Here is a 225,541-nt window from a genome sequence, read left to right as displayed (position 1 = left end):
GGGTTTGCTCGGTTGCTGTTTGTGCGACCGGACCATGTGACCTTCGATTTGGCAAGCGATGTGGTGCGGATTGTCAGCACGCTGGCTGCAATCTACCCTTCCCCAAGGATGTGCAAATCTCTATATGCCGCGCATGTCCCAGAACCCGCCTTCTCTCCGCCCCGACCTTGCGCCTGCCGCGCGGTTTTCCGATGCGCCCCGTGCGGGTCAGCCGACTATCGGCATGGTCTCGCTTGGCTGCCCCAAGGCGCTGGTGGACAGCGAACGGATTTTGACGCGCCTGCGGGCCGAAGGCTATGGGATCAGCCCCGACTATTCCGGCGCTGACGCGGTGATCGTGAACACCTGCGGATTTCTCGACAGTGCCAAGGCAGAAAGCCTTGAGGCGATTGGCGAAGCGCTGGCGGAGAATGGGCGCGTGATCGTGACCGGCTGTCTGGGGGCGGAACCGGAGTATATCACTGGCGCGCATCCCAAGGTGCTGGCCGTGACGGGCCCGCATCAATACGAACAGGTGCTGGACGCGGTGCACAAAGCCGTGCCGCCCGATCCCGATCCGTTCATCGACCTGCTGCCTGCATCAGGCGTGAAGCTGACGCCGCGCCATTACAGCTATCTGAAAATTTCGGAAGGCTGCAATCACAAGTGCAAGTTCTGCATCATCCCGGACATGCGCGGGCTGCTGACGTCCCGCCCGGCCAAGGCGGTGCTGCGCGAAGCGGAAAAGCTTGTCGAGAGCGGCGTGCGCGAATTGCTGGTGATCAGCCAGGACACCTCGGCCTATGGCACCGACTGGAAGGACCGGGACGAGAAGTTCCCGATCCTGTCTTTGGCGCGTGATCTGGGGGCTTTGGGCGCGTGGGTGCGGATGCACTACGTCTACCCTTACCCGCATGTGCGCGAATTGGTGCCGTTGATGGCGGATGGTCTGGTGCTGCCATACCTCGACATTCCGTTCCAGCACGCCCATCCCGATACGCTGAAACGCATGGCCCGCCCCGCGGCGGCTGCACGGACGCTGGACGAAATCGCGGCATGGCGCGACATCTGCCCGGACATCACCCTGCGGTCGACCTTTATCGTCGGTTATCCCGGTGAGACCGAGGAGGAGTTCCAGACGCTGCTGGACTGGCTGGACGAGGCGCAGCTGGATCGCGTCGGGTGCTTCCAATACGAGAACGTCGCTGGCGCCCGGTCGAATGCTTTGCCGGATCATGTTTCCGACGAGGTCAAACAAGAGCGCTGGGACCGGTTCATGGAAAAGGCGCAGGCGATTTCCGAGGCCAAACTGGCGGCCAAGGTCGGCCAGCGGTTGGATGTGATCATCGACGATATCGACGACGAGGGCATCGCCACCTGCCGCACCAAATCAGATGCGCCCGAGATCGACGGCAATCTGTTTATCAACTCCGGCACCGAAGGATTGAGCGTTGGTGAGATCGTGTCGGTCGAGGTAGACGAAGCTGGCGAATATGATCTGTGGGGTCGGCGCGTCTGATGCGTTGACGCATCAGACCGTTTCCGTTGACGGAAACGGCCCACCGGGGTTGCCAGCGTCGTCTTTAGGCTTAGCTGTGGGTCATGTCAGAGACACACCAAACCCGCGTGCTTTACAACGACCAGTGCCCGGTCTGTTCCTTCGAGATCAATCACTATGCGGCCTATTCCAAACGCGAAGGGTTGCCGATCCGGTTCGATGACCTGAACGGTCCAGACCGTGCGGCCTGGGGGATTGACGAAGATACCGCTGCGCGGCGGCTTTACGTACTGCGCGACGGGGAATTGACCAGCGGCATTCCGGCTTTCCTTGTCCTGTGGCGCGACATGCCCCGGTATCGGTGGCTGGCGCGGGTTGTCGGACTGCCGGGCATCAGGCAGGTCGCATCAATGGTGTATGACCACGTTCTGGCACCGCTGATCTATCGGTGGCACCTGCGCCGCAAGGCCCGACGCGCTACCCAATCAGGATAACGATCCAAGCCACCCCTGCGGCAATAGCGGCAACCGCTACACCTGCGCTGCCGGCATCCTTGGCACGTTTGGCGATCGGGTGGTCTTCGGTCGAGATGTAATCGACCGCATCCTCGATGGCGGTGTTGAGCAGCTCGGCTGCGAGCACAAGAATGCCCAAAGCCAGGATCAAGGCGCGCTCTGCCGGAGCCAAAGGCAGGATCAGCGCCAGAGTCGCCGAGATCAGGTTGGCCCAGACCCAACTGCGGAAACTATGCTCCGTCCGCCAAGTCGCCACCACACCGTCCCAAGACCAGATGCACCGCAGCTTCAAGCGTCTGAAAAACTCCATGGCGGGACCTACCTGTTATCGAGATAGTGGCGGACGCAGTCCTGCACATGGCGGAACCGGTCCCCGCCCAGATGCTTGCCGCCATACCAGCGGGTTACGACGATCACATGGTCCGTCAGGCCTTCACGTTCCAGCATTTGCAGGATGATCTGACTCGCCCCACCTTCGCCGTCGTCATTCTTGAGAGGCGTGCCATCCGAGAACACCACCGCCCAAGTGTTATGGGTGGCCTTGGCGTATTTCTTGGCGCGTTTGAGGGTCTTGAGAAATCCGTCCACATCGGAACGACTGACCGCAGGACCACCGCTTACCGCGTATTTGGACCCACGATCCGAGATGACACCTTCAAATTGTCTCATCTTCCAGATGCAGTTTCATGTCGACCAGCACCTGTTGCAGGGCAAGGGTTTCGCGCAGAAGGCGGCGCGCTTCGTTGGCGCTGATGACACCATCCGCGATGGATTGATGATATTCCGACATAAGCATGGCAAAGCGTTGGCTCAGCGCGACCACATCGGAATTCACGCCGCCTTTCTTGGCGTCATTGTCGCGGCGCTGATCGAAGGACAGCGAAATCCCGTTCAGTTCGGCCAGCGCAGAGGTGACATGCGGATAACTGGAGGCCTGTTCGAGGGCGGCAACAGCATCGACCGGGATGAACCGATCCGCATGTTCGTCGTGATCGGCGTAGTACCGGCCAAGGGTCGCTTTGGATTTGCCCGTCAGTTCGCAGGCTTTTTCGATGCCCACATCCTTGACCAGCAATTCGGTGTGCTTTTTCAGATATGGTCCAAATGACGGCATGGCAGCCCCCTCGTTACCCGGCAGAGATGGGAAGATTTGCGCTTCTTTCCCCTGACTTTGATCGTAACGCAATGGCACATGTGTTCCAGACCTGAATTAGTCGGTCGTCAAGGCACACCGGGCACAGTGCCAAAGCTGGTCCGGTTTCAGGATGCGCAGTCACTTCGCCGATACAGGCAGGACCTTTTCGAGGTCATGCCACCACTCACGGAATCGGCAACGGCGCATCCTGAGCACGCCTCTCTTGCGCGCCCTGTCCGGTTGGGGCATGTGGCAGATCATGGCGAAGCTCTATTTCAACTACTCCACCATGAACGCAGGCAAATCGACCCTGCTGCTTCAGGCTGCGCACAATTACGAAGAGCGCGGCATGTCGGTGTACCGCATGACAGCGGCATTCGATGACCGGGCCGGGATGGGCAAGATCGGTTCGCGCATCGGGTTTGCCCGTGAGGCGGAGACGTTTTCGCCCACGGACGATCTGTTTCAGCGGATCGAAGAGGTCATGGAAAAGACCGAATTGGCCTGCATCTTTATCGACGAAGCGCAGTTCCTGACGCCAGAGCAGGTTTGGCAACTCGCCCGTGTCGCGGATGATCTGGGCGTGCCGGTGATGGCTTACGGGCTGCGCGTCGATTTCCAGGGACAGCTGTTTCCCGGCTCCGCGACCCTGCTGGCGCTGGCGGATTCGCTGCGCGAGGTGCGCACGATCTGCCATTGCGGACGCAAGGCGACAATGGTGGTGCGCAAGGATGACCAGGGCAATGTTCTGACGGAAGGCGCGCAGGTGCAGATCGGCGGAAACGAGACCTATGTCAGCCTCTGCCGCAAACATTGGCGGCAGGAAACCGGTTCGCTTTAGACCCAAAAAGTTCCGTCACGGAGAAAAAATATTCCGTGGAACATCCTGTCCCAGCCTTGGTTGTGTCTTCAGAAGCAACACAATCCAGGAGGATATCATGAACAAGCTTTTTGCAAGCGCACTCGCCCTGACCGTCGCAACCACCGGTGCATGGGCTGGCAGCCATACGTCCGGTGAAATGACAACGGAAAACGCGACAACCGGCATGACGGACACCACGATGGCGGACAACATGTCGATGGATGATCCGGCTAACCTGATCCGCACCCGCGACATCACTGGCGGTACGATCTACACGACCAACGCCGCCAATGACGAAGGCTGGTCGATGGACACGATCCACACCGAAGTCGGTGCCAACTGGAACGACATCGGCGAGATCGAGGACATCGTTCTCAACAAGAGCGGCCAGATGATTGGCATCGTGGCCGAGATCGGTGGCTTCCTCGACATCGCGGACAAACACGTGATGATCCCGGTGTCCGACGTGAATCTCGTGGCTGTTGACGACCGCAGCTATGCCTTCGTGACCAAGTTCAGCGAAGAAGAGCTGGAGCAGATGGAGTCGGTCGACGAAGGCTTCTGGAACTGATCCTGCCTTTGACGATCTACTGCGAAGAGGGCCAATTGGCCCTCTTTTTCTATGCGCGTTCGATCAACACTGACCCGACCGAATAGCCTGCCCCAAACGAGCAGATCACGCCGCGGTCACCCGGTTGCATGTCGTCCGAGTATTTCGAAAAGGCGATGATCGACCCGGCTGAGGACGTATTGGCATAGTCCTGCAGGATGTTTGGCTGTTCCCCCGGCTCAGGCGTCCGACCTAGAACCTTCTTCCCGATAAAATCGTTCATCGTCTTGTTGGCCTGATGCAGCCACAACCGCCTGAGGCTGTCCGCACCCCAGCCTTCATCTTCCAAGTGGCCCAGGATATGCGCCGAGACCATCGGCAGCACTTCCTTGAACACCTTGCGCCCGTTCTGCATGAACTGCATGTCACGGCGATCTTCCATCTGGTCCCGTGTTCGGCGCAAAAAGCCATTGTTGTTGCGGATGTTGTTCGAGAACTCGGTGGCGCAGCGGGTGCCATGAATGGTGAAATGCGCGCCCTTGGCATTGGCCTGAGGCTCGATCACCACGGCTGTCGCCACGTCGCCAAAGATGAAGTGACAGTCCCGGTCGCGCCATTCGAGGTGGGCCGAACAGATCTCCGGGTTTACGACAATCGCACATTTGACCGAGCCAGACCGCACCATGTCAGCGGCGGCCTGAATACCGAACGTGGCCGAGGAACAGGCCACGTTCATGTCAAAGGCAAAGCCGCCTGCCCCGATCAGGCTCTGGATTTCGACCGCCACCGCAGGATAGGCGCGTTCGTGGTTTGATGCTGCGCAGATCACAAGATCAACCTCTGACGCATCGCGTCCCGCCTGCGCCAGCGCCTTGGTGATCGCATCAACCGCCATTTCCGCCATGATTGACGGCTCTTCATCAGACCGCGCGCGCAGGTGCGGGAACATGCGATTGGGGTCGAGAACACCGGCCTTGTCCATGACGAAGCGCTGTTCGATCCCCGATGCCGAAACGATGAAATCAGCGCTGGAATGGGGGACAGGTTCCATCTCGCCAGAGGCAATCGCGTCTGCGTTTTCGGCATTGATCCGGTCGGCATAGGCGTTGAAGGCCACCACAAGTTCATCATTGGTGATGATGTTCTCCGGGGTGAACACACCGCTTCCGGTGATGGCGGGCTGGATCATGGCAACGGTCCTTTTTGCGTGCAGAGACCAGACTTCACCCACGCCCCGGGGTCAAGTGCGACGCTGCGCAATGGCAAAGCCTTTCACGCGGATCGAAGAACCGCTGGGGTCAAACGGCGTTTGGCAGGGGCTGACCGTTGGCAAAGGCAATTGCATTGTCGACCGCCATCAGCCCCATTGCCGTGCGCACTTCAAGCGCGGCAGTGCCCAGATGCGGCAGGAGCGTGACATTCTCCATGTCGATCAGCGCCTGCGGCACCTTTGGTTCGAACTCGTACACATCAAGCCCCGCGCCAGCGATCCGCCCCTGGGAGAGTGCAGAAATCAAATCGGCCTCGTTGACCACGTCCCCGCGCGCGATGTTCACCAGATGCGCATGGGGCTGCATGGCGTTCAGGACCGATGCGTTGATCAGATGGTGGGTCTCTGCCCCGCCGGGAACGGCAACCACAAGCACGTCCACCTGCGCGGCAAGCTCGGCCAGTTCGGCCACCTGTTCCGCCGGGAACGGCATCTCTTTCGGGGATCGGTTGTAGAACTTGACCGCCATGCCAAATCCAAAATGCGCGCGCTGTGAGATGGCCTGACCGATGCGGCCCATACCCACGACGCCCAGCGTCTTGCCAGACATGTGCAGCCCCAATAGCTGCGTCGGATGCCAGCCGTGCCACTGCCCTGCACGCAGCATGCGTTCGCCCTCACCAGCACGGCGGCAGGTCATCAGCATCAGCGTCAGGGCAATGTCGGCGGTCGCATCGGTGACAGCGCCAGGCGTATTGGTCACCTCGATGCCAGCGGCGCGCGCCGCGGCTGCGTCGATATGGTTGTACCCCACCCCGAAATTCGCCAGCAGCTTGGTTCGCTTTTCCGGCACCGCATCAAAGATGTCCGCACGATAGGCATCGCCAAGCGTGGGCAACACAACGTCATACTCCGAAAGGCTCTGGATCAGCTCGTCCCGGTTGAGTGGCGCGGTGTTGTCGCGCACGCTGACGTCAAACACCCCCCGAGCCTTGTCCAAGACAGGATCGGGAAGTTTGCGGGTGATCAGAAGGTTCAACACAGGCGCGCTCCGTTCGGGGTGTCTTTGTCGGGCACAGCCAGAACGATGGCTTCGCCCGCGTCATAAAACCCGAGGACAAGCGCCTCGGACATGAAAGGGCCGATCTGGCGTGGCGGGAAATTGACGACGCCCATCACCTTTTTTCCGACCAGCGCTTCGGGGTCGTAATGCACCGTGATCTGGGCCGAGGATTTCTTGACGCCGATCTCATCACCGTAATCGACCCAGAGCTTGATCGCCGGCTTACGCGCCTCCGGGAAAGGTTCCGCCTGAATGACGGTGCCGACCCGGATATCCACCTTCATGAAATCGTCGAATGTGATCTGGTCAGCCATTGGCCAATTCCTTGGACCGCTTGGTTGCCGCGGCGATGGTCTTGGCGACCAGAGGCGGCAGACCGGTCTCTTCGTCCATCAGCACGTTCAACCCGGCCTGTGTGGTGCCATTAGGGCTGGTGACGTTGACGCGCAACTGTCTTGGCGTTTCCTGTGCCTGCATCGCCAAAGCGCCGGATCCAGCGACCGTGGCCTTGGCCAGCGTCATCGAAAGCGTGGGGTCCAGCCCCTGCGCTTCACCTGCACGGGCTAGACACTCGATCAGGTGGAACACGTAAGCCGGGCCAGAACCACTCAGCCCGGTGACCGCATCCATCTGGTCTTCGGTCTCAAGACGCACCGTCTGACCGATCGCGGACAGCAGCGTTTCCGCCATCTGCAACTGATCTTCGGTCACACGCGCATTGCCGATGATGGCGGTGATCCCTTGCTTGACGGCGGCAGGCGTGTTGGGAATGGACCGGATCACCGGCGTCTGATCCCCCAGCATGTCTTCGAACGTGGCGATGGTGATACCCGCCGCGACCGACAGGAAGAGCGTATCACCATTGCCCAACGGCGCCAGCGTCGGAAGCGCGTCGCGCATGATCTGCGGCTTGACGGCGACCAGCACGATGGCCGGGCTTTCCGGCAAATCCGTATTGAGATGTACGCCTTGCGCCTGCACCCAGTCGGAGGGATTGGGATCATTCACCCAAACCGAAGCAGCAGGCAATCCCCCGGCGAGCCAGCCTTCAAGCATGGCCGACCCCATCTTGCCACAGCCCAAAAGAACAAGGCCGCGTTTTGCGATGTCGGAATTTTGCATAATGCCCCCACGTATTTCTGCGTCGGGGGCCAGTGTTACGCGCGGCCGTAGGCCTCTGCAATGGCGACCTCGAGCGCATCTTTCGGCACACGGTTGCCCCAGACCAGAAGCTGGAAGGCCGGGTAATAGCGCTCTGCACTCATGACGGCGCAATTGATCATCGTGTCGATCTGTTCGGCGCTGGCGACATTGCCGCCTGCAAGGACCAGACCATAACGATAAACCATCAGCTTGGCCTCGGCCCAGTACGTGAATGCCCCTGCCCAGCACTGATCGTTGACAAGGTTCAAACCTTCATACAGCGCCGGCATCCGCTCGGCGGGCGGGTCCATGTCGAAAGTGCAGATCAGACGAAGAGTTTCGTCGTAAGGCGACCAGGCCAGAGTGATCGAATATGTGCGCCATTGCCCCTCGACCGCCATCGCGATCTGGTCTTCCGCAATGCGGTCGAAATCCCAATCGTGGTGGTTGGCGATGGTCTCAACGATATCGATCGGGTGGATGTCGTCTTCAAGATACTGTTCGGACAGGGCCATGATGCCGCCTCCTGTTGCCTGTGCGGAAAGGTGGGCTTTGCCCTACCTTTCGGTGCCTGCTCTAGGGGATGCGTTGATGTTCCGTCCCCCTACAACATATGCTGCATGGCAAGTGAGGTCGCGTAAAGCGAATTTTCGATGACACGCACAATAAGTTGTGGAGAAGTCTACAAGATGTTGTGGACGCGAATAGTGCCACAATCTGTGGATAAAATCACCGGAAAAATCGTGCAACGCGCCGCGACAGCCGCAACTGCTGCGAAAACGCGTCAAAGCGTGCTTCTGCTCCCAGGTTCCGCGTGGCAGCGCTGCTGTCCAAAATTTGGGCACATGCGGTCAGAACTCCGACACTGAGCCGCTTCTCTGGTTCAAAAATACTTCGGGGGAGTCGCCCAAGGGGCGACGGGGGCAGCGCCCCCCTTTTTCGGAAACGAAAAAGGACGATGCGTTGTCGCATCGTCCCTCCGTCGGATTGGCGAAGCCAATTCGAAACTGACGTCAGTTCAGCGACGTCATGAAGTCGTTCACCTCGGTGAGCGAGATGTATTTCTGCTCTTCGATGCCACCTTCCGAGAAAGTCCATGTCACGGCAGGCGCAGACACATCACCGTTCTTGTCGAACTGCACATTGCCCGTGGCACCTTGGTAAGACACGGTGCCACCACCATCGAGAACCTCTTTCGCCAATGTAAAGCCGGCAGCATCCGCAGTGACCGGTGTGCCGTTCGGATCGGTGATCGAGCTGATCTTGGCGGCGATATCCGCCCCTTTCGCATCTTTGCCCGCCGCATGCATGGCCATGAGGGCGATCATGGTGGCGTCATAGCTGTTGGCCAGACCCGGACCATTGGGCGGGCCGTCGAACTTTGCTGTATAGGCCGCAACAAAGGCATCCGCAGATTCAGTGCGCGGCGAAGCGGTGTCGGTGCCGGTGAAGTTGCCGAGGAACTGCATGCCGACATTGTCGCGGAACTCGTCCGATTTGAGAGCGTTGGCCGCGATCATGTTCTGCGTCCCGCCAAGCGAGATCCACTCACGGACGACCTGCGTGCCTTCCTTCGGATAAAGCGCCATGTAGATCGCCTCGGGATTGCCCTTGAGCGCTTCTGTGACTTCGGCGCGGAACGACGCTTGACCGTCGTTGATCGCGATGGAGGCGGTAACGTCGATGCCCAGCGCTTTCAGATCGTCGGCTACCAGACCGCCGATGTCCTGTCCCCAATCGTCGTTCTTGTAGAACACGGCCACCGACTTGTAGCCCGCATCACGCGCCACCATGGCACCGACAGCGGCCTGCACGCCAGAAGTGGCGAAGGTGCGGTAGAAAAGACCGTTGGTCTTGCCCTCTTCGGCCAGACGGGTGAACGCGGTCGAGGATGAACAGCAGGACATCTGCATGACACCGGCGGGCACCGTGACCGAGGTCAGGATGGGCATGGACACACCCGAGGACACTGCGCCCAGCAGCAGCTGCACGCCATCCAGATCGACCAGCGCCTTGGCCGCATCGACGCCCACTTTGGGGTCGACCTGCGTGTCGCGCAGCACCATTTCGATCTGGCAGCCTGCAACGCCACCGGTTTCGTTGGCGATGTCCACCGCATATTGCGCGGTGGCAGCAATCGGTTTGCCCCAATCAACCGAGGTCGGCAGCACTGCCCCGATCTTGGTTGTGCAGTCCTGTGCGGCTGCGTCCGTGCCAAGGCTGGCAAACCCGGCAGCAAGGCCCAATGCGAGAGCCGAAGTTTTAAGTCCGTTCATTCCATATCTCCCTAGTGTTCATTTATTGGATCGTGCTGATTGTGACACGACCAGTTTTTCCGGGAAGAGCCCCTGTGGTCGCCACAGAAGCATCCCCACGATCACGAAGCCGATCAGCACGAACTGGATCGACCCGGTATACAGTTGCACCTCCAGCGGTGCGAAGCGCGACAAGGCCCAACCGCTGGCGGTCCATGCGGCCCAGATCAGGAAGGTCCCCATCACAGCGCCCTTGTTGTTGCCCGCGCCACCGACGATCAGCATCGCCCAGATCTGGAAGGTGAGGATCGGCAGCACGTCTTGTGGGCTGATGAAGGCATAAAACGTGGCATAGAGTCCACCGGCAAGACCCATGATCACCGATCCTGCAACAAAGGACGTGAGGCGGACACGCGACGGCGATTTGCCCAGCGACTGGGCGGCGGTCTCGTCCTCTCGGATCGCGCGCAGCAAGCGTCCAAAGGGGCACTGGATCAGCCGTTCGAGGAACAGGTAGGTGGCGATCAGCAAGATCAGGACAAAGACGAAAAAGGCGAGGTTGTAAGTGAACCCGTTGCCCAGTGTATCGCGCAGCGGGCGTTCGAACCCACGAATGCCCTGCGCACCACCTAGAGCGTCTGTATTGCGCATCACGGTCTCAAAGGCGACAGCGACCCCGAAGGTGGCGATGGCAAGGTAATCGTGCCTGAGCCGGATGGTCAGAAGCCCGACGATCCAGGCGACGATCCCGGCGCAGGCCATGCCGCCCAGCAGCGCCAATAGGTAAGGCAGGCCGAACCCACCCAGCTGCCCCGCCTGCGGCGTCCCGCCTAGGATCAATGTGCCATAGGCCCCTGCCCCAAAGAATGCGACGACACCGCCATTGAAAAGGCCGGTGTTGCCCCATTGCAGGTTCAGACCCAGCACCGCGATCGACAGGATCGAGGCGACCGTGGCGAAGAAGACGAGGTAGGAAATGACGCCGATCATGTGCGCTCTTCCCCGAACAAGCCATGCGGGCGCAGGATCAGTACGGCAAGGATGATGAGGAAGGGCACCGCCGGGCTGTAACCCGAGGGCAAGATCACCAGCGCAAGGTTGGAGGCGAGACCAACGAGGAAGCCCCCCAGCACCGCGCCATAGATGCTGCCGATGCCGCCCACGATAGTGGCCGCGAAGATCGGCAAGACCAGATCGCGGCCCAGCACCGGGCTGATCTGATTGGTCAGGCCATAGAACACGCCTGCTGCCGCCGCCAGCCCGCCGCCAATCAGCCAGATCAGCACGATCATGCGGCTGAGGTTGATGCCAGAGACCTGAGCCAAAGTCGGGTTCTCGGCCACTGCTCGAAGCGAGTATCCGAATGTCGTGCGCGACAGGACGAGATGCAGGATGAACATGATCAGCAGCGCCGCCACCAGCGTGAACACCTGATCCGGCTTGATCAACAGGAACGGATCCCGGCTGACCACGATGGCGAAGACGATGTCCTGCGAATAGAGCTTCGGGTTTAGACCGAAGATCAGACCGAGGATGTTGCGGATGATCATGGCGACGCCGAAGGACGCGAAGACCATCGACAACTCTCCGCCCTTGGCGCGGACGCGTTTGAACACGAGCTTGTCGACAGCCACCGCCGAAAGGCCCGTCAGCGCCATCGAGAGCAGAAGTGCGAGGGTCAGCGACCATGTGAGGCTGAGCGGCGGGATCGCCTCGGCCAGTGCGGGGTGGATCGCACCGAAGAGGCCGTCGAAGACCAAAGCGGCATAGGCCCCGATGGAGAGCAGTTCGGCATGCGAGAAATTGGCAAAGCGCAGCATGTGCATCGCCATGGTCAGGCCAATCGCGCCCAGCGACAGGATCGAACCAACCAGCACTCCGTCAACGAGGTTCTGGATCATGCGTGTGTCACCCGTTTGCCGCCAAGGTAGATCTGCCCGACCACTGGATCGTTCAGCAGATCCTGCGCCGCGCCATCGACCTGATTGCGGCCATCGGCAAGGATGTAGCAGTGGTCCGCCATCCGAAGCGCCTGTTTGACGTTCTGTTCGACAAGCAAGATCGTCACGCCCTGTTCAGTCAGCGACTTGGCGTATTCCAACACCTCTTGCGCCGCTTTGGGGGAAAGCCCGGCAGACGGTTCGTCCATCAGGATCACCTTGGGATCGATGGCGAGCGCCATTGCGACGGCAAGGAATTGGCGCTGCCCGCCGGACAGAGCGCCCGCCTTTTCGGTTTGCTTGTCAGCCAAGGCCGGGAAACGGGTGAACAGCGCCTCGCGCCGCGCTGCGGCGTCTTTCCCGGCATTGCGCAGGACCAGATCAAGGTTCTGGCGGATCGTCAAAGAGCGGAAGATGTTGTCGGATTGCGGAACATAGGCCACGCCCAGCGCACCCATTCGGTCGGGGCGCGGGTTGGTGATCTCGGCCCCGTTCAGATGGACCGTGCCGCCCGACACCGGCACAAGGCCCGCAATCGCCTTGATCAGAGTGGACTTGCCCGCGCCGTTGGGTCCGATGATGACCGTTACCTTGGCGGTCTTGGCGGTCACGGACACGCCTTTGAGGATCGGCAGGTCGGGGACATATCCCGCGACGACATTTCCTGCCGCCAGCGCCGTCATTCGACCTGCGCCCCCAGATAGGCGTCCAGAAGAACGGGGTTGTTCTGAGCTTCAGCAGCGGTGCCTTCGAAAACCTTGCGCCCTTCGGCCAATGCGATCACCGGGTCGCAATGCTGCATCACGAAATCCATGTCATGTTCGATGATGACAAAGGTTTTGCCGTCGCGGTTCAATTCTTCGATCTTTTCGATCAGCGTCCGCGTCAGGCTTGGGTTCACACCGGCGGCGGGTTCGTCCAGCAGGATCAGTTTGGGATCGCCCATCAGGATGCGGGCCAGTTCCAGAAGCTTCATCTGACCGCCAGAGATCTGCCCCGCCGCCTGATCGGCCAATGGGGCGAGGGTGACGAAATCGAGCACCTCCATCGCGCGTTTGCGAATGGTGGTTTCCTGATTGCGCATCTTGGCCGCGCCAAAGAACGGCCCCCAAAGGCGTTCACCCACCTGCGCCATCGGGGCGAGCATGACGTTTTCAAGAACACTCATCCTGGCGAAGGGACGTGGGATTTGGAAGGTGCGGCCAAGGCCGAGGCTAAACAGCGCATTGGGGGAAAATCCGGTTACGTCCTCACCGTCGAGATGGACAGTCCCGCTGGACGGTTTCAGCATCCCGGTCAGTACGTTGAAGAGCGTGGTCTTGCCTGCGCCATTGGGTCCGATCAGTCCAGTGATCGTCCCTGCCTTGATGTCGAGAGACACATCGTTGACGGCGCGAAACTCACCGAACGTCTTGCTGACGTTGCGGATGCTGAGGATCGGGTCAGCCATTGGCGCCATGGACCGCATCGTTCGGGTTGGTGTTCAGGTTGTATTTCATGATTCGGCCATGCCGACCGCTACGGTCGCGTTCGAGCGAATAGACATCGCCCTTGGGACCGTCCGCCTGGTCCAGCACCGCGTTCAATGTCGCGTGATCCTCGGCGTCCAGCGCGAAGGCAAAGGTCTGGAGTGTCTGCGGCAGGTGCCGCGCATAGCGCGCGCCGACAATCCCGGCAGCGACCTGCGGCTGGTCCAGCACCCAACGCGTGGCGACGGCAGACAGCGAAACACCATGTTTGTCCCCGACGGATTTCAGCGCCCTGAGCAGATCCTGAAATCTGTCCCAAGGGCCGAATTCTTCGATGATGAGGCGGTACTTGATCAGGCTGCGGTTTTCGAACTGGAAACCGGGGTCGGGTTCGCCCAGCCATTTTTCGGTGATGAAACCACCGGCCAAGGTGCCGTAGCAGATCAGCATCAGGTCATTCTGCGCGGCCCAGTCGGACAGCCCGTTCGCCGGGCGGCGGTCAAGGACGGAGTACTGCACCTGCGCCGAAGCGATATCGAAGCCCGCGTCGACAAAAGGCTGCATCGCCTGCCGGTCCCAGTTGGTGGTGCCGAGGTTCTTGATCTTGCCTTCTTTGCGCAGGTCTTTCAGCACATCGAGCGCCTCGACCGCGTTGCCGATCGTGAGGTCCCACCAGAAGAATTGCACGAGATCGAGTTGGTCGATCTTCAGGCGTTGGAGCGAGCGGTCGACGATGGCCGTCACCTCGTCTGGCCGCAGGTCACCAAGGCGCGTCAGGTCCGGCACCAGTTTGGTGTGCACGCAGACGCGGTCCGCCACCGACGTACCGCGCCGCGCCCGCAGATCCGCGATGAAGTCGCCGATCATCTCTTCGACGCCGGTATAGATGTCGGCGCAGTCAAAGGTGAAGAGACCGGCATCGACAAAGGCCTCCATGTCGCGGATCGCCTGTGCGCGGTCCACCGGACCGTGATCCCCCGCCAATTGCCAGCCACCGCGAATGACGCGACTGATGGTGTGACCGGGGCGCAGGGCGATGGTTTCAACGCTCATGTCTGCTCTTTCCAATAGGGTGTGCCGCGCTGCTCCGGCAGGCCGGTGGTTTCGGAATGGCGGAAGCTCCGCTTGCCAATGCGTGTCACCCGGAACCGCCCGCCGCAATTCGGGTCGGGGCAGGCGATTTCGGCATCGGTGGACATCCAGTCGTTGGGTGAGGTCGGACGTTGCTTAGCGGGAAGCAGAGGCAAGAGTGCCGCAAGCGCATACATCGAAACTTTTTGCTGGTTGTCGAAGACCAGCAATTCGCCTTCGACGCGGAAGCTTTCGCCTTCGACATGGCGGCAGACGGATGTGCGATCTCCCACGACGGTTTCCACGCGCAGGTCGTAGAGCCAAAATTCGTCCGCGTCCTGCGCCGCGCTCATCGTTCCCCGAATGCGCGGTTCCGCGCGGTTGTTCCCTGTTGTTAACCATATGGTTGCTGGGATCTTTCGGGGTTGTCAAACGGGTTCGGGGCGGCAACTCATGGGGCGATAGCCGAAAGGACGCGCCGTGACCCAACCCGACACCATCGCCCTGAGCCACCGCCTGACCATCCGCCGCGCGTTGGTAGGCCTGTGGCAGGTGGCCGACATAGAGAAAGACGGCGACATCATCGACCCGGATGTGGGCGCGGATCATCTGGCAGCCTATGCAGATGCCGGATTCGACAGCTTCGACATGGCGGATCACTACGGGACGGCGGAATTGATCACCGGGGCGCTGCTGAAGCGTGGCGTCACGGCGACCGTTGGAACCAAATGGTGCCCTGTGCCCGGCCCGATGACGGCGGACGTGGTGCGCGCCGGGGTGCAGGAACGGTTGGACCGTCTGGGTGTGGACCGGGTCGATCTGCTGCAATTCCACTGGTGGAGTTTCGAACATCCAGCCTGGCTCGACGCGCTGCATGAGATGGCAAAGCTGCGCGAGGAGGGTCTGATTGGCGAGATCGGTCTTACCAATTTCGACGCGGCACATCTGCATCTGGCGCTGGCTGATGGCATTCCAATCATCAGCAACCAGGTGCCCTGCTCGCTCTTGGACCGTCGCGCGACCGGGCCTTTGTCAGAGGTATGTGCGCACTGGGGCGTGAAGCTCTTGTGTTACGGCACGTTGCAGGGCGGGTTCCTGTCGGAACGCTGGCTGGGAAAACCAGAACCGGCGGACATCACCGACTGGAGCAAGATGAAATACAAACGTTTCATTGACCATGCCGGGGGATGGGAGGCGTATCAGACCGTTTTGCAGGCGGCTGCCGATGTGGCAGCCAAGCACGGCGTGTCGATTGCCAACGTGGCAACGCGCTGGGTGCTGGAGAACAAAGCGGTGGCCGGGGTCATCATCGGCGCGCGTTTGGGCGAAGCGCGGCATACCGACGATAACCTCAAGCTGTTCCAGTTTGCGCTGGACGAAGAGGACCATGCCCGACTGAATGCCGCCTTTGCAGTGACCACACCCCTGCCCGGCGATTGCGGCGATGAATATCGCAAGCCGCCCTTCCTGACCGCCAGCGGAGATCTGAGCCACCACCTCGACACGATGCCGCTTGCCGTCACGGTTGAAGAGGTGCCCGGTCGTCTCGGTGAGCGTCGTGTTCTGTCAGGCAGCGAGTGGGAAGATATCGCAGGCTATTGCCGAGCGCATCAGGTCGGCGACCGCATTATGGTGTCCGGTACCACTGCGACCGCTGGCGTGGACCGCGCTGTAGCGCCGAAGGACGCGGGCGCGCAGACGACCTTCATCCTCGACAAGATCAGCGCAGCCCTGACAGCGCTTGGGTCTTCGATGGAGGATGTGGTCCGAACCCGTGTTTACCTGAGCGATGCAGAGGATGTGCTGGCAGTTTCAAAGGCGCATGGGCGCATCTTTGCAGACATCAAACCGGCCAATACGTTGTTTCAGATCGGACAATTGATCGGCGACTACAAAGTAGAGATCGAGGCCGAAGCGATCATCCGGCCCCGATCTTAGAACTTACTTCTTGGCTGCTTCCAGCGCGTCCAGACGGGCCTTGAGCATTTCGTTCTCCTCGCGCGCTTTCATCGCCATCGCGCGCACGGCGTCGAATTCTTCGCGGGTGACGAAATCGCGGTCCGCGAGCCAGCGGTCGATCATCGACTTCATCGCGGTTTCGGCCTCTTCCTTCGCGCCCTGAGCCACACCCATGGCGTTGGTCATCAGTTGCGAAATGTCTTCGAATACCTTGTTACGGGTTTGCATGTCTGCCTCCGGCGTTTGCTTGACCTCTATATGGGCTGCACACCCACGCGGCACAAGGTTGACTTCGCCGCAGAGCGATGAGCATCTGCGCGCATGTCCACGGGTCTGCCTTTTCCGAATGTCTCGCCAGAGCTGTTTACGATCCCGATCTTCGGGATGGAATTCGCGTTGCGCTGGTATGCCTTGGCCTATATCGCGGGCATCCTGATCGGGTGGCGGATCGCGGTTGCGGCCGTGAAGCGGGTGACGCTTTGGGCGGGCGACACGCCACCGATGCGCCCCGAACAGGTCGAGGAATTGCTGACCTGGGTGATCCTTGGGGTCATCCTCGGAGGGCGGCTTGGGTTCGTGCTGTTTTACCAGCCAAGCTACTATTTCGCGAATCCGCTAGAAATCATCGCGGTGTGGCAGGGCGGCATGGCGTTTCATGGTGGTCTGATCGGGGTCATCCTTGCTGCGCTGATCTACTGCATGAAGGAAGGTTTGCCGTTGCGCCCGACGGCGGACATGATGGCGCTCGCGACGCCACCGGGGCTGTTGCTGGGGCGGATTTCAAACTTCATCAACGCAGAGCTTTGGGGTCGTCCGACGGACCTGCCCTGGGGCGTCCAGTTTCCGGGACAGGGTGCGCAATCCTGTGGCCAGGCGCTTGGGGAGATTTGTGCCCGCCACCCGTCGCAGCTCTACGAGGCGCTTCTGGAAGGTCTGCTCCTGGGGGCGGTTCTGCTGTGGCTTGCCTTCCGCAAGGGCGCATTGAAAGTGCCGGGGCGGATCGTCGGATTGTTCATCGGGGGATACGGTGTCGCGCGCTTTCTTGTGGAATTCGTGCGGCAGCCCGATGCGCAGTTTGTATCCGAGGGCAACCCGCTCGGCCTTGCATGGCATCTCGGTGGATACGGTTTGACCATGGGGCAAATCCTGTCAGTGCCGATGATCCTGATCGGCGTTTACCTTTGGACAACGGCACGCCGCGCATGACTGCTCTTGCTGACCTCCTTCGCAAGCAGATCAAGGCGACGGGGCCGATGACCCTCGCGCAATACATGTCAGCGTGCCTTCTGCATCCGAAACACGGTTACTATACCACACAGGACGCTTTGGGTGTGGACGGCGATTTCACCACCGCGCCAGAAATCAGCCAGATGTTCGGAGAACTGATCGGCCTTTGCCTTGCGCAAAGCTGGATGGACCAAGACGCACCAGATCGCTTTGCCTTGGTCGAGCTAGGGCCCGGGCGCGGAACGTTGATTGCGGATGTGATGCGGGCGACATTGCAGGTGCCGGGGTTTCATGCCGCAGCAGAGCTGCATCTGGTTGAGGCGTCTAACCGCATGCGCGCCCTGCAAGCGGCCGCCCTTCCCGCACATGACCCGACTTGGCACGACAGCGCGGAAACGCTGCCCGAAGAAATGCCGGTCTACGTTATCGCCAACGAGTTTTTCGATGCGCTTCCGATCCGGCAGTTTCAACGCGATCCGAAAGGCTGGCGCGAGGTGATGGTGGGGCTTTCGGAAGACGGCGGATTGCAGCGCGGTCTGAGCGATCCGGTTCCGATTGACGCACTTAACAATCGTCTGGATGACACCGTGCCGGGCGCATTGATCGAGACCTGCGCCCACGCGACGGCGGTGGTGGATGCGTTGGCACGCCGGATCGCGCCCAATGGCGGCATGGCGCTTTTCATCGATTATGGTGGATGGCATTCCGACGGCGATACCTTTCAAGCCGTACGTGCACACCGACCTGTAGATCCATTTGCCGAACCGGGGCGCGCCGATCTGACCGCCCATGTCGATTTCGAGGCTTTGGCACGGGCGGCCTTGATCGCGGGATGCGCCGCCAGCCAGTTGACCAATCAGGGTGTCTTTCTTGAACGGCTCGGAATTACGCCGCGTGCGCAGAGTCTGGCCAAGAGTTTGAACGGCGACGCACTCGACGCGCATGTGGCAGCACATCGACGGTTGACCCACCCCGATGAAATGGGTTCCTTGTTCAAAGTGCTGGGGCTGTACCCAGTGGACGAGTCGCCGCCGCCCGGACTGGACCCATGACGCTGGAAATCATTACGTCAGACAGCCTTGGCCCCCTGCGCCACGGTTTTTTCACGCGGCGCGGCGGAGCGTCGTCGGGTGTGTTTGCAGGATTGAACTGCGGCGCAGGATCGACAGACCAGACGGAAATCGTGGCCATCAACCGCAGTCGCGTCGCCGACGCAATGGAGGTGCCCGGTGAGCAGCTTGTCAGCGTTCATCAGGTCCATTCCGCCAAGGTCGAGGTTGTCGATGGGCCATTTGGCACCCCGAAACCGAAAGCCGATGCCATGGTCACAAAGACGCCGGGTGTGGCTCTTGGTGTATTGACCGCCGATTGCCAGCCGGTGCTTTTTGCGGATCATGACGCGGGCGTGGTCGGCGCGGCGCATGCCGGGTGGCGCGGGTCTCTGGACGGCGTTTTGGAGGCGACCATCGACGCGATGATCGCGCTTGGTGCCCACCGCGAAACAATCAAAGCAGTGATCGGACCCAGTATCAGCCAGCGCGCCTACGAGGTTGGACCCGAATTTCTGGATGCGTTTCTGGCCGAAGACCCACAATATGCGCGGTTCTTCGTCAACGGTGTGGAAGACAAGTTCCATTTCGATTTGCCGGGCTTTGGATTGCACAAGCTTCGCAGCGCCGGTGTGGACGCCGAATGGACACGGCACTGTACATATTCTGACGCAGATCGCTTTTATTCCTACCGTCGCGCGACCCATGCGCGCGAGGCAGATTACGGCCGTTTGATTTCCGTGATCCGGCTCTGACAGGCATCTGCGCCATTGGCGCGCTGCCCAAATCAATCACAGTAATACACCGAGATTGTCCACGTTTGGTCACAAACGCGCCCAATTGCGCGGGTTATTTAGGATCAAGAAACAACGGAACACCACCGGAGCAGTCCAATGTCGCGCACTTCGAAATTCATCGCCTCTGTCGTTGCAACATCGAAAGAGGAACTTCCTGCACTTCCCTTCCAGCGTGGCGCGACACGCAAAGCCATGTTTGACCGGATCAAGGCGCAAGCCGCTGAAGAGGCCGCCCGCAAACGCGCCTGAGAACGCCCCGAGAACAGCCGGACCGCCACAATCCTCCCCAATTGTGGCAGCGCTGTTCCAAGGAGTACGACAATCCCCCAGTTGTCAGAAAATTGGCCGCGATTTCGCGGCCAATTTTCGTTGTTTTTTGACGAATCAAACATTGATCAGCCATTTTATGCTCAACGAAATTGCACCGTCCTTCTGGTGTTGTTGGTGGGGGCCAACGCGGATGTGACCTAACGTAAAAGGTATCACATGGCTCAGACCTCGACCGATCGCGCGGCGACGACCGACTTCAATGCCTATGCAGTTTCCACCGATAAAGTTGCCACGTTCGACGGGCAGCCTCGACGCGACGTCCCTCTCACCCGCACTATCGAGGCTGCCGCACTCCTCCCGGACCAGTCCGTGTCCGAGTCCAGTTTCACAGTTCCCGCGTCCGCAACATTTGAAGCCTGTGCGTCGGCCTTCGCGCGCGGCACCCTGATTTCGACGGTCATGGGGCCGATTGCCGTCGAGGATTTGATCCCCGGCGATCTGGTCGAAACCCATCGTGGGCCCCAACCGGTTGTCTGGATCGGCAGCACGCCATACCTGCCGGACTTTGCCGCTGATACCACCTCTCTCACCCATTTGCTCCGTTTGCCGGGGATCGGCATGGACCAAACCGATCTCTTGCTTGGTCCTGCCGCCCGGATGGTGATCCGACAGGATCGCTTTCCCGATCTGCTGAATTGTGACGCCGTTCTGGCCCCGGCCAGCGACTATATCGATGGCGACAGGGTTTTGCGCATTACCCCACCGGGACCGGTGCAACTTTATCACTTTGCCTTGCGCCGCCACGGCATCATTCGCGCGAATGGGCACGAACTGGAAAGCTACCATCCTGGCCGCATTTCCGCAGCCGATATTGGCACCTCGGTGCGCGCCATGCTGCAGTCCATGTTCGCACATCTGGATAATCTAGAGGCGTTTGGGGATCTTGCCTTCCCGCGTACGACGCGCGATGTGATCGAAACCCTGAGGGTCGCCTAACCGCCCGAAAAGCGGGTCAGGCCGGGTCGCCAAGCCGCGCTTCAAGGATGTCGAACGGCACGCCGGGTTCGTCTTTCGCGCCCCGGATCACCAACGAAGTTTTGACACTGCCCACATTGGGAGAGGTCAGCAGGCTACCGGTCAGAAAGCTCTGGAACGTGCTCAGATCCGGCGCCACGCATTTGAGGATGAAATCGACCTCCCCATTCAGCATGTGACACTCGCGGACAAGCGACCAGCCGCGGCATCGGTCCTCGAACGCGCGAAGATCCGCCTCGGCCTGGCTTTGGAGACCGACCATGGCAAAGACCTGCACTTCGAAGCCCAACTCGCGTGGATCAACCTCTGCGTGGTATCCGCGAATGAAGCCCTGCTCTTCCAAGGTGCGCACACGGCGCAGGCACGGCGGCGCCGAAATCCCCACACGGCGCGCCAATTCGACGTTGGTCATGCGACCATCTGCCTGAAGCTCTGCCAGTATCTTGCGGTCTATTGGATCCAACCGATGTGACGGCATTCTCAGCACCCCTGATTTTTTGGTATTGTTATATCACCCGCAGGCTGTGCGCAATATTGTTTCAACGCCGCGCAACAATCTTAAACAATCAAATCACAGCTTAAACCTGCGGGATGTTGTCTTGCATTGATTTGCGAACCGGGCAGCAGACGCATATATCCGTAGGACACAAGAGTCACTTACTGCTTTGATGCGAGGCTGCCCCCATGTCCGACACACGCCATACCAAGGTTCTGATCATCGGCTCCGGCCCTGCCGGCTACACCGCTGGTGTCTATGCGAGCCGCGCCATGCTCGAGCCGATCCTCGTGCAGGGCATGGAGCCGGGTGGCCAGCTGACCACCACCACCGAAGTCGAGAACTGGCCCGGCGATACCGAAGTGCAGGGTCCGGACCTGATGGTCCGCATGGAAGCGCATGCCCGCGCCATGGGGACCGAGATCATCGGCGATCTGATCACATCGCTTGACCTGTCCAAACGCCCCTTCACCGCGCAGTCAGACAGCGGCACGGTTTACACAGCGGATGCTTTGATCCTTGCCACCGGAGCCCGCGCAAAATGGCTGGGTCTTCCGTCGGAAGACGCGTTCAAGGGCTTCGGTGTTTCAGCCTGCGCGACCTGTGACGGCTTTTTCTATCGCGGTCAGGAAATCGTCGTGATCGGTGGCGGCAACACCGCTGTGGAAGAAGCGCTGTTCCTGACGAACTTTGCCTCCAAGGTGACCCTGATCCACCGCCGCGACGAATTGCGAGCGGAAAAGATCCTTCAGGACCGGCTGTTCAAGAACCCAAAGATCGAAACGCTCTGGCATCACCAGTTGGACGAGGTGTTCGGCACCGATATGCCGAAGGGCGTCGAAGGTGTCCGCGTGAAACACGTTGAGACCGGGGAGATCAAAGAGATCCCCTGCAAGGGCGTGTTCATTGCCATCGGCCACGCACCGGCCAATGAACTGGTCAAGGATGTTCTGGAAACGCACATGGGCGGCTATGTAGTGACCAAGCCCGACAGCACCGAAACCTCGATCCCAGGTGTGTTCGCTGCAGGTGATCTGACCGACCACAAATATCGTCAGGCGGTCACATCGGCTGGCATGGGCTGTATGGCAGCTCTTGAGGCAGAGCGGTTCCTTGCGGAAGTCGGCGATGATGCCGGAAAAGTTGTGTCCGAGCCTTTGGGCTATGGCGCAGAGGCACCCGCGGCAGAGTGAGAATGACTATGGGTCGGCCACAGAAATCCGACCCATATCCTCTGTTTCCAGTGGATTTTCGGTAGTCCGTCACCAAAACTGGCGCAAATTCCGCACATCTTCCCGAATTGCAACGCTGCGTGACCTTGTCTCTGGACTTGTGTCCGGCTGAGGGCGTAACCAGCGCGCAAAATTGGACAGTGAGCAGAATAATGTATCCCCAGAACCTTGCCCCGATCCCGGAACTCTATGTCTCATATGACAGTGCGCAGAAGCTGAAGCTGGAAGCCGCTGACCTTGTCAGCCACGATCTGACGCCGCGCCAGATTTGCGATCTGGAACTCCTGATGAATGGCGGTTTCAACCCACTCAAGGGATTCCTGAGCGAAGAGGATTACAACAGCGTCGTCGAGAAGATGCGCCTTGCAGACGGCACGCTCTGGCCAATGCCGATCACTCTGGACGTGTCTGAAGCATTCGCAGAAAACCTCGAAATCGGTCAGGACATCGCCCTGCGCGATCAGGAAGGTGTGATCCTTGGTACGATGACCGTGACAGACCGCTGGGTGCCGAACAAGGCGCGCGAGGCGGAAAAGGTCTTTGGCGCGGATGACGACGCCCACCCGGCTGTGAACTACCTGCACAACAAGGCGGGCAAGGTCTATCTGGGTGGTCCGGTCACAGGTATCCAGCAGCCCGTACACTATGATTTCCGTGGTCGCCGTGACACGCCGAATGAATTGCGCGCCTATTTCCGCAAGCTGGGCTGGCGTAAGGTGGTCGCATTCCAGACCCGCAATCCGCTGCACCGCGCGCATCAGGAACTGACCTTCCGCGCCGCGAAAGAGGCGCAGGCCAACCTGCTGATCCATCCGGTGGTCGGTATGACCAAACCCGGCGACGTGGACCATTTTACCCGCGTTCGGTGCTACGAGGCCGTTCTGGACAAGTATCCCCAGTCCACCACGACAATGAGCCTGTTGAACCTTGCCATGCGCATGGCCGGACCGCGCGAGGCCGTGTGGCATGGGTTGATCCGCAAGAACCACGGCTGCACGCATTTCATCGTCGGCCGCGATCACGCTGGCCCCGGCAAGAACTCCAAGGGTGAGGATTTTTACGGTCCTTATGATGCGCAGGATCTGTTCCGCGAACATCAGGACGAGATCGGTCTCGAAATGGTTGATTTCAAACAGATGGTCTATGTGCAGGAACGCGCCCAGTACGAGCCGATGGATGAAATCGCGGACAAGGACAAGGTGACGATCCTCGATATCTCGGGGACCGAACTGCGCCGCCGTCTGGCCGAAGGTCTTGAGATCCCAGAGTGGTTCTCGTTCCCCGAAGTGGTAAACGAACTGCGCAAGACCAAACCGCAGCGGTCGAAGCAGGGCTTTACAGTGTTCTTCACCGGCTTTTCGGGTTCAGGCAAATCGACCATCGCAAACGCGCTTATGGTCAAACTGATGGAAATGGGCGGGCGTCCGGTCACGCTGCTGGATGGCGATATCGTGCGGAAGAACCTGTCATCCGAGTTGGGGTTCAGCAAGGAACACCGCGATCTGAACATTCGCCGCATCGGCTATGTTGCATCCGAGATCACCAAAAACGGTGGTATCGCGATCTGTGCGCCGATTGCACCCTATGCCACAACACGCCGTGCGGTGCGCGAAGACATCGAACAGTTCGGCGCCTTCATCGAGGTGCATGTCGCCACGAGCCTCGAGGAATGCGAACGCCGCGACCGCAAGGGGCTCTACAAGCTGGCGCGGGAAGGCAAGATCAAGGAATTCACGGGGATCTCAGACCCTTATGATGTGCCGGAAAACCCGGAGCTGCGGGTCGAGACCGAGAATGTCGAGGTCGACAACTGCGCGCATCAGGTCATCCTGAAACTCGAAAGCCTTGGTTTGATCGCGGGTCAATAAGAACACAATGCAGGGCCGGGACAGTTCCCGGCCCTTTTCGTTTAAGGCGTGTCCGTCAGGACGCGGTTGTGCTGTGGGTTGTATCGTGGCCTAGTACGAACAGTGTTCGACAACAGTAGCAATACAGCCATGTTCAAACGACTTCTGCTCGCTCTTGCGATCGTCACTCCGTCATTTGCGGCGGCGGACCGAAGCTGTGACACCAAGTTTCAGAAGGTCTGCATCGAGACCGTGCAAAGCGGCAGCGCAATCGCTTTTTATGCCGAGAACCGATACAGGCTTCTGCCAGTCACGCTGAACATTGAACTGGATGTGACAAACCTTCAGCGCACGGAAGGCAGTTCGGGACCGTTCGTTCTGAACGGAAATGAGCGGGTGCTTTTGTTCACCTTGTCCCAAAGACGGAACGCGGCGTGGTCCTACAGTTACACGTTTACCTGGAGCCGCGGCGACATCACTGCGCGGCATGATGACAGCTACGCCTATCGGCTGCCTTTTGCGCAGGGCAAAGCTTTTCGGGTAGGTCAAAGCTGCAACGGCCGCTTCACGCACGTTGGCGCGCATCGGTACGCTGTCGATTTCGACATGCCCGAAGGTACGCCAATCCACGCAGCACGGGATGGGGTGGTGGTTGACCTGAAAGAGGATTCACGCAGCGGAGGGCCGGGCGAAGACTACCAGGATCAGGGCAATTATGTGATCCTCCAGCACGCAGACCGGACTTTGGCGCAATACTTCCACCTCCGGCCGGGTGGCGTCAGCGTGAATTTGGGAGACAGGGTTCGGGCAGGCACGCTACTTGGCTATTCAGGCAATACGGGCCAATCCACCGGCCCGCATCTGCATTTCGACGTGATCCGCGGCTCAAAGACGGTGAAAAGCGAAACGCTCCCGTTTCGATTTGCCACAGATCAGGGTGCCGTGCGTTGCCCTCCAAGAGGAACGACGCTGCGCGCTGTCAGATGATTTGGCCTAGTGCACCGTGACCGGAGCAAAATCGTTCTGCCGCGCCAGCATGAAGGCCATCTTGCGGTCTTTCACAAGCGCAAGGCGTTCGCCATCGGCGCGGTGGACGGCGTAAATGGTTGTCTTGTCCCCAAGTTCGTCACGCACCTCATCCGGCAAATCGGCGACAGCAACGGGGCGCACGTAAACGAGGTTGGACTGGTCTGCATCTTTGAAATCGAACGGCGTATTCATGGTCTACCCCTTTTTGATCTGGATTGTCTGAACCACGGTTTCGGGACGCAACAGGGTCAGATCGACATGCAGCAGCCCGTTCTCCATGATCGCCTCTCCCACTTCGACACCATCGGCGAGAACAAAGCTGCGCTGGAACTGGCGCGCGGCAATCCCGCGATGGAGGAACATCCGGTCGGCTGTATCGTCTTGCTGTCGGCCGCGAATGACAAGCTGTCTGTCCTCAACGGTGATGGCCAGATCTTGTTCCCGAAAACCTGCAACAGCCAGAGTGATCCGGTAGGATCCTTCCGATGTCTGTTCGATATTGAAAGGAGGATAGCCTTCATTGCCGGATTTTGCGGTGCGTTCGAGCAAACGCTCCAACTGCTCGAACCCCAGAAGGTGGGGATAGGATCCCAAAGTCAGTTTCGTCATCGACACGTCCTTTTGCGCAAGCGACTGTGTTTGTGCGGCCCCGTTCTGGCGACCGACAGAAAGAAATATGGGGGCGCAAGGAACAAGACGCAAGGGCTTTGCGGAATCGCAGAATAGGGTTATCTTCCCGGTCCCAGCCACTTATCGGGGACCAAGCCGCATCATGAATGCTCCTACTGATCTGTCGATGAAAACAGACGACGTCCTGAGGGTCGAACTCGAGGTGTTCCGCCGCGAGCACCGTGATCTGGACGAAGCCATTCGTGCCATGCAGCAAACCGGAACGGCGGACCAGCTCACCCTTCAACGGCTGAAAAAGAAGAAGCTGATGTTGAAGGACAAGATCGCCCAGATCGAAGACCGGCTTCTGCCTGATATCATCGCCTGAGGGCTGGGCCGAGTTGCCCCCCGATCCGATCTGGCTATAGTGCGCGCTCCGAACACCTGAAGGGGCATATCGCCATGTCAGAATCGATCAAGGTCGGCATCATCATGGGCAGTCAGTCGGACTGGCCAACGATGAAAGAAGCGGCCGATATGCTGGATGCGCTAAATGTGCCTTATGAGGCCAAGATCGTGTCGGCGCATCGCACACCGGATCGGCTTTGGGACTATGGAAAGACTGCCGTTGACCGGGGTTTGCAGGTGATTATCGCGGGCGCCGGAGGTGCGGCGCACCTCCCCGGCATGATGGCGTCCAAAACCCGTGTGCCGGTGATTGGTGTGCCGGTGCAGACACGTGCATTGTCGGGTGTCGACAGTCTGTATTCCATTCTGCAGATGCCACGCGGATTTCCCGTGGCAACCATGGCCATAGGTTCCGCCGGTGCGGCGAATGCCGGTTTGATGGCCGCCGGGATTCTGGCCCTGCAGGATGCCGATCTGGCTGCCCGCCTTGACCAATGGCGCGCTGACCTCTCGGCCTCAATCCCTGACGCCCCTTCTGACGACGGATAACACCCATGACGCTTGCCCTCCCTATCGGATCGACCATCGGCATTATCGGCGGTGGTCAGCTTGGCCGAATGCTGTCGGTCGCAGCCAGCCGTCTTGGATTTCGCTGCCATATCTATGAGCCCGGCCCGAATCCTCCGGCAGGTCAGGTGGCCGATCAGGTGACGACCGCCGCCTATGACGACGAGGCCGCTCTGCGCGCCTTTGGTCAATCGGTGGACATCATCACCTACGAGTTCGAGAATATTCCAACCTCAGCGCTGGACCTGTTACAGGATCTTGCCCCGATCCATCCGGGTCGCGAGGCGCTTCGCGTCAGTCAGGACAGGTTGACGGAAAAGACCTTTCTTCGGGATCTGGGTCTTCAAACTGCGCCCTTTGCCGACATCACCGACGCCGCCAGCCTTGAGGCAGCGCTTGATCAGATCGGCGCCCCGTCGATCCTGAAAACCCGCCGCTTTGGCTATGATGGCAAAGGACAGGCGCGTATCATGACGCGTGACGACGCAGCGCAGGCCTTGGCGGACATGCAGGGGGCACCCGCAATTCTGGAAGGATTTGTCGATTTCTCGCATGAAGTCTCAGTGATCGCCGCGCGGGGTCTGGATGGCGCAGTCGCAGCCTTCGACCCCGGAGAGAATGTCCACAGCGACGGCATCCTGCGGACCACAACCGTTCCCGCGCGCCTGACGGCGAGCCAGCGCACCGATGCCGTATTGCTGGCCGCAAAGATTGCAAACGCATTGAACTATGTCGGCGTGATGGGGGTCGAACTCTTTGTGACGCCGAGCGGACTGATCGTGAACGAAATTGCGCCGCGGGTTCACAACTCAGGGCACTGGACCCAGAACGGCTGCACCGTGGATCAGTTTGAACAACATATCCGTGCCATCACGGGCTGGCCCTTGGGTGACGGTCAGCGCTATGCGGACGTGGTGATGGAAAACCTCATCGGCGACGATATGGACCGCGTGCCGGAACTGGCGAAAACGCCGGATTGCGCCTTGCACCTCTACGGCAAGGCAGAGGTGAAGCCCGGCCGCAAGATGGGCCATGTGAACCACATCAAGCGGGCTTAACTGCGCAGAAACCGCTCCGCGACCGTGCCGGTAAGATGCGCGACGCGACCTGCTGCAATGGTTGCTTCCACACGGCGGGTCGTTGGATCAACGACAATCAGGTCCGCCCGCTTGCCCGGTTCAAGGGTGCCTCGATCCGCAAGGCCAAGCATCTGTGCAGGACCGGTGGACAGCATGGCCCAAGCAGAGGCGAGATCGCACAAGCCCAACTCCTCCAGCCGAAAGGCTGCGCGCAATGGTGACGGGTAATGGTAATCTGACGCAAGCGCATCACAAAGGCCGTGCGCCACAAGTTCCGATGCCGCGATATTCCCAGCATGGCTGGCCCCACGCACAACATTGGGAGCGCCCAACACGATCTGCGCACCATCGTCCCGCGCCGCTTGCGCCGCCTCCAGCGTTTCGGGAAATTCGCTGACAGTGGCGCCGCGCGCGGCCCATTCCTCGCGATCCTCGGGTGTGCTGTCGTCATGGCTCCCAAGGACAATACCCTTCTGAACCAGCCGTTCGGTCAACGCATCAAGTGCTGCGGGCACGTCTGAGGACCGTGCGTGTAGGTCTTGCATCAGGGCAAGATGCGCCTCTGGGCTGCGTCCACTTTTAAGCGCCTGCCCAGTCAGACGCGGCGGCTTGCGCCCTTCTGACAGACGCTGGTGCGGCAAGTGGTCATTAAAGACCACATAGCCGATCCCGAACCGATCGATGGCGGCTTCGGCGCGGGCAAAGTCGTCAAGGAGATGGGTTTCCAACCGCAATTGAAGTTGCAGGTCCACAGCGACGCTGTCGCGAACGGCAGCCACGCTTTGGAACACATGCTCGGCAAATTCGGGCCCGCGCATGCCGCCTTCCCATGAAAAGAACTGGGCCAGAACAGCGGTGGTGATGCCGTTCGCAGCAAGCTCCGCCGCCACGGCAACAACGCCATGTTCAGCCTCGCGCAACGCCCCACGGCGCGGGGCCATATGCCGTTCAAAGCCGTCCCCATGTGGGTCGACGATCCCCGGCAGGACAAGATACCCCGACAGGTCAATCACGCGTCCAGTCTGGTCAGCCGCGATCAGACCATCCGACACCGACAGGGGCGCATCACTCCACCCATCAGAAGTCAGGATTTTGGTACCAACAAGCGTACACTCAAGGCTCATTTGCAGGCTCCGGGCAGATGCCGAACATACAGGCCAGTTCTTCGGTATTGATGGCTTGGGTCCAATCCAGTTCCGGGTCAAACCGTCCTGTTCGCAGGAAAAGGTCAACCTGCGCGATCACAGAAGGGGCTTGCATGATGAAGGTATGGGTGACCGGCATGGTCAGATGGGCGCGCATCCCTGCCACCTTGGTCAACTCGACTGAAACCTTGCCATCATCCGGACCGGGTATCAGGCTTGAGAAAAACGGATTGAGAGATCTTGTGCCAGCAATAACTCCAAGATCGAAATCGACCGGCGGCAGCGATTTCGGCAGATCATTGGGAGCGGTTCCCAACTGTTGACCCGCAGGACCATTGAGCCACTCGAAGAGTTCAAGTCCCCCCAGCTCGTCCACCAGTTCACTGCCCTGGTTGGGCGGGGCCAGCATGACAACCCGTCCAAGATTGGCCGGTCGATTGTCCTTGAGCCAGAACCGCAAGAGAATGCCGCCCATGGAATGGGTGACGAAGTGGATACGATCCTTTTCGCACGACGCCACAGCTGCCGGTAAGGTTTCCCCGACCAGGGTCTGTATGCGCGCCGTCGTCGACGGGTAGCCGGGTGCTTTGACGGTGTAGCCCTTTGCCTCGAGCACGGATTGCATCAGCGCAAAAGAGGTTTCCGTCCGCGCCAACCCGTGCAGAAGCACCACGCAGTCCGCACGGGCAGGCTGCGCCACGAACAGCGTGATCAAGGTTGCAACGGACAGGGCAAGACGGCGAAACATAAGCGTCAGATACGTGGTGCGGTCACATTTAGAAAGAGGCTAGCGCCGCGACGTGACGGCCAACAGAACCCCGCCCAGAACAAGCAGGGCCGCCACGATCAACCGCGATGTCACCGTTTCCGACAGGATCACCGCACCGCCAGCAATAGCGATGACCGGGACAGTGAGTTGGGTGACCGCCGCCGTGCTGCCGCGCAGATGAGGCAGGACCGTGTACCACATCGAATACCCGATACCTGATGTCACCGCTCCAGCAAGAATGGCCATTGCCACGCCAAATGCCGTTGCCGAGGACAGGTGAATCCCGTCAAGAAACGCAACGGCGATCAGTGTTCCGACCAGTGCGAATGCTGCGGAAATGCAGAAATTCGCCGCCGTTGCGCCAAGGGCATCCGATGCGCTTCGCCCGTTGAGCGAATAGATGCCCCACGCGATACCGGCGACGGCCATCAGGCTTGCGTGCCAGAGGCTTGGGGCCGCCGAGTGGCCCGGCCAGAGCAGCCAGACAAGCCCACCGAACGCGACGCCCGCCCCCACCCAGCGCCGCGCCGCGGGGCGTTCACCGCCGATCAGCGCACCGGCGAACATGGTGATCTGCACGAGGCCAAAGAGGATCAATGCACCAAGCCCGGCGTCCAGGCTTTCATAGGCCAGTGAAAACCCGAAGATATAGACGAAGAGCGACAGCACTCCGACAGTGCGGCCAGTGCCGCCAAGGACAAGACGGCGGTCCCGGAGCATCACGAGTGCAGCCAGCATGACAGCGCCGGCGCAGAGGCGGACCACGCCGAACGCGACCGCATCGATATCCCCATGCGCCAAGGCCACACGGTTCAGGATCGAGTTCGAGGCAAAGGCAATCAGGGTCAGGAAGGTCAGGAGAAGAAGACGCATGTGATTGGCTAACGCGTCACGCAGGCGGTGGCCAGACACCTTTTCGTACGGTCTTTCGCAAAAGCTTTCAGCGGGTCTGAGAATCTTCGTACGAAGATTCTTAGGCGCGCCTTAATTCGAGGTTAATTCCCAAGCGATCCAAAGCACCCTCTGAGAATGAACAAAGGCGCCCGAGGGCGCCTTTGTGTGTAGGTCTGCAGAATAATCCGCCAGACATCCCGAAGGATATCTGCTGATTACATCATGCCGCCCATGCCACCCATGTCGGGCATGCCGCCGCCAGCGCTTTCTTTCTGCGGCTTGTCGGCAACCATGGCTTCGGTTGTGATCAGCAGGCCAGCAATGGACGCTGCGTCTTCCAACGCTGTGCGCACAACTTTGGCCGGGTCGATCACGCCGAACTTGAACATGTCGCCATATTCGTCGGTCTGCGCGTTGTAGCCGAACTTCGGATCGTTGCTTTCGCGGATCTTGCCAGCAACAACCGAACCGTCGACGCCTGCGTTCTCTGCGATCTGGCGCAGCGGTGCTTCAACCGCCTTGCGCACGATGGCAATACCGGCGTTCTGGTCGCTGTTTGCACCTTCGAGACCTGCGAGGGTCTTGCCGGCCTGTACCAGAGCAACACCGCCACCGACGACGATACCTTCCTGAACAGCGGCACGTGTCGCGTTCAGAGCATCGTCCACGCGGTCCTTGCGCTCTTTCACTTCGATTTCGGTCATGCCACCAACGCGGATGACAGCCACACCGCCTGCAAGCTTCGCAACGCGTTCCTGCAGCTTTTCACGGTCGTAATCGGAAGTGGTTTCTTCGATCTGGTTGCGGATCTGGGCAACACGTGCCTGGATCTCGGCCTTCTCGCCTGCACCGTCGACGATTGTGGTTTCGTCCTTGTTGATCTGAACCTTCTTGGCCGAACCCAGCATGTCAATGGTGACATTCTCAAGCTTCATGCCGAGGTCTTCGGAGATCACCTGGCCACCGGTCAGGATTGCGATATCCTGCAGCATCGCCTTGCGACGGTCGCCAAAGCCCGGTGCCTTGACTGCAGCGATCTTGAGGCCGCCACGGAGCTTGTTGACCACGAGGGTCGCCAGCGCTTCGCCTTCGACGTCTTCCGCGATGATCAGCAGCGGCTTCTGCGACTGGATCACGGACTCGAGCAGCGGAACCATCGGCTGCAGCGAAGAGAGTTTCTTTTCGTGCAGCAGGATGATGCAGTCGTCGAGCTCTGCGGTCATCTTGTCAGCGTTGGTCACGAAATAGGGGCTCAGGTAGCCACGGTCGAACTGCATGCCTTCGACGACATCGGTCTCGGTTTCGAGGCCTTTGTTTTCTTCGACGGTGATGACACCCTCGTTGCCGACTTTCTGCATCGCGTCCGCGATCTGGCGGCCGATTTCAGCTTCGCCGTTTGCGGAGATGGTGCCGACCTGTGCGACTTCGTCGCTGTCGGTCACGTCGCGGGCCGCAGCTTTGATCGCTTCAACGACTTTCGCCGTTGCGAGGTCGATACCGCGCTTGAGATCCATCGGGTTCATGCCAGCTGCAACCGACTTCATGCCTTCTTTGACGATGGCCTGTGCCAGAACGGTTGCAGTGGTGGTGCCGTCACCGGCTTCGTCGTTGGTGCGGGAAGCAACTTCCTTCACCATCTGTGCGCCCATGTTCTCGAACTTGTCTTCCAGTTCGATTTCCTTGGCCACGGACACACCGTCTTTGGTGATGCGCGGTGCGCCGAAGGATTTGTCGAGCACAACGTTGCGGCCTTTCGGGCCGAGGGTCACCTTCACCGCGTCGGCGAGGATGTTGACACCCTTCAGCATGCGCGAACGGGCGTCTGTGTTGAATTTTACGTCTTTTGCAGACATCGCTTAGTCTCCACTAATTTAGTCAGAGGTGTTGGTTTGGAACCACGACGGGCGTTCAGGCAGCTTTCGCTGCTGCGTCGTCCGTGATGATGCCGAGGATGTCCGACTCCTTCATGATGAGGAGTTCTTCGCCATTGACCGTCACTTCCGTGCCCGACCATTTGCCGAAAAGGACCTTGTCGCCGGCCGAAACGGCCATCTCGATCAGCTCGCCACTGTCCTTGCGCGCGCCTTCGCCACACGCAACAACCACGCCTTCTGCCGGCTTTTCTTTGGCGCTATCTGGGATGATCAGGCCACCAGCAGTTTTTTCGTCACTCTCAGTGCGACGGACCAGCACGCGGTCATGAAGCGGTTTAAATGCCATCTTCGAGTCTCCTTGCTCAAAGGTTTCCACTAAAGTCCCTCGCTCCCCGAAGGACTGTTGTCACTCTATAGGGTCGAGTGCTAACGGCGGATAACTAGGCATCGCGCAAGCGTGAGTCAACATTTTTCGCCGCAAAAATTTATGGAGTTCGGCGCAAGGCCGCTTGCGGGATCAGTAGCTCGGAGACCGTTCTGCCCAACCGGCAAAAATCTTCTCCAGAAACACCACCACGTAGTAGAGGACGATCCCCATCAGAGCGAGCGCGATCAAAACCGCGAACATCAGCGGATAATCCGAATTGGTCTTGCCCGAGTCAAAGAGCGCACCGAGTCCGCGCCCATGGGGTGAGACGATTTCCATCAGATTGGTGCCGATGAACGCCAGTGTGACCGCCACCTTGAGGGCCCCGAAGAACTCGGGCAGGGTCTTGGGAAGAGCAATTTTCCAGAAGATTTTGGTCTTGGATGCCCCCAGAGAGGCAAGAATGTCGCGATATTCCGGCTCAAGCGTGCTCAGGCCAATAGAGACGGACACCGCGATGGGAAAGAACGAGATCATGAACGCGATCAGGATGGTGTTGAAGTTGTGATCGCCGACAAAAAGCAGAGCCACGATGGGAACCACGGTCGCCTTGGGGATCGCGTTGAAGCCCACCAACAACGGATAGAGCGCATCTCGCATGGTGCGTGAGAAGCCCATGATCATGCCGAGGAAGACCCCGAAGGCGATGGCCAGCAACAGGCCAACCACCGTCCGCCACAACGTCTGCCACCCCATGACAATGAAAAGGTCCCAATACCGCGCATAGGCGGGGGGCAGATCCGATGGCGAGGCCATCACGTAGTTCGGCCAGCCGTTGGCCCAGACCAGAAGTTCCCACAACAGGCCGAAGACCACGATGGCCAGAACAGGGACCATGATATTGCGAAGCGTCATTGGGCGGCCTCGTGTCCATCAGCCCGGCCCTGCGCGATCTGAATCTGGCGCCGCAGGATGTTCAGCGCCTCCGCCGATTCCGGGGTATAAAGATGTTCGATGTCGCGCTGACCTGTCAGGTGCACATCCATCACGTATTGTGTCTTGGCAGGCCGCCCCGACAGCACGACCACCTGATCGGCCAGGAAAATCGACTCGCGCAGATCATGGGTGATCAGGACGCCGGTGAACGGCTCTTCCGCCTTGACCTTGTGCATGGTCTGCCAGAGGTCTTCGCGGGTGAACGCGTCTAGTGCCCCGAACGGCTCGTCAAGGATCAGCACTTCGGGCTTGTGCACGATTGACCGGCACAGCGACGCACGCTGCCGCATCCCGCCAGAGAGTTCACTGGGGCGTTTGTCCTCGAAACCTTCCAGACCGACAAGCGCCAGCAGCTTGCGCGCCCGCTCTTCCTGTTCGCGCTTAGTCAGCTTGGTCGGCACAATCTCGAGCGGCAGCATGACGTTTTGAAGTATGGTCCGCCATTCCAGCAGCACGGGGTTCTGAAAGGCCATACCCACAGTCGACTTCGGCCCTTTGACCAATTCACCGTGGAGCCAGACCTCGCCTTGATCGGGTTTCATCAGGCCAGCGATCAGACGGGTCAGTGTGGATTTACCACAACCAGACGGCCCAACCACAGCAGCAAATCCGCCTTCGGGAACAGTCAGTTCCAATCCATCCAGCACGGGCAAGGGACCCGCCTTGGTTTGGTAGGCGTGTCGCACGCCTTTGATTTCGATGAGATTTCCCGACACGCGCACCGCCTTGTAACAAGGGCCGACCGTGACACGCACGACCGGCCCATTGGAAGTTTTATTTCAGCATCCGCGCAGCCGCGTCCGGCAGGTAGGCATCCGTAAAGTAGAGGCTTGCGTCGGGCGCGTTCTGGAACTCGTAGGTTTGTGCGATCTGCTCGATCGCCTTTGCCATACGGTCGGCGTCAATACCCCCCATGCCATTGGCCATCGCGTAATCGGTCGCGACGTTGGCATCGATGGACAGTTGCAGACGGCGCTTTTCAAGCTCTGCATCGGCCGCCGGGTTGCGTTCGATCAGGCTGGCAATCGCGGCATCCGGGTCTGCAATCGCATCTTTCCAACCGGCGGCGACCGCACCAAGGAACCCTTTGATCAGCTCGGGATGATCGGCAGCGAAATTGGTGTTCGCGATAATCGCGTTGCCGTAAAGCGAGAGGCCATAATCCGCCATCAGGATGGTCGAGATGTCCTCTTCCGGCACGCCAAGACGCACAAGGTTCAGATAGGACGAGAACGAGAAGCCTGTGATCGCGGCGACGTTGCCTTCGGCGAGCATCGGCTCACGGGTCGGGAAGCCGACCGGTTCAACGGTGATTGACGCGACATCCAGATCGTTGGCAATGGCAAAAGCCGGAAACTGCGCCCATGCGCCATCGGGGGGCGGGGCGCCCAGGACTTTGCCTTCAAGGTCTTTCGGCACTTCGACACCCAGCGACTTGCGGCCAATGATAGCGAAAGGCGGCTTGTCGTATACCATCATCACAGCCGTGACAGGCGCACCGGGGTTTTGGTCGAGGAACTTGATCAACGAGTTGATGTCTGCGAACCCGACGGGGAAGGCACCGGTCGCCACTTTCGGGATGGCATCCAGAGACCCCTGCCCGGCCGAAATCTCGACCGAGAGGCCGGCCGCTTCGAAATGGCCCTTGTCGATGGCCACGAAATAAGGGGCCGCTGGACCTTCGAATTTCCAGTCGAGCGCAAATGGAAAATCAGCCTGTGCAAAGGCGGCACTTGCGAAGCTGAGTGTGGTGGCAAAGGCCGCCAACGTACGTTTAAGCATCGAGAATCTCCAAGGTTTGTTCGAGGCAAGCTGTTCCATCAGTTGGAGAAACGGAACACGAAGGACCGTCCACCTATTTTCAGAGGCCAAGGGCGCATAATTTCTGAGCAGCTTTCGCGAACTTGCTCAAATCATTAGCACACGGCGTCTTTTCGCCAAGCAAAAAAAGCAAATTTTTGGTTCTGCGAAACCTGTGCATGTCCGATTCAACGTGCTTCTCTGGTGTCATTGAATCACCTGATTTCGAGGACGCACCCGATGCGACATTTGCTTGCCCTTTCTCTGACGGCTTTTGCCACGATCGCCACCGCGCAGAACCAGCCCAACACGGTTCTCGTGATGGACGGATCCGGGTCAATGTGGGGACAGGTCGATGGCGTTGCCAAGATCACCATCGCGCAAGACGTCGTGGGCAAGCTTCTGTCGGATTTCCCGGCGGAACAGGGGCTTGGCCTGACGGTCTATGGCCACCGCGAACGCGGCGAATGCACGGATATCGAAACGGTCGTCGCCCCGGCACCGGGAACGGCGGCCCAGATTGCGACCGCTGTGAACGGGATCAAACCTTTGGGCAAGACGCCCATGACCGACGCAGTCATCGCCGCTGCGCAAGCCCTGCGCTACACCGAGGAAAAGGCGACCGTCATCCTTGTCAGTGACGGGGTTGAGACCTGCAATCCCGATCCCTGCGCAGCCGCGCGCCTGTTGGAAGAGGCCGGCATTGATTTCACCGCCCATGTGATCGGTTTCGACGTTGGCTCTGACCCCGAGGCTTTGGCGCAGATGCAGTGCATCGCCGACGAAACCGGCGGGCAATTCCTCACTGCCGACACCGCGGATCAGTTGACCGCCGCCCTGACACAGGTGGCCGCCGCCCCCGAACCGGACCCCGAACCTGTCGTCGTGCCAACCACGCTGACAGCCGTGATCGAAGGCACGGACATGTTGGTGTCCGGCCCGGTGCTTTGGGAACTGACCAGCAACACCGACACCGTCCTCAGCGATACCGAAGGCAATCCGCTTGACCTGCAATTGCCCGAAGGATCGTACACCGCCATCGCCTACAGCGTTGCGCTGGAAACCGAAATGACCCGCCAATTCGTGGCGATTGGTGACAGCGCAACAGTGCAAATCGCCTTCCCTGCGCCGCAGGAAAAGGCGCGCGTTCTGGCCCCTGCCGAAGCGGTCGCAGGCAGCACGATCCAGGTGGGATGGGACGGCCCGAATGAAAAGGAAGACTATATCGGGATCGGTGCCGCAGATGCAGACGGTGCAAACCAGTGGCGCAACTGGAGCTACACATCGTCCGGCAACCCGGTAGACCTTTTGGTTCCGCCCACACCCGGCCCGCATGTCATCACGTATTTCAAACGCGATGGCCGCGAACCGTTGGGACAGACCGAGATCATGGTCACACCCGCGACCGCGACCCTCCAGACCGTGGCCGAGGCACCGGCGGGCTCTGAAATCATGGTCGACTGGACAGGTCCGAATTACAAAGAGGACTATATCGGCATCGGCAAGCTGGGAGCAGACGGAGCAAACCAGTGGGAGAACTGGACCTATACCCGCGACGGGTCACCGGCGAAACTGACCATCCCGGCAGAGCCCGGCGACTATGCCATCACCTACTTCATGCGGCAGGACAGAACGCCGCTGACGACCATCGCGTTTACGGCAACCGAGGTCACAGCCAGCATCACCGCGCCGACCGAGGCCGTTGCCGGATCGACCATCGAAATCGGTTGGACCGGACCGAACTATGACGAAGATTACATCGGCATCGGGCGCGCCGATGCCGAGGGTGCGAACCAGTGGGGAAACTGGACCTACACCCGCGAGGGCAGCCCTCTTGACCTCATGATGCCCGCCGAACCCGGTGAGTACGTCATTACCTATTTCCAACGGCAGGACCGCACACCGCTCACGTCGGTTCCGATCACGTTGACGGCGGTCAGTGCCAGCATCACGGCGCCAACAGAAGCATTCGTCGGATCGACCATCGAAATTGGCTGGACCGGCCCGAACTACGACGAGGACTATATCGGCATCGGGCGCGCAGATGCCGACGGTGCAAACCAGTGGGAGAACTGGACCTACACCCGCGAGGGCAGCCCGCTTGATCTGGTGATGCCGGTGGAACCCGGTGAGTACCTTATCACCTATTTCCAGCGGCAGGATCGCACACCTCTGACTTCTGTGCCGATTTCGCTGAAACCGGTTGAGGCGACACTTCAGGCTCCGGCCAGCGCTCCGGCCGGATCGACCATCGACGTCGCTTGGACCGGACCGAATTACAGCGAGGACTACCTTGGGATTGGACGTGCAGACGCGGATGGGGCAAACCAATGGGAAAATTGGGTGTATACGCGCGACGGAACGCCCGCAAAGCTCTTGGTTCCAGCAACACCCGGGGATTATCTGATCCGGTATTTCGTCAGACAAGACCGCAACGCGATTGCAGAAACCCCAATCACCGTGACCCCGGTTGAGGCGACGCTGATTGTGCCCGCGACGGCGACACCGGGGGCCACCGTCGAAATCGGCTGGACCGGGCCTGATTACGCGGAAGACTACATCGGCGTTGGTCCTGCGGGCGCAACGGGCGGCGAACAATGGCAAAGCTGGGCCTATACGCGCAGCGGCAACCCGGCGACGATCACCCTGCCGGACGCTCCGGGAGACTACGTGGTGCAGTATTTCATCCGTCAGGACCGCGAAAGCATCGCATCTGCGACGATCAAGGTCGAATAAGCTTATGCCGATCTAGCCAAGGCTTTCGCCCCAATCCGCCAAGCCCTGACGCCCGTCCGGCGTCAGGTCATACACACCCGTTTCGACTTTGCAGAACCAACCGTAATGGTTGTCGCGCATCAGCGTCGTAGCATTGGCCACGCCTGTCGCCTTGGCCACGATAGATCCTTTCTCGGCTCCCGTTTCGGCAAGATACATCGCGCAGCGCAGCGCATCCTGCCGGTAGGCGGTGACGATGCCGTGGCGGGTGGCGCCCCCGGCGTTCGGATCACCCTCGAGCCGATGAAACTCGCGAAGCAGCTTTTCGCGCTTGGCTTTTGTCTGGCGCGGCAGATAGGGACCCGGATCGCACTGCGCTTCGACAACCCCGTCTGCACGCACAGTCAAAAACCCGAGCCCAAGGCGGCGGCACATGATCCGGTTTTCGCGCAAGGACCGGCGTGCATTGCGCCCCGTCGGCTTGAGCACCGCAATATACACCAGATCGGTCAGTCGCAGCCGCGTCACCGCCTGATGATAGAGCGTCAGGTTCAAACGCAGTTTCAATTCGACCACGACCGGGTCTTCATCACCCCGGACTGCAACCAGATCCACCGCGCCGACCTCGCCTTTGACGGAATATCCCTGCGCCTCAAGAAAGGCTTTTACAGGCGGATAAAGATCGGCTTCACGTTCCATGCCTCATCAATGCGTGACCGTCTTGCCCCTGACAAGCGCAACGCCTAGCTTCCCGACAGGGAACACCGAAAAGGATACTTGGATGATTGCTCGCCTGCTGCAGGTTTTGTGCTGTCTCGTGCTGGCTTTACCTGCCTTTGCCGCCTGTTCGGGCAATGACCTGCGCGCCACACTTGACCAAGGAGAGCGAGATCGCCTTGACGCCATCGTCGCCGACGACCCGTTTGCGAAAGGCAATCATTGGAAAGCCACGCGGGACGGTTCCACATTGCATCTGATCGGCACGATGCACCTGTCTGATCCACGTCTGAATGCCCCCTTGAACCGCCTGCGCAGCATCGTTGAGAGCGCCGATCTGCTCTTGCTGGAAATGACAAACGAAGATGAGCTCGCTTTGCAGCAGCGCCTGTCGACCGATCCAAGCCTTTTGCTCATGCCGGACGCGACGCTGCCTGATTTGCTGAGCGAGGCGCAATGGGCACAGATGTCAGAGGCGCTGAATGCGCGCGGCATTCCGCCCTTCATGGCCGCGCGGTTTCAGCCATGGTACGTGTCAATTCTTCTGGCCATTCCGCCTTGTGCGTCTGAGACCGATCTCTCCGAAGGAGGTATGGATGCCCGCATCGAAGAAATCGCGGCTTCAGTTGGCATTCCCAGTGCCGCGCTTGAGGATGTGGAGACGATTTTCGCCGCCTTTGCGGATCAGCCCCGCGATGTGCAGATCGACATGATGCTGTCTGCTCTGGTCGATCCGGCCATAAGCGAAGATTTGTTTGCAACGATGCTGGCGAGTTATTTCGACGAAGCCCCCGCAGAGGGCTGGGCCATGTCGACCATTCTTGCCGAGCGCTACAGCCCGATCCCGTCAGATGCCGCAGCCGAGATTTTTGCGACTATGGAGCAGGAACTGCTGATCGACCGAAACCGCGCCTGGATCCCGGTTCTGATTGAGGCAACGGAAAAGTACGAAACCGTCATCGCGGCGTTCGGCGCGGCGCATTTGCCGGGGCGTGATGGTGTTCTGGCCCTTCTTGAGGCCGAGGGTTTTTCGCTAGAAAGATTACCCTTCTGACGCCACTCTGCCCCGGACCTGGCTGTCATCCTTGAGCAGAAGTCCGAGCGCCACCATCGTCAGTCCGACCCCCACAAGAATGAGCATTGGCGGAAGCGGCCGCCCAAGCGCCATTTCCCACAGGATCACCCAGCTTGGCGTGAGGTAGGTGTAGGCCATGACCTTGGCTGACGGAATACGCATGGTCGCATATTGGAGCAGCAGGAACGTCGCCGCACTGGCAAAGACCGAGGTGTAGGCAATGGTCACCCAAACGATTGGCGGTAATTCGGCCCACTCCGTAGCCATTATTGACGGATACCCGAAAACCAACAACAGCACCGCGCCCGTAATCAGCACACCCAGCGTAAAGACCGCAGGGCGTTCGCCCCGGTTCAGCTTGGGCACCATCGGCGCATAGACGGCGTGGGCCACACAGCCCACAAAGTAGACCATTTCACCGCGACCGATTTCGAATGCCAGAAGCGCAGACAGCTCGGCGCGGAAGATCACCCAAAGCGCACCGATGCCGCCAATGGTCAGCGCGATGGCCATCCGTCCGGTCAGGACCTGACGCAGCAGCAGCCAGCCGAACCCGGCCGCGATCATTGGCGTCAACGTGAACACTGCAGCCATCGAAACCGGTGCGCCGGTTTTCAGCCCTTCGAACATCAGGACAAAATACGCCACGAGAAACAGCGCGAGGACGAGATACCGCCACGGTGCCTGTAAGGCGGATCGATCCACACCTCCGGTCGAAAAGACGAGAACAGCCAAGATCGCTGAGGCGATGACAAAACGCACCGCGTTCAAGGCGTCAGGCGCGATATGTGGCGCGGCCATCGATCCAAGCGAGAACGACCCGGCCACAAGCGCCGAAAAGGCCAACATGGCCAAGTGACCGCGATGCGCTTCAGTCATATCAGGAATGTGCAGCGTCAAGCACTTTGACCGCCTCTTTGAGATGCGCCAGCAGGGCCTGCACCTTTGCCGTACGGTGCAAGTCTACATGAGTGACCAGCCACAAGGGTGCCACCCATTCTTCCTTGGGCGGCATCACCTCGACAAGATCAGGATCCTCAGCACCTTGGGCCACAGGCATAAAGCCTATGCCGGCACCACTGCGGACAGCCGTGATCATACTGTAAGTGTCGGTCGCCCGGAACACGACACGCTCGTATAGCACCTTCGCGCGAAGCCATTGTTGGAACGGCGCACGGCCATCGGGATTGTCGTTGCCGACGAAGAAATGATTCACCAAATCATCTTCATCTTTGGGAAGCCCGTGTTTTTCGACATAACTCTTGGAGGCATAAAACCCGATCCTGAGCTTTGTCAGCGGCTGCACGACATTGTCCGGCTCATCGGGAACTGATCCCGCGCGGATCGCAACATGCGCCTCGCCATATTCAAGTCGGAATACACGTGCATCGGTCAGATAGCGCAGCACGACGCCAGGGTATTTGTCCTTGAAATCAGAAAGAACCGGGACAAGGAAATTGGACAGCTCCACAATGGACGTGACCATCAATTCGCCACTGACATCGGCACCGCGTCCCCGGATCCGTCCGACCAATTGCTGCAACTGATCCTCGGTCGTCTGAGCAACGCGGGCAAGGTCCTCACCAGATTCCGTCGGCGTGTATCCACGTGCATGGCGCTGAAACAGCTTGACGCCCAGCCGCGCCTCAAGCGCGTCGATGTGTCGGATAACGGTGGCGTGGTGAACGCCCAACACCTCGGCGGCTCCGCTGACCGTGCCTTGCCGAGCAACCTGATATGCAGTGCGCACCTCGTCCCAATGCTCCATAATCCACCTTTGTGCAAATACTCACATCAACTGCGCATATCTTCCTATTTCGTGCGCTGAGGCAATACCTAAGTACTCTTCACAAGCAAACAAGTTCGTGACTGGAGAGTCCCATGACACATACCGTTCTTCGCATCGACGCATCCGCCCGGCATTCAGGTTCGGAAAGCCGCGCACTGACACAGCGGATCATCGACCGCCTTGCGCCGGCAACCGTAATCAACCGCGATTTGGCCTTGGCCATGCCGGCCATCGACGCGGATTGGCTCGCCGCAAACTGGACGCCCGCAGACGAACGCACCGACGCGCAGCGCCAGACACTTGCTCTGTCCGATACCCTGATCGCAGAGATCAAATCGGCAGACACAATCGTCATCGGCGCGCCGATCTACAATTTCGGCATCCCGGCAACGCTGAAGACATGGATCGACCTGATTGCCCGCGCAGGCATCACGTTCAAATATTCGGAAACAGGCCCCCAAGGTTTGCTGACCGGCAAGCGTGCAATCGTCGCCATCACATCGGGCGGAACGCAGGTCGGATCCGAGATCGATTTTGCCAGCGGTTACCTGCGTCACGTACTCGGCTTTGTCGGGATCACCGATGTCCAGTTCGTCGCGGCCGACCAATTGATGGTGGATGCCGAGGCGTCGCATGCCAAGGCGACTGCAGCGCTTGAAGCCCTCGCCGCCTGAACACGCTGGCGCGCGGCTTGACTCTGCGCGCCACTTTGGCCTAAACGCCATTCAACTCCGGGAAGCCTGACTTTCCGGTCCCTTGGACACAGTCCGGGATCGCCCCCCACCAGCGTGTTACGCCCGTGGGGGCGTTTGACGTTTGGTATATGCGCCGTTGGCCCTTACATCGGGGGAGCAACCAATGGCAAAGGAGGCGAAAGCCCATGTTTGAAAATCTGTCCGACCGCCTAGGCAGCGTCTTTGATCGGCTGACCAAACAGGGTGCGCTGTCCGAGGACGACGTCAAAACCGCCCTGCGCGAGGTGCGCGTGGCCCTGCTCGAAGCCGACGTGTCGCTGCCGGTGGCGCGCGACTTCATCAAGGCGGTTCAGGACAAGGCGACCGGACAAGCTGTCACCAAGTCGATCACGCCGGGCCAGCAGGTCGTCAAGATCGTCCATGACGAACTCAAGCATGTTCTCAGCGGTGACGAAGACCCCGGCAAGCTCAAGATCGACAACCCGCCCGCCCCGATCCTGATGGTCGGTCTGCAGGGTGGCGGTAAGACCACGACAACAGCCAAGATCGCAAAACGCCTGAAAGAGCGGGACGGCAAGCGCGTTCTGATGGCGTCGCTCGACGTGAACCGCCCGGCGGCGATGGAGCAGTTGCAGATCCTCGGCACCCAGATCGGCGTCGACACGCTTCCCATCGTCAAGGGCGAAGACCCGGTTGCCATCGCCAAGCGTGCAAAGACGCAGGCGTCGCTGGGCGGTTACGATGTCTACATGCTCGATACCGCAGGTCGTCTGTCCATTGACGAAGAGCTGATGGCGCAGGTCGAGGCGGTGCGCGATGTCGCCAATCCGCGCGAAACGCTGCTGGTGGTCGACGGCCTGACTGGTCAGGATGCGGTGCACACGGCGCAGAATTTCGACGAACGCATCGGCATCACCGGTGTGGTTCTGACCCGGATGGACGGCGACGGTCGCGGGGGTGCGGCGCTGTCCATGCGTGCCGTGACCGGCAAGCCGATCCGCTTTGTGGGTCTGGGCGAAAAGATGGACGCGCTGGAAACCTTCGAGCCGGACCGGATCGCGGGCCGCATCCTTGGCATGGGCGACATCGTAGCCCTTGTCGAAAAGGCACAGCAGACGCTCGAGGTCGAACAGGCCGAGCGCATGATGAAACGCTTCCAGAAGGGTCAGTTCAACATGAACGACCTCAAGATGCAGCTGGAACAGATGATGAAGATGGGCGGTATGGAAGGCATGCTGGCCATGATGCCCGGCGCGCAAAAGATGCAAAAGCAGATGGATGGCGCAGGGATCGACGACCGTATGCTGCGTCAGCAGATCGCGCTAATCAATTCCATGACCAAAAAGGAACGCGCCAACCCGCAGATCCTGCAGGCCAGCCGCAAGAAGCGCATCGCCGCTGGATCGGGGATGGACGTGTCCGACCTGAACAAGCTGCTCAAGATGCACCGTCAGATGTCCGACATGATGAAGAAGATGGGCAAGATGGGCAAAGGCGGCATGCTGAAACAGGCCATGAAAGGCATGTTCGGCAAAGGTGGCCCCAGCCCGGAAGAGATGATGGGCCAGATGGACCCGAAAGCGCTGGAACAGGCAGCCAAGGCGCTTGGTGGCAAGGGCGGCCTACCCGGACTTGGCGGCGGCATGGGCCTTCCACCGGGCCTTAGTGGGTTCGGCAAGAAGAAGTAACTCTTGATGCGTGAAGCCCCCGTCATAACCACGCCGCGGTTGCGTCTGCGTCCACATCGCATGGACGACATGGAAGCCTTCTGGGCCTTCTATCAGACGCCGCGCGCCGCCTATGTGGGCGCTCCCAAGAACAAGACACACCTGTTCTATGGGCTGTCGTCCGAGGTGGTTGCGTGGGACTGGATGGGGCATGGGGCGTGGGCCGTCGATACGGCCGAGGGCGAGTTTGTCGGTCAGGTCGCCATCACCCAACCGCCGCATTTTCCCGAACGCGAGATAGGCTGGACCCTGTTTGAGAAGGCCGAAGGCAAAGGCTACGCGACCGAAGCGGCGACCGCTGCGCTTGGATGGGCTTGGGAACAGGGCTTTGACACCCTTGTCAGCTATATAACCCCCGAAAACGTGCGCTCGCGCGCACTGGCCGAACGGCTTGGCGCTATTCTGGATGCGAACGCCCCGCTGCCCGACGGCGAAACTCCCGAGGAAACCGTTGTCTACCGTCACAGCCCGGACATCGACGGCAGCCCGGAGGCCTATGCATGAGCCTCACGAACGCACCCGTCCTTGAAACCGAACGCCTGATCCTGCGCGGCCCACAAAAGGTCGACGCTGAAGCGATGATCGCCTTCCTGATGGACGAAACCCGCTCCCAGGGCTTTGGCGGGTACACCAACCGCTCTGACTCTTGGCGCTGGTTCACGCTGAACGTGGGCCACTGGCACTGGCACGGCTACGGCTATTTCACCATCGAAGACAGGGCGACCGGCAAACCGGCCGGGATCAGCGGCATCTGGAATCCCGAAGGCTGGCCCGAACCCGAAGTGGGTTGGGTTGTGTTCGACGGGTTCGAAGGCAAGGGCGTCGCCTATGAGGCAGCTACGCGGGTGCGCCAATGGGCCTATGACGACCTTGGCTTCACCACGCTGACCTCAAACATCGTACCGGGCAACACCCGGTCGATCCGCCTCGCCGAACGGATGGGCGCCGTCTATGAGCGCACCTACGACAATCCAAACATGGGTGAAGACATGCTCTACCGCCATCCGGGACCGGAGGCGCTGGCATGAGTTTCGAGATTCCCGTGATCGAGACCGAACGCCTGATCCTGCGCGCCCCCGGCCCGCAGGACTTTGAGCCGCTCTGCGCCTACTTCCAAGACCCACGAAGCCGCTTCACCGGTGGCCCGGCCGAGCCGCTCGATGTGGGTCGCATGCTGATGATCGGTCTTGGCCAGTGGCATCTGCGGGGCCACGGGCAATGGCACATCACGCTCAAGGGCGATGACACCTTCATTGGCTTTGCCGGTATCTTCCATCCACTGGACTGGCCGGAACCCGAACTGGGCTATGCCGTGACGGCCGAACACGAAGGCAAAGGCATCGCCTATGAGGCTGCCATGGCCGCACGGCAGGCCGCCGAGACGCATCTGGGGTTGACCCACCTGCCCAGTTTCATCGCACCGGACAACGCCCGCTCTCAGGCTATGGCGCTGCGCATGGGCGCGGTACGCGAACCGGACATCACGCTCCGCGACAAGGTGGCGACCGTCTATCGGCATCCCAGCCCGGAGGTGGCGGCATGATGCGCATGGGCTGTGAAACCGCATCGACCGGGGTAGCTGCGTCCATCGCCGCGCAGCTTTCCGAACAGGTGCCCGTCCTGCGCACGGACCGATTGGTACTGCGTGCCCCGCGCGTTGGCGACTTCGACTGCCTTGCCGACATCGCCTGCTCCGAACGGGGCCGTGGCATCGGCGGTCCCATGACACGGGCTGACGCATGGCGCGAGTTTGTGCAGTTGTCCTCCGGCTGGATGCTGCACGGGCATGGCGGTTGGACGCTAGAAGATGCACAGACCGGTGACGTGCTGGGCTTTGTCCTGATCGGGTTTGAACCGGGAGACCTTGAGCCGGAGCTTGGCTTCCTGCTCGATGCCAAAGCCGAAGGTCAAAGCATCGCTTACGAGGCAGGTCGCTGCATTCTGGACTTCGCGACGGATGTTCTGAAATGGACAACGCTCGTCAGCTATATCGACCCGGCCAACTCCCGCTCCATTGCACTTGCCGAACGGCTGGGCGCGGAACCCGATGGCGAGATCGTCGAGGATGATGAGGTCACGCTGGTCTACCGCTACACACTGGCGGAGGTGCTCTGATGGGCCACCGCGACATCCCCGTTCTCGAAACCAAGCGGCTTGTTCTGCGCAGCCCCAAGGCCGAAGACTATCCCGACTTCAAAGCCACCTTCGCCTCATACCGCTCGCGGTTCATGGGTGGACCGCTCAATGGCTACGAGGCGTGGATGCTCTATGCCGCCGAGATCGGGCACTGGGAAATCCGCGGCTTTGGCATGTGGATGGTGCACCTCAAGGATACCGAGGAAACGGTTGGCATGGCCGGTGGCTGGTCACCCGCGAAATGGCCGGAACGGGAAATTGCGTGGATCATCTGGCCGGATCGCGCAGGCAAGGGCTTCGCGCTTGAAGCGACCCATCGGGTGCGCCGATATTTCTATGACGAGAAAGGCTGGGAAACGGCGGTCAGCTATCTGGATCCCAAGAACCTCGACAGCATTCGGCTGGCGGAGCGCCTTGGCGCCAAGAAAGACCATGACGCGCCCACCGTCGACGGCAACGATGTCTGCTACCGGCACCCTTCGCCCGACGCCCTGCGCGGCACGCAGCTTGCCCATGGCATCGACATGGAAATCGCCCATTACCAAGACCCTCTGTTCAAACCGAAAGGCTGGGCCATTGACTGATATGACCACCGATCCCGTGACCCGCGCCGCAGAGCTGCTCAGGGGTCACCGCGAAAGCATAGACCGGCTGGACGCGATCCTCGTGTTCACATTGGCCGAGCGGTTCAAACACACGCAGGCTGTTGGGGTTCTCAAAGCCCAGCACGACCTCCCGCCCTCAGACCCCGCGCGCGAAGCGACCCAGATCGCGCGGCTCGAAGAGCTTGCGACCCAGGCAGATCTTGATCCTGAGTTCGCCAAGAAATTCCTGAATTTCATCATCCAGGAAGTCATCCAACACCACAAACAGAAGCAATCCTGACGGGCCATCCCGTCAATTCGAAAACCTTAGGAGAAGATCACATGTCTATCAAAATTCGTCTCGCCCGTGGCGGTTCCAAAAAGCGCCCCTTCTACCGCATCGTTGCTGCCGACAGCCGCATGCCGCGCGATGGCCGTTTCATCGAAAAGCTGGGTGTTTATAACCCGCTTCTGCCGAAAGACAGCGAAGAGCGCGTGAAAATGGACGTTGAGCGCATCCAGTACTGGATGAGCCAGGGCGCACAGACGACCGATCGCGTGGCACGCTTCCTCGAAGCCGCTGGCGTCGTCGAAAAGAAAGTCCGCAACAACCCGAAGAAAGCCGTTCCGGGCAAAGCAGCAACCGAACGCGCACAGGCAAAGGCCGCCAAAGCAGCTGAAGCTGCCGAAGCCGCAGCTGCCCCGGCCGTCGAAGAGGCAACCGCGGAGTAATCGCGGACTGTCTTCGCAGATGGCCGGCCCACCCGGTCATCTGCACCCCACCTGCCCCCGTGCAGGACCCTCCTGAACATTCTGTGACCAAGACCGCGCCACTCTCGCAACAGGCGAGTGTCATTGACGCGGCATTTTCTGTGGCGTGTGGCGCTTTGCTTGACCCCGCCGCCGTGCCGCTCCATGTCATAAACCAACCGCATGCTGCCCAACAGGAGCCAAATGTCATGCTCACACGTCTTGCTGTCGTCTCTACCTTCGCCCTTGGCCTTGCTGCACCGGCCTACGCCGCTGGCCCCTCGCAGTCTGCGACACAGACCGATGTGATGACCCCAGCTCCGGCCCCAGCCAAACCGCAGCTGACGTTCACCCTGCGCGGTGGCGTCGCAAGCACACCTGAATATTTCGGCTCTGACGACAATGCCATCGGCGCTGATCTTGGCTTCAGCTTCAATTATCTCGCGCTGCGCAGCGGGCGCACATTCGGCAACCCCGATCCTTGGGCTGACAGCATGGGACTGACCTTTGGCGGGTCGTTCCGGTTTATCGAGGAACGCAAGACCGACGATTTTGCCGAACTGGCGGGTCTTGATGACATCGACGCGGCGGTCGAACTGGGCGTGTCCCTGCGCTACGGCACCCAGAATTTCGCTGCCTTCGGCGAAGTCCGTCGCGGCTTTGGCGGTCATGAAGGTTGGGTCGGTGAAATTGGCGCAGACGCGATCCTGCGCCCGACGGATCGTCTGCGCCTGTCAATGGGGCCGCGCCTGTTCTTTGGCGACGACGCCTATAGCGACACCTATTTCGGCATCACCCCCGCTGAATCCAGTGCTGCCCTGCCCGCCTACGATCCTGAAGGTGGTATGGTCTCTGCCGGTATCGAATTCGGCGCACGCTATCAGATCAACGACGTCTGGGGGCTGGAAGGTGCCGTCACCTATGAAAAGTTCACCGATGACGCCGCAGACAGCCCGATCGTCAAGCAAGGCTCAGACGAACAGTGGGGGGTGCGCTTTGGCGTGACCCGCGTGTTCAGCATCGGCGGCTGATCTCGCACGCAGGCGATTGCGTCCACATAACGGTCTGGTCTATCCAGTCGTGCAAAGCGACCGGGAGCATATCCGTGAGTGAAAAAGTCTGCGTTGGCGCAATTGCCGGCTCCTTCGGGGTCAGGGGTGAAGTGCGCCTCAAGAGCTTTACCGCGATCCCCGAGGATATCGCGAGTTACACGCCTCTTGAGACCGAAGACGGAAAACGCAGCTTTACCGTCAAGATCACGCGTCAGATCAAGAACGGTCTCGCCGCGCGCATGTCCGGCATCGCAACCAAGGAAGAGGCTGACGCGCTGCGCGGAACGCAGCTTTTTGTGCCGCGCGACCGGCTGCCGTCGCTTCCCGATGACGAATTCTACCATGCAGACCTGATTGGGCTTGAGGTCACGGACACCGGTGGCGCATCTTTGGGCAAGGTTTTGGCCGTCATCAACAACGGCGCGGACGACCTGCTTGAACTCAGCGCACCGGGGCAGAAACAGACGGTGTTGTTGCCCTTTACCAAAGCCGTGGTGCCGACGGTGGACCTTGCGCAGGGGCGCATTGTGGCCGATCCGCCAGAGGGCCTGTTTTCGTGACGACACGGATCGTCATTCACGCGGGCTTTCACAAAACCGGTACGACCAGCGTTCAGTCCATGCTGCGCGAGAACGCTAGCGTGCTGGAGCCCCATGTGCGGGTTTTTCTCAAAGAGGCGTTTGACGGTCTTACCGAAAGCGCACGCGCCTTTTCGATCGACCCGAAGAAGAAAACATTGGCTGCGGTTGCCCGGGCGGCCATCGCCTTTTTCGAAACGGTCGACCGAAAGGACCCGCGCCCGATCCTGATGTCCTCGGAAGATTTGTCAGGGCACATGCCCGGTCGTCACGGCCTTGAATGCTATGACAGTGCGGGATTGGTGATGAAGTGCCTGAGCGATGCCGCGTTCCGACGTTTCGGCAATGACACTGACCTGACCTTCTATTTCTCCACAAGGATGCGAGAGCCGTGGCTGCGCAGCACATGGTGGCAGAACCTCCGCAGCACCCGCCTGACCGACGATTTCGAGACCTATAGCAACCAATTCGACGCTGCCCGCAGCCTCGATGATATTCTCGAGGAGATCGCCCATGATGTGGCTCCTGCCCGCGTAACCTCGTTTCTTCTCGAAGACGCGGCCACCCTGCCACTTGGGCCGCTTGATCCACTGGTCACGCTGCTCGAGCTTACGGAGCTGGACCGCGACGCCGTCGTCGTGTTGCCGCCTGAAAACGTGCAGCCCGACCTTGGCATTGATGCGGTGTTTCTGGCCCTCAACCGCAGCGACCTTCCGGAACGCGACGTGCAGGATGCCAAACGGATTGTTCGCAAGATGGCGCAGCGCCCAGCCTCCTGAGGCAGCCATCTTTTTGCCGAAAAATAGACACGTCGTTGCCTGAATTCCGGCGAAAAATCGCCACTTGGCAGGTTTACGCCTACATGGTTGCCTTGGGGACAGACCACTGTGGATCGCGTAAAACGACGTTTGCTGTTGGTGATGGCCGCGCTCTCACCGGGTGTGGTGACAATCACATTGCACGAATTCGCGGTCTCCTTGGCCTTCATGGTCTTGGGCGTTTTCGGCGCGATCAGCATCGCTGCCGCAACCATCGCAGTTTTTCCTCAGATTGCTCCATCCTCGCTGAAACAAGAGCCGTCAAAGAAAACGTATCACTCGCTCCTGCACTCCTCCGCGCTGGACGCGCTCAAGGGAATGCCTCCTGATCCTGTGTCGATCCGGGCAACACTTGGGGCACGGATGACCGCCGCTCCAGGTCACCCCGGCTTCGTATCAGATGAAGAACAGATCGGCATGGTGCTGTCGCAGATCATTGCGCGGTGGGACGCCTCGGACCTGTCGCAACTGGACGATGACCAGATCCGAGAGCTGTGGCTCATCGATCGGATGATGCGCGCCAGCCCCGCCGAGGCAGGCGCGTTGTCGCACTTCTTTTCCGCGCCGGAAGCCATGCTTGCGATGCGGGATATGCTGGCAACACCCGTGACCGCCTGACCTGTGGTCTTTTGGGCGACAAGCCACTAAAGCCATCGGCGTCACCAAAAGGCTGCCCAGATGGACGATCCCAAAACACCGCCGCAACGCTCCCATGGTCGCAAGACAATCCGGCCTTCGCTGGTACCGCGCGATCTGATGGAAGACGCGCCGGAACTGGCCCGGGCATGGAAGGCGCAGGTGATCACCCTTCTGCCGGACGCGTTTCCCGGTCTGCTGGGGCAATCTCTGACCGGACGCGCGCTCCAGGATGGGCTGTGGCAGCTTGAAACTGTGCCATTGCGCGAATTTGGCGAAGGCAAACACCGCAATGTCGATGACACCCCTGCCGGTGGAGGCGCGGGCATGGTGCTGCGACCCGACGTGATGGCCGCCGCCATTGACCACGCCCGTGCTCGGATCGCCCCAAGTGCGCCCCTGATTTACCTCAGCCCACGCGGAAGACGCCTGACCCAGGTCATGGCGCAACAGCTTGCCGCGGGGCCGGGCGTGACGCTGATCTGTGGCCGGTTCGAAGGTTTGGATCAACGCGTGATCGACCACTACCGAGTGATCGAAGTCAGCCTTGGCGACTTTGTCCTGACCGGCGGCGAGATTGCGGCGCAGGCCATGATCGATGCCACCGTAAGGCTCTTGCCGGGAGTGCTCGGCAACGAGGCATCGACGGAAGAAGAAAGCTTCTCCGACGGGCTGTTGGAGCATCCGCAATACACCCGGCCCGCGGTGTGGCGCGAACAGGAAATTCCACCCGTCCTGATGTCAGGCCACCATGGCGAAATCGCCAAATGGCGCAAAGCGCAATCCGAAGAATTGACCCGGGCGCGACGTCCCGACCTTTGGGCCGATTGGTGCGCCAGACGGGACCGGGACGATTGATCGCGTCACGATCGTGCGATCTGTGTTAAGCCTTTGTCACTGCGAATCCCAAAGGAGTTTAAAATGGCACTTTCCTTACAGGTAATTTACCCGATCACGGACGACACCCACTTCGACTATGACTATTATCTTGGCACGCATATGCCGATGGTCGGCGAATACATGGGTGCGCATATCGAGTCTGTGCTCGTGACCAAAGGGCTTGCCAGCGGACCGGACGCGCCGCCCGAAAGCTATGCAATCGCCACGATGACCTTTGCCGACAAGTCCGCACTTGATTCAGCACTTGGCGCGGCTGGGCCCGTGGTCGCTGACATCGCCAACTTCACAAACACACGACCTCAGATGCTGATTGGCGAAGTGATCGCCTGACCTGTTACCGGCGCAACCAAACCAAGCCCCGCAAGAGCATCGAGACACCAAACGGCCCTTGATTAACTGCGGCGCTTCTGGTTTACGGCGCGTGTTCCGGGTGTCAGCCCGGTGCGGTGATTCCGTGTGGTCTTCGGACATGGCGCAACCGCACCCTTCCCGGACGGAACAAGACAAAGACGACCTGATCTCTGGCGGGCGCTCCGATCATTCGGAACTGGCGGACCCGGACGAAGACCAAGAGCTCTGAGGACGCGCACATCTTTGCGGACCAACCGCAAGCAGTATTAGGAGAGAAGCGATGGATCTTATCGCTCAGTTGGAGGCGGAACAGATTGCCGCCCTCGGGAAAACCATTCCCGACTTCAAAGCAGGCGACACCATCCGTGTCGGCTACAAAGTGACCGAAGGCACCCGCACCCGCGTGCAGAACTACGAAGGCGTCTGCATCAGCCGTCGTCAGGGGTCTGGCATTGCCGGTTCGTTCACAGTTCGCAAGATTTCGTTCGGTGAAGGTGTGGAACGTGTGTTCCCGCTCTATTCCACCAACATCGACAGCATCGAGGTTGTTCGCCGCGGCCGCGTCCGTCGCGCCAAGCTCTACTACCTCCGTTCGCGTCGCGGCAAATCGGCCCGTATCGCAGAAGATGCAAATTACAAGCCCGTTTCGGGCGCAGACGCGTAAGGATCATCGAGATGAAAAAAGACATCCATCCCGAATACCACGTCATCAACGTCAAGATGACGGATGGCACCATGCTCGAAATGCGCTCGTGCTGGGGCAAGGAAGGCGACACGCTCGCGCTTGACATCGACCCGACTGTTCACCCGGCATGGACCGGCGGCAGCTCGCGCCTGATGGATTCCGGCGGCCGCGTCTCCAAGTTCAAGAAGAAATACGAAGGTCTGGGCTTCTAAGCTTCGCCTTTCTGAAGATCTCAAAAGCCGCTCCAATTCGGGGCGGCTTTTTTGCTTTTTGCGCCTTGCACAGCAAACAGGCGCGCGATGTGGTCTTGCAGGACCCATACGCATCTCGATGCTTTTGTATTCCGAACGGGTGATCTAGGTTTGTCGAACTGTTTGACCTCGTTTGAAGGAATTACCGATTGCAGCTTGAGCCGATGATTGCAGCGCTCATCTTGTTCGGGCTCTCCACAGCCATCGGCATGTTCAACGTGGTCAAAATCATCACGATTTACGAAGCGAAACACGAACTCCGGCATGGGTCGGCGGGGTGGATCAGGGCGATCTCGGGCTGGTCGCTGATTATCATCTGGGTTCTTGTGACGTGGTTCCTCTCGACCATTATCGGAGACTGGTACATCAGTGGCGATCTCGAAGGCGCGATGGAGCGGGCCGAATTGCGATTTTGGGTCATGTTGGAAATCATTTCGGCCGTGGCCGATTCAGATTCGTGATGGACCCGACACCCAGCCAATCTGACATCCTCTGCCAGAACTGTGGGGGTCAATGCGCCTTTGATCCCGCGCAACAAGACCTGCTCTGTCAAAGCTGTGGCACGCTCTGGCCTTTGGCCAGCGACACGGATCACGAGGCCGCACGGGAATTTCCCTTTGATCCAGACAAACCGCAATTGGAGCCACCAAGTTTGCTTGGGGACCACATCCATCAATGCGAGACATGCGGCGGAGAGGTCGTGTTTACAGGCCCGGCCTTGTCGGAGCGGTGCCCCTATTGTGACGGTCCTGTTGTCCTGACCTCAGAGGACAAAGCCTACCAGACAATGGCGCTTATCCCGTTTCGGGTCGATGGTTCTTTTGCCGAAAGGTCGGTGTCCGACTGGACCCGACGGCGCATCGCGGCACCAAGCGATCTTGATGAGGTCATCGCCAAAGGCCGAGTCGCCGGGCTTTACGTTCCGTTTTGGACATTCGACTCAAAGGAAGCGATTGAGTACTGGGCAAGTTACAAGACCGGTTCCGGAAAGAACAAACGGACGAAGTTCGTGTCTGGGAACATGACCATTTATTTTGACGATCTTTTAGTTCCAGCATCGCAACATGTCACTCCGCTAATCCGGGACGGGATTTTGCACGACTTCCAACCCGGTTACCTGCGCCCCTACAAGGCCGGCTACCTCGCTGGCTTTGCAGCAGAGCGACACCATTGGGCGGTCGCCAAGGGGTTGAGGATGAATGCGCAGGACAAGGACCTCCTGATCCGCAACAGGATCAAGAAGCATGTCGGGAAATCCGGAACGCGGGTGGATCGGTACAGGACGGACACGACCGGCATCCACTACCGGCGCATTCTGCTGCCGGTCTGGATTCTGCATTACAGCTATCAGGGCACTGCGAAGAAGGTCGTGGTGTCCGGAATTGACGGGCGCACCTTCGGGGAGCGTCCGTTCTCACCATGGAAGTTGGCAGGTTATTCAGCGATTCTGACAATTTTGACGATGGCGTTGGGATTGGTCTGGGGCGCCACTGGCATCCTGTGAATGTGAGTCGCACATGCACCGTTCCGCAACGGATTGCGTCGATTCACGCATCTGGCGTTGCAACCGGAAGCGTCTATGCGCATAGCTGATCAAAAGCATGCAAGAGCAGAAACATGGCGCATATCATTGTTGTCGGAAACGAAAAGGGCGGTGCTGGGAAATCCACCGTGTCGATGCATGTTGCAACGGCGTTGGCACGAATGGGTCACAAGATCGGTGCCCTGGACCTTGACCTTCGCCAGAAGACCATGGGCCGCTACATCGCCAATCGCTTGAAAACGCTTGAAGGCGAAGACCTGGATCTGCCCACACCACGTTATATCGAGCTGCCTGAGATTGACCCCGACACGCTGCAACCGGGCGAAAACATCTATGACCATCGCCTGTCTGCGGCCGTCGCAGAACTTGAACCGGGCAGCGACTTCATCCTGATCGACTGCCCCGGATCGCACACGCGGCTCAGCCAGGTCGCACACTCGCTTGCTGACACGCTGATCACGCCGCTGAATGACAGTTTCGTGGATTTCGATTTGCTGGCCCATACCGACGCAACCGGCGAAAAGATCGAAGGCCCCTCGGTCTATTCCGAAATGGTCTGGAACGCCCGTCAGCTACGCGCGCAAGCCGGTCTGCCCCCGATCGACTGGGTCGTCCTGCGCAACCGTCTTGGGGCACAACAGATGGTCAACAAGGCGAAAATGGAAAAGGCGCTGGAGCGACTGTCCAAGCGCATCGGCTTTCGCGTGGCACCGGGGTTCAATGAACGGGTCATCTTCCGCGAACTCTTTCCTCGAGGCATGACCCTGCTTGATCTCAAGGATGTTGGGGTGAAGCAGCTCAACATCTCAAACATCGCGGCACGGCAGGAATTGCGCGACCTGATCAAATCGCTGAATCTGCCCGGCGTGTCTGTCACGTTCTAGGGCACTGGCCGCCCGAGCCGCGCCGCCTACCATTGAGCAAAGCATCAGGAGCGGCGTGTGACCGGACCCACAAGAAACGAGCTTTGGTTTCGTCTGATCTTCAGCCTTTGTGGCCTGGCGCTGCTGGCGGTGACGGTGATGGTGCGCGGCATTTCGAATTCCGCCGCTCTGGTCGAGGTTGTGGGAATCGCGGGTGCGTTCTTTGGCGGGACCGCGATCTGGTCCGCGCTCAAACTGGCACGCCAGCGAGACTGACTTGCCTTACCCAAGGCGCTGGTGTCAGATCACCGAAAAAGGACACACCCATGCCCGCCCCATACAACAAATTCAAAGCCGCTTTGACATCGGACACCCCAACACTCGGCCTTTGGCTGGCCATGGGCACAGGCTACGCGGCCGAAATCGCGGCCTCCGCCGGGTTCGACTGGCTTCTGATTGACGGCGAACACGCGCCCAATGATCTTGTGACAATCCATGAGCAACTGATGGCCCTTTCCGGGCACAATGTGTCCCCGGTGGTCCGCATCCCGCACAACGACGCGGCACTGATCAAGCAGGTGCTCGACCTTGGCGCGCAGTCGCTGCTGTGCCCGATGGTCAATTCCGCAGAAGAAGCCCGCGCAATCGTCGCCGCGACGCGCTATCCGCCGCGCGGCATCCGCGGTGTTGGGCATATGCTGGGACGGGCGTCGGCGTTCAACGGTGTCCCGGATTATTTGGACACGGCTGAAAACCAGATTTGCATCATCGTTCAGGCTGAAAGCGTCGCGGCGATGGACGCACTCGAAGAGATCTGCGCGGTCGATGGTGTGGATGGCGTGTTCATCGGCCCTGCCGATCTTTGTGCCGACATGGGTCTCTTGCCCAATATCACCCACCCAGATGTCCGTGCGGCCGTACAGGACGGCCTGCGCCGCATCCGTGCCGCAGGCAAAGCGGCGGGTATCATAGATGGCGACCCGGCGCTTATTCAGCAGGACATCGACGCAGGCGCAAATTTCGTGGCACTTGGAGCCGATGTGCTCTTGCTCGCCGATGCCATGCGCGGGCTTGTCACAACGTGGAAAGCCCGGACCACCTGATCCGGGCTTTCGCGGTTACTCTGTGTGCAGGGTTTATTCAGCAGGAACTGCATTGGCAGCGATGACCCTGCGCGCAAAGTGCTGCCGGTTGAGGCGCAGCACCAGTGCGATCGCGACGATCTGCGCCACGATGGCAATGCCCGTCACACTCCAATAGGCCACACCAAGCTTCTCGATTGCACCAGCCGCGACAAGACCCTTGTTCACGAAGAAGTGGAGCATGACCGAAAGCGCAACCGCCGGGCAGACCAGAGCGTAAGAGCCCGGCGAGGTTTTGCTGCCCATGACGAAGTCACTGAAATATCCCTGACGCATCATCACAACCGCACCCAACAGCAGGAACATGATCTGGATCGACAGCAGGCGTGCGAGGAAGATCATGGTCTCGCCCGGTTGTGCATGGGTGTCAAAAGCGACGTGCAGACCGTGGCTCTGACGCAGGAAGAGGATACCCAGAACGGTGACAATCGGCACGATGATCATCAGTGTCGGGCCGGATTCCCGCGCAGTCCCGTGCTGAAGCATCGACGCAAAGGCTGTGGTCGCGGCAATCACGGTGTAAAGTATCGCGGCAACGCCAAAGAAGGTCGACAGCATCAGGGCAACTGCAACCGTGATGGCCGAGGTGCTCATTGCGGCAGGGGCGGCGAAACCGACACCGACCATGGCGATGCTGAAGGCGGGCAAAAGCTGCGCGAAGGAGTTATGCGCGGTCACATCGAACACGCCGCCTTTCGACAGAACGCGGCCGAGGAAGGTTCCGATCATACGGAAGGCCAGCACGCCGATGGCGGCAAAGGCGATCAGCGCCATTGGGAAGAGGTATTCCACCACGCTCCAAAGCTGCGGCACGAAGACCAGACCCACGATGAACATCGCGTTGACGCTCATCGCAAGGGCAAGCGGCATCGCGAGAAGCGTGGCCTCGGCGTTGGTTTCGCGCAGCTTGGTATAGGCGTCGGTTTTCTTGAACGCCGAAAGGGATTTCAGGTTCCAGATCAGCGATTTGATGTCGAGAAAGGCAAAGATGGCAATCCCGATCAATGCGGCCGCGATGGCGATCTGCATGGGCGTACCGCCTTGGGCGAATGCAGCAGCGATGTCTTCGAAGACAGGCACCGGCTGCCCCGGATGCGGCACCCAGAACATCAGGAACATGAAGAACGTGACCGCGATCCCGCCCGCACCAAGCGAGGCCAGAAAGTAGATGGGCGAATAGGTGTCAGCGGGTCTGGATACGGAATTGTCCATGGCGAGTCTCCTTGTATTCCGATTTTGGAATACATTTACATTCAGAAATCGGAATGTAAAGATCTGCCTGTATTGCTCGTTTGAAAAGCAGCACCGGACCTCAGGAAAATACCTTAACAAGACCGCAATATCTTGTGGATAAGCCGCACCAAGTTACCACATGCGGAACCAAATCGTTGACTCCGCGCCAAACCCCGCGACACACTGTCCCTCACATCGGGAATCAGGCAGGCTTTACAGGTGCGCTTTTCCAAACTCCGTCTGACGGGCTTCAAAAGCTTCGTTGACCCCACTGATCTGATCATCGCGGATGGTCTGACCGGCGTTGTGGGTCCGAACGGCTGTGGAAAATCCAACCTTCTCGAAGCGCTGCGCTGGGTGATGGGGGAAAACCGCCCCACCGCGATGCGCGGCGGCGGTATGGAAGACGTGATCTTCGCAGGTGCCGCCACGCGTCCGGCGCGCAACTTTGCCGAAGTCTCGATCCAGATCGAAAACAGCGACCGTCTCGCGCCTGCTGGCTTCAACGATCAGGACCAGATCGACATCGTCCGTCGTATTACCCGCGACGTGGGCAGCGCCTACAAGGTCAACGGCAAGGACGTCCGCGCGCGCGATGTGCAGATGCTATTCGCCGATGCCTCAACCGGGGCGCATTCCCCCGCGCTGGTGCGGCAGGGCCAGATCAGCGAGTTGATCAACGCCAAGCCAAAGAACCGCCGCCGCATTCTTGAGGAAGCAGCAGGGATTTCCGGCCTCTACCAGCGTCGGCACGAGGCGGAACTGAAGCTCAAGAACACCGAAGCGAACCTGCTGCGTGTCGATGACGTGATCGAACAACTTGCGGCGCAGCTTGCACAACTGGCGCGACAGGCCCGTCAGGCGGCGCGGTATCGCGCCATCGGCGAAGAACTGCGTCATGCCGAAGGTTTGCTGCTGTACCGCCGTTGGAAAGACGCAGACATCGCCCGCGCCGAGGCAGACGCGCAGTTGCGCGAACGCACCACCGAGGCGGCAAAGGCGGAATCTGCCGCGCGCGAAGCCACCAAGACGCGCGAAGCTGCAGATGCCGCCCTGCCCCCCCTGCGCGAGGAGGCGGCTATAGCAGCGGCGATTGTGCAGCGGCTGACTCTCCAGCGGGACACGCTGACCGAGCAGGAACGCCGCGCCGCTGAAACCATTGAAACCCTGACCCGCCGCATCGACCAGATGACCAAGGACATGGAGCGCGAAAGCGGACTCAACCGAGACGCGGGCGAGACCATCCAGCAACTGGAATGGGAAGCGCGCGAACTTGCCAAGGCGGCCGAAGGGCATGACGATAAACTCGCGGCAGCCATAGCAGCGGCACAGGAGGCAGGCGCTGTCCTGCAAGCCCGCGAGGCTGATCTGAGCCAGAAGACCGAAGATGTCGCCCGCCTTGCCGCGCGGCATCAATCGGCGCACCGGCTTCTGTCCGACAGCCAGAAAACGCTCGACCGGAACGAAGCGGATGCGGCCCGCGCGCGTGACGCAATGGCGGCGGCCAAACAATCCCTGGCCGACGCAAAAACCGCGGCGTTGGCGGCGGACAAGGAACAGGTCGCCGCGCGCGATCTGGCCGACCGAGCAGATCAGGTTCTGACAGAGGCAGAAGCGGCCCGCGCCGAAACCCAGTCGCGCGAAGCTGATGCCCGCGCCGAGCGCTCCGAAGCCGAAGGCGAGATGAACGCGCTGAGTGCCGAGACCACCGCTCTGGCGCGACTGCTTGATCGGGACACCGCCGAGGGTGGCCAGATCCTCGACCGGCTTCAGGTGGAACAAGGGTTCGAAAAAGCGTTGGGTGCGGCGCTGGCAGACGATCTGCGCGCGCCCGAGGTCGAAGGCGACGGCCCCACGGGTTGGACCGCACTGCCGCGCTACGACACCGACCAGCCTTTGCCGCCGGGGATCACACCACTCACCAACCACGTGTCAGTGCCAGAGGTGCTGGAACGGCGCATGGCCCAGATCGGCCTTGCGGACTCCGAAGATGCCGCGCGGCTGCAACCATTGCTCAAACCCGGCCAGCGTCTGGTCAGCCTTGAAGGCGATCTCTGGCGCTGGGACGGGTATCGGGCATGGGCCGAAGATGCCCCGTCAGCCGCCGCATTGCGTCTCGAGCAGTTGAACCGGCTTGAGGCGCTGAAACAGGAAACCGCCCTTGCCTCGGCTCGTGTCGATGGCGCGCGTGCGGCGCATGAAAGCCTGACTCAGAGGCTGGCCGATTTGGCGATGGCCGAAAAAGCTGCGCGGCAAGCGCGGCGGGATGCCGATGCAGCTGTGACCGAAGCGGCGCGGAAACTGAGCCGTGCCGAGGCCGACCGCGATATGGCTGAAGGCAAGCTGGAAAGCCTGTCCATGGCCGTGACGCGCCACGAGGACGAGGCCACGCGCGCGCGCGCGCAGCTGGTCGAGGCACAGCGTGCCGTGGCTGATCTGGAAGACCTCGACTCCGCCCGCGCCGAGGTTGAAGACCTCAAGATGACGGTGGAAGCGGCCCGCATGACCATGATGTCGCGCCGGTCAGCTCAGGACGAGCTGCGCCGCGAAGGCGATGCCCGCAAGGCCCGGTCGCAACAGGTCACAAAAGAGCTGAGCGGCTGGCGGCACCGTCTGGACACCGCCGAAAAGCGCAGCGCAGAACTGGCGGACCGGCGGTCAGCCGCACAGGCGGAACTGGAAAAGGCGTCCGGTCTTCCTGTTGAACTGGCCGCCCAGCGCGAAACACTGGGCCATGAGATCACGCAAGCCGAAGCCCGCAAGGCGGCGGCGGATGATACGCTGTCCAGCGGAGAAGCAACGCTGCGCAACGCCGATCAGGCCGAACGCGAAGCCGAACGGAAAGCGTCTGAGGCCCGCGAAGCGCGTGCCCGATCAGAAGCCCGTGCCGAAGCCGCCCGCGACGCGGTCAACGCGGCGGCCGAACGGATCGCCGAAGAGCAGGATACCAGCCCAACCAACCTGTTGCAGAAGCTGGGTGCGGACCCCGACAACCTGCCCCGTGCAGAGGCGATTGATGCCGATGTGAACCGCCTCAAGCGGCAACGCGACGCCTTGGGTGCCGTCAACCTGCGTGCCGAGGAAGACGCGCGCGAAGTGCAGGAAGAACATGATCACCTTCTGGCGGAAAAGACCGATCTGGAAGAGGCAATCAAGACATTGCGGTCCGGCATTGCCAGCCTCAACCGCGAAGGGCGCGAACGCCTTTTGACCGCGTTCGAACAGGTGAACAGCAATTTCACCCTGCTCTTCACCCATCTCTTCGGCGGTGGCGAGGCGAACCTTGTCATGGTCGAAAGCGACGACCCGCTGGATGCCGGGCTTGAAATCATGTGCCAACCGCCGGGCAAGAAACTGTCGACGCTGTCGCTTCTGTCGGGTGGGGAACAGACGCTGACCGCGTTGGCGCTGATCTTTGCAGTCTTCCTCGCCAACCCTGCGCCGATCTGTGTACTCGACGAGGTGGACGCGCCGTTGGACGATGCGAACGTGACACGCTTCTGCGACCTTCTCGATGAAATGTGCCGCCGGACGGACACTCGGTTCCTGATCATCACGCACCATGCCGTCACGATGGCACGCATGGATCGTCTGTTTGGTGTGACGATGCAGGAACAGGGCGTCAGCCAGCTTGTCTCTGTCGATCTCAAGAAAGCCGAACGGCTGGTCGCGTAAACGTGTCTGCGGCGTTTGCATGATTACGCTTAAGCTTGGCTCATGATCAGATGTGCCGTTGCTTTCATACTTGTTCCCGCTGCCGTTTTTGCCCAGCAATGGGTGCCCCGTGAAGGCGACGAGTTGTTTGATCAGACCAGCCTGGATCTGCGGCTGAGAGGCGCGACCATCACCTTTTTCGATGATGGTCAGTCGCGGTTCTTCGAGGATGGGAGCTACACCTACGCCTATGCGAACGACGGCGGCACCGGGTACGGGTATTTCACAGTCATGCAGGACAGCACGATCTGCATCGAGTTCGTCACCGGATTTTCACGCTGCGATCTGTATGTCACTGACGATCAGGGCCGTTTGATTGTCATCACTGCATCAGGAGATCGTTTCCCAACGCGCCCCTGATCAAGTAGTACACACCAGAAAGCCCTTGAAAAACCAGCCGTTTTCGAAATTAGTCACAGAACGGGGGATCATCCCGGTCGGCCAAGTTTCGCTCAATTTAACGTTCTGATCACTTTCCTTACACTGACATTAACCGTTTGTTATCTACTGACGGCGGACCCTGTCCGTGACGCGACGCAAGAATTTGAAAGACGCCTCGACGAATGAATGTGCTGATCGTTCAAAACGACGCCAAACTTGGCCGCATCTGGCAACGCCATTTGCAGCGTCAGAGTCATGTTGTGGATGTCGCGTTGGATCAGGACAGCGCCATCGACAGGCTGCACGAACAGTTCTATTCGATCATCATCCTCGACGTTGTGCTGGAAGGCGGCAGCGCCATCGCCGTCGCAGATTACGCGAGCTATCGTCATCCGGACGCCCGCGTGATCTTTGTCACCAATACGAGCTTTTTCTCGGACGGCTCCATCTTCCAGCTTTGCTCGAACGCCTGCGCATTTGTCCCCAGCGCCACCCAGCCCGAAGACTTGGCGGCGATGGTAGAGCATTACGCGAAAACTGCCTAAGCGGCAGCCAGATGGTCACGCCCATGCGGCGCGTCGAAATCGAGAACCGGATTGATCGGGATGATCCGGTGCGGATTGATGGTTTCGTGGCTGTAATGATAGTGCCGCACGATGTGATCAAGGTTGACGGTCTCGGCAACGCCCGGCTGTTGGTAAAGCTCGCGCGTGTAGGCCCAAAGGTTGGGATAATCGATGATCCGGCGTCGATTGCATTTGAAATGCAGGTGATAGACCGAATCGAACCGCACCAAGGTGGTGAACAGCCGCCAATCTGCTTCGGTGATCCGGTCGCCGACGAGGTATCGCTGCCGTGACAGTCGGTCCTCAAGCCAGTCAAGACTGTCGAACAGAGGCACCACAGCCGCGTAATAGGCCTCTTGCGTGGTCGCGAAACCGGATTTGTAGACGCCATTGTTGACGGTGTCATAGACGCGCTCATTGACCGCTTCGATCTCGTCGCGCAAAGCCACTGGCCAGAAATCCTGCGTGTCACCCGTCAGGCCATCGAACGCCGAATTCAGCATGCGGATGATCTCCGAACTTTCATTCGACACAACGGTCTCGCGCTGGGTGTCCCACAGGATCGGAACCGTCACGCGCCCCGATGCTTTCGGATCAGCCTTGAGATAGATGTCCCGCGCGAAGGGCAACCCGTAAAGCGTATCCCCGGTCGCACCGGGAAAATCGGGATCAAACGTCCAGCCATCTGATAACATGTCAGGATGAACGACCGATACGCCGATATGATCCGTCAGTCCCTTGATCGCACGGAAGATGAGTGTGCGATGGGCCCATGGGCAGGCAAGGCTGACATAGAGATGATAACGCCCCGCCTCGGCCTTGAAACCGCTTTCGCCCGTGGGGCCTGCGCTGCCATCGGCGGTGATCCAGTTGCGATAGCGAGAGGTGCTGCGCTTGAACGCGCCGCCCGTGCTTTCGGTGTCGTACCATTGGTCTTTCCAGACTCCGTCAACCAGATGTCCCATCTTGTGCTCCTCTTGTCACTGTCAGACCAACACCTAGACCTCTGCACAGTTTCACAAAACACCTAGGTTCGCGCAGAATGTCATCGATATCCGCACAGACAAGCCTCGCGCCACCCCAAAACCGCCGCCCAAGGGGGACCGTTCTGCGTGTGCCCGCTTTGCACGCATGAGAGCGGACATATTCCGATAGAAGACAAGTTGAGCGCCGTTCAACTTGGCATCCTGGCCATGGCGGGGTAAGGGGACCCCGACGATAGTCGGGTGACACCCTTCGCTGGCCGGTCTGGTCGGTTTTTCGCTGGAACCCCATCAACTTGACGACACCGACAAAGACCGCGCATCCAACCGCGGCCTATGGGCGAATTCTTCCATGATCTCTTTTGCACAGTACAAACGACAATGGACCCACAACATTCGCGGCGATCTGCTGTCTGGGTTGGTGGTAGCTCTTGCGTTGATCCCCGAAGCGATCGCATTCTCGATCATTGCCGGGGTTGACCCCAAGGTCGGCCTGTATGCTTCCTTCTCGATTGCGGTGATCACGGCCATCACAGGGGGCCGGCCGGGCATGATTTCGGCGGCCACTGCGGCAACTGCCGTTCTCATGGTCACACTGGTCAAGGACCACGGGCTGCAATACCTGCTTGCGGCAACAGTGCTTGCGGGGCTTTTGCAGATCGGCGCAGGACTTCTGAGGCTCGGCTATGTGATGCGCTTCGTGTCGAAATCCGTGATGACCGGCTTTGTGAACGCATTGGCGATCCTGATCTTCATGGCGCAACTGCCCGAACTCGACCCCTCCAAAGTTCCGCCGCTCACCTACGCGCTGGTCGCGGCTGGGCTGGCAATCATCTACCTGTTCCCGCGTCTAACCAAGGCAATCCCGTCGCCTTTGGTGACGATCATCGTGCTGACAGCGCTTGTGGTTGCCATGGGCTGGGACGTGCGCACCGTGGGCGACATGGGCGATTTGCCCGACACGCTGCCGGTATTCCTCATTCCGGACATTCCGCTGACGTTCGAGACCCTGCAGATCATCTTCCCCTATTCGGTCGCCGTGGCTGTCGTGGGCCTGCTCGAAAGCCTGATGACCCAGCAGATCGTCGATGACCTGACTGACACCACCTCCAACCGCAATCAGGAATGCATCGGTCAGGGCCTAGCCAATTCGGCCACCGGGTTTATCGGAGGCATGGCAGGCTGCGCCATGATCGGGCAGTCGATCATCAACGTGAAATCCGGCGGACGTGGGCGATTGTCGAGCTTCGTGGCCGGTCTGTTCCTGCTGATCCTTGTCGTAGCTCTCGGCGATATCGTGGCCATCATCCCGATGGCCGCACTTGTTGCGATCATGATCATGGTGTCCATCGGCACGTTCTCGTGGTCGTCGATCAAGAACCTGCGCGATCACCCACGCTCGTCCTCCATCGTGATGCTGGCGACCGTGTTTTTCGTGATCTACACCCACAACCTCGCCATTGGCGTGTTGGTCGGTGTGCTGCTCTCGGGCATCTTCTTTGCCTGGAAGATCTCGCAACTCTTCCGCGTGCGCTCCACGATCACGCCGGACGGCGAACACCGTACCTATACCATCGAGGGCCAATTGTTCTTCGCCTCGTCCGAGGATTTCATGAAGGCTTTCGACTTCCGCGAGGCTCCGGCCCGCGTGACCATCGACCTCAGCCGCGCGCATATCTGGGACATCTCATCGGTTGCAGCTTTGGACATGGCCGTGCTCAAGTTCCGCCGCGAAGGTGCGGAGGTCGAGCTGATTGGCTTGAATAAGGCATCCGAAACCATCGTCGACAGGCTTGCCATTCATGACAAGCCCGGCGCGATGGATGAACTGCTCGGCCACTAGGGAGAAAGACCATGACCACAAACACCCTCATCGCCCTAGTGGACGCCTCCGCTTATGCCGAAAGCGTCTGCCATCACGCAGCATGGATCGCCGGGCGCAACGACTGGAAGGTCAAGCTCTATCATGTCATGGGCCGCCGCGACGCCGTTGAAAAGCAGGACCTTTCCGGCGCGATCCGTCTTGGTGCCCGGTCTGCGCTTTTGGAGCAACTGACCGACCTTGACGCCGCCCGCGCCAAGCTGGCGCATGAACATGGGCGCGCCATTCTTGAAGACGCCAAGGCGATCATCACCCAAGGCTCGGACATCACCGTTGAGACCCGTCTGCGTCAGGGCGATCTGGTTGAAACCGTGACCGCCAAAGAAGAAACCGGCGACATGATCGTCATCGGCAAACGCGGCGAAGCTGCCGGACTGGCGATGGAGCATCTGGGCTCCAACCTCGAACGCATCGTCCGGGCAAGCCACAAACCTGTCTTCATTGCCAACCGCGCGTTCAAGCCGATCACATCCGTGCTGGTTGCCTTTGACGGTGGCCCGTCATCGCTCAAGGCGGTCGATTATATTGCGCGCAGCCAGATGTTTGCGGGGCTTTCCGTCACATTGGTTTTTGCGGGCAAGGAAACGCCTGCCATCCAGAAATCGCTGTCAGATGCCGCCGCCACCCTCAAGGCAGGTGGGTTCGACGCCAAGACACTTGTCCAAAGTGGAGAGCCGGAAAAAGTGCTGGCGCAGATTACCTCGACCGGGGCGCAAGACCTGCTGGTGATGGGCGCTTATGGTCACAGCCGGGTGCGCAGTTTCATCATCGGGTCCACGACGACCGAGATGATCCGTTCGTGCAAGGTGCCTGTTCTGATCATGCGCTAGATCAGGATCGCAGTTTCTGCACGATCCAGATCACGATCATCGCGCCAAGGATTGCACCGACAAACCCCGCAACCGCACCAGTGGCGGCCAGCAGGAACCGGATCACCATTCCACCGATCAGCGCCCCTGCCACGCCTACCATCACCGTGGCAAGCGTGCTCATCTCAACTCGCATGACCCGTGTGGCCAGAAATCCGGCCGCTGCCCCGATGATCAAGAGAAAAAGGATGTGCATCGCTTACCTCCGACGCCGGTCACGCACGGTGCTGCGCCAATGGGTCGGCACGATGATCAACGCGCCGAGTGACGAGACGATCGCATTCAAACCGGGCGAACCGAAGCCGAATCCGAACATGATCCGCACGAAATAGGCAAGGAATGCGCCACCGACGCAGATGATGATGCTCTGGATGATGCCGTTGTTGGTAAACCCGGTCTTCTCAGAGATGTATCCCACGATCCCTGCGATCACGACAGTGCCCATCAAGATCATGAACATCCCTACTCTCCCAAACGGGTTCCTTTGGGAACCGCCATACCCCGCAGGAACGTATCGCTGTCCTGCATGCCTTTGCCTGCGCGTTGTGCACGGGTGATGGTAACCGCTCCTGTTCCACACGCAATGGTCAAGGCATCGTCAAGCGCGGCTCCGGCAGGGCCGCTTGCATCGGCCAACCGGCTGCCAAGACATTTCACGCGCTCTGATCCGATCATCGTCCAGGCCCCCGGAAATGGAGACAGGCCCCGGATCTGGCGGTCGACCTCAACGGCGGGACGGGTCCAGTCAATCTGCGCTTCGGCCTTGTCGATCTTTTGGGCGTAGGTCACGCCGGTCTCCAGCTGGACCTCAGGTGTTAGAGCGTCGATCTGCTGCACTGCCTGTACAATCAGGTCAGCGCCCATCTTGCTCAGACGGTCATGCAATTCGCCCGTGGTCTCGGTCGCGCCAATCGAGGTCGATTCGCGCAACAGCACTGGCCCCGTATCAAGCCCCGCCTCCATCTGCATGATGCAGATCCCTGTCTCCGAATCTCCGGCCATGATCGCACGATGGATCGGCGCGGCCCCCCGCCAGCGCGGCAGAAGCGAGGCGTGGATGTTCAAACAGCCATGTTTAGGCGCGTCCAGAACCGCTTGCGGCAGGATCAGACCGTAGGCCACCACAACAGCGATGTCTGCGTTCAACGCCGCAAAGTCCTGCTGTGCCTCGACGTTTCGGAGCGTCGTCGGATGCCGAACCTCTAACCCAAGCTCCTCGGCACGCGCGTGCACAGGTGTAGGGCGGTCCTTTTTGCCCCGACCCGCAGGACGTGGCGGCTGGCAATAGACAGCGGCGATCTCGTGCCCGGCCTCGACCAATGCGTCGAGCACCGGAACCGAGAAGTCGGGCGTCCCCATGAAGATGATCCGCATATCCTAGCCCTTCAGCTTTTTGGCCCGCCGCAAAAGGATGTCGCGCTTGGTCTTGCTCAGATGATCGAAATACATCGTGCCGTTCAGGTGGTCGATCTGGTGCTGGACCGACGTGGCCCAGAGGCCAACGAAATCCTGCTCGTGAACCGTACCGTCTGCCCCCATGAACCTTACGGTTACGGCACGCGGGCGTTCGATCTTGGCAAAGACGCCGGGCAGGTTCGGGCTCGCTTCTTCATGCGACCGAAGCTGGACCGAGGCGTGCAGGATTTCCGGATTCGCCATCCTTACCACCCGCCCCCGGTCATCGGAGGCATCAACAACGGCCAGCCGTTTCAGGATACCGATCTGGTTCGCTGCGAGTCCGACACCGGGCATGGCCTCCATCGTGTCGATCATGTCCTCCCAGATCGCGCGAATCTCGTCGGTGATCTCTTCCACCGGCTCAGCGGGTGTGCGCAGGTACTTGTGCGGCCACGGCAGGCAAACACGCGTGGTCATGCAAGCGCCGCATATCTGGCTTCGACCTGCGCCCGCATCTGGGGTGCAAGGCGGTCAAAGATCACGACGCCATTCAGATGATCCAGTTCATGCTGCGCACAGGCCGCAGCAAATCCCGTGAGCCGCGCTTCATGCCGGACACCAGCCAGATCGGTGTAACCGAGCGTGATATCTGTTGGGCGCGTTACGTCAGCCGAGACACCCGGAATAGATAGACAGGCCTCTGTCGCTTGGGCGGTGTCATCGCCAGCCGCATGGATTTCCGGGTTGATGCACACGAAGGGGCTGCGGTCACCGTCTTTCCACGTCGGGTCCATCACGAACACACGTTGCATCACACCGATCTGCGGCGCCGCAAGCCCCCGCCCCGGTGCGTCGTACATCGTCTCGAACATATCCCGGACAAGATCGGCCAGCCCGGTCAGATTTTCAACCGGCGCGCAGACCTCGGACAGTCGGGGATCAGGCCATTTGACAATGGGCCGCACAGTCATGCGCGCGCCTGCTCTCGCTTGAGCTTGACCATCTTGCGCGTGATCATCTGGCGTCTGAGCGGCTTCAGGTAGTCGATGAACAGCTTGCCGTTCAAATGGTCGATCTCGTGCTGGACACACGTCGCCCACAGCCCGTCGAACTCTTCTTCCCTCGGGTTTCCCTTTTCGTCGATCCAAGCCACCTTGACCGCTTCGGGGCGGGTCACGTCGGCGAATTGGTCCGGAATCGACAGACAGCCTTCCTCATAGACGTTCAGATCATCCGAAGACGCAAGAATCTCGGGGTTGAACATGATGAGAGGACGCGGCGTCGACTCCTCGTCCTTGATGCAATCGAGCACGATCAGGCGCGACAGCACGCCCACCTGCGGCGCGGCCAAACCAATGCCCGGCGCGTCATACATGGTTTCCAGCATGTCCTTGGCCAGCGTGCGCAAATCGTCCGACAAATCGGGCACAGGGTCACAGACCTTTTTCAGACGCGGGTCCGGGTGGATGAGGATAGGCAATTTCATGGCAGTGATCTAGTAAATGAATGTCCCGAGGGCAATAGACCGGCTCTTGCACCTGCCGTTCACTGGGGTAGCGTCGCCAAAAAATCCGAGCACCTTGGAGTGAGACATGCGCGACCTTTTCAACAGACCCAATGACCGCCGTGGCCGGCACAGCTCCAAATGGGACGTTCTGGAAAGCAAGTTCGACGTTCCAAGCGCAGACGGGATCGCGATGTGGACCGCAGACAGCGACTATCCAACCGCGCCCTGCGTGCTGCGGGCGATGCAGGCGGCGGTGGATCATGGTGTGTTCGGGTATTGGACCGACAACACCGAATACCTCGCGGCGATCCAGTGGTGGATGAAAACGCGCCATGGCTGGGATATCGACACCGACTGGATTCTGACATGTCAGGGCCTGGGCAACGCGATTGCGCTTTGCATCGACGTCTGGACTGAACCGGGGGATCGGGTTGTCACCTTCAACCCGGTGTATCACGAGTTCGAGTTCAAGATCCGCAAAGCCGGGCGTGTCCCGGTGCAATGCCCTCTGAAGCGCGAGGGGGACAGTTATAACCTTGATCTGGAAGACGCGCAGTCACGGTTGGATGGGTCTGAGAAGCTTTTGATCTTCTGTTCCCCGCAGAACCCGTCCGGGCGCATCTGGAGCGCCGAGGAACTGCGCCAAGTGGCCGAATTCGCCGAGAAGAACGATCTCATCGTCGTGGCAGACGAGATTCACCACGACTTCATCTATCCGGGGCACAGTTTCGTGCCCTACGATGTTGCAGCGAAGGATTCGCGGGACCGTTCGGTGATCCTGACCGCCTCTTCCAAGACCTTCAACATTGCAGGCCTCAAGACCGGGAACATCATCATACCTGACGCCACCCTGCGCGAAGCGATGGCGCAGCGGCTTCGATCACTGGACTATTCGCCAAACCGCATGGGGCTGGAGATGGTCACGGCGGCCTACACGCCCGAAGGCGCAGAATGGGTCGATGCGCAGATCGAACATCTCATCGAAAACCGTCGCATCTTTGATGACGCGGTCAATGCGATCCCCGGTGTTCGGTCGTTGCCTTTGGCCTCGACCTATCTCGCATGGGTGGATTTCTCGGGTACGGGCATGTCGTTCGAAGAAATCAGCCGACGGGTCCGCAAGGATGCCCGCATCGCGCCCAGCCCCGGCCCGGAGTTTGGCCCCGGTGGCGAGACCTTCCTGCGCTTCAACCTTGCCACGCAAACCTACCGCGTCGAAGAGGCGGCCAAACGCCTGCAAGAGGCGTTCAGCGACCTGCAATAATGTCAGTTGCGCGGCGGGCGGGATTTGTAGACCGGCAGTCTCCAGCCCAAAGCGATGGAGCCTGCCCGCAAACCGAAGGTGATTGCAGCCGCAGCCAGCACAGTTGGTGTCTGGCTGAGCCCAACAAAGGGTGACAGCGCGACCACCGCCGCGCCTGCGACGGCGCAGGTGACGTAAAGTTCGCCTTGCTTGAGGACGAGCGGCACTTCGTTCGCCACCACATCGCGCATGAGCCCTCCGAGACAGCCTGTAACTGTGCCCATCACGACAACAATCGCCGCGCTTTGCCCCAAGCTGGCAGCGATATTGGCCCCCGCCGCCACTGCGAAAGCCAATGCGGCCGCATCGAGCCACAGGATCGCCTTGTACCGGCTTTCGAACAGATGCGCGGTGAAGAACACCACGAAGGCGGCGATCACCGCCACGCCAAGATAGGTGGGGTCCGCCATCCAGAAGACCGGGTTCCGGTCCAAAAGCACATCGCGGACCGTCCCACCCCCGACGCCGGTCAGGATCGCGAGAAAGGCAAAGCCGATGATGTCCAATTGTGCCCGGCTGGCAACCAGAGCCCCGGTCAGAGCAAAGACCAGAACCGCAGCATGGTCGATCCACGCGATCAGGGTCACGCCGCGCCTTTTTTGAACGGCTTCATGCCTTCGCGCGCCAGCTCATCCGCGCGTTCGTTTTCTGGGTGACCGGCATGGCCCTTGACCCATTCCCAGGTCACGTTGTGACGCTGTTGCGCCTCGTCCAGACGCTGCCAGAGTTCGACATTCTTGACTGGTTTCTTGTTCGCGGTCTTCCAGCCATTGCGCTTCCAGCCATGGATCCAACCTGTCACACCGTTCTTCACATAGGCGCTGTCGGTCACAATGGTCAGCGAGGACGGACGCGCCAAGGTTTCCAGCGCATGAATGGCCGCCAGCAGTTCCATCCGGTTGTTGGTGGTGTTGGCCTCACCCCCCGACAGGGTGCGTTCCTTGATCACGGTCTCACCGTCCTTGGCCAGAAGCAGAACACCCCAGCCGCCCGGTCCGGGGTTTCCGGAACAGGCTCCGTCGGTATAGGCGTAGAGGTCAGGCATGGGCGGTTACAGAGATCCAATTGTCGTCGGTGCCGCTTAGCCCCTTGTCACGGCCGCGTCGATAGGGCCCCACCGAAAACCCGGCGCTTTCCAGAAGCGTGGTCAGGTCGGCTTCGGTGTAATAGGTGTAGTGTCGGCCAAGCGCATCGCGGCCTTCGCCGGTGCCTTCCTTAACCGCGATGTGAAAGATGCCACCGGGTTTCAAGGCGGTGTGGATCGCCGCAAGGTGCTTGGGCATGTCGGCGCGCGGTGCATGGAGCAGACTGAAATTGGCCCAGACCCCATCATATATCGCAGTGCCGCTGACATCGTCGAAACTGGCCTGTCGGGCGGTGACACCTTCGATGGCCGACGCCAGCCCGATCATCTCGGCAGAGGCATCAAGAGCATCAACGACGCAACCCGCACGCACCATGTGACGCGCCGAGGTGCCGGGACCACAGCCAAGGTCAAGGACACGCGCGCCTTCGGGCAAGGCCGATATGAACGTGGCAAGTGTGTCGCTGGGTGTGTCCGACGGTTCAAGCTTGGCATAGTCGCCCGCGCGGGCATCGTAGACGGCAATGGTTTCACGGTCGCTCATAGGAATACCCCCACCGAAAGAAACAGGACGACCAGCCCGGTCAGGAGGACACGGAGGTGCATCCACCAGACCGGCGCAAGGCCCCATTTCCAGAAACTGAAATCGAGGACGAGCAGCCCCAAAAACCCGAAGATCAGATTGGTTCCCGCCGAAACCGGCCCGCCACCCGTCATGAAGAACGCCCAGAGCGCCGGGATCACCGACAGTGCATATCCCGTGGCGGCCTGACCGCCCTCGGCCTTGGTGGCAAAACCCCACAGCACGCCGGACATGAAGCTGAGGATCACCATGCCGTAGCTGAGTTGGACGTAGGGGCCGATGAACCTTGGTCCCAACACGTCCAAACCCCACTGCGCTGTACCATCTGACAACAGTGTCAATGCGCCCCAAGCGAAAGGGATCACTCCGGCAAGGCCAAGAAATAGCGCGGAACGGGGTATCTGGGTCATGGCAGGTCCATCTTCAGTGTCTCGGGCGCGACTTAGCTCAGACGCGTTCCAGCGCCAACCGCCCGGCCAAGGCAGCAAAGAGGGCCGCAAAGGACCGATTGAGCCACCGCATCACACGTTCGCTGCCCAAGAGCCATGTGCGCGCGGCGGCGGCGAACACCCCGTAGAGAACAAAGACAGCAAAGGTCATCAACATGAAAATCCCGCCCATGACCGCCATTTCCGCAGTCGCAGTTGCCGGATTGCCCGACAGGAACGGGGGCAGTAGCGCAAGGAAGAAGATCGACAGTTTCGGGTTCAGAATGTTGATCAACGCCCCCCGCCGCGCGATGCGCACCCCGCTTTCGGCGCTCCGATCTGCCGAAACGGCCAGCGCGCCACCGGACCGCAAGGACTGGTAGGCCAGCCAGAGCAGGTAGGCGACACCCGCGAATTTTACCACGTTGAACAGAACAGCCGAAGTATGCAGCACTGCTGCCAATCCAAGTGTTGCCGCCAGAAGGTGCGGCACGATCCCGATGGTGCATCCCAGCGCCGCCCAGATGGACGGCCAGCGCCCCTGCCCCAAGCCGATGGCCAGCGTGTAGATGACGCCGGTTCCGGGTGCGATGACGACGACAAAGGCCGTGAGAAGGAATTGCAGGGAAAGCATAGCGGGTCCTCACTTGGTGTGCTGTGATGACGCTATACATTTGACCAACAATGATCTAGACGCGCGCTTTGGCCCGCTGTTGGGCCGACCTTACAAAAAAGACGATGCTCGTGAAAAAAGCCCTGCAAGATGCCCTTGATGCCCGTGGATATGACACACTGACCCCGGTTCAGGAGGCGGTTCTCAATCCCGGCTATGTCGGTGCAGACCTGTTGGTGTCTGCCCAGACAGGATCGGGCAAGACATTGGGCTTCGGCCTTGCCATCGCGCCGACAATTCTCGAGGACGAGATATTCGGACCAGCAGGCGCGCCGCTGGCATTGGTCATCGCGCCGACGCGCGAGCTGGCATTGCAGGTGAAGCGTGAACTGGCCTGGCTCTATGCGCAGGCCGGTGTGGTCATGGCGTCGACGGTGGGCGGCATGGACATGCGCGACGAACGCCGGGCATTGGAGCGCGGGGCGCATATCGTCGTCGCCACACCGGGCCGTCTGCGCGACCATATCATGCGCAGTTCCATCGACCTGTCGCAATGTCGCGCCGTGATCCTCGACGAAGCCGACGAGATGCTCGACCTCGGGTTCCGCGAAGACCTCGAATTCATCCTTGGCGAGGCCCCCGAAGACCGCCAGACGCTGCTGTTCTCGGCCACGGTGCCGCCGCAGATCGCCAAGCTTGCAAAAAGCTATCAGCGCGATGCAATTCGCGTGGTCACGAAATCCGAGACAAGCCAGCACGCCGATATTGCCTACCGCGCCATGCTGGTGAATGACCGCGACACCGACAATGCGGTGATCAATACGCTGCGCTATTACGAAGCGCCCAACGCCATCGTGTTCGCCAACACCCGTGCAATGGTGAACCGTCTGACCACGCGCCTGTCGAACCGGGGGTTCCAGGTTGTGGCGCTGTCCGGCGAACTGTCCCAGACCGAACGCACCCATGCGCTGCAAGCGATGCGCGACGGGCGGGCGCAGGTTTGTGTGGCAACCGACGTGGCTGCGCGCGGGATCGACCTGCCGAACCTCGATCTGGTGGTCCATGCCGAATTGCCGTCGAACCACGAAACGCTGCTGCACCGGTCTGGCCGGACCGGTCGCGCCGGGCGCAAAGGTGTGTCGGCACTGATCGTGACACCAAAAGTGCGCAAGAAGGCCGAGCGCATTCTGGGCATGGCCAAGTTGAAGTCCGACTGGGGGTCTGCACCTTCGGCGGATGAAGTGCTGGCGCGCGACGAGGATCGCATGTTTGCTGACCCTGCATGGGAAACGCCCGTGGGCGAATCCGAAGAAGCCGTGGTCAACCGCCTTGTCGCGGAAAAGACGCCCGAGCAGATCGCGGTCGCCTATCTGCGCATGTTCCGCGAACAGCACACGGCGCCCGAGGAACTGTCCGATCCAAGTGCCAAACCGGAAAAGCGTGAAGAGTTCGGCCCGAGTGTCTGGTTCGCCGTGTCCGGTGGTCGTGCGGCCGACGCCGAACCGCGTCGTATCCTGCCAATGGTCTGCGGTGCGGGCGATCTGAGCAAGGACGATATCGGCGCAATCCGCATCCAGCAGGATCATTCGCTGGTGCAGATCAAGGAATCCTCGGTCGCGCGGTTCCTGAACGCGGTCGGACCCTCCATGGAACTGGAAAAGGGCGTGACCCTGACCAAGCTCGACAAAGCGCCCGATTTCGATCGTGGGGCGCGGCCAGCCGCAAATCGTGGCCCGAAGCCCGAGCGGAAGCCTTATGGCGACAAGCCAGAGCGGAAATCCTACGACGACAAGCCCGAGCGCAAGTCCTACGACGACCGGCCCAAGCCGGAGCCCCGCGCGGAACGCGCTGAACCGGTAGCAGAGCCTGTTCAAGAGGTTGCACCGAAACCGGCCCCAAAGTCCGCAGCCCCCATCGACTGGAACGATGCGCCGACACCGCGCGTCCGCAAACCGAAACCCGCGGATCGCAAACCGGCGGGCAAACCGACTGGCAAGCCTTATGGCAAGGCTGATGGCCCGGCACGCGAACGCAAACCGTACCAAGGCAAATCCGACGGCCCGGCACGCGAGCGCAAACCCTATGGCGACAAACCCGGTGGTGAGCGTCCGCCGCGTCGCTCGGAAAGCGAATTTCAGGCCCAGCCCTACAAGGGAAAAGGCAAGCCCAAAGGTCCGCCCCCGCCCGAAGGCCGCCCCGACAGCAAAAAGAACATCGCCCGTGCCGCCGCCCGCGCCAATGCAAGCGACCCCTCGCAAAGCATGCGCAAACCACGTGCGGGAGCTGCGAAACCGGGTGGGAAACCTGCGGGTAAATTCGGTGGGAAGCCGGCGGGAAAATTTGGTGGGAAACCGTCCGGAAAATTCAGCGGCAAACCGGGCGGTAAAAAATAACGGTATCCATGGTGCGTGTGAACACGCACCCTACGCCGTGGTGCGTCCTGTAGGGAGTGTGCGTGCGCGCATCTTCAAGCAGGCACCCGCAACACGCGGGGCACCTTGAACTCCACGTTTTCGACGGCTGTTTCAACCATCTCCACTGTCACATCGTACCGATCCCGGAATGCGTCGATCACCTCGGTGATCAACTCTTCCGGCGCGCTGGCACCAGCGGTAATACCGACGCTCGAAATCCCGTCGAGTGACCGCCAGTCGATGTCGGGCGCACGTTGGACAAGTTGCGAATAGGCGCAGCCGGCCTTGCTGCCCACCTCGACCAGACGTTTCGAGTTCGAAGAGTTTGGCGCACCGACCACCAGCATGGCGTCGCATTTCGGAGCCATCGCCTTGACCGCTTCCTGACGGTTGGTGGTGGCATAGCAGATGTCTTCCTTGTGCGGGCCGACGATCTTGGGGAATCGCGCCTGCAGTGCTGCCACGATGTCGATCGTGTCATCCACGCTGAGCGTCGTCTGTGTGACAAAGGCCAGACGTTCGGGATCGCGCACCTCAACCGTGGCCACATCTTCAACCGTTTCGACCAGCAGGACCTCGCCTTCCGGCAATTGCCCCATCGTTCCAATGGTTTCGGGGTGGCCTTCGTGGCCGATCATGATCATTTGCAGCCCGTTGTCGTGGTGTCGAGCCGCCTCGATATGCACCTTGCTCACCAACGGGCAGGTCGCATCGACATAGATCATCTCGCGCTTGGCCGCCTCCGCAGGTACGGCCTTGGGCACGCCATGCGCCGAAAAGATCACCGGGCGGTCATCTGGACAGTCCTGCAACTCCTCGACAAACACCGCGCCCTTGGCGCGCAACCCGTCCACAACGTATTTGTTGTGCACGATCTCGTGGCGCACATAGACCGGCGCGCCCCATTTCTCGAGCGCCATCTCGACAATCTTGATGGCGCGGTCCACACCGGCGCAGAACCCGCGCGGGGCAGCAAGGTAAAGGGTCAGGGGCGGTTTGGTCATGTCGGTCTCCGTCTTGCCCAAGACCTAAAGCCTCAACGGCCACGTTTCCAGTGGAATGCGCTTTTCACCGATGTGTGAATTGACCTTCCTGCGCAGGAAGCCTGCGATTGCCATGCATCAACACCGGGAGTCCGCATGGAAAAGACCGCCATTGCAAGCATGATAACTGCGTTCTTTCTGGCAGGAGCCGTCTGGATCGCGCCAGCATGGACGGCGGACGAGGCGCGTCCGACCCTGCCATATGACGACACTGTTCGGGTGGCCGAGGGCAAAGCGCTTTATGCCGAGTATTGCGCAAGCTGCCATGGCGCCAACCTCGAAGGACAGCAACCCAACTGGCAGGATCGCGATGCGGACGGGTATTTGCCCGCACCGCCGCATGACGCAACCGGTCACACCTGGCACCATGACAACGCGCTGTTGATGCGGATCGTTCGCGAAGGCACAGAAGCCATCGTCGGCGGCACCTACAAGTCGAACATGATCGGCTTTGGCGATGTGCTTACCGACGACGAGATCGCCAGCGTGCTGGGCTACATCAAGAGCACATGGCCCGCTGAAATTCAGGGCATCCACAACGAGATCAACGCCCGCGTCCTGCCGTAAAACCCAAAGCTTTGGGCCCTAAATAGCAGGCGGCTTTTTTGCCGCTTGCAACGGCGCGATCTTGGAGTCATGGCGGTGACATGCGCCTGACTGAGTATCTTCGCGCGAATGCGCCCTTTCTGACCGCAGGTGCGATGCTCACCTTCCTGTCGTCTTTTGGGCAAACCTATTTCATTTCGCTCTTTGCCGGAGAGATCCGGCTGGCCTTTGATCTGACCCACGGCGCTTGGGGCGGTATCTACATGGTGGGCACCATGGCCTCTGCCGCGCTGATGGTCTGGGCCGGAAGCCTGACCGATGTTTTCCGTGTGCGGCTTTTGGGGCCGCTGGTTCTGGTCGGGCTGGCTCTGTCCTGTCTTGCCATGGCCTTCAACCCTTGGGTCTGGGCGTTGCCCGTGATCATCTTCGCGCTGCGGTTCTTCGGACAGGGCATGTGTTCCCACATTGCCGTGGTTGCCATGGCCCGCTGGTTTGTTGCCACGCGCGGACGCGCCCTGTCGATTGCGACGTTGGGGTTTGCTGTTGGCGAGTCCCTTGTGCCGTTGACGGTGGTCGCTGCGATGACGGTGATGGCGTGGCAGACCCTTTGGATCATTGGCGCGTTGATCTGCATTTGCGCGGTTCCCATTCTGGCCCGGCTTCTGGCGCAGGAACGCACGCCTGCCTCTCATGCGGAAACCGATGTGTCACTGGGCATGTCCGGCCGCCATTGGCGGCGCATGGAAGTGCTGAAGCATCCTCTGTTCTGGTGCATGGTGCCCGCTGTTCTTGGCCCGTCCGCGTTCAACACCGCCTTCTTTTTCCATCAGGTCCATCTTGCCGAGGTCAAGGGACTGGAACATCTGGTTTTCGTCAGCTTCTTCCCGCTCTATACCGCCATCGGCATCACCTCGATGGTGGTGTCCGGCTGGGCGTTGGACAAGCTGGGAACCGCGCGGCTGACGCCGTTTTATCAGGTGCCGATGGTGGTAGCCTTCCTGTTGTTTGCCGTCAGCGAAAGTCCCGCGACCCTTGCATTGGGGTTTGTCTTTCTTGGCATCACATCCGGCGCGAATTCGACGTTGCCCAACGCGTTCTGGGCGGAGTTCTATGGCACCGCACATATTGGCGCGATCAAGTCGATGGCAACGGCAGTCATGGTGCTGGGATCGGCTCTCGGTCCGGGCGTGTCAGGACTGCTGATCGACAGGGGTGTCGGCATCGAAACGCAGTTCGTGGGTGTGGCAGCCTATTTCTGCATGACAACGCTGCTGATGTTCGTTGGCATAACACGCGCTGCGCGCGACCTGCCGTTGGGGCAAACCCAAGCAGAAATCAGAATGCCGCAGCCGTAACCATGGCCACAACGATATAGCGCACCGTCTTGGCGATGCTGACCAAGAGAAAAAACAGCCAGACATTCGTCCGCATGACCCCAGCCACGATGGTCAAGGCGTCACCAAGTGGGGCCCAACTGAACAAAAGGGTCCAGACACCCCATTTGAGATACCAGTCCCGTGCCCGGTCAAGCTGTGCTTCGGAAACCGGGAACCATCGCCGATCGCGATAGCGTTCCAGAACCCGGCCCAAAGCGTAATTGAGCCCGGAGCCGAGGATATTTCCGACGCTGGCGAAGAGGATGATCCATTCAATCGGAATGTCGCCCCGCAATTGCAGCGCGACGAACACAATCTCGGATTGGAACGGGAGGATCGTCGCCGCCCCGAACGCCACAATGAATAGACTGCCGAGTGAGAGCAGATCACTCCACATGGGGCGTTCGGGACAGGATCAACGCTTAGTCTTGCTCGGCCGCAACCGGTTGACGCTCTGGCATAGGATCGCGCGGTGGGCGCCCGATCACATCACGCAGTTCGTCGAGTTCGATGAAGTTGTCCGCCTGACGGCGCAGTTCGTCCGCGATCATCGGCGGTTGGCTGCGGATGGTCGAAACGACCGACACGCGCACGCCTTTGCGCTGCAGGCTTTCGATCAGCGGACGGAAATCACCATCGCCCGAGAAAAGGACAACGTGATCGACGTGATCGGCCAGTTCCATGGCATCGACGGTAAGTTCGATGTCCATGTTGCCTTTAACCTTACGCCGGCCTTGGCTGTCTGTGTATTCCTTGGCCGGTTTCGTGCGCATGTTGAAACCGTTGTAATGCAACCAATCGACAAGGGGTCGGATCGGCGAATACTCGTCATTTTCAAGAAGCGCTGTGTAGTAGAATGCACGCAGAAGTTTTCCACGGCGTACAAATTCCTGGCGCAACAGCTTGTAGTCGATGTCGAACCCGAGCGACTTTGCAGCCGCGTAGAGATTTGATCCATCAATGAACAACGCCAAACGCTCGTCTTTGTAGAACATGAATTGAGCCTTTCAAAATATCGACACGACTAAACCGGCAAACGGGAGTGGTGGATCCGAAGCCCAATGGCCAAGTCGCGTTCGGTGATTTAATGGTTTGACATAGTATCGCAAGGTGAGATTTCTGAGCACTCTCGCACATATGACAAATTTATGAACAACTTTTATATCGCCATGGGCGCGAATTTGCCGTCTGGCGGCTCTTTGCCGAAGGATACTCTGAACGCTGCGATCAACGATTTCCGCCAACAAAATATGACGATTGCGGCAATCAGTGCCTTCTATAGCACCCCTTGTTTCCCGCCTGGAGCAGGTCCGGATTACGTCAATGCCGCAGTTCATCTAAAGTCTGACCTGACGTCCAAAGATATGCTGGCCCACCTTCATGAGATCGAGGCAAAACACGGCCGGGAACGCCTGGAGCGTTGGGGAATGCGCACATTGGACCTCGATCTTGTTGCCTGCGGCGACTCGGTCCTGCCGGATTTGGCGACATACGAACACTGGCGGACCTTGCCGCAGGATACGCAGCGGCAGGCGGCGCCTTCGGACTTGATCCTCCCGCACCCCCGATTGCAGGATCGCGCATTTGTTCTTGTGCCACTCAGGGATATTGCGGCAGACTGGCGTCATCCGGTCCTGCATTTGACCGTGACCGAGATGTGCAACGCGCTCGCGCCAGAGGCTCTGGCCGAGATTGTTGTGCTTGAATCCTGATATCGACTTGTATTCATCCAGCCAGAGAGATATCTAACAATCTCTCAAAGGCTGCCCGATGAATTGGAGTTCCCATGGCCCGCGTGACGGTTGAAGATTGCGTTGACAAAGTCCCAAATCGTTTTGAGCTTGTGATGCTTGCCGCGCATCGCGCCCGCGAAGTGTCTGCAGGTGCTGCAATCACGGTCGATCGCGACAATGACAAGAACCCCGTTGTTGCGCTTCGCGAAATTGCGGACGAAACTCAGTCGGCGGACGAACTTCGCGAGCGCCTGATCGAATCGAATCAGACGCAGATCGAAGTGGACGAGCCGGAAGAAGACGCAATGGCGCTGCTTATGGGTGCGGAACCCGACAAGCCCGTCGACGACGATCTTTCCGAAGAAAAGCTGCTCCGCGCGCTGATGGAGGCGCAGGGTCAGGGCTAAGGCCCGCCGCGATGCGGGCCGCATGTGAATGAGGCGCCGATGATCGCGGCAGACGACCTTGTTGCGCTGGTGCGCAACTACAACCCCAAGACCAATGAGACGCTCATCCGCGCGGCCTATGACTATGGCCGCGAGATGCATGAGGGTCAGTTTCGTCACTCGGGCGAACCCTATTTCTCGCATCCTGTCGCTGTTGCCGCGATTCTGACCGAACAGCAGCTTGACGATGCGACGATCATCACTGCGCTTTTGCACGACACCATCGAAGACACCAAATCCACCTATTCCGAAGTAGCTGTTCGCTTTGGCAATGAGGTGGCGATGCTGGTTGATGGGGTGACAAAGCTGACCAATCTCCAGCTTTCCAGCTCCGAAACCAAACAGGCCGAGAATTTCCGCAAGCTGTTCATGGCCATGTCCAAGGATCTGCGTGTGATCCTCGTCAAGCTGGCCGACCGTCTGCACAACATGCGGACGATCAAGGCGATGAAGCCGGAAAAGCAAATCCAGAAATCGCGTGAAACCATGGACATCTATGCGCCTCTTGCGGGCCGCATGGGGATGCAATGGATGCGCGAAGAGCTTGAGGATTTGGCCTTCCGTGTGCTGAATCCCGAAGGCCGTGCCAGCATCATTCGCCGCTTTATCACGCTCCAGAAGGAAACTGGGGATGTCATCCACCGGATCACTGGCGACATGCGGCACGAGTTGGAAAAGGCCGGGATCGACGCCGAAGTGTTCGGTCGCGCCAAGAAACCTTATTCGATCTGGCGCAAGATGCAGGAGAAAGAGATCGGGTTCTCTCGCCTTTCCGACATCTATGGCTTTCGCATCATCACCCGCACCAAGGCTGATTGCTATGCCACGCTGGGCGTCATCCACCAACGATGGCGCGCGATTCCCGGCCGTTTCAAGGATTACATCAGCGAACCCAAATCGAACGGCTACCGGTCGATTCACACCACGGTCTCCGGCCGCGATGGCAAGCGTGTCGAGGTGCAGATCCGCACCCGTCAGATGCACGATGTGGCGGAAACCGGGGTGGCCGCGCATTGGTCCTATCGCGATGGCGTGCGCAGCGAAAACCCCTTTGCCGTAGACCCCGCAAAATGGGTCGCCTCGCTGACCGAACAGTTTGACGGGGATGACGACCACGAAGACTTCCTCGAGGCGGTCAAGCTCGAGATGTATCCCGACAAAGTGTTCTGCTTCACCCCGAAGGGAGACGTCGTAAAGCTGCCGCGCGGTGCAACGCCTCTGGATTTTGCCTATGCAATCCATACGCGAATTGGATCGGGCTGCGTCGGGGCAAAAGTGGATGGCATCCGCGTGCCTCTGTGGACACGGCTGAAGAACGGCCAATCCGTCGATATCGTCACTGCAGAGGGTCAGACCCCGCAGGCGACTTGGCTGGACATCGCGACAACCGGCAAGGCCAAATCCGCCATTCGCCGGGAACTGCGCGAAGCCGGGCGCGAACGCTATGCACAGCTTGGCCGCGAACTGGCACGCTCTGCCTTCGAGAATGTGGGCAAGAAATCCAGTGACAAGGTTCTGGAAATGGCCGCCCGAAACCTCCGAATCCCCGACGCACAGGATCTGCTTGCCCGTCTAGGAAGCGCGGAAATGTCGGCGCGTGAAGTGGTTGCGGCGGTTTATCCGGATCTTGCTCCGGCACCTTCCGAATTCATCGAAATGCAAAGCGCCGTGATCGGTCTCGACAAGGGGCAGGCCTTTGATCGTGCACCCTGCTGCCAGCCGCTTCCGGGCGAAAGAATTGTAGGCATCGTGCAGCGCGGCAAGGGCGTCACGGTCCATTCCATCGACTGCGGTGCCTTGGCCGCCTACGAAGATCATCCCTCTCGCTGGCTCGACCTGCACTGGGCCGCCGGGAACCACCCACCCGTCTATGCGGTTTCCCTTGAACTGACGATTGGGAACGATGCCGGGGTACTGGGACGGATTTGCACATTGATCGGCGAAAAAAAGGCCAATATCTCTGACCTGATTTTTGTGGATCGAAAACCGGACTTTTACAAACTGCTTCTAGATATTGACCTAAGTGATGCAAACCATCTGCACGCTGTCATGTCGGCGCTCGAAGCGGAAAGTGATGTAGCGTCCGTGGTTCGGCGGCGGGATCCTGCATTGTCGACACAAGCGGCTGCGGCCGAATAAGAAGATCGAAGGGACGCGAGTTGGTATTCAAACGGCGGGACAGGCGGTCGATCTTGACCACCCTCCGTGAGGCGCTTTGGCCGCGCGGAGGATGGACTCGCGCCGCGCGTTACGTCCAGCACCGGCTGAATCGCCTTCCAGACCCGCCCGAACGAATCGCGCGCGGCATCTTTGCCGGTGTTCTGACGACCTTCACACCCTTCTACGGTCTGCATTTCCTGACCGCTGGTATCATTGCGTGGGTGATGCGTGGCAATATCCTCGCCGCGCTTCTGTCGACCTTCTTTGGCAATCCCCTGACATATGTCCCGATCAGCGTGGCTTCCCTGCAAACCGGATACTGGCTCTTGGGGCTTGGTGAAATTCGCCACGCGCATGGCAGCATTGGCTACAAGTTTGCGAAAGCCGGGGAAGACCTCTGGCGCAACTTCATGGCCATGTTCACCGACGCCACCGCCAATTGGGAAGGCTTGCGCATCTTCTATGACGAGGTGTTCTTTCCTTGGCTCATCGGCGGCATCCTTCCGGGTATTCTTTGCGGACTGGTGTGCTACTACCTGTCAGTGCCATTGATCCGCGCCTATCAGAACCGCCGCAAGGGCGCGTTGAAGGCCAAGCTGGCCTCATTGAAGAAAAAGAAGAAACAGGCTGACGATGGGCAAGCGGCGGACTAGGTTCTGCCTCAATAATGGAGGCGAGAATGACTGACTATGTAGGCCGCTTGCGGCTCGGTGTGAATATCGACCATGTGGCCACCCTGCGCAATGCGCGCGGCGGGCATCTTCCCGATCCGGTGCGGGCTGCACAATTGGCCGAAGAGGCCGGGGCCGACGGCATCACGGCTCATCTGCGCGAAGATCGCCGCCATATCATCGACAGCGACATTGACCGCTTGATGGACACGTTGCGCGTGCCGTTGAATTTCGAGATGGCCGCAACCGACGAGATGCAGAAGATCGCCCTGCGCCACAAACCCCATGCCGTTTGCATCGTCCCCGAAAAACGCGAGGAACGGACCACCGAAGGCGGTCTGGAAGTCGCGCGCGAGGAAAACAAGCTGGCCGGATACATCGCCCCCTTGCGCGAGGCTGGCTGCCGCGTGTCGATCTTCATCGGGGCTGATGAACGCCAGATTGCAGCGGCGCATCGCATTGGCGCACAAGTCATCGAACTGCACACCGGAGCCTATTGCGACGCCCATGCCGAAGGCGATTTCGCAACCCGCGACCGCGAATTGGAAATGATGCGCGAAATGTCCGCCTATGCACATTCGCTGGGCCTTGAGGTCCATGCGGGGCATGGGCTGAATTACGAAACGGTCGCGCCGGTTGCTGCCTTCCCCGAGGTGGTCGAACTCAATATCGGGCACTTTCTGATCGGAGAATCGGTGTTTCGCGGGCTCGGCCCTGCAATTGCCGAGATGCGTCGCCTCATGGATGCCGCACGGGACTGACCGGACGCAATGGCCCGCCCGCTCCTGACCTATCTGGCGATCCTGATCGCGGGCATTTCCATCCTCGTGCTTGAAGTCGCACGGTCGGGCGTAACGGTTACGGATCGCTTTGTCGGCCCGACCCCCGTAACCACGCTGGCGCGCGCCGGCGCGGATGGACCGAACGTGGTCATTGCCCACGGGTTTGCCGGGTCACGCGAGATGATGCAGGGCTATGGTCTCATCCTCGCGCAGGCGGGCTATAGGGTGCATATGTTCGACTTCGAAGGCCACGGCGCGCACCCCGTGCCGATGTCGGGCGACGTGACCAAGATTGAAGGCACAACCCGCCTTCTGATGGACCAGACCCGTGCGGTGATCGACGATTTGTCAGACGGCACGCCTGTTGCCCTGCTGGGGCATTCCATGGCGACCGATGTTCTGATCCGCGTGGCGCTGGAGGCAGATACCGGCCCACTTGTCCTGCTGTCTGCGTTTTCGCAGGCGGTCACGGCAGACCAGCCGACTGACATGCTGCTGATCTCGGGCCAGTGGGAACCGCATTTGCGGGAATTCGGCATCGATGCGTTGCAGATGGTCGACCCGGACGCACAGGAAGGCGAAACAATGCAGCAGGGCGATGTGATCCGCGCTGCGATGGCTGCGCCCTGGACCGAGCATGTCTCAATCCTGCAATCCCGCGCCGGGCGTCTGGCGGCATTGGACTGGATGAACCGCGCCTACGGGCGCGACACGGTCGCATCCGCACCACCAACCGGCTGGGCGTTTCTTGCGTTGATGGCGTCCATCACCGTATTGGCGTCCTTAGTGGCGCGGCTTGTCGTACCGGAAGCTCCCCTGCCACCCAGCCACCAACCGGGTGTGATGCGGTATCTCGGCACGCTGCTTGTCCCCGCCATCCTCACGCCCTTCATCGCGCTGCCGTTGGATTTCGGCGTCTTGCCCGTGCTCGTGGCCGATTACCTCGCTATTCATCTTGGTGTGTTCGGACTGCTTAGCCTTGCGATGCAGCGCTGGCTTTGGGGGCCATTTGCCCTTGGCTGGACCGGAGTGGTTCCATTCACGCTTGCCCTTGTCGCGCTCCTTGCGTGGGGCATTGGCGTTTTCGGTTTTGCACTGGACCGATATGGCGCGAACTTTTTTCCCATCGCGGAACGCCTGCCCATCATCGCCGCCTTGGTCATCGGCGCGATTCCGTACATGTTTGCAGATGCGCAATTGGTCTGGAAAGCGCCGCTCTGGCGACGCATCGCGGCACGTGTGGCGCTCTTGGTGTCGCTGGGCATTGCTGTGGCGCTCGATCTTGAAGGACTGTTCTTCTTGCTGATCATAGCGCCTGTGATCCTTCTGTTTTTCTTCGTTCACGGTGCAATGGGTCGGGCCTTTGGCAAACGGGCTGGACCGCTTTTGGCCGGGATCGCGTTGGGGATCATCCTCGCCTGGGCGCTTGGCGTGAGCTTCCCGATGTTTGCAGCCGCCGGAGGTGGGACATGATCATCGGTATCGGAACGGATCTGGCCAACATCGAACGCATCGCCGCCACGCTGGATCGGTTCGGTGACCGGTTCCGCAACCGTGTCTTCACCGAAACCGAGCAGCGGAAGGCAGAACGCCGACGCGATGTGGCGGGCACCTATGCCAAACGCTGGGCCGCCAAGGAGGCGTGTTCCAAAGCGCTTGGCACAGGGCTTCGCATGGGCATCGCGTGGAAGGATATGTCGGTGCGCAACCTGCACACCGGGCAACCGATCATGGAGGTCACCGGCTGGGCGAAAAAGCGGTTGGAGGACCTGACACCGCCGGGCCATGAAGCAATCATCCATGTGACTTTGACCGACGATCACCCATGGGCACAGGCCACCGTGTTGATCGAGGCGCGACCCAAGTAACAGGCGCTTGGCTTGACACCCGCGCCGCCCCCGCTCATGTAGCGCGGGACAACCGAGCAGAAGGCAGGAACATGGCGTCTGAATCCAAGAAAAGCGGCGGGATCGTCGAGACGATCAAAACCATCGTCTATGCGCTCTTGATCGCCGGAGTGTTCCGCACCCTGTTCTTCCAGCCGTTCTGGATTCCTTCAGGTTCAATGAAGGACACCCTGCTGATCGGAGATTTCCTTTTCGTCAACAAGATGTCCTACGGCTATTCCTACGCCTCGTGCCCATCGCTCTATATGCCAAATTTGGGCATCGACATTGACGCCAAGGACCTGTGTGGATGGGCCGACGGCGACAACAGCCGCCTTTTCGGCTCTGAACCCGAACGCGGTGATGTCGCGGTGTTTCGCCATCCCGTGACAGGGCGCGATTTCATCAAGCGCGTGATTGGCCTGCCCGGTGACGAGATCCAGGTGATCCGCGGTGTGCTCCACATCAACGGGACCGCTGTCGAACTGGCCCAACAGCCCGATTTCGAGGAACCCGCTTCGCCGCAGGGTCCGCAGGGTCTGCGCCCGCGCTGCGCCAACGGTCCGGTTGGCACTGGCGGTACCTGTATCAAGGAACGCTTTGCCGAAACGCTGCCCAACGGACGCACACACTCGATCTTGAATATCGGCACTCAGGGGTCGGACAATACGCCGGTCTACACAGTGCCCGAAGGCCACTACTTCATGATGGGTGACAACCGCGACAATTCCTCGGACAGCCGCGTACCCAGCGTCGCAGGCGGGGTCGGGTTTGTGCCATATGAAAACATAATCGGCAAAGCCACCCGCGTGATGTTCTCGTCCGCCGGATCGTCGATGCTGTTCTTCTGGACATGGCGCGGCGACCGCTTTTTCGAGAAGATCGAGTAGTGAAACTGTCGGCTGACCTTCAGGCGCTTTCGACGCGTTTGGGGCATCGGTTCGAACGGCCGGAACTTCTGGTGCGGGCCGTGACCCATTCGTCGCGCGCAGGCGTGAATCGCGAAGACAACCAGCGTCTCGAATTCCTTGGCGACCGGGTGCTTGGGTTGGTCATGGCCGAAGCCCTGCTCGCCGAGGACAAATCGGCAACCGAAGGGCAACTGGCCCCAAGGTTCAACGCCCTTGTGCGTAAGGAAGCGTGCGCCGACGTTGCCCGCGAGATTGATCTGGGAGCCGCCCTGAAACTCGGCCGCTCAGAAATGCTGTCCGGTGGACGACGCAAGCAGGCGCTCCTGGGCGATGCGATGGAGGCAGTGATCGCCGCTGTCTATCTGGATGCCGGATTCGACGCTGCAAAGGCCATGGTTCTGCGCCTCTGGGGCGATCGCATCGGCGCGGTCAAGGAAGACGCACGCGACGCCAAAACCGCGCTGCAGGAATGGGCCCAAGCGCGCGCCATGCCGCCACCCAGCTATGTGGAGCTGTCCCGCGACGGCCCCGACCACGCACCTGTTTTCGTGATCGAAGTCCGCCTTGAGGACGGCCAGTCCGCCAAGGCCAAAGCCGGGTCCAAACGGCAGGCAGAGCAAGCAGCCGCCAAGACGCTGCTTGCCGCCGTTGAAAAGAGCACGTCTTGACCGACAATCTGCGTGGCAGCCTTTTCATGGTTCTCGCCATGCTGGGCTTTGCCATCGAGGACGCGTTCTTCAAGGCAGCCACTGGCACGGGTGATGTCTCTCCGGGCGTTGGAACGATGCTCTTCGGACTATTCGGAACGGGCTTCTTCCTACTCTACGCACTCTGGCGTCGCGAACAGCTGTACAGCCACGCCTATATCGAAGGCCCGCTCCTGATCCGGTCAGCTTTCGAAATTCTGGGCCGTCTGTTCTTTGCCCTCAGCCTTGCCTTCGTACCGCTCTCTACAACATCCGCCATCCTGCAAGCCGCCCCGCTGGTGGTCACCCTCGGGGCGGTAATTGTTCTCAAGGAACAGGTCGGACTACGCCGCTGGATCGCAATGGCTGTCGGCTTTTTCGGGGTCCTGCTGATCCTGCGCCCCACCCCATCAGGGTTTGACGCTACAGTTATTTTCGCCGTTCTGGGCATGATCGGCTTTGCCGGTCGGGACCTAATGACCCGCGCCAGCCCGCCGGAAGTGTCAGCAACGCAGCTGGGTATCCTCGGATTCTTGATGGTCTTCATCGCAGGGGCCGTCATCACGCTATTCGAAAGCGCGCCCCTCGCCGCCCCAAGTCTGCCGGCCCTGACGATGCTCATGGGCACCGGGTTCGCGGGGCTTGTCGGATACAGCGCGCTGACCAAAGCCATGCGGACCGGAGAAGTCTCCGTCGTGGCCCCGTTCCGCTATTCCCGCCTCTTGATCGCTCTGGTCTTTGCCTATCTGATCTTCGGCGAACGGCCTGACGCGCTGACGCTGATCGGCGCCACCTTGATTGTCGGCAGCGGCGTCTACACGTTGGTGCGCAGCGGGCGAAAAGACAGGGCTGGCTCTGCCCCGCGATCTGGCGTATGACGCCGGACTTCTAAGGATGGATGCACCTATGACCACGCGCGCCGGTTTCGTCGCTTTGATCGGAGAGCCCAATGCGGGCAAATCCACGCTGACCAATCAGATGGTCGGCGCGAAAGTGTCGATTGTGACCCACAAGGTGCAGACCACCCGTGCACGCATTCGCGGTGTCGCCATCGAAGGAGATGCGCAGATCGTGCTGGTGGACACGCCCGGTCTGTTCAAACCGCGCCGCCGACTGGATCGCGCGATGGTTGCAGCAGCCTGGAGCGGCGCGTCGGACGCAGACATCGTCGTGCTGCTGATCGAAGCCCATCGCGGCATCACCGAAGGCGTTGAGGCGATTCTTGAGAACCTTGGTGAAGTCGTGGGCAAACGCCCTGTCGCGCTGGCCATCAACAAGATTGACAGGGTTGAAGCGCCCCGCCTTCTGGCGCTGACCCAACAGATGAACGAAAAGTTCCCGTTTACCGAGACCTTTCTGATCTCGGCAGAAAAGGGCCATGGGGTCAATGCGCTGCGCAAATGGCTGGCGGCTGAACTGCCAGAAAGCCCGTGGCTTTACCCTGAAGACCAGATCGCCGATCTGCCACTGCGCATGATCGCCGCTGAGATGACGCGCGAAAAGCTGACGCTGCGCCTGCATCAGGAGTTGCCGTACCAGCTGACCGTCGAAACCGAGCATTGGGAAGAACGTGACGACGGGTCGGCGCGGATCGACCAGGTGATTTACGTGGTCCGTGATGGGCACAAGGGCATCGTTCTGGGCAACAAGGGCGAGACCATCAAGTCCATCAGCAAGGCCGCGCGCGAAGAGCTTGAAGAGTTCCTTGGTCGACGCATCCATCTGTTCATGCAGGTCAAGGTGCGTGAGAAATGGCTCGACGAAGCCGAGCGCTATTCGGAAATGGGCCTCGATTTCAAGGACGGCAATGCCTGAAGCCCGGCTTGCAAGCGGTTTCTGGGTGCATGCCTATATGCGCCGCCTGTCATTGTTCGACATCCCGGCCTTTGTGACCGCCCATGGCGACGACACAGCCGGGGCCATTCTCATCAAGCTCAACACTCTGGACGGTCAGGCCAAGGCCTTCATGCGCCAATACGACCTGATGACTGGGGCACGCCCTTGGCAGGTCTTGGCTGATGGCATCGAGGCCGATGTCGATGCCAGCATCGCCAAACAGCGCAGCTTTGACAGCGATCTCTGGGTGATCGAGGTCGAAGACCGCGCCGGGCGGCACCTTCTGGATGAAGACGGGCTGTCGGGCTAGAGTCCCGTCATGGACTGGCGCGATACAGGCATCCTTTTGAGCAGTCGCCGACACGGCGAAAGCTCCATGATCATCGACGTGTTCACCCCCGAACGCGGGCGGCACGCGGGTGTTGTGCGCGGTGGCGCATCGCGCAAGGTTGCGCCGATCCTGCAACCCGGTGCGCAGCTTGATCTGGCATGGCGCGCGCGGTTGGAGGACCATCTGGGCAGCTTTACCGTCGAACTGCAACGCTCCCGCGCGGCGATTGCCATGCAGAACCGGACGACGCTGGCCGGCATGAATGCCACGCTTGCGCTTTTGGCGTTTGTCCTGCCCGAACGTGAACCACATCCCGTGCTCTATGCCCACACGCAGAACCTCTTGGACCTTCTGGACCAAACCGACCTTTGGCCCTTGGCCTATCTGCGCTGGGAAACCGCGCTTCTGGACGATCTGGGCTATGGCCTCGACCTGAGCTATTGCGCCGTCACCGGGGCGACAGACGGTTTGATCTACGTGTCGCCCAAATCCGGCCGCGCCGTGTCTGCCAAGGGCGCGGGCGACTGGGCAGACAGGCTTTTGCCGCTTCCGGACGCATTGCGCGAGGGCGGCGCGACCGAGACGACCGACATTGCCGACGCTTTGCGACTCACCGGCTATTTCCTCGAACACAAACTGGCAGCAGGCCAGGTAGGCAAGCCACTGCCCGAAGCACGGGCACGCTATGTCGACATGCTGCGCCGTGCCGCTCCACCATCAAAAACCGACGCCTGACAGGACACATGGCAGGGACGGATGAGCGAAGTTTGGAAAACATCAAAACGTCGCCTTTTCAGTCACTCTTTGGCGCGATAGGTAAGGGTCATGACCATGACGGTGCCAAATATCCTGACTGTCCTGCGCCTGCTGGCTGCGCCGGGTGTGGCCCTTATGTTCCTTTATTTCTCACGTCCGGCAGCGGATTGGTTCGCCTTGGTGCTTTTCGTGACCGCAGCCATCACCGACTGGTTCGACGGCTATCTCGCCCGCGCGTGGAAACAGGAAAGCAAGCTGGGCGCGATGCTCGATCCGATTGCGGACAAGGCGATGGTGGTCATCGCTCTGATGGTGATCGTGGGCTACTCGTCGATGTCGCCTTGGCTGGTCCTGCCTGCAACCTTCATTCTGTTTCGCGAAGTGTTCGTCTCGGGCCTGCGTGAATTTCTGGGCGACACGGCTGGGACGCTGAAGGTGACACCGCTGGCCAAGTGGAAAACCACACTCCAGATGGTCGCCATCGCAGTGCTTTTTGCGCAGGGCGTTTTCGAACACTACCTTGGTATGTCTGCCATGGGCATGAGTGCCGAGATATTCCAGGGCGTAATGCTGGGCGAAATAGAAGACCTGCATGGTCTCTGGTGGAAACATGCCGGAATGGTCTGGGCGGGCAATGTCGGCATCATACTGCTTTGGCTTGCGGCCTTCCTGACATTGATCACGGGCTGGGATTATTTCCGCAAAGCCGCGCCGTTCTTAAGGGATTGACCAGATGGATGTGTTGTACTTCGCATGGGTCCGTGAGCGGATCGGATTGCCCAAGGAAACGGTAACGACTGACGCGGAAACCGTGGCCGACCTTGTTGCCGAACTGCGCGCCCGCGAAGACCGCTATGACCTCGCCTTTTCCGATCTGAGTGCGCTGCGGGTCGCCGTCGATCAGGAACTCACCGACTTTGACGCGTCGATCAAGGGCGCACGGGAAGTGGCGTTCTTTCCACCGATGACGGGCGGCTGATGCGCATCGTTGTCCAGGAACCCCCATTCGACTTTGGCGCAGAGGCCGAAGCCTTTGCCTCTGGCCGCCATGACATGGGCGCTGTTGTCACCTTCACCGGCGTTGTGCGGGATTTTGGCAATGGCGGGCTCGACGCGATGGAGATCGAACATTATCCCGGCATGACCCAGAAAGCGCTGGAGGGTATCGCTGCCGAAGCTGTTTCGCGCTGGTCCTTGGGCGATGTTCTGGTGATCCACCGCTATGGCCGGATGGAGCCGGGCGAAAAGATCATGATGGTCGCCACCGCCGCCCCACACCGCAAGGACGCGTTCGAAGCGGCGGAATACCTGATGGACTACCTCAAGTCCCGCGCACCGTTCTGGAAGAAAGAGCACGCGGCGACCGGGGAAACCAACTGGGTGGCCGCCAAAGACGAAGATGAGGACGCGCTCAAGCGGTGGTAGCTTGTCCGCTGTGCAAATCGGTCATATGATTTGACCAATTCAACCAGCCACGAGCATCATGCCCTTTCAGCCTGTCACCCCGGAAAAACTGTCTACCTCGGTCACCCGCCAGATCGAAAAGCTGATCCTACAGGGTATCCTGCGGCCGGGTGAGCGCCTGCCATCCGAACGGGAACTGGCAGAACGGCTGAATGTCTCGCGCCCGTCACTGCGGGAATCCATCGCTGACCTGTCGGAGCGTGGTCTCCTTACCAGCCGCGCCGGGGCCGGGGTCTATGTGGCCGATGTTCTGGGCTCCGCCTTTTCAGACGCGCTGATCCAGCTGTTTGCCAACCATGACGAGGCAGTATTCGACTACCTGTCCTTCCGTCGTGACATGGAGGGGCTGGCAGCCGAACGCGCGGCGCGTCTGGCATCAGACACAGACCTCAAGGTCATCAATACGGTGTTCGAGCGCATGGAGGCCGCACACCAAAAGCGCAATCCCGCGGACGAGGCGGCATTGGATGCGGAATTTCACCTCAGCATCATAGAAGCCAGCCACAACGTCATCATGCTCCATATGATGCGGTCCATGTACCAGCTTCTGCGCGAGGGCGTGTTCTACAATCGGCAGATCGTGTTCCGGCAAAAGACAACCCGCGTAACCCTGCTGGACCAGCACCGCGCCATCAACGACGCCCTTCAGGCGCGGGACCCCGAAGCAGCGCGCAAGGCTGTGGTGGATCACCTGACCTATGTGGAATCCTGCCTCGCGGACAACCGCAAGGCAGAGGCGCATGAGGCGGTGGCGCGGCGGAGATACGAGCACACGCTTGCCAAAGGCTGAAATGCTTCGACGCACTTCAGCGAAACCATCGATGGTTTCGCGCCCCTAACTCGCCACGCGAGCCTTCATCAGGCCCTCATCCTTCAACCGCACATGACATTCGTCCAGCGACTGCCACGCCCGTTCGATAAGGGTGTCGATCTCGTCATGCGAAATCACCAGCGGCGGAGAGATGATCATCCGGTCGCCGACATGGCGCATGATCAGGTTATTCGCAAAGCACCGTTCCCGGCAGACAAAGCCCACAGTCCCGGCCTCCGCTTCGAAGGCAGCACGCGAGGACTTGTCCGGCGTCAGGGCAATTGACCCCATCATACCAACGATCTTGGCCTCACCCACAAGTGGATGCTCGGTCAGGGATTCGAACTTTTCCTTGAGGTACGGCGCAGTCTGTTCGCGCACGCGGGTCACGATGCCTTCCTCGTCCAGAATCCGGAGGTTCTCCAACGCCACGGCACAGGCGACCGGGTGGCCGGAATAGGTGTAACCGTGGTTGAATTCGACGTTGTTGATGACCTCGGCCACCTCGTCACAAATCAGCGAGCCACCAATCGGCTGATACCCCGAGCTAAGCCCCTTCGCGATGGTCATGATGTGCGGGCGGATGTTCATGGTCTGCGATCCGAACCAATTGCCCGTGCGCCCGAAGCCGCAGATCACCTCGTCCGCGATCAAGAGGATGCCGTATTTGTCAACGATGCGTTGAATTTCCGGCCAATAGGTTTCGGGCGGAACGATCACGCCACCCGCACCCTGCACCGGTTCAGCGATAAAGGCCGCAACCCGCTCCGGGCCCAGTTCGTCAATTGCCGCTTCAAGCTGACGTGCGCGCTCGAGCCCGAATTCCTCGGGTGTCATGTCACCCCCTTCGGCCCACCAGTTCGGCTGGTCGATATGGTGGATGTTGGGGATCGGCAGACCGCCCTGCATGTGCATGCCCTTCATGCCCCCCAATGACCCTGAGCCGACGGACGAGCCGTGATAGGCGTTCCACCGCGAGATCACGATGTTCCGGTCCGGCTGGCCTTTTTCAGCCCAGTAGGTGCGCACCATCCGCAGGTTGGTGTCATTCGCCTCTGACCCGGACCCGGCGAAAAAGACCTGATTGAATCCCTCGGGCGCGAGTTCCGCCAGTTTTTGCGAAAGCGCAATGGCAGGCACATGGGTGGTCTGGAAGAACGTGTTGTAGAAGGGCAGCTCTTCCATCTGCCGCGCGGCAACCTGTGCGAGTTCCTTGCGGCCATATCCGATGTTGACACACCAAAGGCCCGCCATGCCGTCCAGAATGCGATGACCGTCGCTGTCGGTCAGCCACACGCCATCGGCCCGCGTGATGACACGCGCGCCTTTTGCGCAAAGCCCTGCACCATGCGTAAACGGATGCATGTGATGCGCCGCATCGAGGGCCTGCAGTTCGGCTGTGGGCATGTGATTGGTGATGGTGACCATTGGGGCAGATCCTTTTCCGAGGGATGCTGACAAAATATGATCAAATTATTTCGAGTCAATCGAATCAGGCAAGACCCTGCCGGATTTGTTCCATCCCCTGCGCTACATCGCCCATCATCGCCTCTGCCGCAGCATCACCGTTGTTTGACCCTAGGGCAGCCAACACATCCTTGTGACGGTCCGGGAGGTTCCTCGTTCCGAATTGGCCACAGACGACACGCAGCGACGGACCGAACCGCAGCCACAGCCGATCCACCATTTCGGTCAGGATAGGCGCCTGCGCCAGAGCATTGAGATGCGCGTGGAAGCTGTGATTTTCGACGAGGTAGCGATGCACATCCCCCCTGCGGATCGCCGCGTCCAGACGCTGATCGATTTCCGCCAACCGCATCACGTCGGTCGGCACCGCCCGTTGCGCAGCGCGCCGTGCGAGTTCCGGCTCCAACGCCTTTCTGGCAATGCTCAATTCCTCGATGGCCTGCGCATTGAGCACGGGCACAGCGATTCTGCGGTTACCCAGAAATTCGAGCGCGCCTTCGGCCGTCAGCCGGCGCAGGGCTTCGCGAACCGGCGTCATTCCGACACCCAGCGCCTCGGTCAATCCCTGAATCGTCACAGGCTGGCCCGGCTCGAACTCTCCGAACAAGACCTGGTCGCGCAATTGACGATAGACGAGTTCATGCGCCGGCAGACGGATCGATTCTGCGATTGGCTTCAACGATGTGTGTCCGGCCATTGCCACCTCTCGAACTGCTGAGTCTTTGGGCAGAATGCCCGATTGCCTGCCTCTGACAAGTCATCTTGCACGTTCCTGACGACCATGAAAACATCTCTCCTATTGCCAGACCGGGCAAGATTTGATCAAATTTACATCCACAGGGTTGCAACTGCCCTGGGATCAACGGGAGAACCTCATGAAAATCCATCTGCTGACGATGACCGCAGGTGCAGCACTTCTCGCCTCACTCGCCCACGCAGAGGAAGTGCGCGTCTACAACTGGTCTGACTACATTGACGAAGAACTGCTCACAAAGTTCGAGGAAGAAACCGGCATCGACCTGATCTACGACGTGTTCGACAGCAATGAACTTCTTGAAACCAAGATGCTGGCAGGCGGATCCGGCTACGATGTCGTCGTACCGACCGGGACGTTCCTTCAGCGTCAGATCGCAGCAGGCTCGTTCCAGAAACTCGACAAGTCCAAACTGCCTAACATCAGCAACATGTGGGACGTTATCGCGGCACGTACTGACAAGTACGATCCCGGAAACGAATACTCGATCAACTACATGTGGGGCACGACCGGGATTGGTGTAAATGTCGACAAAGTGACCGAAATTCTTGGCGCGGATGCGCCGATTGCGTCGCTCGACCTCGTGTTTAATCCAGAAAACATGGAAAAGCTGGCGTCCTGCGGCGTACACTTCCTGGACGCTCCGGTCGAAGTCGTTCCCGCTGCGCTGGCCTATGCAGGCCTCGACCCCGACCGCAAGGATGACGAAGCGCTTGCAAAAGCCGAAGAAGTTCTGATGGGCGTGCGTCCCTACATCCAGAAATTCCACAGTTCGGAATACTTGAACGCTCTCGCGAACGGGGACATCTGCGTCGCGTTTGGCTGGTCTGGCGATGTGCTGATTGCACGTGATCGTGCATCCGAAGCGAACAACGGAATAAATATCGCCTACAATCCGCCGGTTGAGGGTGCATTGATGTGGTTCGACCAGATGGCCATTCCGGTCGATGCCCCAAATCCCGAGGCCGCCCATGTGTTCCTGAACTTCATGATGGACGCGCAAAACATGGCGCAGGCGTCAAACTACGTGTACTATGCCAATGGTAACGCTGCCTCGAAAGAGTTTCTCAACGAAGACGTCATCGGCGACACGGCCATCTATCCGGACGACGCAACACTCGAAAAGCTCTACACCACAACACCGTTCCCGCCTGCCGAACAGCGGTCGCTGACGCGGATGTGGACCAAGGTCAAGTCGGGCACCTGATCGAACGTGCTCTTTTGTCCGGCGGGGGGCTTCCCCGCCGGATCCAGTCTTGGTTCGGAGGTGCCTGAAGTGTCGCAAACCGTTTTCGCTCCGTGGGAAGACCCCAACGAGAAACCGCTCATCCAATTCAAGAATGTCACGAAACGGTTCGGTGATTTCACCGCCATCGACGACCTGACACAGGACATCTACACCCGGGAATTCTTTGCCCTGCTTGGGCCGTCCGGATGCGGCAAAACCACAATGATGCGCATGCTGGCAGGGTTCGAGGCACCGACGGAAGGCCAGATTTTCATTGCAGGTCAGGACATGGCCAAGATCCCGCCGAACAAACGGGCGGTGAACATGATGTTCCAGTCCTACGCCCTGTTTCCCCATCTCAGCGTCTGGGAAAACATCGCCTTCGGCCTCAAGCGCGAAGGCAAGGACAAGGACACCATTGCAGCGCGCGTCGAAGAGATGCTGCGCCTCACGCGCCTGAGCAAATTCGCCAAGCGCAAACCCCACCAGATTTCCGGCGGCCAGCGGCAGCGCGTGGCGCTCGCCCGCTCCTTGGCCAAAGCCCCGAAATTGCTCCTCCTCGATGAACCGCTCGGCGCGCTCGACAAGAAGCTGCGTCAGGACACCCAGTTCGAGCTGATGGACATTCAGGAAAAGACCGGCACCACCTTCGTGATCGTAACCCACGATCAGGAAGAAGCCATGACCGTGGCAAGCCGCGTCGCTGTCATGGATGAAGGCCAGATTATTCAGGTCGCCACACCTGCGCAAATCTACGAGGCACCGAATTCGGTCTACGTGGCCGACTTTATCGGCGACGTGAACATCATCTCGGGCCGCGCCAAGCCCAATGGCGAAAAGGTCGCCACGCATTGGGCAGAAAGCCAGCCGGACATCATTGGCACAACCACCACCAAATTCGACGCCGGACAGGAAATCCATTTCGCCATCCGCCCCGAAAAGGTCGCCATCAGCACCGAAGAACCGCAGGACGCCGCCAACAAGCTGCAGGGCAAGGTGCTCGATATCGCGTATCTGGGCAACATCTCGACCTATCACGTCGAATTGCCGACGGGCCTTATCATCAAGGCGCAAACCGCGAACACGCGCCGCTTGTCGCGGCGGCAGATCACCTGGGAAGACCAGGTCTGGATCAGTTTTACAGACACCGCCGGTGTCCTGTTGGAGCGCTGAGGGATGCGCCGTTTCATCCTTATCGCGGTGCCCTATCTCTGGCTGGTCGCACTGTTTCTGATCCCGTTTGCGATCGTCCTCAAAATTTCGCTCTCGGACGTCGCACTTGCCCGCCCTCCCTATTTCCCGCAGCTTGACCTGTCTGCGGGATGGGACGGTCTGAGAACGTTCTTTTCCGAATTGGATTTTGAGAACTTCTGGTTCCTGACCACCGACGATCTTTACTGGAAAGCCTATCTCAGCTCGCTCCAGATCGCGCTCACCTCAACCGTAATGACCCTTCTGGTGGGCTATCCGATTGCCTATGCCATGGCACGCTCCGCCCCCGAATGGCGCCCGACGCTGCTCATGCTGGTGATCCTGCCCTTCTGGACCAGCTTCCTGATCAGGGTCTACGCGTGGATGGGGATCCTGTCGAACGAAGGCCTGCTGAACCAGTTCCTGCTCTGGCTTGGCGTAATCAACGAACCACTGACGATCCTGAACACCAACACCGCCGTCTATATCGGCATCGTCTACACCTACCTGCCTTTCATGATCCTGCCGATCTATTCGGCCCTGGAACGCTTGGATGACAGCCTTCTCGAGGCCGCAGAAGACCTTGGCTGTTCGCGCCTCAGCGCCTTCTGGCTGGTGACAATCCCGCTGTCAAAGAACGGTATCATCGCGGGCTGTTTCCTTGTCTTCATCCCGGTGATCGGCGAATTCGTGATCCCGTCGCTGCTGGGTGGTTCGGGCACGTTGATGATCGGTAAAGTGCTGTGGGAGGAGTTCTTCTCCAACCGCGACTGGCCCGTCGCCTCGGCGGTGGCGGTGATCCTGCTCTTGATCCTCGTGATCCCTATCATCCTGTTCCAGCGCAACGAGCAGAAACAGCGGGAGGCCGAAGGATGAGACGGTTTTCCTGGTTCAACGCAACCGCGCTCACGCTGGGCTTTGCGTTCCTCTACATCCCGATGATCATCCTTGTGGTGTACAGCTTCAACGCGTCCAAGCTCGTGACGGTCTGGGCGGGGTTCTCGACCCAGTGGTACGGCGAACTGATCCGCAACGAGGAATTCCTGAACGCGGCGTGGGTCACGATAAAGGTCGCGGTGATGAGTTCGACCATCGCCACGATCTTGGGCACGATGGCCGCTTATGTGCTGGTCCGCGGTGGACGCTTTGGAGGCCGCACGCTGTTTTCCGGCATGATCTATGCACCCCTCGTGATGCCCGAGGTGATCACCGGTCTGTCGCTCCTGCTGCTGTTCATCGGCATCGGGCTGGATCGGGGTGTCCTGACAATCGTCCTCGCCCACACCACGTTCTCCATGTGCTACGTGTCGGTCGTCGTGTCTTCACGCCTCGTGACCTTTGACAAATCTCTGGAAGAGGCGGCGCTGGATCTCGGCTGTTCTCCATTTGAGGCCTTCCGCTTGGTGACGCTGCCAATCATCGCACCTGCAGTGATCTCCGGCTGGCTCTTGGCCTTCACCCTGTCGCTCGACGACCTCGTGATTGCAAGCTTCACCACCGGCCCGTCGGCAACCACCCTGCCGATCAAGATCTTCTCGGCCGTCCGCCTCGGCGTCAGCCCGGAAATCAACGCGCTTTCGACCATCATGATCGCGATTGTCACCATCGGTGTGATCACCGCGTCACTCATCACGAAACAGGCCGCTGTCCGACAGGCCCGAGACGAGCGCATGGCCGAACGCCCTGCATGAGGCGCATCTACGAAGCGTCGGCCTATCGCACGCCTGACACCTGCTGGTGGCGCGATACCGCGCCGCCTTCTGCCCAATCGCAGCTTGACGGCGACCACAGAACCGAGGTCGCCATCATCGGCGGCGGCTTTACCGGTTTGAACGCGGCATTGTCCTTGGCAAACGCGGGTGTCGAGACAACCGTCATTGATGCCGAACAGCCCGGCTGGGGCGCGTCCGGACGCAATGGAGGCTTTTGCTGCTTGGGCGGCTCGAAACTCGGCAGCACGCTGCTCGCACAGCGCTTCGGCAATGATGAGCGCATCGCATGGCACAAGGCCGAACGCGCCGCGGTAGACCATGTGGACGCACTTCTGTCGGACCACCAGGTTGACGCAGACCGACATTCCGACGGCGAAACGCTCTTGGCGCATTCGCCGAAGGCCATGCGGGACCTGCGGGCCAGCGCAGACGATGCCGTGGCAATCTACGGTGTGACGCCTGAGATCATCCTAGCCGAAGAACTCCGCCAGCGCGGCCTCGGTGGTGCGTTTCATGGCGGTATCACGACGCCTATCGGCTTTGCTCTGAATCCGGCCAAGTATCACGCAGGACTGGCCCGCGCCGCGCAATCCGGCGGTGCACGTCTGTTCGGGAAAACCCCGGCACAGTCGATCACAAGAACTGGCGCGTCATGGCGCGTGGCCACACCCACCGGGACAATCACCGCCGACAAGGTCATCCTCGCCACCAATGGCTATTCCTCCGAGGATGTCCCGGACTGGCTTCGCGCCCGCTACCTTCCTGTGCAATCCACGATCATCGTCACCCGCCCAATCACCCAAAGCGAGCAAGCCCATCAGGGCTGGACAAGCCTTCAGATGAGCTATGACAGCCGCATCCTGCTGCACTATTTCCGCCTGATGCCCGATGGGCGCTTTCTTTTCGGCATGCGCGGCGGATTGCGGGCAACACCCGATGCCGAAGCACGTCTGTCACGCAAAATTCGCGCAGACTTTCACGCGCTCTTCCCAGAATGGCGGAATATCGAGATCACCCACGAATGGTCCGGTCTTGTCTGCCTGATGCGCAGGCTCACCCCGTTTGCCGGTGCTGTCCCCGACCACCCCGGACTCTTCGCCGCGATGGGCTATCACGGCAACGGCGTGGCCATGGGCAGTTATCTGGGTGCGCGACTGGCGGACACTGTGATTGGCCGTCCACACCGCCATCCGTTTCCCGCGTTTCTCTCGGCCCCACCGGAACGTTTCCCATTGGGGTCGTTGCGCCGTTTGTTGCTGGCACCCGCCTACGCTGCAGCCGCATTCTTCGACCGGTAAGGCCGCCTTTCGAAAGGCGGCAGACACGCGGTTTCAGAACCGCGTCTCAAACGCGTTCGAACGCGCTTGCACCAAGCCATTTCGAAATGGCTTACCCCCCGTCCAATCTCTTGTGCCGTTCTCCCCTGTTCGCTATTCCGGTGCGAACAAGGATTTCAGGGAGGAGCGTCATGCTCAAGCGTCCATTCGACAAGTCGAAACTGCCCAGCCGTCACGTGACCGAGGGTCCCGAACGTGCGCCGCACCGGTCCTATTACTATGCGATGGGCATGACCGAGGAGGAAATCCACCAGCCACTGGTTGGCGTCGCCACCTGCTGGAACGAAGCCGCACCCTGCAACATCGCACTGAACCGTCAGGCGCAGGCCGTGAAGATGGGTGTGAAACAGGCGATGGGCACCCCGCGCGAATTCACCACGATCACCGTGACCGACGGCATCGCAATGGGCCATGAAGGCATGCGCTCGTCGCTCGCCTCGCGCGAGGCGATTGCCGACACGGTCGAGCTCACGATGCGCGGCCATTCTTATGATGCGGTCGTCGGCCTTGCCGGCTGCGACAAATCCCTGCCAGGCATGATGATGGCAATGGTGCGCCTCAATGTGCCTTCCGTCTTCATCTACGGCGGATCGATCCTGCCGGGCCGTGCCCCGCAGGTCGAAGAAATCCCGGCAGACTTCCGGTCCCGCGATCTGACCGTTCAGGACATGTTCGAGGCGGTTGGCCGTCACCAGAACAACGAGATGTCGGACAAGGCACTCGACATGCTCGAACGCGTCGCATGTCCGTCCGCCGGTGCCTGTGGTGGCCAGTTCACCGCCAACACCATGGCCTGCGTGTCCGAGGCCATCGGCCTCGCGCTCTTCAACTCGTCCGGCATGCCCGCACCCTACGAATCCCGCGACGCCTATGGTGAAGCATCGGGCCGCGCGGTGATGGACCTCATCGAACAGAACATCAAAGCCCGCGACATTGTCACCCGCAAGGCGCTGGAAAACGCCGCCCGCGTGGTGGCGTGTACAGGCGGCTCGACCAACGCAGGCCTGCACCTGCCCGCCATCGCCCACGAGGCCGGGATCGAGTTCTTCCTTGAAGACGTCTGTGAGATCTTCCGCGACACGCCCTATTTCGTCGACCTCAAGCCGGGCGGCGCTTATGTAGCGAAGGACCTTTACGATGCAGGCGGCATCCCTGTGGTGATGAAGGAACTGCGCAAGGCAGGCCTGATCCACGAGGATTGCGTCACCGCGTCCACCCGCACCATCGGCGAGGAGCTTGACCGCATCGAGCGCGAAGCAGACGGCAAGGTGATTTACCCGATCGAAACCCCGATCACCAAGACCGGTGGCGTGGTCGGCCTAAAGGGCAATCTCGCGCCCGAAGGCGCTATCGTGAAAGTCGCAGGCATCAAGGCCGAAGATCAGATCTTCACCGGCCCCGCACGCGTGTTCGAATGCGAGGAAGACGCCTTTGCTGCCGTAAAAGCGCGCGACTACAAGGAAGGCGAAGTCATCGTCATCCGCAACGAAGGCCCCGCTGGCGGCCCCGGCATGCGCGAGATGCTGTCCACCACTGCTGCGCTGTCCGGTCAGGGCATGGGCAAGAAGGTTGCGCTCATCACAGACGGGCGTTTCTCTGGCGCGACCCGCGGCTTCTGTGTGGGTCACGTCGGGCCTGAAGCGGCGCAGGGCGGTCCCATCGCGCTGCTCAAGAATGGCGACATGATCACCATCGACGCGGTGAACGGGGCGCTCACTGTCGATCTGTCGGACGAGGAACTGGCCCAGCGCAAGGCGAATTGGGCCGGCCCGCGCGAGACGATCTACACCTCTGGCGCAATCTGGAAATTCGCCAAGCTTGTCGGCCCGACCTACAAGGGTGCCGTGACGCATCCGGGCGCCGAAGGCGAAAAGCACGTGTATTCGGATCTTTGATCAGCGCGCGTATCTCCCTCTATGCCGCGCTCTTGGGCGCGGCATATCTGACCGGATGCGCTGAGACCGGCACATTCGGACGTATGTCATTGCTCCAAACCGACAGCTCCGACGGCGCAGACGTGATGACCACGGCACGGCTTGCACGGGGCGACATCATCGTCAAAGGGCCGGACGGCTACTGTATTGACCCGACCACGCTGAAAAACACCTCGACTGGTGGATTTGCGGCCATCGCAAGCTGCAACATCATGTCGGGCGGGCAAGACGGCCCCATCGTTGAACCAGCTCTGATGACAGTTACGGTCAGCCCCGCACCTGGCGCGGCGCCCAGCCCCGAAGAACTCGCCGAGGCGCTAGGCACACAGCTTTTGCAAAGCCGCGAACTCAGCGCACTTGCCGCGGGGCAAATGGCCACCGGTGGCGAAACTGCTTTTGTCGGCAGCGATCCCACCCATTGGCGTGGGGCCTTCGTGATCGGGCCGCATTTGATCGGCGTGACACTTTATGCGCCCAAAGACAGCCCTCTCCTTGGCGCACAAGGCGCCGCGTTCCTGAATACGGTTTCTTCAACCATTCGTGCTAATTCGCTTCGGGACGCACCCGAAAGTGCAGAACAGTCGCAATCGACAGTTGATCCACTTGCCGCGCGACTTGGCCGTTTATTTGCAAGCAGCGATCTGTAATATGGTCGCCAACCGGAACGAACCAGTGACGGACAAAGGGCATCATCAGGGGCGAGCAGCTCATGACGGAAATGAAACCCGGTCTTCTTGATCGTGTGATCGAGCAATCTGCGCTCCGGCGGTTCCGCCGCTGGGCTGAAACGGCACGTAAGGCAGATTTGCGCGATCTGCGCCGCAATCGGGCCGCAGCGCGGCGGCTGAAGTATTTTCTGGATGAATTGCTGCATATTGCAGACGACCGCCTTGCACTTCCCGTGCTCGGAAACCAGTCCGTGCCAATCCCCTTTGATGCAGACTGGTCCTGGCGCCCCGAAATCTGGTGCGGGCCCTTGCCGGTGCAGGGCATCTCCTCGGTCGAGAACAAATCCATGCTCGGTCGCGAGGTCACGCTGTTTCACGATTGCAATCAGTCCGAACTCACCTTGCGCCAGTTGCGCAACAACAGCGCCGATGATCTGGCCGCCTATGGTCTGCGCCTCGATGTGTTCCGCTTTGACGGCTCGTACCTGTCACTTGTGATCGACCTGCCCGCAAGCGCGACAGCAGACCTCAAACGCAAGCACCTGATCCGCTGCGACCTGATCGTCGAACTGGAACGCCCGCTGGAAATCTTCGCCCGCCTGAATATTCAGCATGGGCCGAACACCGAACAGATCGTCCGCGAACTGCCCCTGAACGATCGCGAACTCGCGGTGGAATTCGACCTTGCCTATACAAAGCTGAATGAAAAGCGCGTCGAAAAGGTCTGGATTGACCTGATCTTTGAAAATCCCGAAATGAGCCAGGTGATCCTGCGCGACCTGTTCTTCAGCCGTCGCCCCCGTGCCGAGATGTGAGGACCGATCATGACCGCGTATTCCATGTCCAAAGCCCGTTTCTTCGAAGGCGTCTGGGAAGGTGTGATCGCCGGCGACACCGACGACAGCCCCACCCCAAAGGTCGATGTCCGTGTGCATGACAAATCCATCGCGAACGTGTCGCTCGAACCTCTTCCCGATCCCGGCTCTTGGCTGCTCAAGGTGCCGGTGCCCGCGAACCTACTGGCGGACGGCGTACATACTTTCATGATCTCGGAATCGTCGCTTGGTCAGGCGCTTGGCAGTTTTTCGATCATCGCAGGCGATGCCGCGGGTGAAGACATCCGGGCCGAGATGTCCCTGCTCCGCGCTGAACTGGACATGCTCAAACGATCCTTCCGCAGGCATTGCCGCGAAACCGCATAAGGCACGGCACAATGTCTGCCTGACTATTCGACGGGCTGCCCGAACAGCGCGATCCCTATGCCAAGACATGCCAAAGCGGCAAAGGCGCTTGCTGCTCCGTGCCGACGCTCCGCATACGCCGTGATCGCGGCGATCATCGCCTGAAGCGCGTAATACGCCGCAAAAGCACGCGAGGCGTATGAGATGATCTCGAAAATGTTGAAGCTCCATGTCAGGGTCACACCGACCGCGACAAGAAGCGTATAGGCCAGTCTCGGGGAAACGCGGTTGCCACTGATCTCTGCGATCAGGCCACCGGACCCGCTCGTATCCGCCACCGCCGCGCTGAACTGCGCGCTCAGCGCTGCAGCCACCAGCAGTACGGGCAGAATTGGCGCAACAATCTGCATCATCCCGATAATCGCAGTTTCATCCAATTCGATGGTTCCGGGAACAAACGCATAGACCAGCAGGACGATGTAGACGACATAGATCACCGCTGACACAATCTGTGCGAGCTTCATCGAACGGATGCGCGTTTTGGCGTCATATGTGTCGCCCAGATAGCGGGAGGTCTCGAAACCCTGCACCGTGACGATCAAACCAAACACCAGCGTCAACGCAGACCAGCCTGAGACTTGCGCCGGATTTAACAGGATCCCATCGGACCGCACCGTTTCTGCAAAATGCACGGCCAACCCGAAAAGAAGGCCTGCGATAATGGTCAGCTTCAAACCGACCGAGACCTGCTCCATCCGTTCGAGTGCGGCAAAGCCTTTCGTCCATCCAACAAAAAAGATCACAGCAAAAACCGCCGTCGTCAGCACGCGCGCGTCATTCGCAGAGTCGAGCGACGTCAGACTGACACCGAATGACCCGAAGAGGTTCAGGTAATAAGCGACCGAGATCACGTAGGCAAAGGCCAGCACCACCGACGCCGCTTTTTCGATCCGCTCGACGACCAGACTCCGCGCCTGACCCATGTCCATGCGGCGGATATTGTACCGGATCGCGGCACCAAACGCATAGGCCACGGCAGTTAACGCCAGCATGACAAGAGGTGCAAACAAGCCGAAACTCACCTCGAGGATCGGACCAAGCACCAGAAACCCGCTGCCGATGATCGACGCCAGCGGCGTGATCGTTGCCCGCCACAAAGTCGATTTCGCCAGCCTCGGAGAGGCCAACAAAACGCCTGTCGCAATGACTACTGTCAATATGGCTGCATTCAACATCTGTGCGCCTGACCGTCTTCTGGATGGAGGTCACACTTATCGGCACGCCGACCGCACAATCAAGCACTCGCCGCAGAGGCCTTTCATTCCGGCGGTTTCCATGAAACCAGTTGTTGGGAAACGCATGAGGCCTTGAGTGGAATACTGGATCGTCGCTGCACTTGCAGCCTTTCTGATGGGGTTGTCGAAAGGCGGCGTGCCGATGATCGCGATCCTGTCAGTCCCGCTGATGTCGCTCTTCATGGACCCGGCACTTGCAGCCGGCTTGTTGCTCCCGATCTACATCGTCGCTGACATGTACGCGATATACCTGTTCCGCAAAGCATTCTCTGTGCGCAATCTCGTGATCCTTCTGCCCGGCGCGATTGTCGGAATCCTCATCGGGTTTGCAGCGATATCTTATGTCCCGGGCGATGCGGGCAAGCTCCTGGTGGCCGGGATTGGCTTTTATTACCTCGCAACGGCGCTGCACAAACGCCTGTCGAAAACTCCAGTGGCACCGCGTCCTGCGGATGTGCCAAGAGGGCTGTTCTGGGGCACGCTGGCAGGTCTGACCAGCTATATCTCCCATGCCGGAGGGCCGCCTTATCAGGCCTATGTGCTGCCGCAGAAGCTCGACAAGATGGTCTATCTTGGAACCAACGCGATCTTTTTCTCGATTGTGAACCTGATCAAAGTCCCTCCCTTCATTATGGCGGGCCAGATCACATGGGACAGCGCCGGACAGGCGATGTGGCTTGCCCCTTTCGCCCTCGCCGGAGCCTGGGGCGGATCCATGATTTCGCGCGCCCTGCCCGAACGCATCTTTTATATCCTGATCGAGGTTGCTCTGGCTCTGGTGTCGTTCAAACTGCTCTACGAAGTCTTGGTCGCTTGATTTAGACGGCCTTTGGATTGACCTTCCCGCACTGCGCGGGCAGGTTATCAAGGTAACCCCGACCCGGAGAACCTATGTCCCCGCTGCGCGGCATGGTGCTGAAACTCAGCGCCGTCTTGCTCTTCGTCATTATGGCATCCCTGATCAAGGCAAGCTCCGACGTTGTACCGCCGGGCGAGGCTGTGTTTTTCCGATCCTTCTTTGCAATTCCAGTCATTCTTGCTTGGCTTGCGCTGCGGCGCGACCTCAGCACCGGCTTGCGCACCCGCAACCTGTCAGGTCATTTCTGGCGTGGCCTGATCGGCGTCAGTGCCATGGCGTGTGGCTTTGCGGCGCTTGGACTCTGCCACTCCCCGAGGTCACGGTCCTCGGGTATGCGGCGCCAATCTTGACTGTGGTTTTCGCCGCCCTGCTTCTGGGCGAAAAGATACGGTTGGTGCGAATGTCTGCCGTTATCATCGGACTTGTGGGCGTGGTGATCGTGATGTTGCCACAACTGGGCAACGAGTCGATGGGAACGTCTGCCAAGTGGGGTGTGGCACTGGTTCTGGCTTCTGCCGCATTCAAGGCATTAGCGCATGTGCATATCCGTAAGCTGGTGCAACACGAAACAACCTCGGCCGTCGTGTTCTATTTTGCCGTCACAGCAACCTGCCTGTCACTTCTCACCTCGCCCTTCGGCTGGGTCATACCCGACGTGATCACCGCCAGTCAGCTGATCGGCGCGGGGTTCATCGGCGGGGTTGCACAAATCCTGCTGACCGAAGCTTATCGCAATGCCGAGGCGGCGGTGATCGCTCCCTTCGACTACGCGTCGATCCTTTTTGCCCTGATCATCGGCTACACGATCTTCGACGAAATCCCCACGATCCATACCCTGATCGGGTCGGTTGTCATCATTGGCGCGGGCGTGCTGATCATCTGGCGCGAGCGCCAACTGGGCGTCAAACGTGGCCCCGCCCGATCGAACCTCACGCCGCACGGTTGATTGCATTTCCGCCCAATGGGTCTTAGATCACGTCCAGCTAAGACAGGGTGACGGGAGCCGCACTGCATGAACTGGATCACCAACTACGTCCGACCCCGGATCAACTCGATCTTTTCGCGCCGCGAGATCCCCGAGAACCTCTGGGTCAAGTGCGACGAGTGCGGCACCATGCTGTTTCACCGCGAAATGTCGGACAATCTGAACGTCTGCTCCAATTGCGGCCACCACATGAACATCACCCCGCGCGAACGGTTCCAGGGCCTGTTCGACGGCGGCATCTTCACCGAAGTCTCGGTTCCCGAACCCCTTGCTGATCCGCTGCAGTTCCGCGACCAGAAGAAATACCCCGACCGCATGAAGGCCGCGCAGAAGGCAACGGGCGAGAAAGAGGCGATGCTTGTCGCAACCGGGGAAATCGGCCGCACGCCCATCGTGGCCGCCGCGCAGGACTTCAGCTTCATGGCAGGCTCCATGGGCATGTATGTCGGCAACGCCATCATCGCCGCTGCCGAAAAAGCCGTCGAACTCCGTCGCCCGCTTGTGCTGTTTTCCGCTGCCGGGGGCGCGCGCATGCAGGAAGGCATCCTGAGCCTCATGCAAATGCCCCGCACCACCGTCGCGGTGCAGATGCTGAAAGAGGCGAACCTGCCCTATATCGTCGTTCTCACCCATCCCACGACGGGCGGTGTGACGGCGTCTTACGCGATGCTTGGTGACATCCAGATCGCGGAACCCGGTGCGCTGATCTGTTTCGCCGGTCCCCGCGTGATCGAACAGACGATCCGCGAAAAACTGCCCGAAGGGTTCCAACGCGCGGAATACCTGCTCGAACACGGCATGCTCGACCGCGTCACCGACCGCCGCAAGATGCGCGAGGAACTGGTGCAGATCATCCGCATGCTGATGCACATGCCACCGCCCGTCGCGGGCGACCTGCCCGCGCCCTCTCCTGCCGAGCCCACACCGGTGGCCACCACACCGCCATCTGACCAAACATCATGAGCACACAAATCGGGTCGGACCTCATCCTTGACCGGATGATGTCGCTTCATCCCAAGGTGATCGACCTCACCCTGGACCGCGTCTGGACGCTGCTGAACGCGCTCGACAATCCCGAACGCAAACTGCCGCCCGTGATCCATATCGCGGGAACCAACGGCAAGGGATCGACCCAGGCGATGATCCGCGCCGGGCTTGAAGCCGCTGGCAAAAGCGTCCACGCCTATACTTCTCCGCATCTGGCGCGCTTTCACGAACGTATCCGCCTTGCCGGTGACCTGATCACCGAGGCGCACCTGACCGAGGTGCTCGACGAATGTTACCGCGCCAATGACGGCGCAAACATCACCTATTTCGAAATCACCACCTGCGCCGCCCTTCTGGCCTTTGCACGAACGCCCGCCGATTACACATTGCTTGAGGTCGGCCTTGGCGGTCGGCTCGACGCCACCAACGTGATCGACCAACCCGCGCTGACGATCATCACCCCCGTATCGATGGATCACGAAAGCTTTTTGGGCGATACCATCGCCAAAATCGCGGGCGAAAAGGCCGGGATCATCAAACGTGGCGTTCCCTGCGTTGTCGGACCGCAGCACGAAGAAGCGATGGAGGTGATTGAGGCGCAAGCCGCGCGTCTGGGTGCGCCTCTCTTGGCCTATGGCCAGCACTGGCACGTCTGTGAGGAACGCGGGCGGTTGGTCTATCAGGACGAAAACGGGCTTATCGATCTCGACCTGCCCAACCTGCCCGGCCAGCACCAGATTCAGAACGCTGGCGCAGCATTGGCGGCGCTTCGGCACCTGAGCATGCCCGAAGCTGCATTCGACGGTGCGGTGCAGAATGCCTACTGGCCCGCCCGCATGCAGCACCTCAAGGGCACATCGCTCAACGACCTTGCGCCGCATGCCGACCTCTGGCTCGACGGGGGCCACAACCCGGCGGCGGGTGAAGCGCTCGCGCTGCACCTGCGTGGTCTGCCCAAGCGGCCAACCTACCTGATCTGCGGGATGCTCAACACCAAGGATGTGCGCGGCTACCTGCGTCCTTTGGCAGGCGTGGCCGATCACCTCACAGCCATCTCCATTCCGGGCGAAGCCAACACTCTGAGCGCCGATGATACCGAAAAAGCGGCAAAGGATGTCGGTTTGATCGCGGACCAAGCCGAGAGCGTGGAAACCGCATTGACCCAAATCGCAGCGACCGAACCACAAGCACGCGTCCTGATCTGCGGATCGCTGTACCTTGCAGGCCATGTTCTGCGGCTGATTGGTTGACCAAAATATCGGTTGGGTCACTTTATATTGACCAAAACGACGTAAATCGCCTATATATCGATAAAAAAGAGCAGTGCCCCGCAAAAGCGGGGCAAATAGGTGGCACCATGGTATCAGTACGGCGCGCCGTCATTGCAGCAAGTATTGCTGCAGGCAGCCCGTTGATCGCGCAATCTGCGGCGATCACGGAAAGCGCAAGCGCGTTCTCGTTCACCATGAACGGGGCGGAAATGACCGTGACCCGCAGTGGCCCATCCTGCCCGTCTTCCTGTATTCAACCGATGACAGCCGCAGCCGGGGTCGAAACGCTTGGTGAACTCGAAGTCATCGGGTTTCTGCAAAAATTCGTCAGCACGGGCTCGGGTCTCTTGGTCGATGTGCGTATGCCTGGCACGTTCTCGTCCGGATCGGTACCCGGCGCGGTGAATGTGCCCGTCGCAACCTTTCTTCCGGACAACCCCTACCGTGCTGATCTTCTGTCTGCCTTGGGCGTGGTCAATCCGGAATCCTCGCCCAGCTTTGCCGGGGCGTTTTCACTGGTGATCTTTGGCAGCGGCCCCGATGACGGCACCGCCCGGGATGCGATCCAGCACCTTCTGGGTGCGGGATATCCGGCCAACAAGATCAAATATTACCGCGGAGGTGCTTCGACCTGGAGCGCACTTGGCCTCAATATCTCGGTGGGACAATGACGCAGACAACCAAAAGCGCAGGTCTGATCCGGATGGCCCTCATGGGGACAGCGTTTATCGCCCTGACCATCGTCCTTATCGTGTTCCAGCCGGGCTCGCCGCGCCATGCGCAGTCGGATTTTGAGACGGATCAGCCGACAACTGTCACCCGCGTGGCCGATCCGATGACACCCGCGCCTGTAGTGAACGAACCTATGGCCGTCGCCCCGACGCCGGTGCCTACAGCGGCGCCTGCTCCTCAGATCGTCACTTCTGCGCAGGCTCCGGATCAGCCGACCAATATGCGCGATATGACCTTCAGCGCCATCTCGAACCTGAAATCCGTCACCACAGGCGAAGCACCTGCACCCGGTCAACCGGGCAGTCTGCTCTATAGCGTGGTGCAGCGCAGCATCGCCAACAAGGCTCCAACCGAGACCACGGCACCTCAGGTCACCCAGATCGAACCTGTCAGCACAAATGCACCCCGTTTCCCGACCGCAAGCTCATATTTCGTACGCCCCGGCGACACTCTGCTGAGCATTGCAATCGAACTTTATGGCGATCGATCAATGGCAAACGAGATCTTCCGGCAGAACACCGGCATCATGTCCAGCCCGGACAGTCTGAAGCCGGGAATGGTGCTCAAATTGCCAGTACGATAACCCCCAACATCTAGCAACACCCGCTACAGTTGGAAAAAATGTAGACCGAGTCACCTAAATGTTGACCGGTGCGAATCACTATGGCACAACATTGTCAGAGTTCGTGACTTGCTTTGTAAGCGAACACGGAACGGGGGATGTTTAGGTGTTTTCAAGTGCCCAAAAGCGTATCAAGTCGGCTTTCCTAAGCCCCCGCGTGATTGGGAACACCACACGGCACGACCACCAAGACCTCCAAGACTCCTCGGGCGCCCCCTCGCGCCACCATCGACGTAAGGTATAGCAAGGACCTGAACACAGGCGAGAATTATCGAGCAGCCTTAGAGGTCCTTCGGGACCTCTTTTTTTGTCTCACACGTCGCCCCAGCCTTCGGCCTGCATCTCGCGCAGGCGACTGGCGGTGCGTTCAAACTCGAATGTTCCGGTGCCCTCGATATAGAGCATCTCCGGCTCGGCCGCTGCTGACAAGATGAGCCGCACCTTCGCCTCGTAAAGCGCGTCAATCAGTGTCACAAAGCGCTTCGCCTCGTTGAAGTTGCTCCGGCTCAGGCGCGGGATGTCCTCGATGATCAGCACGCGCACCGCATCGGCCAGCGCAAGGTAATCCGCCGGACCTAACATTCGCCCACAGAGGTCATAGAATTTCGCCCGCGCCACCCCGTTGTGAAACCGCGGCAGTTCGATCTGGCGGCCCTGGACATGCAGCGTAAGACTATGCTGCTCCCCGCCGGTGAGTTCCTGCCAGATGCGGTTGATCTGCTCTTTGGCGGCTGCGTCGTTCGGCGCGAAATAGACCTGAGCGCCAGCCAGTCGATCCTGCCGGTAGTCGGTTGGTGACGCCAGTTCATGCACCACCATGCGGGTCTTGAGCATGTCGATGAAGGGCAGAAAGATCTGGCGGTTCAGCCCGTCCTTATAGAGGTCATCCGGCACCCGGTTCGATGTGGTGACAACCACGACGCCCGCAGCGAACAGTTTTTCGAACAGCCGCCCAACGATCATTGCATCGGTGATGTCCGTGATCTGCATCTCGTCAAAGGCCAAAAGACGAACCGAGTCCGACACCGACTTCGCCACCGGCTTGATCGCGTCCTCGACCCCGTCCTGGCGGGCCTTGTGAATGGCTGCGTGGATTTCCTGCATGAAGGCGTGAAAGTGCACCCGGCGCGCGGGAACCGTCAGGGTTTCGACGAAGAGATCCATAAGCATCGACTTGCCGCGGCCAACGCCTCCCCAAAGGTAAAGCCCCTTCGGTGGCTCCGGTGCTTTGCGAAACAGGCCCTTTTTTACAGGTACAGCCAGTTCGGCGCGGATGCGCTCGAACTCCGGCAATGCCGCTTCCTGCGCGGGATCTCGGGTCAGGGCACCTTTGGCCACTCGCGTGGCATAGAGTTCGGGTAAGGTCGTCATATCCGCCGATTAGCGCGTCTTACTGCGATTGTGGAGAGGCGTTATTCGACCGCGCGGATCAATTTGCGTTCGAGAACCCGCAGCACAGTGCCCAAGTCATGCCCGCGCTTGAGAACCTGACCGTCGATCCCGATCACGGCGTATTGCCCCTGTCGGTTGCGCAGCTTGGGGCGTTTTTCGATGCGATAGAGCGGGTTCTCGGCAGTGCGCCGGAAGACGGAAAACACCGCCACATCGCGCAGGGTCGAGATACCATAGTCACGCCACTCACCAGCAGCGACCATGCGCCCATAGAGCGACAATATCAGTGTCAGCTCGGTCCGGTGAAAAGCCACCTGCTCGGGCGTTGAATGGAGCTGAGGGAACGGCGTGATACTGTTCATATGTCATGATGTGTGCAGGCTGGGGAGTAAATCAAGCAGTTTTGCAGGATAGAGGCATCGCGACCGATAAAGGACCGATTTGGCCCTAATGTTTCGCGCGCGAAACAATGGGTCCGGTTCGGACCGTTTAACCAAATCTTAACCATTTCCCCTTGGCCAGCGACGCGCGCGCGGCGTCAATAGCATTTGCCCAAGCAGTCCTACCCTCCTAGTATTCCACGAGCTTCATTTTTCTCCAGAAAGACCTGCTCCGCTTGGATTATTGGATAGACTCGGCTTTTTCGATCGGCGGTTTCGTTGGTCATCTGTCGTATGTGCTTCTCGTCATCTCGATGTTGATGCGGGACATATCTTTGTTGCGTCTGCTGGTCATCGCGTCGGCCCTCACCGGGATCGCTTATGATCTGATCTGGCTGCGCAATCCGGTCGGTGTGTTCTGGGAAGGGTTGTTGCTTCTGGTGAACTCGGGCCAGCTTTATCTGCTGTGGCGCAGGGATCGGAATGCGAAATTCTCGGAAGAGGAAGAGACGTTTCTGTCGGAACACCTGGTGGGTCTTTCGCCCAGCAAGTGCCGGGCGTTTCTGGATATGGGCCGGTGGGAAGACCTGCCGGATGGCACGATCCTGACGCGGCAAGGTCAACGACCGAATTTCCTGACCTATTTGGCAAGCGGTGCGGCGTCTGTCGTGGTGGATGATCGTGTCATCGCCGACCTGCGTCCGAAACACTATGTCGGAGAGATGTCGTTCCTTGGCGACGACACCGCCTCGGCGACCGTCACGCTAAACGCTCCATCACGGGTCTGGCGCGTCGAGACGCCAAAGATCGAACGTCTGGACGATGATCACCCCGCGATCTGGAGCGCGCTCAGGGTAAGCTTTGCAAACGACATGCGGCGCAAGATCGTTATCGGCAACAGCGCCGCATCGGTGCGCGACACCTAGCTGCGGGCCACATGCGAGTTACGCAAACGCCCCCTGACAGAACCAGCCCGAGGATTTCGACGCACCGTGGGCGTAGAAGAGCCACAGGCGCTGCCCCTCGGCGGTGATCACATCCCAATAGTCGCGCTGCCCGCTGCGCCAAGCGGGATCGTCAAGCCACCACTCCGGTGCGATGCGTTCGGGGCCACGGGAGCTGTGGACCCTGTGATCCCTGCCACGCCAGCGAAACACCTCGGGCAGACGCGGCACGTCCGGGATCATCACCGGCTCTGGTGCCCACATCCGCAGCGGGCGTGACTTGGTGGGCTGCGGCCAGTCCGTTACCGGATCGGACCAGGCGGCCGCCACAGTGACCCATGTCTTTTCCGGGATGTGACTGTCGGCAGGCTGCACGCGGGTGATCGCCTCGACTCCCAGCCGTGTGCCCAGCCGCCCGATCAATGTGTCGAGCGATCCGGGTTTCGGCCCCGCCATGCGCGCGCGACCAGCCTCTGCCGCCTCGAGATGGCCTGACGCGGTGCGCAGGTGGATCGGTTCGTGAAGCACCGCTTCGAGTCGCAGCATGTCGATGCCATAGCCTGCATCCAGATCTTCGATCTTGAGCCGCAGCAGCGGGCGGATGTGATCAGGATCGTCCGAAGGCTTGGCCATCGTGACATTCATCCACTGCATCGTGCCATCGGCGCGATAGGCCTCGAACCGGAGCGTGCGCGCACCGCGTCCCTTCTTGCGCAGCGCTTCGCAGAGCCGGGGCAGCATCCGGTCGATGGCGGCCATCACGTCTTCCTCAAGCCCGATGGGATCGGGCAGGCTCATGCGGGTGGCAAAGCGGTCGGGGGGTGGCGCCGGGCTGACCGGTTCGGGCAGCGCGCCCAGCGCCTGATCAAGCCGCGCCACCAGCCCGCGCCCAAAGCGGCGGGTAAGACCGGCGCGGGGTTGATCCACCAGTTCTTTCACCCGGCGCAGACCAAGGCGCGAGAGTTGCGCCATCGTGTGCTGTTCCAGACGCAGCGCGGCAATCGGCAGAGGGGCCAGCGCGTCATAGGTCTTGCCCGGAGCAGCGATCCGGGCGCGCGACTGCACAGGGGCCAGCGTGACCGCAGGAGCCGCGCCACCGCGTTCCCAGTGCCGCCGCTTGCCCGCGCGGGACCGGGTGGCGCGCGCCTCTTGATCGATGGCGTCGCCATTGCGGTGATGGTCGCCCCCCTGCCCACCGCCGAACCGCGCCAGCGCCCATGCCCCGCCCAGCGTGTCGGCAATGCCAAGCTGCACCGACAGGCCCAGATCGATGCAATCCTGTTCGACCTGCAGCGCAAGCTGTTCCTCACCGCCGAAGAGATGCGCACATCCCGTCAGATCGACGACCAGCGCGTCCGGCGCCTCGCGGGCGACCCATGGGGAAAACTTGCCCGCCCAGCGGTGCAGCACGCCCAGAAACGCCGCCTCGGCATGGGGGTTCGACAGCCGGGTGAGCAGGTCGGCGCACATGGCATGGGCATCGCGCAGCGGTTGCCCCTCGTAGAGTCCCGCCACCTGCGCCAAAGGAGAGAGGGACGCGAGCACCTGCGCTTGCCCCACATCGCGGACGACGGCAAAGGGCACCTCCCCCAGATTGGGGTCGCGCCGGATATGGCGTTCGGCGGCCAGCCGGGGAAACCAGATGGACAGGATGCGACGGTTGGGCATGAGACTCGCGGCAGCGCTTGTTCTTCTTTTGTTCTATATATCCTGACCGCCCGACGAGTTGAGATCAGAGCGCGCCTGAGGATCACATCTGGCAGCGTGGGATCAGCCGCAATAGATGCGCACCACAGTGCCGCTGTCATCCAATCCGAAATTGACCCGTTCGCCCCGGAAATCCATCGTAGCCGCGTCGTCCGGACCCAGAATGCGGTGGGGTTGCGAGAACGCGATGCTTTCCAACTGGGCGCGTTGCAGCCCCATCAAGTGAGACATCTCTTCCGCGCCGCAGGATTCCGTCGGTTTTTCCGCGACAGTGACTTCCTGACAGGCCGCGAGCGCAAGACACAGACCAAAGATCGAATAAATCCGCATAGAGAAACCTTTCCAATATCCAAGCCAATGCTTGCAAACCCCGCGCTTTCCCGCAAGGTTTTGAAAAACAATCGAGGGAGAAGTCATCATGCGCACACGCGCCGCCGTTGCCGTTCAAGCCGGAAAGCCTTTGGAAATCATGGATGTGAACCTTGACGGTCCCCGCGCCGGAGAGGTGCTGGTCGAAATCAAGGCGACCGGGATTTGCCATACCGACGAGTTCACCCTGTCCGGAGCCGACCCCGAAGGCATGTTTCCGGCGATTCTCGGCCATGAGGGGGCTGGGGTTGTCGTCGAAGTAGGACCGGGTGTCACCAGCCTGAAACCCGGCGACCACGTGATCCCGCTTTACACACCGGAATGCCGCGAATGCGAATACTGCCTGCATCCCAAGACCAACCTGTGTCAGGCGATCCGGTCGACCCAGGGTCAGGGTTTGATGCCGGACGGCACCAGCCGCTTTTCGATGCTCGATGGCACGCCGATCCTACATTACATGGGCTGTTCAACCTTTTCGAACCACACGGTTCTGCCCGAGATCGCGCTTGCCAAAATCCGCGAGGACGCGCCGTTCGACAAGGTCTGCTACATCGGCTGCGGCGTCACCACTGGCATCGGTGCGGTCATCAACACCGCCAAGGTCGAAATCGGCAGCCGCGCCATCGTTTTCGGTTTGGGCGGCATTGGTCTGAACGTCATCCAGGGACTGCGTCTGGCCGGGGCTGACCAGATCGTCGGTGTTGACCTGAACCCAGACAAGGTGCCGATGGCGGAACGCTTTGGCATGACGCATTTTGTGAACCCCAAAGAGGTCGAAGGCGATCTGGTGCCGTATCTCGTGAACCTGACCAAGGGCGGTGCGGATTACACCTTTGATGCGACCGGCAACGTGAAGGTCATGCGCGACGCGCTGGAATGTGCGCACAAGGGCTGGGGCGAGAGCATCATCATTGGTGTGGCCCCCGCCGGAGCCGAGATTGCGACACGTCCCTTCCAGCTTGTCACCGGACGCACATGGAAAGGCACGGCCTTTGGTGGCGCACGCGGGCGTACGGACGTGCCCAAGATCGTGGATTGGTACATGGACGGGAAGATCGAGATCGACCCGATGATCACCCACACCATGCCTCTGGATGACATCAACAAGGGCTTCGACCTGATGCATGCAGGTGAAAGCATCCGGTCTGTTGTGATCTACTGATTTGAACGCCCGAGGCCAACGCCCCGGGCTTTCTCGATTTCCGATTGAAGTCTCGTGCGGCTGGGTCCGCGCGCAGATCAGTTATTTCAACAAGGGAGTTTTGATCATGCACAAGAAGATCGGATCACCATTGGCGGTCGCGCTGGCGCTTGCTCTGGCGGGCACGCCTGCATTCGCGCAACAGACCGCAGATGCAGTGGCCCCGGAGGCCGCGACCGAGACAGGGAGCGCCTTTGGCACCCTCTCAGACGCAGCTTTGGCCGCGCTTGCCGCCAAAGACGCGGGCACGCCTGTGGAAGCGCAGAACTGGATGGTTGCTGCCGCAAACCCGCTTGCCGTGGACGCAGGTGCACGGGTGCTGCGCGAGGGTGGCACAGCTGCGGACGCCATGGTCGCCGTGCAGGCGGTTCTGGGGCTGGTCGAGCCGCAAAGCTCGGGCCTTGGCGGCGGGGCGTTTCTGGTCTGGTACGATGCAGACAGCGGCGAGGTGACCACGCTGGACGGGCGCGAAACAGCACCTCTTGAGGCGACGCCGACGCTGTTCCAGACGCCTGACGGAGAGCCGATGGGCTTTTTCGATGCGGTGGTCGGCGGGCGGTCCGTCGGCACTCCCGGCACTCCGGCGCTCATGCAGGTGGCGCATGACAAATGGGGACGGTCCGACTGGGCCGGGTTGTTCGCAGAGGCGATCGCATTGGCGGAAGGTGGGTTCACCGTATCTCCACGTCTGGCTGATCTTGTTTCCGGCGATGCCAACCGGCTCGGACGTTTCAAAGCGACGCAGGACTATTTCTTCCCGGATGGCGCGCCGATCGCAGCGGGCAGCTCATTGGTCAATGCCGACTATGCCAACACCCTGCGCCTGATCGCCGCCGAAGGTGCCGAAGCGTTCTATACCGGTCCGATCGCGTCTGACATCGTGGCGGCGGTGCGCACCGCGGCAGGCAACCCCGGAGTGCTGTCCAGCGCCGATATGGCGCTTTACACGGTCAAGGAACGTGATCCGGTTTGCGTACCGTACCGTGCGCATGAGATCTGTGGAATGGGTCCGCCCTCGTCCGGCGCACTGACGATTGGGCAGATCCTTGGCATGCTGGATGGTTTCGACCTTGCCGCACTTGGACCGGACAGCGCCGAGGCGTGGCGGTTGATCGGCGATGCCTCGCGGCTCGCTTTCGCGGATCGCGGGCTTTACATGGCGGACACAGATTTCGTGCCGATGCCGACCAAAGGCCTTGTGGACCCCACCTACCTGCAAGAGCGTGGTCAACTCCTGCAAGGTGACGATGCCTTGCCCGAGGTGACACCGGGCAATCCCGAATGGGACCACGCGATGGATTTTGCGCCCGACGAAAGCCTCGAATTGCCGTCGACCTCGCATATCTCGATCGTGGACAGCTATGGCAATGCCCTGTCGATGACGACCACCATTGAAAACGGGTTTGGATCGCGGCTGTTCGTGCGGGGGTTCCTGCTGAACAACGAACTCACCGATTTCTCGTTCCGCACCCATTCTGACGGACGGCCCATTGCCAATCGCCTTGAGCCGGGCAAGCGGCCCCGATCATCCATGGCACCGACCATCGTAATGACCAATGGCACTCCGTCGCTTGTGATCGGGTCACCGGGCGGCAGTCGGATCATCGGCTATGTCGCACAGGCGATCATCGCGCATGTGGACTGGGGCATGGACGTGCAACAAGCCGTTGCGATGCCCCATCTGGTCAACCGGTTCGGCACCTTCGACATCGAAGCCGAAACACCGCTGACCACGCTTGAGGCGCCCCTGACAGAGCTGGGGTTCGAGGTCAATGTCACCTCGCTGAACTCAGGGTTGCATGCGATCAGTGTGGGTGACGCGCTGCGCGGTGGGGCTGATCCGCGACGCGAAGGCATTGCCTTGGGCGAGTGATCCGTGACAGGGGCAGTGGCACAGAGCCGCTGCCCCTGCTCTGCCAACCCAAAACAGACAAGGTGGCCTTCAATGTCCGACAATCCTCCGCTGCTGGCCGTCCTGATCGACGCCGATAACACCTCTCCGAAATACTCAGCGGCGATATTCGAAGAGATCGCATCCCTGGGCGAAGCCAGCGTGCGGCGCTGCTATGGCGATTTTTCCAGCCAGCAGATGTCGGGATGGTCCAAGGTGCAGGCCGAGTTCGGGATCGTGCCGCATCACCAGCCCGCCAACACCGTGGGCAAGAACGCGAGCGACATCGCTCTGGTGATTGACGCAATGGACCTGATGCATACCGGACGGTTCGACGGGTTTGTTCTGGTCAGTTCCGACAGCGATTTCACGCGGTTGGCGCAACGGCTTCGGGAACAGGGACTCGATGTGTATGGGATGGGCATGCAAAAAACACCCGAGGCGTTCCGGCGGGCCTGTAAGCGCTTCATTTTCCTCGAAAACCTCGAAGGTGGGCCGGAGTCGGAAAATAGCACTGTCAAACCGGCGTCAAAAGGCAACCTGAACGAGGCGCGCACCCTGATCCTCAAGGCGATGGATGCCATCGACCAGGATGACGAATGGTACCGTCTTGGCCAGTTGGGTCAGCACATCGTGTCCGCCAACCCGGATTTTGACACGCGCACCTACGGCAAACGCAAACTGAGCGACCTTGTTACCGACATGAAAGTGCTTGAGGTCAAACGCGGATCGAACAATCAGCTCATGGTGCGCCGGCGGGATTAACCCGTGCGGGTCATTTTGCGGCAGCGACCGATGAGTCATTGCCGCCAGCCTTTCGGCATGCCATGCTTCGTCTGGGGACGAGGGGTTTCTGCGCTAGGCGCGTTGGAGACCCGACTATGCTAACTATAGACACACCAATCTTGGTCCGTGCAATCGACGACGATATGCACGGCCAGGACAGACGGCTTTCCGATGCGTCCCTTCTTGTGATGGCACAAGAGGTGATCACGCGATTGTCGTACATCTCGCGCAAGGCGAACCCGGACATCAGCGATGTTGATCTGGATGCGTTCTGTATTGCTCTGCTGGAACCAAAGGCGGACGAGGCCAACCGCATTCTGATGCGCGCGCGGGAACGCGGCGCGACCCATGAGAAGCTGTGCCTGTCCTACATTGCCGCAGCTGCAACACGGCTTGGCGAGTGGTGGGAAAAAGACATCATCCATTTCAGTGACACGGCCATTGCGGCGGGCCGGATGTTGCACATGCTACGCGATCTCCGAATGGCCATTCCCCCGGTTCCTGTTCGGGGACATCGGGAGGCTTTGTTTGCAACCGTCCCCGGAGAGCAGCACGTTCTTGGCGTGACGATGGCGGCGGATATCCTGCGCAACAAGGGATGGCATATCGACCTGCAGGTCGGACGCACCGAAACCGATCTGTGCAAGATAGCCCATGATGGTGGGTATCCGATCATCGGTCTGTCGGCCTCAGGCGCGGATCGTGTACGGGCGCTGGCCCGGACCATTGTCGAGTTGCGGATCGCCGCACCCCGGTCGTTGATCTTTATCAGCGGCAACATCGTGCATATCGACAGGGATATTGCCATTCGCACCGGGGCGGACGCGGCTGCAGCGTCAATGGCGCATTGTCAGGAGACGCTGGAATCGCTCTATCAGGCGGTGTTGCGCGCGGCGTCCTCTGCGCCGTAGCGCGCGAGGAAGGTCGTGACGGCACCGTCGATCACGCGATTCATTTCGTGGTCGGCAACGGACTGTATGATCCCGAACAGCAGTTTGGGCCAAAGATCGGCTTTGCACAGCTCCGCGAACTGATCAGCGGCGAGGTTGTAATCCTCGATGCGCAGTTCGCCGCGGCCTTCCGCCTGCTTGAGGTACTCGACGACAGCGGCGCGCAAGATCATCGGGCCGGAATGGTAGAACTCCTGACCAAGCAGCGGAAAGCGGTCGGACTCCGCGACACAGATGCGGAAAATGCGCTGCCCCATGTCCGAATAGATGAACCCAAGAAACTGTTGCGCCACGCAGGTGAGCACTTCGCGCGGCGGACGGGAACTGTCGATCTTTTCGATGGAAATGCGCGCCTGCTCCTCGCACTGCCGCGTCGCCACTTCCATGAACAACAGCCGTTTGTCGGGGAAATAGCTGTAAAGGGTTGCCTTGGACACGCCAGCAGCCCGGGCGATGTCGTCAACGCTGGCCCCTTCAAAGCCGTCACGCAGGAAAATCTCCCGCGCGCCATCGACCACCTGATCGAACTTTCGGCCTTTTCGGATTTGCGCCTGCGCGGTTGCCATTTTCATCCCTTATGTCGCGTTCAAAAGCTAAACAGATCGGTTTAGTCTAGCAAGTGGAGATGTGTGACCGGAACGCCGGAAAACAAGCGGCGCGTTCTGTGTCAAACCTCATGACTGCAAGGAATAGAGGTTCTTTCGATATGCTTTTTTCGTTCAACCGTCGCCGGTTTTCAGATTTATCGGAACAGGAAATTCTCGCTCTGGCGATCTCGTCCGAAGAAGACGACGCACGGATTTACCGGTCCTACGCAGAGCGGCTGAGAGCCGAGTATCCATCCACAGCAGCGATCTTTGATGGGATGGCCGTAGAAGAAGATGGGCATCGCCAGCGGCTCGTTGATCTGCACAGAGATCGGTTCGGCGACGTGATCCCCTTGATCCGGCGTGAACACGTGGCGGGATATTACAATCGCAAGCCTGTCTGGCTCATGGAAAACCTTGGGATCGAGCGCATACGCGCCGAAGCCGAGGCGATGGAGCATGACGCTGAGCAATTCTACATGGCCGCCGCCAAGCGCAGCACGGATGCCGCGACGCGCAAGCTTTTGGGTGATCTGGCTGCGGCTGAGGCCGGGCATCAAAGAACGGCAGAGCATCTCGAGGCGCAGCATCTGGATGAGGACTCGCGCACCAGCGAGGAAAACAATGCACGACGTCAGTTTGTGCTGACATGGGTGCAACCAGGGCTGGCCGGTTTGATGGACGGGTCGGTGTCCACGCTTGCACCCATTTTTGCCACCGCATTTGCGACGCAGGACACATGGACAACGTTCCTTGTCGGCATGGCGGCGTCTGTTGGGGCGGGTATCTCGATGGGCTTCACCGAGGCCGCTTCGGATGATGGACAGCTTTCGGGTCGCGGCTCGCCGTATAAGCGGGGGTTCTCGGCTGGGATCATGACGACACTGGGTGGCTTGGGTCACGCCCTTCCCTACCTCATCCCGGATTTCTGGACCGCCACAGTCATCGCTTTCGTCGTTGTCTTCATCGAGCTTTGGGCGATTGCGTGGATTCAGAACAAATACATGGACACGCCGTTCTTCCGCGCGGCTTTCCAGGTTGTTCTGGGCGGTGCGCTGGTCTTTGCGGCAGGCGTTCTGATCGGCAGCGGGTAAAGCGCCCTTCAGCCAACAAAAAACCCGGGCGCGAACGCCCGGGCAGTTGGTCACATAAGGCTGATTGGAAGGAGGAGATCAGCCTTTGGAGAATTCGGGATAGGCTTCCATGCCCAGCTCAGCCATGTCGAGACCGTTGATCTCTTCTTCTTCGCTGACGCGGATACCCACGGTTGCTTTCAGGATGAACCACAGGATCAGCGAGGCGACGAAGGTGAACACACCGTAAGCCACGATACCGGTCAGCTGGGTCATCAGGCTTGCTTCACCGTAGAAGATCACGGCGATGGTGCCCCAGATACCTGCAAAGAGGTGGACCGGGATGGCGCCGACAACGTCGTCGATCTTGAGCTTGTCGAGGAACGGGATTGCGAAGACCACAATCACACCACCGACAGCACCGATCCAGAGCGCGCCGAAGAGTGTCGGAGCGAGCGGTTCAGCCGTGATCGATACGAGACCCGCCAGAGCGCCGTTCAGAACCATCGTCAGGTCGACCTTCTTGTAGAGGATCTGGGTCAGGATCAGGGCAGTCACGGAACCAGCCGCTGCGGCCATGTTGGTGTTGGCGAAGATACGCGACACGTCGGAAACGTCACCCACGGTGCCCATGGCAAGCTGCGAGCCGCCGTTGAAGCCGAACCAACCGAGCCAAAGGATGAATGTACCGAGGGTTGCGAGCGCCAGGTTGGAGCCCGGGATCGGGTTCACACGGCCGTCTTTGTACTTGCCAATACGCGGACCAAGCACGATCACACCAGCCAGAGCAGCCCAGCCACCGACGGAGTGCACGACGGTCGAACCAGCGAAGTCGGAGAAGCCCATTTCGGACAGCCAGCCGCCACCCCACTGCCAGGAGCCGGAGATCGGGTACATGAGACCGGTCAGAACAACCACGAAGGCAAGGAAAGGCCACAGTTTGATGCGCTCGGCCACGGCACCCGACACGATGGACGCGGTTGCGGCAACGAACACCAACTGGAAGAAGAAGTCGGAACCAACAGACGCATAATCAAGCGCGGCATCCGCAGCAGCAACGCCGACCGGATCAAGAACGGTCTGTCCACCAATCGCGAAGAAGCCGTTGAAGTCGCCCGGATACATCGTGTTGAAGCCCACGAGCCAGTACATGATGGCTGCGATCGAGAAGAGCGCGATGTTCTTGGTCAGCTGCATCGCCACGTTCTTGGAGCGCACCAAGCCTGCTTCGAGCATGGCAAAGCCGGCGGCCATGAAGAACACGAGGAAGCCTGCCATGAGGAACAGGAGTGTGGTGAAGATATACGGTCCAACCTCGTCCATGGTCGGCGCGGCGGCCTCTTGAGCCATGCCCATAACCGGCAGCGCAACAAGCGCGGCAGCGGGCAGGAGTGTATTGAGTAGTTTCATCTGTATGTGTCCCCTAATCTCTGTCACAGCGCCTGTTCAGAGCGCATCCCCATTGGTTTCGCCTGTGCGCACGCGAATGGCCTGCTGCGCATCGAGCACGAAGATCTTGCCGTCGCCGATCTTGCCGGTGCGGGCTGTCTTGGTGATGGTCTCGATCACCTGATCGGCCATGTCGGCCGCGACCACGATTTCGAGTTTGATTTTTGGCACGAAGTTCACCGCGTATTCTGCGCCACGGTAAATCTCGGTGTGGCCGGACTGAGATCCGAACCCCTTGATCTCGGTTACCATCATGCCGCGGACGCCAATGTCTGTGAGCGCCTCGCGGACTTCTTCAAGCTTGAATGGCTTGATTGTCGCTATGATGAACTTCACCTTGGTCCCTTTCCCTTGCAGGTCGATCTTGTTTGCATGCGCAGAAAAGAGGCAGGCAGGAGGGGAAGGGAAGATTTGAGGCCGGGTGAAATGGGTCGGGCCCCTTCATGTTGCACAAATTTTGCACAATTCCGTATGAATGCACGTTTTTTAATCAGTTAAAAAACCAGGTAACGTGTTCTTGACCAGTCCACATCGACTGTGAAACTCACTAAATTAATAAAAAAGAGCAGCATCACAGGCGGGCGCCATGACTGATTCACGACGCGGGAAGAACCGTCTGGTCGCTGACCGGCGATATCCCAAGACGCCAACCAAAGCGTCTCAGCCACGCAAGGCCGCCCCGGCCAAGCGCAAGCCGACCCGCGCCAAAGCCAAACGCGGCGGGATCATCGGCTTTTTCACCGGGATCATCGGCTGGGTGTTTCGCTTTTTGTTTCGCCTGTTTGTACGTGCGGGCCTTGTGGCCGCGATTATCGTCGCGGGCTTTGTCGGCTACGAATACACCACGCTGCCCGAAGTCTCGGATGCGCTGGACGGTCGTGCACGCGGGTCTGTGCAGCTTTTGGATCGCGACGGCGTTGCCTTTGCGTGGCGCGGCGACCAGTTCGGCGGCGTGGTGACGGCGGACACCGTTTCGCCGCATCTGAAGAACGCGGTGATCGCCACCGAAGACCGACGCTTTTACAGCCATTTCGGCATTTCTCCGCGCGGTGTCGCATCGGCGGTAAGGATCAACCTGTCCGAAGGGCGCGGGCCGTTGTCGGGGCATGGCGGGTCGACGATCACGCAACAGACCGCAAAACTGCTTTGTCTGGGTGTCACCTATGACCCGAACGACTGGAAGAATGAGGCCGAGTATGTGGCCGATTGCCGTCGCGGGTCGCTCTATCGCAAGGCCAAGGAAGCGGTCTATGCGATTGCCATGGAGATCAAGTACTCCAAGGACGAGATCCTCTCGATCTATCTCAATCGCGCCTATATGGGCGGTGGCGCTTATGGTGCGGCAGCGGCGGCAGAGCGGTATTTCTCGAAACCCGCGTCGGCCCTGACACCGCAAGAAGGTGCGATGATCGCCGGTTTGCTGACCGCGCCATCGAGCCTTGCACCGACATCGAACCTTGAACGCTCACAGGCACGTGCGGCGACCGTGCTGCGGTTGATGAATGAACAGGGTTTCCTGAGCGACGAACAGACACGGGCCGCGCAGGCGAACCCTGCAACGCTGTCGGACAAGGCCAAAACACAGACTGGGGGTTATTTCGCGGATTGGGTCATGCAGTCCGGCCCGGACTTCTTCACCCGCGACACGACCGAGGACGTGGTGATTTCCACAACCCTTGACCAGCGCATTCAGAAGGCGGCGGAAGACGCGATCAAGACGGTCTTTGCAACCAAGGTGCGTGAAGGGTCCAAGGCGCAGGCGGCTATTGTGGTGATGTCTGCCGACGGAGCAGTACGCGGCATGGTGGGCGGGCGACAGACCAACGTCTCGGGCGTCTTCAACCGCGCGACGCAGGCAAAGCGGCAGACCGGCTCGGCGTTCAAACCGTTCGTCTATGCGACCGCGCTGGAACTGGGCTACGGCCCGTATGACCGGGTGACGGATGAGCCTTTCTGCATGAACATCCCAGGCTCGGGCCGATGGTGCCCCGAGAACTATTCAGGCAATTACTATGGGTCGGTCACCCTGACCGAAGCGCTGGCCAAGAGCCTGAACATCCCGGCGGTGAAAATCTCGGAATCCGTAGGCCGCGATCTGGTCCGCAAAGTGTCCGAGGATTTCGGTATCCAAAGCTCTTTGACGGACACCCCCGCTTTGGCCCTAGGCGCGTCAGAGGCGTCGCTTCTCGAAATGACCGGGGCCTATGCCGGTATCCTGAATGGCGGATCGTCCGTGACGCCCTATGGCCTCGTGGAACTGCGACTGGTTGGCGAGGACCAACCCATGATGGGCAGTGGGGGCGGTATCGGAGAACGTGTCATCAATGAAGAGGCGTCACGCCAGCTGATCTGGATGATGGAAAAGGTCATCACCGAAGGCACCGGGGGTCGGGCCAAACTGGGCGACCGTCAGGTGGCCGGTAAAACAGGCACCTCGCAAGAGGCGCGCGATGCGTGGTTCATCGGCTTTACGGCGGATTACGTGACCGGTGTCTGGATGGGGTATGACGACAACACGCCGCTTGCCGGTGTGACGGGCAGCGGCCTGCCCGCCGAGATCTGGCACGAGGCGATGGTGCGCGTGCATGACGGGTTGCCAGTGCGCCCTCTGCCGATGATCGAACCGACCCCGCCGCGACAGGTGGCGCAACCACAGCAGCCACAACAACAGCAGCCCGCCCGCCAGCGCGACCAGGGCGGCAATGCGCTTGAGAACGCACTGAACCAGATCTTGCGCGATATTCTCGGACGGAACTGACAGGTCGCTGTCGTGGGGAAGGCGGTCGTCTTTCCCCTTCCCATTTCCGACGGTGCGCAATAGCGTCCGGACAAACGAAAAAGGGGAGACACCATGACCAATGCCATCGACGCCCGCCTTGCCGAACTTGGCCTGACCTTGCCGGATGCTCCGGCCCCGGCGGCCAATTATGTGCCGTTTGTGAAGACCGGAAACCAGGTCTATGTCTCGGGTCAATTGCCGACCGGGCCGGACGGGCTGATCAAGGGCAAGCTGGGCGCCGATCTGGATGCAGACGCCGGTGCCGAAGCCGCGAAATACTGCGCTCTGGCATTGCTGTCACAGGCGCGCAAGGCCGCCGGTGGTGATCTGAGCCGGGTGCGCGTGGTCAAGCTGGTGGGTTTTGTGAACTCTACTGCCGATTTCGGTGACCAGCCCAAAGTGGTGAACGGCGCATCGGACCTGATGGTCAATGTGCTGGGCGACAACGGCCGTCATGCGCGCTCTGCGGTGTCTGCTGCGTCCTTGCCCTTTGGCGTTGCTGTCGAAATCGAAGGGATTTTCGAACTGCTATGACCCAGCTGCCGTCCGCGTTTCTGACCCGTCCGATTGCGCATCGCGGCTTGCACAACAAGGCCGAAGGGGTAATCGAAAACAGCCCCTCAGCCTTTGCCGCCGCGATTGCTGCCGGGTATCCGATCGAGCTTGACCTGCAATTGTCGCGCGATGGGGTTGCCATGGTGTTTCATGACGACACGCTGAACCGTCTGACAACCGAGACAGGCGCGGTGCGGAACCGGGATGCGGCCGAGCTTCAGGCGTTGACGATCAAGGGTGGCACCGACCGGATCCCGACGCTGACACAGGTCCTAGAACAGGTGAACGGCGCGGTGCCGCTGTTGATCGAGCTGAAGGACCAGCACGGCGCGATGGGCGAAACCGATGGCGCGCTGGAGCGGGCGGCGCTGGATGTTCTCAAAGGCTATGACGGCGCGTTCGCCCTGATGTCCTTTAACCCCACCATGGTCGCCAAGGTGGCGGAACTGTCGCCAGACACGCCGCGTGGGATCATCGGCTGCGCGTGGCGCAAGATCGACGAGCCGCATGTGCCGGTGGCTCGACGGGCCGAACTGGCCACCATTCCCGGTTTCGAAGAGATGGGTGCCGATTTCCTCAGCCACGATCATACGAATCTGGACTCGCCACGTGTGGAACACCTCAAAGCGCGGGGTGTGCCGATCCTGTGCTGGACGATCCGCAACGCAGAGCAGGAACAGATGGCCCGCAAGGTTGCCGACAATATCACGTTTGAAGGCTACGCGGCTTGATCCCCGCCTGATCAGACCCACGTAGCATCGCGTAACCAAGGAACGGACATGTCCGACCCAACTGACGCGCCCACAATCGCCATTTCGATGCACGGCTCCCTGTCTCAGATCACGGCAGGGGAGTGGGATGCCTGCGCCTGCCCCGAAGTGGCCGATGGCGGGCGGGCGTATGATCCCTTCACCACCTATCGCTGGCTGAAAGCGTTTGAAGACAGCCGGTCGGTCGGGGCAGGCACGGGGTGGGACCCGCGCTACATGACCGCCGAGATGGACGGCCAGATCATCGCCTGCGCGCCGCTTTATGCAAAAAGCCACAGTCAGGGTGAATACATCTTTGACCATAACTGGGCGCATGCATGGGAACGCGCGGGGGGACGGTACTATCCGAAGCTTCAGATTGCGGTGCCGTTCACCCCTGCCACGGGCCGACGTTTCCTGACCCGTCCGGGTTTCGAGGCCGAAGGCATCAGCGCGCTTGTTCAAGGTGCAGTTCAGGTGGCTTCAGACAACGAATTGTCGTCACTCCACATCACCTTCTGCACCGAGGCCGAGGCGATTGCAGGGGAGCAGATCGGGCTACTGCGCCGTCGCACGCAGCAATACCATTGGGAAAACCGGGGCTATGCCGATTTCGACGCGTTCCTTGCCGACCTGAGTTCGCGCAAACGCAAGACCATCCGAAAGGAACGCGAACGGGCGCAGGGGTTCGGCGGGACGATCCACCAGTTCACTGGCGACCAAATCCAGCCAGACCACTGGGATGCGTTCTGGGCATTTTACCAGGACACTGGCGCGCGCAAATGGGGGACGCCCTACCTTACCCGCAAGTTTTTCGATATCGCGCAAGAGCGGCTTCGGGACGACATTCTTCTGGTTCTCGCCGAACGTGACGGACGTTGGGTGGCTGGTGCCATGAACGTCATCGGGCGCGACACGCTCTATGGCCGCTATTGGGGCTGCGTCGAGGACCATCCCTGTCTGCATTTCGAGCTGTGTTATTATCAGGCGATGGATTACGCGATTGCACATGGCCAATCCCGCGTTGAGGCGGGGGCGCAAGGCGAACACAAGCTGGCACGCGGATACCTGCCGGTTTACACCCATTCGCTGCACTGGATCGGTGATCCCGGTTTCTCGGACGCCATAGCGCGTTATCTTGAAGCCGAAGCAGAGGCGGTCGGGCAGGATATCGAAGTTCTCACCAGCTATGGCCCCTTTCGCAAGGACACCACGGAGGATCACCAATGACCGAGAAACTTTCCGACACGGCACGCAAGACCGTTCTTGGGCCGCTATTGGAAACAGGGTGGGCGCTTGTCGAAGACAGGGACGCGATCACCAAGACCTATAAATTCAAGGATTTCACCGAAGCCTTTGGCTGGATGGTGCGCGCGGCGCTTTGGGCAGAGAAATGGAACCACCATCCCGAATGGTTCAACGTCTACAATAAGGTCGAGGTCACTCTGACAACGCATGATGTCGACGGGCTGTCCTCACTGGATGCAAAATTGGCGCGCAAACTGGATACGCTCTGACTGTTTCAGACAGCATTTCCGCGCCGGATTGGTTTTTCACAGTTTTTTCAGTGCCCCTCATGCGGTGGGTCTGTTAGCCTTATAAAGATTGTTTTTTTCTGTGTGATAGTATGTCCATTTCAACAAATGAACGCCTGACCCATCTTGTTTACGAGGCGTCTCTCGACAATTCGCTTTTGCCTGAGTTGATCCTCGAATTGACCGAGCAGGTGCAGATGGCGGCCGATGGCCGGATGATCGAAGCGGACCACCGCCACGACCTCAGCGATCTGATGATCCACTTCCGCCGGGCCATCGAAATCTCGGAAAAGATGGTGCGCCTGCAGGAACGGGAATCCGATCTCGAAGCGGTTCTGGGCACCTTCGCCGTTGGAATCGCTCTGGTCGACGACAGCGGCACACCGTTGGTTATCAATCAGGCCATGCGGGAAACCGGGTTGGCGCTGGACGCGCCGATCAAGCTGCTCCCGGCGGGCAGTTCCGACAAACACGAGGCCAAGGCACAAACGCTGTCGCGCTGGGTATCCGAGACCAATCGCATCGAAACGCCGCAATCCCTGATGACGCGCGAAAGCGAAACGACCTATCTACTGCTGCCCCGACAGGAAGCCATTCGTATGGGTTTCCCGGCCAAAGCCGCGGCGGTTCTGGTCGCCACCAATCCCAACACCGCCGATGGTCTGCGCGCCTTGGCCAGTGCCCATGATCTGACCCTGCGCGAACAGGCCCTCGTACGCGCGCTGATGGACACAAGCGACCTGCGCAAAGCCAGCGAGTTGATGGGGATCAGCTACGAATCCGGGCGCACCTATCTCAAGCGGGTGTTCGAAAAGACCGGCATCACCAGTCAGGTCGATCTCATCAACACCATCGCGAAAAGCCCCTTGTCGATGTTCCGTCAACGCGAAACGACCGATGCGGAACGGTTTCAGGTTCGGCGATTGCTGCGGCTGCCGGATGGGCGGATGCTTGAATACTTCATACTTGGGCCTGAGGACGGCAGGCCTGTGGTGCTCTTTGATGCATTGTCGGGGTCGTCGATCGACCTGACCGGATTTCCCCGCCAGTACCTTGAGCATCTCGATCATTACGGCGTGCGGTTGATCATGCCCTGCCGGCCGGGGATCTACCGGTCGGATTTCAAGAAGATGACTAGCCTGCGCGAATTCGCGCCTGATCTGGAATGCCTGTTCGATGCTTTGGGCTACGATCAGTTGTCCCTGATGAGTTTTTCCTTCGGATCAGGCATTGCTTTGGCGACCGCGCATGAAATGCCCGAGCGGATCTGCAAGGTGTTGCTCTCATCGCCCAGTTACCCGGTCTACAAGCACGAAAATTGGCGCGAGTTGGACCAGTTCTACCATCTCTCTGCCGTGCTGGCCCAGCGCTGGCCCGCCATGTTCCGGCAGTTGATCCCATTCTTGGTGCGGTCCATCATCCAGAACGCCCCGCGCTACATGGAGCGCTATTGCAAACGCTCGCCCAGCGCACATGACATTGAATTGCTGTCACACCCGACCATCGGCCTCCGATCCTCGAAGATGCTGGAAGAACGCACCGCAGGGGGCGTCAATGGCATGGTCGAGGAAAACCTGCTGAACTCTCGCGGTTGGGATTTTGATGTCAGTCATATCTTGGCCCAGGTCGAAATTTACCATGGTGCGGACGACAACGTGGCTCCGGCGCAAGGTGGCGAGCTTTTGTCGAAGCATCTTCCGAACGCCAGCTACACCCTGTTCAATGACAGAGGGCATTACCAGCATATCTCAAGCTGGCCATGGATGGTCGCCCGTGCCGCAGGTCTGGACGTGAAACCCTACGACCGGACATATTCGATCCCGACGATCTGACCAGAAAACCGGTTGCGCAGACACTTTGTCCCCATATGGGGATATTGCGCTTCACTGGACTTCCCTAAAGTCACCTTACTGAGCCTTTTCAGTATCAAAATCTTTTTAGAGAAGCCTTTGTAATGCCAAACATTATAACGAAGGTCGCTGCCTACGAGCGCTTGGCGCGGGAGCGTCAAATGACGTCCCTTATTGATCGGGATATCATAGCTCTGGGCGGCGACTTCATACCTCTGAGATCGGATTGGATCTCGCTCTTCTATGACACCGCGCACAAGGTCATATCGGACGATGGCAGCCAATATGCCTACCGTGCGATCACGACCCGGGGTGAATTGCTTTGGTTCGTATTTTCGACCGGCAAATCCCGCGGCTATCATTCCGAGGCGGCATGTCCCTTCGCCGCCTTTACAGAAGCCAAGACCGCTTTGGATCAACGACGCCAGATCAAGGCACGATGGAGCGATGTCACATCCATTGCCCGCGATCTGCGCCGTGGGAAGATGCGCTTCGACATTCTGATCGAGGACGCCCACAGCTCACCCCTCTGCGCCATGGGAACGCGGCATTTCCTGCGTTCGGTTGGGCTGTCCGGAATCACGCGCCTGTCTGGGTTCAAACTGGCGTGGCTGATGTTGCTGGAACCGCAGCTTGGCTTTGTGATCCATCAAGCCGCCCTTCGCGAAGGCGTTTTGCCATACGAAGCTGCGATAAACCCCGTCACACCGAAAGAAAGCGCACGGTCGATACGACCGAAACGGGTCGCCCCGGTCAGTTGATCACACGCCACCAGGGCAAGGGCGGCATCGTTTTCGGCGTTCCCTTGCCCGTGGGCTTCGCCTAACCTGCCCGCGATGCTGGGCTATATTGTCAAACGACTGATCTCACTTGCCATAAGCCTGATTGTGGCCTCGGTGGTCATTTTCGCCGTGGTCGAGATAGCACCCGGCGATCCCGCCAGTTTCATGTTGGGCATTAACGCACAGCCCGACACGGTGGCCGCGTTGCGCGCAGAGCTTGGATTGGACCAGTCCAAACTCGACCGCTACCTGAGTTGGGTCGGGGGAATGCTGACGGGCGATTTCGGCACATCCTATACCTATCGCACTCCCGTCGCGCAGATGATCGCAGACCGGATGTGGGTGTCCTTGCCGCTGGCGCTCTACGCGCTGACCCTGTCCACGCTCATCGCATTTCCCGCTGGTATCTTTGCGGCCGCACGTCGCGGAGGACCGGGCGATCTGGCGGTCACAGGCGCGACCCAACTTGGCGTTGCGATTCCAAACTTCTGGTTTGCAATGATGCTCGTGCTGATCTTTGCAATCCAGTTGCGCTGGTTCAGCGCAGGCGGCTTCCCAGGTTGGGACAAGGGGTTTTGGGGAGGGATGAAGGCGCTGACACTGCCGGCCATTGCCCTTGCCCTGCCGCAAGCCGCGATCCTGACGCGTGTGATGCGGTCGTCGCTTCTGGACATTCTGGGCGAAGATTTCATGCGCACCGCGCGCGCCAAGGGTCTTTCGTCCCGTCAGGCACTGTGGCGGCACGGTCTCCGCAATGCGTTGATTCCGGTGCTGACGATCATCGGCCTGCAATTCGCCTTCCTGATGGCAGGGGCGATCATCATTGAACAGGTGTTCTTTCTGCCGGGGCTTGGGCGACTGATTTTTCAGGCCATCACGCAGCGCGATCTGATCGTGGTGGAATCCGTGGTGATGCTTCTGGTCTTTGCCGTCATCATGGTGAATTTCCTAGTCGATCTGGCCTATGCCGCTGTCGATCCCCGATTGAGGACACGGACATGAGCCGCAACCTGATCCTTGGCGGTCTTTTGACCGGGGTCTTCGTGATCGCGGCCTTTCTGTCTTTTGTCTGGACCCCGGACACCGTCGAGGCGATGAATATTGCGAACCGCCTCAAACCGCCCAGCGCCGACAACCTGTTGGGCACCGACCATTTCGGGCGGGACATTCTGTCGATGTTGATGGTGGGCGCGCGCACCTCCATTGCGGTGGCGCTGGTCGCGGTGGGCATCGGAATGGGCCTTGGCGTCCCCTTGGGCCTGGCCGCCGCCGCGCGACGTGGCGGGATGCTGGACGAGGTGATCATGCGCATGAATGACCTGATCTTCGCGTTCCCGTCGCTGGTCATTGCCATCCTGATCACCGCCGTGTTTGGCCCCTCCGCCACCAACGCAATCATCGCCATCGGCATCTTCAACATTCCGGTCTTCGCCCGCATCACGCGCGGCGCCGCGCTCAGCCTGTGGAAGCGCGAGTTCATCATGGCCGCACAGGTCGCGGGCAAGACGCGCACCCGCATCAGCGTCGAGCACATCCTGCCCAACGTGGCGAACCTGCTGATCGTGCAGGGCACCATCCAGTTCAGTCTTGGTATCTTGGCCGAAGCGGGCCTGAGCTATGTCGGCCTTGGCGCGCAGCCCCCAATCCCAAGCTGGGGACGGATGCTCGCCGATGCGCAGACCATGGTGTCGCTGGCCCCCCATGTGGCGCTGATCCCCGGACTGACCATTGTCGCGATGGTGCTGGGGCTCAACCTCTTGGGTGACGGATTGCGCGACGCGCTGGACCCGCGCCTCAAGGTCGTCCGCGCATGAGTTTTTTGAACATCGAAAACCTGTCACTTGCGATCCATGGCACACCGATCCTGCATGGCATTTCGCTGAAGATCGCGACAGGTGAGATCACCGCACTGACCGGCGAAAGCGGGTCAGGGAAATCCATGACCGCCTTTGCAACCATGGGCCTCTTGCCGAAAGGCGCGACCATAACCGGTAGCATCATCTTTGATGGCGCAGACCTGTTGTCTCTGGCCGAACCGCAGATGTGCGACCTGCGCGGGCGCGAGATCGGCATGGTGTTTCAGGAACCGATGACGGCGCTCAACCCGGTGCAGACCATCGGCGCACAGGTGATGGAAACCATCCTCATCCATAAAGCGATGCCGCCTGATAAGGCGGAAGAGCGCGCCCGCGAGGTCCTTGCCCGCGTGGGCCTGCCGCCTGACAGGTTTCCCTTGTCCCGCTACCCGCATGAACTCAGCGGCGGACAGCGCCAGCGCGTCGTCATCGCCATGGCCATCGCCCTGCGCCCGCGCCTGCTGATCGCGGACGAGCCGACAACCGCTCTTGATGTCACCACTCAGGCGCAAATCCTCGACCTGCTCAAGCGGCTGGTCAAGGAAGATGGTATGGCGCTGATGATGATCACGCATGATCTGGCTGTGGTGAGCGACATGGCCGACACCCTCAACGTCATGCGCAATGGCGAGATCGTTGAGGCAGGCCCGACTGCCGAGGTCCTGCGCGAGATGCGCCATCCCTACACGAGGGCCTTGTTCGAGGCGTCGCGTCATCAGGCCGATCTGGGTAATGCCAAAGCCGATGCTCCGCTTCTCTCGGTCAGGAACGTCAGCCGCGACTACCCTCTCCCCCGCACATCGCTCTTCAGCACACGACCAACGTTCCGCGCAGTGAAGAACGTCAGCTTCGAGATACGGCGTGGCGAACGTGTCGGCCTCGTGGGCGAATCCGGCTGCGGCAAGTCCACCCTCACTCGCGCGATCCTTGGGCTGGAACCGGTACAGGCGGGAGAGATCACTCTCGACGATGACCCGGTCTGGCAGGACGGTCATCCAAACCTCACAGTACGGCGCAAGATGCAGGTGGTGTTTCAAGACCCTTACGGCAGCTTCAACCCCCGCCACCGCGTGTCGCGCCTTATCACCGAACCCTTCCATCTGCTGCCTGACCCGCCCCGGGGTGCGGCACGTGATGCGGCGATTGCCGAAGCCCTGACCGCCGTCGGGCTAAAGCCCGAGGATGCGGAAAGACACATCCACGCCTTCTCCGGCGGACAGCGTCAACGCATCGCCATAGCCCGCGCACTGATCATCAAGCCGGACCTGATCGTCTTTGACGAGGCGGTCTCGGCCCTTGACGTGCGGGTGCGGGCACAGATCCTTGATCTGATGGCAGACCTCAGCCGCGCCTATGGTCTCACCTATCTTTTCATCAGCCATGACCTGAGCGTCGTACGCTCCATCACAGACCGCGTGATGGTCATGCGCGCAGGAGAAATCGTCGAGGACCGGCCGACCGCCGACATCTTCGCAGCACCCGACCACCCCTATACGCGCGAATTGATGAACGCCGCCCCACAGCTTTCCCCCTTCCCAGAGGTCCAAGATGCTCCCCACCCTGCCCTTTGATCCCAGCCATGTCCTGATCGGCGGCACATGGCGCGCCACCACCGACACGTTGCCTCTGGTCAATCCGTCTGACGGCAGCACGCTGTGCCAGATCGCGCGCAGCAGCGAAGCAGATGTGGATGCCGCGGCCGCCGCAGCCCAATCTGCGTTGGACGGCGCATGGGGCAGGATGAGTGCGCTGGAGCGGGGACGGTGCCTGACGCGACTGGGCCAGCTTGTGTTGGAGCACACAGATCTTTTGACGACGCTGGAAACCCTCGACGTTGGCAAACCCGTGACCCAGGCCCGTGCCGATGCCATCGCCCTTGCGCGCTACTGCGAATTCTATGGTGGCGCGGCCGATAAGGTGCATGGCGAAACCATCCCCTATCTCGACGGCTACACCGTTTACACCCTCCGCGAACCGCACGGGGTGACGGGCCATATCGTGCCCTGGAATTACCCGATGCAGATCATCGGCCGGTCGGTTGGTGCCGCTCTCGCCATGGGCAACGCCTGCGTTCTGAAACCTGCCGAGGATGCCTGCCTGACAGCCCTCATGTTTGCCCATCTCGCCAAAGAGGCGGGCTTTCCAGATGGCGCATTGAACGTCGTGCCCGGCCTCGGGTCCGAGGCGGGTGCAGCACTCGCCCGTCATCCCGGCGTTCACCATCTGAGCTTTACCGGATCGGTCCAGACCGGCAAAACCATCCAAAAGTTCGCCGCTGAAAACGTGGTGCCGGTCACGCTGGAACTCGGCGGCAAATCCCCGCAGATCGTGTTCTCCGATGCCGATCTCAATGCGGCCTTGCCCTTCCTTGTCAATGCAGGCCTCCAGAACGCTGGTCAGACCTGCTCCGCCGCGTCGCGCATCCTGATCCAACGCATTATCTACGAAACGGTGGCGACCCGCATGGCCGAGGCTTACCGCGCCAAGATCATCGGCCCCGCCAGCAGCGACCCCGATATCGGCCCACTGATCTCGACCAGGCAGAAAGCGCGCTTCGAGACCCTGCTTGAAGCCGCCCACGACGTGCCGTGCATCGCCGAAACACCGATGCCAAAGGACCTGCCGCCCGATGGGGCCTATGTTCAACCCCGCCTATACGGCCCCGTCCCACCGGATCACCCGCTCGCACAGGACGAGCTTTTCGGCCCGGTGCAGGTGCTGATCCCCTTCGACACCGAGGATGAAGCAGTCAAGATCGCGAACGGCACCATTTACGGCTTGGTCGCGGGCGTCTGGACAGAGAACGGCGCGCGGCAGATGCGACTGGCCAAAGCGCTGAAAACCGGGCAGGTTTTCCTCAACAATTACGGTGCGGGTGGCGGGGTGGAACTGCCCTTTGGCGGTGTCGGCAAGTCCGGTCATGGCCGTGAAAAAGGGTTCGAGGCGTTGTATGGCTTCTCGACCCTGAAAACTGTCGCAGCGAAACACGGCTAAGGGGAGGAACACCATGAGGCTCAAAGGCAAAACCGCCATCGTCACCGGGGCGGCCTCCGGATTTGGCGCGGGCATTGCCCGCAAATTCGCTGCCGAAGGCGCAAATGTGATGGTCGTCGACCTGAACACGGACGCCGCCAAAACCGTCGCAGCCGAGATCGGCGGCGTCGCACACACCGCCGACGTATCAAACGGCGATCAAGTGGCCGACATGATTGAAACCGCGATCAAGACGTTGGGCCATGTCGACATCATGGTGAACAACGCTGGTGTGACCCATCTGCCCGGAGCGATGGAAGACATTACCGAAGAAGATTTCGACCGGGTCTTCGCCGTGAACTGCAAATCCGTCTATCTGGGCGCCCGCAGTCTGGTCCCGCATTTCAAGCATCGCGGATCGGGAAACATCCTCAACATCGCCTCAACCGCAGGTGTGTCACCGCGCCCACGCCTCAACTGGTACAACGCCTCAAAAGGCTGGATGATCACCGCCACCCGTACCATGGCCGTCGAACTCGCCCCCATGGGCATCCGCGTCAACGCCCTCAACCCGGTGGCGGGGGAAACGCCGCTGCTCAAAAGCTTCATGGGAGAGGACACACCCGAAATCCGCGCCAAGTTCCTGTCCACGATCCCGCTTGGCCGCTTTTCGCAGCCCGAAGACCTTGGCAATGCGGCCGCGTTCCTGTGCTCGGATGAAGCCAGCATGATCACTGGCGTCTGCATGGAAGTGGACGGGGGCCGTTGCATTTGACCCGCTCTTCTCTGGTTCACAAATACTTCGGGGAGTGTGAGGGGCTGGCCCCTCACTCCAACGCAGCCGCACGCGGAGCGCTGAAATGACGCCCGGCAAGCGCAACCTGATCACCGATGTTGCTGGCCTTGCCGTTGGAAACGCAAAGGACGACAACCTGAAGTCGGGAACAACTGTCTTGTTGTCAGAAGACGGCCCCATGACCACCAGCTATGCCGTGATGGGCGGCGCGCCGGGCACCCGGGACACCGACCTCTTGGAGCCGGACAAGACCGTTCCCGGCGTCGATGCGATTGTGTTGTCGGGTGGGTCGGCGTTCGGTCTCGCGGCAGCGCAGGGGTTGATGGATGCGCTGGCGCAACAGGGGCGCGGGTTTCAGGTGCATTCTGCACGCGTGCCGATTGTTCCGGCGGCGATCATTTTCGACCTGCTGAACAACGGGCAGAAGGCTTGGGCCGAAAATCCATACCCGGCACTTGGTGTGGATGCGCTGGGCAATATCGCCCACGACTTTGCCCTTGGCACAGCTGGCGCAGGCACAGGGGCGACGGATGCCCAGCACAAGGGTGGGTTGGGCTCGGCCTCACTGGTCTTGCCTGACGGCACCACCATAGGCGCATTGGTCGTGGTCAATGCCTTGGGGAGCGCGACCACGCCAAGCGGCAAGCACTTCTGGGCCGCGCCGTTCGAGATTGGCAAGGAATTTGGCGGGCTTGGTCCTGATCCGACGGCAAACCTCCAAGCCCTGCTGCCCAGCCGTAAAACCACTGCGATGGCAAAACATGGCAATACCACCATCGGTGTGGTCGCAACGGATGCCCGATTGGACAAAGCCGCCTGCAAACGTTTGGCCACAGCGGCTCATGACGGGTTCGCACGGGCTTTGGTTCCGGCACACACACCCTATGATGGTGATCTGATCTTCGCGTCCAGCACGGCGCGGCGCGGTCCGCCTTCGGACGAAGTGATGCCGCTGCTGGGCCACTACGCGGCGGTCTGCATGGCCCGCGCCATCGCGCGCGCGATCTGGGAAGCCACGCCAAGCGACGACGACGCCCTGCCGACCTTTCGACAGGCGCTCGGGCAAAACTGACCCGTCAGTTTTGCAAACTCCGCAGACGGAGTTTGCTCACCGCAGGATCGGAGGTTTCTCCGCATCGCTGCCCGGCGCGATCCGCTCCACGCGGGCAGGCGCTTCGGGTTCTGGCAGATCGAACCGCAACCCGACCCGCGCCAATTGGGCTGTGACCGGATCGCTGTCGCGCAGGAACACCACGTCCAGCGCCGCAGCCTCCAACCCCGAGAACACCAGCGCTTCCTGGATGGCCCGCGCCAATGCGCTTTCCGCCCCCGGGACTGCACCGGTAAAGCCGATCAGATGTCCCCGGACACCGGTGTCATAGACCACCTCGGCCAGGTACCCGCGCCGCGCCAAACCGGCGGCTGTACGCAACTTGGCGTCAATCGCTTCGAGCAGCCCATCCGGCAAAGCCCCCGGCGCGCGAAGCTCCTCTGGCCTCGCTTCGGTTTCGGACGGGCCTTGTGCAACGGTCTCGGCCAACCAATCCACGGCCTCGGACGGCAACAGGATCGACGAAGGCGCGACCTCCGGGTTCAAGGCAATACCAATGCCCTGCCCGGCCAGCATCCCGACAATCGAGCGCCCGGACAGCGCCGCATAGGGCACGACGCGCCCGGCGAAATCGCCCAGACGGTCTTCGGTGTCGAAGACCAGTACAAACCGTGCGTCCCCCAGATCGAACAATTCGGGTTCTGCCTGATCGCCTTCAGCCTCGCGCGCCAGCATGAGAAACAACTCCGCCTCGGCCAGTCGGTCATAGAACCGCAGGCGCGGTGCGTCCGCTTCGGGATCGGCCTCCATCGCGGCATGTGCGTGGTCGAGCGGAGTTTGCAAAGTCATCCCATCACCTCTTGCACCCGGGTCCGCAAGGCAGGCAGGACCTCGGCCTCGAACCACGGGTTTTTCTTCAGCCAAGCGGTATTGCGCCAGCTTGGGTGCGGCAAGGGCAGAACCGACGGCCAATGGTCGCGCCATTTGCGCACGGTCTCTGTCACCCCGGTCTTGGTGCGCAGATGATATTTGTGCGCATAGCCTCCGACGACCAGCTTGAACGGCACGTGGCCTACGAGGTCCAGCACTTCCGCATGCCATGTCTGGCGGCACACAGCGGGCGGCGGCAGGTCCGAGCCAGCCGCATCATATCCCGGAAAGCAAAAGCCCATGGGTACGATGGCGACACGGCTTTGATCATAAAACGCGGTCCGGTCCAGCCCCAGCCAGTCCCGCAATCGGTCACCAGAGGGATCATCGAATGGGATCCGGCTGGTATGCGCGCGCATGCCCGGCGCTTGTGAACAGATGAGCAGCCGCGCGCCGGGGCGAAACCAGACCACGGGTTTGGGGCGGTGCCGCGTCGCTGTCGCGGCAAAGCGGTCTGCGCACAGGGTGCAGTTTGAAAGACGGTCCTGAACGGTCATGTCACCGGATGTAATGCCGTGCGGCTCAGGTCAATGCCTCGGGAACGATCAGCCTTGTCTCGTGGCGGATCAGACCGGCGATCCGGTGCAGGTGATCCGGACGAAACGCCACGCAGCCTTCGGTGGGATAGCCCGGCCTGCGCCAGCGGTGCAGAAAGATGGCAGAGCCCCGGCCCTTTTCGGCACGCGGCCAGTTCCAATCAGTCAGAAGGACAAGATCATAAAGCCTGTCGCCCCGCCGCAGGGTTTCATGGCTGTAGGGATACGGCGCGCGAACCATGAGGTTGTAATCTTCGTGGGTCGGGTCGTCTGACCAGAGATCGCCGGGTCGGATCGGCACGGCCCAATCGGTTGGCCGCGCCATTCGGTCCGGGCGGTACAGCAGCCCGACAATGCGATGCACACCGACCGGGGTGCCACCATCGCCCTCGCGTTTCTCAGCTCGGATACCGCCTTTGCCGATGGTACAGGGCCACATGCGGCCCATGAAGCGTAAACCCTGCCGGGTCAAAACCATGTCGCGCGGCGTCACAGAAGGTGCCCCGACTTGCGCGCCTTGGTGGCGAGGTATTCTGTGTTGTGTGGGTTTTCCCCAACCTTCAGAGGCACGCGTTCAGCCACGGTGATGCCCTGCTTTTCCATCATCGCAATCTTGGCCGGGTTGTTCGTCATCAGCCGAACAGAGTTGAACCCAAGCTTGCGCAGCAATTCGGCGCCGATGCGGAAATCCCGTTCATCATCTTCGAACCCAAGGCGATGGTTGGCTTCGACCGTGTCGAACCCCTGATCCTGCAACGCATAGGCGCGCATCTTGTTGGCAAGCCCGATCCCCCGCCCTTCCTGGTTCAGGTACAGCAGGACACCTTCGCCTTCAGCCCCCATCGCCGCCAAGGCACCGTTCAGCTGCGGACCGCAATCGCATTTCAGGCTGCCCAGAAGATCACCGGTAAAGCAGGCCGAGTGCAGGCGCGACAGCACCGGTTTGGCGCGGTCCGGACGTCCGATCTCGATCACGTAATGCTCTTCCGAACCGTCCTCGGGACGGAAAACATGCAGACGTGCGTTCTGTGCCGCACGCAGGGGCACCCGTGCGGACACCACGCTGTCAAAAACAACAGATGCGCCCAGACGCGGCGCGGCAGCGGCCGGATCAAGCAAGGTCAACCGATGTTCCGCCGCAAACGCCTTGGCGTCCGGCAAGGGCGTAACAATCACTGCGGGCAGCAATCGTGCAGACTTGGCCAGCGTGACCGCCAGTCGGTGCAGGGTGGGATCGCCTTCGCGGCGAGTCACCAACGGCCCTTTCATAGGATGCGACAGATCGTCGGCGGGATCGGCCACCGCCTGCACCCAGCGGAGCGTTGCATCGTTTGGCAGCACCACGCGCGCCACATCGCCATCATAGGCCCGCGCCTTGAGCGTTGCGGCACGACGCCCGGTCAGCACAAGATCGACATCACTGCCCAGAGCCATCACATCCCGAAGCCTGTCCGTGCCCAGCGACTCGACCGCAAGCACCAGAAGGCCGTGCGCATTGCCCAGAACAATCGGAACACCCATGCGCAGATCCGCCCGTGCGCGGGCCAGAAGATCGGTGATGTCAGGTGCCAGCGCCATGTAACCTTGGGTCTCTCACGGGGGTCTTTTGCAACAAAAGACCCCGATTTATGAAACATTTGGCCTCTGCATACACGAGGCCGTGAAACACTTGCAGCAATTCTTGCCGACGCGCAACGTCTTGCCCATCTGTCTTGAAACCGACGGAGAGACAACACGATGGCACAGCTCAAGAATATCCTACTGGTCGACGACGACGACGACCTGCGCGAGGCTCTGGCAGAGCAACTGGTCATGACCGAAGACTTCGAAGTGTTCGAAGCGGATTGCGGGACTGCCGCGATGGGTCGGGTCAAGGAACAGCTTTATGACCTGATCATCCTCGATGTGGGTCTGCCCGATACAGATGGCCGCGAACTCTGCCGCCTGATGCGCAAGCAAGGGGTCAAGGCCCCGGTGCTCATGCTGACTGGGCACGACTCGGACGCGGACACCATTCTGGGCCTTGATGCCGGTGCCAACGACTATGTCACCAAACCTTTCAAGTTCCCGGTCCTTCTGGCGCGCATCCGTGCGCAGTTGCGCCAGCATGAACAATCTGAAGACGCCATCTTTACGCTTGGGCCGTACACATTCAAACCGTCGATGAAGCTCTTGATGACAGAAGACGACAAGAAAATCCGTCTGACGGAAAAGGAAACCAACATCCTGAAGTTCCTCTACCGCTCCACCGATGGTGTGGTCGCACGGGACACTCTGCTCCACGAGGTGTGGGGCTACAACGCCGGCGTGACAACGCACACGCTGGAAACACACATCTACCGCCTTCGGCAAAAGATTGAACCCGATCCCTCCAATGCGCGTTTGCTGGTGACGGAGTCGGGTGGCTATCGCCTCGTGTCATAAGACCTTGGTCTATTTTGATTCAGATCAAAGAAGCATGGCAATCGCATCTTTTATCTGGGTCGTAACAGTTCCCGTCGCATATGCGGGTCATCATATGCACCTCCCTGTTGGACCTGGCCCCGGAAACTCTCCGGGGTCTTTTTTTAGGAGAGGCGGATGCCGCTGACCGAGACGTCCGCGCCGTAGTCATCGCCATAGGCCACGATGGCGATGCTATTGACGTCAGAAGCGGTCACCATCGCCGGCATGCCCATATGGGACGGGCTGAACATATGGAACGGAATATCCACGCTGTGCCACTTGGTCTTGGCGACAAAAGGCGCGCGATAGGAATGCCAGACACGCGACAAGTTCGGCGTCTTGAGGAACACGAAATACCGCGCTCCATTGCCTTGGACACGCAGCCGCAACCCTTCGGCATCGTGCGGCCAAGGCTCTGAAAACCGACGGCGCGCCTGAATGAAACCTCCGTTGTTGTCGGTCCGGACTGTGCCCCGCAGACGCAAGGCTCTCTTGTTGCCATCGCCGACAATCTCGGCCCTCCCCGATGAGACGCCGCCCATCACGGTATCAGCAACAAAATCCCACCTTTCGGCAGCGTCACCTGAAAAATCTTCGAATACGGTTTCCGAGAGCGATTGCCCCACAAACATGATCGACATGACCATTCCCCCATTACCCCGTGGGACATTTAGTCCACTCGGAGAATAAAAAAAGCGCCTCTGAATGAGGCGCTTTTCTTTCAGACACTTAGTCGTCCAAGGATCACGATCACTCGGCGTCTTCAGCTTTTTTCTCTGGTGCCAGCTCTTCGCCGGTTTCCTGATCGACCATCTTCATCGCAAGGCGCACCTTGCCGCGGTCATCAAAGCCCAGAAGCTTGACATAGACTTCCTGACCTTCCTTGAGCACATCCGAAGGATGGTTCAGGCGGCGGTTTTCGATCTGGGACACGTGGACCAGACCATCCCGCTTGCCGAAGAAGTTCACAAAGGCGCCGAAATCGACGATCTTCACGACCTTGCCCTTGTAGACATGGCCCTCTTCCGGCTCTGCCACGATCGAATAGATCATGTCATAGGCGGTCTTGATGGCTTCGCCATTCGGGCTGGCAATCTTGATGACACCGTCGTCGTTGATGTCGACCTTGGCACCGGACACTTCCACGATCTCGCGGATGACTTTACCGCCCGAGCCGATCACTTCACGGATCTTGTCGGTCGGGATCTGCATCGTCTCGATGCGCGGCGCGTGGATCGAGAATTCCGCAGCACCGGTGAGCGCCTTGTTCATCTCACCCAGAATATGCAGACGGCCTTCTTTTGCCTGAGCAAGAGCCTTCTTCATGATCTCCGGTGTGATGCCCGCGACCTTGATGTCCATCTGCAGCGACGTGATCCCGTTCTCGGTTCCCGCCACTTTGAAGTCCATGTCGCCAAGGTGATCTTCGTCACCCAGGATATCGGTCAGAACGGCGTAAGAGCCATCCTCTTCCAGGATCAAACCCATCGCGACACCAGCCACCGCGGATTTCAGCGGAACACCTGCATCCATCATGGACAGCGAGCCACCGCAGACCGACGCCATCGAGGACGAGCCGTTGGATTCGGTGATCTCGGACACCACGCGAATGGTGTAGGGGAAATCGGTCGGTGCCGGCAGAACAGCCTGCAGCGCGCGCCACGCCAGTTTGCCGTGACCGATTTCGCGACGCCCCGGCGACCCGACACGCCCAACCTCACCCACCGAGTAGGGCGGGAAGTTGTAGTGCAACAGGAAGTTGGAGCGGGAGTTGCCATGCAGCGCATCGATGATCTGTTCATCGTCGCCGGTGCCCAGCGTGGTCACAACAAGACCTTGCGTTTCACCACGGGTGAAAAGCGCGGACCCGTGAGTCCTCGGAAGAAGGCCGGTTTCACACACGATCGGACGAACTGTATCGAGAGCACGCCCGTCGATCCGCTTGCCTGTCTTGACAACATCACCGCGCAGAACGGATGCCTCGAGCTTTTTCAGGGCGGAACCAAGGTTCTCATCCGCAAGCTGCTCTTCGGTCAGGGCTTCCATGATCGCCGATTTGGCTGCGGACACGGCTGTGGTGCGTTCCTGCTTGTCGGTGATCGCATAGGCGGCGCGGATCTTGTCCTCGCCTGCGGCTTTCACAGCCGCATAGAGGTCGGAGTAATCCGGCGGCTGGAAATCAAACGGCTCTTTCGCGGCGTCTTCGGCCAGATCGATGATCAGATCGATCACCGGCTGGATCTGTTCATGCGCAAACGTCACAGCACCGAGCATTTCGTCCTCGGTCAGCTCGTACGCTTCGGATTCCACCATCATCACGGCGTCTTTGGTGCCTGCGACAACCAGATCGAGCCGCTGCTCGGGGTTGTTGCGCAGCTGGTCCATATCCTCGACCTCGGGGTTGAGGATGTATTCGCCATCGACATAACCCACACGGCAGCCCGCGATCGGGCCCATGAACGGCGCGCCGGAAATGGTCAGCGCGGCAGACGCAGCGATCATCGCCACGATGTCGGGGTCATTGACCAGATCGTGCGACAGAACAGTACACATCACCAGAACTTCGTTCTTGAAGCCCGGCACGAACAGCGGGCGGATCGGACGGTCGATCAGGCGCGCGGTCAGCGTTTCCTTTTCGGTCGGACGCGCTTCGCGCTTGAAGAAGCCACCCGGCACTTTACCGGCGGCATAGTATTTTTCCTGGTAATGGACGGTCAGCGGAAAGAAATCCTGACCGGGTTTGGTCTGCTTTGCAAAGGTCACGTTGGCCATGACCGAGGTTTCGCCGAGGGTTGCAATCACGCTGCCATCGGCCTGACGAGCAACCTTGCCCGTTTCCAGTGTGAGCGTTTCTTCGCCCCACTGCATGCTTTTCGTCGAAATGTTGAACATCTTCGTTTCCTGTAAGGGAGCACTCCCGGCCCTCCGGGTCTCCCGTTTTCATGGCGGCCCCATTGCCGCCGACCCTTTCATCATTCCATGCGCCAGGGTCGAAGCGTCACGTCTCAGATTGGGGGGCCATACAGGATTATTGCGGGTTTGGAAAGGGATCTGACGTGTCTTTACGTCGGCTTAACACTGCATGGGCAAGGATGGTTTATGGAAGTCGTAGACCGTCACATCCCGGATCAATGGATCGAACAGGTTTTTGCTGCAAAGGCCGTTGCAAAAGGCGGAATTGTGCGACGCGCAGTGCCGTGGGTGGAACGCGAAATCGGGCGGGAGCGGTTCATCTGCGAAGTCGAGGGACGCGGATTTCATCTGCTTGAATGTGCAGGTCAATTCATCGTCATCTGTTCGGACGCCCCGGTTAAGCGTTGGTTGTGATGCCGCCCAAGCCTGCTCTGTTTCCCGCATGATCCGATTGACCGCACTTTGTGGATGGCAAACACTCTTGTTCGCAGGCCCCGAATTTTCTGCGAAAATTCGGGGAAACAGATTAAGGTTTCATTACGCCCCGCACCTCAATGTTGCCACCAAGACAAAAAGAAAAAGCCGCGCAAAGATTGCGCGGCCATATTCGAATATCCCCTGCAATTCACATGAGGATGTCCAAAATCCTCAGCGGCGAATGCCCAGACGCTGGATCAGATTCTGATACCGCTCTTCGTCTTTGGCTTTGGTGTAATCCAGAAGCTTACGACGCTGCGCAACCAGCTTGAGCAGACCACGACGCGAATGGTTGTCTTTCTTGTGGGTCTTGAAGTGCTCGGTCAGGGTAGCGATACGCGAGGTCAGGATGGCAACCTGGACTTCGGGCGAACCAGTATCGCCGTCTTTGGTTGCGAATTCCTTGATCAGGCGATTCTTTTCTTCAACAGTGATCGACATCGGGGTCTCCTTTCGAAGGTTTGAGTGAATGGCACAAGCCGGGATGTCGTCCAGCAGGGCCCGTGGAGAATCTCCGCACGATGTACGGATGCGGGCGTATAGGCGATAAACTTCAGTTTTGGAAGGCCCTTATCCTTGCTGTCGCCGTCTATTGTCACCGTGCTGTTTGTAAACCTCTGGCACATCTCGTTTTGGCAACAAGTTTGGCGGTGGGCACTTGCGCCAGACATGCGCCATCCATCAGAACCTCTGTCCAATCAGGATCCCCGCCGCACAGCCGCAAGGTGATTTTCGGCGGATGGCCTGCCAGCAAACTTGTCTGTGCGCAAAGAAACTCCTCGACGTCCTCATAAGACGCGAGCCGAACAGGCGAGCGCGGACGAGAGCCCTTCTGGTGGATTCTGCCCGTACGGCGGAAAAGGCCGATGGCGTCGATCGGAACATCCGGCCAGTCCACAGGTGACGGAATCCTATGGCCGCGTCCGAAAGATCGCGCCTGCGCAGCACATATTCGCAAGGCTTGGGTGATGCCGCCAATAAATGACCCCGCAACGAACAGCATATTGGCCCACATTCTTCAGATCGCCGCTCAGCCTTACGTCAAAGCTGTAAACAATCGCTCACCTCAGCTTCGCCTAGCGGAAAAGAAGCGTAAAATTCGAAGGATCACCCCTCAGAATAGCGATGTTTGAAACGCCATTCCTTGGGCGCAGTCGCAAAAGAAACATAAAGCGGATGGCGGGGATGACCGTCTTTGGTCAAACCCAAATGATAGAGCGGACCCGTGATCCTCCGCGCCAGTTCCCGGCCCCGGCCCTCGTGGCCGCCATGTACCCCCCAAGCCGCCAGACTCATCCCGGCAACGTGTAGCCAGTGATCCAAAACGGCATCGTTCGCATCGCCACATGGCGCAGTCGCCTGCTTCAAATCCTCTGGGCGGGTGGCGCGATAGGCAAAGAGGTTTGCCACCATGACACCGCCAAATCCCATCGCACGCGCACGCGTTTCACATCGCGCGACCGTGGGATCATTGCGGTGCTCGTCTGCCGTGGATGGGTTCAACATGATGAACAAGAGACTGGGCTTGGCGTTGTCCCAAACCCGCGACAAGCCGTAACGGTATTGGTCGCACTGCGAATACCAGACCTGCGACAAACACCCTTCGGCTTCGTGGGACCGGTAGACCAATGCGTTATGCAGCTCTGACGGCAGGGCGGTCATGCGGTGACGAAAACGCGCGACGGGTGCACTTCGCCTGATTTGTAACGTCCCACGGCAACCGGAACTCCATCGCAGGACACCCAACACTCATCGCCGTATTCGACCCCGGAGGCGATCACCATTGCCGGATTGCCATTGCGCAATCTGGCAGCGGCCTCGGGCGTGCAGGTCAACTCCGGAAGATCTGCCAAACCTTCCTCCAAAGGAAGAAGATGCGCATCAAGTTCCGGCGTTCTGGCAAGGGCGTCTAACTGTTCGAGGCTAAGGCCGTCTTCGGCCTCAAACGGGCCAGACCAGACCCGACGGAGCCGCAGAACATGACCAAGGCACCCCAATGCCTCGCCCAAATCGCGGGCGATGGAGCGCACATATCCGCCCTTGCCGCACACCAGCATCAACACGGCATGGTCCGTGTCCGGTCGGTCGAGAAGAGTCAGTTCATCGACGAACAGGGGACGCGCCGCGATCTCCATTTCCTCGCCATCGCGGGCGCGCTTATAGGCGCGTTCGCCGTCGATCATGACCGCCGAAAACTGCGGAGGGACCTGTTGGATGTCGCCGACAAACTGGTGCAGAGCTTCCTTGATTTCGTCGTCAGACGGACGCAGATCCGAGGTTGCGATTACCTCTCCTTCGGCATCGTCCGTACGGGTCGCCTGTCCGAACCGTACGGTAAACTCGTAGGCTTTGAGGGCATCGGTGATATAGGGCACCGTCTTGGTGGCTTCGCCCAGGGCAACCGCAAGAACACCCGTCGCTTCGGGGTCAAGGGTTCCGGCATGGCCTGCCTTCCTGGCATCGAACGCCCAGCGGACTTTGTTGACCACGGCCGTCGAGGTCAGGCCTGCGGGTTTGTCCACCACCAGCCACCCGGAAATATCGCGCCCCTTGCGTTTGCGTGCCATTCTGCCTCTCCCATGCCTGAAAGATCGGCGAGGTATCGCAGGGCACCCTGTCTGTCAATTCGTCAGCGGACGGTCAGTCGATATCCCGCGCTTCGTCGATCAACATGATCGGGATGCCGTCCCGGATCGGGTAGGCCAGATGCGCAGAATGACTGATGAGCTCCTGCTTGGCTGCATCATATTCGAGCCGCCCCTGCGTTTGCGGGCAGACAAGCGCCTCAAGCATCTTGCGGTCAAACCCCGGCAATTCGGTCATTGCAGGATATCCTCGGACTGGCCGCCGCGCAGCGCGTATTCGATCAGCGTGACCAGTGTTTCACGGCGCGTGGACAGCGACGGCGCTTCGAGCAAGGCCTGTTTCTCTTCCGGCTCGAAATCCAGCAACATGGACAGCGAATTGATCAGAAGTTCATTGTCGGCATCTTTGAGTGTCGCCCAATCGGCGGAAAGATCCCGCGCCGAAAAGTAGCGGTCCAACAGGTCAAGAAACGCATCGCGATCGAACCCGCGATCATGCTCCGGTCCACCTTGGTCGCGATCAAACCCATCCCAATTCACCTCGAACCGGCGATAGGGCGTAAATCCTTCAACCTCATCTCCGATCCGGAACCGTGAAATCCCGCACAGGGTAATCATGTAGCGCCCGTCTTCGGTTTCCGAAAACTGGGTGACACGTCCGGCGCACCCGATGCGATGCAAAGCACCCTTGTCGCCTTTCGGTCGCGCATTGGGTTGCACCATCCCGATCAGACGAGATGGCGTTTTAAGAGCATCTTCAAGCATTTGCAGGTAGCGCGGCTCGAACAGATGCAACGGAAGCCGGGCGCGGGGCAGCAGAAGCGCCCCGGGCAACGGAAACACGGGAATAGACCCGGGCAATTCGGTGACTTTGTCATGGGCAGTGACGTAGCCTGACCGAACGATCAGGCAAATATCATCGAGCTCAATTTTCGACGCCCGTTCAAAGCCACCGGATCGTTTGGTTTCAGCGCTTCGAAAATCGTCATCAACTGGGCTTTGGCAGCACCTTCGTTCCATTCGCGATCCCGGCGGAACAGTTCGAGAAGGTGATCGACGGCGGCCTGCCCATCCCCTTTGGCGTAAAGGGCCTGTGCCAGATCGAACCGCGCCTGATGGTTGTCTGGGTCCGTTTCTACGGCAGCTTGCAATTCGGCCACCGGGCCGGAATTGCTCGCCTGCTTGGCAAGTTCGAGTTGCGCGTGCACAGCCTCAAGTTCGGGTTTGCCGGAGATCTCGGCCGATGCGCCGTTCAGAATGGCTTCAGCCTGATCAAGGTCATCGACAGCGATCGCACACCGCACGAGGCCTGCATATGCGCGGGCATGCAATGGGTCTTCTTCGAGGACCGCTGCAAAGGTCTGCATCGCATCTACGGCCGCGCCTGCCTCCAGCATCTCTTCGGCGGCTTCAACCGCATCATCCAGACCGCCGCTTGCATCACCACCGGCTGCCTTGATCACGCGCTCGACGAAGGCCTTGATTTCGGATGCAGGCAGCGCTCCTTGGAACATGTTCACCGGACGCCCTTTGACAAAGGCCACCACGGTCGGGATCGACTGGATGGGCAACCCTTGCTGGGCCAGCGCCTGCACCAGCCCCTGCGCCTCGTCCACGTTCACCTTGGCCATCTTGACCGCACCACGGGCGCGGGTCACCTCGCCTTCGAGCATCGGGCCAAGCGTCTTGCACGGTCCACACCACGGCGCCCAGAAATCCACGATCACCGGGGTCTGCATGCTTCCGTCGATCACTTCGGCCATGAACGCATCCTGCGACACGTCCTTGATCAGGTCAGCCGCGGCCGGGCTTTGTCCAAGTTCGATCATCTGCGTCTCCTGTCGCCGTTACCGTCCAGTCACGGCGTAGATGGCGCACCGAACCCGGTCTTGCAAGGGGTCAGCCCCCGATCAGGTCGCCGATAAGACGGGCCACACGGTCTGGATGGGTGATCGGAACCATATGCCCGGCGTCGGCGACGGCGACATCTACAGCCCCCGGTATCCGCTGCGACAGCGTTTTGTGAATCGCCGCAATGACCGGAACAGAGTTTGCGCCCCGGATCAATCGCGTTGGACATGTGATGCCCTCGAGCCGTCCCGGTTCCAACAACCCATGGGCGTCGTCGATCAGACAGGGTTGGGTTTCCAGAATGAAGGGCATCTGCGCAGACGACTGCATCTGCTCCTTTTCGCTGAGCGCCTCCCAAGGGCGACCGTCGCCCCAAACACGGAAAAAATCTGCGGCTGCAGTTGCCCAGTCCTCTTGCTCCAATGCCGCGCCGAAGGCTTGCGCGCTGTCAAGGTAGTCTTGAAAGACCGCCTCATCGCTGTCCCGCGCGGCGGCAAAAAACACCGGTTCAATCAACGTGAGGCTGCGCACCTTGTCCGGTTCTTCTATCGCAACCCGCAGCGCCACGGTTGCGCCGAAACTGTGCCCGATCACATGTCCACCGTCACCAAGGCAGTCGCGGGCAACCGTTGTGACTTGATCGTGCAAATCGCCGCGGTGATCCCAAGGCGCACTGCGACCATGACTGGGCATATCCGGAGCCGTCATGGAAAGTCTGTCCGACAACAGAGTGGCGAGCGGGGTCCAGATTTTGGAGTGTGCCAAAGCGCAATGCAAAAGCACCGCCGGTTCTGGCCCATGGCCAAACGAGCGGATGAAAACCGGGAACCCGCCTTTCACGTCGTGCGGCATCAAAGCCTTCCGGCGAGATGCAGATCGAGGTCTTCTATCCGGTCTTGGCCCCAAAACCGCTGGTCGCCATCGGTGATGTAAAACGGTGCTCCAAAAACGCCTCTGGACGCGGCTTCTTCGAGATTTGCCGCATAGGTTTCCGCCCCGCTGAGCAGTCCGCTGTCGGCCAGAGCCGGATCAAACCCGGCATCGGCAAGCGTGCTGCGGACGACGTCATCCTGCGCGATGTCTTTGTTCTCGGCCCAGACTGCCCGCAGAAACCCGTGCGCCAGCTTGCCCAGATCACCGCCGCCTGCGTTTTGGGCTGCAATGATCGCATAGGACGACGGCGCGCCGTTGGTGGGCCAGAACGCCGGTTGCAAGTTGAATGGCATCCCGAGCTTTTTCGACTGACGGGTCAGTTCCTGCGCCCGCAATTGTTGCCGGCTCGGATGCCGTTCCTTGGGTGGCGTGCCCCCGGTGCGCCCGAACAGGGCAACTACATCCAAAGGTTTGTAGGTGATGGTTGCGCCGTGTTTCGCCGCGACCTCTTCCATCCGCATGCCCGCAAGATAGGCGTATGGGGAAAGTGTTGAGAAGAAGTAATCAATGTGGGCCATTTGGTCCCTCCGGACGTCAGTTGCTTTGCGCGACGGTAGGCCCATGCTAAGGCGAGCGCAACGTCACGAATTTGTCATAACCGACTGCCTACGGAGCCTGCCGCCATGCCAAGCATTGATGAACCCAAACTGATCTCTGGCAATGGCAATATGCCTCTGGCCAAGGCGATTGCCCGACGCATGACCATGTATCGCGGCATGAGTGTGGGATTGGTCGATGCCCGCGTGGAACGGTTCAACGATCAGGAAATCTTTGTCGAGGTCTACGAAAACGTTCGCGGCGAGGACATGTTCATCATCCAGCCAACGTCGAACCCGGCCAACGACAACCTGATGGAACTGCTGATCATGTCCGACGCCCTGCGCCGGTCATCGGCTGCGCGTATCACCGCCGTGATCCCCTATTTCGGCTATGCCCGTCAGGACCGCCGTTCGAAGGCCCGCACGCCGATCAGCGCGAAACTGGTGGCCAATATGATCGTTGAAGCGGGGATCGAACGGGTTCTGACAATGGACCTGCACGCGGCCCAGATTCAGGGTTTCTTCGACATCCCGGTGGACAACCTCTATGCGTCACCGATCTTTGCTTTGGACATTCTGGAGCAGTTCAAAGGGGATACATCGGACGTGATGATCGTGTCCCCCGATGTCGGCGGCGTGGCCCGCGCGCGCGAACTGGCCAAACGGATCAATGCGCCGCTCGCCATCGTGGACAAGCGCCGCGAAAAGCCCGGTGAAGTTGCCGAGATGACCGTGATCGGCGATGTGACCGCGAAGAAGTGCATTATCGTTGACGACATTTGTGACACTGCCGGAACCCTCTGCAAAGCAGCCGAGGTCCTGATGCAACACGGTGCAACCGAAGTGCATTCCTATATCACCCACGGCGTTCTGTCCGGCCCCGCGGTCGAGCGGATCACCAATTCGGTGATGAAGTCTCTCGTGATCACCGACTCCATCCAGGCAACCGACGCCGTTGCAAACGCGAAGAACATTCGCATCGTCCCGACAGCACCGATGTTCGCGCAGGCGATCCTGAACATCTGGAACGGGACATCTGTGTCGTCTCTGTTCGAGACGGAAACGCTGGGCCCGATTTACGAAGGCATCCTGTAAGTCAGGGCGTCGTCGCCCCTGCGGACAAAAGGGACGGTCCGGTGATGCGATCCGGCTTGTGATGCGCTGCACCTGATGCGCTTGCTCTGCGCTTCAGGTCACATCCCAATCGTCGTCATCCGTAACCGCCCCGATGGCAATCCACGAAATCCGAACACGCGCCACCTTGGTGTCCTTCCATGTTCTGAACACGGCGTCGAACCCGGTTTCCGAGATGTTCTCGGCTGCAAGGTCCGCACGGACGTTATGAGCGCTGTCCATGTCCCAAAGCGTCAGTGACACATGCACAATCGGCGGCACCGCGAATTGTTGATCGAAGGCGATCCACTGGCTGCGCGCGCGTGACCCTTCGCCCGTCCACATCTCGCCGCCCTCCTCGAAATCCGAGAAGAGATCAACCGAGCCTTGTGCGATCCCGATCCGTGAACTGTTGATGACTTGCATGGTACCATCTCTTGACGTCTGGCCGTTCTACCGCAAGGCAAAACGGCACAAAACGAAAAAAGCCCCGCGGTGTCGCGGGGCCTTTGATCTGGAAACAGAACTCGGATCAGAGCGACGGTTGTTTCGTGGACAGACCGATATGCGTGCCCACAGCGACCATGTCGGCCAGCAACTTGGCAGCATCGTCGACCGGACCGGGTTCGTTCTTGAAGGTTTCCTTGACCTGCTTGTAGGCGGCATGCGCCTCATCGACCATCGCCTCGTAGGCGGCCTGATCGACATCAGCTTTCGGAACGGCACGTTCCGCAAGAACGGACAGGCCTTCGCCCAGTTCGGCGAAACCACCGGTCACCACAAACTCTTCGATGCCCTTGTCGGTCTCGACCTTGAGAACACCGGGGCGCAGCGTGGTGATGAGCGGCGCATGGTTCGGCATCGCCGTCATGTCGCCATCGGCACCCGGGATCTGCACAGATTTGACCTGCGCCGACATCAGGCTGCGCTCGGGGCTGACCAGATCGAATTGCATGGTCTCTGCCATGAGTGATCTCCTTTTGGGTGGTGCGCTCGTCTGCCCTTACGGGCACCCTCGCGAGGAAGCCCGCGAGGGCTGATGAGCACCCGGATTAGGCTGCGTCTGCCGCCATCTTTTCGGCTTTGGCTTTCACTTCCTCGATGCCGCCAACCATGTAGAAGGCGCCTTCGGGCAGGTGATCGTACTCGCCGGCCACAACGGCCTTGAAGGACGAGATCGTGTCTTCGAGCGGAACCTGAACACCGTCAGACCCGGTAAAGACCTTCGCAACGTCGAAGGGCTGCGACAGGAAGCGCTGGATCTTGCGGGCACGGGCCACGGTCATCTTGTCCTCTTCGGACAGTTCGTCCATGCCGAGGATCGCGATGATGTCCTGGAGCGACTTGTAGCGCTGCAGGATACCCTGAACGTCACGAGCCACCTGGTAGTGCTCTTCGCCCACGATCTGCGGGTCCATCAGACGCGAGTTGGAGTTGAGCGGGTCCACCGCCGGATAGATGCCAAGCTCGGAAATCGCACGCGACAGAACGGTTGTTGCGTCCAGGTGAGCAAAGGTCGTCGCAGGCGCGGGGTCGGTAAGGTCGTCCGCAGGCACGTACACGGCCTGGATCGACGTGATCGAGCCAGCTTTGGTCGATGTGATGCGTTCCTGCATCTGACCCATGTCGGTCGCCAGTGTCGGCTGGTAGCCCACAGCGGACGGGATACGACCCAAGAGAGCGGACACCTCGGAACCGGCCTGAGTGAAGCGGAAGATGTTGTCCACGAAGAACAGAACGTCGGTCCCGGACTGGTCACGGAACTGTTCCGCGAGCGTCAGACCGGTCAGGGCCACGCGTGCACGTGCTCCCGGAGGCTCGTTCATCTGACCGTACACAAGGGCCACCTGGCTTTCCTTGAGGTTGTCCGGCTTGATAACGTTGGATTCGATCATTTCGTGGTAAAGGTCGTTGCCCTCACGGGTCCGTTCACCCACACCCGCGAACACCGAGTAACCCGAGTGCACTTTCGCGATGTTGTTGATCAGTTCCATGATTAGAACGGTCTTGCCCACGCCGGCACCGCCGAAGAGACCGATCTTACCACCCTTGGAGTAGGGTGCGAGAAGGTCGATCACCTTGATGCCGGTGACGAGGATTTCGGACTCTGTCGACTGTTCCGCGAATTCGGGCGCAGGCGCGTGGATCGGGCGGTATTCGTCCGCTTCAACAGGGCCACCTTCGTCCACCGGTTCACCGACGACGTTCAGAATACGGCCGAGTGTCGCTGCACCCACCGGAACCGAGATCGGACCGTCGGTGTCGACAACTTCCTGACCCCGGACGAGGCCCTCGGTTGCGTCCATCGCGATGGTGCGCACGGTGTTTTCGCCAAGGTGCTGTGCCACTTCCAGAACGAGCTTCTTGCCGTTGTTGTCTGTGGTCAGCGAGTTCAAAATAGCCGGCAGGTGGTCGTCGAACTGAACGTCCACGACGGCGCCGATCACCTGCGTGATTTTGCCTTTTGCGTTTGCCATGTTTCGTCTCCGGTTCTTAGAGCGCCTCGGCGCCCGAGATAATTTCGATCAGTTCGTTGGTAATCACGGCCTGACGTGAACGGTTGTATTCGATGGTGAGCTTGTCGATCATTTCGCCCGCGTTGCGGGTTGCGTTGTCCATCGCGCTCATCCGGGCACCCTGTTCAGAGGCACCGTTTTCAAGCAGCGCCGCAAAGATCTGCGTCGCCACACCGCGCGGCAGAAGATCGGCGAGGATCGCCTCTTCATCCGGCTCATAATCATAGAGCGTGCTGGCTTCGGCCGTGCCTTCCGCAGGGGCGTCGAACGAGGCCGGGATGACCTGCTGGGCCGTCGGAACCTGGCTGACGACGTTCACGAACTTCGAATAGAAGATCGTCGCCACGTCAAACTCGCCTGCATCAAAGCGACCAAGGATATCCTTGGCGATGCCTTGTGCATCCACATACCCGACCCGTTTCACATCGCTCATGTCGATATGGCCAACGGACAGGTTGCCGAAGTCCCGCTTCATCGCTTCACGGCCTTTTTTGCCGACAGTCAGAATTTTGACCGTCTTGCCTTTGGCCTTGAGCTCCAACGCCTTCTGCTTGGCCAGCTTCGCGATGTTCGCGTTGAAGCCGCCACACAGTCCGCGTTCCGCCGTCATGACGACAAGCAGATGAACGTCGTCCTTGCCGGTGCCGCTCAGCAGTTTCGGTGCGCTGTCGCTGTCACCAACGCTGGCCGCCAAAGCACCCATCACGGCGTTGAACCGCTCGGTGTAAGGACGGGCCATTTCGGCAGCATCCTGTGCCCGCCGCAGTTTTGCGGCGGCCACCATTTGCATCGCCTTGGTGATCTTGCGGGTCGATTTGACCGACGCGATCCGGTTTTTCAAATCCTTGAGATTTGGCATTGCCTCGTCTCCTTACGAGAAGTCGGCGGCGTATTCGGCAATCGCGGCCTTGAGTTTGTCTGCGGCGTCACCCTTGATCTTGGGATCGTCGTTGGTGATCCAATCGAGGATGTCCTGACGCTTGCCACGCAGGTGGCCGAGCAGACCCGCTTCGAAATCCTTGACGCGATCCAGCGGGATCTTGTCCAGGAAGCCGTTGGTGCCCGCAAAGATCACGCAGACGATTTCCGCGTTGGTCAGCGGCGAATACTGCGGCTGCTTCATCAGTTCGGTCAGACGCGCACCGCGGTTCAGCAACTGCTGGGTCGAGGCGTCGAGGTCGGATCCGAACTGGGCGAAGGCTGCCATTTCGCGGTACTGAGCGAGGGACAGTTTCACCGGACCCGCAACCGAGGACATCGCGCTTGTCTGAGCGGACGAACCCACACGAGACACCGACAGACCGGTGTTCACGGCCGGGCGAATACCCTGGTAGAAGAGTTCGGTTTCGAGGAAGATCTGGCCGTCGGTGATCGAGATCACGTTGGTCGGAATAAAGGCCGACACGTCACCACCCTGGGTTTCAATGATCGGCAGAGCCGTCAGCGAACCGGAGCCATTGTCTTCGTTCAGCTTGGCAGACCGCTCGAGCAGGCGCGAGTGGAGATAGAAAACGTCACCCGGATAGGCTTCGCGGCCCGGCGGACGGCGCAGCAGCAGGGACATCTGACGGTACGCAACGGCCTGCTTGGACAGGTCATCATAGATGATCAGCGCATGGCGGCCATTGTCACGGAAATGCTCGGCCATCGATGTCGCCGCGTAGGGTGCGAGGAACTGCATCGGCGCCGGGTCGGACGCGGTTGCTGCAACCACGATCGAGTATTCAATCGCGCCGCTCTCTTCGAGCTTTTTCACCAGCTGCGCCACGGTTGAGCGCTTCTGACCGACAGCGACGTAGATACAGTAGAGCTTCTTGCTCTCGTCATCGCCGGCTGCGTCGTTGTAGGATTTCTGGTTCAGGATCGCGTCCAGAGCAACGGCGGTCTTGCCGGTCTGACGGTCACCAATGATGAGTTCGCGCTGGCCACGGCCAATCGGGATCATCGAGTCAACGGCCTTGAGGCCGGTTGCCATCGGTTCGTGAACCGACTTACGCGGGATGATGCCCGGTGCCTTCACGTCCGCGATGGAACGCTTGGAGGTCTTGATCGGACCCTTGCCGTCAATCGGGTTGCCCAGACCGTCCACAACGCGGCCCAGCAGTTCGTCGCCAACCGGCACGTCCACGATGGCCTTGGTGCGCTTGACGGTGTCGCCTTCCTTGATGTCCCGGTCGGAACCGAAGATTACGATACCGACGTTGTCGGCTTCAAGGTTGAGCGCCATGCCGCGAATTCCGCCCGGGAATTCGACCATTTCACCGGCCTGAATGTTGTCGAGGCCGTAAACGCGCGCAATACCGTCACCAACAGACAGGACTCGGCCCACCTCGGTGACTTCGGCGTCCTGCCCGAAGTTCTTGATCTGCTCCTTAAGGATCGCAGAAATCTCGGCTGCTTGGATACCCATTTATCCGACCTCTTTCATTGCATTCTGGAGGGAGTTGAGCTTGGAGCGGATCGACGTGTCGATCATCTTCGAGCCCACTTTAACGACAAGACCGCCGATGAGGGATTCATCAACGGTCGCATTGATCTTAACATCTTTGCCAACTTTCGTCTTGAGCGTATTGGCAAGCTCTTTCGACTGGGCGGCGGTCAGTTTGACGGCGGAGACGACATCGGCCGTAACCTCGCCCTTTTCTTCCGCGATCTGGTCGCGCAGACGGTTGATCATCTGCGGCAGGACGAACAGACGGCGCTTGGACGCCATCAGCGCCAGAACGTTCTGCATCGTCTTTGTCAAACCCATCTTGGCTGCAACCGCTGTGATCGCATTGGACTGCGCGTCACGGCTGTAGACCGGCGAATGGATCAGGTCGGTCAGTTCCGGGCTGCTGGCAAGTGCGGCCGACAGATCGTCGAGATTCGCTTCGAGCTTATCGAGCTCTTTACCCTCTTTGGCGAGGTCGAAGACCGCCTTGGCATAGCGATCCGCGATGCCAGAGGAAATGGATGCTGATTCAGACACGTCCACCCTTCCGCTATTCTGCCTCCGATCCCCCGAATTACCGGTGGTCAGAGGCGTTTTCAGTTTGGCAAATGCCGCATGGCATAGAAATCAGCGCGGATGTAGCAGAGGCTTCCTCAGCCCGCAACACGGTATGGTGATTTTGAAAGCACCCACATGTTGTTGTTTTACAATGAGTTAACCACAAGTGCGACCTATTGCGCGCAAGAAAGTTGCATCTTTTCCGAGCGGATTGGTCATGTTTGCCGATTCCTGTTGGCGCAAAGCGTCTTTTTCAAGCCTGTCTCGCGTTGTCACCTTTTGCTGCACATGCACAAAAAGTGGGCACAGTGTGAACAGCGTCAGAAATCGCCGTGGTCAAATGCGGCCGATTTTCCCTGCACGCGGGCCCGTGCCGGTTTCGACGACGGTGTCGGCACAAGGTTCCCCAGCGGGTTGAGCACCCGACTTCCTGCCTTTGTGCCACGCGGTGTCGGATTGGTCTTGGTCACTTCGACCATCAGAACGCCGCCTGCGATAAGAGCGGACACGCTGCGCCCCATCGATTCCCAGAAGCGCCCGGTCTTCATCCAGAAGCGTCGGGTCGATGGCGGCTGGTACAGAACGGCGGTGTGCCGCTGCGGTGCAAAGTTGTGCGCCTTGAGTTGCGCCTCAAGCTGTCCCATCGAATAGGGTCGGCCAAACCCGAAGGGCGTCGCATCCGACCGCGCCCAGAGCCCTGACCGGTTCGGCACGATAAAGAGCGCCTTCCCCCCCGGACCGAGCACGCGCCAACACTCCTCAAGCAGTGCGGAGGGGCGCTCCGACGTTTCCAAGCCATGCATCAGGATCAGCTTGTCAAAGCGCCCGTTCTCGATCGGCCACAGCGTTTCCTCGCAAAGCACGGACACATTCGGCATCCCGGCTGGCCACGGCATCACCCCCTGCTGTGCCGGCATAAGACCAATCACGCGCCGCGCATCGGCAAGGTAGGGACGCAGCAAAGGCACCGCGAACCCGAAGCCCCCCACCGATTGCTGTTTCGCTTCGGGCCAAAACGTGGTCACCTGATCCCGGACAACGCGCTGCGCCACGCGACCTATCGCACTTCGATAGTAGAAGCTGTGCAAGCGCTGCACGTCGAGATGCATTTGGGCCTCCGAACATTTTGGCCTAGGTTGCCGTTAATGTAACCACCACGGAAAGAAACGCCATGCCTCTCGAACTCGTGACCCTGCCTGCGCTGTCGGACAATTACACTTATCTGCTTCACGACAGCGACAGCGGTGCAACGGCGTGTATCGACGTTCCCGACGCCAAACCCATTCTGGATGAACTGGCCAAGCGGAACTGGACTCTGACCGAGATCTGGCTGACCCATCACCATCATGACCACATTGGCGGTGTGGACAATCTTCTTAAAGTATTTGACGCCAAGGTCACGGGTGCCACAGCCGACCGGCACCGGCTTCCCCCATTGAACCGCGAAGTCGCAGACAGTGACAGGTTCGAGTTCGGCGGAGAGGTGATCGACGTTCTTGACGTATCCGGGCACACAATTGGGCATGTTGCCTTCGTCGCCGCTGCGTCCGGCTATGCTTTCACAGCCGACAGCCTCATGGCCCTGGGGTGCGGTCGGCTGTTCGAAGGAACAGCGGCGCAGATGTGGGACAGCCTGCAAAAGCTCGCGGCGCTTGATCCGGAGACGCTGATTTGTTCGGGCCACGAATACACGCAGGCCAATGCACGCTTCGCGATCACCATCGATCCTGAAAATGCCGACTTGAAAGCCCGGATAGATCGCATAAATTCTAAGCGTGACAGCAACGAACCGACGGTTCCCAGCAAACTTTCCGAAGAAGCGGCGACAAACCCCTTCCTGCGCGCCGCTGACCCTGCAATCCAAGCCCACTTGGACATGATCGGTGCAGAGCCGGTTGACGTATTTGCCGAAATTCGCGCCCGAAAGGATCGCTTCTGAGGCAATTTCACAAGAACGTGCGCGCAATCGCACCCCTGTACCCCGTCAAGACGAAGAAAAAACTTGAAGGTTTGTAGGTAACGACCACAGTTTAAGAAGAAGATGACAGTTGTGTCGTAGCGTGCGTCGCAACAAACAAAGAAGGAGCACTCAACCGTGCCTTCATTTTCGAATACTCTTGAGCAGGCAATTCACTCGGCATTGGCTCTGGCCAATTCGAGGTCGCATGAGTTCGCAACGCTGGAGCATCTGCTGCTGGCGCTGATCGACGAACCTGACGCGGTTCGCGTGATGAAAGCGTGTTCGGTCGACACGGAAGAGCTGCGTACGACGCTCGTCGACTATATCGACGATGACCTGTCGAACCTCGTGACCGATATCGAAGGCTCCGAGGCCGTGCCGACGGCCGCCTTCCAGCGCGTGATCCAGCGCGCCGCGATCCATGTCCAAAGCTCGGGTCGCAGCGAAGTGACCGGGGCAAACGTGCTGGTCGCGATCTTTGCAGAGCGTGAAAGCAACGCCGCCTATTTCCTGCAGGACCAAGACATGACCCGCTACGATGCGGTGAACTTCATCGCGCACGGCGTCGCCAAGAATCCGGCCTACGGTGAAAGCCGCCCGGTGACCGGCGCGTCGAACAACGAAGAAGAAACGCAATCTGCGGAACCGCAGGGCGAACAGAAAGAATCCGCACTGGCGAAGTACTGCGTGGATCTGAACAAGAAATCGCGCGAAGGCGATATCGACCCACTGATCGGCCGCGATTCCGAAGTGGAACGCTGCATTCAGGTTCTGTGCCGTCGTCGTAAGAACAACCCACTTCTCGTGGGCGACCCCGGCGTTGGCAAAACCGCGATTGCCGAAGGTCTTGCGCGCAAGATCGTGGCAGGCGAAACGCCCGAGGTTCTGTCGAAGACGACCATCTATTCGCTCGACATGGGCGCATTGCTGGCCGGCACACGGTATCGCGGCGATTTCGAGGAACGTCTGAAAGCCGTGATGACGGAACTCGAAGATCACGACGATGCGGTGTTGTTCATCGACGAGATCCACACCGTGATCGGTGCGGGGGCGACCTCTGGCGGGGCGATGGATGCCTCCAACCTGCTGAAGCCCGCGCTTCAGGGCGGCAAGCTGCGCTGCATGGGGTCCACCACCTATAAAGAATTCCGTCAGCACTTCGAAAAGGACCGCGCGCTCAGCCGTCGGTTCCAGAAGATTGACGTGAACGAACCTTCGGTCGAAGACACGATCAAGATCCTCAAGGGCCTAAAGCCCTATTTCGAGGAACACCACGGCGTGAAGTACACCGCTGAGGCGATCAAGACCGCTGTGGAACTGTCCGCGCGGTATATCAACGACCGCAAGCTGCCCGACAAGGCGATCGACGTGATCGACGAAGCTGGCGCCGCCCAGCATCTGGTCGCGGAATCCAAGCGGCGTAAGTCGCTGGGTGCCAAGGAAATCGAGGCCGTTGTGGCCAAGATCGCCCGCATCCCGCCAAAGAACGTGTCCAAGGACGATGCAGAGGTGCTCAAGGATCTCGAAGCTTCGCTCAAGCGCGTGGTCTTCGGGCAGGATGCCGCCATCGAAGCGCTGTCTTCGGCGATCAAACTGGCGCGCGCCGGACTTCGGGAACCCGAAAAGCCCATCGGCAACTACCTCTTTGCGGGTCCGACCGGTGTGGGTAAAACCGAGGTGGCAAAGCAACTGGCGGACACGCTGGGTGTGGAACTGCTCCGCTTCGACATGTCCGAGTACATGGAGAAACACGCGGTCAGCCGACTGATCGGCGCGCCTCCGGGATATGTCGGGTTCGATCAGGGTGGTCAGCTCACCGATGGTGTCGACCAGCATCCGCATTGTGTGCTGCTGCTTGACGAAATCGAAAAGGCGCACCCGGATGTCTACAACATCCTGTTGCAGGTGATGGACCACGGATCACTGACCGACCACAACGGTCGCACCGTCAGCTTCCGCAATGTGATCCTGATCATGACCTCGAACGCCGGGGCAGCAGAACAGGCGAAATCGGCGATTGGCTTTGGACGTGACCGTCGGGAGGGCGAAGATACCGCCGCGATCGAACGCACGTTCACGCCGGAATTCCGCAACCGTCTGGATGCCGTGATCTCCTTTGCACCGCTGCCGAAGTCTGTGATCCTGCAAGTCGTCGAAAAGTTCGTGCTGCAACTCGAAGCGCAGCTGATGGATCGCAACGTGACCATCGAACTGACCAAGCCTGCAGCCGAATGGCTGGCCGACAAGGGTTACGACGACAAGATGGGCGCACGCCCTCTGGGCCGCGTGATCCAGGAAGACATCAAGAAACCGCTCGCGGAAGAATTGCTGTTTGGCAAGCTTGCAAAAGGCGGGGTCGTCAAGGTCTCGGTCAAAGACGGCAAGCTGGTGCTGGAAACCTTCGGTCCGGAAAATCCGCGCCTGTCCAGCAAGAAGCCCCCGCTTCTAACGGCGGAGTGATCCGCAGTCTGATCGCGATACTCATCACGTCCGCCACACCTGTTGTGGCGGACGTTTCGTTTCTGGGCATGCCGCTTGACTGCGTGTTGGGCGAAACCTGCGTCATTGAGGATTATCCCGACGTTGACCCAACAGAGGCCGCCAAGGATTATCGTTGCGGGCTGAAGACCCGGGATGGCCACAGCGGCACCGATTTCGCCCTTCTCAGTTTCGAGCAGATGGAGACAGGCGTCCGCGTGATCGCAGCCGCCGATGGCCGGGTCGAGGCGATCCGCAACACGCGCCCCGATCAACCCTATGTGCCGGGCACCGATCTGAACGGAGAGGAATGCGGCAATGCCGTCCGCATCAATCACGGCAACGGCTATCAATCCGTCTATTGCCATATGAAGCTGGGGTCAGTGCGCGTCACACCGGGGCAACGTGTGGTGCAAGGCCAACTGCTGGGCGAGGTTGGCCTGAGCGGTCTGACCAACTACCCGCATCTGCACCTGACGATCACTCAAGGGTCAGAGATCGTTGATCCCTTTGCGCCCAGCCAAGCCAACGCCTGCAGCGAACCCTTTGAAACCCTCTGGCTGGACACGCCACCCTACGCGGATGCCGGTCTCTTTACGGTTGGCATCTCTGACTCTGTGCCAGACCTCGATGCGGTTCAAACCGGAATAGCCCGCCGCACCGTCCTGTCCCCGACGGATACGATGGTGCTTTATGCCCATATCTTTCAGGGCAACACCCATGACCGGATCGAACTGGCGATAACCGGCCCTGGTGGTGATGTGTTCGACCATACAGCGACGCTGGATCAGGATCAGGCACAGTCGATGCGCGCCTATGGGCGGCGTGCGCCCGATGCCGGTTGGCCCAAGGGTGACTATCGCGGATATGCCCGGCTGGTCCGAGGCAACACGATCCTAGCCGTGCGCCATGCCGACGTCACCGTCGAATAGGCGCTATTGTTCGGTCAGTTTGAGTTCGATCCGCCGGTTCTGTGCCCGCGCCTCTGGTGTGTCCTCGGTGGTCACCGGCTGGTATTCCCCGAACCCGTTCGCCGACAGGCGGCGTGGTGGAATGCCGAGTTCGTCGATCATGTAGCGCACAACCGACAAGGCGCGCGCCTGCGAAAGTTCCCAGTTGTCGGCAAAAGGCCCTTGTCCCGAAAGAGGCACATTGTCGGTATGGCCATCGACCCGAATGATCCAGTTGATGCCCTCGGGAATGTCCTGCGACACGTCCCGCAGGATCGCAGCAACATTCGCAACCTGCGCGCGGCCTTCCGGCGAAAGGGAGGCCTGTGCAGACGGGAACAGAACCTCGGACGAAAAGACGAAGCGGTCCCCTTCGATCCGCACGCCCTCACGGTTGCCCAAGACCTCACGCAGCCGACCGAAGAACTCCGACCGGTATTGCTCCAGGTCTTGATTTTCCCCTGCCAAACGTTGCTTTTCTTCCTCCAGCCGCTGGCGTTCTTCTTCAAGCCGGATGCGCTCCGCCTCTTCCAATTGACGCCGCCGACGTTCTTCTGCAGCCACACGTGCCAAGGCGGTGTTCAACTCGCTGCCAAGGCTTTCAAGTTGGATCTGCGCCGCCGTATCCCGCACCTGCGCTTCATCAAGAAGCGCCTGCAACGACGACAACTGACGGCGCAATGCGCCAACCTGCTGGTTGAGCAACTCCGTCTGACGCTGCGCCTCGGTCGCGCGCTGGGTTTCCGCATCCAACCTGTCTCGGGCTTGTTCCAGCAAGAGCTGACGTTGCTCGGACTCTGACAGTCGATCTTCCAGGGATGTCTCGGCCGCGATTTGTGCTGCCAAAGCAGCGGCCAACTGGTCGCGTGTTTCTTCGAGTGATGCCGCCGTGGCCGTCTGCTGCGCTAAGGCCGCCGCAAGCCGCTGTTCGAGTGTCTGTTCGCTGCCGCTGCGTGCAGCCGCCTCGGCCTGTGCCTCGGCCAATGCTTGCCGCAAGGCGTCCGCCGTGGCCTGCAGTTCCGCGGTCGTTTGTTCGGACCCGCTCAGATCGGCGCTGAGTGCCGCGTTCTCTGCGCGTAGTTCTTCAAGCCGCTCTTCAAGGGCCGTCGCCTCGGACACGCGGATCAACGCCTGAGACAACCGTGCCTCGAGCGACGACAGGGTTGTACGATCCACCTGCGTGTCCGCGATTTCTTGCTCGAGTGCGGCAATCCGGGTCGCCTGTGCCGCCAGTTGCGCGCGCAGAGTTGCTTCCGTCTCATCACCCTGCTCAACCGTCGCGTCCAACTGCGCCTGCAAGGACGCCAGTTTCTCTTCGCTTTCGGCCAAGGCCGCATCCAGCCGCGCCTGCAAGCTGTCGGCGGTGTCACGCCCCTCGAGCAGCGCTGCGGCCAGGCGAGCATTGAGATCTTCCTCGGCGCTCCGCGCCGCCGCAAGCAAGGTCAACGTTTCCTCGGCCCGCGCCCGCTGTTCCTCAAGCGCCATGGTCATCGCGGTCAGTTCCGCATCTGCGTTTTCCAGCCGCGCGCGCAGCGCTTCCGCGGCTGCAGCTTCGGCCAGCTTGGCCGCTTCCTCATCACTCAGCGCATTTTCCAGATCGGCCACCTGCGCCGTCAGCGCACCGACCTGCTCGGTCGTTTCGGCATTTTCGGCCCGCAAATCCGCAACCAAAGCCTCAAGCGCCTCGCGGCGTGCGGCTGCCAGTCTTGCCGCCTCGACCTGTTCGTCGATCTCGCTCCGGGCGGTTGCCAATGCGAGGTTGAGCGCCTCTTGTTCTGTCAGCAATTGGGCCCGGGCTTCGGTCAATTCCGCAACCTGATCCCGCGCCGTATCGCGCTCGGAAAGCAAACCCGCCACTTGTTCTTCGAACGATGCAATCCGCGCATCTGCTGCTTCGAGCGCTGCAGCCTGCCTTTCCCGCGTGGCCGACAGCGACGCAATGATCGCCTCCTGTTCAGAGAGGCGCGCCTGCGTGTTGTCCAGCGTTGCATTCAATTCACCAAGCTGGTTGGTCAACGAGGTGGTTCGCTGCTGCTCAACGCCCAGCGCACGGGCAAGCTCGGCAATCTCGGACGACAGGGAGTCGAGTTCGTTTTCCTGCCCAGTGATGGTGTCGCGCAGCACCGCCTGCACAACCATGAAAATGGTCAGCACAAACATCAGGACAAGCAAGAGCCCCGTCATCGCATCCACGAAACCGGGCCAGATCGAGGCCTGGAACCGGGCTCCGGTGCGCCGTGACAGGGCCATGACTTAGCCCTCGCTCTTGTCGGTCTTGCGTCCCGAGTTGCGGGCCATACGGTCCAACGCGCGGGCTATCGCATTCAGATCGGTCCGCAGTTCCGCCATGGTTTCCTGCCGCCCCGCCGCCACCTCTTCGAGGATGCGCAGCATCTGAACGTCGATCGACCGCAGCCGCATGCGGCTTTCCGCATCCAGACCTTCGTTTTCGGTCTTGTGCGTGAGAACGTCGATCAAGCGATCCTGACTGTCCGCGATCCGGGCAAAGGCCGTTGCGCTTGGCGCGGTTGCCTCCATCCGTTCGGTCATGCGCTCAAGCGTATCGCTCAATTGACCCAGCCGATACTCGACTTCGGATCGGCCCTCTTCGGACCGGGCGAACAAGTTCTGGAGTCCCTCCATCTGCTCGACCATCTGATCGAGGATGATACCCGCAGTGCCCAGATCAGTGCCGCCCTCGCCTTCACCGCTGGAAAAGCCCAGCTTGGTGATGGAACTCAGCCATTCCTCAAGCTCGCGATAGAACCGGTTCTGTCCGTGCCCTGCAAACAGCTCCAGCAACCCGACCACCAAAGAACCCGCCAAACCAAGCAGCGAAGACGCAAAGGCAACGCCCATGCCGGACAACTGGTTGTCCATCCCGTCCATCAGCCGGGCAAATACCTCGACCCCTGTTTCGCCGTCTTGGGGCGCTAAGCCCCTGATCGTGTCGACAAGCGCGGGAACCGTTGTAGCCAAACCGTAAAAGGTACCCAAAAGCCCCAGAAAGATGAGGAGATTGACGATATATCGCGTGATCTCGCGCGCTTCGTCGATGCGGGTTGCCACCGAATCCAGAATGGACCGCGTCGATGCGGTGTTGATCTGCATGCGTTTGTTGCGCGACCGCAGCAATGTCGCCAGCGGAGCAAGCAGCAAGGGCGCTTTGCTGTCGAAGCCGCGTTCGCGTTCCTTTGCGAAATGCTCGATCCAGCGCACCGATTGGATCAATTGCCAGACCTGCCAGAAACAGGCGACCACACCGATCACGAATACGAAAGCGATAAACCCGTTCAGATAGGGGTTTGCCTCGAACACGGGCAAAACCCTTGGCAAGGCAAGAAAGCAACCAAACCCTGTGAGCCCCAAAACGAGGAGCATCATCAGCACCTGTCGGACAGGTTGGGAAAATTGTGGCTCGGCCTCGATGTCCGGCTGATCCATTCGGACAGTTCCTGACGCGTTTCTTGTTGTTCGATGGCAACTCTAGGCGGTTCGCCGCCAATCGCCAAGCGGTTAAGCGATCAACACGCGCACTCGCGCGCAAAGCCAGTCCAACTCTGCGTCCGGAATGCCCAGTTCGGCCAGATGTGACGCCGTATTGAACAGATATTCGCTGTTCGGCCCCCGCCCACCGACCGCCCGCGCGATGATCTGCGCCTGTTCTTCGAGATCAAGTGATCCGCAATACTGCACATGGTCGGGGTCGATCACATAAGTGACCGCCAACTCTTCGCGGCCATCCGCAAAGCGAAGGGGCAGGACTTTCTCCAGATAGGCAGAAGACACCAGTTCCCGTTCGCGCAAATACGCGATGATGGCGTCATACTCGGCCTCGGGCATCTGCATGGCCAGACCATCACACGCCCCATCAGGATGAGCATCCAACGCAAGAACAAGACCGGGGTCTTCTTCGGTCCCGCGATGATGGATCGACCGCATGCAAAAACTGCGTGCATAGCCATGGAGCCGCGCATGCGCCGTTTCGACCGGCGTGAATCCCGGATTCCACAAAAGCGATCCGTATCCGAATACCCAAAGCGTCATGATGCTGGTCCTGCCTTTCAGCGCGCGGTAAACACCAAAGGCACGGCGTACAAAAGGGGGTGCATGGGTGAAACGTCTTCTTGGTGTGATCGTCGTGGCAACACTGGCCTATAGTGGCTGGTGGTTTTACGCCGCGCAGGAACTGCGCAGCAGCGTGGCCGAATGGTTCACCGAACAACGCACCGCTGGCATGCAAGCCGACTATGCCGACCTGACGGTTCGCGGGTTTCCCAATCGCACGGATTTGACGATCACCGAACCCGCCCTTCTTGCAGCAGACGGCAGTCTGGGCTGGCGGGCACCTTTCCTTCAGGTGCTCGGCCTCAGCTACAAAAAGGGACATGTGATTGTCGCATGGCCAGACACGCAAACGCTGACCACACCGGATGGCGACATCGCTGTTGTGTCTGATGGGCTTCGAGCAAGCGTGATCCATGATGATGGCACGCTCATCCGCAGCAACCTCGAAGCAACGGTCCTGAACCTGAGCGGTCCGGAACAGGCCTTGGCACTCGCAGACGTCAATATGGCGCTGCAAAAAATCGACGCCGCCCCATCGTCCTACCGGATGGCCATGTCCATCGGCAGCATTGCGACCTCTTCGCCCGAAGGCGTGCCGAATATCGGTCCGGACTCGCTCGCGTCTTTGCGGGCCGAACTCGAACTGAGCTTGGACCAGCCGCTCACCTTCGACGCGCTGGCCGGGTCACCAATACAGACAACCGCAATCACTCTCACCCGGTCTGAAATCTCCTACGGCGCGGTCACGTTCAAAGTCACGGGCGATGCGACACTCGACAGCGCAGGTCTTGCCACAGGAGAGGTCACTCTGACCGCAGAGAACTGGCGCGATGCCATCGCTGCCGCGCGCAACGCGGGTGACCTGCCTCCGGCGCTGAGCGAAGGCCTGATCGACCTGCTGACCATGCTGTCGACCTTTGGCGGAAGCCGCGACGCGCTTGACGTGACCCTTGGACTCAATCGCGGCACCGTGCTGATCGGGCCGATCCCGGTTGGACAGTTGCCACCACTCCGCTGGCGCTGAGCCTTGCCAAGCCCGCCAACCCCCGCAACACTGACCGCAAAAGCGAGGTGACAGATGGGCGACGGGCTCTTTCAAAGGATCGACGACAGATGCGAGGACCTGATCGCACTGACGCAAGAGCTGATTCGCATCCCGACGCTCAATCCGCCCGGTGAAAACTACGCCGCGATTTGCGACCTGTTGGACGTGCGCCTCTCCCGCGCCGGGTTCGAAACGACATGGGTCCGCGCCGAAGGCGCCCCCGGCGACAGCGACCGCTACCCGCGCTGGAATCTGGTCGCCCGCCACGAAGGCGCGCGCCCCGGTCCATGTGTCCACTTCAACTCTCATACCGATGTGGTCGAGGTCGGCCACGGCTGGACCCGCGATCCTTTTGGCGGTGCCGTGGAAGACGACAAGATCTATGGCCGTGGCGCCTGTGACATGAAGGGTGGATTGGCCGCGTCGATCATCGCAGCCGAAGCCTTTATCGCGCAGCACCCGGATTATGCAGGCGCCATCGAGATCAGCGGCACCGCCGACGAGGAATCCGGCGGCTATGGCGGCGTGGCCTATCTGGCGGAGCAGGGCTGGTTCGACCCGAAACGCGTGCAGCACGTCATCATCCCCGAACCGCTGAATAAGGACCGCATCTGCTTGGGCCATCGCGGCGGCTGGTGGGCCGAGATCGAAACCAAAGGCGAAATTGCCCATGGGTCGATGCCGTTTCTGGGGGATTGCGCCGTGCGCCATATGGGCGCTGTGCTGCATGCGTTCGAAGAAACGCTCTACCCCGCCATGGCCGCGCGCTGGACCGAGATGCCCGTCGTCCCCGAAGGCGCACGGCAATCCACGATGAACATCAACTCGATCCATGGCGGGCAGCCCGAACAGGCCAGCGACTATACCGGTCTGCCGGCCCATTGCGTCCCGGACAGCTGCCGCATCGTGATCGACCGCCGGTTTCTGATGGAGGAACCGATCGAGGAGGTGCGGCAAGAGGTCATTGACCTTCTTGAAGACCTCAAGGCGCGCCGCGAGAATTTCGACTACGAGATTCGCGAGATCAATCGCGTGATCCCGTCGATGACCGACAAAACCGCCCCCATCGTCACCACAGTGCATGACGCGATCCGGGATGTACTGGGGCAAGACCCGACCTATGTGGCGTCACCCGGTAGTTACGATCAGAAACACATCGACCGGATCGGCAAGCTGAAGAACTGCATCGCGTATGGACCCGGCGTGCTGGAACTGGCGCACAAACCGGATGAATGGGTGGGCATCACTGATATGCTCGACAGTGCCAAGGTCATGGGCCGCGCGCTCGAAACCCTTTTGGTACCGTCAGGACAGTGAAAGCAGAGACTTGATTGCCGCGTGATTTGACGTGACACTTGCGCCAACAACAGGAGGGACACCATGACCACTCATTTCCTGCGCGGGGCTGCTTTGGCAGCGCTGCTCACAACGCCTGCGCTGGCACAGCAGACCGATCTGACCATCGCTTTGCAGCTTGAACCACCGCATCTCGACCCGACCAGCGCCGCAGCGGGCGCCATCGACTCGGTGCTGTATTCCAACGTGTTCGAAGGACTCACACGCTTCATGTCAGACGGCTCCGTTGTCGCGGGTCTCGCCGAAAGCTGGGACATCAGCGAGGATGGCACCACCTACACGTTCAAACTGCGCGACGGTGTGACCTTCCACGACGGCAGCACGATGGATGCGGAAGACGTGAAGTTCACGCTCGACCGCGCCCGCGCGGAAGACAGCGCCAACGCACAGAAGGCGCTGTTTGCCGGGATTTCCGAGGTCACTGTCATCGACCCGACGACGGTAGAGGTTAAACTCTCGGCACCGGATGGGAATTTCCTGTTCAACATGGCCTGGGGCGACGCCGTGATCGTTGCCCCTGAAAGCATCGACGCCATCAAGCAGACCCCCATCGGCACAGGCCCGTTCAAGTTCGACGCATGGGTGCAGGGGGACCGCATCGAGATCAGCCGCAACGCCGACTACTGGGGCGACGCCCCCGCACTGGACGCGGCGACGTTCAAGTTCATCTCTGATCCGACAGCAGCCTTTGCCGCGATGATGGCGCAGGACATCGACGCCTTTGCGGGCTTCCCCGCACCCGAAAACCTGCCCCAGTTCGAAGCCGATCCCCGGTTCCAGGTGCTTGTCGGATCGACCGAGGGCGAAACCATCCTCGCGATGAACAACAAACTGCCGCCCTTCGACAACAAGACCGTGCGCGAAGCTGTGGCCCAAGCGATAGACCGTCAGGCGATCATCGACGGTGCGATGTTCGGTCTGGGCACGCCCATCGGCACGCATTTCGCACCGCACAATCCCGACTACGTGGACCTGACCGCAAAGTCAGCATACGACCCCGAGAAAGCCAAGGCGCTTTTGGCCGAGGCCGGGTTTGCAGATGGCTTCACCACCACGCTGAAACTTCCGCCGCCCTCTTACGCGCGGCGCGGTGGCGAGATCATCGCATCACAACTGCGCGCGGTGGGGATCGAGACCGAGATCACCAACCTCGAATGGGCCCAATGGTTGGAAGAGGTGTTCCGCGGCAAGGATTTCGGCCTGACCATCGTCAGCCACACCGAACCCTTCGACATCGGCATCTATGCCCGTCCGGATTACTATTTCCAATATGACAACCCGGCGTTTCAGGAGTTGATGACAACGCTTGGCGCGACCAGCGACCCCGCCGCGCGATCTGAACTTCTGGCACAGGCCCAGACGATGATCGCCGACGATTACGTAAACGGTTACCTGTTTCAGCTTGCCTTCCCGACTGTGGCCGATGCGCGGATCAACGGGCTTTGGCAGAACGCACCCACACAAGCGACCGATCTGACCGGGGTCAGCTGGTCCGAGTAGGCGCACAGACCTTGCGGCACGGCTTTCGGCCCATCGGGTCAGCCGTGCCGCATTAACAAAAACGAAATTATGTTGCTTCAGAATCTTCGTACGAAGATTTTGGGGGCACCCCAGAAAATTTTGGGGCTCTCAGGTAAGCACGAGACCGCCGCGCATAGTAAGACCAGATTGCCAAGGGCATAAGTCCAATCTAGGCTGTTCCCATGGCCATCCCCGTCGAGAACTTCTTTCTCAAACCCGACACAAAAGGCACGCTACAGGCCCGCATCCAGCAGATGGTCGCGGAAGGTATCCTGTCGGGCCGGTTTCGCCGTGGGGAAAAGCTCCCCTCCAGTCGCAAACTCGCGCAACATCTCGGTGTCAGCCGCATCACCGTGACACTGGCCTATACCGAACTCCTGGCCAACGACTACCTGTCATCCCGCGGACGCTCCGGCTACTATGTGTCCGACGACGCGCCCGAACCGCCGCAATTCGAAAACACACCCCGCCGCGAGGACGCCGTTGATTGGTCCCGCGCACTGGGACAGAAATTCACCGGCACAGCGACCCTCGTCAAGCCGCAGGATTGGGCACAGTACCGCTATCCGTTTCTCGACGGGCAGACCGATCCCCAATTGTTCGATCACGCCAACTGGCGGCTTTGCGCCTTGCAGGCGCTCGGAGCCAAGGATTTCGCGGCCCTGACCCGCGATTACTACGATCAGGACGATCCGCAACTGGTCGAATTCATCCTGCGGCATACCCTGCCACGGCGCGGCATCACGGCGAAACCCGACGAAGTTCTGATCACGATGGGCGCGCAAAACGCGCTCTGGATGACGTCGCAGGTGCTGCTCACCCAACGCCGCCATGCGGTGATCGAAAACCCCTGTTACCCGGCGCTACGTGGCGTGCTGACCCAATCCCGCTGCCATCTGAGTGCTTTGGACGTGGATGAAGACGGGCTTCCGCCCGAACAGATCCCCGAGAACACGGATGTGATCTTCACCACCCCCAGCCATCAATGCCCGACCTCCTACACGATGCCCCTGGCGCGACGGCAGGCGCTTCTCGCCTGCGCACGAACGCTTGACGCGCTGATCGTGGAAGACGACTACGAATTCGAAATGGCCTATCTCAAACCGCCCATGCCTGCCCTCAAAAGCCTCGATGAAGACGGGCGCGTGATCTATGTCGGCAGCTTTTCCAAATCGCTCTTCCCCGGGCTGCGGCTTGGCTACCTTGTCGGATCGGCCCCGTTCATCCGCGAAGCGCGCGCCTTGCGGGCGTCGATCCTGCGCCATCCACCCGGCCTGACCCAGCGCACCACCGCTTATTTCCTGAGCCTTGGGCATTATGACAGCCTGATCCGTCGCACCGGCAAGGCGCTCAATGATCGGCGTGTGATCATGGAACACGCAATTCGCAAATATGGGCTGACGATTGCGGGCAAAGGCACCTATGGCGGGTCCAGCTTCTGGATGCGTGCTCCCGATCATGTTGATTGCGAAGAACTGGCACAACGCCTCAGCAAGGTCGGCGTCCTGATCGAACCCGGAACCGCCTTCTTTTCCGGAGACGCACCGCCGCGAAATTACTACCGATTGGCCTACAGCTCTATCGCGCAAGCCCGCATTGATCCCGGAGTGGCCGAGATCGCCAAAGCCATCGACGCCACGCCTCTTACATAGAGGCCTGCACGCGAAATCCGTCTGGGATCGTATCACGACCATCCAACACCAGATCGGCCATCACATCCGCCACTTTGGGCGCCATGCCGAACCCGATCTTGAACCCCCCATTGGCGATGAAATGGCCCTCGCGCCCCGGCCAAGCCCCAAGCATCGGCGCGCGCGACCGGGCACGCGGGCGCACCCCGGCCCAACGGTCCACCACTGGCGCGTCCGCCAGAACAGGCATCGCCGCAATGGCACGGACGATCAGGTCGTCACATTGTGCGTCCAATCCGTCCGGCGTGTCGAACTCCCGTTCGCTGGTCGAACCGATGGCAACAGTCCCATTTGTGTGCGGAATGATGTGCAAGCCATCCACAAACACCTGCGGCACCGGACCGGCATCATAGGCCAAGGCGGCGGACTGCCCTTTGATGCCAGCGCCAACCGGTTTGCCGAAGGCATCGGACAACTCGAGCAAGCCAAGCCATCCGGCGGCCCAGATGACCGCACCCCGATCCGGCGCATCAGAGACCACCTCCACGCCCTTGGCTCGCAACGCGGCAACCAACGCGGCACAAGCCTGTCGCGGGTGCATCCGTCCGGTCAGGGTATCCCGAATGAGGTAACCTGACGGCGATACAGGCGCAAAACCACCCGCATCATCTGTTGCGATCACCTCCCACACCGCGCGTCCCTGCCATAAGCCGCGTGCGCCGTCGCAGCGCGCCTGCGCCAGCTCCAAGGCGTGATCGTCAGCAATCGGTTGCAACCGCCCAGTCCGGCCATAGCCCGGATCGACGCCACCAGCCGCCTGTACATCAGCCCAGAAAGCCTCTGCCATCAGCAAACTGTCGAGCTGAAACGCCTTCTTGTCGTTCCAGTTCTCCGGCACATGCGGCGCCAAGGCACCCACCAGTCCCCCGCTCGCTCCCGAGCCTGCGCCATACGGATCGACCACCTGCACACGCGCGCCCCGTTGCGTCAAAACCCACGCGATGCTCAGGCCGAAAATCCCCGCCCCGCGCACTGTGATTTCGGGCATTGCCATTCCGAATACTCCTCGCCAAGGTCGCGCTGTCGCTAAGGTATGTCATCATGGAACTCCAGACGGAACCGCTCGACTGGCGCGATGGGGATGTCCCTGTCTCTCGCCGGTTCGACGATCCCTATTTTTCGCTCGACAACGGACTGGCAGAAACGCGCTTCGTGTTTCTGGAGGGCAATGACCTGCCTTCGCGGTTCAGGGATGGATTCCATATTGCCGAACTGGGCTTCGGCACAGGGTTGAACCTCTTGGCGACGCTCGACCTCTGGCGGTCCAGCGGTCAGGACGGTACGCTGCACTATACCAGTTTCGAAGCATTCCCGATGCAGCCCCAAGACATGATCCGCGCGCAACAGGCGTTTCCGGACCTCGCCCCGATTGCCGAAGCCCTCGCCCCGTACTGGGCAACCAACACACGCGAGATTTCCCTGCCCGACCTGCACTTCACCCTTGTCGAAGGCGACGCGCGTGAGACCGTAAAAACCATGTCCAAACCCGCCGACGCCTGGTTCCTTGACGGCTTTGCCCCAGCCAAGAACCCGGAACTCTGGGAACCCGACCTCCTGACCTGCGTCGCCGAAAAAACCGCCCCCAATGGCACCGCCGCCACCTACACCGCTGCCGGTCACGTCCGGCGCGCGCTGGATGCGGCGGGGCTGATCACAACCCGCATCCCCGGCTTTGGCCGCAAACGCCACATGACCATCGCCCGGAAAGCCGCCTGACATGACCGAGACCAATAACCGTCTGGGCATCTGGCTCATGGTGGCGACCACCTTCGTATTCGCCATGCAGGACGGTCTGTCCCAGCATCTGGCCAGCGAATACAACGTGCTGATGGTGGTGATGATCCGCTACTGGTTCTTCGCTGCCTTCGTGATGTTTGTCGCCAGCCGCCGTGCCGGAGGGCTGCGCGCCGCCGCCGCAACGTCCCAACCTTGGCTGCAAGGCTTCCGCGCCCTTCTGTTGGCAGCCGAGATCTGCGTGATGGTTCTGGGCTTCACCTATCTGGGCCTCGTCGAAAGCCACGCAATCTTTGCCTGCTATCCGCTGCTCGTCGCGGCGCTCTCCGGTCCTATCCTTGGCGAACAGGTGGGGTGGCGGCGATGGACAGCGATTGGCGTTGGGTTCATCGGCATCCTGATCATCCTGCAACCTGGCTTTGGCGTCTTCTCGCCGCTTGCCATCATCCCCGCCCTCTCTGCCCTGATGTTCGCGCTCTACGGACTGCTCACCCGCTACGCCGCCCGCAAGGACAGCGCCGCCACCAGCTTTTTCTGGACCGGCACGGTGGGGGCCGTGTTCATGACCCTGATCGGCATCTGGTTCTGGGAACCCATGGTGCCGATCGACTGGGCTATGATGGCACTGCTCTGCGTCACGGGTGCAACCGGGCATTACCTTCTGATCAAATGCTATGACGTGGCCGAGGCCAGCGCGGTGCAGCCCTTTGCCTACCTGCAACTGCCCTTCGCGGCGAGCCTTGGCATCATGGTGTTTGGAGAGGCGATCCGCCCCAACGTCGTGTTCGGCGTAAGCCTGATCGTTGGTGCGGGTCTATTCACCCTGTGGCGTCAGCGGCAAAAGGGTTGACCCCTTCAACTCTTCCGAAAACGGCACCGGATGTGGATCACGTCCCAACCGTGCGCGGTAGATCGGAAGGCTTTCGGTGACGCGCATCACGTAATTCCGGGTTTCGGTAAAGGGGATGTGCTCGATCCAGTCGATGATATCCATCTCGCCGCGCCTTGGATCGCCGCGCTCCTCCATCCAACGCTCCGGACGGCTTGGCCCGGCGTTATACCCCGCTGCGATCATAACTGCATTGCCGTTGAATTGCTGCGCGAGCCGTTCGAGATAGGCTGCCCCAAGGACGGCGTTGTAATCGGGGTCAGACAACAACCGGCTTTCCGAATACTCCAGACCAAGCCACCCCGAGACTTCCTCGGCGGTGCGCGGCATCACCTGCATCAACCCGCGTGCCCCCACGGGAGAAATCACCCCCGGATCGAATTCGGATTCGCGCCGCGCAATCGCCAAAACAATCTCGGTCGGGACAGGAAGCTTGGCCGCTGCCAAAGGATGAAGGGCATAGTAAGGTCCATGCACCTCATGCCCGAATTGCGCGGCCCGCTTGCCCAGCATCACCTGCAAATGCGGCAATCCCAGATCCTCGAGCATCTGACCCATCTGTCCGATCTGTGTGCGATCAAGCGACTCGGCCAGATGGGTCAGGAACCGTTCTGCCAGCACCTTTTCTTCGGCATCCAGGAGCAGGATGGCGGCTGTAAAGACCGACGATTGCGTGAACGGCGCATCCCTCCAATCGGGGAACACCTCTGTTCCAGCCAAAAGCGGATCGGGCGGCAACCCGCCAGCTTCGGCTGCAAGAAGACCGTAGAACGACGTCTGGTACTGCGCTCCAAACGCATAGGCTTTTGCCGCCCCTGCCGCGTCACCGGCCTCCGACAGTGCGCGGCCCAACCAATATCCGGCCCGGCCCAGGGATATCGGGGATTCGACGCCACCGCGCAGCGCTCGGAAGTGCTCTGCCGCGCGTTCGGGCTGATCGAGAAACCGCAACGACAGATATCCCGACAGCCACTCCAGATCGGCAAAAGATGACCCTTCGTCCAGATGATGGTTTGCAGCCACGTCATAGGCGCGCTTGTACTGCTTGTCCCACATCAGGCGCCGCACCAGATCGTCACGTTGGCGCCCCCAGATGTCAGGACGCCCCAACGCTTCCCGCGAAGTAGACCGCGCCAGCAAAAGCTCCACCGCGTCATCGGTCCGGCCCTTGCGCATGCGCCACGCGAACCGCTCATAGGCCAGCCCTGCATCCGCACTCAACGCGGCCGGGATCGCTTCGATCAGCGTATCCACCCCGGCGGCATCCGCACGCAATGCCATCCGAGCCTCGGCCAAAGCGCGCCAATCCTCGCCCACCAAGGGCAACATGGCGCGGGCATTCGAGGCACTGCCCTGCCACAGCATCGCATCCAGTCGCGCAGTGTGGTGGGGTTTCAGAAAATCACCATAACTGGCAACAAACGCATCCTGCTCGTCAGCGGTCAGGGTCAGCGTGGTCCAAGCGCGCAGGATCACCGCCTCTGCTGCCGGGCGATCATCCGCCGTCAAAAAAGCCCGCGCCAAGGACAGGGCCCCCGCCCCTGTCTCGGGGACATGATCGGCATAGAAGGCGCGGATCGCATCCGCCGGGGCCGAGGTCATGGCGCTTTCGCTTTTTTCCTTCAGAAACGGCAGACCCGGCCAATCGAGGTTGCGCGACAGGAAATCCTGCACCTCGCGCGGTGACCCGAGTCCGGCGCGCAGATAATGCCACAGAATCACGTCGAGCGCCGCCTGTCCGTCCCCCCGCGCCTCGATCTGGGCCGCCGCCCAATTGCCCTCGCGCATAAGGTCCATGGCCCGTTCCAGCGGACGGGCATTGCCCTGTGCAAGGACACCAAAGGGCATGGACAGCAGAAGCACCGTCAGGATCGCGATACGCCGAAACATGGCTTGCATTTTCTCCGATGAAACAGGATAGACGGCACGCTAAAGGATAACCCGCAGCCCGCGCCCTGCAACTCACATTCGCGGGACGGGCGCAACGGCATACCAGCCACACACGAAAAGGAGCGTGACATGTTCAAAGGGTCGATGCCTGCACTGGTCACACCGTTCAAGAACGGTGCAGTGGATTTTGACACGCTCAAACAGCTTGTGGACTGGCATGTCGATCAGGGCAGCCACGGGCTTGTTCCCGTCGGCACCACCGGCGAAAGCCCGACCCTGACCCATGAAGAGCACGAAGAGGTCGTGTCCTTCGTCGTTCAGGCCGCTGCAGGGCGCATTCCGGTCATCGCCGGCGCCGGGTCGAACAACACCGACGAAGCGATCCGCTTCCTGCAGCACGCCGAAAAGGCGGGCGCGCAGGCGGGCCTTGTCGTCACGCCCTATTACAACAAACCGACTCAAGACGGGCTGATCCGGCATTTCACCATGCTGCATGATGCCTGCACCTTGCCGATCATCATCTACAACATCCCCGGTCGGTCCTCTGTGGACATGTCGCCCAAGACGATGGGCGAACTGGCCAAGCTGCCACGCATCATCGGGGTCAAGGACGCCACCGGCGATCTGGGCCGCGTCTGTGCGCAGCGCCTCACCTGCGGCAAGGACTTTGTGCAGCTGTCGGGCGAAGACGCAACCGCGCATGGCTTCAACGCGCAGGGTGGTGTTGGCATGATCTCGGTCACCGCCAATGTGGCTCCGGCTTTGTGTTCGCAGATGCAAGAAGCGACCATGGCAGGCGACTATGTCACCGCCTTGGAGATTCAGGACCGGCTGATGCCGCTGCATCACAGCATCTTTGTCGAACCCGGTCTGTGCGGCGCGAAATACGCCATGAGCCGTCTGGGCCTCTGTGACGAAGAAATGCGCCCGCCGCTGTTCCCGGTGTCCCAGCCGACGCGTGATCTGATCGACAACGGCCTGCGTCATGCCGGACTGCTGAACTGAGGGCGCCAAACTCTTCAAAGAGTTTGGCCAAATCCTTCCAAGGATTTGCCCGCCCCAAACCAGAAAGGCCGCGCTTCCTCAGCGCGGCCTTTCTTTTACCATCAGGTAAAAATCAGGAGTCCAGTCCCTCGGGCTTGCCCACAACCACGAAATGCAACGCCTCAGGCTTGAGGATACGCGCTGCAACCCGCTTGATGTCGTCCAGCGTGATCGCCTCGATCTGCGCGTTCCGGGTGTTCACATATTCTGCCGGCAGATCGTCCATCTGCATCCCGACAAGGATGTTCGCAATCGGACCGTTGCCATCGAACCGCAGCGGGTAGGCCCCTGTCAGATAGGTCTTGGCAGTGGCCAGTTCCTCTTCCGTGACGCCATTCTCGGCCATCTTGGCCCACTCTGCGCGGATCACGTCGATGGCTTCCGCGATGCGGTCATTGGCACTGGAAACGCGCCCGAGATAGAGCGCGGCATGGTCCTTGGGCACGAGATAGCTGTAGACGCCATAGGTCAGGCCCCGCTTCTCGCGCACCTCTTCCATCAAACGCGCCTCGAACCCGCCACCGCCCAGAATTTCGTTCAGCACATAAGCGGCAAAGAAATCCGGATCGTCCCGTGCAATGCCTTCATGCCCAAAGATCGCAACCGATTGCGGCACGTCAAAGGGCACAACGGTCACACCTGCCTGAGTCGACACCGCGACATCGGGAGCCTGCGGTGTGCCGGTTTCAGGCAGATCGCCCAACAGCTTATCCAGAATCTCGGCAAGCGCCTCGGGTGAAATATCTCCGGCGGCGCCGACATAAATCCGGTCACGGGCCAAAGCCCCTTTGTGCGCGGCAATCAGGTCATCCCGGGTCAACGCAGCGACGCTTTCTTCGGTGCCTTCAATGGCGGACCCGTAGGGATGATCTCCGAAGACCATGCTGTCGAACGCCTGACCGACCAGATTGTCGGGATCTTGCGCATCCGACCGGATGACCGACACCAACTGCCCCTTGACCCTGTCAATCGCATCCTGATCGAAACGGGGCTGCGTGATCGCATCGTGCAACAATGCCAGCGCCTCATCCTGGTTTTCAGTCAGGAACCGGGCCGAGATCGACACCGCGTCATCGCCGACGTCGAATTCGAAACTCGCGGCCAGCGATTCTGCCCGCTCGGAAAACGCACGCGAGTCCAGATCGCCAGCGCCTTCGTTCAGAAGTCCGACCATCAGGTTCGTCGCACCGCGCTTACCCGGTAGATCAAGCGAAGCCCCACCTTTGAACCGCAGTTCGAGTGCGACAAACGGGATCGACTCTTCCTGCACCAGCCACGCGTTGATACCGCCCGGGCTGGTGACCTCGGCAATGTCGATCTCCGCCCGCAGCGGGGCGGCGGCCAACAGCATGAATGCGATCAGGGAACCAAAGGCCTTCATTGCGTCACCTCCTGCGCCGTGCGGAGGAACCCGGTCACGGCATTGTCACGATCAAACACCTCTTGCGCGGCGGCGATGATTTCCTCGGGCGTGATGGATTGCAGGATGCGCGGCCATTCGTGCACATCCTCGATGGTCAGACCCGAGGTAAGTGCCGCGCCATATCGGTTGGCCAGCGAATTGGAACTGTCCAACTCGTACACCTGCTGCGCCCGCAACTGGAATTTGATGCGGTCGAGCTGAACGGGATCGACACCGGTTTCCATGAACTCCGCGATCACGCGGTCCATATCCGCTTCGGCCTCTTCCAGTGTAACGCCCTGCGCGGGCACGTTCACAACGCCAAAGGTTGTGTCGTCCAGCGACAGGCCGCTGTAAAAGGCGCCAGCATAGACCGCACGCTTTTCCTCGAACTGCAATTTCTGCGGCAGGACTGCGGTTTGCGACCCGCCCAGCACTTCCGACAACAAGGTCAACGCGGCTGCTTTGCGCTGATCTCCGGAATCCCGTTCGGGCGCCAGATAGGTGCGCATCACATAGGGCTGCGCTACGCGCGGATCGCTGAAGGAAATCCGGCGCTCGGCCATCTGCGGCGGCTCAGACGGACGGACCCGTTCAGGCAGCGCCTCATTGCGCGGGATCGGGCCGTAATGCTCCTGTGCCAAAGCCAGAACATCGTCCGGCAGAACATCCCCCGCCACGACCAGAACAGCGTTGTTCGGCGAATAGAACTGGCGGTAATAGGCCAACGCATCGTCCAGATCGAGATTCACCATCTCGTGCCGCCAGCCGATGATCGGCGTGCCGTAGGGATGATTGAGATATTGCGCCGCCATACGCTGTTCCCGGAACAGCGATCCGGGGTCGTTCTCCACCCGTTGATTGCGCTCTTCGATGATCACGTCGCGTTCGGTCAGGATGTCTTCGCGGTCAAGCTGGATGTTCTTCATCCGGTCCGCTTCCATTTCCATCATCAGGCCAAGCCGGTCTGCCGCGACACGCTGGAAATAGGCCGTGTAATCAAAGCTGGTAAAGGCGTTATCGGTGCCGCCATTCGCCTTTACGATTTCGCTGAATTCGCCGGGGGCCAGTTTTTCGGTCCCTTTGAACAGCAAATGTTCCAGGAAATGCGCAACCCCCGAAACGCCAGGCTGTTCATCCGCCGATCCGGCACGATACCAGACCATGTGAACCACGGCGGGCGCACGGTGGTCTTCGATCACCACGACATCCATCCCATTCTGAAGCTGGAATGTTGTGACCTGATCTTCGATTGTTTGCGCAAGCAAAGGCGCAGTAGCAAAAACGAGAACCCCGGTCAGGGCCATCAGGCGACGCATCGGCAATACTCCTCCATTTTGAAGTAACGTACGATGCGTACGACCAACTTCAAGCGCTCCAACAGTTTCGTGAGCAGGTTGCGATGGCGCTAAAGCCGCCGTGTCAGCGTTCCGGCGGAGCAGACGGGGTCAGCACACCGGCCCGACGCGCTGCCTCGAGCGCGGAATACGGGTCAAGCGACTGCCCCCGGTAGACCCGGTTGTAGGTGTCCTCGGGTATCAGACGCCAGTTGAAAAAGGACCGGCGTTCCCGGAAGGCCTGATCTTCCGCGGCAAGCTGTTCGCGGATGTCGTCTGCCCGACCGAAGCGCGACGCGCGTGCGACGATCGCCTGATCCCCGGCACCGATGCCCGGCTGCACATCCAGCCGCGATGGCGCACCGCCCAGAACAGCGACCGCGTCTTTCAGCGGCGTCTGATCGGTCCGGTTTGTTCCACCCGGAGTCGGTGTCGGCAGTTCGGTCAGGCTTACCGGCGCTTCCAACGGCTTTGGCGGAACAATCGAGAATTCCTCGGGCGTGCCTCCGGGATTGCGCAATTGGCGCAGGTTTGTTTCCCGGTCCGCCGTGTCCTGACGTGATCCGCAGGCGGTCAGCGCCACCAGTGCCAGTATGATCCATGCGCGTGGCATCATGGTGTCTGCCCGCCTCCGTATTCGCCTCAAACCTGCTTTAGCGCATCAAGCCGCACTCGTCACGAGGCGTTTTTCCCGCCCGAGAACAGTGCGAGCCCAATCGCCCCGATAAACACCGAAATGTCAGCGACATTAAAGGCATAAGGATTGGTGAAACCGCAACAGGACATGTTCAGAAAATCTGCGACCGCCCCATAAAGCAGCCGGTCCACCACATTGCCCAGCGCGCCACCGATCAGCAACCCCGCAAAAATCAGACCCGTGCGCCCCGGCGGATCACGACGCATCCAGACCAGCACGAACAGGACAATCCCCAATGCGACCGAGATCAGCACCCAGCGCGTCCAGTCCGCCTGTCCCGACAACAGGCCGAAATTGATGCCCGTATTCCACGCCATGCGAAAATTAAGATAAGGCGGAAACACGTCGATGGCGCCGACGCGGGCCAGATCCATCACGTGGACCACCAACCATTTGGTCAGTTGATCCAGAAGAAAGATCGCCGCCGCGACGATGGCCACCAGACGCATGTTGTCTCCTTTGCCCTGCTCCGGAATTTTACCGGATGGTCAAATTCAGTGCCGGAAGTGGCGCATCCCTGTCAGCACCATTGCCAGACCGGCGTCATCCGCCGCCTTGATCACTTCGTCGTCGCGCATCGACCCGCCCGGCTGGATGACGCAGGACGCACCAGCAGCGGCTGCTTCAAGCAAACCATCGGCGAATGGGAAGAACGCGTCTGACGCCACGGCGCTGCCCTTGGTCAGCGGTTCCGGAAGGCCCAGCGCCTCGGCCATACGCTCGGCCTTCTTGGCGGCGATCAACGCACTATCCAGACGGCTCATCTGGCCTGCACCAACCCCCACGGTCGCGCCGTCCTTGACGTAGACGATGGCGTTGGATTTGACGTGCTTTGCCACGGTCCACGCGAACAGCAGATCGCGCATCTGCTCGTCCGTCGGCGCGATCTTGGTCACGACCTTGAGGTCATCCATATCGATGCGGCCATTGTCGCGGTTCTGAACCAGAATGCCCCCAGACACCTGTTTCCATGCCGTTCCCGGCTCTGCCGTATTGGCGAGACCCGGTGTCGTCAGCAGCCGCAGGTTTTTCTTGGCGGCAAACACATCTTTGGCATCCTGATGCGCACCGGGCGCGATGACCACCTCGGTAAAGATCTCGGCAATCGCCGCGGCGGTTTCGCCGTCGAGCGTGGAGTTCAGCGCAACGATCCCGCCGAAGGCAGAGGTCCGGTCGCAGTCAAACGCCTTCTGATACGCCTCTTTCAGCGTCCGGCCCGTCGCCACACCGCAGGGGTTGGCGTGTTTGATGATCGCGCAGGCAAATCCGTCACGCGGCAGAAATTCCGACACCAGTTCAAACGCCGCATCGGTGTCGTTGATGTTGTTGTAGCTCAGTTCCTTGCCCTGAAGCTGGGTTGCCGTGGCAACGCCCGGACGGGCCGAGCCATCGTGGTAGAAAGACGCGCCCTGATGCGGGTTCTCGCCATAGCGCAGCGGCTGGGCCAGCGTTCCGGCAAACACGCGGCGGCGCGGGGTTTCTTCGCCGATGGCACCCGCCATCCACGTGCTGACAGCCGCATCATAGGCCCCGGTGCGCGCATAGGCGATCTGGGCGTGACGCTGGCGAAAGGCCAGCGTGGTCTGGCCGTCATTGGCGTCAAGCTCGGCCAGCAGCGCGTCGTAATCCTCGACATCCACAATCGTCGTGACAAAGGCATGGTTCTTGGCCGCAGCGCGGATCATCGCGGGGCCGCCGATGTCGATGTTTTCGATGCAGGTGTCATAATCAGCACCTTTGGCGACGGTTTCCTCGAACGGGTAAAGGTTCACCACCAGAAGGTCGATGGCTTTGATGTCATGCTGAAACATCGCCGCGACGTGATCATCGTTGTCACGCAACGCAAGCAACCCACCATGCACCATCGGGTGCAACGTCTTGACCCGACCATCCATCATTTCGGGAAAGCCCGTCACCTCGGCCACGTCCTTGACCGGCACACCCGCGTCGCGCAGCGTCTTGGCAGACCCACCCGTGGACAGAAGTTCCACACCTCGGGCATCCAACGCTTTTGCAAGCTCAACAAGTCCGGTCTTGTCCGAAACGGACAGAAGCGCGCGGCGAAGGGGGGCGAGATTGGTCATGGCAGCGATAGGTCCCAGAAGTTCAGTTCAGCAGCTCTGTCGCATCGTCCTGAACAAGGTCCCGGACCGCGATTGCGGTTTCCTGGGCCTTCGCCAGCGACCAGCGAACGCGGGTCGCATACTCCATTGCGCGGGCAGATAAAACGATCTGTTTGGTCGCGCGCGGCCGCAATCTGCCTTTTTCGAGATAAACGGAAGGTTCCAGCGCAAGATCACAGCGCCCTTCAAAGCGGAACACCCAGATCTCACCACTGCGCAACGCCATGCTGACAGCAGTTCCATTCATGTCGATGGCGGTGTCGACCTCGGGATGGAGATGGAAACGGATGTCGAAGGGAATGCCCGCAAGTCGGCTGTCTTCGAGCTTTTGATCGAAACGCGCCTTTGCCGGGGTATCGAGGGCGATCAGCAGATCTTCCCCCACCACGCCGCGGCCATCAAAAGTCAGTTCCAATATGCGTGCATGAGTCAGCCCGTGCGTCTTGAGATAGCCATCATGCCCGCCTTCGAACCGCGCGCCATCCGTGGCGCGGGACAGTTCGACCGGCACACCTTTGGGGATGTCGTCCAACAGCTCCCGCTCAATGGACCCGATCCGTGACGTGCTGCCCAACCGAGAGCTTGAGAACCCATCAAGGCACAGCGTCGAATGTGACGGTGTTGCGCGCCCCGCCCTGCGCCAGTCTTCGCCAAAGGTCGATCCGGATCCGCAATTGACGATCAACGGACGCCGCCCAGAGGTCAGCTCGAACGCGAGGGTCGAGGCGTGGGCGTTGAAACTGGCCTGCCCGCTTGGCGGGGCCGCCGCGTCGATCACCATCGTCGTGCGCCCGCCGGACAGACGTGCATAACCCATAGCCAACCCCTTGGCCGCCTGCGCCTTGGTTCCGGCAGCCGCCAATGCGGTGTCCAACCGTCCTTCGACACCACGCCCACCGCCGTGAAACCGCGCCAGCCCGCCATCGGCATGGCGCAATGCGCGCAGGGTCGGCACGATCCGGGTGATCGCCTGGATATGCGCCATTTCCGGCGACCGCGCGGTGTCCTCAAGCGCATCCCGCGCCCAGATCAAGAGCGTACAGACCTCCAGCAATTCTTCTGGATTGCGGGTCGGAATGCCACCTGCCTCGTTGATCTGACGCGCACATTCCTGACCCAGTGCCTTGATCGCGGGATCGGCCTGCGCTTCCATCCCTTGCAAGGACAACCCGGCCGAGATCAACCCCGTCAGCGCTTCGAACCGGGGGAGCCCGGGCGCGGAGCTGTGCCAGCGACGGTTGAGAAAGATTGTCTGCTGCGCAATCGACCGGAAAAACGCCCGCGATTGTTCCGGTGTGCACCCACCCAGCACAAAGATCGCATGATGCAGCCACCTGATGACCCGCCGTCCTGCCAGTTCGGGCGTCCAGCCGGGGCCGGACCCGTTCCCATATCGGGCAATCCATTCGAACAGCCAGCTTTGCGCGGTCTTTCGGGTTGCCGCATCTCCGACACTGGCCATGTCGTCGAGCCAGACAAACCCATGGATTTCTTCGAGAAACACATCGTCCGGAGGCGTGATGTCCCACAGGATCGCACCGGGCGCTTCGACAAGATGTCCCGCGAAAAGCAGATTTCCTGCCGTGAGCTGCCGACCGCGCGCATAAGACCCGACGGTTCGGGGTTCAGGCTGAGCGACAAAGGCGGTTGCGGGCTTGGCACGCGTGGACAGTCGTGCGTGAACACGGTTCAAAATCCGGGCCTGCGCCCGTTTTGCAGCGTCCAGTCGGAACATCAGCTCTGCCTCTGTCTTGCGTTTACGCAAGCGTTCTTATGCTGACACCATAGCCTCGCGAGTGAATTGAGTCACGGTGCAAATGTCATACCGGCAGCTGTTCGCCCTTGCGCTGCAAAATCGCCATGTAAAATCCATCCATACCGCCAAGCTCGGGCCAGTAGTCCGGCCGCAGGCGCACACCGCCCTCTGGGCTGATCCAATTCGGGTCCAGACCGGGGGCGTTCGGGGTCTTGATTTCGACCTCGTCACTCTGGGCCAAGAGCCATTTGATCTGATCTTCGCCCTCTTCGCGCAACAGGCTGCACGTGCAATAAACAAGGGTTCCCTGCAGTGCGATCTGCCCAATCGCACGGGTCAGCAACGCGCGCTGCAGATTGACCAGATCGTCGATTCCGGTCTGCGTCTTGACATATGGCAGGTCGGGGTGCCGACGGATGGTGCCTGTCGCCGAGCAAGGCGCGTCCAGCAGGATCGCATCGAACAGACCATCCTCATAGGTCAGCGCATCGGCGATCACGGTCTTTGCGGTCAGCTTGGCCCGGGTCAGGTTTTCGGTCAGCCGCGCCATGCGGGCCTCGGAGATATCCAGCGCGGTCACATCCGCACCTTTCGCTGCAAGCTGCATCGTCTTTCCACCGGGAGCGGCGCAAATGTCGAGCACGCGTTTTCCTGCAACGTCGCCAAGGAGTTGGACCGGCACTGCGGCAGCAGCATCCTGCACCCACCACTCTCCGGACTCGAACCCCGGAAGCGCCGAAACCTGTCCACGGGCGGTCAACCGAACAGACCCTGTCGGAAGAACCGTGCCACCCAGCTTTTCCGCCCAGCCTGCCGCGTCCTCTTTGACCGAAAGATCAACCGGTGGCGGCACGGCATGGGCCCGTTCGATCTGTGCAACCACAGATTTGCTCCATGCCTTTGCCAGCTTGGGGCGCAGCCATTTCGGCAGCATCGTGTCGGGGGCCACGTCCCACACAGCCACCTCCATCGCGGTGATCTTGCGCAGAACCGCGTTGACCAGCCCCTTCATGGGTGCGGTTTTCTTCGTGCGACCCGCAAGTTTGACGGCCTCGTTCACCACACCATGCGCGGCACCCCCGGTCATGAACTCGACCGTTGCCATGCGCAGCAGGTTCATCACGCGCAACGGCGGCTGTCGATTCAGGTGCGACGTCAGAAGATGATCGGCCCGCCCGAGGTATCGCAGCGTTTCCGAGATCAGCCGCTGAGCCGTCGCGCGTACAGGCGGCGTCAGGTCCTGCCAGACGGGATCGCTGATGACATCTGACAACATGCGCCCTTCCCCGATGATCTGGCTCAGACCATCCAGCGCGACGAGCCGGGGTGATGTGGGTGCGGGCAAGGGCCACTCCTGCAAACGGGCCGGGGTTGTCCCGGACCGGGAGGCGCGTATATCAATCATGAACGATATGGAAGACCGCGATGAGTTCCGAAACACCCAAAGACCTGCCCCCCGCCGCCCAGCGTGCCTTGGCCGAAGCCGAAGAACGCCGGAGAAAAGCGGACGCGGAAAAACCTCTTCCGAAAGAATTGGGAGGCCGCGACGGCCCCGAGCCGGTGCGCTATGGCGATTGGGAAAAGGGCGGTCTCGCGATCGACTTCTGAGCGTCAGCGCAGACGGAAATCCGCAGCCTGACCCGCGCCTTGGTCTGCAATGAACCGCATCTCGGACCCGTTGGCGAGAACCGCCTGGCAGTTATAGCCAAGGTCATCCCCGCCCCAGTTCAGGTCACGGCAGAAGAAGCCGTTCTTCCAGTCCCACGATCCGGTCACGTCCCAAGTCGCGCCGCGACCCGAAATCTTGCCATCCGATGTCACGTTCAGACGCACCAAAGGCCGCGACAGGGTTTTGCCCTCGACCAATCGAACGAATTCAGACTTGTCCTCGATGCGCTTCAATTCGGCTGCAGCGGCCTGCGGCACCAGAAAAGCGGCAGCGACGGCAACAGCAGCGACGATACGATTCGACATGACATCCTCCGGGCAACATTACTGTCAGAACATACGTGGAGAATGCAGGATTGGATCAGTTGGGTTCCGTCACACTGGCGTGATCACGCCTCGTCGGACAAGCCCAGGACATCCAGCATGTCGTATTCGCCGGGTGCCTTGTCCTGCCCCCAAAGCGCCGCCTTCAAAGCCCCCCGCGCAAACAGCGCGCGGTCGCTGGCAACGTGGCGCAGGATGATCCGCTCGCCAGCGGCGGCAAAAAGTACGTCGTGTTCGCCAACGATGTCGCCACCCCGAATGGCGCTGAAGCCGATATCGCCCCGCTTGCGCGCCCCGGTCATACCATCCCGCCCGCGGTCGGACACATCGCGCAGATCAACGCCGCGTCCTTCGGCTGCCGCTTCGCCCAGCATCAGAGCTGTGCCAGAAGGCGCATCGACCTTCTGGTTGTGGTGATATTCGATCACCTCGATGTCGTAGTCCTCGTCCAGCGCCGCAGCGACCTTGCGGGTCAACACGGTGAGCAGGTTGACGCCAAGGCTCATGTTGCCCGCGCGCACGACAACAGCGTGACGCGCAGCGGCCTTGATCTTGGTCAGATCGTCATCCGACAGACCGGTGGTTCCGATCACATGCACGGCACGCGCCTGCGCCGCCAATTCGGCAAAGGCCACTGTCGCTGCTGGCGCCGTAAAGTCGATCACTGCCTGCGCTCGGGCAAAACAATCGAGAGGATCATCCGTGACCGTCACACCCATGCCCGCGCCACCCATCGCGGTGCCCACGTCTTTGCCGAGCCAATCATGGCCTGCGCGTTCTATCGCCCCGGCAAGGTGCATCCGGGGATGTTTGGCGATCTCGGTGACAAGCATCTGCCCCATGCGCCCGGACACTCCGGTCACGACGACCCCGATTTCTTCGCTCATGATATTCTCCGCAAGTGGATTTCCGCCTCAATAGCGGTTGACCCTCTGCTTGGCAAAGGCCGCCAGACCGCTTATGTGCCGGATATGGCAAAAAACCGATCTCACATCTCTGAGGGACCCAGCCAGCGTCAGCTGCGTGTGGGTGAATTGATCCGGCGCACATTGTCCGATGTGCTGGCACGCGGAGATATTCACGATCCCGACCTGAACCGTTACTCCATCACCGTGGGTGAGGTGCGCACGTCGCCCGACCTGCGTGTGGCAACCGCCTATGTGGTGCCGCTGGGTGGGAAGGGTCAGGACGACATTCTGGAGCTTCTCAACCGCAATCGCGGCGAATTGCGCCGCGCGGTTTCAAAGAACCTCACGCTGAAATTCTCGCCCGAGCTGCGGTTCAAACTGGATGATACGTTTGATCGATTGGACGACACCCGCCGCATGTTCGAGCAGGATAATGTGCGTCGTGACATCGAAAGCTAAGACCACGCTTGCGGCCTGTGGTCTTTTTGCCCTGTCTGGTTTGGCTGTGCAGGCGGATGTCACCTGCGCGGAACGCGTGTTCGACGGGTTGGCGTACACCGCTTGCGAGGTTGATCCACGTGTCGATGACCTTCGGCTGTTCCTCGACGCCCCGTCGGGTGAGAAATACGGACAATTTTCGACAATCGAAGGTGCATTAGCCGAGCAAGGCAAGACGCTGACCTTCGGCATGAACGCCGGAATGTATCACGACGACCGCTCTCCCGTTGGGCATTATGTCGAGGACGGTACCGAAATCATGCGGGTGATCCCCAATGCGGGACCGGGCAATTTCGGGTTGCTGCCCAACGGCATCTTCTGCATCGGCGATGGACGCGCTGATGTGATCGAAACCCTTGCCTACGAGGCGGAGCGCCCGAATTGCCGCTATGCCACGCAGTCCGGCCCGATGCTCGTCATCGACGGCGATCTGCACCCGAGGTTCCTTGAAGACAGCGACTCGCGCTATATCCGCAATGGGGTGGGCACCTCAGAAGATGGCACACGGGTAGTTTTTGTCATTTCCGATCAGTCGGTTACGTTCCATGAATTTGGGCGCATCTTCCGCGACGACCTCGGCCTGCCGAACGCGCTGTTTCTTGACGGCAGCATATCGCGCCTGCATGCGCCACAGCTGAACCGGTCGGATTTCGGGCGATGGATGGGGCCGATTGTGGGCGTGGTGACCCCGCTTGACCGCTAGCAGGGTTGCGGCGATGCGCGGGCCGCTCTACCTCTTTGCGGCACGACACTTGGTATCGGAGACCCCATGACCAACTCGCTTGATGACTTGACGCACAGCCTGTTGCAGCGCGCCAAAGAGGCCGGGGCCGATGCCGCTGATGTTCTGGCCGTCCGGGGCAATTCGATCTCTATCGACGTGCGTGGCGGCGTTCTGGAACAGGCGGAACGGTCGGAGTCTACCGATATCGGGCTCCGGGTTCTTGTCGGTCAACGGGTGGCCAATGTGTCGTCCTCGGATGTGCGGGCGGACAGTCTTGCGATGATGGCAGAACGCGCCGTGGCCATGGCGCGGGAAGCGCCGGAAGACCCCTACGTGGGCTTGGCGGACCCAGATCAGTTGGCGGACAACCGGGCATCCGATTGGCTTGAATTGTTCGATCCTACACCTGAACCGTCACCAGCCGAACTGGAACAGAACGCGCGCGATGCAGAGGCTGCGGCGTTGGTGGTGGACGGCATCACGCAGGTCTCTTCTTCCTCGGCGGGCTATGGGTCGCAAGAGGTCTATCTTGCTGCAAGCAATGGATTTTCAGGCGGCTACCAGCGCTCGTCCCGGTCAACATCCTGCGTTGCGATCGCGGGTACAGGAACCGGGATGGAGCGGGATTACGACGGGGATCAGCGGATTTTCCAAAGCGATCTGAGGTCACCTGCCGAGATCGGAAAAACCGCAGCCGAGCGGACGTTGGAACGGATGAACCCGCGCAAGCCCAAAACGGGGGCGTATCCGGTGCTGTTCGATGAACGGATTTCGTCTTCGCTGATCGGGCATCTGCTGATGGCGATCAACGGCGCGGCGATTGCACGACGGTCGTCCTGGGCCTTGGATCTGATGGGAAAAGAGGTTCTGCCAAAAGGACTTAGCCTGACGGAAGATCCGCATCGCGTGCGGGTCGGCGGGTCACGGCCGTTCGATGCTGAAGGACTGGCGACACAGAAACGGGACATCGTGAAGGATGGCGTTCTGACCACGTGGACGCTGGATCTGGCAACAGCGCGGAAACTGGGACTGCAGTCGACCGCGAACGCGTCGCGCGGCACAACGGGAGGTCCTTCCCCCAGCGTGTCGAATGTTGCGCTTTCTCAAGGGGTTAAAGACCGGGCGGGGCTCATTGCAGATATGGGAACGGGGCTTGTGGTGACCTCGATGATCGGGTCAACCATCAACCCCAATACCGGGGATTATTCGCGTGGCGCTGCAGGATTCTGGGTGGAGAACGGTGAGGTCGCCTATCCGGTCAGCGGCGTGACGATCGCGGGGAACCTGATCGAGATGCTCAGGACTGTGACGCCCGCCAACGATGCCCGCCCGTGGCTTAGCCGGGTGGTGCCGTCCTTGCTGGTGGAAGGTCTGACGCTTGCCGGAGAGTGACCTTGACCTTCTGATCGACGCTGCGCGCCAAGCGGGCGAGATCGCCCTTTACCACAAGGCTAAGGGATTGGAAGTTCAGCATAAAGCGGACGATGCCGGGCCTGTGACGCAGGCCGATTTCGATGTCGACAAGGCCCTGCGCGAGGCGTTGACAGCGGCGCGTCCCGACTATGGCTGGCTGAGCGAAGAGACCCGCGACACGCCGGATCGGTTGGGCAGGGAACGGGTGTTTATTGTTGATCCGATTGATGGGACGCGGAGTTTCGTCAATGGCGAAACCACCTGGGCGCATTCGCTGGCGGTCGTCGATCAGGGTCTCGTCACGCAGGGTGTGGTTTACCTTCCGGAAATGGATTTGCTGTATTCCGCTTCCAGAGCGCAGGGTGCGTTCTGCAACGGAGAACGGCTAAGTGTTTCTGATATCAGTGATATTCACGCTGCTCGCATTCTGGCGACCAAGCCGAACATGGACCCGCAGCACTGGCGTCAGGACGTTCCCGGCTTTACCCGGTCGCATCGTCCCTCGCTCGCCTATCGCCTGTGTCTGGTGGCACAAGGGCGGTATGATGCGATGTTGACGTTTCGGCCAAGCTGGGAATGGGACATTGCGGCAGGGGCGCTGATCCTGTCCGAAGCCGGGGCGACTGTGACGGATCGCAAAGGTGATTTTCTGCGCTTTAACAACGCGATACCGCAAACGGCAGGTGTCATTGGCGCGGGCGCGGAATTGCACGGGCAGATCGCGGAGCGTCTTGTCTATACCGGCTGAGAACAGCGGTCCGTACGGTTCGCGGGGGTCTGTTGTACGGTTCAATAGGGGTAAGACGCGGATGGACCACCGGATTTGGTTGTTTCGTGCAGAGCACAGGCAACGCTGCACCGTGCAGGACCGAACCGTACGGCAGGTGCCTGTGAAGCTTACGGTTCATCCGTACGGTTCGCCTAATTCGGAATGTTGATGTTCGGGTCGCCGGTGAAAGTGCCCGGGTGTCCAGGTTGGGTCAGAACGGAGTGGCAGGAGCGAGTTGGCGCGACCGACCGCATGGTCAGTCATCTAAAAGTTGACCCCGGCACCAGAGGCAGGTCAGAGAACCTCGATCACGTCCTTGTCGATGGCGAGCATGTACCCGCGACGGGCGATGTTCTTGATGAGCAATTCGCTGACCAACTGGTTGCCCAAGCCATCGCGCAGGCGTTTGATTCGGGTGGCGCCCGCCGCCTCATCGCAATCAGATTCGGACCGGCCCGAAATGATCGCCTCGATCTGCGCGCCGGACAGAAGTTCGTCGTCCAGCCGCGCCTCGGCAAGGATCGAAATGGTTTCGATCATGGCGTCGGTGAGTTTGAATCCCATCGTGTTCAGATAGACGGTGTTTTCCTCGCGGCTGACGATCAGCGAATTGACCTGAATGCCCGACCGTTCGATCTGCGCCATGCGCCGATTGAGGAGGACAAGCATCACCAAGAACACCAAGGCCGCGATCAGCATGGCTGTGGCGAACACGAGAAGCACAAAGATGGTCGTGCGATACCCCGCCAGCGTGTCAGAAAACGCGGTGCCGGATTGCGCGAGGATTTCGAGCAGCTTGACCTCGGCCTGAGATGTGAGGTCGTCGTTTTCGATAAAGATCTGTTCGACGCGGGAATTGAACGCATTGGCGTCGGGAAGCGTCAGCACAAGAAAAACGCCCGCCACCACAAGGAGCGCGATGATCACGCTGATACCGATGGCCACGAGGCGGGTGCCCGAGCGGCGCGCGTCAGTAGCGGAGGTAATTTGGTCCGGCACTGTCTTTCCTTTCCGCCAACCCGGTTTCATCAAACACAGACACCACATTGAGCAGCGTCCAGCCCGCCTGCGCAAGTCGGGTCTGCAATTGCTCCTGCGCGGAGGCCGGGGTGCAGGGTTCGGCGATCTCGGCCACACCGTAGTGCAGCCGGAGGGGTGCGTCCTGTTTCGCCTTGTAATCGGCATAACACGCGGCCTGTGCGGCGGCGGGCATGCAAAGCGCGGCGAGGAGCAGAAGGGGAAGCGTGTGTTTCATGGCGTCACCCTGCGACCAAGACCGGCGAAATTCAATAACGACCGCGCGGTTATCCGATAGCCGAGGGGCGATATTGCCTGACTTCGGAGGGCCGTCCGAGATGGGTGACAGAGGCAGCAGGTCCACACAAGGGCCCTGCCCCAGACCACGCCACCTCCAGCTTAACCGACAGGGAAAGGAACCCGCACCATGTCACGCAAATTCATCGCAGCCGTTCTGGCCATTTCGACAACAATCGCCGCCGTGTCTGCCGTGCCGGCCCGCGCCGCCTCGGAAGAGGACATTGCCAAGCTTCTGGCAGGGGCTGCCACGATTCTCATCATCGGCAAGGCAATTCAGAATTCCCGCGACGACGACCGCAAGGACAAGTCCGTCAAGGACGTTCGCCATTACACGCCAGACCACCGCCCTCATGTGTCGAACCCGCCGGTCTATTCCAATGACAGGCCATTTCCGAAAGTGGTGCCGCGCGATGTGAAGAAGCGGTACGACGATGTGCTTCCCGCAAGCTGCGTCCGGCAGATCGAGGGCGGGCATGTGGGCCGGGTGGTGATGAGCCGCTGCCTTGAGCGCAACAATGTCAGCACGCGGTCCCTGCCAAAGGCGTGCCGTATGACCGTGTCGACCCGTCGCGGTGAAACCCCAGCTTATGCGCTTCCCTGTCTGCGGCACCGTGGATACACACTGACGCGGTACTGAAACGCGTCGGATCCGCGGGAACTGTGGTCCTTGGTTCCCGCACCTGGCACGCATGGCGACCCCACGCCGTGCGTGCTTTTTCGGTTGCAGGACGGTCTGCCGTGATTGTGACGACTGCTCAATGGAACTCGTTTGCAGGGTGAGTCGTTGATCTGTTATGCTTGGGTGAGGCAAAAAACGAGGTTTAGGGCATATGAGCCGACTGAAACGCACGATGTTGTGCGCCGTGTTGGCGGGCGTTCCGGTTTTCGGCGCGGCCCAAAACCTGGATCTTAACATTCCGGGCGGCAGCGATGAGCTGCGCAGCGAGCTGAAAGATGCGATGTCACTGTTCGCTTTGGTGGATGCCGACGAAGCGACGCCCCAGGCTTTGGTCGCAGCGGCGCAGGCGGATTACGGACGGATCGTTGCCGCGCTTTACGCCGGTGGGCGCTTCTCTCCGGTGGTGTCGATCCGGATCGACGGGCGCGAGGCATCGGACATATCACCTTTCGAAGCGCCGGGTTCGATCGACACGATCGTGATTGACGTCGAGCCCGGGCCTCGGTTTCGTTTTGGCCGCGCAGAGATCGCCCCGTTGGCCGAAGGAACGGTGCTGCCGCCGGAGTTCAGGGCTGGAGAGCGCGCGGGCACGGCTGCGATCCGGGACGCGGTCAGCGCCGGTGTGACCGGCTGGCGCAATGTCGGCCATGCCAAAGCGCGGCAGGCCGAACAGCAGATCGTTGCAGATCACCCGAACCGCGAACTGGATGCACGGCTGCGTCTTGCGCCGGGGCCGCAATTGCGGTTCGGCAATATTGAAGTGACCGGCAATGACAGGGTGCGCCGCACGCGCATCCGCGAGATTGCAGGGTTGCCGCAGGGCGAAGTGTTCGATCCGCAGGAGATTGCCGACGCAGAGCGCCGTTTGCGCCAGACCGGTGTGTTCAGCTCGGTTGCCGTGTCCGAGGCAGAGACGCCAAACACGGACGGGACGCTGGATCTTGCGGTGCAGGTCGCCGAGCAGAAACCTCGCCGGTTCGGCTTTGGTGCGGAAGTGTCGACGCAGGAGGGCGGCAAGCTCAGCGCGTTCTGGCTGCATCGCAACCTGTTTCAGGGCGCGGAACGGCTGCGCATCGAAGGCGAGGTGTCCGGGATCGGAACCGATGCCGACGAAATGGATTATGCGCTGACGCTGACCTATGGGCGGCCTGCCACGTTTACGCCGGACACCGAATTTTATCTGACCGCCGGGATCGAGCGGTTGAACGAACCGGGCTTTACAAGCAACCAGGCGGGTCTGATCGCGGGATTGTCGCATCGGTTCTCTGACCAGCTGACCGCCTCGGTCGGATTGGGTTACAGATACCTTGATACCGAAGACGCGTTTGGCGACCGGGAATTCCAGTTGTTGCTTGCCACTTTTGGCGCGACCTATGACACGCGGAACGACGCGTTGAACCCCAGCAGCGGGTTCTATCTGGCTGCGACGGGCACGCCGTTTCTTGGACTGGACGAGACCGAAAGCGGGCTGCGGTTTACGTCGGACGCACGGGCCTATTTCGGGCTTGGCGCGGATGATCGGTTCGTGTTGGCGGGCCGGGCGCAGATCGGATCGGTCTGGGGGCCGAGCCTTGAGGATACGGTGCCGGATTACCTGTTCTACTCGGGTGGCGGAGGCACGGTGCGCGGGGTGCCCTATCAGTCTCTGGGTGTGACGCTGCCGAATGATGAGTTTACCGGGGGTCAAAGCTTTGCCGCCATCTCTGCCGAATTGCGCGCCACGGTGCGCGACAATATCGGGCTGGTCGGGTTTTACGATGCGGGCATGATCACCGAAGACAGCGGCTTTGCCGGAGACAGCGATTGGCATGCGGGGGCTGGCATAGGCCTGCGCTACAACACGGGGATCGGCCCTATTCGCGTGGATATCGCGACACCGGTGACCGGGGACGGCGCGGGCAAGGATTACGAGATCTACATCGGCATTGGTCAGGCGTTCTGATATGCGTTTCATCGCGACCCTCCTTGTGTTCCTGTTCTGGCCGCTGGTCAGCTTTGCACAGAACAGCGATGACGATCCCGGCTACTTGGCCGGGCTGTTGCAGGACGCGTTGTCCGGGGCCGGGCGCGATGTGCGCATACGGGGATTTGAGGGCGCGCTGTCGAGCGAGGCGACGATTGCGTCGCTGGTGATCGCGGACGATCAGGGCGAGTGGTTCCGGGCCGAAAAGATCGTGCTGGACTGGCGGCGGGCCGCGTTGCTGCGAGGCATTGTGGATGTCACGTCATTTACCGCTCAGACTGTCGTCGTGTCGCGTTCGCCGGATGCCGGGGAGGAATTGCCCAGCGCCGAGGCGGAACCGTTCCGCATTCCGGATTTGCCGGTCGAAGTGCGGATCGCGCGGTTCGAGGTGGGATCTTTGCAACTGGGTGCGCCGCTTTTGGGAGAGGCGGCTGAATTCACGATCACCGGGGCGGCCGAGCTGGCCGATGGTGGGGCGGATTTTGATCTCAACCTGGAGCGGGTCGATGGCAAGCAGTCGCAGATTGCGCTGGCGGCGAGCTATGATCCGTCATCGCGGCAACTGGCCGTTGATCTGACTGCCGAAGAGGCGGCGGGCGGGCTTGCCGCCACGCTGCTGGGCATTCCGGGTGCGCCATCGGTGGCGTTGACGGTTCAGGGCGAGGGGTTGGTTGACGATTTTGCCGCCGATATTGCGCTGGCGACAGACGGTCAGCCGCGGATCACCGGGAGAGTGGAAATCCTTGCGCCGGAAGAAACGGGCACGTTGGATGTGGTGGTCGACATTGCAGGTGATCCGACACCGCTGCTGACCGAGGAAACACGCGCGTTCTTTGGCACCGATATCGGCTTGCAGGCGCGGGTGATGCGGGACGCGTCCGGCCGGACGGATCTGCCGGAATTTGCGCTGACGGCGGATGCGCTGTCCTTGACCGGGAGCGCCGTGATTTCCGAGAGTGGCTGGCTTGAAGCGCTGGATGCCGAGGGACGGATCGCCAACCCGGAGGGCGGGCCTGTTGTTCTGCCGTTTGGCGGGGGCGATACGCGGGTGGGGTCGGTCACCTTTGATGCGGCGCTGGATGGCGATCTGACCTTCGATGCACGGCTTGAGGCTTTTGATAGCCCGGATGCAACACTGGAGACGGTCACGATCACCGGGCGCGGGCAGATCGACCAGCAAAGCTTTGCGCAGCAGGGCGGGGAGTTCGGGCTGGACCTGACCTTTGTCGCCGACACACTGGCGTTGACCGATCCGGCTTTGGCCGAGGCGGTGGGCACCGATCTGGCCGGGGCTGCGCGCGTGGACTACCGCAGCGGGCAACCCGTGCGGTTGACCGGGCTTGAGGTCAACGGTGAAAATTACGGACTGAACGGCACCGCAAGCTGGAGTTTCAGCGAGGTGATGCCGCTCAGCCTTGATATGCGGTTGGTGGCCGAAAACATCACGCGGTTCTCCGCTTTGGCCGGGCGCGATCTGGCGGGGCGTGTCGAAGTGGCTGTCGACGGTCGGGTCGGGCCGATTTCCGGCATGTTCGATTTGGCGGTCGATGGCACAACGCTTGATCTGTCCGTCGGTGAGGACATGGTGGACCGGCTTTTGGCCGGGGTTGGATCGGTTCGGGTCGACGCGCGGCGGGATGAAACCGGCACGACACTTCGGTCGGTGCGGGTGGTGAAGCCGGCGATTGATTTCGAGGCGAACGGCAAGATCACCAGCCAGGATACCTCGATGCGGTTTGACGGCACGCTGCGCAATCTGGACCGGGTTTATCCCGGCGAAGCGGCGGGATCGGCCAAGCTGAACGGGCGGGTGATCCTTGCCGGAACAACCCTGCGAAATCTGGAGGTGACGGCGGATCTGTCGAACCAGAATGCAGCGGTGCGGCTGCCCTTTGCGGGTGGGCTGACGTTGGAGTCGGGGACGGTTGATCTGGCGGCAACCGGCGGGCCGAATGGCCGATGGACAGCGGATGTTGCGGTGCGCGATCTGGATACGCCGCAAGGGTCGGCAGACGCGCTGGCACTGACCGGCGAAGGATCAATCAGGCAGACGGAGTCCGGTGGTCTGGTGTCCGCCGGGGGTGATTTGCGGCTGGCGGGCACAGCGCTGCAATTGAGCGATGCGCGGTTTGCGCAGGCAGTGGGGCGCACCCCGACCGTGACAACCCGGCTTGAGTGGGAACAAGCGACCGAGCGCCTGACGGTGCAGGCGTTCAGCCTGAGCACCGGTGCGATTGACGCCACCGGATCGGCGATGGTGACCCAGACGCTGAGCGCGCCAAATGCACAGTTTGCCGTATCATTGCTGGCGGACAGTCTCGCGCCGCTGTCGGGGCTTGCCGGGCAGTCGCTGCGCGGGCGGGCGACGATTGACGTGACGGGCACCTATGCAGATGGCGGCGCGTATGATGTGACCGCGCGCGGCCAAGGGGCTGGGCTGGGCATCGGAAACGATATCGTGGATCGTCTTCTGGCTGGCGTGACACGGTTCGAGGTTGGCGCGTCGGGCGCGAATGGCGCCTTGCAACAGGTGTCGGCGGATGTGCAGAACGCCGAGATCACCGCGCGGGTCAGCGGGCCCTTGAGCGGTTTGCAGATCGACGCGCGGCTGGCGAATGTCGGGTTGATCGCACCTGATTTTCAAGGCGCGCTGGTGGTCGACGGGACGGTCGGCCAGCAGAATGGCGGATATGTCGTGGCTGTGGATCTGGACGGTCCGGGCGGCACCACAATGGCCGTCGATGGGCGTGTCGGTTCGGCCAATCAGGCCAATCTGAGCATTGCGGGTTCTGCGCCACTGGGCCTTGCCAATGTGTTTATCGCGCCAAGGCGTCTGAACGGACGTGCCGATCTGAATTTGCAGATGTCCGGCCCACTGGCCCTGTCCAGCTTGTCGGGCACGATCACACCCGCAGACGCGGAATTCAGCGCGCCGACGCTGGGGATCGTGCTGTCACCGATCACGGGGCAGATCCAGCTTGGCAATGGCGCGGCGCAATTGGGGCTGACAGGACAGGGCAACCATGGTGGATCGGTGGACGTGGCGGGACGGCTGGGGTTGAGCACGTTCGATGCGGCCATCACCGCGACGCTCAACCGGTTTGGCATCCGCGATCCCGATCTTTACGACACGAGCATCGATGGCACAGTTTCTCTGAACGGGCCGATTGGGCGGAACCTTCTGGTGAGCGGCGATCTGCGGCTGAAAGAGACCGAAATCCAGGTGCCCTCGACCGGTGTATCGGCGCTGTCTGACATACCGCCCATCGAGCATCTGGGGGCGACGCGCCCGGTGATGCGGACGCTGGACCGGGCCGGGATCTCATCGGCGCAGGAGACAGCCACCGCCGACCAGCGAGGACCGTCGAGCACGCGGCTGGACCTGACGCTGACCGCACCGGGACAGGTGTTCGTGCGCGGACGCGGGCTGGATGCGGAATTGGCGGGGCAGTTGCGGCTGACCGGGCCGACATCGGACATCATTCCGCAAGGCGGGTTCGAATTGGTTCGCGGGCGGCTGGATATTCTGAACCAGCGCTTCACTCTTGACGAAGGCCGCATTCAATTGAGCGGCAGTTTCAACCCGGTTCTGCGCTTTGTTGCGGCGACAAATGCAAACGGGATCACCGTGCGGGTCATTCTGGACGGGCCAGCGTCATCGCCGGACATCTCGTTCTCGTCGACACCGGAACTGCCGGAGGACGAAGTGCTGGCGCAGCTTTTGTTCGGGCGCAATCTGTCGAACCTGTCGGCTTTGCAGGCTCTGGAACTGGCCAATGCTGTTGCCACCTTGGCGGGGCGTCGCGGGATCGGCATCCTGTCGCGGCTGCGGGACGGGTTCGGGCTGGACGATCTGGATGTCAGCCAGACCGAGGATGGCGGAACAGCGGTGCGGGCTGGCAAATACATTTCCGACAATGTCTATTCGGACGTGGTGGTCGAAAGCGGTGGACGGGCCGAGATCAATCTGAACCTTGATGTGACATCCGACATCACCGCACGCGGAAACGTGGACAATACCGGGAATTCGTCGCTCGGGATCTTCTTTGAACGGGATTACTGAGCCGGGCCGACGCCGTTCTGAAGGCAACGCACGAAAGGCCTTGCAGACTCGGATCACGCTCCGTATATGCAGCTCAACAGCGGCGTGTTGACGAAAGTCGGCACCCACCGAATTCTTCAACGGGCCGCGCGCCCGTTTTTTTGTGTCTGGAGACCTACGAGACAATGTCTGACCTGATCGCCAAAGCCGCGATGGACCGACGTCTGGCCGAGATCGTTTCCCCTGTCATCGAGGACATGGGGTTCGAACTGGTGCGCATCCGTTTGATGAGCGGCAAGTCGCCCACGTTGCAGATCATGGCCGAGCGCCCCGAAGGCGGAATTGAAGTGGACGAATGCGCCGCCATCAGCACCGCTGTGAGTGCGACGCTGGATGTCGAAGACCCGATCCTTGACACCTACACGCTGGAAGTGTCGTCGCCGGGGATCGACCGGCCGCTGACACGGCTCAAGGATTTCGAGACCTTCGAGGGCTATGAGGCGAAGATCGAGACCTCGGAGATGATCGACGGACGCAAGCGCTTCAAGGGCGTGCTAGCCGGGGTCGAGGGTGACGAAGTGCTGATCAATATCGAGGAAGGCACGGTCGGGCTGAAGTTCGATTGGCTGACCGATGCCAAGCTGGTCCTGACCGACGAGCTGATCAAGGAAATGCTGAAGGCGCGTAAGGCCCAAGGCTTCGATGAGACCAAATTTGACGACGTGATTGAGGCCGAAGGGCCCGAAGAGGAGTAAGACCGATGGCAATCACCTCCGCCAACCAGTTGGAACTGTTGCAGACCGCCGAAGCGGTGGCGCGCGAAAAGATGATCGACCCCGGGTTGGTCGTTGAAGCGATGGAAGAAAGCCTCGCCCGTGCCGCCAAGTCGCGCTACGGCAGCGAGATGGACATCCGCGTGAAGATCGACCGCAAGACCGGTCGCGCGTCGTTCACCCGCGTCCGCACCGTGGTCGATGAAGAAGAGTACGAGAACTACCAGTCGGAGTTCACCGTCGACAGCGCAAAGCCCTATTTCGAAGCACCGAAGCCGACGCAGAACGCGGTCTGGCTGCGGGACGGTCAGGCGCTGACCGATTTCGCGGGTGGCCCGCAGGTGGGTGACATGTTCACCGAAGAAGTGCCACCGGTTGAAATGGGCCGGATCGCCGCGCAGTCGGCCAAGCAGGTCATCCTGCAGAAGGTCCGCGAAGCAGAACGCGACCGTCAGTTCGAAGAATTCAAGGACCGCGCGGGCACCATCATCAACGGTGTGGTCAAGCGGGAAGAATACGGCAACGTCATCGTCGATGTGGGCCGGGGCGAAGGCATCCTGCGCCGCAACGAGAAGATCGGCCGCGAAAGCTATCGCAATGGCGACCGCATCCGCTGCTACATCAAGGATGTGCGCCGCGAGACCCGTGGGCCGCAGATCTTCCTGTCGCGCACCGCGCCCGAGTTCATGGCAGAGCTGTTCAAGATGGAAGTGCCGGAGATTTACGACGGCATCATCGAGATCAAGGCCGTTGCCCGTGATCCTGGATCGCGCGCCAAGATCGCCGTTATTTCCTATGACAACTCCATCGACCCGGTCGGTGCCTGCGTCGGTATGCGCGGCAGCCGTGTTCAGGCGGTTGTCAACGAGCTGCAGGGCGAAAAGATCGACATCATCCCGTGGAACGAAGATGTGCCGACCTTCCTTGTGAACGCGCTGCAGCCTGCGGAAGTGAGCAAGGTGGTTCTGGACGAAGATGCCGAGCGCATCGAAGTCGTGGTCCCGGACGAGCAGCTGAGCCTTGCGATTGGTCGCCGCGGTCAGAACGTGCGTCTGGCGTCGCAGCTGACCGGGCTCGATATCGACATCATGACCGAGGAAGAAGAATCGGCACGTCGTCAGAAAGAGTTCGAAGAGCGCACGCAGCTGTTCATGGACGCGCTGGATCTGGACGAGTTCTTTGCCCAGCTTCTGGTTGCCGAAGGCTTCACCAACCTTGAAGAAGTCGCCTATGTCGAACTGGACGAACTGCTGGTCATCGACGGTGTTGACGAAGGCACCGCCGAAGAATTGCAGACCCGCGCCCGCGAAAACCTGGAAGCCCAGGCAAAAGCGGCTTTGGAAAATGCCCGTGCCTTGGGTGCCGATGACAGCCTGATCAACTTTGAAGGCCTGACACCGCAGATGATCGAAGTGCTGGCCAAGGATGGCGTCAAGACGCTTGAAGACTTTGCGACCTGCGCGGATTGGGAACTGGCCGGTGGCTGGACGACCGAGAATGGCGAGCGTCACAAGGACGAAGGTCTGCTTGAGCCGTTCGACATGTCGCTGGAGGAAGCGCAGCACCTCGTTATGACCGCGCGCGTTCTTCTGGGCTGGGTCGATCCGACCGAGCTTGAGGACGAGGTCGAAGGCGAAGACCTTGGCGATATGGAAGACGAGCAGGCCTGACCTGCCCTGACAGAGGGACGACAACACACGTGACACGCGGCGGCAAAGACAAGGATCGGGACAGCGGACCGGAACGCAAATGTATTGCAACCGGAGAGGTGCACCCGAAAGCCGAGCTGATCCGCTTTGTTGTCGGTCCCGACGATCAACTGGTTCCCGATCTGGCAGAAAAGCTGCCGGGTCGGGGTATCTGGGTGACCGCAACGCGCGCAGCCCTTGAAACCGCGGTGAAAAAGAACATGTTTCATCGGGCGGCGAAAACGCAATTGCGCGTGTCAGAGACGCTGGTTTCCGATCTTGAGCAACAGCTTGCACGTCGTGTTGTCGACCTGATAAGTCTCAGCCGCAAATCCGGTGTGGCCGTATCCGGCTATGAAAAGGTCAAGGACTCCCTGTCCAAGGAAGTCGCCGAGGTTTTGTTGCAGGCGACCGACGGATCGAGCCGGGGGAAATCGAAGCTCAGCACGCCGCATTATGGCCACTACATCGGTTGGCTGACGGCGGATGAGCTTGGAATGGCCTTTGGGCGACAAACTGTGATACATGCCGCGCTTGGCGCTGGTGGACTCACGCAACGTGTTGTAGAGGAAGCCCAAAGATTGAAGGGCTTTCGCATCGGAACGTCTGATGCAAAGACAGCGGCAGGGGCCGCTGGGAAGGAAAATAGAGCTAAATGAGCGATAACGACGGCAAAAAGACTTTGGGTTTGCGCGGCGGTCCCCGTTCCGGGAACGTAAAGCAGAGCTTTAGCCACGGGCGGACCAAGAACGTCGTGGTAGAGACCAAGCGCAAGCGCGTTGTGGTGCCGAAGCCCGGTGTGGCGCAGACTGCTGCTGGCAGCGCTGCGACAAGCGCAATGAGCGCAGCCGGAAGCAAACGACCCGCTGGGATTTCTGATGCAGAGATGGAGCGCCGTCTGAAGGCACTTCAGGCTGCAAAGGCCCGCGAAGGCGAAGAGGCCGCACAGCGCGAAGCCGAAGAAAAAGCCCGCGCCGAAGAGCGTGACCGGATGCGCGCCGAAAAAGAGGCCAAGGAGCGCGAACAGCGCGAAGCCGAAGAAAAAGCCCGCCAGAAAGCCGAAGAAGAAGAGCGCCGGGCGCGCGAAGCGGCGGAAGCTGCCAAGCAGGCTGCGGCCGATCCGGCAGAACCTGCCGTGTCGCGTCCGACCGCTGGCGGTCCGAAGCCATCGCAGCAGGCCGCCCCTCGGAAGGTCGAGCGGGAGCGCGAAGAGCGTGGTCGTCGCAAAGGCGACGATACAGAGCGCCGGTCCGGCAAGCTGACCCTCAACCAAGCGTTGGGTGGCGAAGGTGGTCGTCAGAAATCCATGGCGGCGATGAAGCGCAAGCAAGAGCGTGCGCGTCAGAAAGCCATGGGCGGCAAGCAGCCGCGCGAGAAGGTTGTGCGCGACGTACAGCTGCCCGAAGCGATCACGGTGGCCGAACTCGCCAACCGGATGGCAGAACGTGTGGGCGATGTGGTCAAAGCGCTGATGCAGAACGGCATCATGGCGACGCAGAACCAGACGATCGACGCCGATACCGCCGAACTCATCATCGAAGAGTTCGGTCACCGCGTGACGCGCGTGTCAGACGCGGATGTCGAGGACGTCATCAAAGAGGTCGAGGACGCTCCGGAAGATCTCAAGCCGCGTCCGCCGGTGATCACGATCATGGGCCACGTCGACCACGGCAAGACATCGCTGCTGGACGCGATCCGCGAAACCAATGTCACCTCTGGTGAGGCTGGCGGGATCACGCAGCATATCGGCGCTTACCAGGTGACCACGAAGGATGGGGCGGTTCTGTCGTTCCTCGACACTCCGGGCCACGCGGCGTTCACGTCGATGCGGTCTCGCGGTGCTCAGGTGACGGATATCGTTGTTCTGGTGGTGGCTGCCGATGACGCGGTGATGCCGCAGACGGTTGAGGCGATCAACCACGCGAAGGCGGCGAAGGTGCCGATGATCGTGGCGATCAACAAGATCGACAAGCCGAGCGCCAACCCCACGAAAGTGCGGACCGACCTGCTGCAACACGAAGTGGTTGTGGAACAGATGTCCGGTGACGTGCAGGACGTGGAAGTGTCGGCACATACCGGTCAGGGCCTTCCGGAACTGCTTGAAGCGATTGCGTTGCAGGCGGAAATCCTCGAACTCAAGGCGAACCCGGATCGGGCGGCGCAGGGTGCGGTGATCGAAGCGCAGCTGGACGTGGGTCGTGGACCTGTTGCCACTGTTCTGATCCAGAACGGCACATTGCGTCAGGGCGACATCTTTGTTGTGGGCGAGCAGTACGGCAAGGTCCGTGCGCTGATCAACGACAAGGGCGAGCGCGTCAAGGAAGCGGGACCGTCGGTGCCGGTTGAGGTTCTGGGTCTGAACGGCACACCCGAAGCGGGTGACGTGCTGAACGTGACAGAGACCGAAGCGCAGGCGCGCGAGATCGCGGAATACCGTGCCAACGTCGCCAAGGAAAAGCGTGCGGCACTGGGTGCGGCAACGACGCTGGAACAGCTGATGAAGAAGGCGAAGGACGACGAGAACGTGTCCGAGCTTCCTGTGCTGGTCAAGGCGGACGTGCAGGGTTCTGCCGAAGCGATCGTTCAGGCGCTGGAGAAAGTCGGCAACGACGAAGTGCGCGTGCGCGTGCTGCATTCGGGCGTTGGTGCGATCACCGAAACCGATATCGGCCTTGCCGAAGCGTCGGGCTGTCCGGTTATCGGGTTCAACGTGCGTGCCAATGCGTCGGCGCGGAACACCGCGAACCAGAAGGGCGTCGAGATTCGCTATTACAGCGTGATCTATGACCTTGTGGACGATGTGAAAGCGGCCGCCTCGGGTCTGCTCAGCGCCGAGATCAAGGAAACCTTCATCGGGTATGCCGAGATCAAGGACGTCTTCAAGGTGTCGAATGTCGGCAAGGTTGCGGGCTGTCTGGTCACCGAAGGTGTGGCACGTCGCAGCGCCGGTGTGCGCCTGCTGCGCGACAACGTGGTGATCCACGAAGGCACGCTCAAGACGCTCAAGCGTTTCAAGGACGAAGTGTCCGAAGTGCAGTCGGGTCAGGAATGCGGTATGGCATTCGACAACTATGACGACATTCGCCAGGGCGACGTGATCGAGATCTTCGAACGCCAGGAAATTGAACGCAAGCTGGACTAAGCCTGCGCATCGCGGAAACAGAAAAGGGCAGCGTCACCGCTGCCCTTTTTCTTTTCGGTGCGTGCCGCGATCAAGCGGCGTTGGCAACCGGCAGACCTGCGAAGATCCTGTTTCCGACACGGACACAAATGCGCCCATCGGGCAGGGCCTTTTCAAAGATTCCCTGCACAGACATGCAACTTCCAATGATGATTGTTTTCAGCATGTCAAATCTCCCCCAAGTTCTGACAATTCTTAGTTAGATTGTTGCGTATTTCATTGCCAGAAAAAAACATTGGGAAAGATAACTTTCGTGACTGAAAAGCGCTTTCGTCAGAGCCAATCCCGCAGAATGGGGATAAGCGGGATATCCGCAGGGGGCATGGGATAGTCCTTGAGCTGGTTTGCCCGCACCCATTTCAGCGCCTGCCCTTCGCGTGATTCGGGGGTGCCGTTCCATTTGCGGCAGGCAAAGAGCGGCATCAGAAGGTGAAATTTCTCGTAGCTGTGCGACGCAAAGGTGAGCGGGGCAAGGCAGCTTTGCCAGGTGTCGATGCCCAGTTCCTCGTGCAGTTCACGGATCAGCGCCTGTTCCGGGGTTTCGCCGGGTTCGACCTTGCCGCCGGGGAATTCCCAGAGGCCCGCCATGGACTTGCCCTCTGGCCGTTGGGCCAGAAGGATGCGCCCATCGGGGTCGATGAGCGCAACAGCGGAAACGAGAACGACAGTCACGAGCGGTAATCGGCGTTGATCGAGATGTAGCCGTGGGTCAGATCGCAGGTCCAGACAGTGGCAGACCCGCTGCCCATGCCCAGATCGACGGTCATGGAGATGTTTTCCTGCTTCATGATCGCAGCGCCCTGTTCCTCGCGGTAGTCGGGATCGACCCAGCCGTTGGTGGCGACTTTCACATCGCCGAAGGAAATGCTGAGCGTGTCACGGTCGGCGGGCGCGCCAGATTTGCCGATGGCCATGACGACGCGGCCCCAGTTGGGGTCCTCGCCCGCAATGGCGGTTTTAACCAGCGGCGAATTGGCGATGGACATGGCGTGGGTCTTGGCATCGGCATCGTTGAGCGCGCCAGTGACGGTGATTTCCACAAACTTGGTCGCGCCTTCGCCATCGCGGACAACCTGATGCGCGAGGTCTTGCATGACGTGATGCAGAGCATCGCGAAAAGCGGTGTCTTCTGCGGTGACAGTCACCCCCGAGGCACCTGTGGCAGCAACCAACAGCGTATCGGAGGTCGAGGTGTCGCTGTCGACAGTGATGCTGTTGAAGGTCTTTTCGTTGATCGCGGACACCAGCGTTTGCAGATCAGGCTGCGCGATCTTGGCGTCGGTGAAGATGTAGACCAGCATCGTTGCCATGTCGGGCGCGATCATGCCGGAGCCTTTGGCGATGCCTGCTATGGTGACCGTACCGCCCGGCAGGTCGATACTGGTGGTCGAACCTTTCGGGAAAGTGTCGGTGGTCATGATGGCCTTGGCTGCCGCAGGGAGGCCCGCCTCATCGAGGTTGCCGTAAAGCTCTTCGACCTTGGCCTTGATTCGATCATGCGGCAGGCGTTCGCCGATCACGCCGGTGGAGCTTGTAAAGACACGGGTGGCGGGCAGTCCGGTCACGCGGGCGACCTCGGCGCAGATGGCTTGAACGCTCTCGTCCCCTGCCCTGCCCGTGAAGGCGTTGGAGTTGCCCGAGTTGACGATGATGGCGGCGCCACCATCGTCTTCAAGCCGGATTTTCGACTGGCAATCCAGTACGTTGGCCGACCGCGTGGCGGATTTGGTGAACGCCCCCGCCACGCAGCTGCCCGGATCGAGTACGGCCAGCATCACGTCGGTTCGACCGGCATATTTCACGCCAGCCGCGGCGGTTGCGAACCTTGCCCCTTCGATGACCGGCAGCGTTGGAAAGCTGGCGGGTGCGAGGGGGGAAACCGATGTGATCTTGGCCAATTCTTAGTCCTCCAGAAGACCAATATTGCTCAGGACAGAGGTATCGACCTCTTCCTTTGCGGTGCGGGTGACGGTTGCAGCATCAGTCAGTTCGTCGATCTTTTGGGTGACCGCCTGCTGGCTGAGTTGATTTTCGATTTCGCCGCGCACGGCTTCAAGCGCGGGCGCTTCCTTGGCGCGCTTTTCGTTGAGGATGATGACGTGCCAGCCGAACTGCGTTTGCACCGGGCCGGAGATTGCACCGACCTCAAGCTCTTCGACGGCGGTCTGGAATTCCGGAACCATCATGCCAGCGCCGAACCAGCCAAGCTGGCCACCGTTCGGACCCGACGGGCCCGTGGATTTCGCGCGGGCAACCTCGGCAAAATCAGCGCCACCGTTCAGTTCTTCTACAATTGCGGCGGCTTCTTCCTCGGTCTCAACGAGGATGTGCGAGGCGTTGTATTCTTCGCTTTGTTCGCCTTGCAGGTAGGTTTCGTCATACATCGCCTGCACGGCCTCGTCGGTGATTGCATCGCCCACGATGCCTTCGATCACCTGAGCGGCCAAGAGCGCGCGGCGTTCGTTTTCGAGGGCCAGCTTGATGCGGCGGGTCTCTTCGCCGCTGTCTTGCTGGCTGAGCACGGTTTGTTGAACGATCTGGTCCATGATGCCGTCCCAGAGCACGTCATCTGGGAGCTGCTGATACTGGTCCGGCAGAGACGCGCGTACCATCAGCATGTGGCCCAGCGTGATTTCGGTGCCATTGACCGTGGCCACCACCGAGTCTGCCGTCAGCGTATCCTGTGCCTGCACCGGCAGGGCCAACATCAGGGCGAACGCGCTTGCCGACATTTTCGTGATGAGATTCGTCATGTTTGTTCCTTCCAGAGCCGCCTCTACCGTGGGGGCGACATTGACAGTGAATTGCCCTGACCTTACATCGCCACAAGGCGCTGCGAAGCCAGTCGTTCCCCTGTGACATATGGGCTGTGTGCGAGGCGAGCAAGCAGATGCCGCACACGAAGATGTCAAAGCTGAAAGTGAATGAATGCTGGGATTAGGTAAAGTCGCGCGCAAGGTGTTCGGAACGCCGAACGACCGTAAAGTCAAGGCGACCCGCCCGCTGATCGAAAAGATCAACGCACTGGAAGCGGAGTTCGAAAAACTGAGCGATGCGCAGCTCATCGAAAAAACCGCCGAGTTCAAGGCGCGTATCGCCAATGGAGAGGCGCTTGATGCGCTGCTTCCCGAGGCGTTTGCCAATTGCCGCGAAGCCGCGAAACGCGCGCTGGGTCTGCGGGCCTTTGATGTGCAGCTGATGGGCGGGATTTTCCTGCATCAGGGCAATATCTCGGAAATGAAGACGGGTGAGGGCAAAACGCTTGTTGCGACATTCCCGGCCTATCTGAACGCGCTCACCGGGCGCGGCGTGCATATCGTGACTGTGAACGACTATCTTGCCAAGCGCGACAGCGAATGGATGAGCAAGGTGTATGGCGCGTTGGGGCTGACCACAGGTGTGGTTTACCCGCGTCAGCCGGATGGTGAAAAGCAGGCCGCTTATGCGTGCGACATCACCTATGCGACGAACAACGAGCTTGGGTTCGATTACCTCCGCGACAACATGAAGTCCGAGCTGAAGCAGATGTATCAGCGCGACCACTACATGGCGATTGTCGACGAGGTGGATTCGATCCTGATCGACGAGGCGCGGACACCGCTGATCATTTCCGGTCCGGCGCAGGACCGCAGCGAATTGTATGTCGCGATCGACGCGGTGATTCCGTCGCTGACCGAGGAGCATTTCACGCTCGACGAGAAGACGCGAAACGTGACCTTTACCGACGAGGGCAACGAGTTTCTCGAAGAAACCCTGCACGGGCTTGGCCTGCTTCCCGAAGAGCAATCGCTGTATGATCCGGAAAGCACGACCCTTATTCACCACGTGAACCAAGGGCTTCGGGCGCACAAGCTGTACCAGAAGGACAAGGATTACATCGTTCGCGATGGTGAAGTGGTTCTGATCGACGAATTCACCGGACGTATGATGGCAGGCCGGCGTCTGTCCGAAGGTCTGCATCAGGCGATCGAGGCGAAGGAAGGCTGCAAGATCCAGCCCGAGAACGTGACGCTCGCGTCGGTGACGTTCCAGAACTATTTCCGTTTGTATGAAAAGCTGGCGGGCATGACCGGCACCGCCACGACCGAAGCGGACGAATTTGCCGAGATTTACGGGCTGGGTGTGGTCGAAGTGCCGACCAACCGGGCGATTGCGCGGATCGACGAAGATGACCGCGTGTACCGGACCGCAAAGGAAAAATACGACGCCATCGTGACCGAGATCAAAGAGGCGCACGCCAAGGGTCAACCGGTTCTCGTGGGCACCACGTCGATTGAAAAGTCCGAGATGCTGAGCCGGTTGCTGACCGATGCGGGACTCACCCACAACGTTCTGAACGCGCGCCAGCACGAGCAGGAAGCGCAGATCGTCGCGGATGCGGGCAAGTTGGGTGCCGTGACCATCGCCACCAACATGGCCGGTCGCGGAACGGACATCAAACTGGGCGGGAACGTCGAGTTCAAGATCATGGAGGCGATTGCCGCCGATCCAGAGGGTGATCCCGAGGCGATACGCAAACGGATCGAAGCCGAGCACACCGGCGACGAGGAAGCGGTCAAGGCGGCGGGCGGTCTGTTCGTTCTGGCCACAGAGCGCCACGAAAGCCGCCGCATCGACAACCAGCTGCGCGGGCGGTCGGGCCGTCAGGGTGACCCGGGGCGGTCTTCGTTCTTCCTGTCGCTGGACGACGACCTGATGCGCATTTTCGGGTCCGAGCGTCTGGACAAGGTGTTGTCCACGCTGGGCATGAAGGAAGGCGAAGCGATTGTGCACCCGTGGGTGAACAAATCGCTGGAACGTGCGCAGGCCAAGGTGGAAGGTCGCAACTTCGACATCCGCAAACAGCTGCTCAAATTCGACGACGTGATGAACGATCAGCGGAAGGTGATCTTTAGCCAGCGCCGCGAAATCATGGAAGCGCAGGACCTGTCCGAGATCGCGCGCGACATGCGCCATCAGGTGATCGACGATCTGGTCGACACCTATATTCCGCCGAAAACCTATGCAGATCAGTGGGATACCCAAGGGCTGCAAACGTCAGTGCAAGAGTTGGTGGGTGTCGATGCCCCGATTGTTGCATGGGGCGACGAAGAAGGCGTTGATGCCGATGTGATCCGCGAACGGCTTGAGGTTGCGTCAGACGAGATGATGGCGAAAAAGGCCGAGGCCTTTGGTCCGGACACGATGCGTCAGATCGAAAAGCAGGTTCTGCTGCAGACCATCGACGGCAAATGGCGCGAGCACCTGCTGACGCTTGAACATCTGCGCTCCGTCGTGGGCTTCCGGGGTTATGCGCAGCGCGATCCGCTGAACGAATACAAGTCCGAAGCGTTCCAGTTGTTTGAGACGATGCTGGACAGCCTGCGTGAAGACGTCAGCAAGCAGCTTGGCAAGGTCCGCCCGATGACCGAGGAAGAGCAGAAGGTGATGCTGCAGCAAATGGCCGCGCAGCAGGCAGCCATGGCACGGGCCGCCGAAGCAGCGTCGCCACAACAGGCCGAGCTGGCCGGGACCGGCACCGCAGAGGCTGCTTTGGAAGGCTTCGACGAAAATGATCCGACCACATGGGGCAACCCGGGCCGGAACGATTCCTGCCCTTGTGGATCGGGAAAGAAGTTCAAACATTGCCATGGACGGCTTGCGTAAGGCCGTCCTGCCACATTGCCGTCGTAAAGTGACCTAACCGCTGCCCTAGGCAGACCTAATTCCTTTGGCATCCATGCCGATGTAATAGTGCATCGGGAGTCTGTCATGGACCGGAAGTTCACGCTACGCATCGCAGCAATCACGCTCTGCGCCGCCCTAGGGATCGGCGCGGTCATGCAATCCGGGATGACCAAGTCCCAACCTGTAACCGCACAGGTGCCGCTGGTCGTGTCCGAGGTGCAGGAAGTGTCTTCGACTCCACGCGACGTGATGCCGGTCGACATGCCCATCGTTGCATCGCTGCCCGACAACATCATCTCGGCCGCAGTCACCAGCGTACTTGATCCCGTCGAGATCGTTGTGCCCGAGGCTCCGGAAGAGACAGGTTTTGCCTGCGACGTCACCATGACTGCGACACCGATTGCAGGGGCCATGATGACCGTTGACCTTACCGCGCCCTGTCATGGGAGCGAACGGGTCACGCTGCACCACAACGGATTGATGTTCACCTCGCTCATGCAGCCCGATGGCAGCCTGTCCGTCGACGTTCCTGCCCTGACCCAGCATGCGCTTGTAATCGCTTCGTTTCTGGACGGTAGCGGCGCCGTGGCGATGACCGATGTCACCTCTGTTCCGTTCTATGACCGCGTGGTGCTGCAATGGCGCGGCGATGCCGGGCTGCAGCTGCATGCCCGCGAATTCGATGCAGAGTACTTCACCGACGGTCACATCTGGCATGGCGCGGGCGGCGACCCGACCCGTGCGGCAAAAGGACAGGGCGGGTTCCTGACCTCCCTTGGGACCGCCGACGCCCCGGACGCTCTGCTTGCCGAGGTCTATACCTTCCCCTCGGGCATGACCGACACCGCCGGGACCGTGACATTGACGGTAGAGGCAGAGATCATCGCATCGAACTGCGACAGCAGCGTCGAGGCGCAAACGCTGGAAATCCGCAACGGTGGTACGTTGACCTCGAAAGAACTGACCATCGATGTACCGGGATGTGATGCAGTTGGTGATTTCTTGCTGTTGAAAAATATTGTGGAAGACCTGACAATCGCCGCAAAATAAGCAGGCGGGTCAAAGGCTCTTTTGGTGATGAAACAGATCTGTGCGGCGTTTTCGGCCGCACTTTTCCTTTTGGTGAGTGGTGCTGCCGTACTGGCCGACGACGTGACGCTGAAGTCGCGTGACGGGGCGATTGAGTTATCGGGCACTCTCTTGGGCTTTGACGGAGAATTCTACCGTGTCGAGACCCAGTATGGCGAACTGACCGTCGATGGGTCTGGCGTTCTGTGCGAAGGGCCCGGATGCCCGTCTTTGACCGATTTCGTGGCGGAATTGTCGATTTCCGGGTCGTCCACCATCGGCGATGTGCTCATGCCCGCCCTTGTCGAAGGCTTTGCCCTGCAGAGCGGCCTGAAGGCCGAGCGGGTCAAGATCGATGACACGCATTTCGAATATGTCCTGTCCGCGCCCGACAGCGAGTCCCCCGTCGGACGGTTTCAGTTCCGGGTGTCGAGCACCGATGAGGGATTTGCCGATTTGCTGGCAGACGAAGCTGATCTGGTCATGGCGCTGCGCGAGATCCGAGAAGGTGAGCTGGCGTTGGCTGCCGAGGTTGGATTGGGTCAGTTGGATGATGTGAACCGCAGTCGTGTTCTGGCGCTGGATGCCATGACGGTGATCGTGTCGCCGACCAATCCGGTCGCGGCGGTTTCGGTGTCGGACCTGTCCCGTATTCTGGCCGGCGAGATCGACAATTGGCGCACGCTTGGTGGCGCGGATGCGCCGATTTCGATCCATTTGAGGGATGCCCAGTCCGGTATTGCACAGGCGGTCGACGATCGGGTTCTTCGGCAGGCGGGACGGTCGCTGATTGCCGAGGTGACCCGTCACGCGACAAACACTGCGCTGGCACAGGCGGTGGCGCGGGATCAGCTTTCACTGGGCGTTGCCAGCTTTTCGGAGATCGGCAACAGCAAGCCTTTGGCGCTGACCGGGCCCTGCGGGTTTGAATTGCGCGCCAATCGGCTGACGATCAAGACCGAGGATTATCCGCTGACGGCGCCGATGTTCCTGTACATCCCGGCGCGGCGACTGCCGAAACTGGGGCGTGATTTCTTGGCCTATACGCGGACCGCGCCTGCCCAGATCATCACGCGGCGTGCGGGATTTGTGGATCAGGCACCAGAAGAGATTGCGCTCAACGCGCAGGGGGATCGCTTTGCCAATGCCATTCGGGTGGCCGAAGGCGAGGCGGATTTGACTGCGCTGAAGCGGATGGTTGATACCCTGGCCCCCTTGCGGCGGCTGTCCACATCGTTCCGGTTCGAGGCAGGAGCGGCGCGGCTGGATGCGCAATCGCGGTCGAATGTGCAGCAATTGGCCCATGCAATCGAGGCCGGGGTCTATGACGGGCGGCAATTGGTGTTTGTCGGGTTTTCTGACGGCGAAGGCCCGGCAGACGGCAATCTGCGGATCGCGCAGCAACGGGCACAGGCGGTGAAACAGGCGATTGAGGCAGCGGTGGAGACATCGGATCTGTCGCAGGTGCAGCTGTCGACGGATGCCTTTGGCGAGGCGATGCCGATGGCGTGCGACGATACAAGCTGGGGACGACAGGTGAACCGCCGGGTCGAGGTTTGGGTGCGGTGAGCGCGGCTAGAGATAGCCTTCGGATTTGAAGCTGACCTCGGTCGATTTGCCGATGATCAGGTGATCGTGGAGGGTGATGCCCACAACCTCGCAAGCACGCTGGATGGTTTCGGTCATGTCGATGTCGGCGTTTGACGGCGTTGGGTCACCCGAGGGGTGATTGTGTACGAGGATCAGCGCCGAGGCGTTCAGATCGAGCGCGCGTTTGATGACCTCGCGCGGGTAGACGGGCACGTGATCGACGGTGCCTTTGCCCTGAATTTCATCGGCGATCAGGACGTTCTTGCGGTCGAGGAACAGGATACGGAACATCTCGGTCTCGCGGTGCGACATGGTCACGCGGCAATAGTCGAGCAACGCGGTCCAGCTTGAGATGACGGGACGTTTCAGGACCTTGCCCTGGGACATGCGGTGGGTCGCCGCCTCGATCAGTTTGAGATCGAGCGCGATTTCCGGCCCCACGCCCTGCACCTCGGTCAAACGTTCGATGGGGGCAGAGAGGACGCGGTTGAAATCGCCGAAAGTGGCGATCAGCAGATTGGCGAGTGGTTTGACATCGCCGTTCTTGAGGCTGCGGAAGAGGATCAGTTCCAGCAGTTCATAGTCAGGAAGCGGTTCGGCCCCGCCGACAAGGAAGCGGTTGCGCAGGCGTTTTCGGTGGCCGCCGATATAGGAAGGTTGTTTCGGTTTTGGGGGCTTTTGGGATTTCGGCTTGGCCGATCGCACCTGAGCCTGAGCCGCGGCTTCGAAAAGTGAGAGTTGTGAGGAAGGCGCGCGCGTCATGCGCCGATTTTGGCGCAGAAGCGCTTAATGAAATGCTAACGACCCCGCATAGGGCGGGGCCGTCCGATCAGCCTTTCATGGAATCCCAGAAGCCCTTTACGGATTTGAAAAAGCTCTTGGATTCCGGGTTGTTGTCTTCGCTCAGCTCTTCGAATTCGCGCAGCAGTTCTTTTTGCTTGGCGGTCAGGTTGACCGGTGTTTCCACCGCGAGTTCGATGAACATATCGCCCTGCCCTGTGCCACGCAGCGCGGGCATGCCCTTGCTGCGCAGACGCATCTGGCGACCCGATTGGCTGCCTGCGGGGATAGCGACGCGGCTGCGGCCACCGTCGATGGTCGGCACTTCGATATTGCCACCCAACGCAGCGACGGCCATGGAGACCGGCACGCGGCAATGGAGATGAACGCCATCGCGTTGGAACAGCTCGTGCTGGGCCACGTCGATGAAGATGTAGAGGTCGCCCGGAGGCCCACCGCGCAGGCCCGCTTCACCCTCACCGGCAAGGCGGATGCGGGTTCCGGTTTCCACACCCTTGGGGATGTTGACCGACAGAGCACGCTCTTTCTGGACACGGCCAGCACCGCTGCAGGTTTTGCAGGGGTTCTTAATTGTCTGGCCCAGACCCGAACAGGTCGGACAGGTGCGTTCAACGGTGAAGAACCCCTGGGTCGCGCGGACCTTGCCCATACCCGAACAGGTCGGACAGGTTGTGGGTTCTGCGCCCCCTTCCGCACCGGAACCGGAGCAGGACCCGCATTGCACGGAGGTCGGCACCGAGATGGTCTTTTGCATCCCGGCATAGGCGTCTTCGAGCGTGACACGCAGGTTGTAGCGCAGATCGGCGCCGCGCGAGGCGCGTTGACGCCCGCCGCCGCGTTGGCCGCCCATGAAATCACCGAACAGGTCGTCGAACACGTCAGAGAAGGCGCTGGCAAAGTCGCCCTGCCCGCCACCGCTGAACCCACCGGGACGACCACCGCCGCCCATGCCACCTTCGAAGGCAGCGTGGCCGTAGCGGTCATAGGCCGCTTTCTTGTCGGCGTCCTTGAGAACCTCGTAAGCCTCGTTCGCCTCTTTGAACTGGTCTTCGGCCTTGGGGTTGTCTGCGTTGCGATCCGGGTGAAGCTCTTTCGCTTTGGCGCGATAGGCTTTCTTGATCTCGTCGGCAGAAGCGCCTTTCTTGAGGCCGAGCACTTCGTAGTAGTCACGTTTGGACATCATGCCCTCCTTCTACGGAACGAGAGAGGCCGGCCCGGTATCCGGACCGGCCCCTTTTCGGTTCCGCCCAACCAGCGTCAGGCGCGCTTGTTGTCGTCGAGATCTTCAAAGTCGGCATCGACGATGCTGTCATCGTCATCACCACGTGCCCGATCTGCTGCGGCGGGTTCGGAATCGCCATCTTCGGCTTGCGCCTTGTAGATCGCCTCGCCCAGCTTCATCGCTGCTTCGGTCACGTTCTGGATGCCCGACTTGATCTTGTCAGCCGTGGTCTTTTCGTCTTCCAGATCATCCTTGAGCGCCGCGATGGCAAGTTCGATCGCTTCGACGGTGGTCGGGTCAACCTTGTCGCCATGCTCTTCCACCGACTTTTCGGTCGAATGGATGAGGCTTTCGGCGTGGTTGCGGGCCTCGACCATTTCGCGGCGTTCCTTGTCCGCTTCGGCGTTTGCCTCTGCGTCCTTGACCATCTTTTCGATGTCCTCGTCGGACAGACCACCGGACGCCTGAATGGTGATGTTCTGCGTCTTGCCGGTGCCTTTGTCCTTGGCGGACACGGACACGATGCCGTTGGCGTCGATGTCGAACGTCACCTCGATCTGCGGCATGCCGCGCGGTGCGGGCGGGATGTCTTCGAGGTTGAACTGACCGAGCATCTTGTTGTCGGCCGCCATCTCGCGTTCACCCTGGAACACACGGATCGTCACAGCGTTCTGGTTGTCCTCGGCTGTCGAGAAGATCTGAGACTTCTTCGTCGGGATCGTGGTGTTTCGGTCGATCAGGCGGGTGAACACGCCGCCCAGCGTTTCGATGCCCAGAGACAGCGGGGTCACGTCGAGAAGAACAACGTCCTTCACGTCACCCTGCAGAACGCCAGCCTGAATGGCCGCGCCCAGCGCCACAACCTCGTCCGGGTTCACACCCTTGTGCGGTTCCTTGCCGAAGAACTTGGTCACTTCCTCGACCACTTTCGGCATCCGGGTCATACCGCCGACCAACACGACTTCGTCGATGTCGGAGGTCGAGAGACCTGCGTCTTTCAGAGCGGCGGCGCACGGCTTCATAGACGCCTTAATGAGGTCGCCCACAAGGCTTTCCAGCTTGGCGCGGGTCAGCTTCATCACGAGGTGAAGCGGCTGGCCAGTCTTGCCGTCCATCGAGATGAACGGCTGGTTGATTTCGGTCTGGCTGGAGGACGAGAGTTCGATCTTGGCCTTTTCCGCAGCTTCCTTGAGACGCTGGAGCGCCATCTTGTCCTTGGTCAGGTCAACGCCGTTCTCTTTCTTGAACTCGTCAGCGAGGTAGTTGACGATCCGCATGTCGAAGTCTTCGCCACCAAGGAAGGTGTCGCCATTGGTGGATTTCACTTCGAACAGGCCATCGTCGATTTCGAGGATGGTCACGTCGAATGTACCGCCGCCAAGGTCATAGACCGCGATGGTGCGGGATTCTTTCTTGTCGAGCCCGTATGCCAGTGCCGCTGCTGTCGGTTCGTTGATGATGCGCAGCACTTCGAGACCGGCGATCTTGCCCGCATCCTTGGTTGCCTGACGCTGGGCGTCGTTGAAGTAGGCAGGAACGGTGATGACCGCCTGTGTCACTTCTTCGCCGAGATACGACTCAGCGGTTTCCTTCATCTTCTGGAGGATGAAGGCGGAAATCTGGGAGGGGCTGTATTTGTCGCCCTTGGCGCGCACCCATGCGTCGCCATTGCCGCCGTCGATCACCTCGAACGGCATGTTCTTGCGGTCCTTGGCAAGATCGGCGTCATCATTGCGGCGGCCGATCAGGCGCTTGACGCCGAAGACGGTGTTTTCAGGGTTGGTGACAGCCTGACGCTTTGCCGGCTGACCCACGAGGCGTTCGTCGTCGGTGAATGCCACGATGGACGGGGTTGTGCGTGCACCCTCGGAGTTTTCAATCACGCGTGGTTGCGATCCATCCATGATCGCGACGCAGCTGTTGGTTGTACCGAGGTCAATACCAATCACTTTGGCCATGTTTTCGATCCCTTCATATCTTAAGGCGATGTCACGAGACGAAGACCCATTCCGGCATCCCGCCCCGCATTCTGTTCCGCTGTCATTTCGTTCCAGCGGGTCCGGTGGGTATATAAGGAGGCATCAACAGGCCTGCAAGCGTTGCTGCTACCGGGTAATCCTGAAAATTCCGTATGTGTTTCATCGCTGCGCGCATTATTCTTGGTTCATGACTGTGCTGCGCATCCGCGATTTCGAGATTCATCCGGGTTATTTTGCGCCGGATGCGCAGGCACAACTGGTGGCGGACCTGCGCGATTGTCTGGGTCGGGCCCCGTTGGTTCAGCCTGTCACACCGCGCGGCACACCGATGTCAGTGCGCATGAGCGCGGCTGGCACCTATGGTTGGATCAGTGACCGTAAGGGCTATCGCTACGAGCGGCTGCACCCGTCCGGTGTGCCGTGGCCTCCGATTCCGGCAGAGCTGCTGGGGATGTGGCAGGACATTGTTCCGTACGCCCGGACGCCGGAATGCTGTCTGATCAACTGGTACGATGCCACGGCCAAGATGGGGATGCATCAGGACCGGGACGAGGCCGACCTGTCGCAGCCTGTTGTTTCAGTCTCGCTTGGGGACGAGGCACTGTTTCGGATGGGCAACGCGACGCGGGGCGGGAAGACCGAGTCGGTCTGGCTGAAATCCGGCGATGTGGTTGTGATGGGGGGTGAGGCGCGGCGCGCCTATCACGGGATCGACCGCATCCGCCCGAACAGTTCGACGCTTTTGCCCAAGGGCGGTCGGATCAACCTGACGCTGCGGGTCGTGACCTGATCAGCGCCGGGCCGACCATGAGGCGGACGCATGTTTGCGCGTATAGAATTCCCCCATCAGCCCAATCATGAGCAGGGTCAGAGACAGATAAACCACGTATTCCCAGTTCGAATTCCGGGGGACATAGTTGATGAACGCATAGCCGCGTGCCTGGTCAATGGTGTGAAACAGCGGGTTCCAGTCGAACATCGAAATCATGAAGGCCGGGAGAGAATTGGCCACGAACATCTTGCCGGACGCGATCATGTTGGCACGTTTGTAGACATTCGAAAGGGTGGCGGTCAGCCCCGGCAACCATGGCTTCATCGCCAGAAACACCATGCCGACCGAACCACCCGAAATCCAGGCCAGCAGCAACATGCCCATGACCGGCGCAGGATCGACGATTTCCGTCAACACATAGGGGTTCAAGGTTACGTCGTAGATGAAGAGAATGAAGAAGATCGCCAGCATCTGAATATAGAGGACGGACAACATTCCCGAAAAAATCGAGATGACGGTGTTCATCGGCGCGTGCTGCATCATCGGGCTTGACGGGCCTTCGCTGCCCAAGACAGCGCCCACGGCCTTGTTGTGGGTCATAAACAGAAAGATGCCGGTGAGCAGGAAGATGACGAAATCACCCCGCAGCGCCAGCCCTTTGACGCCCATGATGTTGAACATGATGTAAAAGAACAGCACAAAGAGCAGCGATTGGAACACGCTGACGGCAATCGACATGAACGCATTTCCATGCGCCTTGCGGATCTCGCGGACGGTGTTGTGGTAGGTCAGTTCAAGAATGTTGACCGCCGAGGACACCCGGTTGGTCGGAACCGTTTTCTGAAACATCTTTTGTCTGCCTCTGCCGCAGCCCGCGTTTTTCCGTCAATTGACCTGACTGTTGTTGCGGACATTTGTTAAGCCAATGATAAGAGAGGCGCGCATTTAAATCAATCGAACTGAGGGCCTGTGACCATGAACTATGAAGACCTGACGCAAACGATGCGTCGCCTTGCGCTTGAAGCAGGGGACAAGATCATGGAGATCTACAAGGCCGACGATTTCGATGTCCGTGCGAAATCCGACGATAGCCCGGTCACCGAAGCGGATGAAGCCGCAGATGCTCTGATCTCGGCCGGGTTGCGCGCGGCGTTTCCCGAGATTGCCCTGATCACCGAGGAACAGGCCGACACACATGATCTGGATGTGCGTGATTTCCTGATCGTCGATCCCCTGGACGGCACAAAGGAGTTCGTTCAACGGCGGGGCGACTTCACCGTCAATATCGCTTTGGTCGAGAATGGCGTGCCGACGCGGGGCGTGGTCTATGCGCCGGCGAAGAACCGGTTGTTCTATACGGATGCCTCTGGCCAAAGCGTGGAGGAGACCGGAGATTTCGACAAGCAGACACCCGGCGCGACAACAGCGATCCAAGTGTCGGACCCAGACAGCGGCGCGCTGATGGTCGTGGCGTCAAAATCGCATCGCGATCAGGCGACCGACGATTACATCAACCGCTACAGCGTCAAGGACAGCAAGAGCGCGGGGTCCTCGCTCAAGTTTTGTCTTGTCGCCACGGGCGAGGCAGATTTCTATCCCCGTCTGGGCCGGACGATGGAGTGGGACACGGCAGCGGGCCATGCGGTCCTGACCGGTGCGGGCGGCAGGGTTCTGCGCCTCGATGATCTTGAGCCTCTGGTCTATGGCAAGCCGGGGTTTGCCAACCCGTACTTTGTGGCAACGGCACCGGGCATCGACCTGAGCCCTGTCTGACCGACGCCATGTCGGTGCCTGCCATCAGTGTCATTATTGTCAGCCGTGGGCGGCCGGACTGGTTGAAGCGCTGTTTGCACGCCGTTTCGCAGCTCGACTATCCCCGCTTCGAAACAGTCGTCGTTGCCTGCCCGACCGGGGCGCAGGTTGCACGACGCTTTGACTTTGCGCGGGTGATCGACCTCGACATCGCCAATATCTCGGCTGCGCGAAATGCCGGGGTGAACGCCGCTTGGGGCGAGGTGGTTGCCTTTCTGGACGATGACGCGGTGCCGGAACCGACATGGCTGGCGCATTTGGCCCAAGGGTTTGGTGATGCGGCGGTCGCACAGGTGGGCGGGACGACACTGGGGCGCAACGGTATTTCGGTGCAGCATGCGGCGTCGCGGGTGGATGCGTTTGGACAGAGCCATGCCATCGCCGCTACGGGCGATGCGCCGGTGGTTCTGTCACCCGAGGATGGGCGGCTGCCGCGCCTGCATGGCACCAATATGGCGCTGCGTCGGTCAGTGGTCGTCGCGCAAGGCGGGTTTGATGAACGGTTCGCCTTCTACCTTGATGAAACCGATCTGACCTACCGGATTTCGCGCGATGGCGGGCAAACGGTGTTTGTGCCCAAGGCGGTGGTGCATCATGCCAGCGGGCCTAGCCGGTTCCGCGCTGCTGACCGGACACCGCGCGATGTGTTCGAGATTGCCGCGTCGGCAGCGGTGTTTCATGGCAAGCATTGCCCGCCACAGGATCAGGACGCGGCCCGTGCGGCGTTTCTGACGGACCGGCGCGCTTGGCTCTTGCGGCATATGCAGAATGGCTCTCTGCCCCCCGACCGTGCCTTTATGCTGATCCGCGACCTTGCCAAAGGATATGATACCGGACGCACCCGCGCGCCCATCGCGCCGCCGGACTGGCAGGACCAGGCGCCAAACAGAGTGCCGGATCGTGTATCAGAGGCACAAGATCACTGTCTGGTCGTCTCGCGGCACGATGCGAAAGCCACCTATGCCAAAGCCAAAACCCTGACGGATCAGGGACATCGGGTCACGGTCATTGATTACCAACGCACGGCGCAATACCACCGGGTCCGCTATACCGAACAGGGGTTCTGGCTGCACACCGGGGGCCTTTATGGACGCGAATTGCGACAGGAGCCGCTGGTTCGCGCCAGCAACCTGCAGGCGAGACTGCGTGAAACGCTCAATCGAATAGGCGGAATTCGATCAAAAAATCCTCTAATTCTCGTCGATTAGACACAAATTCGACAAAAGTCCTTATTATTTGGAGTCTCAAGCCGTACACTTACGTATGAGTTTGTCAGGTAACCAGGGACGCGCAGTGAGACGCGACACGGAGGAGCAGCCCGATGCGTAGAAAAGTCACCAAAGCCGTATTCCCAGTTGCCGGGCTTGGAACGCGCTTCCTGCCGGCGACCAAATCCGTTCCGAAGGAAATCATGACGCTGGTGGACCGTCCGCTGGTGCAATACGCCATTGACGAGGCGCGCGCCGCTGGCATCAAGGAATTCATCTTCATCACCTCGCGCGGGAAAAGCGCGCTTGAGGATTATTTCGATGAAAGCCCCATTCTGGAGCGCGAACTGCGCCGGAAGGGCAAGTTGGACATTCTCGAAGACCTGAAATCCACCAACATGGAAAGCGGTGCCATCGCCTATATGCGTCAGCACAAGGCGCTGGGTCTGGGCCACGCGGTCTGGTGCGCGCGCCGTCTGATCGGCGACGAACCTTTTGCGGTCATGCTGCCGGACGACGTGATCTCGGCGGAAAAACCCTGCCTTCAGCAGATGGTCGAAGCTTACGAGGAAACCGGCGGCAACATGGTGGCCGCGATGGAAGTGCCGCGCGACAAGACGTCGAGCTATGGTATCCTTGACGTCAAGGAAGACATGGGGTCGATGGTTTCGGTCAAGAACATGGTCGAGAAGCCCAAAGTCGAAGATGCGCCTTCCAACCTTGCCGTGATCGGGCGCTACATCCTAGATCCGCAGGTGCTCAAGAACCTCAACAAGCTCAAGACCGGTGCTGGCGGCGAGATTCAGTTGACGGATGCGATCGCGCAAGAGATCGACGGGACGGGTGTCTATGGCTACCGGTTCCGCGGACAGCGTTTCGATTGCGGATCGAAAGCAGGGTTCCTGCAGGCAACGGTCGCCTTTGGTCTGGCGCGCGACGATCTCAAGGACGATCTGCGTCGGTTCCTCGACTCGGTGATGCAGATCGAAAACGCGGCCGAATGATCCATGCAACACCCGATAAGGTTCCCCGGGTGTAAGACCGCGTCGGCTTTGGTCATGCGCCAGTGCCGATGCCATCCGCAGGCCTGTGCAGACCATCGTCCGTAACCCTGCGGCAGCGCATCTTCTGGATGTGACCCGCACGGTGCGTCGGGCCGGGATGCGTCCGACGGGCATAGACAGGATCGAACGCGCCTATATCGACCACCTCATCGACGACCCTGCGCCGCTTTTTGGTCTGGTCCGGACCAAGACGGGTTTCCTGTTGCTGGACAAGGATGGGTGCAGCCAGCTTCTGCTACATTGCGATCAGCCTCTCTGGACGGAGATCGACGTGCTGTCATGGGTCTCTGGGACTTCTGAGAAGGGGCGGGCCAGAACCGAGAGCGGATTGCGCAAGATCGCTTTGGACCGGGCCTTGCCATCGCGGTTGACGAAAATGCTCAGACGGCATCTGCCTGCCGGGACGCTATATCTCAATGTCGGGCAAAGCCAATTCAACGACCGCGTCATTCACGCGCTCCGGGACTGCGACGCGATGCGGATCGCGGTCTATGTCCATGACACCATCCCGCTTGACTGGCCGGAGTTTCAGACCCCGAAATCCCGACAGGCGTTTGCGGCGTTCTTTGCAAAGGTCGATCATTACGCCGACCTTGTCTTTTGCAATTCACAAGACACCAGATCGCATATTCTGCGCCATGCCCGGACGCTGACAGCCGACGCCGTTCACGTTCTTCTTCCAGGATTGCCCGAAATTCGCGTCGATCCACCGCCTCTAGGGCCATGGACCGGCAAACCTTATTTCATGGCCATCGGTACGATCGAGCCGCGCAAGAATATCGGCTTCCTGCTGGACATTTGGGAGTCGTTTATCGGCGATGATGACCCGCATCTGATCCTCTGTGGGCGCCGTGGCTGGATGAATGAAGACGTTTTTGCGCGATTGGACCGAAAGCCGGCGCATGTTCACGAATTGCCCGCCCAGTCCGATGAAAAGATGTGGGGACTGCTTCGGGACAGCAATGGCCTGCTATTCCCAAGTCTGGCGGAAGGGTTCGGATACCCGGCTCTTGAGGCGGTGCAGCTGAAAGTGCCGCTCATTTGCAACCCTTTGCCTGTCTTCAAAGAAGTCTTGGGCAACGCGCCTATTTACGTAGGCGAATCGGATTGCTACCTTTGGCGGCAAGAAATCGAAAAACTGGCGCAAAGACGTCGGGATCAGAGCGGTGAAAGGTACGGGGTTATGTCTTTAGAGAGCCCGACTTGGCAGGAACATTTCA

At 60.3% G+C, this 225,541-nt stretch carries 233 protein-coding genes and 1 pseudogene (2 of these 234 cut by a window edge); 133 read left to right on the top strand and 101 right to left on the bottom strand.

Features of this window, described 5'->3' with window-relative positions; all coding sequences use genetic code 11:
• A protein-coding gene (locus tag ACMVPR_RS20335; RefSeq protein ID WP_416884345.1) for an MFS transporter crosses the window boundary here: on the bottom strand, positions 1 to 80 show its 5' portion. It extends 1,216 nt beyond the left edge of the window; 80 of the gene's 1,296 nt are visible here — the first part of the coding sequence; the start codon lies at positions 78 to 80; its stop codon lies off the left edge, out of view.
• Positions 81 to 124: 44 nt separating this feature from the next.
• Here ACMVPR_RS20335 and rimO point away from each other — a divergent pair, with 44 nt between their 5' ends.
• Positions 125 to 1,498, top strand: a complete 1,374-nt coding sequence (rimO, locus tag ACMVPR_RS20330; RefSeq protein WP_416884344.1) for a 30S ribosomal protein S12 methylthiotransferase RimO — start codon at positions 125 to 127, stop codon at positions 1,496 to 1,498.
• A gap of 83 nt (positions 1,499 to 1,581) precedes the next feature.
• Complete coding sequence (locus ACMVPR_RS20325) at positions 1,582 to 1,971, top strand: thiol-disulfide oxidoreductase DCC family protein (protein WP_416884343.1); 390 nt, start codon at positions 1,582 to 1,584, stop codon at positions 1,969 to 1,971.
• Here ACMVPR_RS20325 and ACMVPR_RS20320 read toward each other — a convergent pair.
• The 3 genes from ACMVPR_RS20320 to ACMVPR_RS20310 are packed head-to-tail and all read right to left on the bottom strand — an operon-like array spanning position 1,955 to position 3,106.
• Complete coding sequence (locus ACMVPR_RS20320) at positions 1,955 to 2,302, bottom strand: diacylglycerol kinase (protein WP_292268561.1); 348 nt, start codon at positions 2,300 to 2,302, stop codon at positions 1,955 to 1,957. The genes ACMVPR_RS20325 and ACMVPR_RS20320 overlap by 17 nt on opposite strands.
• 8 nt (positions 2,303 to 2,310) lie before the next feature.
• A complete protein-coding gene (locus ACMVPR_RS20315; RefSeq protein ID WP_416884342.1) occupies positions 2,311 to 2,661 on the bottom strand; it encodes a YigZ family protein in 351 nt (116 codons plus the stop codon).
• Positions 2,648 to 3,106, bottom strand: a complete 459-nt coding sequence (locus tag ACMVPR_RS20310; RefSeq protein WP_292268559.1) for a hypothetical protein — start codon at positions 3,104 to 3,106, stop codon at positions 2,648 to 2,650. Before ACMVPR_RS20310 ends, ACMVPR_RS20315 begins: the two co-directional genes overlap by 14 nt.
• A 280-nt stretch (positions 3,107 to 3,386) precedes the next feature.
• Between ACMVPR_RS20310 and ACMVPR_RS20305 the strand changes: the two genes are divergently transcribed.
• Both ACMVPR_RS20305 and ACMVPR_RS20300 read left to right on the top strand, forming a co-directional pair.
• Positions 3,387 to 3,968, top strand: coding sequence for a thymidine kinase (locus ACMVPR_RS20305; protein ID WP_416884341.1), 582 nt, complete (start codon positions 3,387 to 3,389; stop codon positions 3,966 to 3,968).
• 97 nt (positions 3,969 to 4,065) lie between these two features.
• A complete protein-coding gene (locus ACMVPR_RS20300) occupies positions 4,066 to 4,560 on the top strand; it encodes a PRC-barrel domain-containing protein (RefSeq protein ID WP_416884340.1) in 495 nt (164 codons plus the stop codon).
• A 49-nt stretch (positions 4,561 to 4,609) separates the two neighbouring features.
• On the opposite strand, the gene ACMVPR_RS20295 is transcribed toward ACMVPR_RS20300, so the two are convergent.
• From ACMVPR_RS20295 to ACMVPR_RS20240, 12 genes are all read right to left on the bottom strand, one after another.
• Positions 4,610 to 5,728 carry a beta-ketoacyl-ACP synthase III gene (locus ACMVPR_RS20295; protein WP_416884339.1) on the bottom strand — a complete coding sequence of 373 codons (1,119 nt, stop codon included), beginning with the start codon at positions 5,726 to 5,728 and terminating at the stop codon, positions 4,610 to 4,612.
• Positions 5,729 to 5,837: 109 nt separating this feature from the next.
• A complete protein-coding gene (locus tag ACMVPR_RS20290; protein ID WP_416884686.1) occupies positions 5,838 to 6,788 on the bottom strand; it encodes a 2-hydroxyacid dehydrogenase in 951 nt (316 codons plus the stop codon).
• Positions 6,785 to 7,126 (bottom strand): tRNA-binding protein, encoded by a 342-nt coding sequence (locus ACMVPR_RS20285; RefSeq protein ID WP_416884338.1) that lies wholly within the window; start codon positions 7,124 to 7,126, stop codon positions 6,785 to 6,787. Before ACMVPR_RS20285 ends, ACMVPR_RS20290 begins: the two co-directional genes overlap by 4 nt.
• Positions 7,119 to 7,934, bottom strand: coding sequence for a pyrroline-5-carboxylate reductase (proC, locus tag ACMVPR_RS20280; RefSeq protein ID WP_416884337.1), 816 nt, complete (start codon positions 7,932 to 7,934; stop codon positions 7,119 to 7,121). The genes ACMVPR_RS20285 and proC overlap by 8 nt, the downstream gene beginning before the upstream one ends.
• Positions 7,935 to 7,969: 35 nt before the next feature.
• Entirely contained in the window at positions 7,970 to 8,470 is a 501-nt protein-coding gene (locus ACMVPR_RS20275) for a YbjN domain-containing protein (RefSeq protein WP_416884336.1), read from the bottom strand.
• 498 nt (positions 8,471 to 8,968) lie between these two features.
• Positions 8,969 to 10,231, bottom strand: coding sequence for an ABC transporter substrate-binding protein (locus ACMVPR_RS20270; RefSeq protein ID WP_292267711.1), 1,263 nt, complete (start codon positions 10,229 to 10,231; stop codon positions 8,969 to 8,971).
• Between the two features lie 18 nt (positions 10,232 to 10,249).
• Complete coding sequence (locus ACMVPR_RS20265; protein WP_416884335.1) at positions 10,250 to 11,200, bottom strand: branched-chain amino acid ABC transporter permease; 951 nt, start codon at positions 11,198 to 11,200, stop codon at positions 10,250 to 10,252.
• The gene (locus ACMVPR_RS20260) at positions 11,197 to 12,111 is read right to left on the bottom strand and encodes a branched-chain amino acid ABC transporter permease (protein WP_416884334.1); all 915 of its coding nucleotides are present in this window, start codon (positions 12,109 to 12,111) and stop codon (positions 11,197 to 11,199) included. The genes ACMVPR_RS20265 and ACMVPR_RS20260 overlap by 4 nt, the downstream gene beginning before the upstream one ends.
• Complete coding sequence (locus tag ACMVPR_RS20255; protein WP_416884333.1) at positions 12,108 to 12,833, bottom strand: ABC transporter ATP-binding protein; 726 nt, start codon at positions 12,831 to 12,833, stop codon at positions 12,108 to 12,110. Before ACMVPR_RS20255 ends, ACMVPR_RS20260 begins: the two co-directional genes overlap by 4 nt.
• The gene (locus ACMVPR_RS20250; RefSeq protein WP_416884332.1) at positions 12,830 to 13,600 is read right to left on the bottom strand and encodes an ABC transporter ATP-binding protein; all 771 of its coding nucleotides are present in this window, start codon (positions 13,598 to 13,600) and stop codon (positions 12,830 to 12,832) included. The genes ACMVPR_RS20255 and ACMVPR_RS20250 overlap by 4 nt, the downstream gene beginning before the upstream one ends.
• Positions 13,593 to 14,672: an aldo/keto reductase gene (locus tag ACMVPR_RS20245; protein ID WP_416884331.1), complete on the bottom strand. Its 1,080-nt coding sequence runs from the start codon at positions 14,670 to 14,672 to the stop codon at positions 13,593 to 13,595. Before ACMVPR_RS20245 ends, ACMVPR_RS20250 begins: the two co-directional genes overlap by 8 nt.
• Positions 14,669 to 15,043: a TIGR04076 family protein gene (locus tag ACMVPR_RS20240; RefSeq protein ID WP_416884330.1), complete on the bottom strand. Its 375-nt coding sequence runs from the start codon at positions 15,041 to 15,043 to the stop codon at positions 14,669 to 14,671. Before ACMVPR_RS20240 ends, ACMVPR_RS20245 begins: the two co-directional genes overlap by 4 nt.
• Before the next feature lie 127 nt (positions 15,044 to 15,170).
• Here ACMVPR_RS20240 and ACMVPR_RS20235 point away from each other — a divergent pair, with 127 nt between their 5' ends.
• The gene (locus ACMVPR_RS20235; protein ID WP_416884329.1) at positions 15,171 to 16,628 is read left to right on the top strand and encodes an aldo/keto reductase; all 1,458 of its coding nucleotides are present in this window, start codon (positions 15,171 to 15,173) and stop codon (positions 16,626 to 16,628) included.
• Between the two features lie 3 nt (positions 16,629 to 16,631).
• Here ACMVPR_RS20235 and ACMVPR_RS20230 read toward each other — a convergent pair whose 3' ends face one another.
• A complete protein-coding gene (locus ACMVPR_RS20230; RefSeq protein ID WP_292267718.1) occupies positions 16,632 to 16,877 on the bottom strand; it encodes an accessory factor UbiK family protein in 246 nt (81 codons plus the stop codon).
• A gap of 93 nt (positions 16,878 to 16,970) precedes the next feature.
• On the opposite strand from ACMVPR_RS20230, the gene lgt reads away from it, so the two are divergent.
• The 5 genes from lgt to ACMVPR_RS20205 all read left to right on the top strand — a co-directional run bounded on the left by lgt (position 16,971) and on the right by ACMVPR_RS20205 (position 20,988).
• Positions 16,971 to 17,855, top strand: coding sequence for a prolipoprotein diacylglyceryl transferase (lgt, locus tag ACMVPR_RS20225; RefSeq protein ID WP_416884328.1), 885 nt, complete (start codon positions 16,971 to 16,973; stop codon positions 17,853 to 17,855).
• On the top strand, positions 17,852 to 18,928 hold the full coding sequence (locus ACMVPR_RS20220) for a class I SAM-dependent methyltransferase (protein ID WP_416884327.1): 1,077 nt from the start codon (positions 17,852 to 17,854) through the stop codon (positions 18,926 to 18,928). Before lgt ends, ACMVPR_RS20220 begins: the two co-directional genes overlap by 4 nt.
• Positions 18,925 to 19,680: a peptidoglycan editing factor PgeF gene (gene pgeF / locus ACMVPR_RS20215; protein ID WP_416884326.1), complete on the top strand. Its 756-nt coding sequence runs from the start codon at positions 18,925 to 18,927 to the stop codon at positions 19,678 to 19,680. Before ACMVPR_RS20220 ends, pgeF begins: the two co-directional genes overlap by 4 nt.
• A 138-nt stretch (positions 19,681 to 19,818) precedes the next feature.
• Positions 19,819 to 19,971: a hypothetical protein gene (locus ACMVPR_RS20210; protein WP_416884325.1), complete on the top strand. Its 153-nt coding sequence runs from the start codon at positions 19,819 to 19,821 to the stop codon at positions 19,969 to 19,971.
• 237 nt (positions 19,972 to 20,208) lie between these two features.
• Positions 20,209 to 20,988 carry a Hint domain-containing protein gene (locus ACMVPR_RS20205; protein ID WP_416884324.1) on the top strand — a complete coding sequence of 260 codons (780 nt, stop codon included), beginning with the start codon at positions 20,209 to 20,211 and terminating at the stop codon, positions 20,986 to 20,988.
• A 16-nt stretch (positions 20,989 to 21,004) separates the two neighbouring features.
• On the opposite strand, the gene ACMVPR_RS20200 is transcribed toward ACMVPR_RS20205, so the two are convergent.
• Positions 21,005 to 21,505, bottom strand: coding sequence for an Lrp/AsnC family transcriptional regulator (locus ACMVPR_RS20200; RefSeq protein WP_292267727.1), 501 nt, complete (start codon positions 21,503 to 21,505; stop codon positions 21,005 to 21,007).
• Positions 21,506 to 21,711: 206 nt separating this feature from the next.
• Here ACMVPR_RS20200 and trxB point away from each other — a divergent pair, with 206 nt between their 5' ends.
• The 3 genes from trxB to ACMVPR_RS20185 all read left to right on the top strand — a co-directional run bounded on the left by trxB (position 21,712) and on the right by ACMVPR_RS20185 (position 25,589).
• Complete coding sequence (gene trxB, locus ACMVPR_RS20195; protein WP_416884323.1) at positions 21,712 to 22,716, top strand: thioredoxin-disulfide reductase; 1,005 nt, start codon at positions 21,712 to 21,714, stop codon at positions 22,714 to 22,716.
• Positions 22,717 to 22,907: 191 nt separating this feature from the next.
• Positions 22,908 to 24,623 carry a bifunctional sulfate adenylyltransferase/adenylylsulfate kinase gene (locus ACMVPR_RS20190; protein WP_416884322.1) on the top strand — a complete coding sequence of 572 codons (1,716 nt, stop codon included), beginning with the start codon at positions 22,908 to 22,910 and terminating at the stop codon, positions 24,621 to 24,623.
• Positions 24,624 to 24,752: 129 nt separating this feature from the next.
• On the top strand, positions 24,753 to 25,589 hold the full coding sequence (locus ACMVPR_RS20185) for a M23 family metallopeptidase (protein WP_416884321.1): 837 nt from the start codon (positions 24,753 to 24,755) through the stop codon (positions 25,587 to 25,589).
• Between the two features lie 6 nt (positions 25,590 to 25,595).
• Here ACMVPR_RS20185 and ACMVPR_RS20180 read toward each other — a convergent pair whose 3' ends face one another.
• Positions 25,596 to 25,823, bottom strand: a complete 228-nt coding sequence (locus ACMVPR_RS20180) for a DUF1150 family protein (protein ID WP_292267732.1) — start codon at positions 25,821 to 25,823, stop codon at positions 25,596 to 25,598.
• 3 nt (positions 25,824 to 25,826) lie between these two features.
• On the bottom strand, positions 25,827 to 26,240 hold the full coding sequence (locus ACMVPR_RS20175) for an Hsp20 family protein (RefSeq protein WP_292267733.1): 414 nt from the start codon (positions 26,238 to 26,240) through the stop codon (positions 25,827 to 25,829).
• A gap of 163 nt (positions 26,241 to 26,403) precedes the next feature.
• Between ACMVPR_RS20175 and ACMVPR_RS20170 the strand changes: the two genes are divergently transcribed.
• The 3 genes from ACMVPR_RS20170 to ACMVPR_RS20160 all read left to right on the top strand — a co-directional run bounded on the left by ACMVPR_RS20170 (position 26,404) and on the right by ACMVPR_RS20160 (position 28,273).
• The gene (locus ACMVPR_RS20170; RefSeq protein WP_292267735.1) at positions 26,404 to 26,628 is read left to right on the top strand and encodes a YdcH family protein; all 225 of its coding nucleotides are present in this window, start codon (positions 26,404 to 26,406) and stop codon (positions 26,626 to 26,628) included.
• A 74-nt stretch (positions 26,629 to 26,702) separates the two neighbouring features.
• A complete protein-coding gene (purE, locus tag ACMVPR_RS20165) occupies positions 26,703 to 27,197 on the top strand; it encodes a 5-(carboxyamino)imidazole ribonucleotide mutase (RefSeq protein ID WP_416884320.1) in 495 nt (164 codons plus the stop codon).
• Between the two features lie 5 nt (positions 27,198 to 27,202).
• The gene (locus tag ACMVPR_RS20160) at positions 27,203 to 28,273 is read left to right on the top strand and encodes a 5-(carboxyamino)imidazole ribonucleotide synthase (protein WP_416884319.1); all 1,071 of its coding nucleotides are present in this window, start codon (positions 27,203 to 27,205) and stop codon (positions 28,271 to 28,273) included.
• Here the strand turns inward: ACMVPR_RS20160 and ACMVPR_RS20155 are convergent.
• The 8 genes from ACMVPR_RS20155 to ACMVPR_RS20120 form a co-directional block, all read right to left on the bottom strand.
• Positions 28,270 to 29,418 (bottom strand): alpha-D-ribose 1-methylphosphonate 5-triphosphate diphosphatase, encoded by a 1,149-nt coding sequence (locus ACMVPR_RS20155; RefSeq protein WP_416884318.1) that lies wholly within the window; start codon positions 29,416 to 29,418, stop codon positions 28,270 to 28,272. The genes ACMVPR_RS20160 and ACMVPR_RS20155 overlap by 4 nt on opposite strands.
• Entirely contained in the window at positions 29,408 to 30,187 is a 780-nt protein-coding gene (locus ACMVPR_RS20150; protein WP_416884317.1) for an esterase/lipase family protein, read from the bottom strand. Before ACMVPR_RS20150 ends, ACMVPR_RS20155 begins: the two co-directional genes overlap by 11 nt.
• A gap of 39 nt (positions 30,188 to 30,226) precedes the next feature.
• Positions 30,227 to 31,081 carry a DMT family transporter gene (locus ACMVPR_RS20145; RefSeq protein ID WP_416884316.1) on the bottom strand — a complete coding sequence of 285 codons (855 nt, stop codon included), beginning with the start codon at positions 31,079 to 31,081 and terminating at the stop codon, positions 30,227 to 30,229.
• 236 nt (positions 31,082 to 31,317) lie between these two features.
• Entirely contained in the window at positions 31,318 to 32,955 is a 1,638-nt protein-coding gene (groL, locus tag ACMVPR_RS20140) for a chaperonin GroEL (RefSeq protein ID WP_416884315.1), read from the bottom strand.
• 55 nt (positions 32,956 to 33,010) lie between these two features.
• Positions 33,011 to 33,322, bottom strand: a complete 312-nt coding sequence (locus ACMVPR_RS20135) for a co-chaperone GroES (protein WP_416884314.1) — start codon at positions 33,320 to 33,322, stop codon at positions 33,011 to 33,013.
• 171 nt (positions 33,323 to 33,493) lie between these two features.
• Entirely contained in the window at positions 33,494 to 34,258 is a 765-nt protein-coding gene (locus tag ACMVPR_RS20130; RefSeq protein ID WP_416884313.1) for an ABC transporter permease, read from the bottom strand.
• Positions 34,255 to 35,055 (bottom strand): ABC transporter ATP-binding protein, encoded by an 801-nt coding sequence (locus ACMVPR_RS20125; RefSeq protein ID WP_416884312.1) that lies wholly within the window; start codon positions 35,053 to 35,055, stop codon positions 34,255 to 34,257. The genes ACMVPR_RS20130 and ACMVPR_RS20125 overlap by 4 nt, the downstream gene beginning before the upstream one ends.
• Before the next feature lie 58 nt (positions 35,056 to 35,113).
• The gene (locus tag ACMVPR_RS20120) at positions 35,114 to 36,121 is read right to left on the bottom strand and encodes an ABC transporter substrate-binding protein (RefSeq protein WP_416884311.1); all 1,008 of its coding nucleotides are present in this window, start codon (positions 36,119 to 36,121) and stop codon (positions 35,114 to 35,116) included.
• 258 nt (positions 36,122 to 36,379) lie between these two features.
• On the opposite strand from ACMVPR_RS20120, the gene ACMVPR_RS20115 reads away from it, so the two are divergent.
• Complete coding sequence (locus ACMVPR_RS20115) at positions 36,380 to 38,875, top strand: VWA domain-containing protein (RefSeq protein ID WP_416884310.1); 2,496 nt, start codon at positions 36,380 to 36,382, stop codon at positions 38,873 to 38,875.
• Between the two features lie 12 nt (positions 38,876 to 38,887).
• Here ACMVPR_RS20115 and ACMVPR_RS20110 read toward each other — a convergent pair whose 3' ends face one another.
• Positions 38,888 to 39,553, bottom strand: coding sequence for a DUF2161 domain-containing phosphodiesterase (locus ACMVPR_RS20110; protein ID WP_416884309.1), 666 nt, complete (start codon positions 39,551 to 39,553; stop codon positions 38,888 to 38,890).
• 82 nt (positions 39,554 to 39,635) lie between these two features.
• Between ACMVPR_RS20110 and ACMVPR_RS20105 the strand changes: the two genes are divergently transcribed.
• Complete coding sequence (locus ACMVPR_RS20105; protein WP_416884308.1) at positions 39,636 to 40,625, top strand: TraB/GumN family protein; 990 nt, start codon at positions 39,636 to 39,638, stop codon at positions 40,623 to 40,625.
• Here the strand turns inward: ACMVPR_RS20105 and ACMVPR_RS20100 are convergent.
• Both ACMVPR_RS20100 and ACMVPR_RS20095 read right to left on the bottom strand, forming a co-directional pair.
• Positions 40,614 to 41,525: a DMT family transporter gene (locus tag ACMVPR_RS20100; RefSeq protein ID WP_416884307.1), complete on the bottom strand. Its 912-nt coding sequence runs from the start codon at positions 41,523 to 41,525 to the stop codon at positions 40,614 to 40,616. The two genes, ACMVPR_RS20105 and ACMVPR_RS20100, sit on opposite strands and share 12 nt — an antisense overlap.
• A 1-nt stretch (position 41,526) precedes the next feature.
• Positions 41,527 to 42,414 (bottom strand): LysR family transcriptional regulator, encoded by an 888-nt coding sequence (locus ACMVPR_RS20095; protein WP_416884306.1) that lies wholly within the window; start codon positions 42,412 to 42,414, stop codon positions 41,527 to 41,529.
• A gap of 113 nt (positions 42,415 to 42,527) precedes the next feature.
• On the opposite strand from ACMVPR_RS20095, the gene ACMVPR_RS20090 reads away from it, so the two are divergent.
• The 22 genes from ACMVPR_RS20090 to ACMVPR_RS19985 all read left to right on the top strand — a co-directional run bounded on the left by ACMVPR_RS20090 (position 42,528) and on the right by ACMVPR_RS19985 (position 57,107).
• Positions 42,528 to 43,109, top strand: coding sequence for an FMN-dependent NADH-azoreductase (locus ACMVPR_RS20090; RefSeq protein WP_416884305.1), 582 nt, complete (start codon positions 42,528 to 42,530; stop codon positions 43,107 to 43,109).
• 206 nt (positions 43,110 to 43,315) lie between these two features.
• The gene (gene ffh, locus ACMVPR_RS20085) at positions 43,316 to 44,818 is read left to right on the top strand and encodes a signal recognition particle protein (protein ID WP_416884304.1); all 1,503 of its coding nucleotides are present in this window, start codon (positions 43,316 to 43,318) and stop codon (positions 44,816 to 44,818) included.
• A gap of 6 nt (positions 44,819 to 44,824) precedes the next feature.
• Complete coding sequence (locus tag ACMVPR_RS20080) at positions 44,825 to 45,361, top strand: GNAT family N-acetyltransferase (protein ID WP_416884303.1); 537 nt, start codon at positions 44,825 to 44,827, stop codon at positions 45,359 to 45,361.
• Positions 45,358 to 45,885 carry a GNAT family N-acetyltransferase gene (locus ACMVPR_RS20075; RefSeq protein WP_416884302.1) on the top strand — a complete coding sequence of 176 codons (528 nt, stop codon included), beginning with the start codon at positions 45,358 to 45,360 and terminating at the stop codon, positions 45,883 to 45,885. Before ACMVPR_RS20080 ends, ACMVPR_RS20075 begins: the two co-directional genes overlap by 4 nt.
• Entirely contained in the window at positions 45,882 to 46,400 is a 519-nt protein-coding gene (locus ACMVPR_RS20070) for a GNAT family N-acetyltransferase (RefSeq protein ID WP_416884301.1), read from the top strand. The genes ACMVPR_RS20075 and ACMVPR_RS20070 overlap by 4 nt, the downstream gene beginning before the upstream one ends.
• Complete coding sequence (locus ACMVPR_RS20065; RefSeq protein ID WP_416884300.1) at positions 46,397 to 46,972, top strand: GNAT family N-acetyltransferase; 576 nt, start codon at positions 46,397 to 46,399, stop codon at positions 46,970 to 46,972. The genes ACMVPR_RS20070 and ACMVPR_RS20065 overlap by 4 nt, the downstream gene beginning before the upstream one ends.
• On the top strand, positions 46,972 to 47,577 hold the full coding sequence (locus ACMVPR_RS20060; protein WP_416884299.1) for a GNAT family N-acetyltransferase: 606 nt from the start codon (positions 46,972 to 46,974) through the stop codon (positions 47,575 to 47,577). The genes ACMVPR_RS20065 and ACMVPR_RS20060 overlap by 1 nt, the downstream gene beginning before the upstream one ends.
• A gap of 1 nt (position 47,578) precedes the next feature.
• Positions 47,579 to 47,878 carry a chorismate mutase gene (locus ACMVPR_RS20055; protein WP_292263884.1) on the top strand — a complete coding sequence of 100 codons (300 nt, stop codon included), beginning with the start codon at positions 47,579 to 47,581 and terminating at the stop codon, positions 47,876 to 47,878.
• A gap of 41 nt (positions 47,879 to 47,919) precedes the next feature.
• Positions 47,920 to 48,309, top strand: a complete 390-nt coding sequence (gene rpsP / locus ACMVPR_RS20050) for a 30S ribosomal protein S16 (protein WP_416884298.1) — start codon at positions 47,920 to 47,922, stop codon at positions 48,307 to 48,309.
• A 227-nt stretch (positions 48,310 to 48,536) separates the two neighbouring features.
• On the top strand, positions 48,537 to 49,358 hold the full coding sequence (locus tag ACMVPR_RS20045) for a MipA/OmpV family protein (RefSeq protein WP_416884297.1): 822 nt from the start codon (positions 48,537 to 48,539) through the stop codon (positions 49,356 to 49,358).
• Positions 49,359 to 49,432: 74 nt separating this feature from the next.
• A complete protein-coding gene (gene rimM, locus ACMVPR_RS20040; protein ID WP_416884296.1) occupies positions 49,433 to 49,939 on the top strand; it encodes a ribosome maturation factor RimM in 507 nt (168 codons plus the stop codon).
• A complete protein-coding gene (locus ACMVPR_RS20035) occupies positions 49,936 to 50,736 on the top strand; it encodes a hypothetical protein (protein ID WP_416884295.1) in 801 nt (266 codons plus the stop codon). The genes rimM and ACMVPR_RS20035 overlap by 4 nt, the downstream gene beginning before the upstream one ends.
• Before the next feature lie 108 nt (positions 50,737 to 50,844).
• Entirely contained in the window at positions 50,845 to 51,393 is a 549-nt protein-coding gene (locus ACMVPR_RS20030; RefSeq protein WP_416884294.1) for a hypothetical protein, read from the top strand.
• 60 nt (positions 51,394 to 51,453) lie between these two features.
• Positions 51,454 to 52,269 (top strand): tRNA (guanosine(37)-N1)-methyltransferase TrmD, encoded by an 816-nt coding sequence (trmD, locus tag ACMVPR_RS20025; RefSeq protein ID WP_416884293.1) that lies wholly within the window; start codon positions 51,454 to 51,456, stop codon positions 52,267 to 52,269.
• A gap of 63 nt (positions 52,270 to 52,332) precedes the next feature.
• Positions 52,333 to 52,641: an EthD family reductase gene (locus ACMVPR_RS20020; protein ID WP_416884292.1), complete on the top strand. Its 309-nt coding sequence runs from the start codon at positions 52,333 to 52,335 to the stop codon at positions 52,639 to 52,641.
• Positions 52,642 to 52,942: 301 nt separating this feature from the next.
• Entirely contained in the window at positions 52,943 to 53,326 is a 384-nt protein-coding gene (gene rplS, locus ACMVPR_RS20015; protein WP_292263800.1) for a 50S ribosomal protein L19, read from the top strand.
• 11 nt (positions 53,327 to 53,337) lie between these two features.
• Positions 53,338 to 53,559, top strand: a complete 222-nt coding sequence (gene rpmE / locus ACMVPR_RS20010) for a 50S ribosomal protein L31 (RefSeq protein ID WP_292263797.1) — start codon at positions 53,338 to 53,340, stop codon at positions 53,557 to 53,559.
• A gap of 188 nt (positions 53,560 to 53,747) precedes the next feature.
• Positions 53,748 to 54,059, top strand: a complete 312-nt coding sequence (locus tag ACMVPR_RS20005) for a hypothetical protein (protein ID WP_416884291.1) — start codon at positions 53,748 to 53,750, stop codon at positions 54,057 to 54,059.
• On the top strand, positions 54,059 to 55,102 hold the full coding sequence (locus tag ACMVPR_RS20000) for a hypothetical protein (protein WP_416884290.1): 1,044 nt from the start codon (positions 54,059 to 54,061) through the stop codon (positions 55,100 to 55,102). Before ACMVPR_RS20005 ends, ACMVPR_RS20000 begins: the two co-directional genes overlap by 1 nt.
• A gap of 113 nt (positions 55,103 to 55,215) precedes the next feature.
• The gene (locus tag ACMVPR_RS19995) at positions 55,216 to 56,025 is read left to right on the top strand and encodes a division plane positioning ATPase MipZ (protein WP_292263789.1); all 810 of its coding nucleotides are present in this window, start codon (positions 55,216 to 55,218) and stop codon (positions 56,023 to 56,025) included.
• A gap of 57 nt (positions 56,026 to 56,082) precedes the next feature.
• Positions 56,083 to 56,280 (top strand): hypothetical protein, encoded by a 198-nt coding sequence (locus ACMVPR_RS19990; protein ID WP_300587120.1) that lies wholly within the window; start codon positions 56,083 to 56,085, stop codon positions 56,278 to 56,280.
• A gap of 50 nt (positions 56,281 to 56,330) precedes the next feature.
• On the top strand, positions 56,331 to 57,107 hold the full coding sequence (locus ACMVPR_RS19985; RefSeq protein WP_416884289.1) for an aldolase/citrate lyase family protein: 777 nt from the start codon (positions 56,331 to 56,333) through the stop codon (positions 57,105 to 57,107).
• 33 nt (positions 57,108 to 57,140) lie between these two features.
• On the opposite strand, the gene ACMVPR_RS19980 is transcribed toward ACMVPR_RS19985, so the two are convergent.
• Complete coding sequence (locus ACMVPR_RS19980) at positions 57,141 to 58,358, bottom strand: TsoY family (seleno)protein (RefSeq protein WP_416884288.1); 1,218 nt, start codon at positions 58,356 to 58,358, stop codon at positions 57,141 to 57,143.
• A 240-nt stretch (positions 58,359 to 58,598) separates the two neighbouring features.
• Between ACMVPR_RS19980 and ACMVPR_RS19975 the strand changes: the two genes are divergently transcribed.
• From ACMVPR_RS19975 to ACMVPR_RS19965, 3 genes are all read left to right on the top strand, one after another.
• Positions 58,599 to 62,054: a chromosome segregation SMC family protein gene (locus tag ACMVPR_RS19975; RefSeq protein WP_416884287.1), complete on the top strand. Its 3,456-nt coding sequence runs from the start codon at positions 58,599 to 58,601 to the stop codon at positions 62,052 to 62,054.
• A 123-nt stretch (positions 62,055 to 62,177) separates the two neighbouring features.
• Complete coding sequence (locus ACMVPR_RS19970; protein WP_416884286.1) at positions 62,178 to 62,453, top strand: hypothetical protein; 276 nt, start codon at positions 62,178 to 62,180, stop codon at positions 62,451 to 62,453.
• Between the two features lie 203 nt (positions 62,454 to 62,656).
• Positions 62,657 to 63,019 carry a response regulator gene (locus tag ACMVPR_RS19965; protein WP_292263770.1) on the top strand — a complete coding sequence of 121 codons (363 nt, stop codon included), beginning with the start codon at positions 62,657 to 62,659 and terminating at the stop codon, positions 63,017 to 63,019.
• On the opposite strand, the gene ACMVPR_RS19960 is transcribed toward ACMVPR_RS19965, so the two are convergent.
• Positions 63,016 to 64,005 carry a glutathione S-transferase family protein gene (locus ACMVPR_RS19960; RefSeq protein WP_300587108.1) on the bottom strand — a complete coding sequence of 330 codons (990 nt, stop codon included), beginning with the start codon at positions 64,003 to 64,005 and terminating at the stop codon, positions 63,016 to 63,018. The two genes, ACMVPR_RS19965 and ACMVPR_RS19960, sit on opposite strands and share 4 nt — an antisense overlap.
• Positions 64,006 to 64,375: 370 nt before the next feature.
• Here ACMVPR_RS19960 and ACMVPR_RS19955 point away from each other — a divergent pair, with 370 nt between their 5' ends.
• Together ACMVPR_RS19955 and ACMVPR_RS19950 are read left to right on the top strand one after the other, a co-directional pair.
• A complete protein-coding gene (locus ACMVPR_RS19955; RefSeq protein ID WP_300587105.1) occupies positions 64,376 to 65,866 on the top strand; it encodes a SulP family inorganic anion transporter in 1,491 nt (496 codons plus the stop codon).
• A gap of 11 nt (positions 65,867 to 65,877) precedes the next feature.
• A complete protein-coding gene (locus ACMVPR_RS19950; RefSeq protein WP_416884285.1) occupies positions 65,878 to 66,735 on the top strand; it encodes a universal stress protein in 858 nt (285 codons plus the stop codon).
• A 1-nt stretch (position 66,736) separates the two neighbouring features.
• Here the strand turns inward: ACMVPR_RS19950 and ACMVPR_RS19945 are convergent, their stop codons facing one another.
• From ACMVPR_RS19945 to def (ACMVPR_RS19920), 6 genes are read right to left on the bottom strand one after another with little or no spacing between them, the layout of a single operon-like run.
• Positions 66,737 to 66,970 carry a GlsB/YeaQ/YmgE family stress response membrane protein gene (locus ACMVPR_RS19945; protein WP_292263757.1) on the bottom strand — a complete coding sequence of 78 codons (234 nt, stop codon included), beginning with the start codon at positions 66,968 to 66,970 and terminating at the stop codon, positions 66,737 to 66,739.
• Between the two features lie 3 nt (positions 66,971 to 66,973).
• A complete protein-coding gene (locus ACMVPR_RS19940; RefSeq protein ID WP_300587099.1) occupies positions 66,974 to 67,234 on the bottom strand; it encodes a hypothetical protein in 261 nt (86 codons plus the stop codon).
• A gap of 2 nt (positions 67,235 to 67,236) precedes the next feature.
• Positions 67,237 to 68,148, bottom strand: a complete 912-nt coding sequence (gene fmt / locus ACMVPR_RS19935; protein ID WP_416884284.1) for a methionyl-tRNA formyltransferase — start codon at positions 68,146 to 68,148, stop codon at positions 67,237 to 67,239.
• Positions 68,149 to 68,151: 3 nt separating this feature from the next.
• Positions 68,152 to 68,649, bottom strand: a complete 498-nt coding sequence (gene def, locus ACMVPR_RS19930) for a peptide deformylase (protein ID WP_416884283.1) — start codon at positions 68,647 to 68,649, stop codon at positions 68,152 to 68,154.
• Positions 68,646 to 69,143 (bottom strand): peptide deformylase, encoded by a 498-nt coding sequence (def, locus tag ACMVPR_RS19925; RefSeq protein ID WP_416884282.1) that lies wholly within the window; start codon positions 69,141 to 69,143, stop codon positions 68,646 to 68,648. The genes def (ACMVPR_RS19930) and def (ACMVPR_RS19925) overlap by 4 nt, the downstream gene beginning before the upstream one ends.
• The gene (gene def, locus ACMVPR_RS19920; protein WP_416884281.1) at positions 69,140 to 69,658 is read right to left on the bottom strand and encodes a peptide deformylase; all 519 of its coding nucleotides are present in this window, start codon (positions 69,656 to 69,658) and stop codon (positions 69,140 to 69,142) included. The genes def (ACMVPR_RS19925) and def (ACMVPR_RS19920) overlap by 4 nt, the downstream gene beginning before the upstream one ends.
• A 106-nt stretch (positions 69,659 to 69,764) precedes the next feature.
• Between def (ACMVPR_RS19920) and ACMVPR_RS19915 the strand changes: the two genes are divergently transcribed.
• Positions 69,765 to 70,943 carry a MalY/PatB family protein gene (locus ACMVPR_RS19915; protein ID WP_416884280.1) on the top strand — a complete coding sequence of 393 codons (1,179 nt, stop codon included), beginning with the start codon at positions 69,765 to 69,767 and terminating at the stop codon, positions 70,941 to 70,943.
• Between the two features lie 2 nt (positions 70,944 to 70,945).
• Here ACMVPR_RS19915 and ACMVPR_RS19910 read toward each other — a convergent pair whose 3' ends face one another.
• The 5 genes from ACMVPR_RS19910 to ACMVPR_RS19890 are packed head-to-tail and all read right to left on the bottom strand — an operon-like array spanning position 70,946 to position 73,711.
• Positions 70,946 to 71,569: a trimeric intracellular cation channel family protein gene (locus ACMVPR_RS19910; RefSeq protein ID WP_416884279.1), complete on the bottom strand. Its 624-nt coding sequence runs from the start codon at positions 71,567 to 71,569 to the stop codon at positions 70,946 to 70,948.
• Positions 71,566 to 72,027 carry a ribonuclease HI gene (gene rnhA / locus ACMVPR_RS19905; RefSeq protein ID WP_300587085.1) on the bottom strand — a complete coding sequence of 154 codons (462 nt, stop codon included), beginning with the start codon at positions 72,025 to 72,027 and terminating at the stop codon, positions 71,566 to 71,568. The genes ACMVPR_RS19910 and rnhA overlap by 4 nt, the downstream gene beginning before the upstream one ends.
• The gene (locus tag ACMVPR_RS19900) at positions 72,020 to 72,610 is read right to left on the bottom strand and encodes a class I SAM-dependent DNA methyltransferase (RefSeq protein WP_416884278.1); all 591 of its coding nucleotides are present in this window, start codon (positions 72,608 to 72,610) and stop codon (positions 72,020 to 72,022) included. Before ACMVPR_RS19900 ends, rnhA begins: the two co-directional genes overlap by 8 nt.
• Positions 72,607 to 73,059, bottom strand: a complete 453-nt coding sequence (locus tag ACMVPR_RS19895) for a DUF3429 domain-containing protein (RefSeq protein ID WP_416884277.1) — start codon at positions 73,057 to 73,059, stop codon at positions 72,607 to 72,609. Before ACMVPR_RS19895 ends, ACMVPR_RS19900 begins: the two co-directional genes overlap by 4 nt.
• 37 nt (positions 73,060 to 73,096) lie before the next feature.
• Positions 73,097 to 73,711, bottom strand: a complete 615-nt coding sequence (locus ACMVPR_RS19890; RefSeq protein ID WP_416884276.1) for a LysE family translocator — start codon at positions 73,709 to 73,711, stop codon at positions 73,097 to 73,099.
• 110 nt (positions 73,712 to 73,821) lie between these two features.
• Between ACMVPR_RS19890 and ACMVPR_RS19885 the strand changes: the two genes are divergently transcribed.
• The gene (locus tag ACMVPR_RS19885) at positions 73,822 to 76,083 is read left to right on the top strand and encodes a DEAD/DEAH box helicase (protein WP_416884275.1); all 2,262 of its coding nucleotides are present in this window, start codon (positions 73,822 to 73,824) and stop codon (positions 76,081 to 76,083) included.
• Between the two features lie 74 nt (positions 76,084 to 76,157).
• Here the strand turns inward: ACMVPR_RS19885 and ispH are convergent, their stop codons facing one another.
• Positions 76,158 to 77,108, bottom strand: a complete 951-nt coding sequence (gene ispH / locus ACMVPR_RS19880) for a 4-hydroxy-3-methylbut-2-enyl diphosphate reductase (RefSeq protein WP_416884274.1) — start codon at positions 77,106 to 77,108, stop codon at positions 76,158 to 76,160.
• 135 nt (positions 77,109 to 77,243) lie between these two features.
• Between ispH and ACMVPR_RS19875 the strand changes: the two genes are divergently transcribed.
• Both ACMVPR_RS19875 and ACMVPR_RS19870 read left to right on the top strand, forming a co-directional pair.
• Positions 77,244 to 77,714 carry a c-type cytochrome gene (locus ACMVPR_RS19875; protein WP_416884273.1) on the top strand — a complete coding sequence of 157 codons (471 nt, stop codon included), beginning with the start codon at positions 77,244 to 77,246 and terminating at the stop codon, positions 77,712 to 77,714.
• 80 nt (positions 77,715 to 77,794) lie between these two features.
• The gene (locus ACMVPR_RS19870) at positions 77,795 to 79,048 is read left to right on the top strand and encodes an MFS transporter (protein ID WP_416884272.1); all 1,254 of its coding nucleotides are present in this window, start codon (positions 77,795 to 77,797) and stop codon (positions 79,046 to 79,048) included.
• Here ACMVPR_RS19870 and ACMVPR_RS19865 read toward each other — a convergent pair.
• Positions 79,029 to 79,466 carry a YqaA family protein gene (locus ACMVPR_RS19865; RefSeq protein ID WP_416884271.1) on the bottom strand — a complete coding sequence of 146 codons (438 nt, stop codon included), beginning with the start codon at positions 79,464 to 79,466 and terminating at the stop codon, positions 79,029 to 79,031. The genes ACMVPR_RS19870 and ACMVPR_RS19865 overlap by 20 nt on opposite strands.
• Before the next feature lie 25 nt (positions 79,467 to 79,491).
• A complete protein-coding gene (locus ACMVPR_RS19860; RefSeq protein ID WP_188480102.1) occupies positions 79,492 to 80,064 on the bottom strand; it encodes an NYN domain-containing protein in 573 nt (190 codons plus the stop codon).
• 153 nt (positions 80,065 to 80,217) lie between these two features.
• On the opposite strand from ACMVPR_RS19860, the gene folK reads away from it, so the two are divergent.
• From folK to ACMVPR_RS19775, 17 genes are all read left to right on the top strand, one after another.
• Positions 80,218 to 80,781 (top strand): 2-amino-4-hydroxy-6-hydroxymethyldihydropteridine diphosphokinase, encoded by a 564-nt coding sequence (gene folK / locus ACMVPR_RS19855; protein WP_416884270.1) that lies wholly within the window; start codon positions 80,218 to 80,220, stop codon positions 80,779 to 80,781.
• A gap of 74 nt (positions 80,782 to 80,855) precedes the next feature.
• The gene (rpoZ, locus tag ACMVPR_RS19850; protein ID WP_292263700.1) at positions 80,856 to 81,209 is read left to right on the top strand and encodes a DNA-directed RNA polymerase subunit omega; all 354 of its coding nucleotides are present in this window, start codon (positions 80,856 to 80,858) and stop codon (positions 81,207 to 81,209) included.
• Positions 81,210 to 81,248: 39 nt separating this feature from the next.
• On the top strand, positions 81,249 to 83,387 hold the full coding sequence (locus ACMVPR_RS19845; RefSeq protein ID WP_416884269.1) for a RelA/SpoT family protein: 2,139 nt from the start codon (positions 81,249 to 81,251) through the stop codon (positions 83,385 to 83,387).
• Positions 83,388 to 83,407: 20 nt separating this feature from the next.
• A complete protein-coding gene (locus ACMVPR_RS19840) occupies positions 83,408 to 84,061 on the top strand; it encodes a DUF2062 domain-containing protein (protein WP_300587062.1) in 654 nt (217 codons plus the stop codon).
• A 26-nt stretch (positions 84,062 to 84,087) separates the two neighbouring features.
• The gene (locus ACMVPR_RS19835; RefSeq protein ID WP_416884268.1) at positions 84,088 to 84,840 is read left to right on the top strand and encodes a pyridoxine 5'-phosphate synthase; all 753 of its coding nucleotides are present in this window, start codon (positions 84,088 to 84,090) and stop codon (positions 84,838 to 84,840) included.
• A 9-nt stretch (positions 84,841 to 84,849) separates the two neighbouring features.
• A complete protein-coding gene (locus ACMVPR_RS19830) occupies positions 84,850 to 86,334 on the top strand; it encodes an alpha/beta fold hydrolase (RefSeq protein ID WP_416884267.1) in 1,485 nt (494 codons plus the stop codon).
• Positions 86,331 to 86,729, top strand: coding sequence for a holo-ACP synthase (gene acpS, locus ACMVPR_RS19825; protein WP_416884266.1), 399 nt, complete (start codon positions 86,331 to 86,333; stop codon positions 86,727 to 86,729). The genes ACMVPR_RS19830 and acpS overlap by 4 nt, the downstream gene beginning before the upstream one ends.
• Before the next feature lie 71 nt (positions 86,730 to 86,800).
• Entirely contained in the window at positions 86,801 to 87,637 is an 837-nt protein-coding gene (gene lepB / locus ACMVPR_RS19820; protein WP_416884265.1) for a signal peptidase I, read from the top strand.
• Positions 87,637 to 88,326, top strand: a complete 690-nt coding sequence (rnc, locus tag ACMVPR_RS19815) for a ribonuclease III (protein WP_416884264.1) — start codon at positions 87,637 to 87,639, stop codon at positions 88,324 to 88,326. The genes lepB and rnc overlap by 1 nt, the downstream gene beginning before the upstream one ends.
• On the top strand, positions 88,323 to 89,222 hold the full coding sequence (locus ACMVPR_RS19810; RefSeq protein ID WP_416884263.1) for a DMT family transporter: 900 nt from the start codon (positions 88,323 to 88,325) through the stop codon (positions 89,220 to 89,222). Before rnc ends, ACMVPR_RS19810 begins: the two co-directional genes overlap by 4 nt.
• 28 nt (positions 89,223 to 89,250) lie before the next feature.
• Positions 89,251 to 90,159 (top strand): GTPase Era, encoded by a 909-nt coding sequence (gene era / locus ACMVPR_RS19805; protein WP_416884262.1) that lies wholly within the window; start codon positions 89,251 to 89,253, stop codon positions 90,157 to 90,159.
• On the top strand, positions 90,152 to 90,490 hold the full coding sequence (locus tag ACMVPR_RS19800) for a DUF1491 family protein (protein ID WP_416884261.1): 339 nt from the start codon (positions 90,152 to 90,154) through the stop codon (positions 90,488 to 90,490). Before era ends, ACMVPR_RS19800 begins: the two co-directional genes overlap by 8 nt.
• Before the next feature lie 9 nt (positions 90,491 to 90,499).
• Positions 90,500 to 91,246, top strand: a complete 747-nt coding sequence (recO, locus tag ACMVPR_RS19795; RefSeq protein ID WP_416884260.1) for a DNA repair protein RecO — start codon at positions 90,500 to 90,502, stop codon at positions 91,244 to 91,246.
• Between the two features lie 90 nt (positions 91,247 to 91,336).
• Complete coding sequence (pgsA, locus tag ACMVPR_RS19790) at positions 91,337 to 91,996, top strand: CDP-diacylglycerol--glycerol-3-phosphate 3-phosphatidyltransferase (protein WP_300587041.1); 660 nt, start codon at positions 91,337 to 91,339, stop codon at positions 91,994 to 91,996.
• 4 nt (positions 91,997 to 92,000) lie between these two features.
• Positions 92,001 to 92,246, top strand: a complete 246-nt coding sequence (gene moaD, locus ACMVPR_RS19785; protein ID WP_292263663.1) for a molybdopterin converting factor subunit 1 — start codon at positions 92,001 to 92,003, stop codon at positions 92,244 to 92,246.
• A complete protein-coding gene (locus tag ACMVPR_RS19780; protein ID WP_416884259.1) occupies positions 92,246 to 92,692 on the top strand; it encodes a molybdenum cofactor biosynthesis protein MoaE in 447 nt (148 codons plus the stop codon). Before moaD ends, ACMVPR_RS19780 begins: the two co-directional genes overlap by 1 nt.
• Before the next feature lie 58 nt (positions 92,693 to 92,750).
• Positions 92,751 to 93,521: an FCD domain-containing protein gene (locus ACMVPR_RS19775; RefSeq protein ID WP_416884258.1), complete on the top strand. Its 771-nt coding sequence runs from the start codon at positions 92,751 to 92,753 to the stop codon at positions 93,519 to 93,521.
• Between the two features lie 45 nt (positions 93,522 to 93,566).
• Here the strand turns inward: ACMVPR_RS19775 and ACMVPR_RS19770 are convergent, their stop codons facing one another.
• A complete protein-coding gene (locus tag ACMVPR_RS19770; protein ID WP_416884257.1) occupies positions 93,567 to 94,970 on the bottom strand; it encodes an aspartate aminotransferase family protein in 1,404 nt (467 codons plus the stop codon).
• Positions 94,971 to 95,034: 64 nt separating this feature from the next.
• On the bottom strand, positions 95,035 to 95,706 hold the full coding sequence (locus ACMVPR_RS19765) for a GntR family transcriptional regulator (protein ID WP_300587032.1): 672 nt from the start codon (positions 95,704 to 95,706) through the stop codon (positions 95,035 to 95,037).
• A gap of 178 nt (positions 95,707 to 95,884) precedes the next feature.
• Between ACMVPR_RS19765 and ACMVPR_RS19760 the strand changes: the two genes are divergently transcribed.
• The 9 genes from ACMVPR_RS19760 to ACMVPR_RS19720 all read left to right on the top strand — a co-directional run bounded on the left by ACMVPR_RS19760 (position 95,885) and on the right by ACMVPR_RS19720 (position 105,035).
• A complete protein-coding gene (locus tag ACMVPR_RS19760) occupies positions 95,885 to 96,970 on the top strand; it encodes a polyamine ABC transporter substrate-binding protein (RefSeq protein WP_416884256.1) in 1,086 nt (361 codons plus the stop codon).
• A gap of 69 nt (positions 96,971 to 97,039) precedes the next feature.
• On the top strand, positions 97,040 to 98,164 hold the full coding sequence (locus tag ACMVPR_RS19755) for an ABC transporter ATP-binding protein (RefSeq protein WP_416884255.1): 1,125 nt from the start codon (positions 97,040 to 97,042) through the stop codon (positions 98,162 to 98,164).
• Positions 98,165 to 98,167: 3 nt separating this feature from the next.
• On the top strand, positions 98,168 to 99,058 hold the full coding sequence (locus ACMVPR_RS19750) for an ABC transporter permease subunit (protein ID WP_300587026.1): 891 nt from the start codon (positions 98,168 to 98,170) through the stop codon (positions 99,056 to 99,058).
• Positions 99,055 to 99,873 (top strand): ABC transporter permease, encoded by an 819-nt coding sequence (locus ACMVPR_RS19745; RefSeq protein WP_292265403.1) that lies wholly within the window; start codon positions 99,055 to 99,057, stop codon positions 99,871 to 99,873. The genes ACMVPR_RS19750 and ACMVPR_RS19745 overlap by 4 nt, the downstream gene beginning before the upstream one ends.
• Entirely contained in the window at positions 99,870 to 101,192 is a 1,323-nt protein-coding gene (locus ACMVPR_RS19740) for an NAD(P)/FAD-dependent oxidoreductase (protein WP_416884254.1), read from the top strand. Before ACMVPR_RS19745 ends, ACMVPR_RS19740 begins: the two co-directional genes overlap by 4 nt.
• A gap of 170 nt (positions 101,193 to 101,362) precedes the next feature.
• Positions 101,363 to 103,126, top strand: coding sequence for a dihydroxy-acid dehydratase (gene ilvD, locus ACMVPR_RS19735; RefSeq protein WP_416884253.1), 1,764 nt, complete (start codon positions 101,363 to 101,365; stop codon positions 103,124 to 103,126).
• Positions 103,123 to 103,812, top strand: coding sequence for a dihydroxy-acid dehydratase (locus tag ACMVPR_RS19730; protein WP_416884252.1), 690 nt, complete (start codon positions 103,123 to 103,125; stop codon positions 103,810 to 103,812). Before ilvD ends, ACMVPR_RS19730 begins: the two co-directional genes overlap by 4 nt.
• 62 nt (positions 103,813 to 103,874) lie before the next feature.
• Positions 103,875 to 104,648 (top strand): DUF6478 family protein, encoded by a 774-nt coding sequence (locus ACMVPR_RS19725; protein ID WP_416884251.1) that lies wholly within the window; start codon positions 103,875 to 103,877, stop codon positions 104,646 to 104,648.
• Between the two features lie 9 nt (positions 104,649 to 104,657).
• Positions 104,658 to 105,035 (top strand): hypothetical protein, encoded by a 378-nt coding sequence (locus tag ACMVPR_RS19720; protein ID WP_300587017.1) that lies wholly within the window; start codon positions 104,658 to 104,660, stop codon positions 105,033 to 105,035.
• 23 nt (positions 105,036 to 105,058) lie between these two features.
• Here ACMVPR_RS19720 and ACMVPR_RS19715 read toward each other — a convergent pair whose 3' ends face one another.
• The gene (locus ACMVPR_RS19715; RefSeq protein WP_416884250.1) at positions 105,059 to 106,231 is read right to left on the bottom strand and encodes a hypothetical protein; all 1,173 of its coding nucleotides are present in this window, start codon (positions 106,229 to 106,231) and stop codon (positions 105,059 to 105,061) included.
• 154 nt (positions 106,232 to 106,385) lie between these two features.
• Here ACMVPR_RS19715 and ACMVPR_RS19710 point away from each other — a divergent pair, with 154 nt between their 5' ends.
• From ACMVPR_RS19710 to ACMVPR_RS19685, 6 genes and pseudogenes are all read left to right on the top strand, one after another.
• Positions 106,386 to 107,126, top strand: coding sequence for a sulfite exporter TauE/SafE family protein (locus tag ACMVPR_RS19710; protein ID WP_416884249.1), 741 nt, complete (start codon positions 106,386 to 106,388; stop codon positions 107,124 to 107,126).
• A gap of 74 nt (positions 107,127 to 107,200) precedes the next feature.
• Positions 107,201 to 108,114: pseudogene (locus ACMVPR_RS19705) on the top strand (DMT family transporter).
• 66 nt (positions 108,115 to 108,180) lie between these two features.
• On the top strand, positions 108,181 to 109,116 hold the full coding sequence (accD, locus tag ACMVPR_RS19700; RefSeq protein WP_416884248.1) for an acetyl-CoA carboxylase, carboxyltransferase subunit beta: 936 nt from the start codon (positions 108,181 to 108,183) through the stop codon (positions 109,114 to 109,116).
• Positions 109,113 to 110,390: a bifunctional folylpolyglutamate synthase/dihydrofolate synthase gene (locus ACMVPR_RS19695; protein ID WP_416884247.1), complete on the top strand. Its 1,278-nt coding sequence runs from the start codon at positions 109,113 to 109,115 to the stop codon at positions 110,388 to 110,390. Before accD ends, ACMVPR_RS19695 begins: the two co-directional genes overlap by 4 nt.
• 107 nt (positions 110,391 to 110,497) lie before the next feature.
• Positions 110,498 to 111,082 carry a rhodanese-like domain-containing protein gene (locus ACMVPR_RS19690; RefSeq protein WP_300587005.1) on the top strand — a complete coding sequence of 195 codons (585 nt, stop codon included), beginning with the start codon at positions 110,498 to 110,500 and terminating at the stop codon, positions 111,080 to 111,082.
• Positions 111,079 to 111,726 carry a LysM peptidoglycan-binding domain-containing protein gene (locus ACMVPR_RS19685; protein WP_416884246.1) on the top strand — a complete coding sequence of 216 codons (648 nt, stop codon included), beginning with the start codon at positions 111,079 to 111,081 and terminating at the stop codon, positions 111,724 to 111,726. The genes ACMVPR_RS19690 and ACMVPR_RS19685 overlap by 4 nt, the downstream gene beginning before the upstream one ends.
• A 351-nt stretch (positions 111,727 to 112,077) precedes the next feature.
• On the opposite strand, the gene zapE is transcribed toward ACMVPR_RS19685, so the two are convergent.
• Entirely contained in the window at positions 112,078 to 113,136 is a 1,059-nt protein-coding gene (gene zapE / locus ACMVPR_RS19680; RefSeq protein WP_416884245.1) for a cell division protein ZapE, read from the bottom strand.
• Between the two features lie 41 nt (positions 113,137 to 113,177).
• Positions 113,178 to 113,519 (bottom strand): DUF2794 domain-containing protein, encoded by a 342-nt coding sequence (locus tag ACMVPR_RS19675; RefSeq protein ID WP_292265430.1) that lies wholly within the window; start codon positions 113,517 to 113,519, stop codon positions 113,178 to 113,180.
• Positions 113,520 to 113,872: 353 nt separating this feature from the next.
• Here ACMVPR_RS19675 and ACMVPR_RS19670 point away from each other — a divergent pair, with 353 nt between their 5' ends.
• Positions 113,873 to 114,463, top strand: a complete 591-nt coding sequence (locus ACMVPR_RS19670; RefSeq protein ID WP_416884244.1) for a Crp/Fnr family transcriptional regulator — start codon at positions 113,873 to 113,875, stop codon at positions 114,461 to 114,463.
• 18 nt (positions 114,464 to 114,481) lie between these two features.
• On the opposite strand, the gene ACMVPR_RS19665 is transcribed toward ACMVPR_RS19670, so the two are convergent.
• A complete protein-coding gene (locus tag ACMVPR_RS19665) occupies positions 114,482 to 116,149 on the bottom strand; it encodes a DNA polymerase Y family protein (protein WP_416884243.1) in 1,668 nt (555 codons plus the stop codon).
• Positions 116,150 to 116,251: 102 nt separating this feature from the next.
• On the bottom strand, positions 116,252 to 116,518 hold the full coding sequence (locus ACMVPR_RS19660) for an I78 family peptidase inhibitor (RefSeq protein ID WP_416884242.1): 267 nt from the start codon (positions 116,516 to 116,518) through the stop codon (positions 116,252 to 116,254).
• Positions 116,519 to 116,606: 88 nt separating this feature from the next.
• Between ACMVPR_RS19660 and ACMVPR_RS19655 the strand changes: the two genes are divergently transcribed.
• The 4 genes from ACMVPR_RS19655 to ACMVPR_RS19640 all read left to right on the top strand — a co-directional run bounded on the left by ACMVPR_RS19655 (position 116,607) and on the right by ACMVPR_RS19640 (position 121,346).
• Positions 116,607 to 117,719, top strand: a complete 1,113-nt coding sequence (locus ACMVPR_RS19655) for an S-(hydroxymethyl)glutathione dehydrogenase/class III alcohol dehydrogenase (protein WP_300586991.1) — start codon at positions 116,607 to 116,609, stop codon at positions 117,717 to 117,719.
• Between the two features lie 106 nt (positions 117,720 to 117,825).
• Entirely contained in the window at positions 117,826 to 119,631 is a 1,806-nt protein-coding gene (gene ggt, locus ACMVPR_RS19650) for a gamma-glutamyltransferase (RefSeq protein WP_416884241.1), read from the top strand.
• Between the two features lie 72 nt (positions 119,632 to 119,703).
• Positions 119,704 to 120,414, top strand: a complete 711-nt coding sequence (locus ACMVPR_RS19645; RefSeq protein ID WP_292265441.1) for an NYN domain-containing protein — start codon at positions 119,704 to 119,706, stop codon at positions 120,412 to 120,414.
• Between the two features lie 116 nt (positions 120,415 to 120,530).
• Positions 120,531 to 121,346, top strand: a complete 816-nt coding sequence (locus tag ACMVPR_RS19640) for a cobalamin B12-binding domain-containing protein (protein ID WP_416884240.1) — start codon at positions 120,531 to 120,533, stop codon at positions 121,344 to 121,346.
• Here ACMVPR_RS19640 and ACMVPR_RS19635 read toward each other — a convergent pair.
• Positions 121,310 to 121,951, bottom strand: a complete 642-nt coding sequence (locus tag ACMVPR_RS19635) for a TetR/AcrR family transcriptional regulator (protein WP_300586983.1) — start codon at positions 121,949 to 121,951, stop codon at positions 121,310 to 121,312. The two genes, ACMVPR_RS19640 and ACMVPR_RS19635, sit on opposite strands and share 37 nt — an antisense overlap.
• Positions 121,952 to 122,091: 140 nt before the next feature.
• On the opposite strand from ACMVPR_RS19635, the gene mbfA reads away from it, so the two are divergent.
• The gene (gene mbfA, locus ACMVPR_RS19630; protein ID WP_300586981.1) at positions 122,092 to 123,066 is read left to right on the top strand and encodes an iron exporter MbfA; all 975 of its coding nucleotides are present in this window, start codon (positions 122,092 to 122,094) and stop codon (positions 123,064 to 123,066) included.
• A 78-nt stretch (positions 123,067 to 123,144) separates the two neighbouring features.
• Here mbfA and ACMVPR_RS19625 read toward each other — a convergent pair whose 3' ends face one another.
• Together ACMVPR_RS19625 and ACMVPR_RS19620 are read right to left on the bottom strand one after the other, a co-directional pair.
• Positions 123,145 to 124,455 (bottom strand): ammonium transporter, encoded by a 1,311-nt coding sequence (locus tag ACMVPR_RS19625; RefSeq protein WP_416884239.1) that lies wholly within the window; start codon positions 124,453 to 124,455, stop codon positions 123,145 to 123,147.
• Positions 124,456 to 124,491: 36 nt separating this feature from the next.
• Positions 124,492 to 124,830, bottom strand: coding sequence for a P-II family nitrogen regulator (locus tag ACMVPR_RS19620; protein ID WP_292060931.1), 339 nt, complete (start codon positions 124,828 to 124,830; stop codon positions 124,492 to 124,494).
• A 250-nt stretch (positions 124,831 to 125,080) separates the two neighbouring features.
• Here ACMVPR_RS19620 and ACMVPR_RS19615 point away from each other — a divergent pair, with 250 nt between their 5' ends.
• From ACMVPR_RS19615 to ACMVPR_RS19555, 13 genes are all read left to right on the top strand, one after another.
• The gene (locus ACMVPR_RS19615; protein WP_416884238.1) at positions 125,081 to 127,252 is read left to right on the top strand and encodes a transglycosylase domain-containing protein; all 2,172 of its coding nucleotides are present in this window, start codon (positions 125,081 to 125,083) and stop codon (positions 127,250 to 127,252) included.
• Positions 127,253 to 127,345: 93 nt separating this feature from the next.
• Positions 127,346 to 127,807 carry a RidA family protein gene (locus ACMVPR_RS19610; RefSeq protein WP_416884237.1) on the top strand — a complete coding sequence of 154 codons (462 nt, stop codon included), beginning with the start codon at positions 127,346 to 127,348 and terminating at the stop codon, positions 127,805 to 127,807.
• Positions 127,804 to 128,559 (top strand): glycerophosphodiester phosphodiesterase family protein, encoded by a 756-nt coding sequence (locus ACMVPR_RS19605; protein ID WP_416884236.1) that lies wholly within the window; start codon positions 127,804 to 127,806, stop codon positions 128,557 to 128,559. Before ACMVPR_RS19610 ends, ACMVPR_RS19605 begins: the two co-directional genes overlap by 4 nt.
• 48 nt (positions 128,560 to 128,607) lie before the next feature.
• Entirely contained in the window at positions 128,608 to 129,807 is a 1,200-nt protein-coding gene (locus ACMVPR_RS19600) for a GNAT family N-acetyltransferase (RefSeq protein WP_416884235.1), read from the top strand.
• The gene (locus tag ACMVPR_RS19595) at positions 129,804 to 130,094 is read left to right on the top strand and encodes a 4a-hydroxytetrahydrobiopterin dehydratase (RefSeq protein ID WP_300586967.1); all 291 of its coding nucleotides are present in this window, start codon (positions 129,804 to 129,806) and stop codon (positions 130,092 to 130,094) included. Before ACMVPR_RS19600 ends, ACMVPR_RS19595 begins: the two co-directional genes overlap by 4 nt.
• A gap of 110 nt (positions 130,095 to 130,204) precedes the next feature.
• Positions 130,205 to 131,944 (top strand): alpha/beta fold hydrolase, encoded by a 1,740-nt coding sequence (locus ACMVPR_RS19590; RefSeq protein WP_416884234.1) that lies wholly within the window; start codon positions 130,205 to 130,207, stop codon positions 131,942 to 131,944.
• Between the two features lie 179 nt (positions 131,945 to 132,123).
• The gene (locus ACMVPR_RS19585; RefSeq protein WP_300585041.1) at positions 132,124 to 132,723 is read left to right on the top strand and encodes a hypothetical protein; all 600 of its coding nucleotides are present in this window, start codon (positions 132,124 to 132,126) and stop codon (positions 132,721 to 132,723) included.
• A gap of 75 nt (positions 132,724 to 132,798) precedes the next feature.
• The gene (locus ACMVPR_RS19580; protein ID WP_300585040.1) at positions 132,799 to 133,746 is read left to right on the top strand and encodes an ABC transporter permease; all 948 of its coding nucleotides are present in this window, start codon (positions 132,799 to 132,801) and stop codon (positions 133,744 to 133,746) included.
• Positions 133,743 to 134,558, top strand: coding sequence for an ABC transporter permease (locus tag ACMVPR_RS19575; RefSeq protein ID WP_416884233.1), 816 nt, complete (start codon positions 133,743 to 133,745; stop codon positions 134,556 to 134,558). The genes ACMVPR_RS19580 and ACMVPR_RS19575 overlap by 4 nt, the downstream gene beginning before the upstream one ends.
• Positions 134,555 to 136,171, top strand: coding sequence for an ABC transporter ATP-binding protein (locus tag ACMVPR_RS19570; protein WP_416884232.1), 1,617 nt, complete (start codon positions 134,555 to 134,557; stop codon positions 136,169 to 136,171). Before ACMVPR_RS19575 ends, ACMVPR_RS19570 begins: the two co-directional genes overlap by 4 nt.
• A complete protein-coding gene (locus ACMVPR_RS19565) occupies positions 136,149 to 137,594 on the top strand; it encodes an aldehyde dehydrogenase family protein (protein ID WP_416884231.1) in 1,446 nt (481 codons plus the stop codon). Before ACMVPR_RS19570 ends, ACMVPR_RS19565 begins: the two co-directional genes overlap by 23 nt.
• A 13-nt stretch (positions 137,595 to 137,607) precedes the next feature.
• Complete coding sequence (locus tag ACMVPR_RS19560) at positions 137,608 to 138,348, top strand: SDR family oxidoreductase (RefSeq protein ID WP_416884230.1); 741 nt, start codon at positions 137,608 to 137,610, stop codon at positions 138,346 to 138,348.
• 85 nt (positions 138,349 to 138,433) lie between these two features.
• The gene (locus ACMVPR_RS19555) at positions 138,434 to 139,441 is read left to right on the top strand and encodes a P1 family peptidase (protein ID WP_416884229.1); all 1,008 of its coding nucleotides are present in this window, start codon (positions 138,434 to 138,436) and stop codon (positions 139,439 to 139,441) included.
• Positions 139,442 to 139,477: 36 nt separating this feature from the next.
• On the opposite strand, the gene ACMVPR_RS19550 is transcribed toward ACMVPR_RS19555, so the two are convergent.
• From ACMVPR_RS19550 to ribA, 4 genes are read right to left on the bottom strand one after another with little or no spacing between them, the layout of a single operon-like run.
• Entirely contained in the window at positions 139,478 to 140,269 is a 792-nt protein-coding gene (locus ACMVPR_RS19550) for an SseB family protein (protein ID WP_416884228.1), read from the bottom strand.
• Entirely contained in the window at positions 140,266 to 140,847 is a 582-nt protein-coding gene (locus tag ACMVPR_RS19545) for a uracil-DNA glycosylase family protein (RefSeq protein WP_416884227.1), read from the bottom strand. Before ACMVPR_RS19545 ends, ACMVPR_RS19550 begins: the two co-directional genes overlap by 4 nt.
• Positions 140,848 to 140,872: 25 nt before the next feature.
• A complete protein-coding gene (locus tag ACMVPR_RS19540; protein WP_416884226.1) occupies positions 140,873 to 141,379 on the bottom strand; it encodes a L,D-transpeptidase family protein in 507 nt (168 codons plus the stop codon).
• Complete coding sequence (gene ribA / locus ACMVPR_RS19535) at positions 141,376 to 142,464, bottom strand: GTP cyclohydrolase II (RefSeq protein ID WP_416884225.1); 1,089 nt, start codon at positions 142,462 to 142,464, stop codon at positions 141,376 to 141,378. The genes ACMVPR_RS19540 and ribA overlap by 4 nt, the downstream gene beginning before the upstream one ends.
• Before the next feature lie 159 nt (positions 142,465 to 142,623).
• Here ribA and ACMVPR_RS19530 point away from each other — a divergent pair, with 159 nt between their 5' ends.
• A complete protein-coding gene (locus tag ACMVPR_RS19530; RefSeq protein WP_416884224.1) occupies positions 142,624 to 143,310 on the top strand; it encodes a response regulator transcription factor in 687 nt (228 codons plus the stop codon).
• A 143-nt stretch (positions 143,311 to 143,453) separates the two neighbouring features.
• Here the strand turns inward: ACMVPR_RS19530 and ACMVPR_RS19525 are convergent, their stop codons facing one another.
• Together ACMVPR_RS19525 and pnp are read right to left on the bottom strand one after the other, a co-directional pair.
• Positions 143,454 to 143,972, bottom strand: coding sequence for a CIA30 family protein (locus ACMVPR_RS19525; protein WP_416884223.1), 519 nt, complete (start codon positions 143,970 to 143,972; stop codon positions 143,454 to 143,456).
• A gap of 109 nt (positions 143,973 to 144,081) precedes the next feature.
• Complete coding sequence (gene pnp, locus ACMVPR_RS19520) at positions 144,082 to 146,223, bottom strand: polyribonucleotide nucleotidyltransferase (protein ID WP_416884222.1); 2,142 nt, start codon at positions 146,221 to 146,223, stop codon at positions 144,082 to 144,084.
• Positions 146,224 to 146,430: 207 nt separating this feature from the next.
• Between pnp and ACMVPR_RS19515 the strand changes: the two genes are divergently transcribed.
• On the top strand, positions 146,431 to 146,658 hold the full coding sequence (locus ACMVPR_RS19515) for an N-(5'-phosphoribosyl)anthranilate isomerase (RefSeq protein ID WP_416884221.1): 228 nt from the start codon (positions 146,431 to 146,433) through the stop codon (positions 146,656 to 146,658).
• A gap of 234 nt (positions 146,659 to 146,892) precedes the next feature.
• Here ACMVPR_RS19515 and rpsO read toward each other — a convergent pair whose 3' ends face one another.
• The 8 genes from rpsO to ACMVPR_RS19475 form a co-directional block, all read right to left on the bottom strand.
• Positions 146,893 to 147,162 carry a 30S ribosomal protein S15 gene (gene rpsO / locus ACMVPR_RS19510; RefSeq protein ID WP_292264966.1) on the bottom strand — a complete coding sequence of 90 codons (270 nt, stop codon included), beginning with the start codon at positions 147,160 to 147,162 and terminating at the stop codon, positions 146,893 to 146,895.
• Between the two features lie 666 nt (positions 147,163 to 147,828).
• On the bottom strand, positions 147,829 to 148,383 hold the full coding sequence (locus tag ACMVPR_RS19505) for a DUF1643 domain-containing protein (RefSeq protein WP_300583379.1): 555 nt from the start codon (positions 148,381 to 148,383) through the stop codon (positions 147,829 to 147,831).
• Positions 148,380 to 149,288, bottom strand: coding sequence for a tRNA pseudouridine(55) synthase TruB (truB, locus tag ACMVPR_RS19500; RefSeq protein ID WP_416884220.1), 909 nt, complete (start codon positions 149,286 to 149,288; stop codon positions 148,380 to 148,382). Before truB ends, ACMVPR_RS19505 begins: the two co-directional genes overlap by 4 nt.
• Before the next feature lie 73 nt (positions 149,289 to 149,361).
• Entirely contained in the window at positions 149,362 to 149,544 is a 183-nt protein-coding gene (locus ACMVPR_RS19495; RefSeq protein ID WP_292264969.1) for a Trm112 family protein, read from the bottom strand.
• The gene (locus tag ACMVPR_RS19490; protein ID WP_416884219.1) at positions 149,541 to 150,149 is read right to left on the bottom strand and encodes an LON peptidase substrate-binding domain-containing protein; all 609 of its coding nucleotides are present in this window, start codon (positions 150,147 to 150,149) and stop codon (positions 149,541 to 149,543) included. Before ACMVPR_RS19490 ends, ACMVPR_RS19495 begins: the two co-directional genes overlap by 4 nt.
• 62 nt (positions 150,150 to 150,211) lie before the next feature.
• On the bottom strand, positions 150,212 to 151,135 hold the full coding sequence (locus ACMVPR_RS19485) for a tetratricopeptide repeat protein (RefSeq protein WP_416884218.1): 924 nt from the start codon (positions 151,133 to 151,135) through the stop codon (positions 150,212 to 150,214).
• 70 nt (positions 151,136 to 151,205) lie between these two features.
• Positions 151,206 to 152,009, bottom strand: coding sequence for an alpha/beta fold hydrolase (locus ACMVPR_RS19480; RefSeq protein WP_416884217.1), 804 nt, complete (start codon positions 152,007 to 152,009; stop codon positions 151,206 to 151,208).
• A complete protein-coding gene (locus ACMVPR_RS19475) occupies positions 152,009 to 152,608 on the bottom strand; it encodes a 2-hydroxychromene-2-carboxylate isomerase (protein WP_300583392.1) in 600 nt (199 codons plus the stop codon). The genes ACMVPR_RS19480 and ACMVPR_RS19475 overlap by 1 nt, the downstream gene beginning before the upstream one ends.
• 105 nt (positions 152,609 to 152,713) lie before the next feature.
• On the opposite strand from ACMVPR_RS19475, the gene ACMVPR_RS19470 reads away from it, so the two are divergent.
• Positions 152,714 to 153,724, top strand: a complete 1,011-nt coding sequence (locus ACMVPR_RS19470; protein ID WP_300583395.1) for a ribose-phosphate pyrophosphokinase — start codon at positions 152,714 to 152,716, stop codon at positions 153,722 to 153,724.
• A gap of 93 nt (positions 153,725 to 153,817) precedes the next feature.
• On the opposite strand, the gene ACMVPR_RS19465 is transcribed toward ACMVPR_RS19470, so the two are convergent.
• The 7 genes from ACMVPR_RS19465 to ACMVPR_RS19435 form a co-directional block, all read right to left on the bottom strand.
• A complete protein-coding gene (locus tag ACMVPR_RS19465) occupies positions 153,818 to 154,168 on the bottom strand; it encodes an H-type lectin domain-containing protein (RefSeq protein ID WP_300583398.1) in 351 nt (116 codons plus the stop codon).
• Positions 154,169 to 154,274: 106 nt separating this feature from the next.
• Positions 154,275 to 154,709: a F0F1 ATP synthase subunit epsilon gene (locus ACMVPR_RS19460; RefSeq protein ID WP_300583400.1), complete on the bottom strand. Its 435-nt coding sequence runs from the start codon at positions 154,707 to 154,709 to the stop codon at positions 154,275 to 154,277.
• An 85-nt stretch (positions 154,710 to 154,794) separates the two neighbouring features.
• Entirely contained in the window at positions 154,795 to 156,219 is a 1,425-nt protein-coding gene (gene atpD, locus ACMVPR_RS19455) for a F0F1 ATP synthase subunit beta (RefSeq protein ID WP_416884216.1), read from the bottom strand.
• A 16-nt stretch (positions 156,220 to 156,235) separates the two neighbouring features.
• Positions 156,236 to 157,117, bottom strand: coding sequence for a F0F1 ATP synthase subunit gamma (locus tag ACMVPR_RS19450; RefSeq protein WP_416884215.1), 882 nt, complete (start codon positions 157,115 to 157,117; stop codon positions 156,236 to 156,238).
• A 12-nt stretch (positions 157,118 to 157,129) separates the two neighbouring features.
• Positions 157,130 to 158,668 (bottom strand): F0F1 ATP synthase subunit alpha, encoded by a 1,539-nt coding sequence (atpA, locus tag ACMVPR_RS19445; RefSeq protein WP_292264979.1) that lies wholly within the window; start codon positions 158,666 to 158,668, stop codon positions 157,130 to 157,132.
• On the bottom strand, positions 158,669 to 159,235 hold the full coding sequence (locus ACMVPR_RS19440) for a F0F1 ATP synthase subunit delta (RefSeq protein WP_292264981.1): 567 nt from the start codon (positions 159,233 to 159,235) through the stop codon (positions 158,669 to 158,671).
• A 335-nt stretch (positions 159,236 to 159,570) separates the two neighbouring features.
• Entirely contained in the window at positions 159,571 to 160,359 is a 789-nt protein-coding gene (locus ACMVPR_RS19435; RefSeq protein ID WP_292264982.1) for a methyltransferase domain-containing protein, read from the bottom strand.
• Positions 160,360 to 160,421: 62 nt separating this feature from the next.
• Here ACMVPR_RS19435 and gloB point away from each other — a divergent pair, with 62 nt between their 5' ends.
• The 3 genes from gloB (at position 160,422) to ACMVPR_RS19420 (ending at position 164,620) form a co-directional block, all read left to right on the top strand.
• On the top strand, positions 160,422 to 161,189 hold the full coding sequence (gene gloB / locus ACMVPR_RS19430) for a hydroxyacylglutathione hydrolase (protein WP_416884214.1): 768 nt from the start codon (positions 160,422 to 160,424) through the stop codon (positions 161,187 to 161,189).
• A 156-nt stretch (positions 161,190 to 161,345) separates the two neighbouring features.
• Positions 161,346 to 163,670, top strand: a complete 2,325-nt coding sequence (clpA, locus tag ACMVPR_RS19425; protein ID WP_300583412.1) for an ATP-dependent Clp protease ATP-binding subunit ClpA — start codon at positions 161,346 to 161,348, stop codon at positions 163,668 to 163,670.
• A complete protein-coding gene (locus ACMVPR_RS19420; RefSeq protein WP_416884213.1) occupies positions 163,667 to 164,620 on the top strand; it encodes a M23 family metallopeptidase in 954 nt (317 codons plus the stop codon). Before clpA ends, ACMVPR_RS19420 begins: the two co-directional genes overlap by 4 nt.
• A 3-nt stretch (positions 164,621 to 164,623) precedes the next feature.
• On the opposite strand, the gene ACMVPR_RS19415 is transcribed toward ACMVPR_RS19420, so the two are convergent.
• The 3 genes from ACMVPR_RS19415 to ACMVPR_RS19405 form a co-directional block, all read right to left on the bottom strand.
• Positions 164,624 to 166,888, bottom strand: a complete 2,265-nt coding sequence (locus ACMVPR_RS19415) for a peptidoglycan -binding protein (protein ID WP_416884212.1) — start codon at positions 166,886 to 166,888, stop codon at positions 164,624 to 164,626.
• 3 nt (positions 166,889 to 166,891) lie between these two features.
• A complete protein-coding gene (locus tag ACMVPR_RS19410) occupies positions 166,892 to 168,082 on the bottom strand; it encodes a biopolymer transporter ExbB (RefSeq protein ID WP_300583418.1) in 1,191 nt (396 codons plus the stop codon).
• Positions 168,083 to 168,154: 72 nt separating this feature from the next.
• A complete protein-coding gene (locus tag ACMVPR_RS19405) occupies positions 168,155 to 168,685 on the bottom strand; it encodes a gamma-glutamylcyclotransferase (protein WP_300583420.1) in 531 nt (176 codons plus the stop codon).
• Between the two features lie 67 nt (positions 168,686 to 168,752).
• On the opposite strand from ACMVPR_RS19405, the gene ACMVPR_RS19400 reads away from it, so the two are divergent.
• The 4 genes from ACMVPR_RS19400 (at position 168,753) to ACMVPR_RS19385 (ending at position 174,280) form a co-directional block, all read left to right on the top strand.
• Positions 168,753 to 169,730 carry a DUF2125 domain-containing protein gene (locus tag ACMVPR_RS19400; protein ID WP_416884211.1) on the top strand — a complete coding sequence of 326 codons (978 nt, stop codon included), beginning with the start codon at positions 168,753 to 168,755 and terminating at the stop codon, positions 169,728 to 169,730.
• Between the two features lie 54 nt (positions 169,731 to 169,784).
• Positions 169,785 to 171,068 (top strand): acetylornithine deacetylase/succinyl-diaminopimelate desuccinylase family protein, encoded by a 1,284-nt coding sequence (locus ACMVPR_RS19395; RefSeq protein WP_416884210.1) that lies wholly within the window; start codon positions 169,785 to 169,787, stop codon positions 171,066 to 171,068.
• Between the two features lie 63 nt (positions 171,069 to 171,131).
• Positions 171,132 to 172,607, top strand: coding sequence for an ABC transporter substrate-binding protein (locus tag ACMVPR_RS19390; protein WP_416884209.1), 1,476 nt, complete (start codon positions 171,132 to 171,134; stop codon positions 172,605 to 172,607).
• Positions 172,608 to 172,810: 203 nt separating this feature from the next.
• Positions 172,811 to 174,280, top strand: coding sequence for a PLP-dependent aminotransferase family protein (locus tag ACMVPR_RS19385; protein WP_416884208.1), 1,470 nt, complete (start codon positions 172,811 to 172,813; stop codon positions 174,278 to 174,280).
• Here the strand turns inward: ACMVPR_RS19385 and ACMVPR_RS19380 are convergent.
• Entirely contained in the window at positions 174,273 to 175,313 is a 1,041-nt protein-coding gene (locus ACMVPR_RS19380) for an NAD(P)/FAD-dependent oxidoreductase (RefSeq protein ID WP_416884207.1), read from the bottom strand. The two genes, ACMVPR_RS19385 and ACMVPR_RS19380, sit on opposite strands and share 8 nt — an antisense overlap.
• 47 nt (positions 175,314 to 175,360) lie before the next feature.
• Here ACMVPR_RS19380 and mnmD point away from each other — a divergent pair, with 47 nt between their 5' ends.
• Positions 175,361 to 176,035, top strand: a complete 675-nt coding sequence (gene mnmD, locus ACMVPR_RS19375) for a tRNA (5-methylaminomethyl-2-thiouridine)(34)-methyltransferase MnmD (RefSeq protein WP_416884206.1) — start codon at positions 175,361 to 175,363, stop codon at positions 176,033 to 176,035.
• Position 176,036: 1 nt separating this feature from the next.
• Positions 176,037 to 176,903 carry a DMT family transporter gene (locus ACMVPR_RS19370; RefSeq protein WP_416884205.1) on the top strand — a complete coding sequence of 289 codons (867 nt, stop codon included), beginning with the start codon at positions 176,037 to 176,039 and terminating at the stop codon, positions 176,901 to 176,903.
• On the opposite strand, the gene ACMVPR_RS19365 is transcribed toward ACMVPR_RS19370, so the two are convergent.
• Positions 176,868 to 178,832, bottom strand: coding sequence for a lytic transglycosylase domain-containing protein (locus ACMVPR_RS19365; RefSeq protein WP_416884204.1), 1,965 nt, complete (start codon positions 178,830 to 178,832; stop codon positions 176,868 to 176,870). The genes ACMVPR_RS19370 and ACMVPR_RS19365 overlap by 36 nt on opposite strands.
• Positions 178,833 to 178,961: 129 nt before the next feature.
• Between ACMVPR_RS19365 and dapA the strand changes: the two genes are divergently transcribed.
• The gene (dapA, locus tag ACMVPR_RS19360) at positions 178,962 to 179,837 is read left to right on the top strand and encodes a 4-hydroxy-tetrahydrodipicolinate synthase (protein WP_416884203.1); all 876 of its coding nucleotides are present in this window, start codon (positions 178,962 to 178,964) and stop codon (positions 179,835 to 179,837) included.
• Between the two features lie 112 nt (positions 179,838 to 179,949).
• On the opposite strand, the gene ACMVPR_RS19355 is transcribed toward dapA, so the two are convergent.
• The 7 genes from ACMVPR_RS19355 to ACMVPR_RS19325 all read right to left on the bottom strand — a co-directional run bounded on the left by ACMVPR_RS19355 (position 179,950) and on the right by ACMVPR_RS19325 (position 188,536).
• Positions 179,950 to 181,257, bottom strand: coding sequence for a M16 family metallopeptidase (locus ACMVPR_RS19355; protein WP_416884202.1), 1,308 nt, complete (start codon positions 181,255 to 181,257; stop codon positions 179,950 to 179,952).
• Entirely contained in the window at positions 181,254 to 182,597 is a 1,344-nt protein-coding gene (locus ACMVPR_RS19350) for a M16 family metallopeptidase (RefSeq protein ID WP_416884201.1), read from the bottom strand. Before ACMVPR_RS19350 ends, ACMVPR_RS19355 begins: the two co-directional genes overlap by 4 nt.
• A gap of 103 nt (positions 182,598 to 182,700) precedes the next feature.
• Entirely contained in the window at positions 182,701 to 183,231 is a 531-nt protein-coding gene (locus ACMVPR_RS19345; RefSeq protein WP_300583446.1) for a DUF3035 domain-containing protein, read from the bottom strand.
• Between the two features lie 59 nt (positions 183,232 to 183,290).
• Positions 183,291 to 183,761 carry a signal peptidase II gene (gene lspA / locus ACMVPR_RS19340; protein ID WP_300583449.1) on the bottom strand — a complete coding sequence of 157 codons (471 nt, stop codon included), beginning with the start codon at positions 183,759 to 183,761 and terminating at the stop codon, positions 183,291 to 183,293.
• A 45-nt stretch (positions 183,762 to 183,806) separates the two neighbouring features.
• The gene (gene purH / locus ACMVPR_RS19335; RefSeq protein ID WP_416884200.1) at positions 183,807 to 185,396 is read right to left on the bottom strand and encodes a bifunctional phosphoribosylaminoimidazolecarboxamide formyltransferase/IMP cyclohydrolase; all 1,590 of its coding nucleotides are present in this window, start codon (positions 185,394 to 185,396) and stop codon (positions 183,807 to 183,809) included.
• Positions 185,397 to 185,418: 22 nt separating this feature from the next.
• Positions 185,419 to 187,170 (bottom strand): heparinase II/III family protein, encoded by a 1,752-nt coding sequence (locus tag ACMVPR_RS19330; protein ID WP_300583453.1) that lies wholly within the window; start codon positions 187,168 to 187,170, stop codon positions 185,419 to 185,421.
• 85 nt (positions 187,171 to 187,255) lie between these two features.
• Positions 187,256 to 188,536: an RsmB/NOP family class I SAM-dependent RNA methyltransferase gene (locus ACMVPR_RS19325; protein ID WP_416884199.1), complete on the bottom strand. Its 1,281-nt coding sequence runs from the start codon at positions 188,534 to 188,536 to the stop codon at positions 187,256 to 187,258.
• 80 nt (positions 188,537 to 188,616) lie between these two features.
• Between ACMVPR_RS19325 and ACMVPR_RS19320 the strand changes: the two genes are divergently transcribed.
• Complete coding sequence (locus tag ACMVPR_RS19320) at positions 188,617 to 188,799, top strand: DUF1674 domain-containing protein (RefSeq protein ID WP_300583458.1); 183 nt, start codon at positions 188,617 to 188,619, stop codon at positions 188,797 to 188,799.
• A 3-nt stretch (positions 188,800 to 188,802) separates the two neighbouring features.
• Here ACMVPR_RS19320 and ACMVPR_RS19315 read toward each other — a convergent pair whose 3' ends face one another.
• Together ACMVPR_RS19315 and dapB are read right to left on the bottom strand one after the other, a co-directional pair.
• Positions 188,803 to 189,165 (bottom strand): dihydrodipicolinate reductase, encoded by a 363-nt coding sequence (locus ACMVPR_RS19315; RefSeq protein WP_416884198.1) that lies wholly within the window; start codon positions 189,163 to 189,165, stop codon positions 188,803 to 188,805.
• An 83-nt stretch (positions 189,166 to 189,248) separates the two neighbouring features.
• A complete protein-coding gene (gene dapB / locus ACMVPR_RS19310) occupies positions 189,249 to 190,070 on the bottom strand; it encodes a 4-hydroxy-tetrahydrodipicolinate reductase (RefSeq protein ID WP_416884197.1) in 822 nt (273 codons plus the stop codon).
• Positions 190,071 to 190,154: 84 nt separating this feature from the next.
• Between dapB and rbfA the strand changes: the two genes are divergently transcribed.
• The 4 genes from rbfA to ACMVPR_RS19290 all read left to right on the top strand — a co-directional run bounded on the left by rbfA (position 190,155) and on the right by ACMVPR_RS19290 (position 193,474).
• Positions 190,155 to 190,550, top strand: a complete 396-nt coding sequence (gene rbfA / locus ACMVPR_RS19305; protein ID WP_416884196.1) for a 30S ribosome-binding factor RbfA — start codon at positions 190,155 to 190,157, stop codon at positions 190,548 to 190,550.
• Positions 190,525 to 191,292, top strand: coding sequence for a phosphodiester glycosidase family protein (locus tag ACMVPR_RS19300; RefSeq protein WP_416884195.1), 768 nt, complete (start codon positions 190,525 to 190,527; stop codon positions 191,290 to 191,292). Before rbfA ends, ACMVPR_RS19300 begins: the two co-directional genes overlap by 26 nt.
• Before the next feature lie 66 nt (positions 191,293 to 191,358).
• Complete coding sequence (locus tag ACMVPR_RS19295) at positions 191,359 to 192,705, top strand: TldD/PmbA family protein (protein WP_416884194.1); 1,347 nt, start codon at positions 191,359 to 191,361, stop codon at positions 192,703 to 192,705.
• Positions 192,692 to 193,474, top strand: coding sequence for a 3'(2'),5'-bisphosphate nucleotidase CysQ (locus ACMVPR_RS19290; RefSeq protein WP_416884193.1), 783 nt, complete (start codon positions 192,692 to 192,694; stop codon positions 193,472 to 193,474). The genes ACMVPR_RS19295 and ACMVPR_RS19290 overlap by 14 nt, the downstream gene beginning before the upstream one ends.
• 315 nt (positions 193,475 to 193,789) lie before the next feature.
• On the opposite strand, the gene ACMVPR_RS19285 is transcribed toward ACMVPR_RS19290, so the two are convergent.
• Complete coding sequence (locus ACMVPR_RS19285) at positions 193,790 to 194,494, bottom strand: hypothetical protein (protein WP_300583475.1); 705 nt, start codon at positions 194,492 to 194,494, stop codon at positions 193,790 to 193,792.
• On the bottom strand, positions 194,466 to 194,750 hold the full coding sequence (locus tag ACMVPR_RS19280) for a hypothetical protein (RefSeq protein WP_300583477.1): 285 nt from the start codon (positions 194,748 to 194,750) through the stop codon (positions 194,466 to 194,468). The genes ACMVPR_RS19285 and ACMVPR_RS19280 overlap by 29 nt, the downstream gene beginning before the upstream one ends.
• Positions 194,751 to 194,939: 189 nt before the next feature.
• Between ACMVPR_RS19280 and ACMVPR_RS19275 the strand changes: the two genes are divergently transcribed.
• The 7 genes from ACMVPR_RS19275 to infB all read left to right on the top strand — a co-directional run bounded on the left by ACMVPR_RS19275 (position 194,940) and on the right by infB (position 207,099).
• Entirely contained in the window at positions 194,940 to 195,449 is a 510-nt protein-coding gene (locus ACMVPR_RS19275; protein ID WP_416884192.1) for a hypothetical protein, read from the top strand.
• Between the two features lie 193 nt (positions 195,450 to 195,642).
• Complete coding sequence (locus tag ACMVPR_RS19270) at positions 195,643 to 197,433, top strand: autotransporter assembly complex protein TamA (protein WP_416884191.1); 1,791 nt, start codon at positions 195,643 to 195,645, stop codon at positions 197,431 to 197,433.
• Position 197,434: 1 nt separating this feature from the next.
• Complete coding sequence (locus ACMVPR_RS19265) at positions 197,435 to 201,517, top strand: translocation/assembly module TamB domain-containing protein (protein ID WP_416884190.1); 4,083 nt, start codon at positions 197,435 to 197,437, stop codon at positions 201,515 to 201,517.
• Positions 201,518 to 201,681: 164 nt separating this feature from the next.
• Complete coding sequence (rimP, locus tag ACMVPR_RS19260; protein WP_300583485.1) at positions 201,682 to 202,251, top strand: ribosome maturation factor RimP; 570 nt, start codon at positions 201,682 to 201,684, stop codon at positions 202,249 to 202,251.
• A gap of 5 nt (positions 202,252 to 202,256) precedes the next feature.
• On the top strand, positions 202,257 to 203,939 hold the full coding sequence (nusA, locus tag ACMVPR_RS19255) for a transcription termination factor NusA (RefSeq protein WP_416884189.1): 1,683 nt from the start codon (positions 202,257 to 202,259) through the stop codon (positions 203,937 to 203,939).
• Positions 203,940 to 203,968: 29 nt separating this feature from the next.
• Positions 203,969 to 204,616 carry an RNA-binding protein gene (locus ACMVPR_RS19250; RefSeq protein ID WP_416884188.1) on the top strand — a complete coding sequence of 216 codons (648 nt, stop codon included), beginning with the start codon at positions 203,969 to 203,971 and terminating at the stop codon, positions 204,614 to 204,616.
• On the top strand, positions 204,613 to 207,099 hold the full coding sequence (infB, locus tag ACMVPR_RS19245; protein WP_416884187.1) for a translation initiation factor IF-2: 2,487 nt from the start codon (positions 204,613 to 204,615) through the stop codon (positions 207,097 to 207,099). Before ACMVPR_RS19250 ends, infB begins: the two co-directional genes overlap by 4 nt.
• A 312-nt stretch (positions 207,100 to 207,411) precedes the next feature.
• Here infB and mutT read toward each other — a convergent pair whose 3' ends face one another.
• From mutT to ACMVPR_RS19230, 3 genes are read right to left on the bottom strand one after another with little or no spacing between them, the layout of a single operon-like run.
• The gene (mutT, locus tag ACMVPR_RS19240; RefSeq protein ID WP_292305820.1) at positions 207,412 to 207,810 is read right to left on the bottom strand and encodes an 8-oxo-dGTP diphosphatase MutT; all 399 of its coding nucleotides are present in this window, start codon (positions 207,808 to 207,810) and stop codon (positions 207,412 to 207,414) included.
• On the bottom strand, positions 207,807 to 209,036 hold the full coding sequence (gene argJ / locus ACMVPR_RS19235; RefSeq protein WP_416884186.1) for a bifunctional glutamate N-acetyltransferase/amino-acid acetyltransferase ArgJ: 1,230 nt from the start codon (positions 209,034 to 209,036) through the stop codon (positions 207,807 to 207,809). The genes mutT and argJ overlap by 4 nt, the downstream gene beginning before the upstream one ends.
• A gap of 3 nt (positions 209,037 to 209,039) precedes the next feature.
• The gene (locus ACMVPR_RS19230) at positions 209,040 to 209,891 is read right to left on the bottom strand and encodes a peptidylprolyl isomerase (RefSeq protein ID WP_416884185.1); all 852 of its coding nucleotides are present in this window, start codon (positions 209,889 to 209,891) and stop codon (positions 209,040 to 209,042) included.
• 175 nt (positions 209,892 to 210,066) lie between these two features.
• On the opposite strand from ACMVPR_RS19230, the gene secA reads away from it, so the two are divergent.
• The 3 genes from secA (at position 210,067) to ACMVPR_RS19215 (ending at position 215,442) form a co-directional block, all read left to right on the top strand.
• Complete coding sequence (secA, locus tag ACMVPR_RS19225) at positions 210,067 to 212,784, top strand: preprotein translocase subunit SecA (protein ID WP_416884184.1); 2,718 nt, start codon at positions 210,067 to 210,069, stop codon at positions 212,782 to 212,784.
• 105 nt (positions 212,785 to 212,889) lie between these two features.
• The gene (locus ACMVPR_RS19220; RefSeq protein ID WP_416884183.1) at positions 212,890 to 213,855 is read left to right on the top strand and encodes a translocase; all 966 of its coding nucleotides are present in this window, start codon (positions 212,890 to 212,892) and stop codon (positions 213,853 to 213,855) included.
• 27 nt (positions 213,856 to 213,882) lie between these two features.
• Positions 213,883 to 215,442: a substrate-binding domain-containing protein gene (locus tag ACMVPR_RS19215; protein WP_416884182.1), complete on the top strand. Its 1,560-nt coding sequence runs from the start codon at positions 213,883 to 213,885 to the stop codon at positions 215,440 to 215,442.
• 6 nt (positions 215,443 to 215,448) lie between these two features.
• Here the strand turns inward: ACMVPR_RS19215 and radC are convergent, their stop codons facing one another.
• The 3 genes from radC to dnaK all read right to left on the bottom strand — a co-directional run bounded on the left by radC (position 215,449) and on the right by dnaK (position 219,444).
• Entirely contained in the window at positions 215,449 to 216,225 is a 777-nt protein-coding gene (gene radC, locus ACMVPR_RS19210) for a RadC family protein (protein ID WP_416884181.1), read from the bottom strand.
• 67 nt (positions 216,226 to 216,292) lie between these two features.
• On the bottom strand, positions 216,293 to 217,444 hold the full coding sequence (dnaJ, locus tag ACMVPR_RS19205; protein ID WP_292268964.1) for a molecular chaperone DnaJ: 1,152 nt from the start codon (positions 217,442 to 217,444) through the stop codon (positions 216,293 to 216,295).
• Positions 217,445 to 217,521: 77 nt separating this feature from the next.
• A complete protein-coding gene (gene dnaK, locus ACMVPR_RS19200) occupies positions 217,522 to 219,444 on the bottom strand; it encodes a molecular chaperone DnaK (RefSeq protein ID WP_300587997.1) in 1,923 nt (640 codons plus the stop codon).
• 208 nt (positions 219,445 to 219,652) lie between these two features.
• Between dnaK and ACMVPR_RS19195 the strand changes: the two genes are divergently transcribed.
• On the top strand, positions 219,653 to 220,255 hold the full coding sequence (locus ACMVPR_RS19195) for an alpha-ketoglutarate-dependent dioxygenase AlkB family protein (RefSeq protein WP_416884180.1): 603 nt from the start codon (positions 219,653 to 219,655) through the stop codon (positions 220,253 to 220,255).
• On the opposite strand, the gene ACMVPR_RS19190 is transcribed toward ACMVPR_RS19195, so the two are convergent.
• Entirely contained in the window at positions 220,256 to 221,086 is an 831-nt protein-coding gene (locus ACMVPR_RS19190; RefSeq protein ID WP_300587993.1) for an ABC transporter permease, read from the bottom strand.
• Positions 221,087 to 221,212: 126 nt separating this feature from the next.
• Between ACMVPR_RS19190 and cysQ the strand changes: the two genes are divergently transcribed.
• From cysQ to ACMVPR_RS19170, 4 genes are all read left to right on the top strand, one after another.
• Positions 221,213 to 222,010, top strand: a complete 798-nt coding sequence (cysQ, locus tag ACMVPR_RS19185; protein WP_416884179.1) for a 3'(2'),5'-bisphosphate nucleotidase CysQ — start codon at positions 221,213 to 221,215, stop codon at positions 222,008 to 222,010.
• Between the two features lie 8 nt (positions 222,011 to 222,018).
• Entirely contained in the window at positions 222,019 to 223,257 is a 1,239-nt protein-coding gene (locus tag ACMVPR_RS19180; protein WP_416884178.1) for a glycosyltransferase family 2 protein, read from the top strand.
• Positions 223,258 to 223,370: 113 nt separating this feature from the next.
• The gene (galU, locus tag ACMVPR_RS19175; protein WP_416884177.1) at positions 223,371 to 224,261 is read left to right on the top strand and encodes a UTP--glucose-1-phosphate uridylyltransferase GalU; all 891 of its coding nucleotides are present in this window, start codon (positions 223,371 to 223,373) and stop codon (positions 224,259 to 224,261) included.
• Positions 224,262 to 224,346: 85 nt separating this feature from the next.
• Positions 224,347 to 225,541: the 5' portion of a glycosyltransferase gene (locus ACMVPR_RS19170; RefSeq protein WP_416884176.1), read on the top strand. Its footprint extends 23 nt past the window's final position; the window shows 1,195 of its 1,218 coding nt (coding positions 1–1,195); the start codon lies at positions 224,347 to 224,349; its stop codon lies off the right edge, out of view.

Source organism: Marivita sp., assembly GCF_048006345.1.
Taxonomy (GTDB): Bacteria; Pseudomonadota; Alphaproteobacteria; order Rhodobacterales; family Rhodobacteraceae; genus Marivita.
The sequence above is the reverse complement of the archived record's forward strand: the minus strand, read 5'-3'. Positions and strand labels throughout refer to the sequence as shown.

Coding starts and splice junctions, on each gene's coding strand:
- ACMVPR_RS20320 (WP_292268561.1), bottom strand. CDS start 2,302: ATGGAGTTTTTCAGACGCTTGAAGCTGCGGTGCATCTGGTCTTGGGAC.
- ACMVPR_RS20220 (WP_416884327.1), top strand. CDS start 17,852: ATGACTGCTCTTGCTGACCTCCTTCGCAAGCAGATCAAGGCGACGGGG.
- ACMVPR_RS19960 (WP_300587108.1), bottom strand. CDS start 64,005: ATGGGACATCTGGTTGACGGAGTCTGGAAAGACCAATGGTACGACACC.
- pnp (WP_416884222.1), bottom strand. CDS start 146,223: ATGTTCAACATTTCGACGAAAAGCATGCAGTGGGGCGAAGAAACGCTC.
- ACMVPR_RS20175 (WP_292267733.1), bottom strand. CDS start 26,240: ATGACGAAACTGACTTTGGGATCCTATCCCCACCTTCTGGGGTTCGAG.
- ACMVPR_RS19995 (WP_292263789.1), top strand. CDS start 55,216: ATGGCGCATATCATTGTTGTCGGAAACGAAAAGGGCGGTGCTGGGAAA.
- acpS (WP_416884266.1), top strand. CDS start 86,331: ATGATCATCGGTATCGGAACGGATCTGGCCAACATCGAACGCATCGCC.
- ilvD (WP_416884253.1), top strand. CDS start 101,363: ATGCTCAAGCGTCCATTCGACAAGTCGAAACTGCCCAGCCGTCACGTG.
- ACMVPR_RS19450 (WP_416884215.1), bottom strand. CDS start 157,117: ATGCCAAATCTCAAGGATTTGAAAAACCGGATCGCGTCGGTCAAATCG.
- rnhA (WP_300587085.1), bottom strand. CDS start 72,027: ATGCCTGACCTCTACGCCTATACCGACGGAGCCTGTTCCGGAAACCCC.
- zapE (WP_416884245.1), bottom strand. CDS start 113,136: ATGACGACCTTACCCGAACTCTATGCCACGCGAGTGGCCAAAGGTGCC.
- ACMVPR_RS20285 (WP_416884338.1), bottom strand. CDS start 7,126: ATGGCTGACCAGATCACATTCGACGATTTCATGAAGGTGGATATCCGG.
- ACMVPR_RS19480 (WP_416884217.1), bottom strand. CDS start 152,009: ATGCCGCACGACGTGAAAGGCGGGTTCCCGGTTTTCATCCGCTCGTTT.
- trmD (WP_416884293.1), top strand. CDS start 51,454: ATGGACGATCCCAAAACACCGCCGCAACGCTCCCATGGTCGCAAGACA.
- ACMVPR_RS19355 (WP_416884202.1), bottom strand. CDS start 181,257: ATGAAGGCCTTTGGTTCCCTGATCGCATTCATGCTGTTGGCCGCCGCC.
- cysQ (WP_416884179.1), top strand. CDS start 221,213: ATGAACTATGAAGACCTGACGCAAACGATGCGTCGCCTTGCGCTTGAA.
- ACMVPR_RS20230 (WP_292267718.1), bottom strand. CDS start 16,877: ATGCAAACCCGTAACAAGGTATTCGAAGACATTTCGCAACTGATGACC.
- proC (WP_416884337.1), bottom strand. CDS start 7,934: ATGCAAAATTCCGACATCGCAAAACGCGGCCTTGTTCTTTTGGGCTGT.
- ACMVPR_RS19395 (WP_416884210.1), top strand. CDS start 169,785: ATGGGCGACGGGCTCTTTCAAAGGATCGACGACAGATGCGAGGACCTG.
- ACMVPR_RS19475 (WP_300583392.1), bottom strand. CDS start 152,608: ATGGCCCACATTGATTACTTCTTCTCAACACTTTCCCCATACGCCTAT.
- ACMVPR_RS19315 (WP_416884198.1), bottom strand. CDS start 189,165: ATGTCGAATCGTATCGTCGCTGCTGTTGCCGTCGCTGCCGCTTTTCTG.
- ACMVPR_RS19595 (WP_300586967.1), top strand. CDS start 129,804: ATGACCGAGAAACTTTCCGACACGGCACGCAAGACCGTTCTTGGGCCG.
- ACMVPR_RS20305 (WP_416884341.1), top strand. CDS start 3,387: ATGGCGAAGCTCTATTTCAACTACTCCACCATGAACGCAGGCAAATCG.
- ACMVPR_RS19740 (WP_416884254.1), top strand. CDS start 99,870: ATGAGGCGCATCTACGAAGCGTCGGCCTATCGCACGCCTGACACCTGC.
- ACMVPR_RS19415 (WP_416884212.1), bottom strand. CDS start 166,888: ATGGCCCTGTCACGGCGCACCGGAGCCCGGTTCCAGGCCTCGATCTGG.
- moaD (WP_292263663.1), top strand. CDS start 92,001: ATGGATGTGTTGTACTTCGCATGGGTCCGTGAGCGGATCGGATTGCCC.
- rpoZ (WP_292263700.1), top strand. CDS start 80,856: ATGGCCCGCGTGACGGTTGAAGATTGCGTTGACAAAGTCCCAAATCGT.
- ACMVPR_RS19980 (WP_416884288.1), bottom strand. CDS start 58,358: ATGGACAATTCCGTATCCAGACCCGCTGACACCTATTCGCCCATCTAC.
- dnaK (WP_300587997.1), bottom strand. CDS start 219,444: ATGGCCAAAGTGATTGGTATTGACCTCGGTACAACCAACAGCTGCGTC.
- atpA (WP_292264979.1), bottom strand. CDS start 158,668: ATGGGTATCCAAGCAGCCGAGATTTCTGCGATCCTTAAGGAGCAGATC.
- ACMVPR_RS20070 (WP_416884301.1), top strand. CDS start 45,882: ATGAGTTTCGAGATTCCCGTGATCGAGACCGAACGCCTGATCCTGCGC.
- ACMVPR_RS19875 (WP_416884273.1), top strand. CDS start 77,244: ATGGAAAAGACCGCCATTGCAAGCATGATAACTGCGTTCTTTCTGGCA.
- rpsO (WP_292264966.1), bottom strand. CDS start 147,162: ATGTCGATCACTGTTGAAGAAAAGAATCGCCTGATCAAGGAATTCGCA.
- ACMVPR_RS20065 (WP_416884300.1), top strand. CDS start 46,397: ATGATGCGCATGGGCTGTGAAACCGCATCGACCGGGGTAGCTGCGTCC.
- ACMVPR_RS19690 (WP_300587005.1), top strand. CDS start 110,498: ATGGTATCAGTACGGCGCGCCGTCATTGCAGCAAGTATTGCTGCAGGC.
- secA (WP_416884184.1), top strand. CDS start 210,067: ATGCTGGGATTAGGTAAAGTCGCGCGCAAGGTGTTCGGAACGCCGAAC.
- era (WP_416884262.1), top strand. CDS start 89,251: ATGACCACGCGCGCCGGTTTCGTCGCTTTGATCGGAGAGCCCAATGCG.
- ACMVPR_RS19915 (WP_416884280.1), top strand. CDS start 69,765: ATGCGCGACCTTTTCAACAGACCCAATGACCGCCGTGGCCGGCACAGC.
- ACMVPR_RS19955 (WP_300587105.1), top strand. CDS start 64,376: ATGATCTCTTTTGCACAGTACAAACGACAATGGACCCACAACATTCGC.
- ACMVPR_RS19950 (WP_416884285.1), top strand. CDS start 65,878: ATGACCACAAACACCCTCATCGCCCTAGTGGACGCCTCCGCTTATGCC.
- ACMVPR_RS20100 (WP_416884307.1), bottom strand. CDS start 41,525: ATGACTGAAGCGCATCGCGGTCACTTGGCCATGTTGGCCTTTTCGGCG.
- ACMVPR_RS19555 (WP_416884229.1), top strand. CDS start 138,434: ATGACGCCCGGCAAGCGCAACCTGATCACCGATGTTGCTGGCCTTGCC.
- ACMVPR_RS19830 (WP_416884267.1), top strand. CDS start 84,850: ATGGCCCGCCCGCTCCTGACCTATCTGGCGATCCTGATCGCGGGCATT.
- ACMVPR_RS20315 (WP_416884342.1), bottom strand. CDS start 2,661: ATGAGACAATTTGAAGGTGTCATCTCGGATCGTGGGTCCAAATACGCG.
- ACMVPR_RS20240 (WP_416884330.1), bottom strand. CDS start 15,043: ATGAGCGCGGCGCAGGACGCGGACGAATTTTGGCTCTACGACCTGCGC.
- ACMVPR_RS19300 (WP_416884195.1), top strand. CDS start 190,525: ATGTGCGTCGTGACATCGAAAGCTAAGACCACGCTTGCGGCCTGTGGT.
- ACMVPR_RS20105 (WP_416884308.1), top strand. CDS start 39,636: ATGATTGCTCGCCTGCTGCAGGTTTTGTGCTGTCTCGTGCTGGCTTTA.
- ACMVPR_RS19495 (WP_292264969.1), bottom strand. CDS start 149,544: ATGACCGAATTGCCGGGGTTTGACCGCAAGATGCTTGAGGCGCTTGTC.
- ACMVPR_RS19965 (WP_292263770.1), top strand. CDS start 62,657: ATGAATGTGCTGATCGTTCAAAACGACGCCAAACTTGGCCGCATCTGG.
- ACMVPR_RS19615 (WP_416884238.1), top strand. CDS start 125,081: ATGACTGATTCACGACGCGGGAAGAACCGTCTGGTCGCTGACCGGCGA.
- ACMVPR_RS20210 (WP_416884325.1), top strand. CDS start 19,819: ATGTCGCGCACTTCGAAATTCATCGCCTCTGTCGTTGCAACATCGAAA.
- ACMVPR_RS19890 (WP_416884276.1), bottom strand. CDS start 73,711: ATGCTTTCCCTGCAATTCCTTCTCACGGCCTTTGTCGTCGTCATCGCA.
- ACMVPR_RS20135 (WP_416884314.1), bottom strand. CDS start 33,322: ATGGCATTTAAACCGCTTCATGACCGCGTGCTGGTCCGTCGCACTGAG.
- nusA (WP_416884189.1), top strand. CDS start 202,257: ATGGCAATCACCTCCGCCAACCAGTTGGAACTGTTGCAGACCGCCGAA.
- ACMVPR_RS20080 (WP_416884303.1), top strand. CDS start 44,825: ATGCGTGAAGCCCCCGTCATAACCACGCCGCGGTTGCGTCTGCGTCCA.
- ACMVPR_RS20200 (WP_292267727.1), bottom strand. CDS start 21,505: ATGCCGTCACATCGGTTGGATCCAATAGACCGCAAGATACTGGCAGAG.
- ACMVPR_RS20075 (WP_416884302.1), top strand. CDS start 45,358: ATGAGCCTCACGAACGCACCCGTCCTTGAAACCGAACGCCTGATCCTG.
- ACMVPR_RS19585 (WP_300585041.1), top strand. CDS start 132,124: ATGACGTCCCTTATTGATCGGGATATCATAGCTCTGGGCGGCGACTTC.
- gloB (WP_416884214.1), top strand. CDS start 160,422: ATGCCTCTCGAACTCGTGACCCTGCCTGCGCTGTCGGACAATTACACT.
- trxB (WP_416884323.1), top strand. CDS start 21,712: ATGTCCGACACACGCCATACCAAGGTTCTGATCATCGGCTCCGGCCCT.
- ACMVPR_RS20000 (WP_416884290.1), top strand. CDS start 54,059: ATGGACCCGACACCCAGCCAATCTGACATCCTCTGCCAGAACTGTGGG.
- ACMVPR_RS20295 (WP_416884339.1), bottom strand. CDS start 5,728: ATGATCCAGCCCGCCATCACCGGAAGCGGTGTGTTCACCCCGGAGAAC.
- ACMVPR_RS19345 (WP_300583446.1), bottom strand. CDS start 183,231: ATGATGCCACGCGCATGGATCATACTGGCACTGGTGGCGCTGACCGCC.
- ACMVPR_RS20275 (WP_416884336.1), bottom strand. CDS start 8,470: ATGGCCCTGTCCGAACAGTATCTTGAAGACGACATCCACCCGATCGAT.
- ACMVPR_RS19380 (WP_416884207.1), bottom strand. CDS start 175,313: ATGGCAATGCCCGAAATCACAGTGCGCGGGGCGGGGATTTTCGGCCTG.
- ACMVPR_RS19265 (WP_416884190.1), top strand. CDS start 197,435: ATGCGTTTCATCGCGACCCTCCTTGTGTTCCTGTTCTGGCCGCTGGTC.
- ACMVPR_RS19760 (WP_416884256.1), top strand. CDS start 95,885: ATGAAAATCCATCTGCTGACGATGACCGCAGGTGCAGCACTTCTCGCC.
- rplS (WP_292263800.1), top strand. CDS start 52,943: ATGGATCTTATCGCTCAGTTGGAGGCGGAACAGATTGCCGCCCTCGGG.
- ACMVPR_RS19220 (WP_416884183.1), top strand. CDS start 212,890: ATGGACCGGAAGTTCACGCTACGCATCGCAGCAATCACGCTCTGCGCC.
- ACMVPR_RS19940 (WP_300587099.1), bottom strand. CDS start 67,234: ATGTTCATGATCTTGATGGGCACTGTCGTGATCGCAGGGATCGTGGGA.
- ACMVPR_RS20300 (WP_416884340.1), top strand. CDS start 4,066: ATGAACAAGCTTTTTGCAAGCGCACTCGCCCTGACCGTCGCAACCACC.
- mbfA (WP_300586981.1), top strand. CDS start 122,092: ATGCTTTTTTCGTTCAACCGTCGCCGGTTTTCAGATTTATCGGAACAG.
- purE (WP_416884320.1), top strand. CDS start 26,703: ATGTCAGAATCGATCAAGGTCGGCATCATCATGGGCAGTCAGTCGGAC.
- ACMVPR_RS19600 (WP_416884235.1), top strand. CDS start 128,608: ATGTCCGACCCAACTGACGCGCCCACAATCGCCATTTCGATGCACGGC.
- ACMVPR_RS19465 (WP_300583398.1), bottom strand. CDS start 154,168: ATGCAAGTCATCAACAGTTCACGGATCGGGATCGCACAAGGCTCGGTT.
- ACMVPR_RS19275 (WP_416884192.1), top strand. CDS start 194,940: ATGTCACGCAAATTCATCGCAGCCGTTCTGGCCATTTCGACAACAATC.
- ACMVPR_RS19685 (WP_416884246.1), top strand. CDS start 111,079: ATGACGCAGACAACCAAAAGCGCAGGTCTGATCCGGATGGCCCTCATG.
- ACMVPR_RS20205 (WP_416884324.1), top strand. CDS start 20,209: ATGGCTCAGACCTCGACCGATCGCGCGGCGACGACCGACTTCAATGCC.
- ACMVPR_RS19720 (WP_300587017.1), top strand. CDS start 104,658: ATGACCGCGTATTCCATGTCCAAAGCCCGTTTCTTCGAAGGCGTCTGG.
- ACMVPR_RS19665 (WP_416884243.1), bottom strand. CDS start 116,149: ATGCCCAACCGTCGCATCCTGTCCATCTGGTTTCCCCGGCTGGCCGCC.
- ACMVPR_RS20325 (WP_416884343.1), top strand. CDS start 1,582: ATGTCAGAGACACACCAAACCCGCGTGCTTTACAACGACCAGTGCCCG.
- ACMVPR_RS20120 (WP_416884311.1), bottom strand. CDS start 36,121: ATGCTTAAACGTACGTTGGCGGCCTTTGCCACCACACTCAGCTTCGCA.
- ribA (WP_416884225.1), bottom strand. CDS start 142,464: ATGGCGCTGGCACCTGACATCACCGATCTTCTGGCCCGCGCACGGGCG.
- ACMVPR_RS19845 (WP_416884269.1), top strand. CDS start 81,249: ATGATCGCGGCAGACGACCTTGTTGCGCTGGTGCGCAACTACAACCCC.
- ACMVPR_RS20110 (WP_416884309.1), bottom strand. CDS start 39,553: ATGGAACGTGAAGCCGATCTTTATCCGCCTGTAAAAGCCTTTCTTGAG.
- ACMVPR_RS20130 (WP_416884313.1), bottom strand. CDS start 34,258: ATGACGCTTCGCAATATCATGGTCCCTGTTCTGGCCATCGTGGTCTTC.
- ACMVPR_RS19635 (WP_300586983.1), bottom strand. CDS start 121,951: ATGGCAACCGCGCAGGCGCAAATCCGAAAAGGCCGAAAGTTCGATCAG.
- ACMVPR_RS20310 (WP_292268559.1), bottom strand. CDS start 3,106: ATGCCGTCATTTGGACCATATCTGAAAAAGCACACCGAATTGCTGGTC.
- recO (WP_416884260.1), top strand. CDS start 90,500: ATGGACTGGCGCGATACAGGCATCCTTTTGAGCAGTCGCCGACACGGC.
- ACMVPR_RS20060 (WP_416884299.1), top strand. CDS start 46,972: ATGGGCCACCGCGACATCCCCGTTCTCGAAACCAAGCGGCTTGTTCTG.
- pgsA (WP_300587041.1), top strand. CDS start 91,337: ATGACCATGACGGTGCCAAATATCCTGACTGTCCTGCGCCTGCTGGCT.
- rpmE (WP_292263797.1), top strand. CDS start 53,338: ATGAAAAAAGACATCCATCCCGAATACCACGTCATCAACGTCAAGATG.
- ACMVPR_RS19610 (WP_416884237.1), top strand. CDS start 127,346: ATGACCAATGCCATCGACGCCCGCCTTGCCGAACTTGGCCTGACCTTG.
- ACMVPR_RS19390 (WP_416884209.1), top strand. CDS start 171,132: ATGACCACTCATTTCCTGCGCGGGGCTGCTTTGGCAGCGCTGCTCACA.
- ACMVPR_RS19860 (WP_188480102.1), bottom strand. CDS start 80,064: ATGTTCTACAAAGACGAGCGTTTGGCGTTGTTCATTGATGGATCAAAT.
- ACMVPR_RS19230 (WP_416884185.1), bottom strand. CDS start 209,891: ATGACGAATCTCATCACGAAAATGTCGGCAAGCGCGTTCGCCCTGATG.
- ACMVPR_RS19655 (WP_300586991.1), top strand. CDS start 116,607: ATGCGCACACGCGCCGCCGTTGCCGTTCAAGCCGGAAAGCCTTTGGAA.
- ACMVPR_RS19515 (WP_416884221.1), top strand. CDS start 146,431: ATGGAAGTCGTAGACCGTCACATCCCGGATCAATGGATCGAACAGGTT.
- ACMVPR_RS19350 (WP_416884201.1), bottom strand. CDS start 182,597: ATGCGTCGCCTGATGGCCCTGACCGGGGTTCTCGTTTTTGCTACTGCG.
- ACMVPR_RS20150 (WP_416884317.1), bottom strand. CDS start 30,187: ATGTTTCGCCGTCTTGCCCTGTCCGTTGCAACCTTGATCACGCTGTTC.
- ACMVPR_RS20095 (WP_416884306.1), bottom strand. CDS start 42,414: ATGGAGCATTGGGACGAGGTGCGCACTGCATATCAGGTTGCTCGGCAA.
- ACMVPR_RS19660 (WP_416884242.1), bottom strand. CDS start 116,518: ATGCGGATTTATTCGATCTTTGGTCTGTGTCTTGCGCTCGCGGCCTGT.
- ACMVPR_RS19410 (WP_300583418.1), bottom strand. CDS start 168,082: ATGGATCAGCCGGACATCGAGGCCGAGCCACAATTTTCCCAACCTGTC.
- ACMVPR_RS19945 (WP_292263757.1), bottom strand. CDS start 66,970: ATGCACATCCTTTTTCTCTTGATCATCGGGGCAGCGGCCGGATTTCTG.
- ACMVPR_RS19195 (WP_416884180.1), top strand. CDS start 219,653: ATGACTGTGCTGCGCATCCGCGATTTCGAGATTCATCCGGGTTATTTT.
- ACMVPR_RS19590 (WP_416884234.1), top strand. CDS start 130,205: ATGTCCATTTCAACAAATGAACGCCTGACCCATCTTGTTTACGAGGCG.
- ACMVPR_RS19750 (WP_300587026.1), top strand. CDS start 98,168: ATGCGCCGTTTCATCCTTATCGCGGTGCCCTATCTCTGGCTGGTCGCA.
- ACMVPR_RS19330 (WP_300583453.1), bottom strand. CDS start 187,170: ATGTTCCGACTGGACGCTGCAAAACGGGCGCAGGCCCGGATTTTGAAC.
- ACMVPR_RS20180 (WP_292267732.1), bottom strand. CDS start 25,823: ATGAATACGCCGTTCGATTTCAAAGATGCAGACCAGTCCAACCTCGTT.
- ACMVPR_RS19985 (WP_416884289.1), top strand. CDS start 56,331: ATGCCCGCCCCATACAACAAATTCAAAGCCGCTTTGACATCGGACACC.
- ACMVPR_RS19605 (WP_416884236.1), top strand. CDS start 127,804: ATGACCCAGCTGCCGTCCGCGTTTCTGACCCGTCCGATTGCGCATCGC.
- def (WP_416884282.1), bottom strand. CDS start 69,143: ATGACTGTGCGGCCCATTGTCAAATGGCCTGATCCCCGACTGTCCGAG.
- ACMVPR_RS19565 (WP_416884231.1), top strand. CDS start 136,149: ATGCTCCCCACCCTGCCCTTTGATCCCAGCCATGTCCTGATCGGCGGC.
- purH (WP_416884200.1), bottom strand. CDS start 185,396: ATGACCAATCTCGCCCCCCTTCGCCGCGCGCTTCTGTCCGTTTCGGAC.
- ACMVPR_RS20090 (WP_416884305.1), top strand. CDS start 42,528: ATGACACATACCGTTCTTCGCATCGACGCATCCGCCCGGCATTCAGGT.
- ACMVPR_RS19745 (WP_292265403.1), top strand. CDS start 99,055: ATGAGACGGTTTTCCTGGTTCAACGCAACCGCGCTCACGCTGGGCTTT.
- ACMVPR_RS19550 (WP_416884228.1), bottom strand. CDS start 140,269: ATGACTTTGCAAACTCCGCTCGACCACGCACATGCCGCGATGGAGGCC.
- ACMVPR_RS19895 (WP_416884277.1), bottom strand. CDS start 73,059: ATGACCCAGATACCCCGTTCCGCGCTATTTCTTGGCCTTGCCGGAGTG.
- ACMVPR_RS20260 (WP_416884334.1), bottom strand. CDS start 12,111: ATGATCCAGAACCTCGTTGACGGAGTGCTGGTTGGTTCGATCCTGTCG.
- ACMVPR_RS20155 (WP_416884318.1), bottom strand. CDS start 29,418: ATGAGCCTTGAGTGTACGCTTGTTGGTACCAAAATCCTGACTTCTGAT.
- groL (WP_416884315.1), bottom strand. CDS start 32,955: ATGTCTGCAAAAGACGTAAAATTCAACACAGACGCCCGTTCGCGCATG.
- ACMVPR_RS20020 (WP_416884292.1), top strand. CDS start 52,333: ATGGCACTTTCCTTACAGGTAATTTACCCGATCACGGACGACACCCAC.
- ACMVPR_RS19215 (WP_416884182.1), top strand. CDS start 213,883: ATGAAACAGATCTGTGCGGCGTTTTCGGCCGCACTTTTCCTTTTGGTG.
- ACMVPR_RS20055 (WP_292263884.1), top strand. CDS start 47,579: ATGACCACCGATCCCGTGACCCGCGCCGCAGAGCTGCTCAGGGGTCAC.
- ggt (WP_416884241.1), top strand. CDS start 117,826: ATGCACAAGAAGATCGGATCACCATTGGCGGTCGCGCTGGCGCTTGCT.
- ACMVPR_RS19460 (WP_300583400.1), bottom strand. CDS start 154,709: ATGGCAGAGACCATGCAATTCGATCTGGTCAGCCCCGAGCGCAGCCTG.
- ACMVPR_RS19470 (WP_300583395.1), top strand. CDS start 152,714: ATGCCAAGCATTGATGAACCCAAACTGATCTCTGGCAATGGCAATATG.
- ACMVPR_RS19530 (WP_416884224.1), top strand. CDS start 142,624: ATGGCACAGCTCAAGAATATCCTACTGGTCGACGACGACGACGACCTG.
- ACMVPR_RS19365 (WP_416884204.1), bottom strand. CDS start 178,832: ATGTTTCGGCGTATCGCGATCCTGACGGTGCTTCTGCTGTCCATGCCC.
- ACMVPR_RS19280 (WP_300583477.1), bottom strand. CDS start 194,750: ATGAAACACACGCTTCCCCTTCTGCTCCTCGCCGCGCTTTGCATGCCC.
- galU (WP_416884177.1), top strand. CDS start 223,371: ATGCGTAGAAAAGTCACCAAAGCCGTATTCCCAGTTGCCGGGCTTGGA.
- ACMVPR_RS19900 (WP_416884278.1), bottom strand. CDS start 72,610: ATGAGCGACCGTGAAACCATTGCCGTCTACGATGCCCGCGCGGGCGAC.
- ACMVPR_RS20265 (WP_416884335.1), bottom strand. CDS start 11,200: ATGATCGGCGTCATTTCCTACCTCGTCTTCTTCGCCACGGTCGCCTCG.
- ACMVPR_RS19295 (WP_416884194.1), top strand. CDS start 191,359: ATGACCAACTCGCTTGATGACTTGACGCACAGCCTGTTGCAGCGCGCC.
- ACMVPR_RS19385 (WP_416884208.1), top strand. CDS start 172,811: ATGGCCATCCCCGTCGAGAACTTCTTTCTCAAACCCGACACAAAAGGC.
- def (WP_416884283.1), bottom strand. CDS start 68,649: ATGACCACGCGTGTTTGCCTGCCGTGGCCGCACAAGTACCTGCGCACA.
- ACMVPR_RS19320 (WP_300583458.1), top strand. CDS start 188,617: ATGAGTTCCGAAACACCCAAAGACCTGCCCCCCGCCGCCCAGCGTGCC.
- ACMVPR_RS20045 (WP_416884297.1), top strand. CDS start 48,537: ATGCTCACACGTCTTGCTGTCGTCTCTACCTTCGCCCTTGGCCTTGCT.
- ACMVPR_RS20190 (WP_416884322.1), top strand. CDS start 22,908: ATGTATCCCCAGAACCTTGCCCCGATCCCGGAACTCTATGTCTCATAT.
- dapA (WP_416884203.1), top strand. CDS start 178,962: ATGTTCAAAGGGTCGATGCCTGCACTGGTCACACCGTTCAAGAACGGT.
- def (WP_416884281.1), bottom strand. CDS start 69,658: ATGAAATTGCCTATCCTCATCCACCCGGACCCGCGTCTGAAAAAGGTC.
- lgt (WP_416884328.1), top strand. CDS start 16,971: ATGTCCACGGGTCTGCCTTTTCCGAATGTCTCGCCAGAGCTGTTTACG.
- ACMVPR_RS19625 (WP_416884239.1), bottom strand. CDS start 124,455: ATGAAACTACTCAATACACTCCTGCCCGCTGCCGCGCTTGTTGCGCTG.
- ACMVPR_RS20115 (WP_416884310.1), top strand. CDS start 36,380: ATGCGACATTTGCTTGCCCTTTCTCTGACGGCTTTTGCCACGATCGCC.
- rimO (WP_416884344.1), top strand. CDS start 125: ATGCCGCGCATGTCCCAGAACCCGCCTTCTCTCCGCCCCGACCTTGCG.
- truB (WP_416884220.1), bottom strand. CDS start 149,288: ATGGCACGCAAACGCAAGGGGCGCGATATTTCCGGGTGGCTGGTGGTG.
- ACMVPR_RS19725 (WP_416884251.1), top strand. CDS start 103,875: ATGACGGAAATGAAACCCGGTCTTCTTGATCGTGTGATCGAGCAATCT.
- dapB (WP_416884197.1), bottom strand. CDS start 190,070: ATGAGCGAAGAAATCGGGGTCGTCGTGACCGGAGTGTCCGGGCGCATG.
- ACMVPR_RS20145 (WP_416884316.1), bottom strand. CDS start 31,081: ATGCGTCTTCTTCTCCTGACCTTCCTGACCCTGATTGCCTTTGCCTCG.
- ACMVPR_RS19645 (WP_292265441.1), top strand. CDS start 119,704: ATGTCCGACAATCCTCCGCTGCTGGCCGTCCTGATCGACGCCGATAAC.
- ACMVPR_RS19870 (WP_416884272.1), top strand. CDS start 77,795: ATGCGCCTGACTGAGTATCTTCGCGCGAATGCGCCCTTTCTGACCGCA.
- ACMVPR_RS19800 (WP_416884261.1), top strand. CDS start 90,152: ATGCCTGAAGCCCGGCTTGCAAGCGGTTTCTGGGTGCATGCCTATATG.
- ffh (WP_416884304.1), top strand. CDS start 43,316: ATGTTTGAAAATCTGTCCGACCGCCTAGGCAGCGTCTTTGATCGGCTG.
- ACMVPR_RS19560 (WP_416884230.1), top strand. CDS start 137,608: ATGAGGCTCAAAGGCAAAACCGCCATCGTCACCGGGGCGGCCTCCGGA.
- ACMVPR_RS19675 (WP_292265430.1), bottom strand. CDS start 113,519: ATGAACAGTATCACGCCGTTCCCTCAGCTCCATTCAACGCCCGAGCAG.
- ACMVPR_RS20245 (WP_416884331.1), bottom strand. CDS start 14,672: ATGAGCGTTGAAACCATCGCCCTGCGCCCCGGTCACACCATCAGTCGC.
- ACMVPR_RS19570 (WP_416884232.1), top strand. CDS start 134,555: ATGAGTTTTTTGAACATCGAAAACCTGTCACTTGCGATCCATGGCACA.
- ACMVPR_RS19780 (WP_416884259.1), top strand. CDS start 92,246: ATGCGCATCGTTGTCCAGGAACCCCCATTCGACTTTGGCGCAGAGGCC.
- ACMVPR_RS19505 (WP_300583379.1), bottom strand. CDS start 148,383: ATGACCGCCCTGCCGTCAGAGCTGCATAACGCATTGGTCTACCGGTCC.
- ACMVPR_RS19770 (WP_416884257.1), bottom strand. CDS start 94,970: ATGGTCACCATCACCAATCACATGCCCACAGCCGAACTGCAGGCCCTC.
- ACMVPR_RS19580 (WP_300585040.1), top strand. CDS start 132,799: ATGCTGGGCTATATTGTCAAACGACTGATCTCACTTGCCATAAGCCTG.
- pgeF (WP_416884326.1), top strand. CDS start 18,925: ATGACGCTGGAAATCATTACGTCAGACAGCCTTGGCCCCCTGCGCCAC.
- ACMVPR_RS20185 (WP_416884321.1), top strand. CDS start 24,753: ATGTTCAAACGACTTCTGCTCGCTCTTGCGATCGTCACTCCGTCATTT.
- ACMVPR_RS19575 (WP_416884233.1), top strand. CDS start 133,743: ATGAGCCGCAACCTGATCCTTGGCGGTCTTTTGACCGGGGTCTTCGTG.
- ACMVPR_RS19180 (WP_416884178.1), top strand. CDS start 222,019: ATGTCGGTGCCTGCCATCAGTGTCATTATTGTCAGCCGTGGGCGGCCG.
- ACMVPR_RS20250 (WP_416884332.1), bottom strand. CDS start 13,600: ATGGCTGACCCGATCCTCAGCATCCGCAACGTCAGCAAGACGTTCGGT.
- ACMVPR_RS19485 (WP_416884218.1), bottom strand. CDS start 151,135: ATGATCGAACTTGGACAAAGCCCGGCCGCGGCTGACCTGATCAAGGAC.
- ACMVPR_RS19270 (WP_416884191.1), top strand. CDS start 195,643: ATGAGCCGACTGAAACGCACGATGTTGTGCGCCGTGTTGGCGGGCGTT.
- ACMVPR_RS19525 (WP_416884223.1), bottom strand. CDS start 143,972: ATGTCGATCATGTTTGTGGGGCAATCGCTCTCGGAAACCGTATTCGAA.
- fmt (WP_416884284.1), bottom strand. CDS start 68,148: ATGCGGATCATCTTCATGGGGACGCCCGACTTCTCGGTTCCGGTGCTC.
- ACMVPR_RS19695 (WP_416884247.1), top strand. CDS start 109,113: ATGAGCACACAAATCGGGTCGGACCTCATCCTTGACCGGATGATGTCG.
- rpsP (WP_416884298.1), top strand. CDS start 47,920: ATGTCTATCAAAATTCGTCTCGCCCGTGGCGGTTCCAAAAAGCGCCCC.
- ispH (WP_416884274.1), bottom strand. CDS start 77,108: ATGACCAAACCGCCCCTGACCCTTTACCTTGCTGCCCCGCGCGGGTTC.
- folK (WP_416884270.1), top strand. CDS start 80,218: ATGAACAACTTTTATATCGCCATGGGCGCGAATTTGCCGTCTGGCGGC.
- infB (WP_416884187.1), top strand. CDS start 204,613: ATGAGCGATAACGACGGCAAAAAGACTTTGGGTTTGCGCGGCGGTCCC.
- ACMVPR_RS20255 (WP_416884333.1), bottom strand. CDS start 12,833: ATGACGGCGCTGGCGGCAGGAAATGTCGTCGCGGGATATGTCCCCGAC.
- ACMVPR_RS20160 (WP_416884319.1), top strand. CDS start 27,203: ATGACGCTTGCCCTCCCTATCGGATCGACCATCGGCATTATCGGCGGT.
- rbfA (WP_416884196.1), top strand. CDS start 190,155: ATGGCAAAAAACCGATCTCACATCTCTGAGGGACCCAGCCAGCGTCAG.
- radC (WP_416884181.1), bottom strand. CDS start 216,225: ATGACGCGCGCGCCTTCCTCACAACTCTCACTTTTCGAAGCCGCGGCT.
- ACMVPR_RS19765 (WP_300587032.1), bottom strand. CDS start 95,706: ATGGCCGGACACACATCGTTGAAGCCAATCGCAGAATCGATCCGTCTG.
- ACMVPR_RS19865 (WP_416884271.1), bottom strand. CDS start 79,466: ATGTGGAGTGATCTGCTCTCACTCGGCAGTCTATTCATTGTGGCGTTC.
- rimP (WP_300583485.1), top strand. CDS start 201,682: ATGTCTGACCTGATCGCCAAAGCCGCGATGGACCGACGTCTGGCCGAG.
- ACMVPR_RS20270 (WP_292267711.1), bottom strand. CDS start 10,231: ATGAACGGACTTAAAACTTCGGCTCTCGCATTGGGCCTTGCTGCCGGG.
- ACMVPR_RS19835 (WP_416884268.1), top strand. CDS start 84,088: ATGACTGACTATGTAGGCCGCTTGCGGCTCGGTGTGAATATCGACCAT.
- lspA (WP_300583449.1), bottom strand. CDS start 183,761: ATGCGTCTGGTGGCCATCGTCGCGGCGGCGATCTTTCTTCTGGATCAA.
- lepB (WP_416884265.1), top strand. CDS start 86,801: ATGGCGTCTGAATCCAAGAAAAGCGGCGGGATCGTCGAGACGATCAAA.
- ACMVPR_RS19370 (WP_416884205.1), top strand. CDS start 176,037: ATGACCGAGACCAATAACCGTCTGGGCATCTGGCTCATGGTGGCGACC.
- ACMVPR_RS19640 (WP_416884240.1), top strand. CDS start 120,531: ATGCTAACTATAGACACACCAATCTTGGTCCGTGCAATCGACGACGAT.
- accD (WP_416884248.1), top strand. CDS start 108,181: ATGAACTGGATCACCAACTACGTCCGACCCCGGATCAACTCGATCTTT.
- atpD (WP_416884216.1), bottom strand. CDS start 156,219: ATGGCAAACGCAAAAGGCAAAATCACGCAGGTGATCGGCGCCGTCGTG.
- ACMVPR_RS19190 (WP_300587993.1), bottom strand. CDS start 221,086: ATGTTTCAGAAAACGGTTCCGACCAACCGGGTGTCCTCGGCGGTCAAC.
- dnaJ (WP_292268964.1), bottom strand. CDS start 217,444: ATGTCCAAACGTGACTACTACGAAGTGCTCGGCCTCAAGAAAGGCGCT.
- ACMVPR_RS19405 (WP_300583420.1), bottom strand. CDS start 168,685: ATGACGCTTTGGGTATTCGGATACGGATCGCTTTTGTGGAATCCGGGA.
- mnmD (WP_416884206.1), top strand. CDS start 175,361: ATGGAACTCCAGACGGAACCGCTCGACTGGCGCGATGGGGATGTCCCT.
- ACMVPR_RS19545 (WP_416884227.1), bottom strand. CDS start 140,847: ATGACCGTTCAGGACCGTCTTTCAAACTGCACCCTGTGCGCAGACCGC.
- ACMVPR_RS19435 (WP_292264982.1), bottom strand. CDS start 160,359: ATGCATCTCGACGTGCAGCGCTTGCACAGCTTCTACTATCGAAGTGCG.
- ACMVPR_RS19775 (WP_416884258.1), top strand. CDS start 92,751: ATGCCCTTTCAGCCTGTCACCCCGGAAAAACTGTCTACCTCGGTCACC.
- ACMVPR_RS20170 (WP_292267735.1), top strand. CDS start 26,404: ATGAATGCTCCTACTGATCTGTCGATGAAAACAGACGACGTCCTGAGG.